218 protein-coding genes and 2 tRNA genes (2 of these 220 running past the window's edge) are annotated in these 222,383 nt (G+C 68.2%); 93 read left to right on the top strand and 127 right to left on the bottom strand.

Annotated elements, in window-relative coordinates:
* Positions 1-497 carry the final stretch of an NAD(P)/FAD-dependent oxidoreductase gene (locus J2Y49_RS02200; protein WP_310111721.1) on the top strand. The gene continues 1,672 nt to the left of window position 1, outside the view, so only the last 497 of its 2,169 coding nucleotides appear in the window; its start codon lies beyond the left edge, outside the window; it ends in the stop codon at positions 495-497.
* Positions 498-503: 6 nt separating this feature from the next.
* On the opposite strand, the gene gluQRS is transcribed toward J2Y49_RS02200, so the two are convergent.
* Both gluQRS and J2Y49_RS02190 read right to left on the bottom strand, forming a co-directional pair.
* Positions 504-1,364, bottom strand: coding sequence for a tRNA glutamyl-Q(34) synthetase GluQRS (gene gluQRS, locus J2Y49_RS02195; RefSeq protein WP_310111719.1), 861 nt, complete (start codon positions 1,362-1,364; stop codon positions 504-506).
* Between the two features lie 60 nt (positions 1,365-1,424).
* Positions 1,425-1,592, bottom strand: coding sequence for a hypothetical protein (locus J2Y49_RS02190; RefSeq protein ID WP_014248815.1), 168 nt, complete (start codon positions 1,590-1,592; stop codon positions 1,425-1,427).
* 426 nt (positions 1,593-2,018) lie between these two features.
* Between J2Y49_RS02190 and J2Y49_RS02185 the strand changes: the two genes are divergently transcribed.
* Positions 2,019-2,582, top strand: a complete 564-nt coding sequence (locus tag J2Y49_RS02185; RefSeq protein ID WP_044550074.1) for an HNH endonuclease — start codon at positions 2,019-2,021, stop codon at positions 2,580-2,582.
* Between the two features lie 44 nt (positions 2,583-2,626).
* Here the strand turns inward: J2Y49_RS02185 and J2Y49_RS02180 are convergent, their stop codons facing one another.
* The gene (locus tag J2Y49_RS02180) at positions 2,627-3,379 is read right to left on the bottom strand and encodes a class I SAM-dependent methyltransferase (protein ID WP_310111710.1); all 753 of its coding nucleotides are present in this window, start codon (positions 3,377-3,379) and stop codon (positions 2,627-2,629) included.
* 184 nt (positions 3,380-3,563) lie between these two features.
* Here J2Y49_RS02180 and J2Y49_RS02175 point away from each other — a divergent pair, with 184 nt between their 5' ends.
* Entirely contained in the window at positions 3,564-4,520 is a 957-nt protein-coding gene (locus J2Y49_RS02175; RefSeq protein WP_310111707.1) for an acetyl-CoA carboxylase carboxyltransferase subunit alpha, read from the top strand.
* 150 nt (positions 4,521-4,670) lie between these two features.
* Here the strand turns inward: J2Y49_RS02175 and J2Y49_RS02170 are convergent, their stop codons facing one another.
* Positions 4,671-6,209, bottom strand: a complete 1,539-nt coding sequence (locus J2Y49_RS02170; RefSeq protein WP_310111706.1) for a DNA polymerase Y family protein — start codon at positions 6,207-6,209, stop codon at positions 4,671-4,673.
* Positions 6,210-6,382: 173 nt separating this feature from the next.
* Between J2Y49_RS02170 and J2Y49_RS02165 the strand changes: the two genes are divergently transcribed.
* The 7 genes from J2Y49_RS02165 to htpG all read left to right on the top strand — a co-directional run bounded on the left by J2Y49_RS02165 (position 6,383) and on the right by htpG (position 14,233).
* Positions 6,383-6,946, top strand: a complete 564-nt coding sequence (locus J2Y49_RS02165) for a hypothetical protein (protein ID WP_310111704.1) — start codon at positions 6,383-6,385, stop codon at positions 6,944-6,946.
* 122 nt (positions 6,947-7,068) lie between these two features.
* The gene (locus tag J2Y49_RS02160) at positions 7,069-7,563 is read left to right on the top strand and encodes a HupE/UreJ family protein (RefSeq protein ID WP_310111702.1); all 495 of its coding nucleotides are present in this window, start codon (positions 7,069-7,071) and stop codon (positions 7,561-7,563) included.
* Positions 7,564-7,659: 96 nt separating this feature from the next.
* A complete protein-coding gene (locus J2Y49_RS02155; protein ID WP_310111701.1) occupies positions 7,660-8,904 on the top strand; it encodes a TAXI family TRAP transporter solute-binding subunit in 1,245 nt (414 codons plus the stop codon).
* Positions 8,905-9,021: 117 nt separating this feature from the next.
* On the top strand, positions 9,022-9,483 hold the full coding sequence (locus J2Y49_RS02150; protein WP_310111699.1) for a GNAT family N-acetyltransferase: 462 nt from the start codon (positions 9,022-9,024) through the stop codon (positions 9,481-9,483).
* Positions 9,484-9,617: 134 nt separating this feature from the next.
* On the top strand, positions 9,618-10,286 hold the full coding sequence (locus J2Y49_RS02145) for a glutathione S-transferase family protein (protein ID WP_310111695.1): 669 nt from the start codon (positions 9,618-9,620) through the stop codon (positions 10,284-10,286).
* 95 nt (positions 10,287-10,381) lie between these two features.
* Entirely contained in the window at positions 10,382-12,028 is a 1,647-nt protein-coding gene (locus J2Y49_RS02140; protein WP_310111692.1) for a hypothetical protein, read from the top strand.
* 324 nt (positions 12,029-12,352) lie between these two features.
* Entirely contained in the window at positions 12,353-14,233 is a 1,881-nt protein-coding gene (gene htpG, locus J2Y49_RS02135; RefSeq protein WP_310111690.1) for a molecular chaperone HtpG, read from the top strand.
* A 66-nt stretch (positions 14,234-14,299) separates the two neighbouring features.
* Here the strand turns inward: htpG and J2Y49_RS02130 are convergent, their stop codons facing one another.
* The gene (locus J2Y49_RS02130; protein WP_310111688.1) at positions 14,300-15,508 is read right to left on the bottom strand and encodes an ATP-binding protein; all 1,209 of its coding nucleotides are present in this window, start codon (positions 15,506-15,508) and stop codon (positions 14,300-14,302) included.
* A gap of 382 nt (positions 15,509-15,890) precedes the next feature.
* Here J2Y49_RS02130 and J2Y49_RS02125 point away from each other — a divergent pair, with 382 nt between their 5' ends.
* From J2Y49_RS02125 to J2Y49_RS02110, 4 genes are all read left to right on the top strand, one after another.
* Entirely contained in the window at positions 15,891-16,322 is a 432-nt protein-coding gene (locus J2Y49_RS02125; RefSeq protein WP_044550826.1) for a Fur family transcriptional regulator, read from the top strand.
* 196 nt (positions 16,323-16,518) lie between these two features.
* Positions 16,519-16,917 carry a hypothetical protein gene (locus J2Y49_RS02120; protein WP_310111686.1) on the top strand — a complete coding sequence of 133 codons (399 nt, stop codon included), beginning with the start codon at positions 16,519-16,521 and terminating at the stop codon, positions 16,915-16,917.
* Positions 16,918-17,009: 92 nt separating this feature from the next.
* Positions 17,010-17,756: an HAD family hydrolase gene (locus tag J2Y49_RS02115; protein ID WP_310111682.1), complete on the top strand. Its 747-nt coding sequence runs from the start codon at positions 17,010-17,012 to the stop codon at positions 17,754-17,756.
* 77 nt (positions 17,757-17,833) lie between these two features.
* Positions 17,834-18,208: a response regulator gene (locus J2Y49_RS02110; protein ID WP_310111679.1), complete on the top strand. Its 375-nt coding sequence runs from the start codon at positions 17,834-17,836 to the stop codon at positions 18,206-18,208.
* Positions 18,209-18,234: 26 nt separating this feature from the next.
* Here the strand turns inward: J2Y49_RS02110 and sigJ are convergent, their stop codons facing one another.
* From sigJ to J2Y49_RS02060, 10 genes are all read right to left on the bottom strand, one after another.
* Positions 18,235-19,149 carry an RNA polymerase sigma factor SigJ gene (gene sigJ / locus J2Y49_RS02105; RefSeq protein ID WP_310111678.1) on the bottom strand — a complete coding sequence of 305 codons (915 nt, stop codon included), beginning with the start codon at positions 19,147-19,149 and terminating at the stop codon, positions 18,235-18,237.
* Complete coding sequence (locus J2Y49_RS02100; protein ID WP_310111674.1) at positions 19,146-19,598, bottom strand: carboxymuconolactone decarboxylase family protein; 453 nt, start codon at positions 19,596-19,598, stop codon at positions 19,146-19,148. Before J2Y49_RS02100 ends, sigJ begins: the two co-directional genes overlap by 4 nt.
* 105 nt (positions 19,599-19,703) lie before the next feature.
* Positions 19,704-19,961, bottom strand: a complete 258-nt coding sequence (locus J2Y49_RS02095) for a hypothetical protein (RefSeq protein ID WP_310111671.1) — start codon at positions 19,959-19,961, stop codon at positions 19,704-19,706.
* Between the two features lie 28 nt (positions 19,962-19,989).
* On the bottom strand, positions 19,990-20,454 hold the full coding sequence (locus J2Y49_RS02090) for a DsrE family protein (protein WP_310111668.1): 465 nt from the start codon (positions 20,452-20,454) through the stop codon (positions 19,990-19,992).
* 34 nt (positions 20,455-20,488) lie between these two features.
* Positions 20,489-21,277, bottom strand: a complete 789-nt coding sequence (locus J2Y49_RS02085) for a molybdopterin-synthase adenylyltransferase MoeB (RefSeq protein WP_310113287.1) — start codon at positions 21,275-21,277, stop codon at positions 20,489-20,491.
* A 92-nt stretch (positions 21,278-21,369) separates the two neighbouring features.
* Positions 21,370-22,161, bottom strand: a complete 792-nt coding sequence (locus J2Y49_RS02080) for a hypothetical protein (RefSeq protein ID WP_310111665.1) — start codon at positions 22,159-22,161, stop codon at positions 21,370-21,372.
* 153 nt (positions 22,162-22,314) lie between these two features.
* Positions 22,315-23,274, bottom strand: coding sequence for a cysteine synthase A (gene cysK / locus J2Y49_RS02075; RefSeq protein WP_149224008.1), 960 nt, complete (start codon positions 23,272-23,274; stop codon positions 22,315-22,317).
* A 165-nt stretch (positions 23,275-23,439) separates the two neighbouring features.
* The gene (locus J2Y49_RS02070) at positions 23,440-23,895 is read right to left on the bottom strand and encodes an Rrf2 family transcriptional regulator (protein WP_111067213.1); all 456 of its coding nucleotides are present in this window, start codon (positions 23,893-23,895) and stop codon (positions 23,440-23,442) included.
* A 236-nt stretch (positions 23,896-24,131) separates the two neighbouring features.
* Positions 24,132-24,425 carry a DUF2218 domain-containing protein gene (locus J2Y49_RS02065; protein ID WP_310111658.1) on the bottom strand — a complete coding sequence of 98 codons (294 nt, stop codon included), beginning with the start codon at positions 24,423-24,425 and terminating at the stop codon, positions 24,132-24,134.
* 20 nt (positions 24,426-24,445) lie between these two features.
* A complete protein-coding gene (locus J2Y49_RS02060) occupies positions 24,446-25,057 on the bottom strand; it encodes a PadR family transcriptional regulator (protein WP_310111656.1) in 612 nt (203 codons plus the stop codon).
* Between the two features lie 194 nt (positions 25,058-25,251).
* Here J2Y49_RS02060 and J2Y49_RS02055 point away from each other — a divergent pair, with 194 nt between their 5' ends.
* From J2Y49_RS02055 to J2Y49_RS02030, 6 genes are all read left to right on the top strand, one after another.
* A complete protein-coding gene (locus J2Y49_RS02055) occupies positions 25,252-27,180 on the top strand; it encodes a hypothetical protein (RefSeq protein WP_310111654.1) in 1,929 nt (642 codons plus the stop codon).
* 51 nt (positions 27,181-27,231) lie between these two features.
* Positions 27,232-28,236: a thioredoxin-disulfide reductase gene (gene trxB / locus J2Y49_RS02050; protein ID WP_310111652.1), complete on the top strand. Its 1,005-nt coding sequence runs from the start codon at positions 27,232-27,234 to the stop codon at positions 28,234-28,236.
* Between the two features lie 241 nt (positions 28,237-28,477).
* Positions 28,478-29,488: an ABC transporter permease gene (locus tag J2Y49_RS02045; RefSeq protein WP_310111648.1), complete on the top strand. Its 1,011-nt coding sequence runs from the start codon at positions 28,478-28,480 to the stop codon at positions 29,486-29,488.
* The gene (gene nikC, locus J2Y49_RS02040) at positions 29,485-30,405 is read left to right on the top strand and encodes a nickel transporter permease (RefSeq protein ID WP_310111645.1); all 921 of its coding nucleotides are present in this window, start codon (positions 29,485-29,487) and stop codon (positions 30,403-30,405) included. The genes J2Y49_RS02045 and nikC overlap by 4 nt, the downstream gene beginning before the upstream one ends.
* Before the next feature lie 3 nt (positions 30,406-30,408).
* Positions 30,409-31,254 (top strand): ABC transporter ATP-binding protein, encoded by an 846-nt coding sequence (locus J2Y49_RS02035; protein ID WP_310111642.1) that lies wholly within the window; start codon positions 30,409-30,411, stop codon positions 31,252-31,254.
* A 1-nt stretch (position 31,255) separates the two neighbouring features.
* Complete coding sequence (locus J2Y49_RS02030; protein WP_310111639.1) at positions 31,256-32,035, top strand: ABC transporter ATP-binding protein; 780 nt, start codon at positions 31,256-31,258, stop codon at positions 32,033-32,035.
* Positions 32,036-32,064: 29 nt separating this feature from the next.
* Here the strand turns inward: J2Y49_RS02030 and J2Y49_RS02025 are convergent, their stop codons facing one another.
* The gene (locus J2Y49_RS02025) at positions 32,065-33,933 is read right to left on the bottom strand and encodes a GGDEF domain-containing protein (RefSeq protein ID WP_310111636.1); all 1,869 of its coding nucleotides are present in this window, start codon (positions 33,931-33,933) and stop codon (positions 32,065-32,067) included.
* 612 nt (positions 33,934-34,545) lie between these two features.
* Between J2Y49_RS02025 and J2Y49_RS02020 the strand changes: the two genes are divergently transcribed.
* Positions 34,546-36,099 (top strand): ATP-binding protein, encoded by a 1,554-nt coding sequence (locus tag J2Y49_RS02020; RefSeq protein ID WP_310111632.1) that lies wholly within the window; start codon positions 34,546-34,548, stop codon positions 36,097-36,099.
* A gap of 22 nt (positions 36,100-36,121) precedes the next feature.
* Here the strand turns inward: J2Y49_RS02020 and J2Y49_RS02015 are convergent, their stop codons facing one another.
* Complete coding sequence (locus J2Y49_RS02015) at positions 36,122-36,643, bottom strand: substrate-binding domain-containing protein (protein ID WP_310111629.1); 522 nt, start codon at positions 36,641-36,643, stop codon at positions 36,122-36,124.
* A 195-nt stretch (positions 36,644-36,838) separates the two neighbouring features.
* On the opposite strand from J2Y49_RS02015, the gene J2Y49_RS02010 reads away from it, so the two are divergent.
* Positions 36,839-37,732, top strand: a complete 894-nt coding sequence (locus J2Y49_RS02010; protein WP_310111626.1) for a LysR substrate-binding domain-containing protein — start codon at positions 36,839-36,841, stop codon at positions 37,730-37,732.
* A 20-nt stretch (positions 37,733-37,752) separates the two neighbouring features.
* Here J2Y49_RS02010 and J2Y49_RS02005 read toward each other — a convergent pair whose 3' ends face one another.
* Positions 37,753-38,763: a zinc-binding alcohol dehydrogenase family protein gene (locus J2Y49_RS02005; RefSeq protein ID WP_310113286.1), complete on the bottom strand. Its 1,011-nt coding sequence runs from the start codon at positions 38,761-38,763 to the stop codon at positions 37,753-37,755.
* A gap of 251 nt (positions 38,764-39,014) precedes the next feature.
* Between J2Y49_RS02005 and J2Y49_RS02000 the strand changes: the two genes are divergently transcribed.
* The gene (locus tag J2Y49_RS02000) at positions 39,015-39,374 is read left to right on the top strand and encodes a hypothetical protein (protein ID WP_310111623.1); all 360 of its coding nucleotides are present in this window, start codon (positions 39,015-39,017) and stop codon (positions 39,372-39,374) included.
* 7 nt (positions 39,375-39,381) lie between these two features.
* Here J2Y49_RS02000 and J2Y49_RS01995 read toward each other — a convergent pair whose 3' ends face one another.
* The 6 genes from J2Y49_RS01995 to groES form a co-directional block, all read right to left on the bottom strand.
* Entirely contained in the window at positions 39,382-40,533 is a 1,152-nt protein-coding gene (locus J2Y49_RS01995) for a hypothetical protein (RefSeq protein WP_310111619.1), read from the bottom strand.
* A gap of 155 nt (positions 40,534-40,688) precedes the next feature.
* Entirely contained in the window at positions 40,689-41,393 is a 705-nt protein-coding gene (locus tag J2Y49_RS01990) for a LuxR C-terminal-related transcriptional regulator (protein ID WP_310111616.1), read from the bottom strand.
* 395 nt (positions 41,394-41,788) lie between these two features.
* Positions 41,789-42,706 (bottom strand): DMT family transporter, encoded by a 918-nt coding sequence (locus tag J2Y49_RS01985; protein ID WP_310111613.1) that lies wholly within the window; start codon positions 42,704-42,706, stop codon positions 41,789-41,791.
* Positions 42,707-42,720: 14 nt separating this feature from the next.
* Positions 42,721-43,062 carry a hypothetical protein gene (locus tag J2Y49_RS01980; RefSeq protein ID WP_194909857.1) on the bottom strand — a complete coding sequence of 114 codons (342 nt, stop codon included), beginning with the start codon at positions 43,060-43,062 and terminating at the stop codon, positions 42,721-42,723.
* Between the two features lie 277 nt (positions 43,063-43,339).
* The gene (gene groL / locus J2Y49_RS01975; protein WP_310111611.1) at positions 43,340-44,983 is read right to left on the bottom strand and encodes a chaperonin GroEL; all 1,644 of its coding nucleotides are present in this window, start codon (positions 44,981-44,983) and stop codon (positions 43,340-43,342) included.
* A 48-nt stretch (positions 44,984-45,031) separates the two neighbouring features.
* A complete protein-coding gene (gene groES, locus J2Y49_RS01970; RefSeq protein WP_014248860.1) occupies positions 45,032-45,322 on the bottom strand; it encodes a co-chaperone GroES in 291 nt (96 codons plus the stop codon).
* A 358-nt stretch (positions 45,323-45,680) separates the two neighbouring features.
* Between groES and J2Y49_RS01965 the strand changes: the two genes are divergently transcribed.
* The 4 genes from J2Y49_RS01965 to J2Y49_RS01950 all read left to right on the top strand — a co-directional run bounded on the left by J2Y49_RS01965 (position 45,681) and on the right by J2Y49_RS01950 (position 48,170).
* Positions 45,681-45,944 (top strand): usg protein, encoded by a 264-nt coding sequence (locus tag J2Y49_RS01965; protein WP_310111606.1) that lies wholly within the window; start codon positions 45,681-45,683, stop codon positions 45,942-45,944.
* Positions 45,945-46,076: 132 nt separating this feature from the next.
* A complete protein-coding gene (locus tag J2Y49_RS01960; protein ID WP_310111603.1) occupies positions 46,077-46,364 on the top strand; it encodes a hypothetical protein in 288 nt (95 codons plus the stop codon).
* A 136-nt stretch (positions 46,365-46,500) separates the two neighbouring features.
* Positions 46,501-46,995: a lysozyme gene (locus J2Y49_RS01955; protein ID WP_310111600.1), complete on the top strand. Its 495-nt coding sequence runs from the start codon at positions 46,501-46,503 to the stop codon at positions 46,993-46,995.
* Positions 46,996-47,096: 101 nt separating this feature from the next.
* Positions 47,097-48,170 (top strand): COX15/CtaA family protein, encoded by a 1,074-nt coding sequence (locus J2Y49_RS01950; RefSeq protein ID WP_310111598.1) that lies wholly within the window; start codon positions 47,097-47,099, stop codon positions 48,168-48,170.
* A gap of 98 nt (positions 48,171-48,268) precedes the next feature.
* Here J2Y49_RS01950 and J2Y49_RS01945 read toward each other — a convergent pair whose 3' ends face one another.
* From J2Y49_RS01945 to ccoN, 8 genes are all read right to left on the bottom strand, one after another.
* The gene (locus J2Y49_RS01945; RefSeq protein WP_149223987.1) at positions 48,269-48,955 is read right to left on the bottom strand and encodes a Crp/Fnr family transcriptional regulator; all 687 of its coding nucleotides are present in this window, start codon (positions 48,953-48,955) and stop codon (positions 48,269-48,271) included.
* Between the two features lie 158 nt (positions 48,956-49,113).
* A complete protein-coding gene (ccoS, locus tag J2Y49_RS01940) occupies positions 49,114-49,314 on the bottom strand; it encodes a cbb3-type cytochrome oxidase assembly protein CcoS (RefSeq protein ID WP_310111591.1) in 201 nt (66 codons plus the stop codon).
* Positions 49,220-51,751 carry a heavy metal translocating P-type ATPase metal-binding domain-containing protein gene (locus J2Y49_RS01935; protein WP_310111589.1) on the bottom strand — a complete coding sequence of 844 codons (2,532 nt, stop codon included), beginning with the start codon at positions 51,749-51,751 and terminating at the stop codon, positions 49,220-49,222. The genes ccoS and J2Y49_RS01935 overlap by 95 nt, the downstream gene beginning before the upstream one ends.
* Before the next feature lie 58 nt (positions 51,752-51,809).
* Entirely contained in the window at positions 51,810-52,340 is a 531-nt protein-coding gene (locus J2Y49_RS01930) for a FixH family protein (protein WP_149223984.1), read from the bottom strand.
* A gap of 231 nt (positions 52,341-52,571) precedes the next feature.
* Positions 52,572-53,462, bottom strand: a complete 891-nt coding sequence (gene ccoP / locus J2Y49_RS01925) for a cytochrome-c oxidase, cbb3-type subunit III (protein WP_310111586.1) — start codon at positions 53,460-53,462, stop codon at positions 52,572-52,574.
* 3 nt (positions 53,463-53,465) lie between these two features.
* Positions 53,466-53,627, bottom strand: a complete 162-nt coding sequence (locus J2Y49_RS01920) for a cbb3-type cytochrome c oxidase subunit 3 (protein ID WP_012972963.1) — start codon at positions 53,625-53,627, stop codon at positions 53,466-53,468.
* A gap of 15 nt (positions 53,628-53,642) precedes the next feature.
* Entirely contained in the window at positions 53,643-54,383 is a 741-nt protein-coding gene (gene ccoO, locus J2Y49_RS01915) for a cytochrome-c oxidase, cbb3-type subunit II (protein WP_014248871.1), read from the bottom strand.
* 21 nt (positions 54,384-54,404) lie between these two features.
* Positions 54,405-55,901: a cytochrome-c oxidase, cbb3-type subunit I gene (gene ccoN / locus J2Y49_RS01910; protein ID WP_149223981.1), complete on the bottom strand. Its 1,497-nt coding sequence runs from the start codon at positions 55,899-55,901 to the stop codon at positions 54,405-54,407.
* Between the two features lie 246 nt (positions 55,902-56,147).
* Between ccoN and J2Y49_RS01905 the strand changes: the two genes are divergently transcribed.
* Both J2Y49_RS01905 and J2Y49_RS01900 read left to right on the top strand, forming a co-directional pair.
* Entirely contained in the window at positions 56,148-56,696 is a 549-nt protein-coding gene (locus tag J2Y49_RS01905; protein WP_310111566.1) for a hypothetical protein, read from the top strand.
* Positions 56,697-56,777: 81 nt separating this feature from the next.
* Positions 56,778-57,989 (top strand): class I SAM-dependent rRNA methyltransferase, encoded by a 1,212-nt coding sequence (locus J2Y49_RS01900; protein ID WP_310111562.1) that lies wholly within the window; start codon positions 56,778-56,780, stop codon positions 57,987-57,989.
* A 155-nt stretch (positions 57,990-58,144) separates the two neighbouring features.
* Here J2Y49_RS01900 and J2Y49_RS01895 read toward each other — a convergent pair whose 3' ends face one another.
* Positions 58,145-59,476, bottom strand: coding sequence for a class I SAM-dependent RNA methyltransferase (locus J2Y49_RS01895; RefSeq protein WP_310111560.1), 1,332 nt, complete (start codon positions 59,474-59,476; stop codon positions 58,145-58,147).
* A 38-nt stretch (positions 59,477-59,514) separates the two neighbouring features.
* The gene (locus tag J2Y49_RS01890) at positions 59,515-59,937 is read right to left on the bottom strand and encodes a thioesterase family protein (protein ID WP_310111557.1); all 423 of its coding nucleotides are present in this window, start codon (positions 59,935-59,937) and stop codon (positions 59,515-59,517) included.
* Positions 59,938-60,116: 179 nt separating this feature from the next.
* Between J2Y49_RS01890 and J2Y49_RS01885 the strand changes: the two genes are divergently transcribed.
* Positions 60,117-60,362, top strand: a complete 246-nt coding sequence (locus tag J2Y49_RS01885; protein ID WP_014248877.1) for a hypothetical protein — start codon at positions 60,117-60,119, stop codon at positions 60,360-60,362.
* A 3-nt stretch (positions 60,363-60,365) separates the two neighbouring features.
* Here J2Y49_RS01885 and J2Y49_RS01880 read toward each other — a convergent pair whose 3' ends face one another.
* From J2Y49_RS01880 to J2Y49_RS01830, 11 genes are all read right to left on the bottom strand, one after another.
* On the bottom strand, positions 60,366-61,193 hold the full coding sequence (locus tag J2Y49_RS01880; protein WP_310111539.1) for an ABC transporter permease: 828 nt from the start codon (positions 61,191-61,193) through the stop codon (positions 60,366-60,368).
* 25 nt (positions 61,194-61,218) lie between these two features.
* Positions 61,219-62,103 carry an ABC transporter permease gene (locus J2Y49_RS01875; protein WP_310111537.1) on the bottom strand — a complete coding sequence of 295 codons (885 nt, stop codon included), beginning with the start codon at positions 62,101-62,103 and terminating at the stop codon, positions 61,219-61,221.
* Positions 62,104-62,221: 118 nt separating this feature from the next.
* The gene (locus J2Y49_RS01870; RefSeq protein ID WP_310111536.1) at positions 62,222-62,998 is read right to left on the bottom strand and encodes an Hpt domain-containing protein; all 777 of its coding nucleotides are present in this window, start codon (positions 62,996-62,998) and stop codon (positions 62,222-62,224) included.
* Between the two features lie 130 nt (positions 62,999-63,128).
* Positions 63,129-63,686, bottom strand: a complete 558-nt coding sequence (locus J2Y49_RS01865; RefSeq protein WP_310111533.1) for a hypothetical protein — start codon at positions 63,684-63,686, stop codon at positions 63,129-63,131.
* A 180-nt stretch (positions 63,687-63,866) separates the two neighbouring features.
* The gene (gene hemA / locus J2Y49_RS01860) at positions 63,867-65,081 is read right to left on the bottom strand and encodes a 5-aminolevulinate synthase (RefSeq protein ID WP_310111531.1); all 1,215 of its coding nucleotides are present in this window, start codon (positions 65,079-65,081) and stop codon (positions 63,867-63,869) included.
* Positions 65,082-65,570: 489 nt separating this feature from the next.
* Positions 65,571-66,221 (bottom strand): uracil phosphoribosyltransferase, encoded by a 651-nt coding sequence (gene upp / locus J2Y49_RS01855; protein WP_310111528.1) that lies wholly within the window; start codon positions 66,219-66,221, stop codon positions 65,571-65,573.
* A 96-nt stretch (positions 66,222-66,317) separates the two neighbouring features.
* Positions 66,318-67,226, bottom strand: a complete 909-nt coding sequence (locus J2Y49_RS01850; protein ID WP_310111526.1) for a diguanylate cyclase — start codon at positions 67,224-67,226, stop codon at positions 66,318-66,320.
* 94 nt (positions 67,227-67,320) lie between these two features.
* Positions 67,321-67,965 carry a phosphoribosylanthranilate isomerase gene (locus J2Y49_RS01845; RefSeq protein WP_310111524.1) on the bottom strand — a complete coding sequence of 215 codons (645 nt, stop codon included), beginning with the start codon at positions 67,963-67,965 and terminating at the stop codon, positions 67,321-67,323.
* Positions 67,962-68,687 carry an orotidine-5'-phosphate decarboxylase gene (gene pyrF / locus J2Y49_RS01840; RefSeq protein WP_310111522.1) on the bottom strand — a complete coding sequence of 242 codons (726 nt, stop codon included), beginning with the start codon at positions 68,685-68,687 and terminating at the stop codon, positions 67,962-67,964. The genes J2Y49_RS01845 and pyrF overlap by 4 nt, the downstream gene beginning before the upstream one ends.
* A gap of 115 nt (positions 68,688-68,802) precedes the next feature.
* Positions 68,803-69,351 (bottom strand): biliverdin-producing heme oxygenase, encoded by a 549-nt coding sequence (locus tag J2Y49_RS01835; RefSeq protein WP_310111521.1) that lies wholly within the window; start codon positions 69,349-69,351, stop codon positions 68,803-68,805.
* Positions 69,352-69,374: 23 nt separating this feature from the next.
* The gene (locus tag J2Y49_RS01830; RefSeq protein ID WP_310111518.1) at positions 69,375-71,249 is read right to left on the bottom strand and encodes an ABC transporter ATP-binding protein/permease; all 1,875 of its coding nucleotides are present in this window, start codon (positions 71,247-71,249) and stop codon (positions 69,375-69,377) included.
* A gap of 275 nt (positions 71,250-71,524) precedes the next feature.
* Between J2Y49_RS01830 and J2Y49_RS01825 the strand changes: the two genes are divergently transcribed.
* Both J2Y49_RS01825 and J2Y49_RS01820 read left to right on the top strand, forming a co-directional pair.
* Entirely contained in the window at positions 71,525-74,047 is a 2,523-nt protein-coding gene (locus J2Y49_RS01825) for a methyl-accepting chemotaxis protein (protein ID WP_310111515.1), read from the top strand.
* A 114-nt stretch (positions 74,048-74,161) separates the two neighbouring features.
* On the top strand, positions 74,162-74,353 hold the full coding sequence (locus J2Y49_RS01820) for a hypothetical protein (protein ID WP_310111513.1): 192 nt from the start codon (positions 74,162-74,164) through the stop codon (positions 74,351-74,353).
* A 9-nt stretch (positions 74,354-74,362) separates the two neighbouring features.
* Here J2Y49_RS01820 and J2Y49_RS01815 read toward each other — a convergent pair whose 3' ends face one another.
* The 3 genes from J2Y49_RS01815 to J2Y49_RS01805 all read right to left on the bottom strand — a co-directional run bounded on the left by J2Y49_RS01815 (position 74,363) and on the right by J2Y49_RS01805 (position 79,408).
* Complete coding sequence (locus J2Y49_RS01815) at positions 74,363-77,680, bottom strand: leucine-rich repeat domain-containing protein (RefSeq protein WP_310111511.1); 3,318 nt, start codon at positions 77,678-77,680, stop codon at positions 74,363-74,365.
* A 159-nt stretch (positions 77,681-77,839) separates the two neighbouring features.
* The gene (locus J2Y49_RS01810; RefSeq protein WP_310111509.1) at positions 77,840-78,418 is read right to left on the bottom strand and encodes a protein-tyrosine-phosphatase; all 579 of its coding nucleotides are present in this window, start codon (positions 78,416-78,418) and stop codon (positions 77,840-77,842) included.
* A gap of 339 nt (positions 78,419-78,757) precedes the next feature.
* Positions 78,758-79,408 (bottom strand): tRNA-uridine aminocarboxypropyltransferase, encoded by a 651-nt coding sequence (locus J2Y49_RS01805; protein WP_310111507.1) that lies wholly within the window; start codon positions 79,406-79,408, stop codon positions 78,758-78,760.
* Between the two features lie 432 nt (positions 79,409-79,840).
* Here J2Y49_RS01805 and J2Y49_RS01800 point away from each other — a divergent pair, with 432 nt between their 5' ends.
* Positions 79,841-80,023 carry a hypothetical protein gene (locus J2Y49_RS01800; RefSeq protein WP_194909887.1) on the top strand — a complete coding sequence of 61 codons (183 nt, stop codon included), beginning with the start codon at positions 79,841-79,843 and terminating at the stop codon, positions 80,021-80,023.
* Between the two features lie 20 nt (positions 80,024-80,043).
* Here the strand turns inward: J2Y49_RS01800 and J2Y49_RS01795 are convergent, their stop codons facing one another.
* The 4 genes from J2Y49_RS01795 to J2Y49_RS01780 form a co-directional block, all read right to left on the bottom strand.
* Complete coding sequence (locus J2Y49_RS01795) at positions 80,044-80,922, bottom strand: hypothetical protein (RefSeq protein ID WP_310111502.1); 879 nt, start codon at positions 80,920-80,922, stop codon at positions 80,044-80,046.
* A 123-nt stretch (positions 80,923-81,045) separates the two neighbouring features.
* The gene (locus J2Y49_RS01790; protein ID WP_310111500.1) at positions 81,046-81,498 is read right to left on the bottom strand and encodes an SH3 domain-containing protein; all 453 of its coding nucleotides are present in this window, start codon (positions 81,496-81,498) and stop codon (positions 81,046-81,048) included.
* Positions 81,499-81,874: 376 nt separating this feature from the next.
* Positions 81,875-83,290, bottom strand: a complete 1,416-nt coding sequence (gene hemN / locus J2Y49_RS01785; RefSeq protein ID WP_310111497.1) for an oxygen-independent coproporphyrinogen III oxidase — start codon at positions 83,288-83,290, stop codon at positions 81,875-81,877.
* Between the two features lie 69 nt (positions 83,291-83,359).
* Positions 83,360-83,803, bottom strand: coding sequence for a DUF4112 domain-containing protein (locus tag J2Y49_RS01780; protein ID WP_310111495.1), 444 nt, complete (start codon positions 83,801-83,803; stop codon positions 83,360-83,362).
* Between the two features lie 451 nt (positions 83,804-84,254).
* Between J2Y49_RS01780 and J2Y49_RS01775 the strand changes: the two genes are divergently transcribed.
* A complete protein-coding gene (locus J2Y49_RS01775) occupies positions 84,255-84,473 on the top strand; it encodes a hypothetical protein (RefSeq protein ID WP_310111492.1) in 219 nt (72 codons plus the stop codon).
* A 210-nt stretch (positions 84,474-84,683) separates the two neighbouring features.
* On the top strand, positions 84,684-85,403 hold the full coding sequence (locus J2Y49_RS01770; protein WP_310111489.1) for a TerC family protein: 720 nt from the start codon (positions 84,684-84,686) through the stop codon (positions 85,401-85,403).
* Positions 85,404-85,456: 53 nt separating this feature from the next.
* Here J2Y49_RS01770 and J2Y49_RS01765 read toward each other — a convergent pair whose 3' ends face one another.
* Positions 85,457-85,867 carry a CBS domain-containing protein gene (locus tag J2Y49_RS01765; RefSeq protein ID WP_310111485.1) on the bottom strand — a complete coding sequence of 137 codons (411 nt, stop codon included), beginning with the start codon at positions 85,865-85,867 and terminating at the stop codon, positions 85,457-85,459.
* 118 nt (positions 85,868-85,985) lie between these two features.
* Positions 85,986-87,215, bottom strand: coding sequence for a YbfB/YjiJ family MFS transporter (locus J2Y49_RS01760; RefSeq protein WP_310111482.1), 1,230 nt, complete (start codon positions 87,213-87,215; stop codon positions 85,986-85,988).
* Positions 87,216-87,401: 186 nt separating this feature from the next.
* Between J2Y49_RS01760 and J2Y49_RS01755 the strand changes: the two genes are divergently transcribed.
* The 5 genes from J2Y49_RS01755 (at position 87,402) to J2Y49_RS01735 (ending at position 92,044) form a co-directional block, all read left to right on the top strand.
* Positions 87,402-88,334 (top strand): LysR substrate-binding domain-containing protein, encoded by a 933-nt coding sequence (locus J2Y49_RS01755; protein ID WP_310111479.1) that lies wholly within the window; start codon positions 87,402-87,404, stop codon positions 88,332-88,334.
* 135 nt (positions 88,335-88,469) lie between these two features.
* Entirely contained in the window at positions 88,470-88,802 is a 333-nt protein-coding gene (gene fdxA, locus J2Y49_RS01750) for a ferredoxin FdxA (RefSeq protein WP_042693590.1), read from the top strand.
* A 384-nt stretch (positions 88,803-89,186) separates the two neighbouring features.
* Positions 89,187-89,687, top strand: a complete 501-nt coding sequence (locus J2Y49_RS01745) for a CarD family transcriptional regulator (RefSeq protein ID WP_014248912.1) — start codon at positions 89,187-89,189, stop codon at positions 89,685-89,687.
* A gap of 212 nt (positions 89,688-89,899) precedes the next feature.
* Entirely contained in the window at positions 89,900-90,850 is a 951-nt protein-coding gene (locus J2Y49_RS01740; RefSeq protein ID WP_310111465.1) for a hypothetical protein, read from the top strand.
* A 297-nt stretch (positions 90,851-91,147) separates the two neighbouring features.
* Positions 91,148-92,044, top strand: a complete 897-nt coding sequence (locus J2Y49_RS01735) for an RNA polymerase factor sigma-32 (protein ID WP_310111461.1) — start codon at positions 91,148-91,150, stop codon at positions 92,042-92,044.
* A gap of 148 nt (positions 92,045-92,192) precedes the next feature.
* On the opposite strand, the gene purH is transcribed toward J2Y49_RS01735, so the two are convergent.
* The 4 genes from purH to J2Y49_RS01715 all read right to left on the bottom strand — a co-directional run bounded on the left by purH (position 92,193) and on the right by J2Y49_RS01715 (position 97,477).
* The gene (gene purH, locus J2Y49_RS01730) at positions 92,193-93,797 is read right to left on the bottom strand and encodes a bifunctional phosphoribosylaminoimidazolecarboxamide formyltransferase/IMP cyclohydrolase (RefSeq protein WP_310111457.1); all 1,605 of its coding nucleotides are present in this window, start codon (positions 93,795-93,797) and stop codon (positions 92,193-92,195) included.
* A gap of 272 nt (positions 93,798-94,069) precedes the next feature.
* Positions 94,070-95,737 carry a heparinase II/III family protein gene (locus J2Y49_RS01725; RefSeq protein ID WP_310111454.1) on the bottom strand — a complete coding sequence of 556 codons (1,668 nt, stop codon included), beginning with the start codon at positions 95,735-95,737 and terminating at the stop codon, positions 94,070-94,072.
* A 195-nt stretch (positions 95,738-95,932) separates the two neighbouring features.
* Complete coding sequence (locus tag J2Y49_RS01720; RefSeq protein ID WP_310111451.1) at positions 95,933-97,228, bottom strand: transcription antitermination factor NusB; 1,296 nt, start codon at positions 97,226-97,228, stop codon at positions 95,933-95,935.
* Between the two features lie 174 nt (positions 97,229-97,402).
* Positions 97,403-97,477: transfer RNA gene (locus J2Y49_RS01715), tRNA-Gly, on the bottom strand.
* 188 nt (positions 97,478-97,665) lie between these two features.
* Here J2Y49_RS01715 and J2Y49_RS01710 point away from each other — a divergent pair.
* The 3 genes from J2Y49_RS01710 to J2Y49_RS01700 all read left to right on the top strand — a co-directional run bounded on the left by J2Y49_RS01710 (position 97,666) and on the right by J2Y49_RS01700 (position 101,211).
* The gene (locus J2Y49_RS01710) at positions 97,666-98,457 is read left to right on the top strand and encodes an enoyl-CoA hydratase-related protein (protein WP_310111448.1); all 792 of its coding nucleotides are present in this window, start codon (positions 97,666-97,668) and stop codon (positions 98,455-98,457) included.
* A 123-nt stretch (positions 98,458-98,580) separates the two neighbouring features.
* Complete coding sequence (locus tag J2Y49_RS01705; protein WP_310111445.1) at positions 98,581-100,038, top strand: DHA2 family efflux MFS transporter permease subunit; 1,458 nt, start codon at positions 98,581-98,583, stop codon at positions 100,036-100,038.
* Between the two features lie 282 nt (positions 100,039-100,320).
* Complete coding sequence (locus J2Y49_RS01700) at positions 100,321-101,211, top strand: LysR family transcriptional regulator (protein WP_310111442.1); 891 nt, start codon at positions 100,321-100,323, stop codon at positions 101,209-101,211.
* 334 nt (positions 101,212-101,545) lie between these two features.
* Here the strand turns inward: J2Y49_RS01700 and J2Y49_RS01695 are convergent, their stop codons facing one another.
* Positions 101,546-101,734: a hypothetical protein gene (locus J2Y49_RS01695; protein WP_310111441.1), complete on the bottom strand. Its 189-nt coding sequence runs from the start codon at positions 101,732-101,734 to the stop codon at positions 101,546-101,548.
* 163 nt (positions 101,735-101,897) lie between these two features.
* Here J2Y49_RS01695 and J2Y49_RS01690 point away from each other — a divergent pair, with 163 nt between their 5' ends.
* From J2Y49_RS01690 to J2Y49_RS01675, 4 genes are all read left to right on the top strand, one after another.
* Positions 101,898-102,167 carry a ribbon-helix-helix domain-containing protein gene (locus J2Y49_RS01690; RefSeq protein ID WP_149223944.1) on the top strand — a complete coding sequence of 90 codons (270 nt, stop codon included), beginning with the start codon at positions 101,898-101,900 and terminating at the stop codon, positions 102,165-102,167.
* Positions 102,168-102,351: 184 nt separating this feature from the next.
* The gene (trhA, locus tag J2Y49_RS01685) at positions 102,352-102,999 is read left to right on the top strand and encodes a PAQR family membrane homeostasis protein TrhA (protein ID WP_310111438.1); all 648 of its coding nucleotides are present in this window, start codon (positions 102,352-102,354) and stop codon (positions 102,997-102,999) included.
* A 73-nt stretch (positions 103,000-103,072) separates the two neighbouring features.
* Positions 103,073-104,623, top strand: a complete 1,551-nt coding sequence (locus J2Y49_RS01680) for a lysozyme inhibitor LprI family protein (protein ID WP_310111435.1) — start codon at positions 103,073-103,075, stop codon at positions 104,621-104,623.
* Positions 104,624-104,749: 126 nt separating this feature from the next.
* Positions 104,750-105,193 carry a MarR family transcriptional regulator gene (locus tag J2Y49_RS01675; RefSeq protein ID WP_310111433.1) on the top strand — a complete coding sequence of 148 codons (444 nt, stop codon included), beginning with the start codon at positions 104,750-104,752 and terminating at the stop codon, positions 105,191-105,193.
* 121 nt (positions 105,194-105,314) lie between these two features.
* Here the strand turns inward: J2Y49_RS01675 and J2Y49_RS01670 are convergent, their stop codons facing one another.
* Positions 105,315-106,304, bottom strand: coding sequence for a D-glycerate dehydrogenase (locus J2Y49_RS01670; protein ID WP_310111430.1), 990 nt, complete (start codon positions 106,302-106,304; stop codon positions 105,315-105,317).
* 251 nt (positions 106,305-106,555) lie between these two features.
* On the opposite strand from J2Y49_RS01670, the gene J2Y49_RS01665 reads away from it, so the two are divergent.
* A complete protein-coding gene (locus J2Y49_RS01665) occupies positions 106,556-107,119 on the top strand; it encodes an SH3 domain-containing protein (protein WP_310111427.1) in 564 nt (187 codons plus the stop codon).
* Positions 107,120-107,228: 109 nt separating this feature from the next.
* On the top strand, positions 107,229-108,464 hold the full coding sequence (locus J2Y49_RS01660; protein ID WP_109075188.1) for an argininosuccinate synthase: 1,236 nt from the start codon (positions 107,229-107,231) through the stop codon (positions 108,462-108,464).
* Positions 108,465-108,533: 69 nt separating this feature from the next.
* Here J2Y49_RS01660 and J2Y49_RS01655 read toward each other — a convergent pair whose 3' ends face one another.
* The 4 genes from J2Y49_RS01655 to J2Y49_RS01640 form a co-directional block, all read right to left on the bottom strand.
* Positions 108,534-109,277, bottom strand: coding sequence for an RES family NAD+ phosphorylase (locus J2Y49_RS01655; RefSeq protein ID WP_310111414.1), 744 nt, complete (start codon positions 109,275-109,277; stop codon positions 108,534-108,536).
* Positions 109,237-109,617 carry an antitoxin Xre/MbcA/ParS toxin-binding domain-containing protein gene (locus J2Y49_RS01650; RefSeq protein WP_310111411.1) on the bottom strand — a complete coding sequence of 127 codons (381 nt, stop codon included), beginning with the start codon at positions 109,615-109,617 and terminating at the stop codon, positions 109,237-109,239. The genes J2Y49_RS01655 and J2Y49_RS01650 overlap by 41 nt, the downstream gene beginning before the upstream one ends.
* Positions 109,618-109,734: 117 nt before the next feature.
* Positions 109,735-110,289: an NAD(P)H-dependent oxidoreductase gene (locus J2Y49_RS01645; protein ID WP_310111407.1), complete on the bottom strand. Its 555-nt coding sequence runs from the start codon at positions 110,287-110,289 to the stop codon at positions 109,735-109,737.
* Positions 110,290-110,329: 40 nt separating this feature from the next.
* On the bottom strand, positions 110,330-111,487 hold the full coding sequence (locus tag J2Y49_RS01640) for an aldo/keto reductase (RefSeq protein ID WP_310111404.1): 1,158 nt from the start codon (positions 111,485-111,487) through the stop codon (positions 110,330-110,332).
* Positions 111,488-111,616: 129 nt separating this feature from the next.
* On the opposite strand from J2Y49_RS01640, the gene J2Y49_RS01635 reads away from it, so the two are divergent.
* Positions 111,617-111,814, top strand: coding sequence for a hypothetical protein (locus J2Y49_RS01635; protein ID WP_014248936.1), 198 nt, complete (start codon positions 111,617-111,619; stop codon positions 111,812-111,814).
* A 64-nt stretch (positions 111,815-111,878) separates the two neighbouring features.
* On the opposite strand, the gene J2Y49_RS01630 is transcribed toward J2Y49_RS01635, so the two are convergent.
* Positions 111,879-112,640, bottom strand: a complete 762-nt coding sequence (locus tag J2Y49_RS01630) for an SDR family NAD(P)-dependent oxidoreductase (protein ID WP_063635449.1) — start codon at positions 112,638-112,640, stop codon at positions 111,879-111,881.
* A gap of 221 nt (positions 112,641-112,861) precedes the next feature.
* Here J2Y49_RS01630 and J2Y49_RS01625 point away from each other — a divergent pair, with 221 nt between their 5' ends.
* On the top strand, positions 112,862-113,260 hold the full coding sequence (locus J2Y49_RS01625) for a YkvA family protein (RefSeq protein ID WP_310111392.1): 399 nt from the start codon (positions 112,862-112,864) through the stop codon (positions 113,258-113,260).
* Here J2Y49_RS01625 and J2Y49_RS01620 read toward each other — a convergent pair.
* The 7 genes from J2Y49_RS01620 to J2Y49_RS01590 all read right to left on the bottom strand — a co-directional run bounded on the left by J2Y49_RS01620 (position 113,257) and on the right by J2Y49_RS01590 (position 120,709).
* Positions 113,257-114,213: a DMT family transporter gene (locus J2Y49_RS01620; protein WP_310111389.1), complete on the bottom strand. Its 957-nt coding sequence runs from the start codon at positions 114,211-114,213 to the stop codon at positions 113,257-113,259. The two genes, J2Y49_RS01625 and J2Y49_RS01620, sit on opposite strands and share 4 nt — an antisense overlap.
* A gap of 240 nt (positions 114,214-114,453) precedes the next feature.
* Positions 114,454-116,256: a histidine kinase dimerization/phosphoacceptor domain -containing protein gene (locus J2Y49_RS01615; RefSeq protein WP_310111386.1), complete on the bottom strand. Its 1,803-nt coding sequence runs from the start codon at positions 116,254-116,256 to the stop codon at positions 114,454-114,456.
* A 153-nt stretch (positions 116,257-116,409) separates the two neighbouring features.
* Positions 116,410-117,369, bottom strand: a complete 960-nt coding sequence (locus tag J2Y49_RS01610) for an ornithine cyclodeaminase family protein (protein ID WP_310111383.1) — start codon at positions 117,367-117,369, stop codon at positions 116,410-116,412.
* Positions 117,370-117,455: 86 nt separating this feature from the next.
* Entirely contained in the window at positions 117,456-117,851 is a 396-nt protein-coding gene (locus J2Y49_RS01605) for a lipopolysaccharide assembly protein LapA domain-containing protein (protein WP_310111380.1), read from the bottom strand.
* 49 nt (positions 117,852-117,900) lie between these two features.
* Positions 117,901-118,182, bottom strand: a complete 282-nt coding sequence (gene ihfB, locus J2Y49_RS01600) for an integration host factor subunit beta (protein WP_012972825.1) — start codon at positions 118,180-118,182, stop codon at positions 117,901-117,903.
* A gap of 295 nt (positions 118,183-118,477) precedes the next feature.
* Positions 118,478-119,752 carry a pentapeptide repeat-containing protein gene (locus J2Y49_RS01595; protein ID WP_310111369.1) on the bottom strand — a complete coding sequence of 425 codons (1,275 nt, stop codon included), beginning with the start codon at positions 119,750-119,752 and terminating at the stop codon, positions 118,478-118,480.
* Between the two features lie 6 nt (positions 119,753-119,758).
* Entirely contained in the window at positions 119,759-120,709 is a 951-nt protein-coding gene (locus tag J2Y49_RS01590; protein ID WP_310113285.1) for a hypothetical protein, read from the bottom strand.
* Between the two features lie 258 nt (positions 120,710-120,967).
* Here J2Y49_RS01590 and J2Y49_RS01585 point away from each other — a divergent pair, with 258 nt between their 5' ends.
* Both J2Y49_RS01585 and J2Y49_RS01580 read left to right on the top strand, forming a co-directional pair.
* A complete protein-coding gene (locus J2Y49_RS01585) occupies positions 120,968-122,110 on the top strand; it encodes a Do family serine endopeptidase (protein ID WP_310111366.1) in 1,143 nt (380 codons plus the stop codon).
* A gap of 62 nt (positions 122,111-122,172) precedes the next feature.
* A complete protein-coding gene (locus tag J2Y49_RS01580) occupies positions 122,173-122,943 on the top strand; it encodes a hypothetical protein (RefSeq protein ID WP_149223927.1) in 771 nt (256 codons plus the stop codon).
* A gap of 87 nt (positions 122,944-123,030) precedes the next feature.
* Here the strand turns inward: J2Y49_RS01580 and J2Y49_RS01575 are convergent, their stop codons facing one another.
* Positions 123,031-123,309: a hypothetical protein gene (locus J2Y49_RS01575; RefSeq protein WP_310111363.1), complete on the bottom strand. Its 279-nt coding sequence runs from the start codon at positions 123,307-123,309 to the stop codon at positions 123,031-123,033.
* 439 nt (positions 123,310-123,748) lie between these two features.
* Between J2Y49_RS01575 and J2Y49_RS01570 the strand changes: the two genes are divergently transcribed.
* Positions 123,749-124,012 carry a hypothetical protein gene (locus J2Y49_RS01570; protein ID WP_310111360.1) on the top strand — a complete coding sequence of 88 codons (264 nt, stop codon included), beginning with the start codon at positions 123,749-123,751 and terminating at the stop codon, positions 124,010-124,012.
* A 138-nt stretch (positions 124,013-124,150) separates the two neighbouring features.
* Positions 124,151-124,354 carry a hypothetical protein gene (locus tag J2Y49_RS01565; protein ID WP_149223924.1) on the top strand — a complete coding sequence of 68 codons (204 nt, stop codon included), beginning with the start codon at positions 124,151-124,153 and terminating at the stop codon, positions 124,352-124,354.
* A 24-nt stretch (positions 124,355-124,378) separates the two neighbouring features.
* Here the strand turns inward: J2Y49_RS01565 and mtnA are convergent, their stop codons facing one another.
* On the bottom strand, positions 124,379-125,470 hold the full coding sequence (gene mtnA, locus J2Y49_RS01560) for an S-methyl-5-thioribose-1-phosphate isomerase (protein ID WP_310111356.1): 1,092 nt from the start codon (positions 125,468-125,470) through the stop codon (positions 124,379-124,381).
* A 172-nt stretch (positions 125,471-125,642) separates the two neighbouring features.
* On the opposite strand from mtnA, the gene J2Y49_RS01555 reads away from it, so the two are divergent.
* On the top strand, positions 125,643-127,289 hold the full coding sequence (locus tag J2Y49_RS01555; protein WP_310111353.1) for a sensor histidine kinase: 1,647 nt from the start codon (positions 125,643-125,645) through the stop codon (positions 127,287-127,289).
* A gap of 125 nt (positions 127,290-127,414) precedes the next feature.
* Here J2Y49_RS01555 and J2Y49_RS01550 read toward each other — a convergent pair whose 3' ends face one another.
* The 3 genes from J2Y49_RS01550 to J2Y49_RS01540 all read right to left on the bottom strand — a co-directional run bounded on the left by J2Y49_RS01550 (position 127,415) and on the right by J2Y49_RS01540 (position 130,340).
* A complete protein-coding gene (locus J2Y49_RS01550; protein ID WP_149223921.1) occupies positions 127,415-127,882 on the bottom strand; it encodes a Dps family protein in 468 nt (155 codons plus the stop codon).
* A 197-nt stretch (positions 127,883-128,079) separates the two neighbouring features.
* Positions 128,080-129,792, bottom strand: a complete 1,713-nt coding sequence (locus J2Y49_RS01545) for a HAMP domain-containing methyl-accepting chemotaxis protein (protein WP_310111350.1) — start codon at positions 129,790-129,792, stop codon at positions 128,080-128,082.
* A gap of 65 nt (positions 129,793-129,857) precedes the next feature.
* Positions 129,858-130,340: a cache domain-containing protein gene (locus J2Y49_RS01540; protein ID WP_310111345.1), complete on the bottom strand. Its 483-nt coding sequence runs from the start codon at positions 130,338-130,340 to the stop codon at positions 129,858-129,860.
* A 622-nt stretch (positions 130,341-130,962) separates the two neighbouring features.
* Between J2Y49_RS01540 and J2Y49_RS01535 the strand changes: the two genes are divergently transcribed.
* Positions 130,963-133,002, top strand: coding sequence for an elongation factor G (locus J2Y49_RS01535; protein ID WP_310111341.1), 2,040 nt, complete (start codon positions 130,963-130,965; stop codon positions 133,000-133,002).
* A 113-nt stretch (positions 133,003-133,115) separates the two neighbouring features.
* On the opposite strand, the gene J2Y49_RS01530 is transcribed toward J2Y49_RS01535, so the two are convergent.
* Complete coding sequence (locus J2Y49_RS01530; RefSeq protein WP_310111339.1) at positions 133,116-133,244, bottom strand: hypothetical protein; 129 nt, start codon at positions 133,242-133,244, stop codon at positions 133,116-133,118.
* A 324-nt stretch (positions 133,245-133,568) separates the two neighbouring features.
* On the bottom strand, positions 133,569-134,771 hold the full coding sequence (locus J2Y49_RS01525) for an aspartate transaminase (protein WP_310111336.1): 1,203 nt from the start codon (positions 134,769-134,771) through the stop codon (positions 133,569-133,571).
* 436 nt (positions 134,772-135,207) lie between these two features.
* Here J2Y49_RS01525 and J2Y49_RS01520 point away from each other — a divergent pair, with 436 nt between their 5' ends.
* The gene (locus J2Y49_RS01520; protein ID WP_310111334.1) at positions 135,208-135,636 is read left to right on the top strand and encodes a cytochrome c; all 429 of its coding nucleotides are present in this window, start codon (positions 135,208-135,210) and stop codon (positions 135,634-135,636) included.
* 94 nt (positions 135,637-135,730) lie between these two features.
* Here the strand turns inward: J2Y49_RS01520 and J2Y49_RS01515 are convergent, their stop codons facing one another.
* Entirely contained in the window at positions 135,731-136,834 is a 1,104-nt protein-coding gene (locus J2Y49_RS01515; protein ID WP_310111332.1) for a cytochrome-c peroxidase, read from the bottom strand.
* 245 nt (positions 136,835-137,079) lie between these two features.
* On the bottom strand, positions 137,080-137,778 hold the full coding sequence (locus tag J2Y49_RS01510) for a cytochrome b/b6 domain-containing protein (protein WP_310111328.1): 699 nt from the start codon (positions 137,776-137,778) through the stop codon (positions 137,080-137,082).
* A gap of 241 nt (positions 137,779-138,019) precedes the next feature.
* Between J2Y49_RS01510 and J2Y49_RS01505 the strand changes: the two genes are divergently transcribed.
* Positions 138,020-138,256 carry a DUF4170 domain-containing protein gene (locus tag J2Y49_RS01505; protein WP_085090438.1) on the top strand — a complete coding sequence of 79 codons (237 nt, stop codon included), beginning with the start codon at positions 138,020-138,022 and terminating at the stop codon, positions 138,254-138,256.
* 76 nt (positions 138,257-138,332) lie between these two features.
* A complete protein-coding gene (locus tag J2Y49_RS01500; protein WP_310111320.1) occupies positions 138,333-138,866 on the top strand; it encodes a metallophosphoesterase family protein in 534 nt (177 codons plus the stop codon).
* Here J2Y49_RS01500 and J2Y49_RS01495 read toward each other — a convergent pair whose 3' ends face one another.
* The 6 genes from J2Y49_RS01495 to J2Y49_RS01470 all read right to left on the bottom strand — a co-directional run bounded on the left by J2Y49_RS01495 (position 138,867) and on the right by J2Y49_RS01470 (position 145,013).
* A complete protein-coding gene (locus J2Y49_RS01495) occupies positions 138,867-141,248 on the bottom strand; it encodes an EAL domain-containing protein (protein ID WP_310111318.1) in 2,382 nt (793 codons plus the stop codon). It abuts the gene before it with no gap.
* Positions 141,249-141,550: 302 nt separating this feature from the next.
* A complete protein-coding gene (locus J2Y49_RS01490; protein ID WP_310111315.1) occupies positions 141,551-142,354 on the bottom strand; it encodes a capsid assembly protein in 804 nt (267 codons plus the stop codon).
* A gap of 47 nt (positions 142,355-142,401) precedes the next feature.
* Positions 142,402-142,686 carry a hypothetical protein gene (locus J2Y49_RS01485; RefSeq protein ID WP_310111312.1) on the bottom strand — a complete coding sequence of 95 codons (285 nt, stop codon included), beginning with the start codon at positions 142,684-142,686 and terminating at the stop codon, positions 142,402-142,404.
* Positions 142,679-144,235 carry a portal protein gene (locus J2Y49_RS01480; protein ID WP_310111309.1) on the bottom strand — a complete coding sequence of 519 codons (1,557 nt, stop codon included), beginning with the start codon at positions 144,233-144,235 and terminating at the stop codon, positions 142,679-142,681. Before J2Y49_RS01480 ends, J2Y49_RS01485 begins: the two co-directional genes overlap by 8 nt.
* The gene (locus J2Y49_RS01475) at positions 144,214-144,612 is read right to left on the bottom strand and encodes a hypothetical protein (protein ID WP_310111307.1); all 399 of its coding nucleotides are present in this window, start codon (positions 144,610-144,612) and stop codon (positions 144,214-144,216) included. The genes J2Y49_RS01480 and J2Y49_RS01475 overlap by 22 nt, the downstream gene beginning before the upstream one ends.
* On the bottom strand, positions 144,609-145,013 hold the full coding sequence (locus tag J2Y49_RS01470; RefSeq protein ID WP_310111305.1) for a hypothetical protein: 405 nt from the start codon (positions 145,011-145,013) through the stop codon (positions 144,609-144,611). The genes J2Y49_RS01475 and J2Y49_RS01470 overlap by 4 nt, the downstream gene beginning before the upstream one ends.
* 162 nt (positions 145,014-145,175) lie before the next feature.
* Here J2Y49_RS01470 and J2Y49_RS01465 point away from each other — a divergent pair, with 162 nt between their 5' ends.
* Together J2Y49_RS01465 and J2Y49_RS01460 are read left to right on the top strand one after the other, a co-directional pair.
* Positions 145,176-145,808: a helix-turn-helix transcriptional regulator gene (locus tag J2Y49_RS01465; RefSeq protein WP_310111303.1), complete on the top strand. Its 633-nt coding sequence runs from the start codon at positions 145,176-145,178 to the stop codon at positions 145,806-145,808.
* 166 nt (positions 145,809-145,974) lie between these two features.
* On the top strand, positions 145,975-146,280 hold the full coding sequence (locus tag J2Y49_RS01460; RefSeq protein WP_310111300.1) for a hypothetical protein: 306 nt from the start codon (positions 145,975-145,977) through the stop codon (positions 146,278-146,280).
* Here the strand turns inward: J2Y49_RS01460 and J2Y49_RS01455 are convergent.
* Entirely contained in the window at positions 146,256-147,104 is an 849-nt protein-coding gene (locus J2Y49_RS01455) for a branched-chain amino acid aminotransferase (RefSeq protein ID WP_310111296.1), read from the bottom strand. The genes J2Y49_RS01460 and J2Y49_RS01455 overlap by 25 nt on opposite strands.
* Before the next feature lie 229 nt (positions 147,105-147,333).
* On the opposite strand from J2Y49_RS01455, the gene J2Y49_RS01450 reads away from it, so the two are divergent.
* The gene (locus tag J2Y49_RS01450) at positions 147,334-147,543 is read left to right on the top strand and encodes a hypothetical protein (RefSeq protein WP_310111294.1); all 210 of its coding nucleotides are present in this window, start codon (positions 147,334-147,336) and stop codon (positions 147,541-147,543) included.
* Between the two features lie 66 nt (positions 147,544-147,609).
* Here J2Y49_RS01450 and J2Y49_RS01445 read toward each other — a convergent pair whose 3' ends face one another.
* The 7 genes from J2Y49_RS01445 to J2Y49_RS01415 form a co-directional block, all read right to left on the bottom strand.
* Positions 147,610-148,386 (bottom strand): succinate dehydrogenase iron-sulfur subunit, encoded by a 777-nt coding sequence (locus J2Y49_RS01445; protein ID WP_014248975.1) that lies wholly within the window; start codon positions 148,384-148,386, stop codon positions 147,610-147,612.
* A gap of 26 nt (positions 148,387-148,412) precedes the next feature.
* Positions 148,413-150,197, bottom strand: coding sequence for a succinate dehydrogenase flavoprotein subunit (sdhA, locus tag J2Y49_RS01440; protein ID WP_149223902.1), 1,785 nt, complete (start codon positions 150,195-150,197; stop codon positions 148,413-148,415).
* 5 nt (positions 150,198-150,202) lie between these two features.
* Positions 150,203-150,598, bottom strand: coding sequence for a succinate dehydrogenase, hydrophobic membrane anchor protein (sdhD, locus tag J2Y49_RS01435; protein WP_111067317.1), 396 nt, complete (start codon positions 150,596-150,598; stop codon positions 150,203-150,205).
* Between the two features lie 11 nt (positions 150,599-150,609).
* A complete protein-coding gene (gene sdhC, locus J2Y49_RS01430; RefSeq protein ID WP_310111286.1) occupies positions 150,610-150,999 on the bottom strand; it encodes a succinate dehydrogenase, cytochrome b556 subunit in 390 nt (129 codons plus the stop codon).
* Between the two features lie 275 nt (positions 151,000-151,274).
* Positions 151,275-151,538, bottom strand: coding sequence for a hypothetical protein (locus J2Y49_RS01425; protein ID WP_014248979.1), 264 nt, complete (start codon positions 151,536-151,538; stop codon positions 151,275-151,277).
* A 269-nt stretch (positions 151,539-151,807) separates the two neighbouring features.
* Positions 151,808-152,977 (bottom strand): 23S rRNA (adenine(2503)-C(2))-methyltransferase RlmN, encoded by a 1,170-nt coding sequence (rlmN, locus tag J2Y49_RS01420; protein WP_310111276.1) that lies wholly within the window; start codon positions 152,975-152,977, stop codon positions 151,808-151,810.
* A 77-nt stretch (positions 152,978-153,054) separates the two neighbouring features.
* The gene (locus tag J2Y49_RS01415; RefSeq protein ID WP_310111273.1) at positions 153,055-153,606 is read right to left on the bottom strand and encodes an invasion associated locus B family protein; all 552 of its coding nucleotides are present in this window, start codon (positions 153,604-153,606) and stop codon (positions 153,055-153,057) included.
* 232 nt (positions 153,607-153,838) lie between these two features.
* On the opposite strand from J2Y49_RS01415, the gene J2Y49_RS01410 reads away from it, so the two are divergent.
* The 6 genes from J2Y49_RS01410 (at position 153,839) to J2Y49_RS01385 (ending at position 158,872) form a co-directional block, all read left to right on the top strand.
* The gene (locus tag J2Y49_RS01410; protein ID WP_310111270.1) at positions 153,839-154,213 is read left to right on the top strand and encodes a response regulator; all 375 of its coding nucleotides are present in this window, start codon (positions 153,839-153,841) and stop codon (positions 154,211-154,213) included.
* A 171-nt stretch (positions 154,214-154,384) separates the two neighbouring features.
* A complete protein-coding gene (locus J2Y49_RS01405) occupies positions 154,385-156,025 on the top strand; it encodes an HD domain-containing phosphohydrolase (protein WP_310111267.1) in 1,641 nt (546 codons plus the stop codon).
* A gap of 122 nt (positions 156,026-156,147) precedes the next feature.
* Positions 156,148-156,396 carry a DUF1272 domain-containing protein gene (locus J2Y49_RS01400; RefSeq protein ID WP_149223895.1) on the top strand — a complete coding sequence of 83 codons (249 nt, stop codon included), beginning with the start codon at positions 156,148-156,150 and terminating at the stop codon, positions 156,394-156,396.
* Between the two features lie 108 nt (positions 156,397-156,504).
* Entirely contained in the window at positions 156,505-157,140 is a 636-nt protein-coding gene (locus tag J2Y49_RS01395; RefSeq protein ID WP_149223894.1) for a glutathione S-transferase family protein, read from the top strand.
* A gap of 75 nt (positions 157,141-157,215) precedes the next feature.
* Entirely contained in the window at positions 157,216-158,397 is a 1,182-nt protein-coding gene (locus J2Y49_RS01390) for a M20 aminoacylase family protein (RefSeq protein WP_310111262.1), read from the top strand.
* Between the two features lie 7 nt (positions 158,398-158,404).
* A complete protein-coding gene (locus J2Y49_RS01385; RefSeq protein ID WP_310111260.1) occupies positions 158,405-158,872 on the top strand; it encodes a protease complex subunit PrcB family protein in 468 nt (155 codons plus the stop codon).
* Positions 158,873-158,985: 113 nt separating this feature from the next.
* Here the strand turns inward: J2Y49_RS01385 and J2Y49_RS01380 are convergent, their stop codons facing one another.
* Positions 158,986-160,731, bottom strand: coding sequence for an EAL domain-containing protein (locus tag J2Y49_RS01380; RefSeq protein ID WP_310111257.1), 1,746 nt, complete (start codon positions 160,729-160,731; stop codon positions 158,986-158,988).
* Between the two features lie 535 nt (positions 160,732-161,266).
* Between J2Y49_RS01380 and J2Y49_RS01375 the strand changes: the two genes are divergently transcribed.
* The 3 genes from J2Y49_RS01375 to J2Y49_RS01365 all read left to right on the top strand — a co-directional run bounded on the left by J2Y49_RS01375 (position 161,267) and on the right by J2Y49_RS01365 (position 164,475).
* Positions 161,267-162,106 carry a universal stress protein gene (locus J2Y49_RS01375; protein ID WP_310111255.1) on the top strand — a complete coding sequence of 280 codons (840 nt, stop codon included), beginning with the start codon at positions 161,267-161,269 and terminating at the stop codon, positions 162,104-162,106.
* 327 nt (positions 162,107-162,433) lie between these two features.
* Entirely contained in the window at positions 162,434-163,354 is a 921-nt protein-coding gene (locus J2Y49_RS01370) for a replication protein RepA (RefSeq protein WP_063635493.1), read from the top strand.
* 350 nt (positions 163,355-163,704) lie between these two features.
* Positions 163,705-164,475, top strand: a complete 771-nt coding sequence (locus J2Y49_RS01365) for a sulfite exporter TauE/SafE family protein (RefSeq protein WP_310111246.1) — start codon at positions 163,705-163,707, stop codon at positions 164,473-164,475.
* A 28-nt stretch (positions 164,476-164,503) separates the two neighbouring features.
* On the opposite strand, the gene J2Y49_RS01360 is transcribed toward J2Y49_RS01365, so the two are convergent.
* On the bottom strand, positions 164,504-165,415 hold the full coding sequence (locus tag J2Y49_RS01360; RefSeq protein ID WP_310111244.1) for a methyltransferase domain-containing protein: 912 nt from the start codon (positions 165,413-165,415) through the stop codon (positions 164,504-164,506).
* Positions 165,416-165,540: 125 nt separating this feature from the next.
* On the opposite strand from J2Y49_RS01360, the gene J2Y49_RS01355 reads away from it, so the two are divergent.
* The 4 genes from J2Y49_RS01355 to J2Y49_RS01340 all read left to right on the top strand — a co-directional run bounded on the left by J2Y49_RS01355 (position 165,541) and on the right by J2Y49_RS01340 (position 167,820).
* Positions 165,541-165,807, top strand: a complete 267-nt coding sequence (locus tag J2Y49_RS01355; protein ID WP_310111241.1) for a flagellar biosynthetic protein FliQ — start codon at positions 165,541-165,543, stop codon at positions 165,805-165,807.
* A gap of 13 nt (positions 165,808-165,820) precedes the next feature.
* Complete coding sequence (locus J2Y49_RS01350) at positions 165,821-166,588, top strand: ComF family protein (protein WP_310111238.1); 768 nt, start codon at positions 165,821-165,823, stop codon at positions 166,586-166,588.
* Between the two features lie 117 nt (positions 166,589-166,705).
* On the top strand, positions 166,706-166,969 hold the full coding sequence (gene grxC, locus J2Y49_RS01345) for a glutaredoxin 3 (protein WP_014248998.1): 264 nt from the start codon (positions 166,706-166,708) through the stop codon (positions 166,967-166,969).
* Positions 166,966-167,820 (top strand): carbon-nitrogen hydrolase family protein, encoded by an 855-nt coding sequence (locus J2Y49_RS01340; protein WP_310111232.1) that lies wholly within the window; start codon positions 166,966-166,968, stop codon positions 167,818-167,820. Before grxC ends, J2Y49_RS01340 begins: the two co-directional genes overlap by 4 nt.
* 18 nt (positions 167,821-167,838) lie before the next feature.
* On the opposite strand, the gene J2Y49_RS01335 is transcribed toward J2Y49_RS01340, so the two are convergent.
* From J2Y49_RS01335 to J2Y49_RS01315, 5 genes are all read right to left on the bottom strand, one after another.
* On the bottom strand, positions 167,839-168,330 hold the full coding sequence (locus tag J2Y49_RS01335; RefSeq protein WP_310111229.1) for a DNA polymerase III: 492 nt from the start codon (positions 168,328-168,330) through the stop codon (positions 167,839-167,841).
* Positions 168,331-168,337: 7 nt separating this feature from the next.
* Positions 168,338-170,197, bottom strand: coding sequence for a DUF294 nucleotidyltransferase-like domain-containing protein (locus J2Y49_RS01330; RefSeq protein ID WP_310111228.1), 1,860 nt, complete (start codon positions 170,195-170,197; stop codon positions 168,338-168,340).
* Between the two features lie 243 nt (positions 170,198-170,440).
* Positions 170,441-172,114: a cation acetate symporter gene (locus tag J2Y49_RS01325; protein WP_310113283.1), complete on the bottom strand. Its 1,674-nt coding sequence runs from the start codon at positions 172,112-172,114 to the stop codon at positions 170,441-170,443.
* A gap of 50 nt (positions 172,115-172,164) precedes the next feature.
* Complete coding sequence (locus J2Y49_RS01320; RefSeq protein ID WP_014249004.1) at positions 172,165-172,467, bottom strand: DUF485 domain-containing protein; 303 nt, start codon at positions 172,465-172,467, stop codon at positions 172,165-172,167.
* A 342-nt stretch (positions 172,468-172,809) separates the two neighbouring features.
* Positions 172,810-173,409: a DUF1178 family protein gene (locus J2Y49_RS01315; RefSeq protein WP_310111224.1), complete on the bottom strand. Its 600-nt coding sequence runs from the start codon at positions 173,407-173,409 to the stop codon at positions 172,810-172,812.
* Between the two features lie 200 nt (positions 173,410-173,609).
* On the opposite strand from J2Y49_RS01315, the gene J2Y49_RS01310 reads away from it, so the two are divergent.
* On the top strand, positions 173,610-174,170 hold the full coding sequence (locus J2Y49_RS01310) for a methyltransferase domain-containing protein (protein ID WP_310111222.1): 561 nt from the start codon (positions 173,610-173,612) through the stop codon (positions 174,168-174,170).
* A 7-nt stretch (positions 174,171-174,177) separates the two neighbouring features.
* On the opposite strand, the gene J2Y49_RS01305 is transcribed toward J2Y49_RS01310, so the two are convergent.
* On the bottom strand, positions 174,178-174,762 hold the full coding sequence (locus J2Y49_RS01305) for an RNA methyltransferase (RefSeq protein WP_014249007.1): 585 nt from the start codon (positions 174,760-174,762) through the stop codon (positions 174,178-174,180).
* Between the two features lie 79 nt (positions 174,763-174,841).
* On the opposite strand from J2Y49_RS01305, the gene J2Y49_RS01300 reads away from it, so the two are divergent.
* Together J2Y49_RS01300 and J2Y49_RS01295 are read left to right on the top strand one after the other, a co-directional pair.
* Positions 174,842-175,978 (top strand): asparaginase, encoded by a 1,137-nt coding sequence (locus J2Y49_RS01300; RefSeq protein WP_310111218.1) that lies wholly within the window; start codon positions 174,842-174,844, stop codon positions 175,976-175,978.
* A gap of 81 nt (positions 175,979-176,059) precedes the next feature.
* Positions 176,060-177,286 (top strand): class I SAM-dependent methyltransferase, encoded by a 1,227-nt coding sequence (locus J2Y49_RS01295; RefSeq protein WP_310111214.1) that lies wholly within the window; start codon positions 176,060-176,062, stop codon positions 177,284-177,286.
* Between the two features lie 32 nt (positions 177,287-177,318).
* Here the strand turns inward: J2Y49_RS01295 and J2Y49_RS01290 are convergent, their stop codons facing one another.
* Complete coding sequence (locus J2Y49_RS01290) at positions 177,319-178,701, bottom strand: aspartate aminotransferase family protein (protein WP_310111211.1); 1,383 nt, start codon at positions 178,699-178,701, stop codon at positions 177,319-177,321.
* Positions 178,702-178,926: 225 nt separating this feature from the next.
* Between J2Y49_RS01290 and J2Y49_RS01285 the strand changes: the two genes are divergently transcribed.
* A complete protein-coding gene (locus J2Y49_RS01285; protein WP_310111209.1) occupies positions 178,927-179,577 on the top strand; it encodes a glutathione S-transferase N-terminal domain-containing protein in 651 nt (216 codons plus the stop codon).
* 160 nt (positions 179,578-179,737) lie between these two features.
* Here J2Y49_RS01285 and clpB read toward each other — a convergent pair whose 3' ends face one another.
* Positions 179,738-182,341, bottom strand: a complete 2,604-nt coding sequence (clpB, locus tag J2Y49_RS01280; protein WP_310111206.1) for an ATP-dependent chaperone ClpB — start codon at positions 182,339-182,341, stop codon at positions 179,738-179,740.
* 304 nt (positions 182,342-182,645) lie between these two features.
* Here clpB and J2Y49_RS01275 point away from each other — a divergent pair, with 304 nt between their 5' ends.
* Complete coding sequence (locus J2Y49_RS01275) at positions 182,646-183,221, top strand: NUDIX domain-containing protein (protein WP_310111203.1); 576 nt, start codon at positions 182,646-182,648, stop codon at positions 183,219-183,221.
* A gap of 130 nt (positions 183,222-183,351) precedes the next feature.
* The gene (locus J2Y49_RS01270) at positions 183,352-184,113 is read left to right on the top strand and encodes an MOSC domain-containing protein (RefSeq protein ID WP_310111200.1); all 762 of its coding nucleotides are present in this window, start codon (positions 183,352-183,354) and stop codon (positions 184,111-184,113) included.
* A gap of 48 nt (positions 184,114-184,161) precedes the next feature.
* On the opposite strand, the gene J2Y49_RS01265 is transcribed toward J2Y49_RS01270, so the two are convergent.
* Positions 184,162-184,602 carry a DUF4167 domain-containing protein gene (locus tag J2Y49_RS01265; RefSeq protein WP_149223871.1) on the bottom strand — a complete coding sequence of 147 codons (441 nt, stop codon included), beginning with the start codon at positions 184,600-184,602 and terminating at the stop codon, positions 184,162-184,164.
* 283 nt (positions 184,603-184,885) lie between these two features.
* Positions 184,886-185,734, bottom strand: coding sequence for a peptide chain release factor N(5)-glutamine methyltransferase (gene prmC / locus J2Y49_RS01260; RefSeq protein WP_310111196.1), 849 nt, complete (start codon positions 185,732-185,734; stop codon positions 184,886-184,888).
* A gap of 98 nt (positions 185,735-185,832) precedes the next feature.
* Here prmC and J2Y49_RS01255 point away from each other — a divergent pair, with 98 nt between their 5' ends.
* Positions 185,833-186,231: an endonuclease domain-containing protein gene (locus J2Y49_RS01255; RefSeq protein ID WP_310111194.1), complete on the top strand. Its 399-nt coding sequence runs from the start codon at positions 185,833-185,835 to the stop codon at positions 186,229-186,231.
* Between the two features lie 22 nt (positions 186,232-186,253).
* Here the strand turns inward: J2Y49_RS01255 and prfA are convergent, their stop codons facing one another.
* The 7 genes from prfA to J2Y49_RS01220 all read right to left on the bottom strand — a co-directional run bounded on the left by prfA (position 186,254) and on the right by J2Y49_RS01220 (position 196,140).
* Positions 186,254-187,327, bottom strand: coding sequence for a peptide chain release factor 1 (gene prfA / locus J2Y49_RS01250; RefSeq protein WP_310111192.1), 1,074 nt, complete (start codon positions 187,325-187,327; stop codon positions 186,254-186,256).
* A complete protein-coding gene (gene hemA / locus J2Y49_RS01245; RefSeq protein ID WP_310111190.1) occupies positions 187,302-188,648 on the bottom strand; it encodes a glutamyl-tRNA reductase in 1,347 nt (448 codons plus the stop codon). The genes prfA and hemA (J2Y49_RS01245) overlap by 26 nt, the downstream gene beginning before the upstream one ends.
* Positions 188,649-188,685: 37 nt before the next feature.
* Positions 188,686-189,843 (bottom strand): flavodoxin-dependent (E)-4-hydroxy-3-methylbut-2-enyl-diphosphate synthase, encoded by a 1,158-nt coding sequence (gene ispG / locus J2Y49_RS01240; RefSeq protein WP_310111188.1) that lies wholly within the window; start codon positions 189,841-189,843, stop codon positions 188,686-188,688.
* Between the two features lie 174 nt (positions 189,844-190,017).
* Entirely contained in the window at positions 190,018-191,256 is a 1,239-nt protein-coding gene (locus tag J2Y49_RS01235; RefSeq protein WP_310111184.1) for a RodZ domain-containing protein, read from the bottom strand.
* Positions 191,257-191,444: 188 nt separating this feature from the next.
* Complete coding sequence (gene ptsP, locus J2Y49_RS01230; RefSeq protein WP_409017767.1) at positions 191,445-193,763, bottom strand: phosphoenolpyruvate--protein phosphotransferase; 2,319 nt, start codon at positions 193,761-193,763, stop codon at positions 191,445-191,447.
* 2 nt (positions 193,764-193,765) lie between these two features.
* Positions 193,766-194,851 (bottom strand): nitronate monooxygenase, encoded by a 1,086-nt coding sequence (locus J2Y49_RS01225; protein WP_310111182.1) that lies wholly within the window; start codon positions 194,849-194,851, stop codon positions 193,766-193,768.
* A 53-nt stretch (positions 194,852-194,904) separates the two neighbouring features.
* Complete coding sequence (locus J2Y49_RS01220) at positions 194,905-196,140, bottom strand: aspartate kinase (RefSeq protein WP_310111178.1); 1,236 nt, start codon at positions 196,138-196,140, stop codon at positions 194,905-194,907.
* Between the two features lie 169 nt (positions 196,141-196,309).
* Here J2Y49_RS01220 and ubiG point away from each other — a divergent pair, with 169 nt between their 5' ends.
* Positions 196,310-197,104 carry a bifunctional 2-polyprenyl-6-hydroxyphenol methylase/3-demethylubiquinol 3-O-methyltransferase UbiG gene (gene ubiG / locus J2Y49_RS01215; protein ID WP_310111175.1) on the top strand — a complete coding sequence of 265 codons (795 nt, stop codon included), beginning with the start codon at positions 196,310-196,312 and terminating at the stop codon, positions 197,102-197,104.
* A gap of 447 nt (positions 197,105-197,551) precedes the next feature.
* Here the strand turns inward: ubiG and J2Y49_RS01210 are convergent, their stop codons facing one another.
* The 10 genes from J2Y49_RS01210 to J2Y49_RS01165 form a co-directional block, all read right to left on the bottom strand.
* Positions 197,552-198,097: a Uma2 family endonuclease gene (locus J2Y49_RS01210; RefSeq protein ID WP_310111172.1), complete on the bottom strand. Its 546-nt coding sequence runs from the start codon at positions 198,095-198,097 to the stop codon at positions 197,552-197,554.
* A gap of 152 nt (positions 198,098-198,249) precedes the next feature.
* Entirely contained in the window at positions 198,250-198,708 is a 459-nt protein-coding gene (gene ptsN / locus J2Y49_RS01205; protein WP_014249030.1) for a PTS IIA-like nitrogen regulatory protein PtsN, read from the bottom strand.
* A gap of 34 nt (positions 198,709-198,742) precedes the next feature.
* Positions 198,743-199,333, bottom strand: coding sequence for a ribosome hibernation-promoting factor, HPF/YfiA family (gene hpf / locus J2Y49_RS01200; RefSeq protein ID WP_014249031.1), 591 nt, complete (start codon positions 199,331-199,333; stop codon positions 198,743-198,745).
* A gap of 138 nt (positions 199,334-199,471) precedes the next feature.
* Entirely contained in the window at positions 199,472-201,088 is a 1,617-nt protein-coding gene (gene rpoN, locus J2Y49_RS01195) for an RNA polymerase factor sigma-54 (protein ID WP_310111166.1), read from the bottom strand.
* 33 nt (positions 201,089-201,121) lie between these two features.
* The gene (lptB, locus tag J2Y49_RS01190; RefSeq protein WP_409017796.1) at positions 201,122-201,904 is read right to left on the bottom strand and encodes an LPS export ABC transporter ATP-binding protein; all 783 of its coding nucleotides are present in this window, start codon (positions 201,902-201,904) and stop codon (positions 201,122-201,124) included.
* A 5-nt stretch (positions 201,905-201,909) separates the two neighbouring features.
* On the bottom strand, positions 201,910-202,779 hold the full coding sequence (locus tag J2Y49_RS01185; RefSeq protein WP_310111163.1) for an LptA/OstA family protein: 870 nt from the start codon (positions 202,777-202,779) through the stop codon (positions 201,910-201,912).
* Positions 202,776-203,522: an LPS export ABC transporter periplasmic protein LptC gene (lptC, locus tag J2Y49_RS01180; RefSeq protein ID WP_310111161.1), complete on the bottom strand. Its 747-nt coding sequence runs from the start codon at positions 203,520-203,522 to the stop codon at positions 202,776-202,778. The genes J2Y49_RS01185 and lptC overlap by 4 nt, the downstream gene beginning before the upstream one ends.
* 52 nt (positions 203,523-203,574) lie before the next feature.
* Positions 203,575-204,615, bottom strand: coding sequence for an SIS domain-containing protein (locus J2Y49_RS01175; protein WP_409017766.1), 1,041 nt, complete (start codon positions 204,613-204,615; stop codon positions 203,575-203,577).
* Between the two features lie 328 nt (positions 204,616-204,943).
* Entirely contained in the window at positions 204,944-205,570 is a 627-nt protein-coding gene (locus J2Y49_RS01170) for a ribonuclease D (protein ID WP_149223856.1), read from the bottom strand.
* A 120-nt stretch (positions 205,571-205,690) separates the two neighbouring features.
* Positions 205,691-205,777: transfer RNA gene (locus J2Y49_RS01165), tRNA-Leu, on the bottom strand.
* A gap of 291 nt (positions 205,778-206,068) precedes the next feature.
* On the opposite strand from J2Y49_RS01165, the gene J2Y49_RS01160 reads away from it, so the two are divergent.
* The 3 genes from J2Y49_RS01160 (at position 206,069) to J2Y49_RS01150 (ending at position 209,195) form a co-directional block, all read left to right on the top strand.
* Positions 206,069-207,040, top strand: coding sequence for a complex I NDUFA9 subunit family protein (locus J2Y49_RS01160; RefSeq protein WP_310111152.1), 972 nt, complete (start codon positions 206,069-206,071; stop codon positions 207,038-207,040).
* Positions 207,041-207,113: 73 nt separating this feature from the next.
* Positions 207,114-207,896 (top strand): sulfite exporter TauE/SafE family protein, encoded by a 783-nt coding sequence (locus tag J2Y49_RS01155; protein WP_310111150.1) that lies wholly within the window; start codon positions 207,114-207,116, stop codon positions 207,894-207,896.
* Positions 207,897-208,007: 111 nt separating this feature from the next.
* Positions 208,008-209,195 carry an MFS transporter gene (locus J2Y49_RS01150; RefSeq protein WP_310111149.1) on the top strand — a complete coding sequence of 396 codons (1,188 nt, stop codon included), beginning with the start codon at positions 208,008-208,010 and terminating at the stop codon, positions 209,193-209,195.
* A 3-nt stretch (positions 209,196-209,198) separates the two neighbouring features.
* Here the strand turns inward: J2Y49_RS01150 and J2Y49_RS01145 are convergent, their stop codons facing one another.
* Positions 209,199-209,999 (bottom strand): undecaprenyl-diphosphate phosphatase, encoded by an 801-nt coding sequence (locus J2Y49_RS01145; protein ID WP_310111147.1) that lies wholly within the window; start codon positions 209,997-209,999, stop codon positions 209,199-209,201.
* A gap of 387 nt (positions 210,000-210,386) precedes the next feature.
* Here J2Y49_RS01145 and J2Y49_RS01140 point away from each other — a divergent pair, with 387 nt between their 5' ends.
* The gene (locus J2Y49_RS01140; protein WP_310111146.1) at positions 210,387-211,835 is read left to right on the top strand and encodes an NAD(P)-dependent oxidoreductase; all 1,449 of its coding nucleotides are present in this window, start codon (positions 210,387-210,389) and stop codon (positions 211,833-211,835) included.
* A 270-nt stretch (positions 211,836-212,105) separates the two neighbouring features.
* Positions 212,106-216,653 carry a glutamate synthase large subunit gene (gene gltB, locus J2Y49_RS01135; protein WP_310111144.1) on the top strand — a complete coding sequence of 1,516 codons (4,548 nt, stop codon included), beginning with the start codon at positions 212,106-212,108 and terminating at the stop codon, positions 216,651-216,653.
* Between the two features lie 142 nt (positions 216,654-216,795).
* On the opposite strand, the gene J2Y49_RS01130 is transcribed toward gltB, so the two are convergent.
* Complete coding sequence (locus J2Y49_RS01130; RefSeq protein ID WP_310111141.1) at positions 216,796-217,326, bottom strand: GNAT family N-acetyltransferase; 531 nt, start codon at positions 217,324-217,326, stop codon at positions 216,796-216,798.
* Entirely contained in the window at positions 217,323-217,973 is a 651-nt protein-coding gene (locus J2Y49_RS01125; protein WP_310111139.1) for a glutathione S-transferase family protein, read from the bottom strand. Before J2Y49_RS01125 ends, J2Y49_RS01130 begins: the two co-directional genes overlap by 4 nt.
* A gap of 225 nt (positions 217,974-218,198) precedes the next feature.
* Between J2Y49_RS01125 and J2Y49_RS01120 the strand changes: the two genes are divergently transcribed.
* From J2Y49_RS01120 to J2Y49_RS01105, 4 genes are all read left to right on the top strand, one after another.
* Entirely contained in the window at positions 218,199-218,864 is a 666-nt protein-coding gene (locus tag J2Y49_RS01120) for an alanyl-tRNA editing protein (protein ID WP_310111137.1), read from the top strand.
* Between the two features lie 553 nt (positions 218,865-219,417).
* Positions 219,418-220,797: a leucyl aminopeptidase family protein gene (locus tag J2Y49_RS01115; protein WP_310111134.1), complete on the top strand. Its 1,380-nt coding sequence runs from the start codon at positions 219,418-219,420 to the stop codon at positions 220,795-220,797.
* Between the two features lie 191 nt (positions 220,798-220,988).
* Complete coding sequence (fliG, locus tag J2Y49_RS01110; protein WP_194910040.1) at positions 220,989-222,011, top strand: flagellar motor switch protein FliG; 1,023 nt, start codon at positions 220,989-220,991, stop codon at positions 222,009-222,011.
* A 28-nt stretch (positions 222,012-222,039) separates the two neighbouring features.
* A protein-coding gene (locus tag J2Y49_RS01105) for an AraC family transcriptional regulator (protein WP_310111130.1) crosses the window boundary here: on the top strand, positions 222,040-222,383 show its start. 508 nt of this gene lie beyond the right edge of the window; 344 of the gene's 852 nt are visible here — the first part of the coding sequence; it begins with the start codon at positions 222,040-222,042; its stop codon lies beyond the right edge, outside the window.

Genomic DNA, 222,383 nt, shown 5'->3' with positions numbered 1-222,383 from the left:
TGGCCATCGCCGTCCCGTCCACCCACGACCGCAGCCTCGCACCCGAAGGGCATGCCGCGGTGGCGCTGCTGCGGCTGGCCCCGGCCGATGCCGGCTGGAACCGCGCCGATCCGTCCTACAAGGCGCGCAAGCGGGCGGAGGGCGACGCGATGATCGCCGCCGCGTCCCGCCTGATCCCCGATCTGGAACGGCACATCACCACCCGGCAGGAGGCCAGCGCCGCCACCTTCGCCCGCTATGCCCATACCAGTGCCGGTAGCATCTACGGCATCGCTCCCGACCAGCAACGCCTGACCCGCCGCAGCCCGATCCCCGGCCTGTGCCTGACCGGCGCCGGCGTCTTCCCCGGTCCCGGCGTGGAGGCCTGCGTCATCTCCGGCCGGCTGGCCGCCGAAGCCCTGCTGGGCAAGGAGAGCCTGACGCCCGAGTCCCTGCGCAACGCCGCCGGGCGGAGCGCCGCCTGCGCGTCTACCCTGCCGGTGGCGCAGATGGGGTGAGCCCTACTATCCCGCAAACCCGGCCCCGGCAAACCCGGCCATCGCCCGGACCTCCGCCGGGCTGCGGCCTTCGTCGCGGAGCGAGCGCAGGGTCTGGGCACGGTCGCGCTTGGCCAGCCGCTCGCCCGCCGCGTTCCGCAGCAGGCCGTGATGGTGGTAGTCGGGCGGATCGTAGCCCAGCAAAGCCTGCAGCAGGCGGTGCAGGTGGGTGGCGAAGAACAGATCCTCGCCGCGGGTGACCAGCGTCACGCCCTGCAGATGGTCGTCGACGGTGACGCTGAGGTGATAGCTGGTCGGCGTGTCCTTGCGGGCCAGCACCACGTCGCCCAGCAGTTCCGGAGTCGCCTCCTGCCAGCCCTGCGCCCGGTCGTGCCAGCGCAGCGGTCCGGTCAGCCGGCAGGCGGCGGCCACATCGAGCCGCAGTGCCCAAGCATCGCCACGGGCGATCCGCTCCGCCCGCTCCTCGGGCGAGCGGTGGCGGCAGGTGCCGGGATAAAGGGGACCGTCGGGGCCGTGCGGCGCTGCACCGGCCCGCGCGATTTCCGCGGCGATGTCCTTGCGGGTGCAGAAGCAGGGGTAGAGCACGCCCAGCGACTCGAGCCGGGCGAGTGCCGCGCGGAAATCGTCGAAATGGTCGGACTGGCGCCGGACCGGACCGTCCCAGTCGAGGCCGAGCCAAGCCAGATCCTCGATCAGGTCGCGCTCGTAGTCTGGGCGGCAGCGGTTGGGATCGATGTCCTCGATCCGCAACAGGAAGCGGCCGGCGGCGCTGCGGGCGGTGGTCCAGCCGAACAGCGCGGAATGGGCATGCCCCAGATGCAGGTGCCCGGTCGGGCTGGGGGCGAAGCGGGTGACGAGATCGCTCATTCCCGCTTTATAGCGGATCGCGCGCCGGACGGGGCGCGGGATGTAACGATCTGGTTGGTCTCAGATGTAGGGATTGTCGCGGATCGGCTCGACCGGGATCTCTTCGCCTTCCAGATACAGCGCCAGACGGCGGCGCAGCTCGCGGTCGAAAGCGTCGATGCGGATCTGGCGTTCACGCTCCTCGCGTTCACGGCGCTTCTGGGCGAGGTCGATGATGACGGCGGTCATGGCGGACTTTCCTCGGGGTCGCTTCCGGCCGGCTCGGACCGGCGGGATCGTGTTCGATCTGATCGTCTTGGATCAACGAGACCCACCATGGCGCCGCTATGGTTAACGAGGAGTAACTGCACAAGGCAAGCGCGAGTCTTTTTTCCCGATGTCACAGCCGCCGCGGGTGGTGCCGAATGACCGGTTCCCGCGTCGGCCGGCGATGCCCACAGCGCGAAAAAGGTTACACAACGGTGAAGAAATTCGGCCTCACCGGGTCAAGATGTTGAGTCCGGGCCGCCGATCCACTATGTATTTCGTTGTCCCGGATCGGCGATCCAGCAGTTGGGCCGGCCGCCGGGGCGGAGTAGACACGCCCCCGCGCACAAAGCCGCCTCAGTGTCGCGTGCCGGGATCCAGACACGGTTTCAGACAAGGGAGTGGCCATTGGCTCCACCACCCGATCACTGTCCGGCTCTGGTGCTGAACGCGGATTTCCGCCCGCTCAGTTACTTCCCCTTGTCGCTATGGTCCTGGCAGGAAGCGGTCAAGGCGGTCTTTCTGGAACGGGTCAACATCGTATCGCACTATGACCGGGTCGTCAGATCCCCAAGTTTCGAAGTCCGGTTGCCCAGCGTCATCTCTCTGAAAGAGTTCATTCCGGCAACGCGCCGCCCGGCCTTCACCCGCTTCAACGTCTTCCTGCGCGACCGCTTCACCTGCCAGTATTGCGGCCGCCCCTTCCCCACCCACGATCTGACCTTCGACCATGTGATCCCGCGGTCCCGCGGCGGTCGGACGACGTGGGAAAACGTCATCACCTCCTGTTCCGCCTGCAACTTGGCGAAGGGCGACCGCCTTCCCCATGTCTGCGGCATGATCCCGCTCAGTCCGCCCTTCCAGCCCACCGCCTACGAGTTGCAAGAGAACGGACGCGCCTTCCCGCCAAACTTCCTTCACGAGAGTTGGCGGGATTTTCTTTATTGGGATTCGGAACTGGACCCGATGTAGGACCGCGATACGGACGGGGGTGGGGGCAGTGCAATGCCTCCACTCTACTCCACCCGCCCCAGCCTGACCGTCAGCGGCCAGCGGATCCGCCGCTCGCGTTCCGGCTCGCCCCACAGCGGTGCGATCTCCTCCGCGAACGCCTCCAGCGGGTTTCGGCCGAGCGCCCGGGTCGCCGCCTTCACACCCGACCAGGTGTTCATGTAGCCGAGCAGCCGGGGCAGCGACCAGACTGCCTCCATCGCCAGCGGCGGCACCGGCACTGTCGCAAACGGAAAATCCAGATCGCGGTAGCCGTTCACCACCTTCCAGCGGTCGGCCGGCCAGTAGGGTCCCAGCGTGCCGTTGTGGAAACGCTCCACCACCGGGTCGAGCACCGGATCGTCCAGTTGCTGCAACGCGTAGCAGACCAGCGCCACCGCCGCCCCCGGCTTCGCCACCCGCCGCACCTCGGCATAGAAGCGGTCGAGGGCGAACCAATGCGCCGCCTGCGCCGCGACGATCAGGTCGCAGCAGTTGTCGGGCAGGCCGCCGTCCTCCGCCGGGGCGACGGCGTAGCGGACACTGGGATGCGGTTCGGCTTGCGCGATCTGCTCCGCGCTGGCGTCGGTGGCGTGGACCGTCGTGAAGCGGGCGGCGAGCGCGACTGAGAACTGGCCGTTGCCGCACCCGACGTCCCAGGCCAGCCCGCGGGCCGGAGCCGCATCGGCCAGCGCCACCGCCAGCCCATCCGGGTATGTCGGCCGGAAAGCGCGATAATCGTCGGCATGGCCGGAGAAATGGTCCTTGAAGGAGGTCATCGGTCTGGAGTCGCCCCGGAATGATTAGGGTTGGAATTCCGCGGCGGATGAGGATAAACCCTGTGGGTTCGTCGCGGAACCCTTCCCAGGCCGTCCCGCATCTTTCCGCTGTGGCGCAGGCGCGCCGGGCGTGCTAACCAAGCGCGCGCTTTTTCGTGCGCCCCGCCAACCACCCGTGTCCGGCATGCAGACCTTCCTGGAATTCGAAAAGCCGATCGCCGAGCTTGAAGGCAAGATCGAGGAGTTGCGGCACCTGACCAACGCCGGCGACATCAACATCGCCGACGAGGTCGCAAAGCTGCAGGCCAAGGTCGACAAGCTCCTGCGGCAGACCTACGCCAAGCTCACGCCCGCGCAGAAGGTTCAGGTGGCCCGCCACCCCAATCGTCCGCATTGCCTGGACTATGTGCACGGCCTGATCGAGGACTTCACGCCGCTGGCCGGCGACCGTCATTTCGCCGAGGACCGCGCGGTCATCGGCGGGCTGGGTCGCTTCCGCGGCCGCTCGGTGGTGGTGATCGGCCAGGAAAAGGGCAACGACACCGAATCGCGCGTCCGCCACAATTTCGGCATGGCGAAGCCCGAAGGCTACCGCAAGGCCCAGCGCCTGATGGATCTGGCCGAGCGCTTCAAGCTGCCGGTCGTCTCGCTGGTCGACACCGCCGGCGCCTTCCCCGGCGTCCAGGCGGAGGAGCGCGGCCAGGCCGAGGCCATCGCCAAGAGCATCGAGCGCTGCCTGCGGCTGAACGTGCCGATGGTCGCCTCGGTCATCGGCGAAGGCGGCTCGGGCGGCGCCATCGCCATCGCCACCGCCGACCGCGTGCTGATGCTGGAACACGCCATCTATTCCGTGATCTCGCCGGAAGGCTGCGCGTCGATCCTGTGGCGCAGCTCCGACATGGCGGGCGAGGCGGCCATCGCGTTGCGCCTGATCAGCCAGGACCTGAAGGAGCTGGGCGTCATCGACCGTGTGGTGAGCGAGCCGATCGGCGGCGCCCACCGCGACCCGGCCGAGACCATCAAGAAGCTCGGCGACTGCATCGAGGAGTCGCTGGGCGAACTGGACGGGCTGGACGGCGTCACGCTGCGCGCCAAGCGCCGCGAGAAGTTCCTGGAGATGGGGCAGAAGGGGCTGGGGTGATTTACCCCCACCCTAACCCTCCCCCGCTGGGCGGGGGAGGGGACATCCGCTTGTTCGGAAACCTGTCGTTTTACAGAAAAGCGGCAGTCCCTCCCCCGCCCAGCGGGGGAGGTTAGGTGGGGGCCTAACGCCTTCATCCCAAAACCACCCTCACCCCAAAAACCCGTGCAGGAACCAGCGCGGCCATTCCCCCGGCCGGTACAGTCCGGCGCGGAACAGCCAGAAGCGGCGGCCGGCGCCATCCTCCACGCGATAATAGTCGCGCACGGCAAGCCCCAGCGATCCCTCCGGACGCCACCACTCGCATTCGATCCGTTCCGGCCCCTCGGCCCGGTTCACGCGGTGGCGCAGGCCGCGCCAGACGAATTGCAACGGCGGGTCGTCGGGAAGCGGGGCGGTGGCCTCGATCGGTTCGGGCGGGGTCAGCAGGCGCAGGGGCCGCGGCCGGCCGGCCGGCCAGGGCTTGGGCACCGGCAAGGTTTCCACCGGCGGCAGGGGCGCCACGCAGCGTTCCGGCAACCAGCTTTCCCGCGGCACCAGCCGCAGCACCGCCCGCTCCCCCAGCCGCAGAGCCAGCCGGTCGACCAGTTCGGCCAACCCGCCATCTGTTCCTTCGCCGTCGATGCCGGTCTGGATGGCGATGAGCGCCCCGGTCTCCGTCGCGGACAGCACCAGCGTCTCCAGCCCCGGACCGGGGTCGATCCGCTCCAGCAGCGGGGCTGCCAGCCGGACCAGTGCCGCCGGATCGCGGGTCGGGCGGCTGGTGCCGAGAGTCAGGCTCTGCGGTTCATCGTCCACCCGCTGGTCGGTGCGGTGGGCGTCCAGCCGCAGCCGGCGCACCCCCTGCCCCGCCGCCTCCAGCCCCTTGCACAGCCGGCCCAGCAGATGGCGGAGCGCCCCGGCGATCGACTCGGGCGTGGCGATCGGCTCGGCGAAGGTCAGGCGCTCGCGGTGCTCCGGCACCGGCCGGCGCGGGGAGATTGGTTCATCCAGCCGGCCGAAGGCCTGATCGTATCGTTGCAGCAACCTGCCCCCGAACCGCGCCGCAAGGCCGGCCCGCGGCATGGCATGCAGATCGCCGATCCGGCGCAATCCCAGCGCATGCAGCCCCTCCACCGTCTCGGCGGGCAGGCGCAGGGCGGCCAGAGGCAGACCGTCCAACCGCTCCTGCCGCCGGTCCTCCGGGCTGCCGAACCGGACCAGCCCCCAGGCGGCGGCAGGGGTGTCGGCGATGGCGGCGCGGGAACTGAAGCCGGCGGCGCGCAGCCGGCCGGTCAGGTCGGCGACCAGCGCCGCCTCGCCCTCGCATAGATGGTTGGCGAACAGGTGGGCACAGCCGGTGATGTCGATCACCACCCCGTCCGGTTCGTCCGCCGCGGTCCAGGGGCTGTAGCGCCGCGCCCAGTCGGCGATGCGGCCGAGCAGGGCCGAATCGGCCTCCGGCGTCGCCTCCGCCACCTCCAGCGCCGGTTCCAGCGCGCGGGCGTCACTGAGGGTATGACCGGGAGCGATGCCGGTCGATGCCGCCGCCCGGTTGACCGCAACCACCATCCGCCGCTGGCGTTCCGTCCGCAGCAAGGCGAAGGGGCGGGCCCGCAACTCGGACGGCATGGTCCGCTCGCGGGCGTCGGTCGGGAGGCGTGGCAGCCACAGGGCGAGGATGCGGCGCCTTCCTCCCCAACGACCCAATCCCCTCTCCCCCCGGGGAGAGGGGGGCAGGTCCGGGTGTGAGAAAGGGCGCGTCATGCGGGAACCAACAATCGGAACAAAGAAAGAACACTCTAGCGCCAGCTTGGCTGCGAGGGGAGTCCCTCCTTTAGGGTCACCTTGCCGAAACGTTCGGCAATGCCGACATTCCGTTCATGACCCCACATCTCCCGTCTCTCGTCGTCCGCCGTCTGGCACCGCTGGCTTTTCTGCTGGCAGCAGGCGCCTGTGCACCCTCGGAGTTGCGCGACGATACCCCCGGCCGCGCCCAGGCCTTCCCGCCGGTCTACAACCAGACATTCGGTCCGGGAGGCGGGGAACGGCGGACATGGAGCCAGATCCAGGCGGAGCAGTCGCGTGACGACGCAAGGCCCGGCACCACCGCCCGGCCACGGCAGACAGAGGAGCCGCAGCCCCGCGCCAACTCCAGAGACACCGACTCGAGAGACACCGACCGGCCGCCTCCCAAACGTCCCCGCGGCAGTTCGTCGCCCCCACCCGACCCGGCCGCCATGCCGCAGCCGCCGCGCCCGATCCCGGTACCGCCCCCGCCCTCGTCGCAGAGCGCCACCGACGCCTTCAAGCGCGACCTGATCCGGCCGGAGGTGGACCGTATGCGCACCGATGACGCCATGGGGCGGCTCGACCCGCTGGGCCAGCGCGATCTGATGAAGCGCGAGAACGACCTGCGCCAATGGGGCGACCCGCTGGCACGCTAGTCTCCTGGCAGCATCCCTTCGGCAGCATCCTCCCGGCAACCTCCGCCTTGGCGGCTTGACCCCGCACCCGCTCTGCCGCCATACCGGCCCCGTGATTCGGAACGGACGGAGGATGCGGGCGCATGACGACGGTGACGGGGGCCTTCGGCAACGGGCTGACCACGCCGGTGTGGGTGCTGCAGCATCTGCTGGGCATCCTCGGCATCGGCATGTGGGCGGGACAGGCCGGCGGCACCGCGGTCTGGCAAGTGCCGGCCGCCGCCGTGACCGCGGCGCTGGCGGCGGGCTTCGCCGCGCAGATGGGGCTGCGGCTGCCCTATGCCGGGCCGGGGCTGGCGGCTTCGCTGGTCGTGATCGGATCGCTGGTGGCGCTGGGGGTGCGGGCGCCGGCCGTTCTGGCGGTTCTGGTCGCCGCGGTCGCCGCGGTGTTCCACGGCCACGCCCACCAGGGGCCGCCGCTCTACTGGGCCGGCTTCGCCGCCGGGCTGATGCTGGTGGCCTGCGGCGGGCTCGGCCTGTCGATCGCGGTGACCCAGGCCGAGTCGGACCGGGCGGTGCGCGTGTGTGGCGGTGCGGTAGCAGTCGCGGGCATTCTCGACCTCGTCGGCGTGATTTGACCGGTTGCGCCTTGAAATGAGGGGGTTGCGCGGAAATCTTTGAAGGCACCCCTCTTCCCAGCCCGGATGACCGGGCCAGACGAACGGAACGCCCCGGTGCCCCGCGCAGCCGCCAAAGCCTGCCTTACCCCGCCGGGGCTCCCCTCTCCGGGGCTTCAGACGCATTCCGATGCGGCCCCCCCGATCAGCCAACTGACCCGCCGGCGACTGCTGGGCCGCCTGTTGGGCGGGTTGGCGCTGCCGCCGCTGCTGGCTTCCGCCGGCGGCTTGGCGTTGGGCGGAGGACGGCCGGCGGCGGCGCAGGACCTGCGCTATTTCCGCATCGGCACCGGCACCACCGCCGGCACCTATTTCCCGATCGGCGGGCTGATCGCCAACGCCATCTCCAACCCGCCGGGATCCCGGCCCTGCGACAAGGGCGGAAGCTGCGGCATCCCCGGCCTGATCGTGGTGGCGCAGGCCAGCAACGGCTCCGTCGACAACGTCGAGCTGCTGCGCGCCGGCACGGTGGAGGCCGGCTTCGCCCAGGCCGACGTTGCCTTCTGGGCCTACAGCGGCACCGGCAACTTCACCGGCAAGCGCCCCTTCGCGGAGCTGCGCTCGCTCGGCATGCTCTATGCGGAGGCGATCCAGATCGTCGTCCGGTCCGACGGCTTCATCGACCGCATGGCCGACCTGAAGGGCCGCAGCATCTCGCTGGGCGAGGAAGGGTCGGGCACGCTGGTGGAGGCGCGGCTGATCCTGGACGCCTACGGCCTGTCGGAAACGACGATCACGCCGCACTACCTGAAGCCCGGCATGGCGGCCGACCGTCTGGCGAAGGGCGAACTGGACGGCTTCTTCATGGTCGGCGGCTATCCGGTGTCGGCGGTCGCGGACGTGGCGGCGCGCGTGCCGATCCGGCTGGTGCCGCTGGATGGCGAGCCGGCCGCCCGGCTGCTGCGGACCCAGCGCTTCTATATCGAGGACGAGATCCCCGCCAACGCCTATCCCGGCAGCGCCGCCACCCCGACCCTGAGCCTGGGGGCGGAGCTGCTGACCCGCGCCGACCGCGACCCAAATCTGATCCATGGCATCGTCCGGGCGCTGTGGCACGAGAACACCCGCCGCATCCTGGCCGACGGGCATCCGCAGGGCCGCAATTTCGACCCCGCCCGCGCGGTCGCCAACGTCTCGGTTCCCCTGCATCCGGGGGCGGAGCGCTATTACCGGGAGGCCGGCCTGCTGGGCAACGCCGCCAACGAGGAGAACCGCACGCCCGCATCCACGCCGGAGAACGGCGCCGGCACCGGGGATAAAGCCGTCAGAGAAAAGCCGGCCGGGGAGAAGACGGCACGCTGAGGCTCCGTTCTCGGGACGAGACGAAAGGAGCGTTCCCCGCCGCCCCACCGAGGGAATATCCTGTTTCCCATCCGGTTGATCCAGGCGATCGACCGCAACGGGCAGAAGGGGGAAGGCATGCCGGCCGGCGAAGGGAGGGGCATCGCGATCCGTTCCGTCCGCAGCGCCGACGCGACGCGCTGCGCCGAGATCTTCCTGCATGGCCGCCGCCAAGCCTTTTCCTGGCAGCCCGCCGACCGCTTCAGACTGGACGATTATTACGACTGCGTGCGCGAGGATGCGGTGCTGGTCGCCGAGGCGGACGGGACGGTGGTCGGCTTCGTCTCCCTCGATCCGCAGGCCCGCATCATCCACAACCTGTTCATCGACCCCGGATGGCACAAGCGCGGCATCGGTTCCGCCCTGCTGCGCGAGGCTCTGGGCCTGCTGCGCGGCGGCCAGCGCCCGGCCGAACTTGCCTGCGCCGCCCGCAACGCCGCCGCCCGTGCCTTCTACGAACGCAACGGCTGGACGCCGGTGGCCGCGCCGTCCAACGAAGGGGATGCACTGGTGCTCTACCGCCTGTCGCGGGCGGGATGAGGCGCCCGCTCTTCCGCCAACTTTCCTTGCCCCCCCTGTTGCCGGAATCCCCGTCAACCCTCCCCCAACGAGACGCGCAAGCACCGATGCGCAGACTGTTTTCGCGTGCCGCGTTGCGGTAAAGTCCCGCCGCCATGCGAACCCTGTACCACCACCCGATCCACCCCCTGTCGCGCGTCGCGCGCGTCATGCTCGCCGAGAAGGGCCTTCCCTTCGAACCCGTGGTCGAAAAGCCATGGGAGAGGCGCAGCGATTTCCTGAAGATGAACCCCGCCGGCGAGGTGCCGGTGCTGGTGGAGGAGGATGGGACCGTCGTCGCCGGCGGCCTCGCCGTGATCGAATATCTGGAGGAGGCCTATCCCGACACCCCCCTGCTGCCGCGGGAGGTCGCGGCGCGGGCGGAGGTGCGACGGATCGCCGACTGGTTCCTGCACAAGTTCGAGCGCGAGGTGGGTGAGAATCTGGTGGGCGAGAAGCTGATCAAGCGGCTGTCCGGCCAGGGCCATCCCTTCGCGCCGGCGATTCGCGCCGGTCTGGCCAACATCACCTACCATCTCGACTACATCGCCTTCCTGTCGGAACGGCGGCCCTGGCTGGCGGGAACCGCCTTCACGCTGGCCGACATCGCCGCCGCGGCCCAGCTGTCCTGCCTGGACTATATCGACAACGTGCCGTGGGACCGCAGCCCGGAAGCCAAGGACTGGTACGCCCGGATCAAGTCGCGCCCCAGCTTCCGCGCCCTGCTGGCCGACAACATCACCGGTTGCCCGCCGCCCCGGCACTACGCCGATCTGGATTTTTAACGCCATCTTAGGAACTGACGCATCAGAGGCATGGACCGGCCTTGCGTATCAGGCTTAACGTGCTCCCAAAATCGTAAGTTGGGAGTTGTTCCTCGATGCGCCTGCGCCGTCTTTCGTCCGTCCCTGCCCTACCGGTCCGTTCCCTGCGGCCTGCCCTGATCGCCGGCGGCATGCTGGCGCTGGTGGCCGGCTGGCCACTCTCCCAGGCCGCCCACGCCGCCCCCGCGGTCGACGAGGCCGGCGCCAAGGCGCTCGCCGCGTCGCTGAAGAAGGATCTGCCCCGCTGGTTCCCGCCGCCCACCGAGGAAGGCGAGGGCATCGGTTTCGAATGGCAGGGCGACCCGACCGTCAAGCCGGCCGGCGACCATTACGACGTCGCCCTGCCGCGCCTGTCGGCTGAGGATGCCGAAGGCACCCTGTTCGACATCGGCACCGTCCTCTTGTCGGTGACGCCGAAGGACGACGGCCAGTATGGCGTCTCGATCACGCTGCCCAGCGCGATCAAGGTGCAGAACCTGGACGACAAAGACGAGTATGTCGACGCGGCCACCATCTCCATCGGCAAGCAGTCCTTCACCAGCACCTGGTCGGGCACGCTGGAGACCCTGCTGGCCGTGGATGGCGCCTTCAACGACATCGCCGTAAGCGCCGCCGACGGCAAGGGCAAGATCTCCATCGCCTCCATGACCATGGTTCAGGACCTGAAGCCGGAGGCCGGCGCCGGCGGCGCCACGCTGTGGAGCGGCCCGGCCGCCTTCGCCTTCGGCGGCCTGTCGGTGCTGGACGAGAAGAACAAGGAGCTGGTGAAGATCGGCGGCGTCACTGCCGAGGCCGCCTACAGCCGCGTCGACCTGACCAAGGTCAGCGCGCTGCAGAAGCTGTCGGAGCAGGCCGCCGCCCGCGGCGTGCCGCCGACGCCTTCGGAGCTGCTGCCGAAGATGCAGGGCATGTTCGGCGGCATCACCGGCGCGATGCGCCTGTCCAACCTGTCGGTCGTCAATCCCGAGGACGGCATGACGATCACGCTGGGCCAGCTCGCCTTCCGCAGCGGCCTGACCGATCTGGACCAGGCGCAGTCGACCGTCAGCATGGGCATCGAGGCCCGCGACTTCGTCATGACGCCGTCGCCGGCCCCCGCCGCCTTCACCCCCCGCGCCTTCGAGATGAAGCTGTCGGTCGCCAAGCTGCCGAACGGCGCCCTGTGGAAGGCCTTCACCGAGCTCGCCAAGACCGCCGAGGCGGAAGAGGCTCCGCCGCCGAAGAAGGGCGCCAAGCCGGCCAAGGCCCCGCCGCCGCCGCCGTCGTCGGACGTCATCATGCAGCAGGCGATGGCCGCGATGGGCGAGGCCGGGACCGAGCTGCGCATCGACGCGCTGAACCTGGACACCCCCGCCACCGCCGGCACCGCCACCGGGGCGGTCAAGGTCGCGACCCAGGCCGCCTTCGGCGTCACCGGCGGCGCCACCGTCCTGCTGCGCGGCATCGACGCCGCGGTGAAGGCGATGCAGCCGGCGCCGGGCACCAAGCCCGACCAGGAGACGCAGGATCTGCTGGCCGGTCTGGCGATGGTCCAGGCCCTGGGCCAAGCCGGCAAGGACGACAGCGGCGCCGAGATCCGCAGCTACAAGATCGACGTGACGGAGGCCGGCCAGCTCCTGCTGAACGGCGCCGACATGACCCCGCTGCTGGCCGGCGGCGCCGAACCGGCTCCGGCCCCGACGCCGGCTCCGAAGAAGAAGTAAGGGAAAGTTAGACCCCCACCTAACCTCCCCCGCTCTCAGCGGACCTTCGGTCCGCCTGTCGCGTCAGCACAAAGCATAGCTTTGTGCGAGAGCTGGGCGGGGGAGGGACTGCCGCCACTCTCCCGTATCAGCACTTGTCCCCTCCCCCGCCCAGCGGGGGAGGGTCAGGGTGGGGGGCATCGTCGCCCGACACCTCCCCCGCCGCGACACCTCACCGCACACCTCCCGCGGTTGCACGGCACAAGCCTCTTGAACGGCCGGGACGCTTTCACATATCTCCGCCGTCTTGACGCCCACCCGTGCAAAACCAACGAAGGTGCCCCCATGACCGAGGAACGGCTCAGTTTTCAAGCCGAGGTCAGCCGTCTGCTCGACATCGTCGCCCACTCGCTCTACAGCGAGAAGGAAGTGTTCCTGCGCGAACTGGTCTCCAACGCGTCGGACGCCTGCGACCGCCTGCGCTACGCGGCCCTGACCCAGCCGGAACTCTCGGCCGATGATCCGAATCTCAAGGTTCGCCTGCTGGTCGACAAGGACGCGCGGACCCTGACCGTCGCCGACAACGGCATCGGCATGAACCGCGAGGATCTGGTCGAGAATCTCGGCACCATCGCCCGCTCCGGCACCGCCGCCTTCATGAAGTCGCTGGAAGGTGCGGAGAAGGGTGACGGAAAGAAGGACGTCAACCTGATCGGCCAGTTCGGCGTCGGCTTCTATTCCGCCTTCATGGCCGCCGACAAGGTCACCGTGCTGACCCGCAAGGCCGGCGAGGCCACCGGCTGGCGCTGGGAATCCGACGGCAAGGGCGAGTTCACCATCGCCGAGGCCGACGGCCTGTCGCGCGGGACGATGATCGTCCTGCATCTGCGCGACGGCGACGACGAGTATCTCGACGAGGCCCGGCTGGGCGGCATCGTCCGCAAGTACTCCGACCACATCGCCATCCCGATCCTGTTCGGCGAGGGTGACGACGCCAAGGCGCTGAACAGCGCGTCGGCCCTGTGGACCCGGTCGAAGTCGGAGATCACCGCCGACCAGTACAAGGAATTCTACCACCATGTCGGCCACGCCTTCGACGATCCGTGGCTGACCCTGCACTGGCGGGCCGAAGGGGCGTTGGAATACACCAACCTGCTCTATGTGCCCTCGACCAAGCCCTTCGACCTGTTCGACCCCAAGCGCGCCCACCGGGTGAAGCTGTACGTCAAGCGCGTCTTCATCACCGACGCGGCGGAAGGGCTGATCCCGCCCTATCTGCGCTTCCTGCGCGGCGTGGTCGACAGCGAGGATCTGCCGCTGAACATCAGCCGCGAGATGCTGCAGCACAACCCGATGCTGGCCAAGATCAAGGCCGGCATCACCCGCCGCGTCCTGTCGGAGCTGTCGAAGAAGGCCAAGGACACCGAGAACGCGGCCGAATACGACAGCTTCTGGGAGAATTTCGGCGCGGTGCTGAAGGAAGGCCTCTATGAGGACTACGAGCACCGGGACGAACTGCTGAAGCTGCTGCGCTTCCGCACCACCGCCGGCGACGAACTGGTGTCGCTGGAGCAGTATGTCGCCCGCATGAAGGAAGGCCAGGACGCCATCTACACCATCAGCGGCGACGACATCGACACCCTGCTGCGCAGCCCGCAGCTGGAGGGCTTCAAGGCCAAGGGCGTCGAGGTCCTGCTGTTGACCGATCCGGTGGACGAGTTCTGGATGCCGTCGGTCGGCGTCTATGACGGCAAGCCGTTCAAGTCGGTGACCCGCGGCGGCGCCGATCTCGGCAAGATCAAGGGCGAGGAGACCGAGAAGCCGGAGGAGAAGGCGCCGGAAGGCGAGTTGACCGACCTGCTGGCCCTGCTGAAGCTGACCCTGTCCGACGCGGTGAAGGATGTGCGGAAGTCCGAACGCCTGACCGACAGCGCCGTCTGTCTGGTGGCCGACGACAACGACATGGACATGCACCTGGAACGCCTGCTGAAGCAGCACAAGCAGCTGAACGGCGAGGTCGGCAAGCGCATCCTGGAGATCAACCCGTCCCACGCCCTGATCAAGCGTCTGGCCGAACGGGCCAAGGGCAGCGGCGCCACCGACGCGCTGGAGGATGCGGCGTGGCTGCTGCTCGACCAGGCCCGCATCGTCGAGGGCGAACCCCTGCCCGACCCCGCCGCCTTCGCCCGCCGTCTGGCGAGCGCGATGGAGAAGGGGCTGGCGTAAGGAACTCCACCAGCAGGAAAGCCTGAAAAAGAAGCCCTCTCCTCCCCGGATGAGAGGGCTTTTCCTTTATCTCCGCCCCACCCGCTCCGGCGGGAAGACCAGCGACATGGTGGTGCCCTCGTCACGGCGGCTGACGACATCCAGGCGGCCGCCATGCAGTTCGATCAGGCGCTTGGTCAGCGGCAGGCCCAGCCCGGTGCCGACCTGGGTGCGGGCCAGCGCGCTGTCGATCTGGCCCCAGGGTTCCAGCGCCTTCGCCAACTCCTCCCCTGTCATGCCGATGCCGGTGTCGTGCACCGACAGCCACAGCATGCCGTCGGCCGCCACGCGGGCGCCCAGCGTCACCACCCCGTCGACCGGCGTGAACTTCACCGCGTTCGACAGCAGGTTCAGCAGCATCTGGCGCAGCTTGCGTTCATCCGCCCGCAAGGGCGGCAACTCCGTGGGCACGGCGGTGACGATGCGGACGCCATGGCGCGCCGCCCGTTCGGCCAGCAGCCGCCCCGTGCCGATCGCCACCCGCACCACGTCCACCGTCCCGTCCACCAGATCCAACCGGTCGGCATCGGCCTTGGACAGGTCGAGCAGGTCGTTGATCAGCTCCATCAGGTGGCGGCCGCTCTCGGCGATGTCGCGGGCATAGTCGCGATAGAGCGGGATGGCGTGCGGCCCCGCCACCTCCTGCTCCAGCAGCTCGGCGAATCCCATCATCGCGGTCAGCGGCGTGCGGATCTCGTGGCTCATGTTGGCGAGGAAGGCGGTCTTGGCCCGGATCGCCCGCTCGGCCTGCCGGCGTGCCTCCTCCAGCTGGCGGGCGCGCAGATCCGTCTGTTCGGCGGAGCGCGCCATCAGCCCGGTCACCGTGCCGACGCCCAGATAGTGGCCCTGGTCCACCACCAGGAAGCCGGTCACCAGGGCCGCAGGCTTCAGCCGGGCGAGCCGCCGCCCGATCTCCGCCAGCGGGGTCGTCCCCTCCACCAGCAGGGGATGCGGGTCCATGAGAGCGGACACCTCCACAGTCGAGGCATCCTTTCCCCCGTCCGGCGGAAGACGGCTGCGCTCCAGCAGGCCGACGACGCACCCCTCGCCATTGACCACCGGCAGGGCAGGCAAATCAGGCTGGCGGTTGAAGCGGGCAGCCGCTGCCGCACAATCCTGTCCGGGTGCCAGCGGCGGCACCGGAACCGCCAGCCCGGCGGCGGTGAAGGCGGGTTCGTCCATGTGCGCCTCCGGCGTGGCGGCCGCGGCGGGAAGCGGCGGATCGAATGGCGTCACGTCGTCTCACCCCCTCCCGTCTTCGGCGCGATCATGCCCGGTCGGCACCGGTCGCAGGATGCGCGGCGCTCCAGCGGCAAAACCTAGCAGCGGATTATGAGCAATTGGTTTCCGCTACGGCCATCCACCCCGCCACAGACCTATACAAAAGTCCTATAACCATGGAAGGAAAGGCTTTTGCACGTTCGGCCGTCCGGCTGTGACCTGGGCATTTGAGAATGGTTCCGAAACACAGTATGATGGTCGGGTATTCGGGGTGCCGCGTTCGGCCGACCGGGCTTGTCCGTCCGGCCGGCCTTCGCTGTCGGCATCCCGGGCATCAGGGAGACCCGGAGGGGCGATCCGCCGCCCGTCACACAGAACAGGATTACAGGGGATGTCCATGCCCTCGCGCCTCGAAGAATTGTGCGTGAAGAAGGGATTGAAGATGACCGACCAGCGCCGCGTGATCTCGCGCGTGCTGTCGGAAGCGACGGACCATCCCGACGTGGAGGAGGTGCATCGCCGCGCATCCGCCATCGACCCGCGCATTTCCATTGCCACCGTCTACCGGACGATGCGGCTGTTCGAGGAAGCGCATGTGATCGACCGCCTAGATTTCGGCGATGGACGCGCGCGCTATGAGGAAGCAAGAACCGATCACCACCATCATCTGATCGATGTCGATTCCGGTGAAGTCATAGAGTTCACCAATGATGAAATGGAGCGGCTGAAGGAAAGCATTGCCCGCGAATTGGGCTATGACCTGATTGGCCATCGGCTGGAACTATACGGCGTCCCGCGCAAGCGACGTGCCGATAAATCTGAGTCTTAACTATACACCGGGCTCTGCGGCGTTGCGCACAAGGGGTGGCGGCTGATTTCGCCCCCACCCGGAATCGCCACACGCGCAACGGGCGGGTCAGGCGGCCATCGCTTGCGGGGTGCATCGGGTGCCGGGCTGGACCTTGCGGGCCGACTGCCCAAGGTTAGGCGAGGAGCAAACCTCACTGACCGGAACCGGCCGCACCATGGATGACCGCCACGACGACCGCCCCGACACCCGGCCCGAAAGCCTGCCGATCCCGTCCGGGGCTGAACCGATCAACGCCCAAATCACCGCCGCGGCTCCTGTTGGCCCGACTCCTGTTGGCCCGGATCCCGTTCTCGAACGGCTGGACCGCCTGTCGGACCTGCTGCTGCGCCGCATCGACCGGCTGGAGGAGCGCGTCCGCAGCCTGGAGCAGGACAATGGCGAGATCATCAACCTGCTGATTGCCGTCAAGGCTGGTCTGGAGGAGGCCTCCGGCGACCTGATCGCACAGCTTGAGGACGCTGAGGATGCCGCAGAGGGCGATGAGGTGAACGAGGACGGGGCTGAGGACGGCCCGCTGTTCGAAACGCCCTGCGGCCCGACTATGCTGCATTGACGGCTCTGCGGTTCGCGGCAGACCGGGATCCGTCCCCAGGGTTGCCGTAAAAGACCTTGCCCGCCGAGCCACGGCGGCCGGATAAACGGCGCATGCAGACCACCCACCTTCCCGATCCCGCGCCCCGGACCAGCCTCACGCCGCCGGCGCTCCTGCCGGCGCAGCATCTCGAATTGCCGGCTTCCGATTTGCAGGCCTCCGATTCGCCGGTATGCGGTCCGTCCGGCGTCGCGTTCTTCGACTTCGACGGCACGCTGATCCATGGCGACAGCCTGCCGATGTTCGTCGGCGAGGTGATCGGCCGGCGGCGCGCCGCGCTGGCTCTGGCCGACGCCATCCGCTCCGCGATGCACCGCCATGTCCGCGGCCGCGGGCCGGGCTGCGATTTTCCCGGATCGGTGAAGGCCATCTATCTGAAGCGTACCCTGCGCGGCCTGCCGGTGGCCGACGCGCTGGCCGCGGCGGAACGGATGGTGCCCCGTGTCCGCTGGCACCAGCCCATGCTGGAGGTGCTGAAGGACCATCGCCGGCAGGGACGCCGGGTGGTGGTCGCGACGGGCGCGCTCGACCTCTACATGCCCGCGCTTCTGCGCGGGTTGGAGGTGGACGACCTGCTGGCCACGGGGATGGAGGTGGTCGACGGCAAGCTGACCGGCAGCCTCAGCACCGCCAACTGCGTGCGCCTGGACAAGGCGGAGCGGGTGACCGCCTGGATCGCCGGCAACGGCCCGGTCGCCGCCACCTGGGGCTACGGCAACCACCCCAGCGATCTGCCGATGTTGGCGCTGATGCACAAGGGCGAAGTGATCCGCATTCGACGAAGGTCGAACCGCAGGTAGCAGCCGTTTACAACCTGTCTGCAGCCCCGCATACTCCCACCCGTCCATAAAGAAAACATGATGGACGGAGGGGAAACGTGAGCTTCAGCATCGATGCCGACATCCGGATGCCCGGCTATGGCGGGCGCCGGGCCGTGGTGGCCGATGCCGACCGCATCCAGCGCGAGGCGCTGGCCGGCCATCTGTCCGGCCGCGGTTTCCAGGTTTCGCAGACCGACGATGCGCTGGAGGCGCTGACCATCATCGGTGCGGAGGCGCCGGTCGTCGCATTGCTTCCGCTGGAGCATGAAGGCGACGAGGGCGACCGTGCCGCGGCGCTGGCGGCGATGCTCTATCCGCAGACGCGCATCCTGATGACCGGCCAGCTTATGCAGAACGCTCCCTTCCCCATCCTGCCCCGCCCCGTCGACCTGACCGCACTCGACCGCTGGCTGGACGAGGCGACGGAATAGACCCGGCAGCACGCCATCCCGCCTTCTTATTGGACGCTGGTGCCCCCGAGGCCCGGCACATGCTCCAGCTTTTGCGGGTTGGCGATCTGATAGATTCGCCGGATGCGGCCGCCAGTGTCGCCAAATGGTGCGATATCGAAGGCCAGGACGCTGCGGAAGGAGCCGCCCAGTTCGGCCAGCAGCCCCGGTCCGCCATTCACCCGCACCGGCACGAAGCCGAATCCGACGCCCCGCTTGCGTTGGACGCCCATCAGGAAGCGGGCGATGCGGTCGGCACCGAAGAGCGGGTTGACCGCCGTCCTCACCATGCCGCCGCCGTCGCTCAGCCACTGGGCATCGTCCGACAGCAGGGCCACGATGGCCGCATAGTCGCGTCGAACGCTGGCATCGGCGAAGGCGTCGGCCAGACGGCGACCTGCATCCGGATCGCTGATCGTTGCAGCCGGTTCCGCCAGCCGGGCACGGGCGCGCCGCATGATCTGGCGGCAGGCTTCCACCGACTTGCCGAGCGTCGCCGCGATTTCCGCGTAATCCAGGTCCATCGCCTCGCGCAGGACGAAGACCGCGCGCTGGTCCGGCGCCAGCCGTTCCAGCAGCAGCAGCATCGCCAGCGGCACCGACTCGGGATCGGCCCCGTCCTGCGCGTCGCTCTCCCAACCGGAAACCTCCGGTTCGGGCAGCCAAAGCCCGTAATAGCGTTCCCGCGCCACCCGGGCGGAGCGCAGCCGGTCGAGCGCCAGCCGCGTCACCAGGGTGGTCAGAAAGGCAGGGGCCGACCCGACGCTGCCGGGCGCCACCGCGGACCAGCGCAGCCAGGCGTCCTGCAACGTATCCTCCGCCTCCGCCACCGACCCGAGCAGCCGGTAGGCCAGGGCGCGCAGCCGCGCCCGCTCGCCCGCGAAGGCGGCGAGCGCGGTGTGCGGGTCGGCCAGCGCCGTCACGCCGCCATACCCACGGCGGTGCCCTCGATGTGCTGGGCGATCCCGATGCGGTTCCAGGCGTTTATCTGCGCCGCCGTCACCGTCAGTTGGGCAATCTGCTCGGCGTTGAAATGGCGTTGCAGCGCCCGGTACGCTTCGTCGATGCGGTCATGCTGGGCGCGGGTCAGCACCTCGGCCCAGGCGAAGGCGGCGCGTTCGTCGGGCAGGAACAGATCCGACCGCTCCCACTCCGCCAGCGCGGCGATGCGCTGTTCCGACTGGCCGTCGTGGCGGGCTTCCTTGCTGTGCATGTCGATGCAATAGGCGCAACCGTTGATCTGCGACACGCGCAGGTCGATCAGGTGGATCAAGCCGGTCGGCAGGCCGCTGCCGCGGATGGTCTTGGCGGTGGCATAGAGCGTGGCGAACAGGGACGGCGCGTCGGTGGCGACGGTGAAACGGAAAGCCATGGTTCGCATCCTCGTATGGAGTGTCATCGCCCCCATGACGGGACGAGCCGCTCCGGCGTGACGCATAGCAGCCCCGCGCCCCGATCAAGGCTGCCATCGCGGTCCTCAGCTCTCCGTCAGCAATTCCACCGCTTCCTGCAGGATGACGATCTTGGCGGCGAAGCGGCCTTCGGGATCGCTTTCACCGATCAGCCGGATCATCACGCCCAGGGCATGGGCGACCTGCGGCGCCAGCCCGGCATGGCCCCGGACATGGCGGGCAAGACCGGCCAGCGCCGTCCGGTAAGGGCGCCCTTCGAACCCATCGGTGGCAATCGACTCGAAACGGTTGGCGAGGTCGAGGATCTCGCGGTTGTCGTTCATGCTCTTTCCGCCAGATCGGAGATTGGTGTCAGATGAACAGCATGGCGCCGCCCTTCGGCGCGTCGTTCAGGAAGGTGACGACGCCGCCGGTGGCGACCGGCACGTCGGCGCGCAGTTGAACGCCCGGCGGCAGGCCAAGGGCCCGCAGCCCCATCTCGCAGGCCATCACCGTCACGCCCATGGCGACGCAGGCCTCCAGCAGTTCCTCGAAGGTGGCGAGGCCGTGCGTGGCGAAATAGCGGTCGCGCGCCACCGGCGAGCTGCCGTCGTCGGCGGGGTCAAGATCGTGCCAGCCCAGCACCCCCGGCTCGCTCTCATGCACCAGGGCGCGCAGAGCGCGGCCGGTGAAGAACAGCGTGACCTTGCGGTTGGTGGCCGCCGCGGCGCTGGCCATCACCAGCGCGTAATGGACGCGGTCGAAGCCGCCGGCGAACAGGACGATCGACAGGGCCGAGGTGCTCTCGACCGAGGATTGCGACATGGTGGTGGACATGGTGGGCCGCCTCCCGTCTTTCCCGTGGCGCCCGTCAGTGGGCGGAAAGGTCGTGGATGGTCGGATGATCGCCACAAAGCGCGCAGTCGGGATCCCGCTTGATGGCGATGCGCTGATAGGACGCATAGAGCGTGTCCATCATCAGCAGGCTGCCCGACAGGCTTTCACCCAATCCCAGCAGTTCCTTCAGCACCTCCGTCGCCTGCAGCGAGCCGACGAAACCGGCCAGCGCCCCCAGCACCCCGCCTTCCGAACAGGACGGCACGGTGCCGCGCGGCGGCGGTTCCGGGAACAGGCAGCGATAGCAGGGGTGCGGCGCGCCCAGATGTGCCTTGTAGGTGCTCAGTTGGCCATCGAACCGCAGGATCGCCGCCGACACCAGCGTCTTCCCGGCCAGGAAGCAGGCGTCGTTCAGCAGGAATCGCGTGGCGAAATTGTCAGACCCGTCGGCGACCAGATCGTAGCGTCCGATCAGATCCATCGCATTGTCGCGGTTCAGCCGCATCCGGTGCGCTTCCACCCGGACATCGGGGTTCAGCGCGTGGATGCGGGCGGCGGCACTCTCCACCTTCGGGTGGCCGAGCGTCGATTCGTCATGAATCACCTGCCGCTGCAGGTTCGACAGGTCGACCGTGTCGTCATCGACGATGCCGATGGTGCCGACGCCGGCCGCCGCCAGATAGAGGAGAAGGGGTGCGCCAAGGCCGCCGGCGCCGACAACCAGCACCTTGGATCGCAGAAGCCGCTCCTGCCCGATGCCGCCGACTTCCGGCAGCACGATGTGGCGGGAATAGCGGTGAAGCTGGGTGTCCGTGAAGTCCATGGCGCGCAGCATAGCGCAAGGATGCGCGGTTGCGGCAACATTCGATGCGGCATTTTCCGAGCCGCGGACGCAGCCCGGCACCTCGAAGACGGTCAGGCTCTCGTCGAGGTGGGCTTCGCTTCCGACGCCCACTGGCGCAGCCGGGTCTGCCGTTCGCGCAGAGTCTTGGAAATGGCACTTTCCTGGTTCAGTCCCGTCTCGGACAACTCCGTATTGCGCGGCACGAGGCTCAGCATGAAATCGGACGGCGACTTCAAACTCGACGGAGGGACCACAACCATCGTGTATTGGCCGGGCTCCAGCTTGTAGGTCGGCTTCTGCAGGAAGGTCTGCTGGGAATCGGGCTTTCCCGAGTCGCTGGCGGCGACGACCTTGCCGTCCTTGTCCATCATCGCCCAACGGGTGTTGGGAAGCGAGATGTTGGCGGTGAAGGTGCCACCCTGCAGGACGTTGAAGGTGTGCTTCTGGATACCGGTATCGCCGTTGCCCGGCGGCTGGGCGGTGCCCTTCAGCGTCGCGCCGCCACCGGTCACCAGGATGTTCTGCCGTTCCGTGACGTCCAGCGAATAGTCGCGCACGCCCGCCGCCCGGTTGGCCTGCGAAATGGTCGCCGTGTAGGTGCCCGGCCCCAGCCGCGCGGTGGCGTCCGACGCCGACTCCTTCGACCGGATGGTCGTCACCACCTCGTTCCGGTCGTTGCGGATCTCGACGTTGGTGAAGGTGTCGTTGACCTTGAAATTGAACTCGCCGGCCTTGCTGACCGTGAAGGTCTGGGTGTCGGCGTTGGCACCGTCGGTCCCGATCTTGGTCGTCTGTCCCTTCAACTGCGAGAAGGAACTGCTGGACAGGTTCGGGACATAGGTGGCGGCGGTCACATCCGACATGGCGGTCACTCCCCGGCGGCGCGGACGGAAAAGGCTCTGCTGGTACCGGGAAGAGTAGCGCGAACCGCCAATTCCGTCAAATTTCGGGCCGGAATTTCGCGGATAGGATGCGAGGCGGGAGCAATAACCGCCCCCGCCCCGCGGCGTCGACGGTTACTCCAGCCCTTCGAACAGGGCGGTCGACAGGTAGCGCTCGGCGAAGGACGGCAGGATCACGACGATCTGCTTGCCCTCGTTCTCAGGACGGGCGCCGACCTCCAGCGCCGCGGCGAGTGCCGCACCCGACGAGATGCCGACCGGAACGCCTTCCAGGCGGGCGACCTTGCGGGCGGTTTCGAAGGCGCGCTGGTTGGAGATGCGCACCACCTCGTCGATCAGCTCCTTCTTCAGGATGTCGGGAACGAAGCCGGCGCCGATGCCCTGGATCTTGTGCGGGCCCGGCATGCCGCCGGACAGGACCGGGCTGTCCTCCGGCTCCACCGCCACGGCCTTGAAGGAGGGCTTGCGCGATTTGATGACCTCGGCGGTGCCGGTCAGGGTGCCGCCAGTGCCGACGCCCGAGATCAGGAAATCGACCTGACCGTCGGTGTCCTTCCAGATCTCCTCCGCGGTGGTGGCGCGGTGGACGGCCGGGTTGGCGGCATTCTTGAACTGCTGCAGCAGGTAGGCGTTCGGGTCGGCGGCCAGGATCTCCTCCGCCTTGCGGATGGCGCCCTTCATGCCTTCCGACGCAGGCGTCAGCACCAGCTCGGCACCCAGCAGCTTCAGCATCTTGCGCCGCTCGACCGACATGCTTTCCGGCATGGTCAGGATCAGCTTGTAGCCCTTGGCGGCGGCGACGAAGGCCAGCGCGATGCCGGTGTTGCCGGAGGTGGGCTCGACCAGCGTCGTGCGGCCGGGGGCGATGGTGCCGGCGGCCTCCGCGGCCTCGATCATGGCGCTGCCGATGCGGTCCTTGACGCTGGCCAGCGGGTTGAAGAACTCCAGCTTGCCGAGGATCTGGGCCTTGACCCCGGCATCCTCGGCGAGGCGGTTCAGCCGCACCAGCGGCGTGGCGCCGATCGTATCGAGGATGCTGTCATAGATCTTGCCACGGAATTCGGGTGCAGCCATGATTCCACCTCTGAGATTTGTGTTATAAGTGAGTTCAACACCCCAGGCCGAGCATTATCCAGCGCGGGTGGCCTGTCAAACGGGAAGTAGGTTTCAAACGGGAAGTGGGGTCGCCGGGCCGTTCATGCGACCCCGCTGATTTCCGTTGAAGCCCCGGCCGAAGCTTCAGATCGTGAAGTCGATCCGGTCCTCGGTTTCGCTTTCCACGCCGGCGCGTCGGGCGCGCATGCACAGATCCTCGACCGTGATGGTGTCGAGCTTCGCCATGCATTCCTCCTGCAGCTCGCCCCACAGCGGACGCACGACCTGATGGCCGAGGATGGAGCCCGCCGGCTCTTCGATCGGATCGGTGGCGGTTTCCATCGAACGGACGACCCGCACGATCTCGCCCAGCGTGATCCGCCGCCGCTCGCGCGCCAGCCGGTAACCGCCGCGCGGACCCCGCACCCCCGCCAGCACCCCTTCGCGCACCAGTTGCTGCAGCACCTGCTCCAGGTAACGCTTCGGGATGCCCTGGCGCCGGGTGATCTCCCCGGACTGCACCGGCTCGGTGCCCGCGTTGTAGGCGATGTCGAGGACCGCCTCGATGGCGAACATCAGCTTCTTGGAGATGCGGAGCATCACGAGCGACTCCCGGTATTCTGACTGTGCGTGCCGCGGCAGCAAGAGAACCGACGGATCCTGGCGGCACCGGCCTCGCACCGGTCCGCAGGTGGAAACGCCGTCATCTCCCCCATTCCCGCCTGTTGGTTAAAGGCGTTTTACACCTCCAGCACGGGAATTCACAACAGGATTTGTCGCAGACAGATTCGGGAAAAAGCCCTCCTGTACACACGGCACGTCCGGCATGGGCGTCGTCACGGTACGGCGGTCCAGGCCACCTCCCCCAGATCCTCGCGGAAGGCGAAGCGCTTCAGATGGTCGATGACCACCCCCTGCATGCGCTCCATGTGTTCGGCATCCTCCACCTCGATGGTCAGGGTCAGGCCTTCGGCATCCGCCGCCATCCGGCAGCGACGGTCGGGAGAGAAGGGCACGAGCCCCTGGTTCTCGTCATGGGCGACCTCGAACTTGTGCGCCCAGTGCTTGCACAGCTGGGTCATGTAGCGGCGGCCGTTGGAGGTCGCGATGCGGGTGGTCGATGCAGCCATGATCTTCCTCTCCTCCGTGGTCAGGTCCGTTCGACCGCGCGGGCGGCGGCGTCGATGGCATCGGCGATGGCCTGGGTCTGCTCCGCCGTCAGGTCGCCGCGCGACAGCCGCAGCCGCAGGGCCAGCTTGAAGTTCTCGACGGCGCGGACGATCTGCGGCGAGGATTCGCGTTGCTGGCGGGCCTTCGCGTGGGCGATCCTTTCACGCACCGCGGCCACGGCGGGCTCCGCCGCCTTCAGCGCCTCCGTCCCTTCGGGCGTGATCTCGTAGAGCTTCTTGTTGCCTTCGGTCGAACCGACGCGGATGTGGCCTTGCTCTTCCAACAGGGTCAGCGTCGGGTAGACGACGCCGGGGCTGGGGCTGTAGGCGCCGCCGACCATCTCCTCGATCGTCTTGATCAGGTCATAGCCGGAGCGCGGCTTTTCCGCGATCAGCCACGACAGGACAAGGCGCAGGTCGCCATGGTCGAAGACACGCCGCTCTCCCCGGCCGCCCCGGCCATGACCGCCCCAACCTTCCCAGCCGCCGCGATGACCATAACGCCCATGGCGCCCACGTCCGTCCTGCGCCTCGTCGTCGAAATCCGGACGCGAGAAGCGGCGCCCATGGCCGCAAAACAGATGCCGAAGCATGGAACCCTCTTTTGATGCAGTTTCGATATAACGAAAACTTAGATATATCGAAACACGCTCTTCGACAAGGGGTGCGCTCCGGGGAACGCACATGCGCTCCGACATAATCCGGTCGCCTGCAAATCACTGTCGCCCACCCGGCCGAAGGGGCTATAACCGACGCCCTGGCTTTGCTATCGCGCGTGTGTGCCCTGATGCCCCTTCGGATCGAGACCTTTTCCAACGTCACCGGCGGTTCCAGCTTCTTCAAGGCGGTGGGCCATCCGCTGGCGGCGCCCAAGGCTGCGATCCTGATCGCGCGACTGGCCTCATACGGCCCGGTGGCCGTCTATGACCCGATGGGCCTGCTGTCGGGGCTGGCGGAGTTCTATGACCTGTCGGCAGTGCCGGTTTGCGGCATCTATGTCCAGGACGTGGAGCAGGTGGGGAAAGAGGTGTTCGGCCACGCCGCCCGCCCGGTGACCGACCTGCCGGCCAGCGGCGCCCGCACCGTCTTCATCGTCGCCTTCGATTCGCAGCGCTTGGAAGGCCACATCGCCCACCTGATCCCGAAACAGGCGGGGGTCGTCTCGCTGGACGCCATGCGCGTGCCGGAAGACATGCTGAACGACCCCGGCCATTACCTGTCGAAGTTCAACTGGGCGACCAATTTCGCCTGGTTCCGCGACGGCGACGGCCACCACACCCGCGTGGTGTCTGCCAACTACTGGCCGCGCTACGGCGCCAAGGGCACCCGGCTGTGGGCCTGCCTGTTCGATGGCGAGGGCCGCCCGATCGCCGACTGGACGGAGCCGATGCCGCCGTCGGACGGAACCGTGGTGATCGACAGCCGACAGGTTCGCGAGCGCTTCAACCTGTCCCCCTTCTGCGGGTCGCTGTTCCTGCACATCATCGGCGCCGCCGGGCATGACGTGGTCAAATACGCCCTCGACACCTATGGCGACGACGACACGGTGCTGTCCTGCACCCACGACGCCAACGCCTGGCCGGCCGACCTCTACGCCGGCTTGCCCGCCCCGCGCGAGGGAGAGCGGGTGTCGTTGTGGATCCAGAACAGCCACCCCACCCCGATCCCGGCCGGTGCCGTCGGGCTGAACCTGATGGGGTCGCCGGAAATCCGCGTGCTCGACCGCGCCGTCCCGGCCTTCGCCACCATCGAACTGGACATCGCCAGCCTGTTCCCCGAAGCCCGCTGGCCCCAGCAGTTCGAGGTGCAGGCCGGCAAGCATTTCGTCCGCCCGCGCTACGAGATCGTCGCCGCAGACGGCCGCCGCCGCATGGCCCACGCCAATGTGGAGCGCACCGACCTGAAGCCCGACCCCAAGCTGCCGCTGCTGACCGGCGGCGCGGTGGACAAGGGCGTGGTCGGCAAGGGTCACATCCTGCCGGCGCCGCTGCTGCCGATGGGCCGTTGGCGCACCACCTTGCTGCCCACCCCGATGAGCACGGCGCAGACCGAGCTGCCGGTGAAGGCCGTGGTCTACGACCGCAACGGCGAGGCGGTGGCGGAACACCGCTTCGGCAACCTCAAGCGCTCCGACAGCCGGGCGCTGGACGTCACCGGGCTGGTCGCCGACCGGACGGTCGTCGATGCTTGGGGCCATGTCGAACTGGTCTATGATTTCGAAGCCGGAACGGTTGCCGACGGCTGGTTGCACGCGCTGGTCCGTTACGAGGACGTAAGGACCGGCCATGTGGCGGAGACCAGCTTCGGCAGCCACATGTTCAACATGGCGATGGTCTACCGCGACGAACCGCAGAGCTACCATGGCCGTGCGCCCGGCCTGTCGACCCGCCTGTTCCTGCGGCTGGGCACCGATCCGTGGGACACGCTCTGCCACCTCGTCTACCCTGCCTCGACGCCATGGCATGCCCTGTCGGACACCAAGCTGATCCTGCGGCGCCGCGACGGCGTGGAGGTGGCGCGGAAGCGGCTGGAAATCCCCTGTGGCGGCTCACGTTTCTGGCGCTATCACGAGATATTTTCGGAAGCGGAACGGATTGCGGCGGGCGATCACGCCTATGTGCTGATCCGCGACACCACCTGTCGCCTGTTCGGCTACCATGGCTGCCTTGCTGCCGGTGAAAGCGCCTTCAGCCTCGACCATATGTTCGGTTTCTAGAACCGTTCCAATCGCAAACTCCCTTCTGCCGATCACTGCGGGATCAGACCCATGGCCACCACGCACCACACCAAGGTCCTCATCATCGGCGCCGGCCCGGCCGGCTACACCGCCGCCATCTATGCCGCGCGCGCCAACCTGGAACCGCTGATGGTCCAGGGCATGCAGCCGGGCGGGCAGCTGATGATCACCACCGATGTGGAGAATTTCCCCGGCTTCGCCGATCCGATCCAGGGCCCCTGGCTGATGGAGCAGATGCAGAAGCAGGCGGAGCATGTCGGCACGAAGATGGTGTTCGACCTGATCACCGACGTCGACTTCACCCAGCGCCCCTTCGTCTGCAAGGGCGACAGCGGCGACACCTACACCGCCGACAGCGTCATCATCGCCACCGGTGCCCAGGCGCGCTGGCTCGGCATCTCGACGGAAGAGATCTACCGCGGCTTCGGCGTGTCGGCCTGCGCCACCTGCGACGGCTTCTTCTTCCGCGGCAAGGAGGTGGCGGTCATCGGCGGCGGCAACTCCGCTGTGGAGGAAGCGCTGTACCTGACCAACCACGCCACCAAGGTGACGGTCATCCACCGCCGCGACAGCTTCCGTGCCGAACGCATCATGCAGGACCGCCTGTTCCGCCACCCGAAGATCGAAGTGGTGTGGGACAGCACGGTCGAGGAGATCGTCGGCGAGGGCGACGGGACGATGGGCAACCCGCGCGCGGTCACCGGCGTGCGCGTGAAGAACGTCAAGTCGGGCGAGGAACGCGTCATTCCGGTGGCGGGCGTCTTCGTCGCCATCGGCCATGTGCCGGCGACCGGCATCTTCCAGGGCAAAGTGGAGATGGACGAATCGGGCTACATCGTCACGGTGCCCGATTCGACCGCCACCAACATCCCCGGCGTCTTCGCCGCCGGCGACGTGAAGGACAAGGTCTATCGTCAGGCGGTCACCGCCGCCGGCATGGGCTGCATGGCGGCGCTGGAGGCCGAACGCTGGCTCGCCCACCACGAGCCGGCTGCCGGCGCCCATGGCGATCCCAGCCCGGCGGGGACGTGGTGATCTGAGGGTTGAGTTCCAGCGGCGGGTGCCCCCTCCCTAACCCTCCCCCGCTTGAGCGGGAGAGGGAACTCCGCCGCTCTGCAACCGACTCCCTCTCCCGCTCAGCGGGGGAGGGTCGGGGAGGGGGCATGTACGACCACCTCCCACCCCCCCTATGCCCTTGACGGGCTTTGCACAAAGCCCCGACTGTGATTCCCTTGAGCGCGTTCGACTGGGCGCGTCCAACCGCGAGGGAGTCGTCTTGCCTACGCTGAAACGCGGCCTGACCCTGCTGGTCACGGTGGCCGCCACCCTGCTGGGCCTGCTGCTGGTCACATTCCTGATCGGGCGCGTGGTGCCGATCGATCCGGTGCTGTCCGCGCTCGGCGACCGGGCGAATGCCGAAAGCTATGCGCAGATGCGCACGCAGCTGGGCCTCGACCTGCCGCTGTGGCAGCAGTTCCTCCGCTATGTCGGCGACGTGGCTCAGGGTGACCTCGGCACCTCGGTGCTGACCTCGCGCCCGGTGCTGGAGGATGTGCTGCGCGTCTTCCCGGCGACGATGGAACTGGCGACCGTCGCGGTCGTCATCGGCGCGGTGCTGGGCGTGCCGGCGGGAGTGTTCGCCGCCGTCAATCGCGGGCGCTGGCCCGACCATGCCATCCGCCTGCTCGGCCTGATCGGTCATTCGCTGCCGATCTTCTGGCTGGGTCTGATGGCGCTGCTGCTGTTCTACGCCAAGCTGGACTGGGTGCCTGGACCGGGCCGGGTCGACGTCTTCTATGAGGGAATGGTCGATGCGGTGACCGGCATCGTCACCGTCGACGCCCTGCTGGCCGGCGAAACAGACATCTTCTGGAATGCCGTCCAGCATCTGGTTCTGCCGTCCGCCATCCTCGGCCTCTACAGCGTCGCCTACATCGCGCGGATGACGCGCGGCTTCATGCTGGACCAGCTGCGCCAGGAATACATCACCACCGCCCGGGTGAAGGGCATGTCGGAGACCCGTGTGGTCTGGCGCCATGCGCTGGGCAACATCGCGGTGCCGCTGATCACCGTCATCGCCCTGTCCTATGCCGGGCTGCTGGAGGGATCGGTGCTGACCGAGACGGTGTTCGCCTGGCCCGGCCTGGGGCTTTACATCACCAATTCGCTGCTCAGCGCCGACATGAACGCGGTGCTGGGCGGGACGCTGGTGGTCGGCGCGGTCTTCATCGCGCTGAACCTGCTGTCCGACCTGCTCTATCGCCTTCTGGATCCCCGAGCCCGATGACCGCGCGCACCGACACCCGATCCGCCGGCTGGCGCGACTGGCTGACCACCGACACGCCGCAGTCCCGCGGACAGGCCCGGCTGGGCCGCGCCTGGGCCGGCTGGACGTCCTTCCGCCGCAACCGGCTGGCCGTCGCCGGGCTGCTGATCGTGCTGGCCCTGGTCGTTGTCGCGGCGCTGGCCCCTGTGCTGGCGCCCTACCACCCCTATGCCCAGGATCTGAACAACCGGCTGCTGCCGCCGAGCGCCGCCCATTGGCTGGGCACCGACGCCTTCGGACGCGACATCCTCTCCCGCCTGATCCACGGCGCGCGGCTGACGCTGATGATCGTGGCGCTGGTGGCGGCGACGGCGCCGCTGGCCGGGCTGGTGATCGGCACGGTCGCCGGCTATTTCGGCGGCTGGGTCGATACCGTGCTGATGCGCATCACCGACATCGCGCTGGCCTTCCCCAAGCTGATCCTGGCGCTGGCCTTCGTCGCCGCACTCGGCCCCGGCATCGAGAATGCGGTAATCGCCATCGCCATCACCTCCTGGCCGCCCTATGCCCGCATCGCGCGGGCGGAGACGCTGACCGTCCGCCGCGCCGACTTCATCAGCGCCGCCCGGCTGCAGGGCGCGTCCAGCCTGCGCATCATCCTGGGCCACATCATGCCGCTGTGCGTCGCGTCGCTGATCGTGCGGACGACGCTGGACATGGCCGGGGTGATCCTGACCGCCGCCGGACTAGGCTTCCTCGGCCTCGGCGCCCAGCCGCCGCTGCCGGAATGGGGGGCGATGATCGCCAGCGGCCGGCAATATGTGCTGGAGCAATGGTGGGTCGCCGCCATGCCGGGATTCGCCATCTTCATCGTCAGCCTGGGTTTCAACCTGCTGGGCGACGGGCTGCGCGACGTGCTGGACCCGAAGGGGGATTGAGCGATGGCCGACGACACTCCCCTTCTGGAAGTCTCCAACCTCCGCGTCGCCTTCCCCACCCGCACGGGCATGGCCGAGGCGGTGCGCGGCGTCTCCTTCACGCTGGGCCGGGAGAAGCTGGGCATCGTCGGCGAGTCGGGCTCCGGCAAGTCGATGACCGGCCGCTCCATCCTGCGCCTCGTGCCGCCGCCGGGCCGAGTGACCGCCGACCGACTGGCCTTCAACGGCGAGGATCTGCTGGCGGCGTCACCCAAGCGCATGCGCGACATCCGCGGCCGGCGCATCGCCATGGTGATGCAGGATCCGAAATACTCGCTGAACCCGGTGATGACCGTCGGCCGCCAGATCGCCGAGGCCTACCGCGTCCACAGCAAGGCCGGCGCCGCCGAGGCGAAGCGCCGCGCGCTGGAGATGCTGGCCGCCGTGCGCATCCGCGATCCGGAGCGGGTCTATGACCGCTATCCGCACGAGGTGTCGGGCGGCATGGGCCAGCGCATCATGATCGCGATGATGCTGATCCCCGACCCCGACCTGCTGATCGCCGACGAGCCGACCTCGGCGCTGGACGTCACCGTGCAGATGCAGGTGCTGGCGATCCTGGACGACCTCTGTTCCCAGCGCGGCATGGGCATGATCTTCGTCAGCCACGATTTGAACCTCGTCGCCTCCTTCTGCGACCGCATCCTCATCATGTATGCCGGCCGGGTGGTGGAGAGCTGCCGCGCGTCGGAGCTGCACGCCGCCCAACACCCCTACACCCGCGGCCTGCTGGCCAGCCTGCCGAAGATCGACGAGCCGCCGGGCGACCTGCCGGTGCTGAGCCGCGACCCCGCCTGGTTGGAGGCGTAGGATGATGATCGATATCCAAGATTTGCGGGTCAGTTTCGGCGATGGCGCCGACGCCGTCACCGCGGTGGACGGCGTCACCCTGTCGGTGCGGGAGGGGGAAAGCTTCGGACTGGTCGGCGAGTCCGGCTCCGGCAAGTCCACCGTCCTGCGCGCGGTCAGCGGCCTGAACGACGATTGGACCGGCCGCATCGCCGTCGCCGGCACGGAGCAGGGACCGAAGCGGCATAAGGGCTTCTACAAGCTCTGCCAGATGGTGTTCCAGGACCCCTACGGCTCGCTGCACCCGCGCCACACCGTGGACCGCATCCTGGCCGAGCCGATCGCCATCCACGGGCTGGGCGATGCCGATGCCCGCATCGACCGGGTGCTGCGCGATGTCGGATTAGGCCCCTCTTTCCGCTTCCGCTACCCGCACCAGTTGTCGGGCGGCCAGCGCCAGCGCGTCGCCATCGCCCGCGCCTTGGTGCTGGAGCCTCGCGTCCTGCTGCTGGACGAGCCGACCTCGGCGCTCGACGTCTCGGTCCAGGCGGAGATCCTGAACCTGCTGCGCCGCCTGCGGGCCGAACATGGCCTGACCATGGTGCTGGTCACCCACAATCTCGCCGTCGTCGCCAATCTGTGCGACCGGCTGGCGGTGATGAACCGCGGGCGGCTGGTGGAGGAGATGACGGTGGAGGAACTGCGCCGCGGTGCGGCACGCGAGCCCTACACGTTGCAGCTCCTGCGTGCCAGCCTGGGCTACGACCGCGCGACGGCGGAGAGCTTCCGGGATTATGCGTGAGGGAGGGGGCAACCGCACCCTGACTCCCCTCACGCCAGCCGCACCACGCACAGCTTGTCCTCCGCCCCTTTGGCGGCGGCCTTGTGGTCGGCGATGGCGGCGTTGACGGCGTCCGGGGTCAGGCCGTGGCAGCCGGGCGGGATCACCACGGCGACGCCGCTGGCCGCCAGCAGCGGGAAACGGCGGAGCGCGCCGTAACGGTCCTTGGCCAGGAACCCACCGCTGACCCGCGTTTGGGCGTCGTACAGACTTTCGGCGTCGGAGCGGAACAAGGCCAGCAGTTCCGCCAGCCGGGCCAGCACCTCGCCCTCCTCCCCGCCGCTGACGCCCAGGAAGAAGTCGTCGCCGCCGATGTGGCCGGCGAAGGCGTCGGCGTCGATGGATGCCCCGGCGCTGCCGGCCCAGGCCTTCAGCCGCTCGCTGAACATCAGGATGGCGCGGTCGCCCTGGCGGAAGCCGAAATTGTCGTTGAAGGGCTTGAAGTTGTCGAAATCCAGATAGGCCAGCACATGGCCGCGCGCACCATCGGCCAGCGCCCCTTCGATGTGGCGCAGGATGGCGGCGTTGCCGGGCAGGCGCGTCAGCGGGTTCTGGTCCGTCGCCATCGCAAGGTTGCGCTCATGCACCAGCCGCAGCAGTGCGCCGCCCGACAACACGCCGGCATACGCGCCGCCCTCCACGATCACGATGCCGTCGGCGGCGGATTCGGTGGAGAAGGCTTCGATCACCCGGTCCAGCGGCATGGAGATGTCGCAGACCGGCGAGCGGATGACCAGATCGTCCAGCCGGTCGCCCAATCCACGGTTGCGCAGCAGCTCTCCGCCGAAGCGTGAATAGACGAAGCGCTTCAGGTCGCGTTCCCGGATCAGCCCCAGTGGCCGGTCTTGTTCGTCCACGATCGGGGCGATGGATGCGCTGCCGTCGCGGCGGAAATAGTCCAGCAGCTCGGTCTTGCGCGAATCGACCCGCAGCGGCGGCAGCCGCTCGATCACCTCCGACAGGCGGCGGTGCGATTCGCTGGGCTGGCGCCGGTCCTGGCGGTTGAGATCCTCGACGATCGCATAGCGGTTGGGCAGCCCGGTTAAATCCACCCGCGGCCGGGCGATCAGGAAGCCCTGGGCGAAGTCGCAGCCGAGATCCCGGCAGGTGTAGAACTCGGCGACGGTCTCCACCCCCTCCGCCACGATCTGGATGCCCAGCGCGTGGGCGTGGCCGGCCAACGCCGCCACCAGCGCCCGCTTGCGCGAATCCGCGTCGATGCCGGCGATGAAGAAGCGGTCGATCTTCACATAGTCGGGCCGCGCCTCGTACAGCGTCCGCAGACCGGAATGGCCGACGCCGAAATCGTCGATGGCGATGCCGGCCCCGCTCTGGCGGTAGCGGTCCACCGCCGCATCCACCGCAATGCCGCTGGGCACCGGCCGGCTTTCCGACAGTTCCAGCACGATGCCGCTGCTGCGCGCGGTGGCCGGATCGCGGGCGAGCCAGGGCGAGTCGGGCCGGCCGATCAGCCGGGCGTCCAGGTTCAGGAACAGCTTCGCCTCGCTCCAGCCCGCAAGCGCGCGGTAGGCGGCAACCGCCTTGGCGTGCAGCGCGGTCTCCACCGTCGCCAGCAAACCCGCGGCCTCGGCGGCGTCCAGCAATTCGCCCGCATTGGCGAAGCCGGTGCGCTCGAACCCGCGCAACAGCGCCTCATAGCCATGGCAGCGGCCGGACCGCAGTTGGACGATGGGTTGGAAGGCATAACGCAGGGCGCCGACGGCCGATGCCCAATCGAACGCCGCGACATCGCCATCGGCGGAGCGAACGGCGCTCCAGCTCGCGCCATGGGACTCGACGTGGTCGCTTTCCGTCAGTCCGGCTTTGGTCCCGGCTATGGTGGTGGTCAGCACAGTCATCGCTCGGTCCGCCAGCGCCGATCCCGCAGTAAATCGGCATCTGCTTGTAACAGAGCTTGTTTGCGTTTTCATGACCACAGCCCGGCGTTGTCGCACGACGCCGCCACCCGTCGGGAACGCGGAGGATTCGGTCGCGCCAAAACGCGGGTTGATCACAGATGGGGTCTGGACACGGTGCGGTAGAATACGCATTGCCCGCACCACTGCACATCGCTATGCATGCAATGGTGGGAACCGGGCGGCGGACAGGCCACCGCCCGCGTCCCACCTACCTGGGAGCACGGAGTGGAAAAAGCACTCGTCCTCCTGGTCCTGGTGCTTCAGCTGATCAAGGCGATCCTCGATCTGCTGAAGTAACCGGACCGGACGGGGGGTGCGGCTGGCACCGCACCCTCCTGTCAGCCACAATATGGTCAAACCGCCCTCCGCCGCAAGACCCGCCCCACCACCGGAACGCTCATCCGGGCCATCGCCGCTCAATCGGCCGGAGAGTGGTTCCCCCTCCGCCGCCCGCCCGTCCCGAATCGAATCCTCGTATCGCCGCGCCCGCCTGCGCTATAGGAAGGCCCCGCCAGCGTTGGAGGCGGTTCGGGCGAGTGGGAGGCGAGCGGGATGAAGGTCGGCATCGACATGGGGGCGACGAACGCGGGCAGCGCCGCGACGCTCGACCTGGAGGAGCTGCTGGCGACCCGTCTGCTGGTCCAGGGCAATTCCGGCTCCGGCAAGTCGCACCTGCTGCGCCGGCTGATCGAACAGAGCGCCCAATGGGTGCAGCAGGCGGTGATCGACCCGGAAGGCGACTTCGTCACCCTGGCCGAACGCTTCGGCCATGTGGTGGTGGAAGCCGACGAGCACAGCGAGGCCGCGCTGCAATCGGTCGCCGCCCGCGTGCGCCAGCACCGCGTCTCCGTCGTCCTGAACCTGGAGGGTCTGGACGCGGAAATGCAGATGCGCCATGCCGCCGCCTTCCTGGGCGGGCTGTTCGATGCCGACCGCGACTACTGGTATCCGATGCTGGTGGTGGTGGACGAGGCGCAGCTGTTCGCCCCCTCGGCCGCCGGCGAGGTGTCGGACGAGGCGCGCAAGGTCTCGCTCGGCGCCATGACCAACCTGATGTGCCGCGGGCGCAAGCGCGGGCTGGCCGGGGTGATCGCCACCCAGCGTCTGGCGAAGTTGGCGAAGAACGTCGCGGCCGAGGCGTCCAACTTCCTGATGGGCCGCACCTTCCTCGACATCGACATGGCCCGCGCCGCCGACCTGCTGGGTATGGAGCGCCGGCAGGCGGAGATGTTCCGCGACCTGGAGCGCGGCCACTTCATCGCGCTCGGCCCCGCACTCTCGCGCCGGCCGCTGCCGCTGCGCATCGGTGCGGTGGAGACCCAGGGCCGCACCGGCAGTCCGAAGCTGATGCCGCCGCCCACCACCCCGGTGGAGGACGCCCGCGACCTGATCTTCACCAGCACCGAGCCGGAACCGGCGCGCTACGTGCGCCGCCCCTCCACCTCGGCCAGCGCCGACCTGATGGCGCAGCTGGCGCGCGGCCGCCCCGCTTCCCCGCCGCCGTCACTCGGCGAAGTCGAGGCCGAACAGCCCGCCCTGCTGCCGCTGGAACCGGAAGAAACGCCCGAGCAGGCCGCCGAACGCGAAGCCCGCTATGACGAGGTGCTGGCCGAGGTGCTGGCCGACCCGGAGGCGCCCTACCGCTCGCTGGCCGTTCTGTACCAGGATTTCCTGGTGCGCTGCCGGGGCCGCGGGGTGGATGGCGACCGGCTGGCCCTGCCCGCCTTCCGCCGCCGTCTGGCGACCGCCCGCGCCGGGGCCGGCAGCGGCGACGATCCCGCCTGGCAGCGCGCGACGGAGGTTGCCGCCACCCTGGCGGAGGATATCCAGCCGGTCTTCCTGCTGCTGGCCCGCGCCGCGCTGGACCACGCCCCCTGCCCGTCCGACGCCGATGTGGCGCGCGCCTGCGGCAGCCGATCCAAGGGACGCGGCCGCCGCCTGCTGACCTACATGGAACAGCGCGGCTTCATCACCAGCCGCAGCGGCCTGGGCAACACCCGCGCCATCAGCCTGCCGGCGCTGGGATGGGAAACCGCGCTGGGCGACCCCAACGCCGACGACGCGGCCGACGCCCCCGACGAGGGCGGGCTGTTCGCGGCGGGATGATCCTCCCTCGGCGTCCCGCCCCTCAGCTCCCCGCGGTCGGCGCGCTCACCGGCTTGCCGCTCTGCCTCCAGCTGGTGACGAAGTCGTTGACGCCGGGCACCGCCATCATGTGGGAGTCCTTGACGTAGACGAAGCGCTTCGGCCCGAAAGCGTATTCGGTCAGCGTGATGCCGGCGGTGCGGCAGCGCTGGTATTCGGCCGCACTGATCGGACGGTCGGAGGCCACCATGTCGGGATGGTCCAACCCGACCCCGCCGCAGAAGGCGCGGAAGCCGGCGGCGGTGCCGCGGGCATCCAGGCGCGGCTTGGTGTCGGGACCCCCGTCATATTTGCCTGCCGCCTGATCGATGGCGCCGCGCAGAGCCGGGCTGCCGACGATCCAGATGCCGCGGGCCTCGGGCGGGGGCTTGGGCACTGCCGGCGGCGGAAGAGCGGCGGTCTGTTGCGGCGGCGGCATGAGGCCCGGCATCTGGCAACCGGCGAGCAGCACCGCAGCGGCAAATGCGAGGGCCAAACTGGGGGCCGGCGCGGAAAAACGGGTCATCGGACGTCTCTCTCTCCTCAGGATCGTCAGGCATCCGGGCGGCGAGGCCCGGAGGGCTGACAATGAGAATGCCCACGTCCCGCTTCAACGGCCCGGCCCCCATGTCCCGACGGCTCGTCCCAATGCGCCGCTCGCCATCCATGAGCATCCGAGATAGGATGATCGCCATCGATCATAAACCGGAATGAATTTCTCATGCCCCTGCCAGACCTGGAGATCGACGCGTTGCGCGCCTTCGTCACCGTGGCGGAGGCTGGTGGCTTCACCGCGGCGGCCGAACGGCTGGGCCGGACCCAGTCGGCGATCAGCGTCAAGATCAAGAAGCTGGAGGACACGCTCGGCCGCCGGGTGTTCGAGCGCACCAGCCGGTCGCTGGCGCTGACCCATGACGGCGAACTGCTGATGGGCTATGCCCGCCGCCTGCTGGACCTGAACGACGAGACGGTGCGTCGCTTCGCCGAACCGGCGGCGGAGGGCGAACTACGCCTGGGCGTGGCGGAGTATTTCCTGTCCGACCATCTGCCCCATGTCCTGCGCCGCTTCGCCAAGCTGCACCCGCGCCTGCACATCGACGTGCGGGTGGGCCTGTGCGGCGAACTGGTCTCGGCACTGGATGGGGGTGACCTCGACCTCGTCATCTCCCGCCGCGATGCGGGCGACAGCCGGGGACGCGGCATCTGGACCGAACCGATGCGCTGGGTCGCGGCCCCCGGGCTGGAGATCCCTGCCAACGGTCCCCTGCCCTTCTGCGCCCTGCCCGCTCCTTGCGTCTTCCGCAACCGTGGACTGGCGGCGCTGGGCGAGGCCGGACGCCCCTGGCGGGTGGTCTACACCAGCGGCAGCGTCATGGGGGTTCAGGCCGCCGTCCGCGCCGGGCTGGGCGTGGCGGTGTTGAGCGAATCCTCCATACCGGAGGGCGTGCGCCGGCTGGGCGTGGAGGACGGCCTGCCCGAACTCGGCAACGTCGAAATGGCGATCTTCGGCGAGACGGCGCGCAACCGCCGCCTCACCGAACCTCTGGTCGGCTTCATCGTTGAGAGCTTGGCGGCGATGCGCCCGACCCGCCCGCCGCTTGCCCTGGCGGGTTGAGCGGCGGGTCGAGCGGCGGGTCAGAAGCCTTCCAGCACCAGCTTGCCGCGGGCCTTGCCCGATTCGATCAGGGCATGGGCCTTGCGCAGGGTGGCGGCGTCGATGCGGCCCAGCGTTTCCGTCAGCGTGGTGCGCAAGGTGCCGGCATCGACCAGACGCGACACCTCGTTCAGCAGTTCATGCTGGGCGATCATGTCGTCGGTCTGGAACAGTGGGCGGGTGAACATCAGCTCCCAATGGAGCGAGACGCTCTTGCGCTTCAGCAGGCGGACGTCGATGGGCTCGGGATCGTCGATCAGGCCGATGCGGCCCTGCGGCGCCACCAGTTCGACCAGATCCTGGAAATGGCGGTCGGTCGCGGTGGTGGAGAAGATGTATTCGACGCCGGACAGCCCCAGCGCCTTCACCTGCTCCGCCATCGACCGGCTATGGTCGATCACGTCATGGGCGCCCAACTCGCGCACCCAGTCGGCGGTCTCCGGCCGCGAGGCGGTGGCCAGCACGCGAACCTTGGTTAGCCGGCGGGCCAGCTGGATGGCGATGGAGCCGACGCCGCCGGCCCCGCCGACGATCAGCAGCGACTTGCCTTCACCGCCATCGCGCTGCAACCCCAGCCGGTGGAACAGCATCTCCCAGGCGGTGATGGCGGTCAGCGGCAGGGCGGCGGCCTCGGCGACGCTCAGGCTGGCCGGACGGGCGCCGACGATGCGCTCGTCGACCAGATGGAATTCCGCATTGGTGCCGGGGCGGTCGATGGCGCCGGCATAGAACACGGCGTCACCCGGACGGAACAGGGTGACATCCGGCCCGACCGCCTCGACGACACCGGCGGCGTCGAAGCCCAGGATGCGCAGATCGCCATCGGCGGGAGCGGCGTTGCGGCGCAGCTTGGTGTCGACGGGATTGACGGAAACCGCCTCCACCCGGACCAGCAGGTCGCGGCCGGTGGCGGTCGGGCGGTCGATCTCGACGTCGATCAGCGCGTCGGCGTCGGTGACGGGCAGGCTCTTGCGGTAACCGATGGCTTTCATGATGGCCTCGCCTTCAAGGATGGAGAAGAAGTCGAAGCGCAGGATGGCGGCGTCCACAGGATATGTTAAATTCATAGTTCTTGTTTCATCCATCCATTTCCATGATCGGTCGCCCTATGCATCGCCCCATGAGTCGGTGGGCGAACGGATTGACGCCAAGGGGGTATGGAATAGCCGGGCAGGCCGAGGTGTTTGTACCGATGACCAGCCTCACCGCCGAGTCCGGTCCCTGCACTACGGAAAGCAAGGCCATGAGCATCCTCCGCCCCAAGATCCTGACCGCCCTGCTCCTGGCCGCGAGCGCCGCCGCACTGTCGGGCTGCGTCGCCACGGGTGGGTATGATCCCTATTATCCGGCCTATGGCGAGACCGTGGTGGTGCCGCCTCCGGTCGTCGTGCAGCCCGGCTACCGCTATCGCACATGGGATGACGACCGCGGCTGGCGCCGGCGGGGGTGGGACAATCGCAGGGATTGGGGAAACCGCGGGGATCGGGGCAATCGAGGAGATTGGGGCAACCGGGGGAACTGGGGCAACCGGGGCGGAGGCGACCATAACGGCGACCCGCATGCGTGGGAACGCCCCGGCGGCCCGCACGGCTGGGGCCGCTGACGGTCACTCAGCCGGCGGAAGCGGGAACGCGGTCGACGCGGTTTCGCAGGACCAGGATGGTGTGGTCGTCGTCGCGCACGACACCGTCGCGAAGCAGGACGAGTGCCGCCAGGGTGGGGTCGACCTTGTGCAGGTCGCGGTGGATGAACAGGGCCGGCAGCCGGGCGCATCCGCTGGTGTAGAGGACCACATGATCGCCCGGTCCCCACAGCAGATGAACCGACGCCGGAGCCAGCGGATTGAATCCCACCATTGCCCAGCGGGCACCAAGCGCCAGGATCTCCTGCGGTCGCACCACCGCGCCGGCCAGGGTTCCGAGCGCCGTGTAATCGACCGCCTTGCCGTCGAATCGCAGGATCGCCAGGGCGGACCGGCCGATCCGCTTCAGGACCGGATCGTGGGACAGCCCCAACTCGGGCCGAACCCTCAGGTCGCGCCGGATGGCGTTGACGACCACGGGGGCGGGCAGATCGGGCACCGTCGCGGCGACCACCGTCTCGACCTGCGCGATCACCTTCGGCGTCATCCTGGTGAACGGCCCGGACGGCGCCTTCTCACCGGCTCCGCCTGCCTCCTGATCGGCCGCCTGATCATCCGGCTCGGTCTCGCCGTCGATCATCAGCGCGATTCCACAGGGACCGTCCGGCCCGCGGGCGGGGGAGCAGCGGACGAACCAATGGTCGATGAAGGGCCCGCGCCGGACGGCTTCGCCACCCGGTCGCTCGACCATCACCGCTCCGGCCTCCGCCATGGCGTCGGCGGGCGGCGAATCGTCGGCACCGGGGCGCAGCACGCGCACCAGCAGCGCCGACCCGATGCCCGGCGTGGCATGGATGTGGAAACGGTCGGCCAGCCGCCGCGCCGCCTCCAGATCGGCGCCAAGCCCCTGGACCAGGTCCGGCGGCAGTTCGGCCGTTGCGGGATCGCGGTCGTACGCCAGGCACTCGACCCCGGCTCCGGACCGCATGCGGGCGATCAGCAGCGTCCCATCGGGACGGCTCAGCGCATGTCCGCACAGCGCCGCCACAAGGCGGTCCAAACGGGCGGCCTCTTCGGCAGCCAGCACGCCGTCGGCCCGCTCCGCCGCGATCCGCCGCGCCGTGGCGATATCGTCGGGCGACGCCACGGAAATGCGACGGTGACCATGGTCGGGGAACATCGGACCGCTCCTGTCGGCGTTCTGGTTGCTCTTCTCCAGAACTTTACAATCCTCTGGCCGCCGATCCCAACGAGAAGGACCGGACCGGCACCGATTTTCGAAGCTTCGGTCCCGGTAACGTCATTCCGCCTGGAAAGCCGCACCCGGATGGACTGTCAGGATGCGATCGCTTCCATCATCGCCGTCTGACGGATGGGCAGCGCACGCGGCAGGTCGCGACCGCGCAGCATCTCCGCCGCTTCCCACAGGCGGCCCAGCCCGACGATGGACCGGCTGCCGGTCTTCTCCATAATGCGGGCGCGGTGGACCTCCACCGTCTTGATGCTGATGCCCAGTTCCCAGGCGATGGTCTTGCTCTGCTTGCCGTCGACGATCAGCTCCAGCACCTCCGACTCGCGGCGGCTCAGCAGAGCGAGTCGGCGGACGGCGTCGCGGCCGCGGTCGCGCTGCTCGGCATGGGGGTTGCCAGACGCCAGACAGGCGCGCAGCCGGTCCAGGAAGGCGGGAACGGCGAAGGGATGGGCGATGCAATCGGACGCCCCGGCCTTCATCGCGGCCACGGCGGCGTCGACGTCGCCCTGTTCGGTAACCACCAGAACCGGCAGGTCATGGCCATGCAGCGAGGCTTCGGCCATGAATTCGATGGCGGTCATGTCCGGCAGGTCGTTGCGCACGACGATGCAGGAGGAGGCGGTGCCCAGCACGGTCAGCGCGTCGGCGCCGGTGCTGTGGACGCGGCAGGCGATGCCGACGGCACCCAATGCCCGCGAGAGCGTGCTGCGCGACAGCAGGTCGCCGTCGACGATGTGAACGAGGCAGGCGGTATTCACGGAAACCGGCACAGGCATTTGCAGGGGCATCTTGGGACCTCCACCACAGCGGACCGGCGGACAGCGCCGGCTCCTCATGGCGACGATCGGTGTGCGAACCGCCGCCATGACCTGCATTTTAGCGGTCATCCCTTATTGACCGCCGCTGGCGCGAAGGATAGCGGATGTGTCTAAAAGGATATCGGGGATAGTATACGCGCGAACATCCGCTGCATACGCCTTATCAGAGCGCTATCCCACCACATGTTGAAAACCCAGTTGGCGAGTTCCAAGAACAGATTCGCCAAAATCCAGATATCCTGAAGAACCGATCGAAGACTACGCCGCACCGATGCTGCCTTGCGAGCGAGAATATCCCTCAAACAACATCATTTCAGCACGTGATGAGGAAAATTACCCGCCACTGGAAATAATCTGGAAATCCGTCAGACGCGGCGGCGGGTCGCCAGGACGATGCCGGCGGCGATCAGGGCGATGCCGATCCCGTGGTAGAGATGCGGCTGCTCGCCCAGGAACAGAATGGCCAGCAGGCTGCCGAAGACGGGCACCAGATGGATGGCGAGGCCCGCCGTGTTGGGGCCGAGCAGTTCCACCGCCCGGTTGAAGCAGAGATAGGCGGCGATGGACGGGAACAGCACGGTATAGCCGACCGCCAGCAACGTGATGCCACTCGCCTGCACCGGATTTCCGCTCAGGCTTTCCCAGATGTAGAAGGGCAGCAGCTCCACGGCACCGATGGCGAAGGTGACGACGACGAAGCTCAGGCCATGGATCGCCGGCCGGCGGCGCAGCAGCGTGGTATAGGCGGCATAGATCACCACCGCCGCCAGCATCCAGACATCGCCTGCGTTCAGTTCCAGCCCCAGCAGCGTCGCCGGATCGCCATGGGAGATCAGCGTCATCGCACCGACCAGCGAGACGGCGATGCCCAGCCCCTGCATCGCCCCGATCCGGTCGCGGAACAGGACGAGGCTCATCAGGACGATCATCACGGGCATCGACGACTGCAGCATCACGCAGTTCAGCGCGGTCGTCGTGTTCAGCGCGATGTATTGGAAGGTGTTGTAGATGCCGATGCCCAGCGTGCCCAGCAGCAGCACGCTCTTCCAGCGCGCCAGGATCGGCGTGATGTCATGGCGCAGGTGCGGCCAGGCGAAGGGCAGCACGATCAGCACGCCCAGGCACCAGCGCCAGAAGGCCAGCCCGATGGGCGGCACGGCCCCGGCGACCGCACGCCCCAGGACCGCGTTGCCTGCCCAGAACAGGGGCGGCAGCATCATCAGCAGCCAGGCCTGATCGGCGAGACGGGATCCTTTGACGGGAGCGGTGCGATCGGCAGGCATGGCGCTGTCCGTCCTCAGCTGCGGCGGCGGGGTGAGGCGAAGACGCTGGATGCGGACACCGCGGCGCTGCGGTCGGCACTGTCTTCGGCACGGAAGACACTGGGACGCGATTCGCGGCGGGGGGGACGCGGCGCGTCCTCGCGGCCCTCGCGGCCCTCGCGGGGAGGCTTGGCAGGCTGGCGCAGTTCGGCGTCGAGTTCGGCGATGCGCTTGACCAGCGCTTCACGGATGGCGGGGGCCGCGTGGGCTTTCAGCGTCGCCAGCTGCTCCTTGAGCTGAACCAGCTGGCGCTGCTTCTGCTCGCGGGTGCGCTTGATGGCGACGTTGTCGGAATGCTGGCCCTCGAAGGAGCGCATGGAACAGGCCCTCGTTGAAAAATACGGAAGTCAGAGGCCGGCGCCCCGCATTGGGGCGCCCGGCGAGAGGGGCGGATTATTGGGAGGCGCCCGCGCCAAAGCAAGGCGGACTTCGCCTTGACTTTTCCGGATGGCGGAGGGTGGCTGCAACCTGCCAACGTATCTCCCGCGCATCCCCGGGGCATCCACGACCCCAAAAGAAAAAGGACGCCCCCTTGCGGAGGCGCCCCTTTCCCGAACCGTGGAACGGTCGGCAGATAGACGGACTGCGGGCTGATTAGAAGCCCATGTCGTCCATGCCGCCCATGCCGCCCGGCATGCCGCCCGGAGCAGCCTTCTTCTCCGGCTTCTCGGCGATCATCGCCTCGGTGGTGATCAGCAGGCCGGCGATCGAGGCCGCGTCCTGCAGGGCGGTGCGGACCACCTTCACCGGATCGATGATGCCGGCGGCGACCAGATCGGTGAACTCACCCTTCTGGGCGTCGTAGCCGAAGTTGGGGTCGTTCTGGTCCAGCAGCTTGCCGACCACGATCGAACCGTCGGTGCCCGCGTTGTAGGCGATCTGACGGACCGGGGCCTGCAGGGCGCGGCGGATGATGTCGATGCCGACGCGCTGCTCGTCGTTGACCGGGACCAGCTTGTCCAGCGCCTTGCCGGCGTACAGCAGGGCCGAACCGCCACCGGCGACCACGCCCTCTTCCACCGCGGCGCGGGTGGCGTGCATGGCGTCGTCAACGCGATCCTTGCGCTCCTTCACCTCGACCTCGGTCGCACCGCCGACGCGGATGACCGCGACGCCGCCGGCCAGCTTGGCCAGACGCTCCTGCAGCTTCTCGCGGTCGTAGTCCGAGGTGGTCTCCTCGGCCTGGGCGCGGATCTGGCCGCAACGGGCTTCGATGTCGGCCTTCTCGCCGGCGCCGTCGACGATCGTGGTGGTCTCCTTGGAGATCACGACCTTCTTGGCGGTGCCCAGCATGTCGAGGGTGACGTTCTCGAGCTTGATGCCGAGATCTTCGCTGATGACCTGGCCGCCGGTCAGGATGGCCATGTCCTCCAGCATCGCCTTGCGGCGATCACCGAAGCCCGGGGCCTTCACGGCGGCGATCTTCAGGCCGCCGCGCAGCTTGTTGACGACCAGGGTGGCCAGGGCCTCGCCCTCGATGTCCTCGGCGATGATCAGCAGCGGACGCGACGACTGGACGACGGCCTCGAGGACCGGCAGCAGGGGCTGGAGGCCCGACAGCTTCTTCTCGTGCAGCAGGATGAACGGGTTTTCGAGGTCCGCGATCATCTTGTCGGCGTTGGTGATGAAGTACGGCGACAGGTAGCCGCGGTCGAACTGCATGCCCTCGACGACGTCCAGCTCGGTGTCCAGGCTCTTGGCCTCTTCCACCGTGATGACGCCTTCGTTGCCGACGCGCTCCATCGCCTGGGCGATCATCTTGCCGATTTCGGCTTCGCCGTTGGCGGAGATGGTGCCGACCTGGGCGATCTCGTCGTTGGTCGTAACCTTCTTGGCGCGGGCCTGGATGTCGGCGACGACGGCGGCGACGGCGATGTCGATGCCGCGCTTCAGGTCCATCGGGTTCAGGCCGGCGGCGACCTTCGTCACGCCTTCGCGGACGATGGCCTGGGCCAGAACGGTGGCGGTGGTGGTGCCGTCACCGGCCAGATCGTTGGTCTTCGAGGCGACCTCGCGGACCATCTGGGCGCCCATGTTCTCGAACTTGTCCGACAGTTCGATTTCCTTGGCGACCGACACACCGTCCTTAGTGATGCGCGGAGCGCCGAAGGACTTCTCGATCACGACGTTGCGGCCCTTCGGGCCCAGCGTGACCTTCACGGCGTCGGCGAGGATGTCAACGCCACGCAGCAGCTTTTCGCGCGCGGTGGGGCCGAACTTGACGTCTTTGGCAGCCATGTCTCGATTCCTTTAACTTGTAAATTTCGAAGGATACGGGCGGAGGACTTAGGCCTCGATGACGCCCATGATGTCCGATTCCTTCATGATCAGGTAATCGACGCCTTCGATCTTCACTTCCGTGCCCGACCACTTGCCGAACAGGATACGGTCGCCGGCCTTGACGTCCAGCGCCACGACCTTGCCGGCCTCGTCACGAGCGCCGGGGCCGACGGCGATGATCTCGCCTTCCTGCGGCTTTTCCTTGGCCGTGTCGGGGATGATGATCCCACCCTTGGTCTTGGTGTCGGACTCCAGACGCTTGACGACGACGCGGTCGTGCAGCGGGCGGAACTTCATGGAATGCCTCCTTGGATCAAGGCTTGGTTCTGACTGACGTGAATTGGCGCGGGCGGCGGCTGTTAGCACTCCCACCCGGCGAGTGCCAGACAGCTAATCGAAGCAGTTTGGGGATTCAAGAGGCTCGTTGCGGAATTTGGCGCAAATGCCGGCAGCACTCCTCTTTCAATGCTGCTAACATATTGTCAAATAACGATTTTCTGTCTTGCGAGAGTGATCGCCGCCGGGCAAGATTTCTTCAAAGGGTCACATGGGGATCCGACCTTCCCGGTGTCGGCGCACCACCGCCGGGATCGCATGAGAGGAACCTGACACCGCACATCCCCGACCGATCAGCCAACCGCATGGGAGACCGCGCATGGCCAATCTCGTCCTCCAGCTCCGTGATTTCCGCCTGACCACGGCCGAGATCCTCTATCACATGCCGGATCATCCCGGCCTTCTGCAGTGCTATCTCTGGCAGGATCTGGATCAGGCGCCGGAGTATCCCGTCCTGCGGCGCTTCCTCGATTTCTGGCAGCGCAACCTCGACGGCAAGCTGCATTCGGTGCGGCTGGCGACCCAGACCCTGATCACCCCCGGCGCTCTGCGTCACGCCGCCGTGGATTTCCGTATTCATTGACGCCCTTCCGGGCTTTTGCAGCGGCCCCCGACGTCACGCCCTCCGCGCCCCTGTGACAGCCGTCACAGCGCCCGCCATCCCGGATCGTTAAAATTTTAGCGAATTCCGGCGGCGGAGTTTACGGAGGGCGCGATGATGGCGGAGCGCAGGACAAAGTCCTGGAACGAAGGCTGGAGCGATCGTGATGCAGCCGGCAGCCTGTCCGGCGAGGTGGCGGACAAGGCGGCAAACGGCACCGACGCCAGTCCGGCCATCGGGCAGCGGATTTGCAAGCCTCCGAGTTTTAGGCCTCCGACTTGGCAGGATCGCGAGGGCAGGCTGGTGGAGGCGCTGCTGGAATGCACGACCATCGCCGGATTGTTCGCGCTCCTGTTCGCCCTGTTCGTGCTGTTCGGGGCGGCCCACACCCTCACGCCCTGAGCCCCACGCCTCGCCCAGGTAACTGTTTACGACAATTTGAAATCTACACTTCCCGTTGCGCGGGTGTTGCGTCTAGGATTGCCTCCTTTGAGGGCGGATATCGCCCACCTAGTGCGCGAAGCGGGAGTTTCCAATCATGACCACCAAGCCGGTCTGCCAAGCCGCGGTCGACCTCGTGAAGCATTTCGAAGGTCTGTATCTCAAAGCCTACCTCTGCCCGGCGGGCGTCCCCACCATCGGCTACGGTCACACGGCGGGCGTGAAGATGGGCCAGACCATCACCGCCGATCAGGCCGACAGCTTCCTCGCCTCCGACCTGACGGATGCCGCCGGCCGCGTCGACGCGTTGGTGAAGGTGCCCCTCAACGACGACCAGCGCGGCGCTCTGTCCTCCTTCGTCTTCAATTTGGGGGCCGGCAGCCTGCAAAGCTCGACCCTGCTGAAGCTGCTGAACGCCGGCGACTATGCCGGGGCCGCAGGCCAGTTCGGCCGCTGGGTCTACGCGACGGTGAACGGCAAGCCGACCCAACTGCCGGGCCTCGTCGCCCGCCGTGCGGCCGAGGCGGCACTGTTCCAGAGCCAGACCGCGCAGGCCCAAGGCGGCATCGCCACGGCCGACGGAACCGCCTGAGCGGACACCGCCCGCCCCATACGGGACAAGAGGCGTTTGACGGAGCGGGATGTTCGCACCACATTGGCGAACATCCCACCGCCGTGCTCCGGATTACCGCCGTGACCGCCTTTGCCTCCGACAGCCTCGCCTCTTCCGCCCGCCCCAATCCGAATCGGCCGATCGCCGTCTGGCTTCTGGTCTGCGCCGCCATGGTGCTGGCCATGGCCGTGATCGGCGCCATCACCCGGCTGACCGAATCCGGCTTGTCGATGGTGGAATGGAAACCGTTGATCGGCATCCTGCCGCCCTTGTCGGAGGCGGAGTGGAACCGGGTCTTCGACCTCTACAAGCAGACGCCGGAGTTCCGCATCTACAACAGCCACATGGATCTGGCGGGGTTCCAGTCGATCTTCTGGTGGGAGTGGTTCCACCGGCTGTGGGGCCAGCTGATCGGCTTCGTCTTCCTCATCCCCTTCCTGCGCTTCTGGATGCAGGGCCGCATCTCGCCCGAACTGTGGCCGAAATTGATGGGCCTGTTCCTGCTGGGCGGGCTGCAGGGCGGCATCGGCTGGTTCATGGTGAAGAGCGGACTGGTCGATGCGCCGAATGTCAGCCATTACCGGCTGGCCCTGCATCTCGGCACCGCGATCCTGATCTATGCCTTGCTGCTGCGCACTGCGCTGGGGCTGCTCGACCCGCTGCCGCTGGCGGGGTGGCGTCCGGAGGCTGCCGGCTTGCGCCGCCTTACCGGCTGGGCGCTTGGGCTGGTCGCCGTCACCATCGTCTGGGGCGCCTTCGTCGCCGGGTCGGATGCCGGCCTCGCCTACAACACCTTCCCGCTAATGGCCGGCCATTGGATTCCGCCGGAGGTGAACACGCTGACTCCCTGGTGGCTCAATCCGTTCGAGAACACCGCGGCGATCCAGCTCATCCACCGCACACTGGCGATCCTGACCGGAGTCGTGGTCCTGGTGCTGTCCGCCCGCGTCCTGACCGCCCGCCTGCCCGGCCGCGCCGGCCGCGCGGCTTTGGCGTCGGCCGCCATGATCCTGCTGCAGATCGCGCTGGGCATCGTCACGCTGCTGACCGTGGTGTGGCTCCCCGTCGCCGCCGCCCATCAGGCCGGCGCCATCCTGGTGGTGTCGATGCTGGTGTGGCTGCAGTTCGAGCTGCGGCCGGTGCGGCGGGAGTAACGCGCGGGAGGCTTTCGGCAGCGCCCCCGCTGTGCCGGTTCCGTCCGTGATTCGCAAGGAAGCAGTAACGGTCCTGAGCTAAGGCGTGACAGCCCGCGTCACGCCCCTTCGGCCAAATCGTACATCGCGTCGATGTCCGCGATCAGGACCTTGTTGCCTTCCTGCAACGAGATCACGCCCGCGGTCTTCAGCTGGGTGAAGGTGCGGCTGACCGTCTCGGTGGTCAGGCCCAGATAGTCGGCGATGTCGGCGCGGCTCATCGGCACGAAGACCGGGTTTTCCTTGTGGCCGCGACGGGCGGCCCGCTGGGACAGCATCAGCAGGAAGGAGCAGATCTTCTCCTTCGCCGTCTTGCGGCCCAGCAGGAGCATCTGGTCCTGTGCGGCGGCCAGTTCGTTCGACGCCATGGAGAACAGGCGCCGCTGCATCTTGGGGAATTCCTCCAGCAGCGCGTCGATCTTCTTGCGCGGGAAGCGGCAGAGCGAGGCGCTGGTGACGGTCTCCGCGGTGTAGGCATAGCTGTCGTTGACGGCCAGCCCCAGGAAGTCGCCGGTCACCAGGAAGCCGGTGATCTGGCGGCGCCCGTCCGGCAGCAGCTTGTACAGCTTCACCGTACCGGAGGTGACGTTGTAGAGCGCGTCGGCCGCGTCGCCTTCGGCGAACAGGGTGTGGCCGGCATCGATGCGCACATTCTGCAGAATGTCGGCAAGACGGCGCAGCTCCTCCGGTTCCAGCGCGGCGCAAACCGTCAGGCTGCGCACGGGACATGCCCCGCAGGGATTCATTTCCGTCGCAGCGCTCTTTTCCCGAGCGCGAACCGTATCAAAAGGTGGCATGGACGAACCCAGCCTTTCATTCCGCATGGGCTCATATTGGTGGCAATCGCTGAGAATCGCAACCTCGCACGCATACAACCTTTTCTTTGCCCATACGGGCTTTGGCACTATTGCCTGCGGACAGCCTCCGGGGCGGCCGGCTCGGTCCCGGACCGGGGGGCCGCCGGCAGGTCGTCGTCGAACAGGACGCGGTGCGCCGCGCCGTCGAGATCGTCAAACTGGCCGGACTTCAGCGCCCACAGAAAGGCCGCCAGCCCCAGACCGCCCAGGCTGAGCGCGATCGCGATCAGATAGAGAAGCTCGTCCATCACCCGAATCCTTACCCGGCAGATCCCGCACAGCCATATCCTGGACGGGAACATCCTTGACGACGGCACCGCGGGCCAGCCGCAGCGCGTTGAGAATGACGATCAGCGACGACGACGACATGGCGAGCGCCGCCAGCAGCGGCGTCAGCATGCCGCCCATCGCGAGCGGCACGGCGCAGAGGTTATACACCAGCGCGATGCCGAAATTCTGCCGGACCAGACGGCCGGACCGGCGGGCGACCTCCACCGTCTCGACGATCGGGCGCAGCAGCCGGCCTTGGAACACCACGTCCGCCGCGGTCTGGCTGACGTCCACCGCGGTGGAGGGCGACATCGACACCGCCGCCGCGGCCAGCGCCGGGGCATCGTTCAGCCCATCGCCCACCATCAGAACCGTGCGTCCCTCGGCGGCCAGTTCGGCCAGCACGGCGGTCTTGTCGGCAGGGGTCTGCTCGGCGCGCCAGTCGGCGATGCCCAGCCGTTCCGCCACCGCCGCCACCGCCCCCTTGCGGTCGCCCGACAGCAGCCGCATCTCCAGCCCGCGGGCCTTCAGCGCCGCCACCACGGCGGCGGCATCCGGCCGCGGAGCGTCGAGGAACACGATCCGCCGCGGCTCCTCGCCCGGACGGGCGAGCCACAGCTCCGGACCGGCGGCGTCCTCCGCCTCCAGCGGCGCGCCGGTGAAACGGCGGCTGCCCAGCCGGACCTCCCCATCAGGGGTCTGCAGCAACAGGCCGGCACCGGCGATCTCGCGCACGCCTGCGGCCACCGGCACCTGCGGCGCGGCGGCTGCGAGCGCGCGGGCCAGCGGATGGCGGCTTGCCGCGGCGAGCGAGGCCGCCAGCGCCAGATCCTCCGCCGCCAGCCCGTCCAGCTGCGGCACCGGGCGCCCTTCGGTCAGGGTGCCGGTCTTGTCGAACACCACCGTGTCGATGGCGGCGAGTCGTTCCAGCGCGGTCGGGCTCTTCAACAGGGTGCCCTGGCGCATCAGCCGGCCGCTGGCGATCACCTGCACCACCGGCACCGCCAGCGCCAGCGCGCAGGGGCAGGTGATGATCAGCACGGCGATGGCGTTCATCAGCGCGTCCTGCCACATCGCCCCGCCCAGCAGCATCCAGGCGGCGAAGGTGCTCAAGGCGGCCAGATGCACCACCGGGGCATAGAGCCGCGACACCCGGTCGGCGATGGCGACATATTTGGCGCGGCCCTGTTCCGCCACCTCCATCAGCCGGACGATCTCGGCGAGCAGCGTGCCCTCCCCCACCGCGGTGACGGTCAGGCGCAGCGGCGCGGTCAGGTTCAGCGTTCCGGCGAAGACCTGGTCGCCCGGTCTTGCGGTGCCCGGCACCGTCTCGCCGGTGATCAGGCCGGTGTCGAGGTCGGAGATGCCGTCGGACACCCGCCCGTCCACCGGGATGCGTTCGCCCGCCGCGACCAGGATGGTGGTACCGCTGGTAACCTGTTCCGGCGGAACGACGGCGCTGGTGCCGTCCTCGCGCAGGATGGTGACGGCGTTGGCGCGCAGGCCCAGCAGCTGTTCCGCCGCCGAGCGTGCCCGGCCGCGCGCCCGCTGGTCGAGATAGCGGCCGATCAGCAGGAAGAACAGCAGCATCACCGCGCCGTCGAAATAGGCGTGCTCGCCGCTGTGGATCGTCTCGAACAGGCTCATGCCGGTGGCGAGCAGGACGCCGATCGTGATCGGCACGTCCATGTTGGTGCGGCCATGGCGCAGGGCCGACAGAGCCGAGCGCGCGAAGGGACGCAGCGCATAGGCGATGGCCGGCATGCAGATCAGCGCAGAAATCCAGTGCATCAGGTCGCGGGTGGCGCTGCCCATGCCCTGGCTGTGGCCGGCCCAGACCGACACCGACAGCAGCATGACGTTGCCCATGGCGAAGCCCGCAACCGCCATGGCGCGCAGAAGCTCCTTCTCGCTCCTCGCCTGGGCACCGCCCAGCCGGTCCGGATCGAAGGGCACGGCGCGATAGCCCAGCTGCGCGACGGTGCCGACCACCGTGTTGGCATCGGTGACCTTGGGGTCCCAGCGCACCGTCAGCCGGCGCGTGGTCATGTTCATGCGGGCGTGGCCGACGCCCGGCTGGCGGCTGAGCGCCGATTCGATCAGCCAGACGCAGGCGGCGCACTGCATGCCGTCGACCATCAGGTGCAGGCTGCGGCTGCCATCGGACTCCTCGCGCGCGTGCGGCTCGTAATCCACCGTCGGGGCGTCGTCCGGGCGCAGCGGGCGCGCGGTGGGATCGACGCTGCGGCGCTCGTAATAGCGCTCCAGCCCCAGGCCACGGACGAGATCGTAGGCGGCGGCGCAGCCGGTGCAGCAGAAGGGGCCGGCCCCGTCGGTGGCCGTCGTGGCGGAGTTGGAGTTTGAAGCAGCGGCTTGCTCGCCCAACTCTTGTCCGCAATGGAGGCAGACGCTCATCTCACATCACCCCGATGATCCCGGCCCGGCAGTCGCTGCCGATTGGCCCCTTCAAAGCTCACTGCACCCAGACGCGCTTCTGGTCCTGATAGTCACCGGTGGAGTGGGTGATGACGAAGCGCATGTCCCACTGGCCTTCCAGGTCCAGTTCCACCGGAGCGCCGTAACGGCCTTCGCCCAGATACGGCAGGGTCAGCGTCTTGTCGTGGCCGACGGTGGTCGGACGGATCATCGACACGGTGACGCCGGCATCCTTCAGGACGCGGCCTTCCTTGTCGCGGGCGGTGATGGCGACCAGGGCCTTGCGAGGCTCGGTGCTGGTGAATTCCGCCTGCACCTGCCAGCCGCGTTCGGCCTGGGCGCGGGCACCGGCGAGATCCTTGTTGTAGCTGATACCCTTGATGAAGTGGTTCTCGGTCTGCACCCCGGTCCAGCTCGACATGGCGAAATGGACCATGATCGCGTTCACCGTCAGGACGATCATGAAGAGGCCGACGAAGATCCAGGGGATGTACCATCCCTTCTGGCGCGGCGGCTTGACACGCTTCGGAGCGGTGGGGCGGTTTCCGGTGGTCGTGCTGATGGTCATGGTCGCTGGCTGCCCTTCGACTGGTCGGCGGCTTCTGGTCGGCAAATCCTGCTGGCCGGTCGGGGCACTATGGCGACCGATTGCCGCAGGTACATTGCGCTGGATCAAATGACAGGAAGTTCACGGAACCGCCAGCCGGCAGGCCGTTTTCCATAGGAAAAGGGCGCCGGGGAGCGAACTCCCCGACGCCCTCCCGGTCGGTTCCGAACTTGTCCCCGGATCGGGATCGCCTTACTTGCCGCCGCCCAGGTTGTGGACGTAGACCGCCAGCGACTTGATCGTCGCGTCGTCCAGACGCTTCGACCAGGCCGGCATCATGCCGGCACGGCCGTTGGTCACCGTGTCCATCAGCGTGGCCTTGTCGCTGCCATAGAGCCAGTTGGCCTGTTTCAGCGGAGGAGCGCCGATGCCGTCGAGACCGGCGGCGACCGAACCCTGACCCGCGTCGCCATGGCAGGCGGCGCAGTTCTCGTCATAGACGGTCTTGCCCTTGGCGACCTTGCCCGCGTCGGCGGTCTTGCCGTTCAGCGACAGCACATAGTCCGTGACCTGATCGATCTGGTCGCGGTTGAGGATGCCGTCCTTGCCGAAGGCGGTCATGCCGACGTTCGGCACGCCACGGGTGTCGCCGTCATCCGAACGGATGCCGTGCTGGATGGTCTTGTAGATGTCGGCCGAGGAACCACCCCACAGCCAAACGTCGTCGGCCAGCGTCGGGAAGCCCTTGGCACCCTGGCCGCCGGCGCCGTGGCAGGCGGCGCAGTTCTCGTTGAAGTAGGACCGGCCGCCGGCCATGGCGAAGCCCAGCAGGTCCTTGTCCTTCTGGATTTCGTCGACCGACTTGGCGGCGATGGCGGTCAGGAACTTGGCCTGGCCGGCCTTCGCCTCCGCCATCCTGGTGTCGAGTTCTTCACGCTGCGAATAGCCGAGGATGCCCTTCGTGTAGGTCTTGCCCAGCGGCCAGGCCGGGTAGAACACGTAGTACACCAGCGACCAGGCGATGCAGACGTAGAAGAGGTACAGCCACCACTTGGGCAGCGGGTTGTTCAGTTCGCGCAGTCCATCCCACTCGTGGCCGGTGGTCTCGACGCCGGACAGCTCGTCCTTGTAATTCTGTGCCATGGTCTAAAGCTCCTGACCATCATCCTTGAGCGGGATCTGGGCGGCGTCGTCGAAGGTGCGGCGGTTGCCGGGCCACATGGCGTAAACCAGGATGCCCGTCAGCAGCAGCATCAACCACACCGTCCAGAAGGACCGAAGCATCACCGTGATCGAATCCAAGTCCATGGATTCCTCCCCCGATTACTGCTGCAGCTGCTTTGGCGACTGGTACTTGGTGAAGTCCACCATGGTGCCCAGCACCTGCAGGTAGGCGACGAGAGCGTCCATTTCGGTGACGGTCTTGTTGCCGGTGAAGTTCGCGACCACGGCCTTCGGATAGCGCTTGGCCAGGCCGGCGGTGTCGCCGTCCGGGTTCTTCTGCGCTTCCAGGTCGGCCTTGGCGTTGGCGATCTGCTCGTCGGTGTAGGGAACGCCGACGATCTTCAGCGCCTTCAGGTGGTCGGCGATGTCGCCGTAGCTCAGCGGACGGTCCTTCATCCAGGCATAGCCCGGCATGATGGACTCCGGCACGACCGCGCGCGGGTCCACCAGATGGGCGACCTGCCAGTCGTTGGAGTACTTGCCGCCGACGCGGGCCAGGTCCGGACCCGTGCGCTTGGAGCCCCACTGGAACGGATGGTCGTACATCGACTCCGCAGCCAGCGAGTAGTGGCCGTAACGCTCTACCTCGTCACGGAACGGACGGATCTGCTGGCTGTGGCAGTTGTAGCAGCCTTCACGGTAGTAGATGTTCTGCCCGGCCAGTTCGAGCGGGGAGTAGGGACGGACCCCCTCCACCTTCTCGATGGTCGATTCGATGGTGAAGAGCGGAACGATCTGGACCAGACCGCCGATCGACACGGTGATCAGCACGAGCACGATCAGAAGAAGCGTGTTCCGCTCGATCAGATCGTGGCTGAATCCCTTTTTTTCCTGAGCCATTTCTCGCATCCTTCCCTAGCGTCAGGCCGCGCCGACCGCCGCCTTGTGCGGGGTGGTGACATAGGGCTTCTCGATGCGGACATCGCCCTTCGCCGTGCGCCACAGGTTGTAGACCATGATGAGAGCGCCGATGACGAACAGGACGCCGCCCATCGCGCGGATCACGTAGAACGGGTGCATCGCCGCGACGGTCTCCACGAAGGAGTACTGCAGGAAGCCCAGGTTGTCGTAGGCGCGCCACATCAGGCCCTGCATGATGCCCGACACCCACATGGCGGTGATGTAGAGCACGATGCCGATGGTGGCGGTCCAGAAGTGGTAGCTGACCAGACGCATGCTGTAGAGCTGCGAGCGCTTCCACAGCACCGGCACGAGATAGTAGATCGCGCCGAAGGAGACGAAGGCGACCCAGCCGAGAGCGCCGGAGTGCACGTGGCCGACGGTCCAGTCGGTGTAGTGCGACAGGGCGTTGACCGGCTTCACCGACATCAGCGGGCCTTCGAAGGTCGACATGCCGTAGAAGGCGACCGAGGTGACCAGGAAACGCAGGACCGGGTCGGTGCGCAGCTTATCCCAGGCGCCCGACAGGGTCATGATGCCGTTGATCATGCCGCCCCAGGACGGCATCCACAGCATGACCGAGAAGGTCATGCCCAGCGTCTGCGCCCAGTCCGGCAGGGAGGTGTAGTGCAGGTGGTGCGGGCCGGCCCAGATGTAGAGGAAGATCAGGGTCCAGAAGTGAACGATCGACAGGCGGTAGGAATAGACCGGCCGCTCGGCGCGCTTGGGCACGAAGTAGTACATGATGCCCAGGAAGCCGGCGGTCAGGAAGAAGCCGACCGCGTTGTGGCCGTACCACCACTGCACCATCGCGCTCTGCACGCCCGACACGAAGCTGTAGGACTTCATGCCGAACAGCGACACCGGGATGTTGACGTTGTTGCCGATGTGCAGGATGGCGACGGTCAGGATGAACGCCATGAAGAACCAGTTCGCCACATAGATGTGCGACTCGCGCCGCGTCATCACGGTGCCGATGAACTGGACCGCATAGAGCACCCAGACGACCGTCAGGTACAGGTCGAGGATCCACTCGGGCTCGGCGTATTCCTTGCCCTGGGTGTAGCCCAGGACGTAGCTCAGCGCCGCGAGCACGATGAAGACGTTGTAGTTCCAGAAAACGAACTTCGCCAGCCCTTCGCCCCCGAAGAGATGCTGACGGCAAGTCCGTTGAACCGAATAGAGCGAGGTGGCGAACAGCACATTGCCGCCGAACGCGAAAATCACGGCCGAGGTGTGGACGGGGCGCAGGCGCCCGAAACTCGTCCACTCCAGCCCGAGATTCAGCGCCGGGAAGGCCAGCTGCAGAGCGATGAAGGTGCCGGCCAGGAAACCGACCACGCCCCAGAACACTGCAGCGATCACGAAGAGTCGGATGGCGTCCTCATGGTAACGCACGTCTTCCGACACCCGCTGGCTGCCCAGGGTGGCCCCTGAAGTCAGAGTCGCTGATGTCATACAATCTCTCCCGTTTGCCCCGGGCGGCCGTGAGGCCGCACCGTCTGGGTTGCACCACCACTGGGTACGTACTGTTAAGGAGCGGGACAGGTTGCACTCGGGAATGCCAAGAGGGACGCCGGGCGCGCCTGTCTCCAATGGGCCCCACTATGTGTAGGGGGGGCTTGTACAACATTGATCTACGTCAACGACCCTGGCGGGCCCGCCCTGCCATCGTTCAGTGTCCTTGCAATCGGCCGGACTGAAATGGACGACAGTTTCATCGCGAAACCCCTTGGTCGACGCCAGATCGACCAGGCCTACCCGCTGGTCTGCGCAATCTCGCCGGGACTGGGGGTCGACCAATGGCGCGCATTTGCCGCAGCGGTGTTGGGTACCGCATCCAAGGGTAGTGGCGCCGGACGCTCCGGCCTGCCCGCCGATGCCGGCATCATCACCGTGCAGAACGCCCAGGGCTATATGCACGGCCTGTTTTCCTACGCGGTGGAGCCGCACCTGCGCCACGGCCGGGTGCTGAGCGTCGACAACTTCGTGGTGCTGGACCTGTTCGACGTGGCCGGCATCGCCGAGACCCTGCTGCGGGCGATGGAGGCGCTGGCCCGACGGCTCGGCTGCGCCGCCATCCACACCACCCTGCCGGAACGCACCATCCCGCTGGATGCCCGGCGCAGCCCGATCCCCGATTGTTTCCGCACCGAAGGGCACCGGCAGGAGACGATCCGCTTCTGCAAGGATCTGGCCGTGGTCAACGACAATGCCCCTGCCGTCGCGGATGGCCTGCGCGGGGTGGAGTAGCCGCCCGGTCTCCAACACTTTCAGGGATCCGTTGCCAGGGATCCGTTGCGCGGCGGCGATTTGCCGTTAGGATGCGGCCCCATGAGCGACACCGGCACCAAACCCGTCAAGAAGTACCCGCCGATCCACCTGCAGGCCGGCCGCCAGCGGCGCGTCATGCAGGGGCATCCCTGGGTCTATTCCAACGAAGTCCAGATGGACACCATCGCCAAGGCGGTCCCGCCCGGCAGTCCGGTGCGGCTTCTGGACCCCGGCGGGACGCCGTTGGGCATCTACACCTTCAATCCGCACACGCTGATCGCCGCGCGGTTGCTGTCGAGCGATCCGGCGACCGTGGTGGATCACGTCTTCATCACAGACCGGATGCGCCGCGCGGTCGCGTTGCGCGAGCGGCTGTTCTCCCGTCCCTTCTACCGCGTGGTCCATGCCGAGGCCGATGGGCTGCCCGGACTGATCGTCGACCGTTTCGACGACGTGGTGACGGTGCAGGCCAACTCGGTCTTCATGGACAACCGGATCGACGACATCCTGGCCGCCATCGACGAGGTGATGGCGCCGCGCGCGGTCATCCTGCGCAACGACGGCAGCCAGCGCGCGCTGGAGGGCCTGACGGAAGAGACCCGGCTGGCGAAGGGCGAACTCGACGGCCCGATCCGTCTGGAAGAGAACGGCGTGACCTTCTTCGCCAACCCGCTGGATGGCCAGAAGACCGGCTGGTTCTATGACCAGCGCGACAACCGCGCCTTCATCGCCTCGCTCGCCAAGGGCGGGCGGGCCATCGACTTCTACAGCTACAATGGCGGCTTCGGCATCCAGTGCGCGGTGGCCGGCGCCACCCATGTGGTTGCGGTCGACCGCTCCGCCCTGGCGCTGGAGAACGCAACCCGCGCCGCCGAGGCCAACGGCGTCGCCGACCGCTTCGAGGCGCGCAAGGCCGACGCCTTCCAGGAGATGGAGCGGCTGGGCGCCGCCGGCGAGACCTTCCAGGTGGTGGTGGCCGACCCGCCGGCCTTCGTGAAATCGAAGAAGGATCTGGGAGCCGGTTGCCGCGCCTATCGCAAGATGGCGCGTCTGGCCGCGAAGATCACGGCGCCCGGTGGCTTTCTGCTCTGCGGGTCGTGCAGCCACAATGTCGATCCGCCGACTTTTGCCGAACAGGTCGCCCGCGGCCTGCACGATGCGGGCCGCACCGGCCGCATCCTGCGTAGCGCCGGCGCCGGCGCCGACCACCCGGTCCACCCGCATCTCCCGGAGTCGGCCTATCTCAAGGCGATCGTGCTGCAGTTGGATTGAAGGCGTTCAGGCTTCGGATTGCCCCCACCCTGACCCTCCCCCGCTCTCGGCCGGCCGAAGGCCGGTCCGATCGCGGGAGAGGGAGTTAAGTGCGAATACGGCGGAGTTCCCTCTCCCTCGAAGAGGGGGAGGGTTAGGGAGGGGGCATCAGGCGCTCACCTCTCGAACAGGCCAACCACCTCGACATGGGCCGACCACAGGAACTGGTCGACCGGCCAGACCTTCACCAGACGATAGCCGCCATCCACCAGCACCCGCGCGTCCCGGGCGAAGCTGGCGGGATTGCAGGAAACCCCCACCACCCGCGGCACCTTGCTGCCGGCGAGCGCCGCCGCCTGGGCTGCCGCGCCGGCACGCGGCGGATCGAACACCACGGCATCGTAACGATTGAGGTCCTTGGCGCTCAGCGGATTCTCGAACAGGTCGCGACGCTCCACCGTCAGCCGCAGCCCCTGCACCGCGCGGCCGAGCGCCGTCACCGCCGCCTCGTCGCCCTCCACCGCATGAACCGAGGCTTGCTGCGCAAGCGGAATGGAAAAGGTGCCGATGCCCGCGAACAGGTCGGCGATGCGGGCCGCCGGCCCCACCCCCTCACGCACCGCGGCGACCAGGGCAGCCTCGCCCTCGGCACTGGCCTGGAGGAAGGCGCCGGGTGGCGGCTGGATCGGAACGCCTGCGAAACGGATGAAGGCCGGGCGGCGGTTCGCCACCGGCTCCGCTGCCGCGCGGTCGGTGGGTTGCCACGCGATGCGGGCAATGCGCTCCGGCTCGAAAGCGACCAGCGCCTCACGCGCGGCACGGTCGAGGCTGCGCGGCCCGACCAGCAGCAGGTCAGCACCACCCTCCAGGTCGGTCAGCACCACGTCGGCGTCGCCGCCGTCCGGCAGGATCTCCGCCAGTACACCGCGCAAGGGCTCCACCAAGGCGAACAGGCGGGGCGCCAGGACCGGGCACTCCTCCAGGTCGACCAGCCGGTGGCTCTGCCGCTCATTGAAGCCGAACCAGACCCGCTTGCCGCGCTTCAGCGCCGCGAAGCGGGCGCGGCGGCGGGCACCGGCGGGCGTACGCGCCAGCGATTCCAGCGCGACATCGCCCAGCCCGACCCGTTCCAGAGCCCCGCGCACCATCCCGCTGTTCCAGGCGGCGTAGGCGGCATCGTCCATCTGCTGAAGCGTACAGCCGCCGCAACGGCCGAAATGGCGGCAGGGCGGCGTTTGGCGATCGGGGCCGGATTCAAGAACCTCAAGCAGGTCCGCCCGTACGCCCTCCCCTTTGCCGTCGCCATCGGCCGCACGTACACGCACGCGGTCGCCGGTCACCGTGTAGGGAACGAACAGACGCAAGCCTTCGGCAAAAGCAATCCCGTCACCGCGCGCACCGACATCGGTGATGGTCACCTCAAGTTCCCGCGTTTCGGCGGGAGCATGGGCGGGCTTGCGGGCGGGCGGGCGTCCCTTGGTGAAGGGGCGCTTTGCGGGGCGCGTCATGTCGAAGGTCCGTTGGATGCGGGTCTACAGCGCCCCCTTTACGCCTCCAGCAGCTTGGCGCGCAACGGTTCCGGGATCGGGGTCGGGCGATGGGCCGCCTTGTCGACGATCACCGCCACCGCCTCCTGGGTGGCGATGCAGCGGTCGCCCAGGAAGATGGCACAGCCCAGCGTGATGGAGCTGGTTCCCAGCCGCAGGGTCCGCGCGCCGATCCGCACCGTGTTGGGGTAGAGCAGCTCCGCCTTGTATTCGATCAGGCTGCGGGCCAGCACGACGGTCCAGGGGTCGTCCTCGCGGAATCCGCCGGCCCCGTGCAGCAGGGCGATGCGCGCCTGTTCAAAATAGACGCCGATGGCGTTGTTGTTGACGTGCCCCACCGCGTCGAGGTCGTTGAAGCGCACGCGCTCCTCCCACCAGAAGCGATAGAGGTCGGGGCTGGTCAGGTCGGGCGTGCCGGTCATGCTGTTCCCTTGCCGTATAGGTCAATCCGCTTCCGGACTGTGGCGTATGGTCGGGGGGTGGCGCAAGCCCGGCCTCCCGTTTACGGTCGCTATTTGCGGCGGCCCCCGCGAATTCCCGCGCCAATCGCCGATTGGGCGTGTTATTGGAGTCGAACCAACCCTCCGCAACGGACCGGACGATGAGCAAGGACACCACCAACCAGACGGCCGAGGCGCTGTTCGAAAAGGCGCTGTCGATCGCCGAAAAGCATCTGGATGAGGCGATCAAGGAAGGTGGCCCGCTCGGCCCCTACATCGCCGTCGCCATGATCGAGGCCGCGGTTAACGCCGCCGTGGACGAGACCAGCCACGAAGACGTGATCGACATGCTGCGCGACCTTGCCGCCCAGATCGAGGCGGACGCCGACGAGGCGGAAGAGGACTGAGCCTCAGGCCGACTCCAAGGCTGCTGCGGACCCTGCCTGCCGGCGCGCCTCGCGCCGGCGCAGGATCTCGTAGGCGACGGCCCCCAGGATGGTCAGCGCGATCAGCACCAGCGACAGCGCGTTGACCGCCGGGGTCAGGCCGGTGCGCACCTTGGTCGCGATGTAGACGGTCAGGGTGGTGTCCAGCCCGCGCACGAACAGCGTGGTGTTGTAGTTCTCGAAGCTCTGCAGGAAGGCCAGCAGGGACGCCGACAGGATCGCCGGCATCAGGTACGGCAGCGTGATGCGCCGGAACACCTGCCCATGCGTGGCGCCGAGGTCGAGCGCAGCCTCCTCCAGCACCGGGTCGAACCGCTCCAGCCTTGCCGAGAACAGCAGCATGGCATAGGCGGCAATAAAGCTCGATTGCGCGACCACGGTCAGGAACAGGCCGCCGCTGACCCCGAACCATTCCCGCCAGAACACCAGGGTGGAGATGCCGACGATCACCCCCGGCGTCAGCAGCGGCGAAACCATCAGCGCATAGAGGAAGGTCTTGGCCCGGCTGTGCAGCCGGTCGAGCAGCAGCGCCGCCGCCAGTCCCAGCGGCACGGCCAGCGCGATCACCCCCGCCCCCACCATCAGGCTGGTGCCCAGCGCCGCCCACATGCGCTGGTCGTCCCACAGCGCCTGGAACCAGTTCAGCGTGAAGCCCATCCACGGCGTCACGGTGGGAAAGCGGCTGCTGTTGAAGGTCGCCGCCGCCATGATGCCGAGCGGCAGGAACAGATAGCCGAAGAACAGCACCAGATAGGCGCCGGTCAGCAGGCGGCGGAGGCGGGCGGCGGTCATGGTTGCGGACTCATGTCGCGACGGCTCATTTCGCAATATCGGCCAGCCCGACGCGGAACAGCCGCATCGCGCCCAGGATGAAGCCGATGCACAGCACCAGCAGGATGAAGGCGTAGGCCGCCCCCTGGTTCCAGTTCCCGCCCTCGAAGAACCAGTTGTAGATGATCTCGGTGAACCAGCGGCTGTTCGGCCCGCCCAGCAGGGCTGGCACGGCATAGCTGCCGGCCGCCAGCATGAAGGTCATGATGCAGCCGACGGCGATGCCCGGCTTGGCATGCGGCAGCACGATGCGGCGGTGGATGCGCAGCCAGCCGGCGCCCAGGTCCCGCGCCGCCTCGATCTGATTGCGGTCCAGCGATTCGATAGCGTTGTAGAGCGGGAAGACCATGAACAGGATGTAGACATACACCATGCCGACGATCACCCCGCCGTCGCCGCCCAGGAAGCGCTGCGGCTCGTCGATGATGCCGAGCCCCAGCAGGATCGCGTTCAGCGGCCCGTTGAAAGCCAGGATGATGTACCAGGAGAAGGTGCGCAGCAGCTCGTTGATCCAGAAGGGCACCACCAGCATCAGGATCAGCAGCGGCAGTCGCCGCTTCGGCGCCACCTGCGCCAGATAGAAGGCGACCGGATAGCAGACGGCCAGAGTGGTGGCGGTGACCAGGGCGCTGGCCCAGATCGTCTTCAGGAAGATCGCCAGATGGATCTGGTTGGTCCACAGGGTCAGGTAATTCTTGACCGTGAACACGTCCTCCGGCCCGCCGAGCTTGGACGGCGGCAGCGACGGCCGGAAGGAGAAGCCGATCATCATCAGCTGCGGCAGCACCACCAGCAGCGCCAGCCACAGCGCCACCGCCAGCAGGATCACCCCGGTCAGGACCGGGCCATACCGGCGAAGAACCTCCGTCATTCGGGCGCTGCTCCAGCCTGTTGGACCGGTCCGACGCCTATCATGAGGATTCCCGCCGGCGCAAGCGCGGCTATATGACGATGACGTTCAGATGAGGGGCGACCGAATGGCCGCCCGATCAGCCGAGATTGTGCTTGGCCACCACTGCGGCGAAATCGTCGCCGAAATGCTCGCCGACGCGGATGACGGAGACGCCGTGCGGGATCTCCTTCAGCGAGGGGTGGTCGAGGTTCAGCGAGGTCAGCAGCGCCATCGGCACATGGTGGGTCACGCTCATGGCGCGCAGGCCGCGGATCAGGTCGAGACCGGACAGGCCGTCCATCACCATCGACGCGATGACCATGTCCGGGGGAACGCGGACGGCGAGGCTGATCGACTCGATCGGGTCGGTCACCGTCATGGTGCGGAAGCCGCAGGCCGCCAGTTCCGTCCCCAGCTTCTTGGCGACGACCTTGGACGGGGTGACCAGCATGATCTCGACGTTGCGGACCTCGACGTCGGTGACCTGGAACTCGTAGCGCACCGGCAGCGCGCGGATGATCCGGTTGGTCTCGGCCAGCAGCGGCTGTTCGGCGCGGTCGACCAGTTCGGAGATGCGGTCGATGAAGATCTGGGCGTCGATCAGCTGCTTCTCGTCCAGCCGCTTCAGGCCGCTGAGGTAATCCTCCAGACGGTGGGCGACGAGGCTGACGGTGGGATAGCCGAAGCTGGTGCCCATGCCCTTGAAGTTGTGGGCCTCCAGCCGCAGGACGCCGATGGTTTCGGCGTCGCTGCGCTGGCCCTTCACGCGGTCCGCCAGCGTCGCGTTCATCAGCTCCAGCCGATCGCGCGCGTCGTCCACGAACTCCATGCGCAAGCGGTCTTCGAGGTCGTCGGTCGACAGGTACGAGGCCATGGAGCGGATTCCGGCGCGGGGAAAGAGGTACTCCGAACGTACACCAAAACCGTGCGCCAAAACAGACGCGGCGCGCCCCTATGTGCAAGGGCGCGCCGCGCGTAATGAAATTACCGGGTGGTGTAAGATGTCAAAGCCGCGCCAGCAGCCCCTGGAACCAGGTCAGACGGTCTTGGGCCTGGGCGATGTCCAGATCGAGCCAGGAGGCGAAGTGGGTGTCGCGGCCGATGTCGCTGCCGACATCCGCCCGCTTCAGGTCGCCCAGCCGGGCCAGTTCGGTCTCGCAGAGCGCCACGAGATTGTCAATCTGGTCGCGCTGCGACTCGACGTCCAGCAGGTGCAGGAAGCGCAGCTTCAGCGCGATGACCAGCTTGTTCAGCCCATCGGCCGACGGCGCGCGGACATTGGCGCGCATCAGCGTCTCGAACTCCGCCCGGCCGGTCTCGGTCGGCCCCAGCAGGGCGTTGTCTTCCATGCCGCTGCCATCCAGCGCCTCGATCAGCCCCTCGTAGCGCAGCATCTCCAGCGAGGTGCCCATCAGATCCAGCGACGGACCCATGATGCGGTCGAGGAAATGACGCACGGAGCCGGCCAGATCGGCGTAGCGCAGCGGCCCGCCCTGGATCAGGGTGCCCAGGACGACGAGGCGCACTGCCTCCTTCGGCATCAGCGAGTTGTCACGGTACATGGCGAACCCCCTGGGCGATGCCCCGGAAAGACAAAAGGACGGCACGGTCACGGCCGACCCGCAGCGAAGAAACTGCGAACCGGTCGCAACACTATCCCTAAGTTAGGGATGGCCGATCCATATGTCCAGAGGGCAAAATGTCCCTGCCGCCAAAGGGGCCTTTGAGGAGGAGCTTTCGCCTCAGGCCGCGAGCCGCAGATCCAGCCGGCTCCACACGTCCAGCAGCGCGTCCACCAGCATGCCCATCTGCGCATCGGTGTGCAGCGGGGTCGGGGTGAAGCGCAGCCGCTCCGTCCCGCGCGGGACGGTGGGGTAGTTGATCGGCTGGACATAGATGCCGTGCCGCTCCAGCAGCTCGTCCGACGCGCGCTTGCAGCGGTGTGCATCGCCGACCATCAGCGGAACGATGTGGCTGACCGACGGCATCACCGGCAGGCCGGCGTCGGCGAACATCCGCTTCAGGGTGGCCGCACGCTCCTGATGCTTCGTCCGCTCGGTGTCGCTGCTCTTCAGGTGACGGATGGAGGCCAGCGCGCCCGCCGCCAGCACCGGCGACAGCGAGGTGGAGAAGATGAAGCCGGCGGCGAAGCTGCGGACACAGTCGATCAGCGCGGTGGAGCCGGTGATGTAGCCGCCCTGCACGCCGAACGCCTTGCCCAGCGTGCCTTCGACGATGGTCAGCCGGTCCATGGCCCCGTCGCGCTCGGCCACGCCGGCGCCGCGGGCGCCGTACATGCCGACCGCGTGCACCTCGTCCAGATAGGTCATGGCACCGTGCTTGTCGGCGACGTCGCACAGGTCGTGGATGGGGGCGATGTCGCCGTCCATCGAATAGACGCTTTCGAACGCCACCACCTTGGGCCGGCCGGGAGCGATGCCGGACAGCAGTTCGTCCAGGTGCTTGGGGTCGTTGTGGCGGAAGATGTGCTTCTCGGCACCCGAGTTGCGGATGCCGGTGATCATCGAGTTGTGGTTCAGCGCGTCCGACAGGATCACGCAATTGGGCAGGATCTTGCCCAGCGTGGTCAGCGTCGCGTCGTTCGACACATAGCCCGAGGTGAAGAGCAGCGCCGCTTCCTTGTGGTGCAGGTCGGCCAGTTCGCGTTCCAGCAGCACATGGTAGATGTTGGTGCCGGAGATGTTGCGCGTGCCACCGGCACCGGCGCCGACCTGGTCCAGCGCGTCATGCATCGCCTTCAGCACGCTCGGGTGCTGGCCCATACCGAGATAGTCGTTGGAGCACCAGACCGTGACCGGACGCTCGCGCCCGTTGGAATCGCGGAAGGTCGCCGTCGGGAAGTTGCCCGCATGGCGTTCCAGGTTGGCGAACACCCGATAGCGGCCGTCCTGCTTCAGGGTCGCAATCTGGTTGCGGAAGAAAGTTTCATAATCCATCGCGCGTTTCCGTTCGCGTTCGTCCACACGGTCGGCTGCACCGCTCAAGGCATATGGGCTAGGCCATTCGTCCGGCGCATCGAGAGAATGGCATGATCCTTTCCGATACGCCACCTGGCATTGATCGAAATCAAGCCGCCGTCGCATGGAACCTTCGCACAAGTGGGATGGTCCCATGCCCTGTGGATGGCGCATGGCCGCTTCCCGCCGTCAGGCCGGCAAGCCGCCATGACTTGAGGCCGACAGCGCAAATAAAGGCTGTACTTTCACAATGACCATGGACGCAGTCCGGGAATACGTGCGCGGGCCTGCCTTGGCCTACCGGTCACTGGAAAGGGTTGCAGGATGGTCCATGCCGGCTGGAAGCCATGGTTCCTGCCGCAACAGGGCGCCGGACGCGAGAAGCCTGCGCGAAATGCTCCCATCGCGCGCAACCGCCGGTCCTGCCACCCTGGGTGGCAAGCCCGGCGGATGCGGACGGGGTTATCCTTACTTGGTGCCGAACATGCGGTCGCCGGCATCGCCAAGACCGGGGACGATGTAGGCGTTCTCGTCCAGATGGCTGTCGAGAGCGGCGGTGAAGACCTTCACGTCCGGGTGCGACTCGTGGAAGCGGCGCACGCCTTCGGGTGCCGCGACCAGCGCCATGAAGCGGATGTTGTGGTCGTCCACGCCATGGCGGTTCAGCACGTCGCAGGCGTGGGCGGCGGAGTTGCCGGTCGCCAGCATCGGATCGACGACGATGAACAGCCGCCCTTCGGCCGGGGGCAGCTTCACCAGATATTCGTGCGGCTGCTTGGTCTCATGGTCGCGGTAGAGGCCGATATGTCCCTCGCGCGCCGACGGCACCAACTCCAGCAGACCGGCCGACATGCCGAGCCCGGCGCGCAGCACCGGCACGACGGCCAGCTTCTTGCCCAGGATCACCGGCGCGTCCATCGGCTGCAGCGGCGTCTCGATCCGCTCGGTGGTCAGCGGGATGTCGCGCGTCAGTTCATAGCCCATCAGCAGCGAGATCTCGCGCAGCAGGGTGCGGAACCCGCCGGTCGACCGTTCCTTGTTCCGCATATGGGTCAGCTTGTGCTGGATCAGCGGATGGTCGAGGATGAACAGGTTGGGGAATTCGGGCTGAGTGCGCATGGAATCCGGATCGAGGCTGACGGTTGGGTTGGGCCGATCCTAGCGCGCCAGGGGTGTCGGGGCCAAGGGCGCTGACCGGACAGGTTCTGCTTGCCCCTACCCCCGCCCCGCCTTCACCGGAACGGGCTTCGGTTCCGGCCGGTCGATGCCGTAGCGGATCACGCGGTTGCGGCCGGAATTCTTGGCCTGATAGAGCGCACGGTCGGCGCAGACCACCAGATCGTCCACGGTCAGGTCGGCCACCGCCTCCACCAGCCCGAAGGATGCGGTGACGGGGATCACCCGGCCGTCGGGCAGCATCACCGGCGAGCGCATCAAATCGACGCGCAGCCGCTCGATCACCGCATAGCCCTCGTCCAGCCCGGTTTCCTTCAAACAGACCAGGAACTCCTCGCCGCCCATGCGGAAGGCCTCGTCGAAGCTGCGGACGCCGCGGCTGATGACGGCGGCGGTTGCGGCCAGCACCCGGTCGCCGATGTCGTGGCCGTAGCTGTCGTTGATGCCCTTGAACTTGTCGATGTCGCACAGCGCGACGCAGAAGGGCTGGCCGGTGCGGCGGTAGCGGTTGTGCTCGCGCTCCAGCGCCTCGCCCATGCCGCGCCGCGTGCGCAGGCCGGTCAGCGGGTCCAGGCCGGAGGCGGCGGCGGCGAAGGCGCGCTCCATCCGGCGCAGATGCAGCATGAACTCCTCGAAGCGGCCGATCACCCCCTCGAACTCGGCCTCGGTCGGCAACTCGCCGCCGGACACCTTCAGCAGGATCAGTTTGGCCTGCCGGTGCATCTGCTCGTGCAGGGTCGCCAGCTTCTGCACCGCCGGCTGCTGCAGCAGGTCGTCGCGGCTGGCGGCCTGACACCAGGCCTGGAAGGAGGCCGGGGCCGACGACCGTTCCCCGCCGCGGCCCTCACGGTAGAAAACGGCGCGCTGCCACTGGCCGATCCAGCGCAGATGCTCGTCGAGCACGGCGCCGAGCGCCTCGGTTGTGGACGGAGTGGTCGAATCGCTCATGGGCGCATCCTACCCGACGGCGCAAGGTCCCGCCATGCGATCAAGATAAGCCGAAGCATTCGTCTAAAACAGATCGCTTTCGGGCAAAACGTCCCTAAAGCCCGGCGACCGTCGACAGGAAGGCGCGGACCAGCGCCGGATCCTTGTGGCCGGGGCGGTCCTCGACGCCCGACGACACGTCGACCTCGGTGGCGCCGGTGACGCGCACCGCCTCCGCCACATTGTCGGCCGTCAGGCCGCCCGACAGCATCCAGGGGCGCGGCCAGCTGCGGCCGGCCAGGATCGTCCAGTCGAAGGCGATGCCGTTGCCGCCGGGCAGCGCAGACACCTTGGCCGGCGGCTTGGCGTCGAACAGCAGCCGGTCGGCCACCTCCGCCGCCTCCAGCGCCGCGGTCAGGTCTTCCGGCCCGCCGACCCGGATCGCCTTCATCACCGGCAGGGCATAGCGGGCCTTGATCTCGGCGATGCGGCGCGGCGTCTCGGCGCCATGCAGCTGGATCAGGTCGAGCGGGACCTGCCCGGTGACATGCTCCAGGAACTCGTCGTCGGGATCGACGAACAGCCCGACGGAGCGCACGCCGGTCGGCAGCAGCCGCGCCAGTTCCGCCGCCATCGGTGGGGCGATGGCGCGCGGGCTGCGCGGATAGAAGACGAAGCCGACATAGCGCGCCCCGCCGGCCACGGCGGCGCGCAGGCTCTCGGGCTCGGTCAGGCCACAAATCTTGGCGGCGACGGTCATGCGGCCCCCCCAAAACTGTCATGGATTTCGGCGACGATGCGGCGGGCGGCGGCGGCCGGGTCGGGATCGGCGGTGATCGGCCGGCCGATGACCAGATGGTCGGCACCGGCGGCCAGCGCCTCCGCCGGGGTCATGATGCGCTTCTGGTCGTTGGTGGCGGCCCAGGCCGGGCGGATGCCGGGCACCATCAGGATGAAATCGGGACCGCAGGCCGCGCGCACCAGAGCCACCTCGGCCGGGGAGCAGACGACGCCGTCGACCCCGGACGCCTTGGCGAGCTTCGCCAGACGCACCACCTGGTCCGCCACCGGCACCGACTGCCCGACGGCGCCGAGGTCGCCCTCGTCCAGGCTGGTCAGCACGGTGACGGCCAGGATCTTGGGACGATCCGCACCGGCAGTCGCCGCCGTCTCCGCCGCCGCGCGCATCATCGCCGGCCCGCCGGCACTGTGGATGGTCATGAAGGCGGGCTTCAGCGGCAGCGCCGCGCGCACGCCGCCGGCCACCGTGTTGGGGATGTCGTGCAGCTTCAAGTCGAGGAACAGCGGCGGCCCGTCCTCCCCCACCACGGCGCGGACGCCGGCCGGCCCCTGGGCGATGAAGAACTCCAGCCCCAGCTTGATGCCGCCGACGGCCCCGGCCACCTGCCCGGCGATGCGGCGGGCGGCGTCGATCTCGGTGGTGTCGACGGAGCAATAGATGCGCGAGGCTGGCGCGGTCATGGGCAGGCGGTCTCCAGAAACCCGAATGCGGATGGTCCGGCACCCTAGCAAGGGATGGGGCCATGCGCTAGAGCGGGGGATGGCATCTGTCCCCGGCTCCCCGCCTGGACCCTGCTCAGGCGTGTTCCGCCGTCCACCGCTCCAGTGCCGCGAACAGCCCAGCGGCGGTGGCGCAGGCGACGGCCAGCGCCGGGGGATCGGCGAGATCCTCCTCCAGGCGGACCATCAGCGCCTTCCAGGCGCCGACCATGTCGAGCCCGTCGGACGCCAGGAAGCGCGCGCCGCGACGGGCGTCGAACCCCAGCGCCCGGGTGATCCCCGGCAGCATCGCCCGCCCGCCATGGGCGGAGCCGTCCAGGACGTAGCGCGCCGCCAGCCGGGCGGGTGGACTGTCGAGCGGCGGCAGGCCGGCCATCTCCGGCAGGGCGTCCGGTTCGGTGCCGAGAACCCGCAGATCCTCGCGCAGCAGCGCCATCCGCGCCGAACCAGCCTCCCCCAGCGCCCGTTCGACCGGCGCGTTGAAGCCGTAGAGCACGGCCAGCGCGCGGGCATATCGGTCGGCCGTGATGTCCGGCCGGACCAGCGGCTGCAGCACTGCCGCCTTATCCAGCCGGTCGTGGCTTTCCCGCGTCGCGGCGCGCAGCGCCTGCCTTGCCGGTCCCATGTTTCCTCGTTTCCCAGTTCCGGTCAGGTCGGTGCCAGCACGCCGGGCAGCGGCGTCGGACCCTGGCTGGATTCCTGCTGCCGCGCCCACAGGGCGGCATAGGCGCCGCGGGCGGCCAGCAGGTCGGCGTGGCGGCCACGCTCGATCACCCGGCCGGCCTCCAGCACCAGGATCTCGTCGGCGTCGATCACGGTGGACAGCCGGTGGGCGATCACCAGCGTGGTGCGGCCGCGGCTGACCTCGCGCAGGTTGGCCTGGATTTCCCGCTCGGTGTGGGTATCCAGCGCGCTCGTCGCCTCGTCGAACAGCAGGATCGCCGGATCCTTCAGGATGGTGCGGGCGATGGCGACTCGCTGCTTCTCGCCGCCGGACAGCTTCAGCCCGCGTTCGCCCACCGTGGTCTGGTAGCCGTCGGGCAGCGCCATGATGAAGTCGTGGATGTGGGCCAGCCTCGCCGCCCGCTCCACCTCCGCCGGGCTGGCGCCGGGGCGGCCGTAGGCGATGTTGTAGAAGACGGTGTCGTTGAACAGCACGGTGTCCTGCGGGACGATGCCGATGGACGCCCGCAGCGAGGCCTGGGTGACGTCGCGGATATCCTGCCCGTCGATCATCACCCGGCCGCCGTTGACGTCGTAGAAGCGGAACAGCAGCCGGCTGATGGTGGACTTGCCCGCCCCGGACGGGCCGACGATGGCGACCGTCTTGCCGGCCGGCACGGTGAAGCTGACATCCTTCAGGATCGCCCGGCGCGGATCGTAGCCGAACTCCACAGCCTCGAAGCGCAGTTCCGCCCCGTCGACCTCCAGCGGCTTGGCATGGGGTGCATCGGCCACCTCGCGGTCGACCGCCAGCAGGGTCACCATCGATTCGATGTCGATCAGCGACTGCTTGATCTCGCGATAGACGACGCCGAAGAAGTTCAGGGGCTGGTAGAGCTGCAGCAGATAGGTGTTCACCAGAACGAAGTCGCCCAGCGACATGCTGCCGTCGACGATGCCCTTGGCGGCCATGCCCATCACCACCGCCAGCCCCAGCGAGATGATCGCCGACTGGCCGACATTCAGCAGCGACAGGCTCTGCTGGCTGCGCACCGCCGCCGCCTCATAGCTCTGCAGGGCGCCGTCATAGCGGCGGGCCTCATGTTCCTCGTTGCCGAAATACTTGACCGTCTCGTAGTTCAGCAGGCTATCGATCGCCTTGGTGTTGGCCTTGTTGTCGGTGTCGTTCATCATGCGGCGGAACTTGATCCGCCATTCCGACACGAAGAACGTGTAGAGGATGTAGCCCATCACCGTGACGAAGGTGGCCAGCGCGAACCAGATGCTGAACAGCTTCCACAGGATGGCGCAGACCAGGGCGATCTCCACCAGCGTCGGCACGATGGAGAACAGGGTGTAGCGCAGCAGCGATTCGATCGCCCGCGTTCCGCGCTCCAGCGAGCGGGTCAGGCCGCCGGTCTGGCGTTCCAGGTGGAAGCGCAGCGACAGCGCGTGCAGGTGCCGGAACACCGACAGCGCCACATTGCGGATGGTGCGCTGCGCCACCGTGGCGAAGACGGCGTCGCGCAGCTCGGCGAAGACCAGCGAGGTCACGCGGGCAAGGCCGTATGCGACGATCAGTCCCAGGGGGATGGCGACGGCCGCCCCCGCCCCCGCCCCGCCGGCCGGCGTCAGGGCGTCCACCGCATGCTTGTAGAAGATCGGCACATAGACGTTGGCGACCTTCGCCCCCACCAGCAGGAGCATCGCCAGCACCACCCGCACCCGCGTTTCCAAGGAATCCTGCGGCCAGATGTAGGGGGCCAGCGAGCGGATCGCCGCGCGCAGATCGCCGGAAGGACGGGAGAAGGCGCTGGAATCGGAGCTGGCCGGGGGGCTTGGCGGAAGACTGCGGCGCATCGGTCTGTTCAGGTCTCGGGGACTGTTCGGGACATCGTGGCGGGGATGGCGCCGTTCCGAAGAGCCGTCGCAAAGGATTGGGGTCAGGCGACCTAACCTAGGGATCCGTGCAGCGTCGTCAAAGGGGCATGTCACCTCTTTGGCACGTTTTTGGCGCGGCCCTGGGCAGCCTGCGGTGCATTTCCTGTCGCCATGGCAACGGACTGGAAACCATCTTCCTCTACCCTGCCGGGCGTATCGCGTTCGATCCGCACCGCAGACCAAGGCATTTGACCATGCAGAACGCCAGTTTCGCCGGCCGATTCAAGGTGGGCACCCGCATCCAGGTGGGTTTCCTTCTGATCCTCGCCCTTCTCACCCTGGTGGCCGCACTGGGCGTCCGGTCGCTGTGGACGGTGGAGGAAGGCTTCACCCGTTATGCGTCGATCTCCGACAACTCGATCAAAATCTCGGACATCGACAGCCTTGTCGCGAACATGCGGCGCAACGTGGTCAACTACTCCTTCTCCGGGAACAACGCCCTGGTCGCGCCGATCCAGGCGCAGCAAAGGACCTTGTCCGAAATGCTGCGGACCTCGCGGGACGCCACGCTGGATGAAGGGCGCCGCGCCCTCATCGCCCGCATGTCGCAGAAGGTCGACAGCTACAGCGCCAACTTCGCCCAGCTGGTGAAGCTGCGCGAGCAGCGTGACCGGCTGGTGTCGGACGAGCTGGTGCCGCTGGGCGTCAAGGCGCGCGAGGGCCTGAGCCAAGTGATGGCCGGCGGGATCGCCGCCGGCGACTTCGAATCCTCCGCCTATGCCGGCCAGGCGCAGGAATCGCTGATCCTCGCCCGCCTCAGCGCCCAGCGCTTCCTGACCGACCCGACGGCAAAGGCCGAGGAGGAGGTGCGCACCCGCGTAGAGGCGTTCATCAAGACCGCGACCGCACTGACCGTCCGTCTGACCGACCCGGCGCAGAAGCGCGCCGCCGAGGATGCGGTGCAGACCGCAAGCCGTTACCTGGACAGCTTCAAGCGCGTCGTCACCGCCGTCGGCGATGCCCAGACGCTGGCCTTCGTCACCATGGTGAAGGAGGCGGAGGAGTTCGGCGAACTGGTGGAGAAGACCGTCGCCTCCCAGACCGACGCGCGCAAGGCGGTGCTGACCGGCGCGCAGACCGACATGGAGCGCACCACCACCCTGCTGATCGGCATGGCGGTCGGCGCCTTCGCCATCGGCATCCTGATCGCCCTGGTCACCGCACGTTCCATCGTCCGTCCGGTTGTCCAGATGACCGGCACGATGACGGAGTTGGCCGCCGGCAACCTCGCCGTCGACGTTCCCGCCCTGGAGAACCGCGATGAGATCGGCCGTATGGCCAAGGCGGTCCTGGTGTTCAAGGAGAACGCCGTCGAGAAGAAGCGGATGGACGAGGCCGAGCGCGAACGGCTGGAGGCCGAACGCCGCGCCGCCGAGGCCCAGCGCGCCCGCGAGCAGGCCATCGGCGAGGAGATCGCCACCCTGATCGACGCCGTGTCGAAGGGCGACCTGGAACGCCGCATCGATCTGGCCGGCAAGGACGGCTTCTACAAGACCATGTCGGAGGGCATCAACCGCCTGACCGACACGGTGGAGGCGGTCATCGCCGACCTGGGCGAGGTGCTGAGCGCGCTGGCCCAGGGCGACCTGAACCGCCGCGTTACCCGCGACTACCAGGGCGCCTTCGAGCGGGTGAAGACCGACGTCAACGCCACCTCCACTCGGCTGGCCGAGATCGTCGGCCAGATCACCCAGGCGGCCGAGACCATCGCCGCCGCCGCCGCCGAGGTGTCCCTCGGCTCCTCCGACCTCGCCGACCGGACCGAGCAGCAGGCCTCCTCGCTGGAAGAGACCGCGGCCAGCATGGAAGAGCTGGGGGCGACCGTGCGCTCCAACGCCGACAATGCACAGCGCGCCAACGTGATGGCGACCCAGGCCCGCGGCTCCGCCGAGTCGGGCGGCGGCGTCGCCGGTTCCGCCATCGAGGCGATGCGCCGGATCGAGGAATCCAGCCGCAAGATCACCGACATCATCGGGGTGATCGACGAGATCGCCTTCCAGACCAACCTGCTGGCGCTGAACGCGGCGGTCGAGGCTGCGCGGGCCGGCGATGCCGGACGCGGCTTCGCCGTGGTGGCGCAGGAGGTGCGGCAGCTCGCCCAGCGCTCCGCCCAGGCGTCGAAGGAGATCAAGGGGCTGATCCTGGACAGCGACGCGCAGGTCAAGGACGGTGTCGATCTGGTCAGCAAGGCCGGCGACGCGCTCCAGGGCATCGTGTCGGGCGTGCAGCAGGTGGCGACCCTGATCGCCGAGATGGCCTCGGCCTCGGCCGAGCAGGCGACGGCGCTGGACGAGATCAACTCGACCGTCGCCAACATGGACGAGATGACGCAGAAGAACGCCGCCCTGGTGGAGGAGACCACCGCCGCCGCCCAGGCGATGAGCGGTCAGGCCGGCGACCTGAAGGCGCTGGTCGGCTTCTTCAAGTTCGATCAGGCCGTCGGTTCCGGCTATGCCGCGGCACCCCATGCCATGACCGGCGCCTACTCCGCCCCGACCACCCGCCGCCCCCCGGCCCAGACCTCCACCCAGGCCGCGGCCCGCGCTACGGCCGCCAAGCCGGCGGCGAAGCCTGCCGCCCGCGGCGCCGGCACCGCCCACGGCCATGTCGCGGCCAAGCCTGCGGCCCGCACCGACGCCCCGGCGCGCGGCACGGCGACGGCGGTCCCGGTGCTGAAGCACAGCGTCAGCGACGACGACGACTGGAAGGAGTTCTGAGCGGCGGGGACAAAGCGGCCTTTGCGCTAAAAGCCTGAATTAACGAATCGGTGGGGATTGCGTGCTGCAATTCCCACCGATTTCGTTTTTGCGCTCTCGTCCCTGGAGGACAGCATGTCCCGCCGCCCCATCAGGCACCGCCTTCTCCCCCTCGCCGCCCTGCTGCTGCTCGGCGGTCCGCTGGTCGGCTGCGGCGCCGTCACCGGCGTGGCCAGCGGCGCTGCCAGCCTCGCCGGCACCGCCGTGGACATCGCCGGCACGGTGGCCGAAACCTCGGTCGACGTGGTGACCTACCCGCTGCGGTGAGGCGGAGCGTCAGGCCGGCGGATCGTCGAAGCCGTAGGCCAGCAGCTCCTCAAGATTGCCCGGCCGCAGGATGCTGTTCATCGTCGCCAGGATATCGGCGACATTGAGGTAGTAGGTCTGCATCCGGCGCAGTTCGGCGTTGCCGTCCTCGCCCAATGCGGTCGGTCCATGGGCTTGGGCAATGTCGTTCAGTTCGTCATATTCTTTTTTCCAATGGATCGCCCACTTGGCCCGGTCTTTCGCTGCTCGTAGCGATACGTCGGGCGTAACATAGACCCGAACACGGTCGAGGAAGGCCGCGCCCTCGAATCGGCTGGTCCGCCATATCTCGCTCAATTCGAACATGCAGTTGGGCGAGCGCAGGTAACGGTCACTGAGAATCACGAAGATGCGGTCGCCCCCACCGATCCGGCGCATGAAGGCGGTAAGGCTATCGCCGACCCTCAATTCTTCCTTGTCGCGCCGGATGATGCGCCCACGCTCTTTGGCCTTCGCGCACAGATCATCGATGAATGTCGTGTGCTCCCTGCCTTCCGGACTGTCGTCACCCCAGGCATAGGAAACATACCAGTTGGGGCCGGCAGGCGCGGTTTCCTGCTGCGGCGGCTTGTCGAAAACCAAGGGTGTTTCCTCCCGTTCGGGTTTGCTGGGCTTGGGATGGTCCACATCCCCGGCCCGCAGGCCGATGCGGCTTTGCGCCCGCTCGACGACCTCGATCAGGCGGTCGAGCAGCAGGGCGGCCTGACCCTTCTGGGTCCGCACCCGGATTTCGCCCTGCCAGGACTCGGGACCGGTCGGCACCTGTTCGATGCGCAGGCGGCTGCCGCAGGTCTTCTCATAGCCGCAGAGCCCGCCCTTCCAGTAGAGCGCGCGGTCGCCGGCCTTTTCGCCGATCTCCGCCATGATGGTGCGGATCAGGCCGTCATGCAGCAGGGGATAGCGGAAAACCGCCTGCTCCGTCGGCAGGTCCTCATCCCACAGCCCGCCCAGGTCGTCGCGGACGCTGTCCTCCGCCGGCAGCAGGTCGGGGGCAATGTATTCCACGACCCGCTCCCGTCCGTCCGGGATCTCGCGGTGTTTGAAACAGATGCCGCAGGACAGCATCATGCTGATGAACAGTTCCCGGTCGGCCGGCAGATGGTCCGCCCACACCAGCCGGTCGAGCAGGTCGCGGGTGAAGCGGCCGTTGTTGTTGCGGATCTGCTGCAAGGCACCGCGGTCGCGGTCGAAGACGGCATAGATCGCCTCCAGCGCCCAATTCTGGTCCAGCACGACATGGTTGTGGAACAGGCCGGGCCGATGGAACACGGTGCCCTCGGCGTCCAGCCACACCAGCAGAGCCTCCGGCGAGGACACGTCGTCCTTCTCGGCACAGATGGCCGTGAACGCCTCCATGGTCAGCAGGCGGTGGCGCCGTTCGGCGGGCGGGCGGGCTTCGTCCTCGTCCCGCATCTGCTCCAGCCGGCGCTGGACCCGCAAACGACCGGCACCGACCTTCGCCACCCCTAGCCGTTCTGGATCGCGCATCCAGTCGACGGCATCGCGCAGACACTCCTTGAGGGCATCGAAACGCCGTCCGGTCTGGGCGCTGACCTTCAGGATGTCGCAGTAGCGGTCCGGGGCATTGAGCAACGCGTCCGGGGCGGGGGGACGGGCCTCCTCCTGCTCCTTACGCTCGCACCGGGTCTGGATCACCAGTCGCGGGCTGTAGCGGTGCCCATGGTGATGCGCCACCGCCAACCAATAAGGCAGCGGTTGGTTGCGGAACTCGAGCCCGCCATACTCATGGGTCGGCTCGTCTTCGACCTCGCGCGCCCACACCACGGCCAGCAAGGCCGGGCTGCTCAGGAACAGCGCATGCGCGCCGTGATAGATGTCCTGGCCGCCGAAATCCCAGACATGCAGACGGATCTGCGACCCCCCGTCCAGATCAATCCGCCCGATCCGGATGCCGTGGGTCGAGACCGAATCGGACTCGAACGGCAAGCCGGCCAGTTTCCGGGCGATCTGCGTCTTGCCGACCCGGCCATTGCCGAGCAGCAGCAGCTTCACCGTTGGGACGGCCTCCTCACCGGCCGCTAGGTCCGCCCAATGGGCACGCAGCCGATCCAGGCAGTTGTTAAAACGGCTCTGAGACAAGACCCCAGCCGTGGGAATGCCGGGAATTTCTACATTCCAAAGATACAATCGCTTCAGGCTGCTCAGACCGCTGAGCGGGGACAAGTCGCTCACAGACGTGTTGGAACAGTTCAACTGCTGCAAACTGCTCAGACCGCCGAGTGGCGACAGGTCGTTCACAGACGTGCCGGTACAGTCCAACTGCTGCAAGCCATTCAGACCCCTGAGCGGGGACAGGTCGCTCACAGACGTGTGGGAACAGTTCAACTGCTGCAAGCCATTCAGCCCGCCGAGTGGCGACAGGTCGTTCACAGACGTGTCGGAACAGTCCAACTCCTGCAAGCCATTCAGACCCCTGAGCGGGGACAGGTCGCTCACAGACGTGCCGATACAGACCAACTGCTGCAAGCCATTCAGACCCCTGAGCGGGGACAGGTCGCTCACAGACGTGCCGATACAGACCAACTGCTGTAAGCCATTCAGACCCCTGAGCGGGGACAGGTCGCTCACAGACGTGTGGGAACAGTTCAACTGCTGCAAGCCATTCAGCCCGCTGAGTGGCGACAGGTCGTTCATAGACGTGACGGAACAGTCCAACTCCTGCAAGCTGCTCAGACCGCCGAGTGGCGACAGGTCGCTCACAGACGTGTGGGAACAGTCCAACTCCTGCAAGCCATTCAGCCCGCTGAGTGGCGACAGGTCGTTCACAGACGTGACGGAACAGTCCAACTCCTGCAAGCTGGTCAGACCGCCGAGTGGGGACAGGTCGCTCACAGACGTGTGGGAACAGTCCAACTGCTGCAAGCCGCTCAGACCGCTGAGCGGGGATAGGTCACTCACAGACGTGTCGGAACAGTCCAACTGCTGCAAGCCGCTCTGACCTCTGAGCGGGGATAGGTCACTCACAGACGTTCTGGAACAATCCAACTGCTGCAAACCAGTCAGACCATCGAACAGAACCAAATCAGCGATGTCCGACGCATTAATTATTAAAGTCCTGAGAAATCCGAAAGATGAAAACCTATGTTGCTGGGCACAAATCTTGTTACCAACATAATCGTTCCACCAATCCGCCCCCAAATCCAATTCTTGGAGATGTGTCAGGGCGAACAGCTCCTCCGGCAGCCATTCCAGCTCCAGGTTCCGCAGGCTCAGCCGACCGGTCCGCTGCTCCGCTTCCTCGGCGATGCGCTCCAACGCGATCGCCATGCCGTCCTGCTTCGGAGTCTTCTCAGTTACCATAAGTTCCACTGCCCGGACCTTCGACACCGCCGCCGTTCCATCCGGTCAGTTTAACACAATCCCCGCATACCCCACATGGGCGGATCATCGTCTTGCGGTGATCCGCCCCTGCGGTGGGTACAGCCCTCAGTCGATCAAATCCTCAACCTCGCGGACGCGGCCGTTGTCGATCATGAACTGGACCAGTTCGGGGCGCTGCTTGCCCAATGTGAAGTGCCGCTGGCGCACGGCGGCGACCAGTTCGCCCCGGCGGCCGAGGATGTCGTCGGCGAATTCGGTCATGCGCAGGTTGGGCCAGGTCTGGGCGCGGATGGCGACCACGGCGGCGACCGCGTCGGCGGCCGGGCGGTCGGGCTGGGCCTGGGCCAGGATCATGGTCAGGGCGGCGGTGGAGCGCGACACGCCGGCATGGCAGTGGACCAGCAGATGGCGGCAGTCCACCGGTTCGGCCAGAAGGTCGCGGCCGAAGGCCAGGATGCGCTCCACGTCCGAACGTTCGGGCGCGATCTGGCCGCGGGTCGGCTCGATGATGTCGTGGAAGCGCAGTTCCAGCCGCTCATGCTCGCCGTAATCGCCGAAGTCGCTCGGCTCGGTCATCTCGGGATCGAGGATGGACAGCACATGGCTGACCTTGCCGCCGCCGAAATTGCAAAGCTCGCTGAGACCGCAGACGGTCAGGCCGAAGGGAACGAAATCGCTGGCCATCATTCTCTCGTTCGATTGCGGATAAGGGGAAGGCGCGGGGCTGGGGGCCGCATTTGGCACCCCGCGCCGCGCCCCCGTCAACCCGGCAACCGTTCGTATACGGGCCACTTCGCCCGGATAAGCCCGATCAGAACACGTTGAACAGGTACAGCAGGATGATGATTGGGATCGGAATGCCGACCAGCCACAGCAGGATGCCTTTCATGGCGCGTCTCCTTCCTTCGCTCTGATGGATGTCGCGGCCGGTCCGGTACCGGCCCTCTCATCCATCATCAACGGCCGAGCCGCCGGTTCGTTGCAGCGGCGCGACCGACTGATAAAGAGATGCGCCGAAGGAGATCAGTCCTCCCCGCCTCCATCAGCGCCATCCGCATCACCGCCATCCGCACTGCCACCCGCGTCGTCGCGCGGGGGCTGCGCAGGGCGCGGACGGGGCTGGCGCAGCTTCTTCAGCAGCAGGGAGAAGGGCTTCAGCGCAGTGTCGAGGATCGCCTGATCGCCCTCCAGCCGCGACAGCAGGAAGGCGCCGGCCTCCAGGGTGGAGACGCTGTCGCGCCGCGGCTCCTTGCGCGCCTGCCCGTAGAGCGAGCGGAACTGCGGGTTCAGCACGATGCGGCGGCACTTCAGCAGCCAGGCATTGCGCCACCACAGGGTCTTGGCCTGGCTCCAGGTGCCGTCCAGGACGATGACGCCCTCCAGATCGTCCAGGATCTCGGCGCTGTCGCGGAGCGGCTGGCCGTTCTTGTCGACCACCGCCACCTCGGCCCGCGGGGCGCCGCCCTCCTTCACCGGGCCGAGATACAGCACGCCCCAGCGCTTGGGATCGACCTCGCGCCCCAGGATGCGCTTCAGCCCCGGCCAGCTCAGCCCGACCTTCACCATCGAATTGGCGAACTGCAGATGGGCGATCTGGGCGGTGCCGAGATTCTCCCGCTTCTCCTGCGGGTGCTGCAGGATCAGCAGGAACACGCCGTTGTCGATCGGCTGCACTGCCTCGCAAATGCACAGGTGATTAGGTTTTAGGCAGTTGGGGCAAGATTCGGGGGCGGGGGCGCTGTGCATGGGAGGTACGCATTCCTTGAAGAGGATTGGCCGCGAATATGGGTTGGAATGGCGCGGAAGGAAACACATCTCACTCGCAGAGCGACGGCTGCCAACCGAACGGTGACCGCCGCCACGGCATGTACGACAGATCCCCCCAACCACACCCCGTGTCATACCGGTTCATCTGGGTTCAAAGTGGCTTCGTATAAACCGTTTGTAGAGACTTATTCGTGTGTCATGGACCTCGTGTGACGCGCTTAACAGCTGGCCTGGAACTTGCGTAGTTAATATCCAGGCAAACAGGACGACGGGTGGGCCAGGACCGGCCTTTGTCAGGCTGATCCGCGGTGCCATCCGGCGCTCAGAAGGAGACCTGCCATGCTGCCCGCCCACCTTGCCGACCGCCTGCTGAAGCAGCGCCGCGATGCCGACACGGCGGAATTCGCCCGCCAGCTGCCGCTCTACGCGCCGCTGGACGCTGACGACCCGCGCTGGATGACCGAGCCCGACGACTCGGAACAGGCCGCCCGCCGCGAGCCCGATTGGGCGACCGACTACTGAGCGGCACCTCCTGACGGCACTCACCGGCCGGCGGCAGCCGGGCGGTGACCCGACAGGCCGCTTTCCCGGCTTGACTGTCGGGTGTCGGACATCTGCCACCGGTTTCCGGCCCTGGGCTCTCCGGTGTCGGGATCTCCGGTGTCGCGCCAGCCCTCCTCCTCGCGGATGAGGGTCCAGCGGCCCGGACGGCCGCCACGGCAGCGTTCCAGCGCGACGGACCAGCGCGGCGCTCCCAATCCCGGCAGGCCTCCGGCCGGGCGCGGGGCCCTATCCTCCTCCTCATCCTGGCTGGGTGCAGCATCCAGCCGCCAGCGGGTCACCGCGGCGCTGAGCCCCTCCGGCCTTCCGCTCCTGCGGCTCGACATACCTGCGCCGAGATCCAGAAGGAAACCGGTCACCCCCGACGACTCGGCGGCCAACTGCAGCCGCCGGCTGGCGGTGAGGTCCAGCCCCTCCAACTCGCCCAGCACCGCCGACAGGGCGGAACAGCGCAGCGCCTCCTCCATCGCCCACAGCGCATCGACCGCCCGTACCGCCCGCACCGCCACCAGCCGGTCCGGTGTCAGCCCATAGGCCGCCAGACCCGGCGCATAGAGGTCGCGTCCCCGCAGGATCCACAATGCCGGAGCCTTCGGCGTCGCCAGCCGGCCCAGCAGAGTGGCGGCGAAGCCGGTGCCCGCCCCCGGATCCTCCGCCGTCACCGCATGCAGGCAGCCCAGCGGCAAGCCGCCGTCGGGCAGATGCGCGTCGATGGCCTCCACCCCGAACGGCAGCGTCCACCCGCCCTCACCGCCCGCTCCCTCGATCCGCCGGATGCGCGCGCGCAGGTCGGCCAGCACGCCGGCACGGTCGCGCGGCACAGAGTCCGCAGGCACGGAAGGGGACGGCAGGGTGGACATGACTCGGCTCCGCTCGGCAGGCATATGTTCCTGATATGTTCTATCATGGAGCCTTGTCGAGGGGGAGTCTGCGACTCCTGTCTCGTTCTGGGACCGGATGTGCCGGGACTCAGATCGCTCGGGTCAGTTGGCGATGGGGGTGGCGCCGATCTTGCCGCGCGGTGCCGCCTTGATGGTCGGACCGGCATTGTCGACGGGCTTTTCCAGGGTGGTGGAGGTGCCGCGGCTGCCGCGCGGCGTGTTGCCCTTCAGGCTGAGCAGGTGCAGCCGGACATAGGCGGTGGAGCCGCCGGCCTTCACCGCCACCCAATCGCTGTTGCGCACCCGGCCCAGCGTGCTGACCGCCTGCCCGGCGCCCAGCGTGGCGACGACGCCCGACCCGGCGGCGGGCTTTGCATAGACCGGGGTCGACCTGTCCACCTGCCATTCCCCATACATCGGCTCCAGCCCGGCCCCGCTGTCGGGCGCGGTGCGCACGGTCGGGGGGTTGGGAACGCGCTGGTACGGCATGCAGCCGGGAACCGTCAGCGTGACCAGAGCCACCATCAGCGGAAGGGTACGCAAACGCCGGATCATCGCTCACCTTGGAGGGGGCAGGGTGAAGGCAGGAAAAGGCCGCCGGGGCCTTCGGCGCGACCATACAGGAGGCGGGCTCCTTTTCGCCACCGCAGCGCAACCAGGATCGCTATGCGCTTTTTGGGGCGGCCGACCCCGGAGCCGGTGCGCAGGAGTTCACCCCCGGCCTGCGTATCTCGACAATCGGGACATCTCCGACACCGGCCGGGCGGCCATGTCGCAGAGCGGACTTCGATACAGGGCATCGACGAGGTTGCCGCGTAGACGTGTGGGTTCGGATGCGCGGCACGGGAGAAGGCGGTCGGCGGGTGGCGCCGGCCGCCTTTTCTTTTGAAGAGCGCCCGTCAGAGCGCCCGGCCCTCAAACTGTCCGGCCCTTAAACTGCCCGGCTGTGCCGGCCGGCGCCCTTGGACAGGTGGGTGTCGAAGCGGGCGGCGACGATGCGCATCAGGGGGCGGGCGCTCTCCGGCACATGGACGCGCCGGCCCTCCACCACCGCGACGCCGTCGGCGACCAGATCGGCCATGCCCTCCAGCTCGGCGTCGAAGGCGGACTCGGCCAACCCGTGGGCACGGGCGATGGCGGCGGTGTCGACCGACAGGTCGCACATCAGCCGCATGATCAGGTCGCGCCGCACCTTGTCGTCCGTGGTCAGCGCGATGCCCTTGCCGGTGGGCAGGCGGCCTTCCTCGACGGCGGCGGCATAGTGGTCGAAGGGCACGGCGTTCTGCACATAGCCCTGCGGCAGCGCGCCGATGGAGGAGGAGCCGAAGCCCAGCAGGACCTCGGCATCGTCGGTGGTGTAGCCCTGGAAGTTGCGGCCCAGCCGCCCTTCCTCCTGCTGCACCGCCAGTTCGTCGCCGGGACGGGCGAAATGGTCGAGACCGATGGCGCTGTAGCCGGCGGCGGCCAGCGTTTCGCCGATGGCGGCGAACTGCTCCCAGCGGCCGAGCGAGCCGGCCAGCACGGATTCGTCGATCTTCTTCTGATGGGTCTTCATCCACGGCACATGGGCGTAGCCGAAGACCGACAGCCGGTCGGGCACCATCTCCAGCGCGATCTCGGCGGAGCGGGCGACGCTCTCCACCGACTGGTGCGGCAGGCCGTACATCAGGTCGAGGTTGACGCTGGTGATGCCGGCCTCCTTCAGCCAAGCCAGCGCCTGTTCGGTCACGGCGCGCGGCTGGACGCGGTTGATCGCCTGCTGCACCGTCTCGTCGAAATCCTGCACGCCCAGCGAGGCGCGGTTGACCCCGGCGCGGCCCAGTGCCGCCGCCATCTCCGCCGTCAGGGTGCGGGGGTCGATCTCCACAGCCAGCTCCGCATCGGCGGCGACATCGAAGCGGGTGCGCAGCAGCGCGATCATCGCCTCGAAATCGCCGGGCGCCATCATGGTCGGGGTGCCGCCGCCGAAATGGATGTGGCGCACTGCCAGCCGGCCGGGAATTCGGTCGGCCACCATGGCGATCTCGCGCCGCATATGGCCGAGATACTCGGCGATCGGCTCATAGCGCGCGACGATCTTGGTGTGGCAGCCGCAGTACCAGCACATCTTCTGGCAGAAGGGCACATGCAGGTAGAGCGACCCGGAGCGCGCGGGATCGATCGCCTCCAGCCAGCCGCCATAGACGTCGCCGTTCACCTCGGGCGTGAAGTGCGGCGCAGTCGGGTAGCTGGTGTAGCGCGGCACCCGCAGCCCGTCATACTTGGCGAGCAGCGCGGCATCGACACCATGGGAATGGGACGGATTGGCGGGGGCCGGCTGTACGGCCAGGGCGGTGATGGCGTTCATGAGCGACAGAGTGCCGCAGCCACCCCACCCCCGCCTTGATCCACGTCAAGACCGCAGGGGCCGGTGCTTTCAGCGCTTCGCCCCGGCTGCGGCTGCGGCCAGACGCTGCTCCAGATGCTCGTGCAGAAGGTTCAGGTTGGCCCGGTTGGCCTTGAAGGCGATGTCGAACACGGTCCCCACCACCGGGATCGACCCGGCCGCCCAGTCCAGCGCGACGTTGAAGGCCATGCGGGCCAGCAGCGCCTTGGGCAGGTCGAAGCGGGCCGCTTCCATGATGATGTAGGCGGAGACCACGGCGGTCGCGGTATCCCCCGCCACCGGCACGATGCTGGCGATGCCGTCCAGCCCGATGGGGATGCGGGTGAAGGGAATGCGCCAGCGGCTGTCCATCAGCCGGGACAGGCGGCGAAGCCGTTCCAGCCGCTGGAAATCGATGGGGACGCTGCTGCCGGAACCGCCCGGCGGGAGGTCCTCGGCAAGGTCGCGTCGGCGTGTGCGGATGGCGTCGATCATCGCAAGTCCCCCGATCAGTCGGTCCCGCGCCTGACGCGCGAATCCCCGCAAGGGAAGAACCCGTCACCGCCCCCGCGGGTTCCGCACGCGACGCGCAAAGTTCGCGCCCCAAACAAATACCATGGCCAGATATCCTTGCCGACAATCTTCAACCGATGCGGCCTTCAACCGCTGCGGCTTCAGATGTCGGTGACCGCCGGGACGGCCATGCCGCCCCCCGACAGACACGACGCGGCGAATTGACGCGCAATATCATCTAAGCCGCTGCCTCTGCTCGGATTTTCCGAATCGAATACTTTCCTCTCCCGCGGCTTATGCCCTTTGAACGCTGGCAGCGCCCGCACCCCCTGGACACAATACAGCCAACGCATCAGCAAGGCTGCGGGGACGTTCAATCCCGCGGCGCGGGGGCAAGGCCGGCAAACGGCCGCCCGTTTCGGAGGAAACGACCATGACCACTCTCTATTGCGCCTGCTGCGGCAGGCCGTTCGTCCGCGCGTCCGCCCGTGGCCCGGCGCCGCGCTACTGTTCTCAGGATTGCCGCCTGCAGATGGCGGTGCGTCGCCGCGCCTGGACACCCCGGATGGAGGCCGGCAGGACCGACAACGGACGGAGGGAGACCAACCGGACGGAGGCTGCGGCCTGGGGGCACCGGGCCTTCGGATCCTGAACGGCCCCCGCATCAGCCCACTTGCGTCGGCCCCCCGGCCTCCCATCTCTGCCGGAGCGGCTATAACCGAATTCCTGCGGCGAAATTGCTCCCGCCCCTCTTGCAGCGGGCGGGAAGCGACCTCATCTGCGCGCGGTCACGCTGGCGCCTTGCGGTGCCGGCGCACATTCCCCTGACAGCGCCCACCGACCGCCGGAGCCCCGCTTCTTCATGCTCGACCTGCTCGCAGACCCGAATGTCTGGGCCAGCCTTCTGACGTTGACCGCGTTGGAGATCGTGCTGGGCATCGACAACATCATCTTCATCTCGATCATGGCGTCGAAGCTGCCGCCCGAACAGCAGCAACGCGCCCGCCAAGTCGGTCTGGCGCTGGCGCTGCTGACGCGCCTGGCCCTGCTCGCCTCCATCGCCTGGGTGGCGCAGCTGACCCAGCCGCTGTTCACCGTCGCCGGATGGGATGTGTCGGGCCGCGACCTGATCCTGGTCCTGGGCGGCCTGTTCCTGCTGGCCAAGGGCACGCTGGAGATCCACCACACGGTCGAAGGCCATGAGGAGGGAGGCACGGCGCCGAAGCACGCCACCTTCACCTCGGTGGTCATCCAGATCATGTTCCTGGACATCGTCTTCTCGCTCGACAGCGTCATCACCGCCGTCGGCATGTCCGACCATCTGCCGGTGATGGTCGCGGCCGTGGTCATCGCCATGGCGGTGATGCTGTTCGCCTCCGGCCCGGTCGGCGACTTCGTCAACCGTCACGTCACGGTGAAGATGCTGGCCCTGTCCTTCCTGCTGCTGGTCGGCGTGGCGCTGGTGGCGGACGGCCTGGGCTTCCACATCCCCAAGGGCTACCTGTACTTCGCCATCGCCTTCTCCACCCTGGTGGAGGCGCTGAACCTGCTGGCGCGGCGCAAGGCGAACGCCGGGAATTGAGGACGCATTGAGGTCAAGGGCGCACGCGCTTGGCGCGGCGCCCCCTTCCTCCATCACGCCTCGGCGCGTTCGGCCATCATGTGCTCGTAGGCGACCTTGAACAGGTCGCGGATCGACACGATGCCGACCGCGCGCTTGCCCTGGGTGATGGGCAGGTGGCGGTAATGCTTGTCGTGCATCAGCTTCAGCGCATCGACCGCGTCGGCGTCGGGCGGCAGGCTGTCCGGGTTGCGGGTCATCACCGTCCCCACCTCCACCGCCGACGGGTCGAGATCCTTCGACAGGACCTTGTTGTTCAGGTCGCGCTCGGTGACGATGCCGATCAGCGCGCCATGGTTCACCACCAGCACCGCGCCGATGTTCTTGTCGGCCATCATCTTCGACACGGTGGCGACGGAGGTATCCTCCGGCACCAGGATCAGTTCCTGCGCCTTCACGACGTCCGGAACCAGCTTGCGTTTCATGGAATCCCCCGGGGTCTGGTTGTTGTGGGCCAGACTGTAGCCAAAGCGGACGATCCGGGAGAACAGCGGCATTGCTGCGGGCGCGGCGCCGATTGTCGCAGGCAAACCTTACGAATACTTACGAAGCATTGGGCGAAGCATTGGAGGCCGCCAGCGTCGGCCCTGCCGACGACCGCCGCCCGGCGATCACCATGCCGGCCGCTAGCAGCAGCGCGCCGAGCAGCACGGCGGCGGCGGCCCCCAACAGCGCTGCGTTGAAGCTGCCGGTGTGCGTCACCACCAGCCCGGCGGGCAGCGGCCCGATGATCTGGCCAAGCCCATAGGCGGCGGTCAGCGCTCCCACCACCTTTGCCGAGGCGCCGGCCGACAGCTGCCGCCCCAATGCGAAGGCTTGCGACACGATGCCGACGAAGGTGCCGCCGAACAGCAGGGCGGAGATGACGGCGACCGTCGGCGAACCGGTCATCGGCAGCAGGATGGTGACGGCCTGCGTCAGGTGCGCCAGGATCAGCGCCCACCAGCTGCCGGTCCGCCGGGCGACCGCGGCCCAGAACACCCCGGCGCCGATCGCCCCCAGCCCGGCCACCATCCAGGCCGCCTCGCCCACCGCGGCGGTGCCGGGATCGGTCTTCAGGATCGACACCAGGAAGGTGGCTGACACGATGTAGCCGCCGCCCTCCAGGAAATAGGCCAGAGTCAGCAGCAGAAGCGGGGCCGACAGCCCGCCCACCCGCGCCGCGGCGGCGTTCCCCGCCGTCCCGGCCGCGGCGGCCTGCGTCTGCGGCGCCGGATCGCGCACCCAGAGGCCGGGCAGCAGCCCCAGCACCGCGCAGATCGCCCCCAGCGCCAGCCAGTCGCCGGCCCAGCCCAGCCGCCCGCCGAACAGCGCCACGAACAGCCCCGACGAAGCGATGCCGAGCCCCACCCCGGTGTAGAGCCAGCCGGCGAAGCGTTCCCCACCCTGGCGTGCCAGCGTGTCCAGCACCATGGCGATGCCCAGGATGAAGATGCCCGCGCTCGACACCCCCGACAGGAAGCGCAGGACCAGCCAGACCGGCATCGCCTGTCCGGCATCGCCCAGGTCGAGCCCCATCGCCGCGGTGATGGCGACGCTGAGCAGCAGCGACAGCCGGAACACGGCGGTGCGCGCGGCGCCATGCGGCACGAGACCCATCCCCAGCGCGCCGACGAAATATCCCAGATAGTTCAGCGAGGCGAGCAGCCCGGCGCCGTCGGCCTCCAACCCGGTGGCCGCCTGCATCGCCGGCAGGATCGGGGTGAAGGCGAAGCGCGCAACCCCCATCGCGATGGCAAGCCCGATCACGCCGCCGACCAGCACCCGAACCATGATCCACGCCCTCTCGGTTTTCGGCCGGCTCATTTGGAAGAAAAGGTTCGGCTGGCCGATTGATTTGATCGCCCATCATGGCTGCGGCCCCACCCTCATTTCCAATGAATTGTTCTGATGATAAGCTCCACTTCCAGTGATGGGTGCCATGCGCTGGCATGGGAGCAGCGGGCAGGAGGCGTCGCGATGGATCTCGCCGGTTTGCGGGTGGTGAAGGCGGTGGCCGATACCGGCAGCGTCAGCCGGGCGGCCGAGGCGCTGAACTGCGTGCAGTCCAACGTCACCGCGCGGGTCAAGCGGCTGGAGGAGGATTTGGGCGTCGACCTGTTCCTGCGTCTCAGCCGCGGGATGGAGCCGACGCCGGCCGGGCGCGTGCTGGCCGGCTATGCCGACCGGGTGCTGCGGCTGGTCGCCCAGGCCCGCGACGCGGTGGCGGAGGCCGCCGGGCGCGGCGGGCGGCTGGCGGTGGGCAGCATGGAATCGACCGCCGCGGTGCGGTTGCCGCCGATCCTGGCCCGCTTCCACCGCGACCATCCCGACGTGGAGCTGACCATCGCCCCCGGCCCGACCGAGACCCTGCTGGCCGAGGTGCTGGCCGGGCGGCTGGACGGCGCCTTCGTCGGCGGCGCGGTGGAGCATCCCGACCTGATAGCCCGACGCATCTTCGACGAGGAGTTGGTGCTGGCCGAACCCGCCGCCGGCCTGACCACCGACAGCGCGCGGCGCACCCTGATCGTCTTCGGCCGCGCCTGCGCCTATCGCGGCCGGGCCGAGATGGCGATGCGCGAGGCCGGACGCGTGCCCTTCCGCGTCATGGAGTTCGGTGCGCTCGACGCCATCCTGGGCTGCGTCGGCGCCGGCATGGGGGTGACGGTGATGCCGCGGTCGGTGGTGGAGCGCGATCCCTGGCGCGAGTTGCTGGCGGCCCGGCCGCTGCCCGACGCGCTGGCGCGCATGCCCACCCAATTCGTCCGCCGCGCCGATTCCATCGAGACGGGCAGCCTGCGCGCCTTCCTGGCGGCGGTGTCGGACGGCGCCCCCGTAAATGACGCCATTGGTGGTGCGACAGGGTCGCCCACATCACGCGCAGGGTTGAACGGCTTGTCGGCGGCGTGCTAGGCAGGCGCGGGTTGGCCATCCGGCCCGGTGCCACGCGCGTGACCTTTTGGAAACGGCTTCGATCCGCCCTTTCGGGCGATACCGGAACAGCGACGCGCGGCCGACACCGCAGGCCGGAACAGCGGAGAAGAGATCATGCCCTACGTCGTCACCGACGGCTGCATCAAGTGCAAGTACACCGACTGCGTCGAAGTCTGCCCCGTGGATTGCTTCTACGAGGGTGAGAACATGCTGGTCATCCACCCCGACGAGTGCATCGACTGCGGCGTGTGCGAGCCGGAATGCCCGGCCGAGGCGATCGTCCCCGACACCGACGACCGCGCGACCAAGTGGCTGGAGCTGAACCGCGACTATTCGGGCCAGTGGCCGAACATCACCCGCAAGAAGGACGCGCCGGCGGACGCCGACGAGTTCAAGGGCGTGGACGGCAAGTTCGAGAAGTTCTTCTCGCCCAAGGCGGGCGGCTGAGACCAGACCAGCGGATGCGGCCCGGCTCGCCGGGCTTCCCCCAGGGGAAACCCGCGACTCTTCCGAGTCGGGCCGCATCAACCGATTGCACCCGCCGATGTTGCCATGCAAAATCGACGGGTCGGCCATGGCCGGGCGATGGACGATTTCCGCCCGGGTGCTTGCGCGTTCCCTTTGTAACTCGGCCGTAACATCGCTATAATGCGCGCCCGAAGCCGGCCTCCGCGCCATTGCCGGTTTTCCCTTCGCTCAAGGACTCGTGGCTTTTGTGATCGTCGTGGATGGGCCCCATCCCCACGGCGCCATAACTGTCCGGGGTCCTTTTTCGTCCCTTCCACCGGGACGGCAAAATGGCGTGATCGCGAGAAGTGAGAGCCAATCCAAATGTCGAACAAGCTTGACTTCGAAGCCGGTGACTTCGTCGTTTATCCGGCTCATGGCGTCGGTCGGGTCGAAGGGATCGAGACCCACAGCATCGCCGGACTCGAGGTTCAACTCTACGCGATCACGTTCGAGAAAGAGCGGATGACGCTCAAGGTTCCCGTCACCAAGGCCCGCAACGCCGGCCTGCGCCGCCTGTCCTCCAAGGACCGCATCAAGGTCGCGCTGGAGACCCTGCAGGGCCGTTCGCGCGTCCGCCGCACCATGTGGAGCCGCCGCGCCCAGGAGTATGAGGCCAAGATCAACTCCGGCGACCCGGTGTCCATCGCCGAGGTGGTGCGCGACCTGTACCGCGGCGCCGACCAGTCCGACCAGTCCTACAGCGAGCGCCAGATCTATCAGGCCGCCCTGGAGCGTCTGGCCCGCGAACTGGCTGCCGTCGAGAAGATCGACGAGACCAAGGCGACGGAGCGTCTGGAGTCGGTGCTGTCCAAGGCGGCCTGACGCCGGACCGGGATACGTCCCGAAAATCCGTCCGTGACACGAACGGGCGCGCGGCTGCTACGTCAAGCCGCGCGCCCGTCTCGTTTTTTCACCTTTGTTTCGGCGGCATGACACGCCTAAACTCCCCGCCGCCTTCCGGCCCCGGCACTTGCCGGCACCACCGGACGGGCCGCTGACACCGGCTTCGCGAACGACGTCGAAGGGGATCGAGTTTGGGTCTGCCGCCGCGCCTTGGTCATCCCGCCCGCCATGCCGGGACCATCGTCGCCGCCGTCGAGGACGACAGCCGCTTCGCATCGCTCGGCCGTCCGCGCCGCGTCTGGGCCATCGGCGCGATCCATGCCCAGCCCGACCGGCTGGACGTGATCCACCATGCCATCGCCCAGCGCTTCCGCCCCGGCGACCGGCTGGTCTATCTCGGCAACATGATCGGCTTCGGCGACGAGGTGGTGGAGACCATCGACCGGCTTCTGGCCTTCCGCATCGCGCTGCTGGCGATGCCGGGCATGATCGCGTCGGACATCGTCTACCTCCGCGGCCAGCAGGAGGAGATGTGGCAGAAGTTGCAGCAACTCCACTTCGCTCCCGATCCCCGCACCGTCCTGGACTGGATGCTGCGCCAGGGCGTGGCGCCGACGCTGGCGGCCTATGGCGGCAACCTGGAGGCGGGCATGGCGGCGGCGCGCGGCGGCGCGGTGATGCTCGGCCGCTGGACGCGCGAACTGCGCCAGTCGATGGCCGCCCATCCCGGGCACGAGGCGCTGTTCAACGCCCTGCGCCGTGCCGCCTACACCGGCGGCCCGGTCGGAAGCCCGATTGGAACCCCGGGCGGCGACGGGACGGATGACGCAACTCCCGGCGCCAGCAGCCGGGGCGGCGGCAGCCTGCTTCTGGTCAGCGCCGGCATCGACCCGCGGCGTCCGCTGACGGGTCAGGGCGATGCCTTCTGGTGGGGCGGCGCCGCCTTCGCCCGGCTGGAGCAGCCCTATGGCAATTTCCGCCGCCTCGTGCGCGGCTACAACCCTCTCTGGTCGCCCGAAGACCCCAGCGTGAATGTCGGCCCGGTGACGGTGACGCTGGACGGCGGCTGCGGCCGCGGTGGGCACCTCGTTTGCGCCTGCTTCGATTCTTTCGGCGAAATGCTGGACCTTTTCCAGGTGTGACCCACCCTTAGGTCCAGCCCAGACCTTCCGCCCGTCCACTTTCCGCCCGTCCATCCTGTCCCCGCATACCGCTCCCGCCACCCTCCGGAATGCCATGGAATAGGCCTCCGGCAAAAATCATCCATCCCTTGTGATCCGTTGTTCCTACACCTGCGTATGATTCCGCAACAGGGCGCGCTCATGCTTGTTGTTTAACCCGACGGCATCGACCGGGGGCAGGCGGCAAAGCGGCGAAGACCCATAGTACGGGGATATGCAAAGGAACACGATGCCGCCCAGACGGGAAGGAAGGGACGGATGGCTTACATCGACGATCCGGAGACTCAGCGTGCAAATCTGAGCTTCATCAAGGCATCCATGCGCGAACCGTTGCTGTCGCGCGACCATGAATTCGAACTCGCCCGAAAATGGCGCGAGGGCAACGACGAACGCGCCCTGCATCAGCTGGTTCGGGCCTATACCCGTCTGGTGGTGGCCACCGCGTCGCGTTTCCGCAACTACGGTCTGCCGATGGGCGATCTCGTCCAGGAGGGCAATGTCGGCCTGATGCAGGCGGCCAGCCGCTTCGAGCCCGACCGCGAGGTGCGTTTCTCCACCTACGCCGCCTGGTGGATCCGCTCGGCCATGCAGGACTACATCCTGCGCAACTGGTCGATCGTGCGGACCGGCACCACCGCCGCGCAGAAATCGCTGTTCTTCAACCTGCGCCGCCTGCGCGCCAAGATCGACAGCGCCACCCGGAACGGCAGCGGTGCGCCGCTGACCAGGGAAGGCCGCGAGTGGATCGCGGGCGAACTGAATGTCGATGTGGCCGAGGTCGAGGCGATGGAGATGCGGCTGTCCGGCTCCGACCAGTCGCTGAACACGCCGGTGGCCGATGGCTCCGACGATGACTGGCAGGATTTCCTGGCCGACCAGCGCCCCTCGCCGGAGGATGTGGTGATCGGCATGCGCGACTCCAACACCCGCTCGCAATGGCTGGCGGAGGCGTTGAGCGAACTGAGCCCGCGCGAACGCACCATCATCCGCGAACGCCGGCTGCGCGAGGAAGGCGCCACGCTGGAGGAGTTGGGCCGCGAACTGGGCGTCAGCAAGGAACGCGTGCGCCAGTTGGAGCATCGGGCGCTGCTGAAACTGCGCCAGTCGATGCTGAAGCGGGTCGAGGATTCCGACGACCTGCTGGCGGAGGCGTGAAGTCCCAGCGTCGGTTGCCCCCACCCCGACCCTCCCCCGCTTCGCAGGGGAGGGAGCTAGGACTTTTGCGAATGGGCGGCGGAGTTCCCTCCCCCACCCAGTGGGGGAGGGTTAGGGTGGGGGTCTAACCTCCCACCCCCCTATCACCTCAATGCCGGAAGTGCCGCATTCCGGTCAGCACCATCGCCAGACCCTTCTCGTCCGCGGCGGCGATCACGTCGTTGTCGCGGATCGAGCCGCCCGGCTGGATCACCGCCGTCACGCCCGCCTCGGCAGCGGCCAGCAGGCCGTCCGCAAACGGGAAGAAGGCGTCCGACGCAACGACCGAGCCCTTGGTCAGCGGCTCCGACAGGCCGGCGGCCTTGGCGGCTTCGGCCGACTTGATAGCGGCGATGCGGGCGCTGTCGACGCGGCTCATCTGGCCGGCGCCGACGCCCACCGTGGCGCCGTTCTTGGCATAGACGATGGCGTTCGACTTGACGTGCTTGGCGACGCGGAAGGCGAACAGCAGGTCGGCCAGTTCCTGTTCGGTCGGGGCGCGCTTGGTGACGACCTTCAGCTCGGCCGGGTTGACGCGGCCGCTGTCGCGGTTCTGCAGCAGGAAGCCGCCGGACAGCTGCTTGATCATCATGCCGGGCTCGGCCGGGTTCGGCACGTCCTTGGTCAGCAGCACGCGCAGGTTCTTCTTGGTCGCCAGCAGCGCGCGGGCGGCCTCATCGGCGTCGGGCGCAATCACCACCTCGGCGAACAGCTTGGAGATCTCCTCGGCCGTCTCGGCATCCAGGCTGCGGTTGACGGCGATGATGCCGCCGAAGGCGCTGACCGGATCGCACAGCAGGGCCGAGCGATAGGCCTCCAGCAGGTTGGATCCTTGCGCCACGCCGCAGGGGTTGGCGTGCTTGATGATCGCGACGGCCGGCTGCTCGAACTCCGCCACCAGTTCGAAGGCGGCGTCGGTGTCGTTCAGGTTGTTGTAGGACAGCTCCTTGCCCTGCAGCTGCACGGCGGTGGCGACGCCCGGACGCTTCTCGCCGGTGACGTAGAAGGCCGCCTGCTGGTGCGGGTTCTCGCCATAGCGCAGGGTCTGGGCCAGCGCGCCCGACAGGGTGGTGCGCGGCGGGAAGGTCTCGCCCAGCTGGCCGGCCAGCCAGGTGGAGATGGCGGCGTCGTAGGCGGCGGTGCGGGCATAGGCGCGCTGGGCCAGCCGGCGGCGCAGGGCCAGCGTGACGCAGCCGTCATGGGTCGCCAGCTCGTCCATCACCGCCTCGTAGTCGGACGGCTCGGTGACGATGGCGACGAAATCGTGGTTCTTGGCGGCGGCGCGGATCATAGCCGGCCCGCCGATGTCGATGTTCTCGACGCAGTCGTCATAGGCCGCGCCCTTGGCGACCGTCGCCTCGAACGGGTAGAGGTTGACCACCACCAGATCGATGCCGGGGATGTCGTGCTGGGCCATCGCGTCGGCATGGATGTCGCGGCGGGCCAGGATGCCGCCATGGACGCGCGGGTGCAGCGTCTTGACGCGGCCGTCCATGATCTCCGGGAAACCGGTGTGGTCGGAGACCTCCTTGACCGGCACGCCGGCCTCGGCCAGACGCTGGGCCGAACCGCCGGTCGACAGGATCTCGACGCCGCGGGCGGCGAGCGCCTTGCCCAGTTCCACCAGACCGGCCTTGTCGGACACGGAGATCAGGGCGCGGGCGATGCGGACCTTGTCGGGGGCGGGGGCGTGGTTGGCTTTGGGCGGGCTCATGGCGTCATCCTGATCGCTGCGGGTGTTGCGCAAGGCCGCAGGCAACCGGGGAGACCCGGACAAGCACGGAAGAAGAAAAGCACGGACGCCCACGGAAATGCCGCTCAGCTGTGCTTATCCCTGCCCGCCCCCGACGATGCCGGTCCGGACGGACATGGATAAGCACGGCGTGAAGAGTCCCGTGGTCGTCCGTGCTCCAAATCCCGTGTTCATCCGTGTTTCCACGCCCTCTCCCGAAGGGTATAGGCCCGGCCACCGCGGATGCGCGCGATTTACGCCGCCTTGCGCTCGCGGCGCAAGGCCCATTTCACCGTCAGCCCTTCGGGGCCGCATTGTCCCTGCATCATGATCTGCCGGGTGCGGCGCGGTTCCTCCCCGCTGCCGAGATAGACGCTCTCCGCCACCTCCAGCACGGCGCCGGTCACCCGCATGCGCCAGGCATTGCCGCTGGGCAGGCGCAGAAGCACCTGATCATTGCGCCCGTCGCCCTGTCCTTGGACCGGCACGACCTCGACATTCGGATGCAGGTGGAAGCGGATGGCATAGGGCTGCGGCTGCGGCGTGGCGCCGATCACCGGTTCCAGCGTGTCCTCGCCGCGCAGATCCTCGCCGTTGTCGGCCAGATAGACGCGGCGGCGGTGCAGCAGGCCGAAGCCCTTGCTGTAGCCGTTGTGGCTGGCGACCACCAGCATGGCGCCGTCCGATTCCTGCCGTTCGCAATTGACATTCGTCGGCCGGCGGCCAAGTCCGCCCTTCTCCAGCACTTCCGAGGAGTTGGTGTCGGCAACCACCATGGTCGAATGGGCGGAGGTGCCGGCCAGCGCCGCGCGCCAGGCGCCGCGCTGGGACGGATGGCTGCCGCAATTGACGATCAGCCGCTCCTTGTTGACGGAGACCTCCATCGACAGGGTGCCGGCATGGGCGCTGCGGTCCAGCCCTACCGGCGGCGGCGCGCCGGTGTCGAGCAGCACCAGGGTGCGCCCGGCCAGCAGCCGCTCGAACCCGGTGTGCGGCGCGCTCTTCAGCGGACGGCCGCGGGCGTCGGCCTGGGCCAACACCGTGTCGATCAGCGCCGGATCCTCCTCCCGCCCCCCGTTGAACAGGGCGAGCCCGCCATCGACGTGGCGGAAGAAGCGGAGCGCCGGCGTCATGCGGTCGATGGCATGCTGGAGGCTTTCCGGCACCTCCTCCTTCGCGACGCGCAGGACGGCGCGCATGTCGATCAGGTCGCGCAGAACCCGCATCTGGATCGACGGGTTGCGCTCCACATGGCCGCCGTCGGGCAGGATCTGGCGCGGCAGTTCCTTGTCGAGCAGGCGCAGGGCCTCCCGCGCCGCCTTGTCCTGGTCGGGCAGGCAATAGCCGCCATAGAGCAGCCCCTTGATCGCGCCGATCAGCCGCTCGCCGTCCAGCTTGGCCGGCGCCACCCGCAGCAGATGGCGAAGCTGGCGCGCCATGCTCTCGAACACGCGGGCGCGGAACTCGTCGTCGGCGGACGCGCAGTAGAAGTCATGCAGACCGATCCAGCTGGCCAGCCGCGCGCCCAGCACGTCAGGCGCCCAGCTCTGCGCATGCCAGCCGCCATTCTGGTCCAGCCACGACCACACCAGCACCCGCGCCCGGCGCCGCGCCGTGTCGCCGCCGACCGCGCGCAGGTCGCGCAGCCATTCGAAGCCGTGGGCGGTGCGCAGCCAGCCCGGGCTGACGCCCTGGGGCCGCCAGTTGGGTGCGCCGTTGGGATCGACCATGACCGCCTGCCCGGCGAAGCCCATCCGGCCGGCCAGCATGGCGTTGCCGTTGCCGGTGTCGCCCGGCCAGGGATCGGGCGGGACCACTGCCAGGGCCCCCGGCGCCTTGCCGCCCAGCATCAGGGCGTAGAGGGGATTCCCATAGGCAAGGCGCGCCATGCCGCTGCGAAACCGTCCGTTCCCGTCGCCCATCAGCGCCGACTCCTTCAGGACCGCGAGCGGCGTCGGCAGCCGGCGGAGGGTGATGATGCGGTGCGGGAGAACACGGACGAAAGCATAGGTCGTGTCGTATCAATTCGCCGCCCGCACCGCAAGACGGGCCTGGGATTTATCCCTCGCTGCGGAACGGATACGGCCTTGGTCCGGGCGCAGTTAGTCCGGGCGCCATCAGTCCGGGCGACGGCGCAGCCGTGCGACGAAGAAGCCGTCGATCCCGCCGAGATCGGCCAGCATACCCGGAAGGCTGCGGACCTCGCCGGCCTCGTTGATCGGCTCCGACAGGCCGCCGAGTTCCTCGGCGGTGACCGGCCAGCGCTCCACCCGCTTGTCCCGCTCCAGCAGGCGGGCGATCTGCGCCTCCCCCTCCTCCGGCTGGATGGAGCAGGTGCAGTAGACCAGAGTGCCGCCGGGCTTGACCAGCTCGACCGAGCGGGCAAGCAGCCGCGCCTGGGCACGCGCCAGCTTGGCGATGTCGTCGGGCGACTTGACGCGCAGGATATCGGGATGGCGCCGGATCGCCCCGGTCGCCGAACAGGGCGCGTCGAGCAGCACAGCGTCGGCCGGCTCCTCCGGCTCCCAGGTGGCGGCATCGGCGGCCAGCACCTCGGCCTGCAGCTTGAGGCGCTTCAGGTTCTCCGCCACCCGTTCCAGCCTGCGGGCCGAGCGGTCGATGGCGGTGACCTGCGCACCCTGGACCACCAGCTGCGCCGTCTTGCCGCCGGGGGCGGCGCACAGGTCGAACACCCGCTTGGCCCGAAGATCGCCGAACAGCTTGGCCGGCAGCGAGGCGGCGAGGTCCTGGATCCACCATTCGCCGTCCTCGAAGCCCGGCAGCTCGATCACCGACCCGCCGGGCGGGCGGCGCAGCGATCCGGTCGGCAGCAGGGTGGCGCCCAGCCGCTCCGCCCAGCCCTCAGGGTCGGACTTCACCGTGATGTCCAGCGGCGCCTCGTGCAGGTGCGCCTCGACGATGCCGCGGGTGCGGGCGGTGCCGTAGGCGGAGCGCCAGGACAGCCACAGCCAGTCCGGCGTGTTCAGCCGCCCGGCATCCTGCCGCGCCGCCATCTCCGCCCCCTCACGCCCGATTCGGCGCAGCACGGCGTTGATCAGCCCCTTGTAGGGAGCGGCATTGCGCGCCGCCGCCAGTTCAACCGCGGTGTCGACCGCGGCATGGGCGGGGGTGTTCAGGAACACCAGCTGCGCCGTTCCCAGCCGCAGCATGTCGTGGATGGCGGCCTTGGGCAGGCCCGGCTTGGCGAGGCTCGACTGGATCAGTTCGTCGATCTGGCCCAGGCGGCGCAGGACGGTGGCGACCAGCAGGCGGACGAAGCCGCGGTCGCGCGGCTGCAGCGCCGCCAGTTCGGGATGCGCGTCGAACGCGTCGTCGAAGGGAACGGACTTGCGCAGCACGTCGCGCAGCAAGTCGAGCGCAACGCCGCGGGCGGCGAGGGAAGTGTCGGTCATGGATAAGGATCTAGCGCGCCGGACGGCCACTGTCGATACGGGATGCCCGGTGTTTCCAAACAGTGTTTCCAAACAGCGCGTTTCCGGGCTGCGGAAAGGAAAAGACCGGATCGGAAAAAGCGAAGGGCCGGTGCGTTGCCGCCCGGCCCTTTGGTCTTCGCTTTACCGGAGAACTGGAGCGGGCGAAGGGATTCGAACCCTCGACCCCAACCTTGGCAAGGTTGTGCTCTACCCCTGAGCTACGCCCGCGCTCCCGTCGTCCGGGAGCCGCTTTCTACGGAAACACGGCCGCGGCCGCAAGAGGAAAATTCACGGCTCCGTCACTTTTTTCGCCGACGCCTCGGCCCGCTTTGCCGCGCTGCGGCACCGGGCGTCTTGCGTCCCTTCGGCGGGGCGTTATGGTGTGCGGCCATACGGCAACGGATGGAGAGTGCGGCATGGCCGGCACCATCACCCTCGGCCGCGATGGAGCCGTCGCGACCCTGACCCTGTCCAACCCGGACAAGCTGAACGCCTTCGACAAGCCGATGTGGCACGCCCTGATCGGCCATCTGAGGGATCTGGAGGCCGACGAGGAAACCCGCGTCGTGGTGATGCGCGGCGGCCCCGGTTCCACCGGCGCCCGCACCTTCTCCCCCGGCGCCGACATCTCGGAGTTCGAGAGCGAGCGCAACAGCCCCGAACAGGGCGCCGACTATGGCGACCTGATGGACGAGGGGCTGGACGGCCTGCGACGTTTGCGCCACCCGGTGCTGGCCGCCATCGACGGCCCCTGTTGCGGCATCGGGTTGGCAGTGGCGCTGGCCTGCGACCTCAGGGTCTGTTCGGAGAGCAGCCGCTTCGGCGTGCCGGTCAGCCGGCTCGGCATTTCCATGGGACCGACGGAGCTGAAGCTGGTCGCCGACGTGGCAGGCGGCCCGGCGGCTTTGGAGATCCTGCTGGAAGGCCGCGTCTTCGGTGCGGCGGAGGCCAAGGACAAGAACCTCGTCCACCGAGTCGTTCCCGACGAGGGATTCGAAGCGGAGATCGCCGCGACCGTCCAGCGCATCGCCGCCGGCGCACCGCTGGCCGCCACCCTGCACAAGCGCTATGTCCGCCGCCTGTCCGACCCGGCCCCGCTGACCGAGGCGGAGATCGCCGAATGCTACCGCTGCTTCGGCACCGAGGATTTCCGCGAGGGCTACCGCGCCTTCCTGGAGAAGCGGAAGCCGGTGTTCACGGGGCGCTGAGTCCGGCCGCCGATCCGACGGTAGGTTCCGGCTTACGCATGGCAGGGCTTTCGCACGGGCGATGGTCAAAGTGGCGGAGCGACTCACATTCGTAGGGCTCCGCTCCCTGCCTGACGGTCCGTCATGTCGCGCGTCACCCCGCTGATCATCGCCTGCGCCCTGTTCATGGAGAATCTCGACGCGACGGTGATCGCCACCGCGCTGCCGGCGATCGCACGGTCGATGGGCGAGGATCCCCTGCGGCTCAGTCTGGCGATGACCTCCTACATGCTGGCGTTGGCGGTGTTCCTGCCGGTCAGCGGCTGGGCGGCGGACCGTTACGGCGCGCGCACCGTCTTCGCCAGTGCCATCGGCGTCTTCACGCTGGGCTCCATCGCATGCGGCCTGTCGAACGGGTTGGCGGAGCTTGTCGCCGCCCGCATCGTCCAGGGCATCGGCGGGGCGATGATGGTGCCGGTCGGCCGGCTGATCCTGCTGCGCACGGTGCCCAAGGACCAACTGGTAACGGCCATGGCGCGGATGACCCTGCCGGCGCTGATCGGCCCGGCGCTGGGTCCTCTGGTGGGCGGCGCCATCACCACCTACGCCTCCTGGCGCTGGATCTTCTTCATCAACGTGCCGATCGGGCTGATCGGCATCGCGCTCGTTCTGGCGCTGATCCCCAACCTGAAGGAGGAACAGCGCGACCCCTTCGACGCCCGCGGCTTCCTGTGGAGTTCCATCGCACTGGCCGCCTTCATGTTCGGTTTCGAGAATGTCGGGCGCGACCTGCTGCCGGCCTATGCCGTGGCGGGGCTGCTGGGGGCGGCCCTGCTGGCGACTTTGGCCTATCTGCGCCATGCCCGCCGGGTGGTGCGGCCGGTGCTGGATCCGTCGCTGTTCCGGCTGCCGACCTACCGCGCCTCGGTTCTGGGCGGCACGCTGTTCCGCATCGGCATCGGGGCCGTGCCGTTCCTGATGCCGGTGATGCTGCAGATCGGCTTCGGCCTGACCGCCTTCGAGTCGGGCGCCCTCACCTTCGCCGGGGCCGCCGGAGCGCTGACGATGAAGGCGCTGGCCGGCCCGATCCTGCGCCGTTTCGGCTTTCGTCTGGTGCTGGGGCTGAACGCACTGGTCAGCGGCGTCATCCTGGCCGGCTACGGCGCCTTCCGGCCCGACACGCCGCATCTGGTGATCCTGGGCGCGCTGCTGCTGGGCGGCTTCTTTCGCTCTCTGCAATTCACCGGCATGAACACGCTGAGCTACGCCGAGGTGCCGCAGGCGATGACCAGCCGGGCCAATACGCTGGCCAGCGTGATGCAGCAGTTGTCGCTGAGCCTCGGTGTCGCCGTCGGCGCCACGGCGCTGCACCTGACCGTTCAGTGGAGCGGCGGCGTCCTGACCCCGGCCTCCTTCGTTCCGGCCTTCCTGACGGTGGGGCTGATGGCCTGCGCATCCAGCCTGCCCTTCTGGCGCCTGCCCGCCGATGCCGGCGACGAGATCAGCGGGCATATCGGCGGCGGCGGCAAGTCGGCCGTGGCCGAAGGGGATTCCCGCGGTGCGACGGTCAAGGCAGCCGCGCTGACCGATGCGGCGGATTAGCGCCGCCCTGACTGGCGCCGCGGATTAGCAAAACTGGGTCGAACCGCCGGCCGGCCATTTCCGAGCATCGGCAACAGCCCTATCCATTCTGCGGATATAGCCGGATCGCTGAGACTTCGGATGAGAATAATTCCGGCGATCATGATTAATTTTCGTGCGAGTCAGGGTTGGTAGCGCGTGCGTTCCGGGCGCGTTCCCGCTATAAACATGCATGGCGGCCATGCGCCGTCCTCAAGATAATGGGAGGCTCCGGGCGGCTGCGCACCGGGGCGGGACAGCATGATGGATTGGGACAAGCTGCGGGTTTTCCACGCGGTGGCCGAAGCCGGCAGCTTCACGCATGCCGGCGAGACGTTGAACCTCAGCCAATCGGCGGTCAGCCGCCAGATCAGCGCGCTTGAGGAAAGCCTGGGCGTTCCGCTGTTTCACCGCCACGCCCGCGGGCTGATCCTGACCGAACAGGGCGAGTTGCTTCACCGCACCGCCCGCGACGTCTTCGCCAAGCTGTCGATGACCGAGGCGATGCTGACCGAAAGCCGGGAGCATCCCAAGGGGCCGCTGCGGGTGACGACGACCGTCGCCTTCGGATCGACCTGGCTGACGCCGCGCATCAACGAGTTCATGTCGATCTACCCCGACATCCAGCTGACTCTGTTGATCGACGACGACGAGCTGGACCTGGCGATGCGGGAGGCGGACATCGCCATCCGCATGAACACGCCGCGCCAGCCGGACCTGATCCAGCGGCACCTGATGTCGATCCGCTTCCATCTCTATGCCAGCCAGAGCTACCTGAAGAAGAAGGGTACGCCCAAGACGGCGGCGGAACTGGACAGCCACGACCTGATCACCTATCCGCCGGACGTGCGGGCGCCGATCCCCAACGTCAACTGGATCATGGAGATGGGCGATCCCTCGCCCAACCGGAAGCCGATCCTGCAGGTCAACAGCGTCTACGCCATCTACCGCGCGGTGGAGAGCGGGCTGGGCATCGGCGCGCTGCCCGACTTCCTGGTCGACAGCTTCTCCAAGGACGTGACCCGCGTCCTGCCCGATGTCGACGGTCCGAAGGTCGACGCCTACTTCGTTTATGCCGAAGAATTGCGCCATTCCAAGCGCATCGCCGTCTTCCGCGACTTCCTGGTTAAAAAAGTGGCAGAAACGCCGTTCTGATCCGGGACACTTTCCGACAGTTTGCAAGAGAATTGCCGAAATCGACCGCGCCGCACCATCTTTCAGGGGCAGCCCGGCCGATTTCGGCATTTTTATTAGCCTTCTAAGCGTTCTTTCAAGCCATGCGTGGCTTGCATGGTAGATTTATTCATTTGTGCCTGGAAAGTTGGCAGCGGAATGGTCAAATTTTGACCGTTGGATGCTGCGACGCAGCACCCGATGTTTCGTCCCGGAGGTCTCCCCTCCGGGGTTGGGTCCTCGGACCCAGCGTCTCCCAGACGTGAAGCCTCCCTGTTCAACTCGCCGCTAATCCATCGGGTTAGCGGCGGTTTTTTTATGGGCGGGGCGTTCGGCGGACACTCTGGGCGGGCTGCGGCATTTCGTCCTCCTCGCCCTCCTCCAATGCCGCCCGCGCGATGGACAGGATGTTGTCCAGGCGGATGACCAGTTCGTTCTCGCACAGGGCCGAACGCGCTGCGGCGGCTTCTTCCATGATGGAACGCAGGGCATTACGTCGGGTCATCGCAACCTCCGATCCAATGGAGCGGGCCGGCATCCGTCCGGCTGTCCGCTGCTCCTCTAACGTGTCCAGCCCCACCGTCGTTCTCTCGCCTGTGAAAAACTTCACAGCAAGGTCGCAGCGGTTTCGCATACCTGTTTATGCACCAGCAACGGAGGGCTCCCACATGCAGATGCGCAACATCAGGGTGAACGGCAAGCGGACCAGCATGAAGCTGATGCCGGTGGAGTGGGAGTCGCTGGAGGAAATCTGCACCCGCGAGCACATGACGATGAGCGAGCTGGTGTCGAAGATCGATGCCGAACGCCAGGACTGCGACAATCTCACCGGCTGCGTCCGGGTCTACGCGCTCTGCTACTTCCGCAAGGCCGCCGGTTTGTCGGAGCCGATGCCGCGTCATCGCGCGCCGGAAACCATCGCCTACGCCGCCGAATAACGACACTGAATAACGACGCCGGGAAGCCAGCCGCATCTTCCCGCATAAGCGGTTGGCCGAACCACACCACGCCCGCATCCCACCATCGGACGGTGGCGCAGGTGCGGCAGGCACACCATTTTCGACGCAGGGCCCCTTTCCGGCGGCCGCCTTCCCTCCACGCGTCGATCGAGGTGATGTGCCGATGCCGGATGCCCACCAGTTTCCCATATACAGCGTCGGCGAGCGGCGGGCGGATGCGGCCGTTCATGCCGTCGGCGTCACGGCGGGGATCGCCGGATTCGTCTGGCTGCTGAATACCGCGGTCCTCTCCGGCACATTGCCCACCCGAACGGCCCTTGCCCTGGCGATCTATGGGCTGGGGCTGGTCGGTATGCTCACCGCGTCGGCCGCCTACAACCTAGCCCCGCCCGGCTTCGGCAAGGCCCTGCTGCGGCGGGTCGACCATGCCATGATCTTCGTGATGATCGCCGGCACCTACACCCCATTCACGCTGGGGCTGGGCCAGGGCGTCGTGCTGGGCGGCGCGGTATGGGGCGGGGCCGCCTTCGGGGCGGCGCTGAAGCTGCGCTTTCCCGGACGATTCCACCGGCTGGGGCTGGCGCTGTATCTCGGGCTGGGCTGGGCGATCGTCACCGCGCTGGAACCGCTGGGGTCGGTGCTGTCGGCGCCCGCGCTGTGGCTGCTGGTTGCCGGCGGTCTGATCTACACCGTCGGCGTCGTCTTCCACCTGATGGAGCGGATGCCCTACAACAACGCGGTCTGGCACCTGCTGGTGCTGGCCGCCGCCAGCTGCCATTTCGCCGCCGTCGCGGTCGCCTTCCTGCCCTGAGATCTTCCTGCCCTGGGACGGGACAAATGGCGGGGGATTCCGTATCTTCCCCGGGCCACAATCCCAGGGAGACATGATGGGCCAGCTGGACCTTACGGGACCGTCGATCCGTTTGACGCTGCCGCCGCATGGACGGATGGCGCTCGCCGGCGCGGCACTGGCCCTTTCGGTCATGGTCGCAGGCGGTACGGCCCGGGCACAGCCGTCCTTCGACTGCAAGGCGGCCTCCACGCCGGTGGAAAAGGCGATCTGCGCCGATCCCAAGCTGGCCGATGCCGACACCGGGATCGCCGACGCCTACAAGACGCTGCAGGCCCTGTCCGGCACCGCCGACCGCGAACGGCTGCGGGCGGAGCAGAAGGCATGGCTGGCCCAGCGCAACCAGTGCGCCGCGGCGGGATCCGGCCTCGCCACCTGCCTCGCTCCGGTCCTCGACGCCCGCCGCACCGCGCTGGCCGAGTCGGTGCCCAAGGCGGTCGCCGCGGTGTCGTCCATCGTCGACGGCATCGCCGCCGATCCGGCCGCCGCCGGGAAGCGGCTGGCCGAGCTTCGCGGCGGGCTGGGCAAGGGGTGGGCCGCCTATGCACTGCGCTTCGGCCCCTCCCCCGACCGCGCCAAGGCCGACGCCCTGCTGCGCGAAGCCGTCGAGGGCATCGAGGATCCCTATTCGCGCGAAACCGCGTCGGGTGTCGATCTGACGACCGACGAAGGCTTTCTCACCGCCTTGCGGGTGGTCAGCGACGATGTCGAGATGGCGTGGCCCTGCTCGGTGATGGAGCGGCGCGGCGCGGCGGCCTGGAAGGCGATGGAGCCGCTCTACGGCAGCAGCCGCGACAATTTCGGCGCCCATCCCGCCTGTCCGGACGACAACGCCCTGCTCGCCTCCCCCGCCTGGAAGGCGGTGGACGACCTGCTCGCCCCGATGCTGGAGGCCGCGTCCAACCGCACCGGCACCATCCGCTTCGCCACCTACCGCCAGATGGGCATCGACCGCATGAAGTCGGCGGTCGACCCGCGCCTGTTCCTCGCCGACGCGCCAGAACTGGCCGCGCTGGTCAAGGATACCGCCGGCTGGACCAACCCGCGCTGGATCGCGCCGGGCTGGGGCGAGCGTCTCCGCGCCGCGGTGGACGGGGCGGTGACGGCCTGGACGCCGCAGATCGCCGGCCGCTATTCCATCGGCACCGCCGAGGCCCGCCGCATCGCGGAAGCGGTGGCGGCCCAGGGCTTGGGCGGCAGCATCGGGCTGATCGCCGACAATCTGGAACTCCAGAAGGACACCCGCCTTCCCGATTGGCTGCGCGGCAGCTGGAGTTGGACCGGCGGTGCGGAGGACACGCCCTTCGGCGGCCCTGCCGGCAAGGCCCGCATCGATGCCACCGGCATCTGCGTCGGCAGCGAGTGCGGCGGCTATGACGTCGCCGGCCTGGGCGAGGACGCCCCCTTCGACCCGAAGGAGGTCAAGGCGGCCGGTGTCGCCGCCGCCCCCAACGCGGCGAAGCAGGCGGTCAGCCTCGCGCCCGTTTCGGCCGGCTTCAGCCTGACCATGGTCCCGCTGGCTGGAGGCAATGTGCTGGTCACGGGCACGGCCAAGCCGCTGCTGTTGAAGCGCGAGGGGAAGTAGCGCGGCTGGCCACGCGGCTTCTCCTGCCCGGTGAACGCGAATCTCTTGCCTGCATCGTTCGGGTAGGCGACACTTCGCGGCGCGTGCTCCGGTTGCGGAGCCGGGCGCGGCTTTCCGGGGGGAGGCATGGCACGGAACCTGAAGGCGCTTGGGTTGTGGCGCACGGCGCTGGTCGCCAGCGTCCGCCAGGACGGGCCCGACCTGTCGGCGCGACAGTTGGCGATCCTGCTCCAGGTCTATCTGACCGATCCGCCGCACACCGTGCGCGGCCTCGCATCCCTGCTGAACATCTCCAAGCCCGCCGTGACCCGCGCGCTCGACCGGCTTTCGGTGCTGGGCTTCGTCAAGCGCAAGCGCGATGCTGAGGACAAGCGCAACGTGCTGGTCCAGCGCACCGTGAAGGGCAGCGTTTATCTGTCTGACTTCGCCGAACTGGTGATCGCCGCCGGTGCGGTGACGCCGGAGGACATGAGCCGCATCCAGGCCGACGAGGAACTCGCCGCCGCCGCCAAGGCCAGGCTGGAGGCGGAGTTGCAGGACATGCCGGCGCTGGAAACCTCCGCGTCCTGACGAATGCCTTGGCCGCTCGACGGCAGCAGGCACATCTTCACTTGGACATCATTCCTGCAAAAGCAAATACATGCCTTCGCGGGAATGACGGCCGATGATGCGCCGCTTGCCCGTTCCCCTCTTACAGAAGCGCTTCCAGCACGCGGTCGGGCGGGGTGTGGCCGTCGATGAAGGTCTTGATGTTGATCACCACCTTCTCGCCCATGTCGATGCGGCCCTCGATGGTGGCGGAACCCATGTGCGGCAGCAGCACGACGTTGTCCAGCCGCAGAAGCTTCGGGTTGACGGCCGGTTCATGTTCGAACACGTCCAGGCCGGCGCCGGCGATCTCGCCCTTCGACAGCATGCGGGTCAGCGCCACCTCGTCGATCACCTCGCCGCGCGAGGTGTTGACGATGTAGCAGTGCGGCCGCAGCAGCTTCAGCCGGCGTTCCGACAGCAGATGGTAGGTGGCCGGCGTGTGCGGGCAGTTGATCGACACGATGTCCATCCGCGCCAGCATCTGGTCCAGGCTGGACCAGTAGGTCGCCTCCAGCTCCTGCTCCAGCTCGGGATGGACGCGGCGGCGGTTGTGGTAGTGGATCGACATGCCGAAGGCGCGCGCCCGGCGCGCCAGGGCCGAGCCGATGCGGCCCATGCCCAGGATGCCCAGCCGCTTGCCGCTGATACGGTGGCCCAGCATGGTGGTCGGGCCCCAGCCGGTCCACTGGCCGGAGCGGACCAGCCGCTCGCCTTCCGCCACGCGCCGCGCGGTGGCCAGCAGCAGCGCCATGGTCATGTCGGCCGTGTCCTCGGTCAGGACGCCGGGGGTGTTGGTGACGATGATGCCGCGCTCGCGCGCCGCCTTCAGGTCGATGTGGTCGACGCCGGTGCCGAAGGAGGCGATCAGCCGCAGCTGCGGGCCGGCGGACTCGATCAGGGCGCGGTCGATGCGGTCGGTGACGGTGGGCACCAGCACCTCGGCGACGGCCATCGCCTCCTGCATCTGGGCGGGGGTCAGCGGAATGTCGTCCGGATTGAGCCGGGTGTCGAACAGCTCCATCATCCGCGTCTCGATGACGTCCGGCAGCTTGCGGGTGACGACAACGAGCGGCTTCTTCTTGTCGGTCATCGGTGCTGGTCCTCCCTTGCCCCGGCCCGCCCGCATCCCAGGTTCTGCGCGGCTGCTCCGGTCCATGGTTGCCATACCAAGCGGTCGTTGGACTGTCCAGAAGTCCGTCACGAAAGCCCGTCCCGCGACAGGACGTGCGAAGGTCGGACCGCATCCTCCGATTGGGGGTGGCGGCGCTTGCCCTATCGAACGGGTGGTCTCTATAGTGCGGCCCGATTTCGCCGCTCCCTTCCGTCAACACCGGTGCCGTCATGCTCGTCCGCCGCTCCGTCCTCGCCATGCTGGCCCTGATGATGGGGCTGGGCGCGGCCTGCGGCAGCGCGGCCTATGGCGGCACGGCCTGGGCCGCGGAGAAAAGCACGGAGAACCGCACCGAAAATCGCAAGGACCCCACCCACGCGTCGGGCCTGCCGATCCCCCGCTTCGTCACCGTGCGCGTCGGCGAGGTGAACCTGCGCTCCGGTCCCAACGGCAGCTACCCCATCGAATGGGTCTTCCGGCGCAAGGACATGCCGGTGGAGATCATCCAGGAATTCGATACCTGGCGCCGCATCCGCGACTGGGAGGGGGCGGAAGGCTGGGTGCACCAGAGCGCCCTGTCCGGCCGCCGCGGCGTCCTGATCATCGGCCAGACCCGCAGCGTGCACGAGGCGCCGCGCAGCGACAGCGCGGTGGTGGCGCGGGCCGAGCCGGGCGTCATCGGATCGCTGAAGAAATGCCGCGACGACTGGTGCGAGGTGGAGTTGAAAGGCTATCGCGGCTGGATGAAGCGCGCCGATTTCTGGGGCACCTACGCCGGCGAGAAGATCGAGTAGGCGCTCCCCATAGCCGTTCGGCACCCGACCGGCGCCCGCGGGGCTTGAAGGCGGGCGGGAAAGGCCGTACGGTCGCGGCCTTATCTTTCTCTACTGCAAGAGCAGTCCCATGAGCGGCGCGTCCGGCAAACAGATCAAGAAAGTGGTGCTCGCCTATTCGGGCGGCCTCGACACCTCGGTCATCCTGAAGTGGCTGCAGGAGACCTATTCCTGCGAGGTGGTGACCTTCACCGCCGACCTCGGCCAGGGCGAGGAACTGGAGCCCGCCCGCAAGAAGGCCGAGCTTCTGGGCATCAAGCCGGAAAACATCTTCATCGACGACCTGCGCGAGGAATTCGTGCGGGATTTCGTCTTCCCGATGTTCCGCGCCAACACGCTCTATGAGGGCACCTACCTGCTCGGCACCTCGATCGCCCGGCCGCTGATCGCCAAGCGCCAGATCGAGATCGCCAACATGGTCGGCGCCGATGCCGTCGCCCATGGCGCCACCGGCAAGGGCAACGACCAGGTCCGCTTCGAGCTGGGCTACTACGCCCTGCGCCCGGACATCACGGTCATCGCGCCGTGGCGCGAGTGGACCCTGAACAGCCGCACCACGCTGCTGGACTACGCCGAGAAGAACCAGATTCCGATCGCGAAGGACAAGCGCGGCGAGGCGCCCTACTCCACCGACGCCAACCTCCTGCACATCTCGTACGAGGGCAAGGCGCTGGAGGACCCGTGGGTCGAGCCGGACGAGGACATGTACACCCGCTCCGTCGCCCCGGAAAAGGCGCCGGACACCCCGACCTACATCGAGGTCGAGTTCAAGAACGGTGACGCGGTCGCCATCGACGGCAAGGCGCTGTCCCCGGCGGCCCTGCTGACCGAGCTGAACCGCCTGGGCGGCGAGAACGGCATCGGCCGCCTCGACTTGGTCGAGAACCGCTATGTCGGCATGAAGTCGCGCGGCGTCTACGAGACCCCGGGCGGCAGCATCCTGCTGGTGGCGCACCGCGCGATGGAGAGCATCACCCTCGACCGTGGCGCCGGCCACCTGAAGGACGAGCTGATGCCGCGCTACGCCGAGCTGATCTATTGCGGCTATTGGTGGAGCCCGGAGCGTCTGGCCATCCAGGCGCTGATCGACCAGACCCAGTCGCTGGTCAACGGCACGGTCCGTCTGAAGCTGTTCAAGGGCAACGTCACGGTCGTCGGCCGCAAGTCGCCCAACTCGCTGTACCGCATGGACTATGTGACCTTCGAGCAGGACAGCGTCTACAACCAGAAGGACGCGGAAGGCTTCATCAAGCTGAACGCGCTCCGTCTGCGCCTGGGCGCGATGGCCAAGCAGAAGATCGGGTAAGTCAAGAGAGTTGCGGGAGGGCCAGTGGCTCTCCCGCGCCCGTTTTCCTTATGCAGGGCGGCCCCGACTTTACAGGCGCGGGTCGTTGAAGCCGGATTTTTCGAAATGCAGGGTCTGGTGCGGGAATTCGCACAAAGCCTGCACGCTGTCGTGGCGAAGGAAAAGCCGCCAGCTCTGCCAAGCCGTCGGCTCCGGCTTGCGGAACACCGCACAGTCCAGCAGCGCCAGATTGGCGCCTCCCCGAGGATCACGGATCGACGCATAACGGATGGCTTGGACGCCCGCCGCCCGCGCCGTGTCGGCCAGATCCTGGCACGCCGCGTAATCGGTGGGATGGGTCCAGCGGGCACCGTCCTCGTTCAGCGGCTCCGCCGTCAGGTCCAGCCCGCCATCGGTTCCATACAGGACGCAGAAGGCCGTGTATTCGCCCGGATTGGCCGGCAGCGGCGTACCGGGGGAATCCGCGAAGAACAGCAGCCGATAGAAGGCCAGTTCGGCTACGGCGCTCGCCACAGCCTCCGCGGCATAGAAGACGCCGGGCGTCCGCCCTGCCCTGCGGAAACGCGATCCGACCGGATACTCCGCATCGTAGCGGAAGGGCGACGACAGAAGGAAATGCAGCCCCCGGCAAGCGGCCGGCACCGGTGGCTTGGTCTGCTCCAGCAGCTCTTCCAGAAGCCCCTGCTCCTCCCAGTCGTCGACCAGCTTGAGGGTGGAGACCTTGTGCTGTGCCTCGACCAGCCGCCATGCCTCGCCCGCCAGCGGGCGCCGCTCAGACGACAGCGCGTCGGCTGTCCAGATACGCGATGACATTCATCAGTCCGGGGATGGTCTGGATCTGCTCCAGCGGTTTGCCGCCCAGCGCCCGGTTGTCGTTCCGCAGCCACGCCGCGGCGACCTCCGCCTCGCCGCCGACGATGCTGTCGAGCGAGCGGTAGAGCCGGATGAACAAAAGCGCCAGTTCGAATTCCTTGCTGCGCTCGGACAAGGGCAGGTCTCTGGTCCGCATGCGCGACAGCGTCGGTTCGGACACGCCGATGACCTTGGCAAGCACGCTGTTTGAAACGCGCAACTGCTCCGCCGCCCGTAGCGCCGCCTTGGTGACGACGGAAGCCGCCGCGGGAGCCCTGGTCGCCTGCACCTGAGAGGTCATGGCACGCCTCCTTCTCTTGAAAGAAATACTTGCATTTCTTTCAAGAGAAGGCAACGGCCCATCATTGATGAGGTTCCGGGCACCATGACGGTGAAGACACCCGGCACCCCTGTTCGGTCACTTCCCCGCAGCCGCAACCACCTTGTCGATGGCGCCAAGCGCGAACTTCAGCACCGCCTCGTCGGCCAGCTTGCCGTCCTTGATCTTCTCGCCGACGGTGCCGATGACCACCTGGGCGCCGCCGACCAGCTTGGCCGGAATCGCCAGCAGCGTGTCGTTCACCTGCTGATGCGCGCGCACGCCGCCGGTGAAGGCGGGGGAGTTGGAGATGACCAGCACCGGCTTGCCGTTCAGCGCCGACTTGCCGTAGGGACGCGATGCCCAGTCGAGCGCGTTCTTCAGCACGCCCGGCATGCCGTAATTATACTCCGGCGTGACGATGACCACGCCGTCGGCCTCGGCGATGGCCTGACGGAAGGCCTGGACCTCCGCCGGGGCGTCGGGGGTGTCGATGTCCTGGTCGTAGAGCGGCAGGCGCAGGTCGCGGATGTCCATGCTGAGGCCCGCCGGCAGGGCGTCCTGCAGCCCGCGCAGGACGGCCAGCGAGTTGGAGTTGCTGCGCAGGCTGCCGGGCAGGCCCAGCAGTTTGGCACGCACCGTTGCATCGGTCATGAAGCGGTTGCCTTTCCTCTTATGGTCGAACCCGTCGATATCAGGCGCGGTTGGGGTGCGACGGGCCGCTGCCCGCCCCGGTCCGGGCGATGGAGTCGGCGATCTCGTCGAGATCCTCCGGCGTCAGGGTCAGGGTGGCGGCGTCCAGCCAGCCATCAACCTGGGCCGGCGTGCGGGCGCCGACAATGGCCCCGGTGATCGCCGGCCAGGACAGCACCCAGGCCACCGCAACGGCCGCGATGGTGGTGTCGTGCCGCTCGGCGATCGGGCCGAAGGACTGGGCCAGCGCCAGATTACGTTCCAGCGCCTCTCCGGTGAAGTTGGCGTTGCTGGACCGCCAGTCGTCGGCCGGCAGGGCCTTCGCCCGCTCCACCGTGAAGCGCCCGGTCAGCAGGCCGGCCTGCATCGGGCTGTAGACGATGACGCCGGTCCGGTGCGACAGGCACCAGGGCAACTCGGATCCGGCGACGTCGCGGCGGATTGCCGAGAAGGGCGGCTGCAGCGTGTCGACATGGCCCAGCCGCTCCGCCGTCTCCAACTGGGCGGCAGTGTGGTTGGACAGGCCGACGGCGCGGACCTTGCCTTCCGTCTTCAGGTCCAGCAGGGTCTGCCAATACTCCTCGACCGCCTCATGTTCGGCCGGCCAGTGCATCTGGTAGAGGTCGATACGCTCGACGCCCAGCCGCTTCAGCGACGCTTCCAGTTCGCGGCGGATGCTGTCGGGCTTGCCGATCCGGCGGGGCATCGCCTTGCGGTCGGACTCGTCCCACACCAGACCGCATTTGGTGAAGACATAGGGGCGCTCGGCCTCGGGGATTTCGGCCAGGGCGCGGCGCACGATCTCTTCGGAATGGCCAAGGCCGTAGACGGCGGCCGTGTCGATCCAGTTGATGCCGCGCTCCACCGCATGGCGGATGGCGGTGACCGACTGGCTGTCGTCCTGCGCGCCCCAGCCGGCGGCCCAATCCGGCCCGCCGATCGCCCAGGCGCCGAAGCCGACGCGGGTGATCGCCATGTCGGTGGTGCCGAAACGGCGGGTCGGCAATCCCGTCCTGCTGACGCCGTTGCTTGTGGTGCTCATGGTTGCCTCCTCGATGATGGCGCTGACATGGGCTTGGCGGTCCCGGCTTTCCAACAGTTCATAGGCGGATTGCACGCCGGAGGCCTGCGCGGACGATGCCGGACCGGCTGTGACCATCTTGGGCTCCGACTGTTGATCGAGGCGACGGCTACCTAATTTGAGATTACACGAAGGGTGCCCCGCCGACGCCGGCGGGCACCGAATGGATCGACGGCAGGTTCGACCGGAGCGGAGACGGGAGGCGACATGGCGACGCGGCGACTGGATCGGGAAGACCACGTCCGGAAACATCTGGCGCTGATGCTGCAGGATTGGCAGGAGCAGACCGGCCGCGACATGGCGACCGCGACCGCCGACCAGCGGCTCCAGCACTGCACCACCCTGCTGATCGACCTGCTGGGCGAGGCGGAGCGGGCGGACGAAGCCGCCATGGCCGAAAGCTGAGCTTTCAAAATTGCGAAGGAGCGGCCCCGGCACGGGACCGCCCCTTGAACTGCGGCCCCGATCCTTACTGCGGCGCCATGCGGATGGCACCGTCCAGGCGGATGACGTCGCCGTTCAGCATCTCGTTCTCCAGGATGTGCTGGACGAGACGGGCATACTCCTCCGGCTTGCCGAAGCGCTTGGGGAAGGGGACGGTGGCGGCGAGGCTGTCCTGAACCTCCTGCGGCATGTTCAGCAGCATCGGCGTGCCGATCAGGCCGGGGGCCACCGTCATCACGCGGATGCCGTTGCGGGCGAGGTCGCGCGCCGCGCAGATGGTCAGGGCGACGATGCCGCCCTTCGACGCGGCGTAGGCCGCCTGCCCGATCTGCCCCTCATAGGCGGCGACGGAGGCGGTGTTGACGATCACGCCGCGCTCGCCGCTGTCCAGCGGGTCCAGCTTCGCCATGTCGGCCGCCGCCAACCGCAGGATGTTGAAGCTGCCGATCAGGTTCACCTCGATCACCGAGCGGAAATTCTCCAGCGGCATCGGCCCGTCGCGGCCGACGATGCGCTGGGCCGGCGCGATGCCGGCGCAATTCACCGCGATGCGGGCCGGCCCATGGGCGGAGCGCGCCTGATCGAACGCCCGCTCGGCGGAAGCGCCGTCGGTGACGTCGCAGACCAGGCCCAGCCCGCCGATCTCGTGCGCGGTCTTCAGCACCGCGTCCTCGTTGACGTCCAGCACGGTCACCTTGGCGCCGAGCCCGGCCAGATGACGCGCCGTCGCCGCCCCCATGCCCGAGGCGCCGCCGGTGACGATGGCGGACAGACCTTGGATGTTCATGGCATCTCCTCCTTAATTGCGGCCGGTCCGTATGGGGCGCCGGCCTTGTGTCCAACAGGCTGTGATCGCACTTGTTGTTTGCCGGATGGCTTTGTTTACCAGATGGCCGCCCAACCATACCACACCGTATGGTGGGGACGCATCAGGGTGGCGATCCGCGCCGGCTTTGACGCCGGCGGTTTTCTCAAGAAGGGACCAGATCCCGGAGGGTTTCAGCGTCCATGACAGCATCCATTCCCACCGGCACCGAGTTGACGATCCCCGATCCCGAGCGGGTCGAGCGGGACGAGCGGCTGGTCCGCGGCCGCTTCTGGCCGAAGCTGCGCGCCAACCTGCACCGCATTCCCTTCCTGGAAGAGCTGCTGGCCGCCTATTTCTGCGCGACCGATCCGGCGACGCCCTACCGGGCGAAGGGGATCCTGCTGGCCGCCCTGGCCTATTTCGTGCTGCCGGTGGATGTCGTGCCCGACTGGCTGCTGATCGCCGGCTTCACCGACGATGCCGCGGTGCTGGCCGCCGCCATCCAGACGGTACGTGCCAACCTGACCCCGGCGCACTGGACCCGCGCGAAGGAGACGCTGCGCGCCGAGGCGGTCGGTAATTCGGAAAGGACCGGCTAACCGGCCGCCGCCCCTGTGGATTTGCGCGCCGCCTTGCGCCCGTCCGCCGCGTCGCGGTGCATGGTGTAGAGCGCAGAACCGGCGATCACCAGCGCACCCACCCACCCCCACGGATCCATGGTCTGGCCGAAGGCGAGCCATGCCACGAGCGCGGTGAAGGGCAGCCGGGCGTAATCGTAGGGCATCATCGCCGAGGATTCGGCCAACGACAGCGCTTTCGTCATCGCCAGTTGGCCCGCGGTCAGCAGCCCGCCCAGAAGCGCCAGCGCACCCAGCACGCTCCAGCTTGGCCAAGTCCAGACGAACAGCGCCGGCACCAGCGCCATCGGGGTGACCAGCAGGCCGAGAAAGGTGACGATGACCGGCGCGCTGTCCCTGCGGCTGAGCATCCGCATCTGCAGCACGGTGGCGGCGGCGGCGAGGCAGTGCGCGAACAGCGCCAGTAAGGCCAGATCGACCGGCGTGGCACCCGGCCGCAGCACAATCACCACCCCGGCGAAGCCGGCACACACCGCCGCCCAGCGCCGCAGCCGCACCCGCTCGCCCAGGAGCAGCGCCGCCCCCGCCGTTACGAACAGCGGAATGGCGAAACTGACCGATGTCGCGGTCGGCAAAGGGATATGGGCGATGGCATAGAACCAGCCGGCCATCGCGCACAGGCTGGTCACCGCCCGCGTCACATAGGGCCGCAGCCGCCGCTCCGCCAGCACCGACCGGCAGGCCGGCGCCCCCGCCGTCAGCGCCCAGGGCAGCATCCACAGCAGGCTGAACAGGTTTCGGAAGAACACGACCTCCAGCGGGTCCATGACGGTGGAGGCCCAGCGCACGGCCGAATTGCCGATCCCGAACAGCAGCGCCGACAGCAGCATGAAGCCGGCGCCCAGCAGCAGCCGGTTCGCCGGCGCCCGCAGACCGGGCCCCGCATTCATGGGCGGAGAGGCTGAGACGGTCACGGTCAGTCGTCCCTGGAGAGCCGTTTTGGTGGAAGGCGTTCGGTGGAAGCTGTTTGGGGCCAGTTGCGGCAGCAGGGTCCGGGCCGGTCCGCCGTCTGGCGCGTTAGCGCAAACACGAACCGCGCAGAACAACCCCCGCCTCCGGTGCCGAGGCGATGATCCTCCGACGATAACCGGGGTGACGCAAGCGAAATGCAACCGACCCCTACGGCTAAACTCCCGTATGACGTGTGGCTGTCTTCACAATATGGAGCCTGACTGGACCGGCCGGTGCGGCAGGCAGATGGTGAACCGAACGCCGGGGCTGGTGTTCTCCACCGTCAGGATGGCACCCAGCTGCTTGGACAGGGTGTGGATCAGGCGCATGCCCAGGCTGCGGCTGCGGCGCCAGTCGAAGTCGGGCGGCAGCCCGACGCCGCGGTCGCCGACGATCAGGCACAACGCGTCGCCATCCGACCGCAGGCTCACGGAAATGACGTTGGCGGCGTCGCGGCCGGTCCCATCCGGCAGGCCGTCACCGTTGCCGCCACCTGCTGCGCCGGCTGCGGCAGAGACCGGGACGGCGAGCGGCCGATAGGCATGCTTGATGGCGTTCATCACCAGCTCGTTGGCGAGCAGGCCCAGCGGCACGGCATGATCGGTCGGCACCTCCATCGGCTCCACCGCCAGTTCCAGCCGCCAGTCGCCGCCTTCGGAGCGGGCGGAACGCTCCAGCTCCCGGCACAGCTCGGTCAGATAGTCGTGGAAGGGGATGAAATGGATGTCGTCGACGCGGTAGAGCAGCCGGTGGATATCGGCGATGGCCTGTACGCGCCGCCCCGCCTCCAGCAGATGGTCGCTCAGCCGCGGATCGCCCACCGCCTGCCCCTGCAAGCCCAGCAGGCTGGACACCACCTGCAGGCTGTTCTTGATGCGGTGGTTGACCTCGCGCATCAGCAGGTCCTTCTGCGCCAAGGCCACGTCGCGCTCGCCGATGGTGCGCTGGAGCGACGCGGTCCGCTCGACCACCCGGCGCTCCAGTTCGCGCTGCACCTGCCGGGCGGCGCCGGCCTGCCGGAAGCCGAAGACCGACAGCGCCGCCAGCGCCAGCGCCGCCGCCGCACCCAGCCCGGCATAGGGTGCGATCAGCCGGTGCCACGCCGCCAGCACCGGAGCCGTATCCAGCCGGACGACCACATGCACGGGCCAGCTGTCGACCCGGCGATGGGCGACGATGACCGTGTCGTCGCGCGCCGCCCCGCCCTCCGGCTGCGCCTGGATCGCACGGCGGGCCAATTCCGACAGCGGCACCGGATCGGCGGCATTGTCGGGCTCGCGCACCAGAATGTCGAGATCGCCGGACCGCACCAGGATGGTCACCGGCCGATGGGGGACGTCCAGTTCCTTGTAAAATCCCGACAGATAGGACGGATCGATGGTGACAGAGGCCATGCCGCGGAAACGGCCGTCCGGTTCCGAAAGCCGGCGGCTGAGCAGGAAGGTTGCCTTGTTGGTCACCCGCCCGATGATGCGCGGGCCGATATGGGGCTGGTCCACCGCATTGCCCACCCCGCTCGCCCGGCTGTGGAACAGGAAGACATCGCGGTCGGACGCATCGGAAAACGGCGCCGGAAAGGCCAGCGTCGTCAGCCGCAGCAACCCCGCCCCATCGTTCAGCCAGATCGCATCCAGGAAGGGCAGGCGGGCGCGCTGGCCGTTCAGCTTGTCCCACAGGGCACGCGACCCGGCGATCTCGTCCCACGGGCGCCCTGCGGTTTCCTGGGCGGCATATTCCACCAGAAGGTCGGCGGCGTCGAACAGGCGGGCCGCATGTTCCGCCAGCACCCGGACGGCGGACTCGGCACGCTCCTGAGCCCCGTTCAGCGCCCGCTCGCGCGATTGCACCCCGACCACCGCAGTCACCGCCGCGAGGAACAGGAAGCCGCAGGCCGCCAGCCAGCCGATGGCCGCCTCCAGCCGCGGCTTGCGGTAGGGATGGACAATGTCCGCAGCCGGAGTCGGGCTCCCGGCGGGCTCGTCAGATGACTGGGCAGGCGGAACCATGAAAGCGGCTGTTCCTTTTCCGCAGCTGCGGATCGCCGCGCCGGACGGCGGACAAGCGGCAAGAATCGCGGAATAGTAGCGCAGGACGGACCGCCGGTAACCCTGTCTTTCGGAGACGGAGGTCCCGATGCCGGGCAGTCCTGTCCTGCCCGCTCAGCGGATCGAATCGTTGTGCAGCACCATCTCCACAGCCATCTGTGCGGCGCAGAGGTCGGCCAGCGCCGTGCCCACCGACTTGAACAGGGTGATCTGATCGTAGAAGCGCCGTCCCGCCCGCTCGCCGCGGCCGAGGTCGAACAGGTCGCCGGCGATGTCATCCACGGTCAGCAGACCGGATGCCAGCGGTTGGGCGATGTCTCCGGCCTCCACCGGTGTGCGGTCGCGGCAATCGACGAAGACGCGGGAGCGGCGGATGCAGCCGTCGTCGGCCTCGCGCATTTCCGGTGTCACCCCGCCCAACAGCTCCAGATGCTGGCCCGGCCGCAGCCAGTCGCCGCGGATCAGCGGCTCGCGCGCCGTGGTGGCGCAGGCGACGATATCGGCGCCGCGCACCGCGCCCTCAAGGTCGCCGGTCGCCTCGATCCGGAACTTCGGCCGGTGGAACCGGGCGGCGAGGCGCTTGGCCTTCTGCAGGTCGCGGCCCCAGACCAGCACATGGCGGATTGTCCGCACGGCGGTGTGGGCCTCCACCAGTTCCAGGGCGAGGGGGCCGGTGCCCACCACCAGCAGGCGCTCCGCATCCGGCCGCGCCAGATAGGAGGCGGCGAGCGCCGAGGACGCGGCACCGCTGCGCCGGGCGAGCGCCGCGGAGGAGTCCAGCAGCGCCTGCGGCACCCCGGTCTTGCCGTCGGCCAGCAGATAGACGCCCTGGGTCTGCGGCAGGTCGCCGCCGGCATTGTCGGGAAAGACCGTGTCGATCCGCAAGCCGATCGACTGGTTCACCTGCCAGGCCGGCGCCAGCAGCAGGGTGGCATCGTTGGACCCGTAGGTCTCCACCCGGTGGCGATGGGGCGGCGGAGCTTCCACGCCGGCGCGGAAACTCTGCCGCAGCCGTTCGATCAGCATGCGGTGGTGCAGGACGGAACGAAGCTCGGCGGCGCTGACCGTGCGCATGGGACCTCCTCCCGCCGATCGACACCGCCCCCCTCGCATCAAGACGGGCTGGGAGAGGGGAAAAACGACGTCCGGTTACGCCGGCCTCAATGCACCGTCGGCGCGCTGTTCTCGGCGGCCGGGACCGGCAACCCGCCGCTGGAGCCCGGCAGCGGGCCCGAAACCGGACGGGTGCTCTCGGCCAGCCGCTTCTCGGCGGCGGCGGCGCGGGCCTGCGCCTCCTTCAGTTCGCGCTCCAGATACAGCACGCGGTTGCTCTCGCGCCGGGCACGGCGGCGGTGGCGGCGCTGGCTGTTCCAGACGATGAAGCCGCCGGCCAGAAAGCCCAGCAGCAGCGCCACCAGCGCGGCCAGATAGACCGGGGTGTCGAGCGTGAAGGGCAGCGGCCACAGCGACAGGGTCACGATGCCGCGGTTGGAGATCGCGAACAGGATCGCGACGAGGGCCACCGGCAGGGTGACGATCCAGGAAATATGGCGCAAAGCGAAGGTTCCTCAAAAATGCGGCGGGGAGAGACGGCCGGCCCGGAGCTCAGTCCGTGTTCAGACGTTCCCGGAGTTGCTTGCCGGTCTTGAAGAAAGGAATGCATTTCTCGCCGACGTCAACCGATTCTCCGGTCCGGGGGTTGCGACCCGTGCGCGCGTCCCGCTTCTTGATGGAGAAGGCGCCGAAGCCGCGCAACTCCACCCGGTCGCCGCGCGCCAGCGCTTCCGTGATCTCATCGAAGATGGTGCCGACGATCTTCTCGATGTCGCGCTGGTAGAGATGCGGATTGCGTTCCGCCAGCCGCTGGATCAGTTCCGACTTGGTCATGACCGTTGACGTTCCCCCATTCGGTGCGGGCGCTTATGATCGCGGTGCGCCGCGCTTGAGCATCAGCGTGCCACCGGCCTGCCAAGGCGTCAAGCCCCACCCGTGGCGCTAAACCGTTACAGCACAACCCTTTTTCAGTCCGCCGCCTGCCCGGTCAGGGAAGAAGCAGCCTCTTGCGGACAGTGCCGTCCGCGGCAGCGGCGGCAATCTCCGGTACGGATCGTGACGGAAATTTGAAAGCGATCAACGGCTTCGCGAAAGAAATCCCGCCGGTCGGAACGCTCCGCCGAAGGGATCAGGCCCCGCCCAGCCGCGTCCCCTCCAGGATGGCGCCCTCCAGCACCGCCGACGAGCGGTCGCAGCCGCTAAGGTCGGCCAGCGTCAGGTCGCTGCCCTTCAGGTTGGTCTCGGCCAGCGAGGCGCCGGCCAGCCGCGCCCGCACCAGCGAGGCCCGCATCACCTTGGCCCCGGCGCTGACCAGCAGCATGCCCAGGTTGGCGCCGTCCAGCCGGCTGTCGATCAGGATGGCGCGGTCCAGCTTCACCCCGCGCAGGTCGGCGGACCGCAGGTCGGCGGAGCGCAGATCGGCGCCGTCGAACTGGGCCGCCTGCAACTGGGCGCCGTTCAGCCGGGCATGGCGCAGCCGGGCGCCGGTGCCCTTGGCCAGGGTCAGGATCTTGCCCGTCAGGTCGGCCCCCTCCAGGTTCAACCCGGTCAGGTCGAGCTGGCATCCCTGCTTGCCGCTGGTGCCCAGCCAGATCATGTGCTGGCGCAGCATGCCGTCCAGCTGTTCGGCCGGCAAGGCCGGAAGTTCGGCGGCGGCAGACTCTTCCGGTTCCGGTTCGGCCGCCGCTGCCTGCGGCTGCGCCTGCCGGGCGGCATGGGCCTGCTCGTCGGTGCGGATCGCCTGCTCCAGCCCGCCGTCGTCCAGGCTGGCCCCGTCCAGGATGGCGCCGCGCAGGTCGGAGCCGTTGAGGTCCGCCCCGCGCAGGTCGGCGCCGGAGAAATTGGCGTCGCGCAGGTCGGTGCGGTCCAGCCGGGCGCCGGCCAGCCGGGTGTTGGTGAAGTCGGCGGCCCGCGCGAAGCTGCCCGACAGCTTGGCCCGCGCCATGTCGGCGTTGGTCAGCCGGGCGGACGCCATGTCGGCCGGGCCGGGGTCGAACCCCACCACCTTCAACTCGCCGGCGCTGTTGCGGTTGACCATGCTGCCGTCGCGCAGGTCGACCTCCACCATGGTGGCGCCGTCCAGCTTGGCACCGCGCACGTTGGCGCCGCGCATGTCGGTGCGGAACAGCCGCGCTTCCGACAAATCGGCCCCGCGCAGGTCGGCGCCATAGAGATCGGCATGGTCCAGCACCGTCCCGCGCAGGTCGGCGTCGCGCAGGATGGCGCCGGCAAGATGCGCGCCGGTCAGGTTGCGGCCGGCCAGCGACAGGCCGGACAGGTCGAAGAAGGGAAGGTTGGCGCGGGCGCCGTTCGGGCGCCCTTCGGCGAATCGGACATGGCGCTCGCACACGCGGTCGAGCTGGTCCTGGGTCAGGCGGATGCGGGATTTGCCGTCTTGCGCCATGGCCGGTCACGCGAACAGGGCGTCGATGTCGGCCTGGGAGATCGCACCGCCGCCATCGCCGCCGCCGGGATCGGCGGGAGGCGGGGGCGGGGGCGGGGCCGGCTTCGCGACAGGGGATGGCGGGGGAGGCGGAGGCGGCGGAGAGGGCGCCACGTCGGCCGGCAGCGGTTCCGCCCGTTCCGCCACCTCGGGCACGCTGGCGAACAGCGCGTCGATGGCATCCTGGCTGACCTCCGGTCCGCCCAGCTGCGGCCCGTTCAGCAGATGGGCGTCGGGGCGGGTGTCGCCCATCTTGCGGTGCGAGGCGACCTCGCCATGGTGCTGCTCCGGGGCGACGGCCAGCCGCTCGACGCCCCAGATCTCGATCATCGTGTTCACGCGCTCTTCGATGTAGCGCAGCGTGTTGACGACCTTGGTGGTGCGCTGGCCGGTGATGTCCTGGAAGGAACAGGCGGTCATGATCTCGATGCACCACGCCTCGATCGCGTCGATCCGCTCGGCCAGATCGTCGTCGTCGCGCGGCATCGACATGGTGATTTCCTGGATCTTCTCCGTCGCGTTCAGGATGTCGGTGGTGGCGCGTTCGGTGGCGGCGACGATCTCGTCCAACTCGCCGGTCGCCGCCTCGATCCGATTGGATCCGGTGTCGGTGGCCTTCAGCGCCGCGATGTCGCTGCGCGCCTCGCGCACCACCTGGGTGATGGCGGTCAGTTCCTGCTGGATGCGCGGATCCTCGCCCGGCGCAAAGGCGGTGAAGGCGCTGGGAGAGGCGCCGCTCAGCCGGTCGACCTGGGTTTCCAGCTTGCCGACCAGCCGGTGGAAATCGTCGGAGGCGACGACGCGGCTACGCCGGTCGCGCATGCGCAGGAAGGCGCGGCCCCGCGCCGTCTGCGACAGGGCCTCCTCCATCTGCAGATACTCTTGCTCGGTCAGTTCGAGCAGTGACCCGCCGCTCATCGCGCTCAACCCGTTTTCCAGCAGCCACGCCTCCCCGCCATGCCGGGGGCTGCGCCAGCCCTGTCCTATACCACCCAATTTCTTTACCGGGAGTTTCCGCCGCCGCCACGCTATCATTCTTCCGAACGGATCGGAGTGCTGGCGGGCGTCGGCGGCGCCATGGGACGGACAGGCTTGAACCCCCTTCCCTTTTGTCCCAAATCAGCCCGGTCGATGACGGTCTTTGACAAAAATTCCCCTCCAAGAAAGGAAGAAGCCATGAAAGCGGTGGTGCGTCCGGTGGTGTTTGCGGCTGCGGTCGGGATGGCTGCGCTGGCCGGCGGCGCGCTGGTCGCACCGGCCGATTCGGCGCTGGGCCGGGCCGGGTCCGCGGTCGGGCTGGGCGCTTCGCCCGCCGCGGCGGCGCTGCCGCTGGGTGCGGTCGGCGGCGGCACCATCGCCCCGATGCTGGAGCAGGTGACCCCGGCGGTGGTGAACATCTCGGTGCTGAGCCAGGCGCCCCAGGCGGAAAACCCGCTGCTGCGCGACCCCTTCTTCCGCCGCTTCTTCAACCTGCCGGACCAAATGCCGCAGGGCCGCCCGCAGGTCAGCGCCGGGTCCGGTGTGATCGTCGACGCCGCCAACGGCTATGTCGTCACCAACAGCCATGTGGTGGAGAACGCGCAGGAGATCGCCGTCACGCTGAAGGACCGCCGCCGCCTGCGCGCCAAGCTGATCGGCCGCGACGCCGCCACCGACATCGCGCTGCTGCAGATCAAGGCGGAGAGCCTGACCGCCCTGCCGCTCGGCGACTCGGACCGCGCCAAGGTCGGCGATTTCGTCGTCGCCATCGGCAACCCGTTCGGGCTGGGCCAGACCGTGACCTCCGGCATCGTCTCGGCGCTCGGCCGCAGCGGGCTGAAGATCGAGGGGTACGAGGATTTCATCCAGACCGACGCCTCGATCAACCCCGGCAACTCCGGCGGCGCGCTGGTCAATTTCCAGGGCGAGCTGATCGGCATCAACACCGCCATCATCGGTCCGGCCGGCGGATCGGTCGGCATCGGCTTCGCCGTTCCGGTCACCATCGTCCGTTCGGTGATGGAGCAGCTGCGCGAATATGGCGAGGTGCGGCGCGGCCGGCTGGGCGTCGCCATCCAGGACCTGACGCCCGATCTGGCGGAAAGCCTGAACCTGAAGGGCGATGAGGGCGCGCTGATCGCCAAGATCGAACGCGGATCGCCCGCCGACAGCGGCGGCCTGCGCAGCGGCGACGTGGTGGTGGCGGTCGACGGCCGCGCCATCCGCAGCGCCACCGATTTCCGCAATCGCATCGGTCTTCTGCGCGTCGGCACGCCGGTGCAGTTGACGGTGGTGCGCAACGGCGGGCAAAAGTCGGTGACCGTCCGCACCCAGCGCTAGGGCCTGACCGGCAGAGGCCCGGTGCAGGGTCGCGGACAGCAGAGGAGCCACCCCGTACCGGCATGATGCGTTCCAACCCACCCCGCCGTCCGGCCGCCCCGCCGGCACCCACGCCCGGCCGCAGCGCCGCCCAGCGCCAGCGCGAAATCGCGACGCTGCTGATGCGGCTCGACGCCATGCTGAAGCAGTCGGCGGAGCTGGCCCAGACGGCGCGCGAGCGGGTGTCGGTCGGCGGGCTGGCCCGTTACCGCCGCTTCAGCCGGCGGGTGCGCGACTTCTTCGCGCTGGCGGCGCTGACACAGGAACGGCTGGACGCCGCGCCGGAGGAGATGGAGGATCTGATCGATCCCATGACCACCGCGCTGGAACGTCTGCACGCCCGCATGGTGGTCCAGTTCGTGGAGGGCAGCGCCGGCTTCTTCTCCAGCTTCGCCCGGGTGAAGGCCCTGCCCATCGGCACTCACGAGATGTGCGGGGTGGAACTGCGCGGCGTCCTGGAAATCCGCAAGTTCCTCGACGATCCGCTCTATGAGGGGGAGCGCGGGCAGGCCCTGCGTGCCGAGACCGACCGCATCGCCGCCCTGATCCGCCGCGTGATGGACCGTATCCCGCCGCTGCCCGACTTCGGCGACGAGCCCAGCATCGGCCCGCGCGGCACGCTGAACAGCCCGCTGAAGGGCCCCAACGCCCATATGCCCGCCGGCCGCAGCGTCGCCCGGCCGGCCGCGCCACGGCCGGCCGGCATGCCGCCCGCCGCCCCGCCTGCTCCCAACCCCAGCACCGAGGTCCGGTCGCTGAGCCTCGACCAGTTCGAGGACGACGAGGACGAGTGAGCGGCCAACCGGGTGGCCAAGGGGGCGGCCCAAAGGGCGCTCAAGGGGGCGGCAGTGCCGCGCCCTCGGCCGCTCGCCGCCGATGCCTCAGCGGCGATGCTTTTTCCCGTCCTCCGCGGTCAGGGCGCCGACAGCAGCGCCGGCGGCACCGCCCAGCAGTCCGCCATAGACCGCGCTGCCGCCGGTGACCGCACCGATGGCGGCACCACCGGCGGCACCGATCGCTCCGCCCGTCAGGGCACGGTTCTCGCGGTGGTTCAGGTTCGAACAGCCGCCGAGCAGAGTCGCACCGATCAGCAGCGCCATCGCCCCGGTGGCGGCCCTGGTAGTGGCCCTGGTGGTGAATGTCCGCATGGTCGTCTTCATCGCTCTATTCCTTCAAACACAGGCGTGGCCGTCGGGTGCCCTTCCCAGGCCCCTCTGCGGCCATGCTTATGTTTGGTGAGCGGCGCCGGGCGGTGCTGTGACCATTTCGAGGTAACGAAGCCACCCGTTCGATAAAACCTACTTCGTTCGCGTAAGAATGATCTGCGAAGACGACGGGGAATGGACGGCAAGACTTCCCGGAGCCAAAACGATCTTTTTCCCTGTTTTCAATATGGTTACCAAAGAATGTGGTAAGACCATTTGAATTGTTTCCGTTCGACAACAAATAATTACAACTTTCCGAATGAAATTTCGGCGCGACTTGGTTAGGACATTGCTTTCCCTTTGAAGCATCGTGCTCATGGGGAGACAGAGATCGGCTCCTTGCGCGGGCATGTCGAAGCCACGCAAAGAAAGGCCGGCACAGGGAAGAGCAGAGATGACGTTCAACGACAGACACCACGACAACGGCCGCCCACCCGACCGGAACCAATCCTCCGCCCACTCCAGTCCAATGGGCCGGATCATCGAGATGGCGTTCAGCGGCCTGTGGGTGATCAAGCGGCAGGGTGTGCTGACGGAGGTCGGCGGCCGCCTCTATTGGCCCGACCGCCAGTCTCTGGAGCGGGCGGCGGTCCAGGCCGGCATTCCGCTGTCGGACGTCGTGGTCCATACCGGACGCCTCGACGCCGACTCCCGATAGAGGGACGGGCTCCACCCCTTCCGGGGGATGGAACCGCGACGAAGGGACAGTTGCACGGGCAGGGGGCTTCTTCCAATATCCGGAGTGCGGACAAACATCTGGTGTGGACTGTCCACAATCTCCGTTTCATTGAGGCCCATGGAAGACATCGACCGCCAAAGAACGCTGGATTATTTCGAACGGCTGGGGAAAAAGCGCGTGCGCCTTTATACCGCCATCGACTGCGAGCGTTTCCTCGGCGACTGGCAGGTCCGCGAGTTGGCGGACCAGTGGCTCGATGCCAAGAATGCGGAAGACACGCCGCAGCCGCTGTGGCGGCGGCTGCTCTCCGACCGCCGCTGACGCTTCGCCCTCCCCCTGTCCGGCCTACGCCCGCTCCGGAAACAGCCCGAGCAGCCCGTCGCGCGACGGGGCGCAGACGCCGCGTTCGGTGATCAGGCCGGTCACCAGCCGGGCCGGCGTCACGTCGAAGGCGTAATTGGCGACCGGACTGCCGTCGGGGGTGACGCGCACCGTCTCGATCCGGCCGTCGGCGGTGCGGCCGGTCAGTTCGCTGACCTCGCGGCCGTCGCGCTCCTCGATGGGAATCTCCCGCACGCCGTCGGCGATGGTCCAGTCGATGGTCGGTGACGGCAGTCCGACATAGAAGGGCACGCCGTTGTCGTGGGCCGCCAGCGCCTTCAGATAGGTGCCGATCTTGTTGCAGACGTCGCCGGTCGCCGTAGTGCGGTCGGTGCCGACGATGCACAGGTCGACCTTGCCGTGCTGCATCAGATGGCCGCCGACATTGTCGGCGATGACGGTGTGGGAAACGCCGTGATGCTTCAACTCCCAGGCGGTCAGGCTGGCGCCCTGGTTGCGCGGGCGCGTCTCGTCCACCCAGACATGCAGCGGGATGCCCTGCTCGAAGGCGGCATAGACCGGGGCCAGCGCCGTGCCCCAATCGACCGTGGCGAGCCAGCCGGCATTGCAGTGGGTCAGCACGTTGACCGGCTCTCCCGGTGTTTTGCGCTCCGCCTTGGCCCGGATCAATGCTGCGCCATGCAGGCCGATGGCGCGGTTGATCTCGACATCCTCGTCGGCGATGGCCGCCGCTTCCGCCTCGGCCGCATCGACGCGCTGCGACTCGGGGAGAGGCTCCAGCAGGCCGCGCATGCGCTCCAGCGCCCAGCGCAGGTTGACGGCGGTCGGCCGGGTCGCCAGCAAGATCGCGCAGGCGCGCTCCAGCCCCCGGTCGCTCGCATCCGCGCGCAGGGCCAGCGCCACGCCATAGGCCGCGGCGGCGCCGATCAGCGGGGCGCCGCGCACCAGCATGGCGCGGATGGCGTGGGCGGCCTCCTCCAGGCTGGTCAGGCGGACGACGGCGAAGTCATGCGGCAACCGGGTCTGGTCGATGATGGCGACGGTTCCCCCGCCTTCCGGCCAGATGGTGCGATAGGCCGTCCCGTCGATTCGCATAACACCATCCTCCAGCTACCCGCCATTACACCTGACAAAGCAGGATGACTTTGTCGGCACCTCACAATAGGTGGTGGCCGCTGCCGCTTCAACACGGGTAGCGTTCGGCGGAACAGTCACCCGCCGGGCGGTGTTACCGTTTCCGGCCAAGCATGAATGGCCGCACCCCCACATGGTTTCCGATACGATGCCGTTGCGCGCGCTGCGTTCCCAATCCTCCCCGCTCTACCGGCTGCCCGGTTCGGCGCTGGTCCTGATCGCCTGCACGGCGGCCGTTCTGCTGACCGTCGGGCTGTCGGCCGTCTTCGCCTGGCGCGACCGCAACGAGGCGGTGCAGCAGGCGACCGGGGTCGCCGGCAACATCGGGCTTCTGGCGGCGGAACATGCCGCCCGGCTGATCGAGTCGGGCGACCTGCTGCTGACCCAGACGGCGACCCTGGCCGGCGCGGCCGGTACACCGCTGCCCGACGATCAGGCGACCCGCGACCGCATGGCCCTGCTGGCGGCCAGCGCCCCCCACATGGTGGGGCTGGAGATCCGCGACGCGTCCGGCGCCCTGCGCCTGTCCAGCCTGCCGGATGCGCCGCCCACCGCCGCACCGGCGTTGAGGCCCGATGGCCGGGCCATCGGCGACGGCCGGATGGGCGGCCGGGCAGTGGTCACGCTGGCGCAGCCGCTTCCTGGCAACACGCCGCGCGGCTGGGCGGTCGCCGGTCTGGATGCCCGGGCCTTCCGCGACGTCTACCGCGCGCTCGACGTCGGCTATGGCCACAGCATCTCCATCCTTAAGCGGGACGGCACGCCGCTGCTGCGCGAGCCGGAGGGCGGCGGCACCATGGGCGGGCGCAAAGGCGACGACGATACGGCAAGCCACGCCGATGACATCACCGTGACGCGCCCGATCGGCGACACCGGCCTGTCGGCGGTGGTGACCATCGCCACCGGCAGTGTTCTGCAACGCTGGACGGAGCGGCTTTGGATCTACGCCGCCTTCGCCGCGGCGGCCTGCGCCACCGTGGCGGTGATCGGCGCGCTCGCCATCCAGCGGGCCCGGCGCGAACGCGAGGCGGAGGACGCCCTTCAGCACGCCTACGACACGCTGGAGGAGCATGTCCACCAGCGCACCGCCCAGCTGGAGCGCGCCAATGCCCAGCTGGAAGCCGCGGTGACCGACAAGGAGGTGCTGCTGAAGGAGGTCCAGCACCGGGTGAAGAACAACCTTCAGGTCATCTGCAGCCTGCTGCGCCTGCAGGCGGCCCGCATCGACGAGCAGGCCCGCCGCGGCTTCGACGAGAGCCTGCGCCGCATCCAGACCATGAGCCTGCTGCACGAGCTGCTCCACCGGTCCGACGAGCCGGCCCACATCAACTTCGCCGAAGCGCTGCGCCAGATGTGCGACGGGCTGGTGCGTTCCGACAATCCGACCGCCGCCCGGCTGGAACTGGAGACGGAGGATTGGATCGTCGATGCCGACCGCGCCACGCCGCTGGCCATCGCCACCAGCGAACTGGTGTCGAACGCGCTGCTGCACGCCTTCCCGCACGGCCATCCCGGCACCGTGCGCGTGATGCTGGAGCGCGAGGAGAACGGAATGCGGCTGATCGTGCGCGACAACGGCGTCGGCCTGCCCGCCGGCATGCCGAGCCAGCACAAGCGGCCGAGCCGCGGCGGAGCCGGCAGCGGGCTGGGCCTGAACCTGGTGCAGGCCCTGTCGCATCAGGCCGGCGCCACGCTGAAGATCGAGCGCGACGGCGGCACCATCTTCACCCTGACCATCCCCAACCTGCCGGTCCGCCAGCAGGCCAGGAACGCGGCGTAAGGCGGGAAGCGGCCGGAGCCCGAACGGAAAGGGCCTCCCCATCCATCCGACGGGGAGGCCCTTTATGACTCATGCAGTCAAAGCCCCTCTCCCCTTGCGGGAGAGGGGCATTCGAAATGGAGCGGCTACTCCAGCATGCTGCGCAGCATCCAGGCGGTCTTGTCGTGGATCTGCAGGCGCTGGGTCAGCAGGTCGGCGGTCGGCTCGTCGCTGCCCTGCTCGGCCGCCGGGAAGACGCTGCGAATGGTGCGGGCGGCGGCCTCGTGGCCTTCGACCAGCTGTCGGATCATGTCGTTCGCCTTCGGAACGCCCACTTCCTCCTTGATCGAGGCCAGTTCCGCGAACTGCGAGAAGCTGCCCGGCGCCGGATAGCCCAGCGCGCGGATGCGCTCCGCGATCTCGTCCAGCGCGGTCCACAGCTCCGTGTACTGCGTCATGAACATGGTGTGGAGCGTGTTGAACATCGGCCCGGTGACGTTCCAGTGGAACGAATGGGTCTTGATGTAGAGCGCGAAGGTGTCGGCCAGAACCTTGTTCAGCCCTTCGGCGATGGATTTGCGGTCTGCGTCCGAGATCCCGATGTCGATCTTCATCTTTCGATCCTTCTTGTTGGGTCCTGCATCATACCCCGGCGTTGGCACGGCCGTCACCGGCCCCCAACCCGCCGTCCGGGACATCAGCTTGGGCGCGGGCGAATGGTTTCAAGGCTGATGCGACCAAACTTCGCGGGCAACCCTCGCGGAAGACAAGGCAGACCAACGAAAGGAGAGTGGCAGGACCGGCGCCCTCCTCACCCTGCCCGCAGCCGCCCGATGAAGTGCTTCACTTCGCGGCTCAGCGTCACCGCCTGCCCGTCGAGCAGCTCCGCCGCGCGCAGGACCTCGCCGGCGGCGCTGCCGGTCTCGCCGGCGCTGGCGGAGACGGTGGCGATGGTGCGGGACACCTCGGAGGTGCCGGCGGCCGCCTCCTGCACGTTGCGGGTGATTTCCCCGGTGGCGGCGGCCTGCTGTTCCATGGCGCCGGCGATGGAACCGACGATCTCGTCGATGCCGACCACCGTCTCGCCCACCCCCCGGATGGCGGCGACGGCGGCGCCGGTCACCTGCTGCATGGCGGCGATCTGGGTGCCGATGTCCTCGGTGGCCTTCGCCGTCTGGTTGGCGAGGTTCTTCACCTCGCTCGCCACCACTGCGAATCCCTTGCCGGCCTCCCCCGCCCGCGCCGCCTCGATGGTCGCGTTCAGCGCCAGCAGGTTCGTCTGCGCCGCGATGGAGTTGATCAGGCCGACGATCTCGCCGATACGGTGGGCGGCGTCGGACAGGCCGACGACATGGCCGTTGGTCTCCTCGACCGCCCGCACGGCGCCGCGCACCATGTCGAAGGAGCGGCGGACCTGTGCGCCGATCTCGGCGATGGAGGCCGACATCTCCTCCGTCGCGGCGGCGGCGGTCTGGACGCTGGAGCCTGCCTGGGCGCTGGCGGCGGCGACGGTGGCGGCCTGCCGGTTGGCGCTGTCGGCGCGCTCCAGCATGCCGGCGGCATTGCTGCGCACCTGATGGGCGCCGGCCCCCACCTGCTGGACCACCTCGGACACGCGGGCCTCGAACAGGTCGGCCAGTTCCCGGATGGCGCGATGCTTCTCCGCCTCGGCCTCCGCCTTCTGGCGCTGCTGGTCGGCGGTCAACCGCTCCACCTCGCGGGCGTTGGTCTGGAATACCTCCAGCGCGCGGGCCATGGCGCCGATCTCGTTGCGCATCCAGCCGCCCTCGACCTCGCCGTCCAGCTTGCCGGCGGCGAGATCCGTGGTGGTGCGCGACAGTTGCTGCAACGGCCTTGTGATGGAGCGGGCGAGCAGCAGCCCCGCTGCCATCATCGCCAGCAGCAGCCCGCCCATCACCAGCGCGAAGTCGCGCCGCGCCGCGGCGGTGGCGTCGCGGGTGGCCTGGGTGGCGGCGGCGGTGGACCGGCCGATGGCGGCCTGAGTCTCCATCACCTTTGCGGTCAGGGCCGCGAACTGGGTGTCGGTGTGGGCCATCATCGGGATGCCGATCAGGCGGTCGATGGCCGCCATCTGGTTCATCTCGTCCACCGCCTTGGCATAGGCGCCGAGCCGGACCGACACCTCGTCCAGCATCGCGCGCTCCGCCTCGGTCAGCGGCAGGGCGCGCAGTTCCGCGATCGCGGTGCGCGCCTTGCCCAGGTTGGCGGCGATGGCATCGCGCATGGCCTGGAGCTTCGCCTCCTCGATGCCCGACCCGGACAGGGCCAGATGCCGCGACACGTCGCTGTGGATGACATGGGCGATGGCGACCAGCCGGTCGATACGGCCCAGCCGCTCCGCCGCCACGCTGTGGATGCCGTCCACGGCGGTCAGCGCCTGTTCCGACTCGCGGTCGGCCAGGACCAGAGCCGCCACCGTCAGGACGATCCCCATCAGGGGCGCAGCGAACACCCGGCCCGCCACCGACAGGCCCGACAGACGCGCAAAGACACCGCCGCTCATCCTCATTCCCCCATCAGCGTCGCCGGACGGTCACCGCGTCACGCGGCGGCCGTCATTTGCCGTCGTCACTTGTAGATGCCGACATAGGCGACCAGTTCCTGGCCGGGCACGCGCTTCACGTAGGTGATCTTCGGCTCGATCTTGTTGCTGGCGGGATTCAGCCAGCGGTACTCGACCCAGCCCTCGCCCTTGTCCTTGGCGACGGCCAGCACGTCCTGGACGATGTAGCGGCCATCCGGGTCCTTGACGTTGATGACGCTCTGCCCGACGCCGGCCGGACGCGGCGGATAGACCTTCCACACCCCGGCGAAGTCGATGACGTTGACGTAGATCTCGCCGTACTTGAACGGACCGTCGGCGTTGAAGGCCTTGGTGGCCTCGTCCAGTCCCTGGGCGGCGATCAGGTCTGCCGCCTTCAGGGTGATGGACTTCGCATCCTCCTGCGTCGGCTTGGCCGCCTGTGCCGCGGCGGGGGTGGACAGCGGGGCGGAAACGGCAGTACCGGCGGCGATCAGGCCGGCAACCAGCAAACGAAACCACAGGCGCATATGCATGTTCCCCAAGGACTGGAGGCCTGCCGGCGGACGCCGGGCGGCCCGTCGATTGTTGTCCGGCCGTCGTCGCTTTTGCGCGCAGCCATTTTCGGATCAAGCTACTAGCAGAAGGTTTCATGCATTTGTCCGCCCCATTTCGTCGCGGTCATATCGCATTGCACCATAGCAATATTGCGGCGAACTCTCCGCCGCACACATCTTTGAGACGTATTCTATTTAATTTGAACGCCTTAGCCGCGCAGGCCGCCGATCGGCACCGGAGTTGGCATGGCTGCCGCACACCGATGCGGCCTATCGACGCATTGAACGCACCCTCCCCTGCCATGCCTGCGCTGTCGAATCCCCGGTGCAGACAGCGGCTGCGTGACGGTTTGCCGCCCCTTTTTTCCATCGACAGCCGCGCCGTTCCGGTGGAGCATCGAAAGTCCGATGCGGGCGTTCCGCCGGCCCCGGACCTGATGCGCCATCGCCGCACCCGTCCGCCGCCGCCCGTCGCCCCACCCGGATGTGCCTGTCTAGAGCCACACGCGAACGGGCCGCCACGGCGGCCGGCACCAGCGCCCCATCCCCGGCGCGGCCCGGCCAGGACGGCCCGAAGCTTCCACGGGAGGTGTGAATGCCGCATACGCAAATCCGGACGGCGCGCTGCGCGGCGCTGGTCGGCCCCTATCTCGCCGGCAAGACGACGCTGCTCGAAAGCCTCCTGTTCGCGGCGGGGGCCGTCACCCGCAAGGGCAGCGTGCGGGACGGCAACGCCGTGGGCGACACGTCGCCGGAGGCGAAGGCACGGTCGATGAGCACCGAGCTGAACGTCGCCTCCTTCGATTACCTGGGGGAACGCTGGTCGATCCTGGACTGCCCCGGCTCGGTGGAACTGGCGGGCGAGGCGCAGGCGGCGCTGATGGCCGCCGACATCGCCATCGTGGTGGCGGAGGCGGCGCCGGAAAAGGCGGTCCTGCTGGCCCCGCTGTTCAAGGTGCTGGACGACCACCGCATCCCGCATCTGCTGTTCATCAACAAGATCGACACGCTGGGCGACCTGCGGGTGCGCGACGTCGTCGCCGCCTATCAGGAGGTCTCGACCCGCAAGCTGGTCCTGCGCGAGGTGCCGTTGCGCGAGAACGGCCAGATCACCGGGCTGGTCGATCTGGTCAGCGAACGCGCCTGGCGCTTCAACCCGCACAAGCCGTCCGATCTGGTGGCCCTGCCCGACAGCGTCCGCGACTGGGAAGCCGAGGCGCGGCAGGCGATGCTGGAATCGGCCGCCGACTTCGACGACGCCCTGCTGGAAAAACTGCTGGAGGACATGGCCCCCGACAGCGCGGAGCTGTACCAGACGCTGGCGCATGAGTTGGCCGACGACCTAATCGTCCCGGTCTTCTTCGGGTCGGCGGAGAACGACAACGGTATCCGCCGCTTGCTGAAGGCCCTGCGCCACGACGGGCCGGAGGTCGGCGTCACCGCCGCCCGCCTCGATGTCCCGTCGGATACGACGGCGACAGCCCAGGTGGTCAAGACGATGATGGGCTCCCATGCCGGAAAGCTCAGCCTCGCCCGCATCTGGCGCGGCACCGTCACCGACGGCATGACGTTGGGCGGGGAACGGGTGTCCGGCATCTTCCAGCTGTTCGGCCGCGACCAGACCAAGGTGCCGCAGGCGGCGGCGGGCGATCTCGTGGCGCTCGGCCGGCTGGAGAAGGCGGCGACCGGCGACCGCCTGACCGAGAAGGCCAATCTCGGCCCGCCCGCCGACTGGCCGGCCGCCGTCCCGCCGGTGCATGGGCTGGCGTTGCGCGCCGAGAACCGCAATGACGAGGTGAAGCTGTCCGCCGCCCTGCAGAAGCTCCGGGAGGAGGACCCGTCCCTGACGCTCGACCAGTCGCCTGAAACCGGGGAGCTGGTGCTGTGGGGCCAGGGCGACGTGCATCTGAAGCTGGCGATGGACCGGCTGCGCAGCCGCTTCAACGTCGCGGTGAAGGGCCAGCCGCCGCAGGTTCCCTACAAGGAGACGATCCGCAAGAGCACCGGCCACCACGCCCGCTTCAAGCGCCAGACCGGCGGCCACGGCCAGTTCGCCGACATCCATGTGGAAATCAGGCCGCTGCCGCGCGGATCGGGCATCCAGTTCGAGGATGCGGTGGTCGGCGGCGCCGTGCCGCGCCAGTACATCCCGGCGGTGGAGGCCGGCGTGCGCGAGGCGGCGGTCCGCGGCCCCCTGGGCTTCCCGGTGGTCGACTTCGCCGTGCGGCTGACCGGCGGCCAGTTCCACGCCGTCGACAGTTCCGACATGGCCTTCAAGACGGTGGCGCGGCAGGCGATGGCCGAAGCCCTGCCGGCCTGCGAGCCGGTGCTGCTGGAGCCGATCCTGACCGTCACCATCGCGGTGCCCAGCGCCTTCACGCCCAAGGTGCAGCGTCTGGTCAGCGGCCGGCGCGGCCAGCTGCTGGGCTTCGACACACGGCCGGGCTGGCCCGGCTGGGACGAGGTGAAGGCGTGCATGCCGCAGGCCGACATGCAGGATTTGATCGTGGAACTGCGGTCGCTGACCTTCGGCGTCGGCAGCTACAGCGCAGAGTTCGAACGCCTGCAGGAGGTGGTCGGCAAGGCCGCCGACCGCGCGGTGGAAATCCGCAAGGACATGCTGGCGGTGCAGTGAAAGCCTGTCCCCTTCACCGCTCCGGCATCGGGCGGTGAAGGGGACTGAACCGTCGATCGGAACGCGAGAACCCTGCCAGATATCGGAAGGCCAAGTCTCAGCCTCTCGAAGTCTCAGCCCTTCAAAATCAAGGCGATCATGATGCCGGCAAAGCTGAGGATGGAGACCGAACCGACGATGATGCTGGCGAGCATCTGCGCCGAGATGTAGGAGCCGGCGACCGTACCGGCGATCCGTGCCACTCCGTCACGCCCACCCCCAGGTGCATTTGCACCGGGGTGCCCGCAGGATGGGCAAGTCGGCGCTTCAGCGGAAATCTTGTGCCCGCACGCAGCGCAGGGGACCAGAGCCATTCCGTTCCTTCCCATTCTTCGACGCACCAGGATTGCTCTTTCCCACATAGAGCGAAGAACGGAGCATTGCAGCTTCTCTTTAGGCTAAGGACGCCGTGACCGCACCCGGCGGCATGACGGTAAGGGTGGCCCTCGCTTCCGCCCACCAAAACGAAAAGGGCCGGCGCCTCACGGCGCCGGCCCTTTCCTTACTCACTCACCGCGGCGGTGCGGTCAGCGCAGGTTGCCGCAGGCGCGCTGGATGCGCTTGCACGCCTCTTCCAGCGCTTCCGTCGAGGTCGCGTAGGAGATGCGGAAGTGCGGGGCGAGGCCGAAGGCCGACCCCTGGACGACGGCGACGCCTTCCGACTCCAGCAGATAGGTTACGAAATCCTCGTCGGTCTCGATCACCTTGCCGTCCGGGGTCGTCTTGCCGATAGTGCCGGCGCAGGACGGATAGACGTAGAAGGCGCCTTCCGGCTTCGGGCAGCTGATGCCGGTGGCCTGGTTCAGCATCGACACCACCAGATCGCGGCGCTGGCGGAAGGCCTCGCCACGCTCCTTGATGAAGTCCTGCGGACCGTTCAGCGCCTCGACGGCGGCGGCCTGGGCGATGGAGGTCGGGTTGGAGGTCGACTGGCTCTGGATGACGCCGATGGCCTTGATGAGATCCTTCGGGCCGCCGGCATAGCCGATGCGCCAGCCGGTCATCGCGTAGGACTTCGACACGCCGTTGACGGTCAGGGTGCGGTCGTACAGCGACGGCTCGACCTGGGCCGGGGTGACGAACTCCAGGCCGTCATACAGCAGGTGTTCGTACATGTCGTCGGTCATGACCCAGACATGCGGGTGCTTGACCAGCACGTCGGTCAGCGCCTTCATCTCGGCGCGGGTGTAGGCGGCGCCCGAGGGGTTCGACGGCGAGTTCAGGATCAGCCACTTGGTCTTCGGCGTGATCGCCTTCTCCAGGTCGGCGGGCTGCAGCTTGAAGCCCTGCTCGGCCGGGCAGGAGACGAAGACCGGCGTGCCTTCCGCCAGCTCCACCATGTCGGGATAGCTGACCCAGTAGGGGGCCGGGATGATGACCTCGTCGCCCTGGTTCAGCGTCGCCATCAGGGCGTTGTACAGAACCTGCTTGCCGCCGACGCCGACGGTGATCTGCTCCGGCGTGTATTTCAGGCCGTTCTCGCGCTCGAACTTGGCGCAGATCGCCTTCTTCAGGGCCGGCGTGCCGTCCACCGCGGTGTATTTGGTGTCACCGGCCTCGATCGCCTTGATGGCGGCGGCCTTGATGTTGTCGGGGGTGTCGAAGTCCGGCTCGCCGGCGCCCAGGCCGATCACGTCGCGACCGGCCGCTTTAAGTTCGCGGGCTTTGTTGGTCACGGCGATGGTCGGCGACGGCTTGATGCGCGAGAGACGGGACGCGATAATCGACATGGCGGCGGGCCCCCTCAGGGCTATGGTGACGGTGTGGCGGAGACGTCGTGCGACGCCTGCCCCTCCGGGTGGAAGGCGCGAGGCGGGACCTTACTTCCGCTCCACCCCGGTTGCAAGGCCGGTCGGCCGGTGAAAACCGCCCGGTTCCGCGGATTTTCCACCCTGTGGCCGCTCCGTACCGGCGCATTGACCAAGCCGTATCGGGTCATCGTCGGCGCGCAGCCTTGCGCGGCTCCACCGGTATTCCCGACATCCTTCGGATGGAGCCTGCGAAATTACCAAATACCACCCTCACCATGCGCAGCATAATTTCTTACGATACAAATGAATACCATGATGGTCCAAAACATTTCATTCCTACTTCACTTGACATTTTCGGCCTAACCGTGTGTAAAGTCTGGCGTGGGGAACTGAATTCAAAGAAGGGATAAGAACCGTGTTTTCCCGTATAGTGCTTGCGGCCTCGGCCGCGCTGATGCTGACCGGCGGCGTCGCTTTCGCTCAGGACGTCATCCAGACCCGCAAGGCCGGGTTCGAGGACTACAAGAAGGCGATGGGCGAGATCAAGGACGCGGTGGGCAAGGGCGATCTGGCCGCCATCGGTCCGGTGGCCGACCGCATCGACGCCTTCGCCGCCAAGATCCCCGGCCTGTTCCCGCCCGGCTCCGACAAGGGCAAGACGGCGGCCAAGGAAGTGATCTGGGCGAACTTCCCGGACTTCACCGCCAAGGCGCAGGACACGCAGACCGCCGCCAAGGCGCTGAAGGTCGCCGCCGCCTCGGGTGACAAGGCCGCGACGGGCACTGCGTTCGGCGCCATGGCCGACACCTGCAAGGCCTGCCACCAGCGCTACCGCTCCGAATAAGCGGCAGCTCCGAAGGACGCCGGCCAGACGGAAAAAGCCCTTCCCCACCGACCTGGGGAAGGGCTTTTCCATTACCGGAACCCTGCCCGAGCCTTTACTTGAACACGGGCTGCGGCGTGGCCGGCGTGCTGGCCGGCAGCAACGGATACTCGACGCGCGGCTGCTGGCCGGTCAGCGTCGTCAGGAAGGCGGTGATCTTGTCGATCTCCTGGTCGGACAGGGTGGCGCCGAGCTGGCTCGACCCCATCACCGCCACCGCCTGGCGCAGATCCCACACCTTGCCGGAATGGAAATAGGGGGCGGTCAGCGTGACGTTGCGCAGGGTGGGCGCGCGGAAGACATATTCGTCGTCGGCGGTCTTGGTGACGGCGAAGCGGCCCTTGTCGCCCGGCGGCAGGATCTCCGCCCCCGGACGGGTCACGACGCCGAAGGGGAAGTAATCGTGGCCGCCGACATTGACGCCGTTGTGGCAGCCGGCGCAGCCCTTGTCGATGAACAGCTCCAGCCCGGCCTTCTGCGTGCCGGTCAGCGCGTCCGCCTTGCCCTCCAGATACTGGTCGAAGGGAGAGGCGGGGGTGGTCAGCGTCGCTTCGAACGCCTCGATCGCCATGGCGACATTGTCGAAGGTCACCGGATCCTTCTCGTTCGGGAAGGCGTCGGCGAATTTGGCCTTGTAGGCGGGGATGCTGTTCAGCACGGCCATGACGCGGTCAGGCGTGCTGTTCATCTCCACGCCGGCCTGGATCGGCCCCTTGGCCTGGGCCTTCAGGTCTTCCGCACGGCCGTCCCAGAACTGGGCGACGTTCAGCACGGCGTTCAGCACGGTCGGCGCGTTGCGCGGACCCTTCTGCCAGCCATGGCCGACCGAGGTCTCCAGCCCGTCGACGCCGCCGAGGCCGAGATTGTGGCAGCTGTTGCACGAGAAGATGCCGCTGGCCGACAGGCGCGGATCGAAGAACAGCATCTTGCCGAGTTCGATCTTCTCGCGCGTGACCGCATTGTTGCGAATCGCCGGCAGGGTGGCGGGCAGCGGCTTGAACATTTCGCGCGCACGGCCCATCAGGGCGTCGCCAGCCGCGGGCGGATCGGCGGCCGGTGCGGCACCGGCGGTCGCGGCAAGGATGCCCAGGGCTGTGGCGGTCCCGATCAGCAGGCCTTTCAGCGCTGCGGTCGGGCGATGTCCGGATTGTGCGTGCATGGCTGGCTGTCCCCCGGCACGGCCGACATCCTCCACAACCTTCGGCTTCAATCAGGCAAAGGTCGATCGATCCCGGAAGTCGGGCCGGCGTCATTGGTTCGTTGAGGTTTGGCTCGGATCAATCTGGAGTCATTCTAGACAAGCAGGCGTCCGGCCATAGACGACGAGTTGTCGCACACAACCAATGGCATATGGCTGCCCCATGGGAAAAACGCCCGGGGAAAACGCCCGGCGAAGACGCGGGATCAGCCGGCGGCGCGCAGCACCAGAAAGACCAATCCAGCCGACGCGACCAGGATCGCCAGCGCCAGCGCCGCCGGGGCACGCCGCGGTTCCGACGTCGCGACACGGCCGGGCAGACTCTTGCGGCCGGTCACCATCGGCCGGATCAAATTGTCCCTCTTGATCAGCAGGTAGAAGAACACGGCCACCACATGCAGACCGATCAGCACGAAGATGCCGTTGGCCAGCAGGCGGTGGACCGAACTCAGCGCCGCCACCGTGGCGCCGGAGGCCATCGGCACCAGCGGACCGTCGACCAGGATGTCGTCGCTGGTGAACAGGCCGCTCGTCGCCTGGACCAGCAGGATCAGCAGCAGCGCCACCACCATCAGTGCGCCCAGCGGGTTGTGGCCCAGGGTGAAGGCGGCTTCCCCACCTGCCCGCGATCGCTTCAGATAGTCCAGGATGGCGCCCGGCCCCTTTACGAAATCGGCAAATCGCGCGGTCTGGCTGCCCACCACGCCCCAGCCCAGCCGGAACAGCACCAGTATCAGAACTGTTTCCCCCGCCAACATATGAATGGAAAGCATACCAAGCTCGGCTGACAGAATCGCGACAGCCACCGCGGCGACCAGCCCCCAATGAAACAGCCGGGTCGGCAGGTCCCAGACCCGAACCTCACGCCCATGTTTCTCCCGAGTCGCGGTATGACCACTTGCCATCGCTCGATCCTCGCAGTGTTCAGCCGTATTTTCGGCGCTTGTCATCTGCGGCAAAGGGACGGATTCTTTGTCCTGATCCTGGAAATGCCGCAGTCCCGTGGTGGCATCGGTCGAATGGCCTGTCAACAGGCTTGAAGCACCGCCCGGCCGGCGGATATGAGAATGCGACGCATCAGCCGGCCTGCCGGCGCAAAGACAGCCGTAATTCCCCTTCACCCCCGGTTACAAGGACTCAAAGGCCATGCCCGACAAACAGCTCCTCCACCTCGTGTTCGGCGGCGAACTCGTGCGTCCGGACACGGACCAGTTCGTCGATCCGTCGAAGCTGCACATCGTCGGCATCTTCCCGAGCTACGAGGACGCCTACAAGGCATGGCGCGGTGCCACCGGCCAGACCATCGACGACGCCCACACCCGCTACTACATCGTCCACCTGCACCGCTTCCTCGATCCGGCGGCGGACGATCACAAGCACTAAAGCCTTCGAACCGGCGCGCGGCGGGTGAGACCCTGGTGCGGGGAACCGCCCGCCGCGCAGCGGCGTTGACCGGTCGATGACCGTCTATTTCACCTCCGACACCCATTTCGGCCATGGCGGCGCCCGCGGGCGTTTCCGCCGCCCCTTCGACTCCATGGCCGAGATGGACGCGGCGATGGAGGCCAACTGGAACGCCATCGTCGGCCCCGAAGACGAGGTCTGGCACCTCGGCGACTTCGCCCTGCACATGCGGCCGGACGCCATGGCGGATCTGCTCGGCCGGCTGAACGGCGCCAAGCACCTGGTCGCCGGCAACAATGACGGCACGGCCACGCTTGCGCTGCCGGGCTGGGCCAGCGTGCAGCATTACGCCGAACTGACGCTGGACGGCGTCGATCTGGTGATGTGCCATTACGCCTTCCGCACCTGGAACGGCATGCACCGCAAGGCGCTGAACCTGCACGGCCACAGCCACGGCCAGTTGAAGCCGCAGCCGCGGCAGATCGACGTCGGCGTCGATGTCTGGAATTTCCGTCCCGTCACCCTGGCCGAACTGACGGTCCCGCGTCCGCGGCGCAAGAAGGCGCCTGAGGACCAAGCTCCCTCCTGACTACGCGGTCTGGCGCAGCCGCTCCGTCAGCAGGCCGCAGGCGGCGTCCGCCGGCACCGGGCGGCCGGTCAGCCAGCCCTGCACTTGGGTGCAGTTGTGGTGGCGCAGGAAATTGGCCTGCTCGGTCTTCTCCACCCCTTCGGCGACCACATGCAGGCCCAGCATGTCGGCCATGGCGATGATGGTGGACACGATGCCGGCGTCCTCGCGCTCGTTCGGCACGCCGTTGATGAAGGAACGGTCGATCTTCAGCGTGGTGATCGGCAGCCGCTTCAGATAGCTCAAGCTGGAATGGCCGGTGCCGAAATCGTCCACCGCCACCCGGATGCCCATCGCCTTCAGCGCCGCCAGCACGCCCAGCGCATGGTCGAGGTCCTGCATCACGGCCCCCTCGGTGATCTCCAGCTCGATCAGGCCGGGAGGCAGGCCATGACGGTCGATGATGCGCTGGAAATCATCGGCGCTGCGGTTGCGCAGATGCTTGGGCGAGATGTTGACGGCGACCGGGACCGGCTCCATGCCCGCATCCAGCCACTCGCGCATCTGCCGGCAGGCCTCGTCCAGCACCCAATCGCCGAGCGGGACGATGAAGCCGGTCTCCTCCGCCACGGGAATGAACTCGCCGGGCGGGATCATCACTCCCCGCTCTTGCCCCTCCCCCGGCTTTTCCCAGCGCAGCAGCGCCTCGAAACCCTCCAGCGAGAAGTCGATCAGCGACACCTTGGGCTGGTAGTGCAGGCGGAACTGCTTCAGCGCCAGCGCCGCGCGCAGGTCGCCGTCCAGCGCCAGCTGACGCCGCGCCTGTTCGGCCAGTTCGGGGCGGAAGAAGGCATAGCGGCGCCCGCCCATCCGCTTGGCGGCATAGAGCGCCGTTTCGGCGGCGCGCAGCAACGCCTGCGGGTCCATGATGTCGCCCGTCGCGTCCCAGCCCGCCGCACCCGCCAGATTGTCGGGGTAGACGGCGATGCCCACCGCCGGGCGGACATAATGTTCGCAGCCCGGCAGGGTGACCGGAGCGTCGAAGGAATCGAGGATGCGTTCGGCGATGGCCGCAGCCTCCTGGGCGCCGCCGATCTCCTCGATGATCACGGCGAAATCGTCGGTACCGATGCGGCCGACCGGATCGTCCGGGCGGACGGCGGCGGCGACCCGCCGGGCCACCTCCTGCAGCAGCGCATCACCCGCCTGATGACCCAGCGTATCGGTGATCAGCTTGAAGCGCGACAGGTCCAGGCACAGCACGGCGAAGGGGCGGCGGTTGCGATGGCTGCGCTCCACCGCCGTCTCCAGCAGCGATTCGATCATCGCCCGGTTGGGCAGTCCGGTCAGCCGGTCGCGGGTGGCCAGCCGCATCAGCTCGCGCTCATGCCGCAGCCGGTCGGTCACGTCGGCCAGCGCGCAGACGAAGCCGCGGCGCCCCCGCACCACCAGCGGCGAGACGCTGAGCGAGGCGTCGATGCGGTCGCCGCCTCCGGGACGTTCGATCCCCAGCGCATGCTCCCGCACCGGCGCAGCAGTCGCGGCGTCACCGATAAGGTCGACGGCCAAATCGGCCAGCAGCGAATCGATCCGGGCGCGGTCGGGGGCAGCGAACAGGCTCGACAGCGGACGCCCGCGCAGGTCTTCGGCTGGAACGCCGAGCAGGGCGACGGCGGCGGGATTGTGCTCCTCGATCCGGCCGCGGGAATCGACCAGCAGGATCGCCTCGCTGACATTGTTCATGATGCCGGCCAGCCGCTCGTCCCGCTCGATCAGGGCGATGGCGGCGCGGCGGAAGAACTCCATGGCGCGGGCCATCGCGCCGAACTCGTCGCGACGCTCGCAGCCGGGGATGTCGATGTCGGTCCGCCCCTCCGTCAGCAGGCGCATGCGGTCCGACAGCATTTCCAGCGGGCCGACGACATGCTGCGACAGGAACAGCGATCCGGGCCAGCTCAGCACCAGCAACACCGCCAGGAACAGCAGGAATCCCGACGCCTCCACCAGGAAGGCCCGGTCGAGATCGCCGACGTCGCCGGCGGCGGCGATGGCCCAGCCCCAGGGCTCGAACCGGCCTTCGGCGGTCACGGAGCGATCCATCGGCGGCCAGCCGGGCGGGACGATGCCGTCGGTGAAGATCGTGACATGGAAAGGCTTGGCCGCCAGCGCCCGCAGCGCCGTCCGCGCCCGGTCGCGCGCCTCCTCGGCCGACATGGCGCCCGACGCTGCCGACCGGTCCAGATCGCGCAGAAGCCCGCCCGCCGAATCCACCAGCGCGGCCGCGACCTGTCCACGTTCGGCGATCATGCCCTGGCGCAGCAGGTAAAGCGCCGGGATCGCCGCCATCAGGCAGCCGATCAGGCCGATCCAGGTCAGCCAGCGAATTTTGCGGCGCAGCGTCATCGTGCCTGGCGTCGCTCTCTTGTCCGTTAGGTTAACGGACGGTTAGTCATTTGTGGAAAGTGGCGACTTCATTTCAATCGCGCAATGCAATTTTTTCTTCGCATGCGCAACAGACAGCTGTCCAACCGATACGAAGGTTGCAGGCTGCGACGCTTTGCCCCACAGGCAGCATTATTACCGATCGTGGGAAGAGATGTTTCAAGCGGACTTGCCCGGCCATCTCCTTCCACAAAAGCGGAAAGACGGCCGGGCAAAAGGCGATCGGCGTTGACGGTCAGAGCCTTACCGGTCCGGTCCTCGGCTCATCCCTGGCTGGGATAGAGCCGCTGGAAGCCTTCGGTGACACGGGCGATCAGTGCCGGGTCGCGGTCGCGCCAATAGCGGGGATCACGCATCAGGGTGCGCAGTTCCGCCTCGCCATCCCCGCCGCCGGGGCGGGTTCCCGCCATCGACAGGGCGGACGGCTCGCTGCCGGTCATCATCGAATAGAGCGCCATGACACCTTCGTAGGAGGTTGCCAGCCCTTCGACCGCGGCCGGCGGCAAGGTCTTGCCGGCCCAGCCCAGCAGCTGCCGCGACACCTCGCGCCAGCGCTCCTCGCCGCCGAAACGGGCGACCAGCCGTTCGACCTCCCGTTCCGCCTGGAACTCGGCGGCGACGGTCTGGATCAGCGGGACCATCCGCTCGGCGGCAAGGTCGTACAGAAGCTGGGCCTGCGCCGGGGTATAGCCGGCCTCGAACAGGCGACCGTTGATCTCCGGGTCCGGCTGGAACAGCCCATGGTCGCAGGCAATGCAATAGCCTTCCGCCGACTCCGGCGCACCCATCAGACGGCGAAGCTGCGCCGGATCGATGTTGGACAAATCGATGCTGGCCGGATCGAAGGACACGGGGTCGGGAGGCACCACGGCCGACTCGGCCGGCTGCTGTTGGGATTGGGAAAGCCGGCGCTCCAGCTCCAGATAGGATTTCAGCAGCGCCTCGACGCGCAGCGCGCCGGTCTTGGGATCGCGGAACTTCTCGGGAATCGGCAGCGGCGGGACCGCGGCGGCAGGCGGGGCGGCGGGTGCGGCGGCGGGTGCCTCGGTCAGCAAAGTGTCGGCCATCATCAACTCCTGCAGGATGGGGAAAAGGGAAAGGACATGCCGCCGGTTCAGCCCGCCCGCCCGCGCGCGACCAGCGCGAGGATGGTGGCGACCAGTTGGCGCTGTCCTTCGAGGTGGCGCAGAGCCGCCTCCGGCGCGTCGGCTCCCAGCGCGCGGTCGAGCGTCATCGCTCGCAGCACCGCCAGCACCCGCGCGCCGTCGCCCCCGGCGAAACAGCGGGCGAAGCTGGGCGCCGGATCGGATTCGGACGCCGCGGCGGGGATCGGACCGGTCAGGGGCGGCGCCTCCAGCCAATCCCAGCCGGCCCGTTCGACCATCGGCGGTTCAGCCATTGGACAACTCGGCATCGGGTGCCGCACCATTCGAAACCGCGGCATCGGGTGCCGCCGCGGGTTCCGCCCGCATCAGCTTGGCCGGCACACCGAAGGCCTCGCCCAGCCAGCGGGCGGACGCCGCCGCGTCTACCGCGGTCTCCGCCTCCGGCCCCAGCGCCTTGACGCTGTCCAGCCAGCGCAGGGTCGCCTGGACGTCGCGCTGCGCCTGCGCCTGGGCCAGCGGGGAGCGGTGCTGCAACTCCACCAGACGGCCATCCACGGTGATGTCGGGGATCTCGCCGCGCCGTCGCAGGATCGCCACCGCCCGCAGCAGGAGCGGCGTCATCAGCTCCGCCTGCAGCCGGCCATAGGTGGCGCCGAGCAGCCGGGCCATCTCCACCGAACGCTCCAGCACCTCGGTCGCGGTCATGCGCGCCGATTCCACCGGCCCCAGCCGGTCGACCAGCAGCGCGTGACGGATGCGCCCGCGCAGGTCGTCCAGCACCAGCTGAGACACGTCGAAGCGGCCGGGGTTGGCCAACGGCGTCAGCCCGGCCGACCCCATCGCCTTCGGGATGATGGTGCCGGGCACCAGCCGGACGGTGGCGGGATTCAGCACCCCGTCATCCTCCGCCTGCCAGATGCCGGTGACGGCGATGGAGGCGTTCTTCAGCACCAGCTCCACCACCTTGTTGGCGGTCTTGATGTCGGGCAGTGCCTTCATCACCGGCGAACGGCCATAGGTTTCCCCCGGCGCCTTCAGCCAACGGAAATTGACGAAGGGCGACTGGGCGAAGCGTCCCTGCGCCAGCCAGGACGGCTCGGCCAGCCCGCTGTCCAGCACCACCCCCCAGCGATAGGCCGTGCCGTCGGGCAGCACCGCCTCGACCAGGGGGAAGCGGCTGTCGGGTTCGTCGGCCGCCTGTTTGCGCAGTTCGTCGGGCAGATCCGCACCGGGGAAGCGCCGGAGGATCTGGGCCAGCGTCGCCTCGCTGCGCCGGAAGGTGGCGTCCAGCCGGCCGTCCGGCCCCTCTTCCAGCACCGCTTCGGCCAGCGGCACGGCGGTGAAGCGCAGGCTGGACGGGGCGCCGGGTGCGGCCTCCTCCATCAAGAGGCTGGCGGTGCCGACGGTGACGAGATCGAGGAAGGCCTGATGGACCTCCACCGCGAAGTTGGAGCGGTCGAAATGGGCCTGGACGATCCCGGCGGCTCGGTCGAGCAGCGGAGCGATGCGGTCGCGCTCCGCCCCCACCAGTGCCGGACCGGGTTGGAAACCGAACCAGCGCGACCAGGGCGGCGTCAGTTCCGACAGCAGGCTGGCGGCCAGCTGTTCCACCGCATCGGGGGCGGTGCCGTCGAACAGCCGGTCGACGCGCCGCTCGCCCGGCGTTCCGCCGCCGCGGAAGGGCCGGCCGTTGGGCAGCGCATGGTCATAGCAGTCCTGCCAGTGGCTCTCCCAGACGGCCCGGCTTTCGCGGGCGCCGCGGTAGCGCTCCAGCAGGGCTTCCGGCTCGGACAGGTCCTTGCTCTGGCGGGCGGCGGGCTTCACGGCTGCGGATGCGGGCATTCGCGGGTTCCTCCGGTCAGGTGGCGGTGCAGTTGCCAGGGGGTCAGCACCCAGCGGGCGCGCAGGCCGATCAGGCGCTTGACCGCCTCGACGCAGGTGAAGGGTCCCCAGGGGGCGGGGCCGTCGGGGCGGCGCAGCGGGGCGGGATCCACCGTCATCCCCCGGGCGCGGTACCAGCCCGGCAGATCGAAGTCGGCCGGCAGGTCCAGCACCGCCACGTCGGTGAAGCCCGCCAGCGGATCGACCGCCACCCAGCGCCGCCCGTCGTTCAGCAGGGCCAGGCAATGGCGGAAACCCGGCTTCAGCAGCCGCAGCCACCACAGCGGCGCCTCCCCGCGATAGACCACCCAGGCCGCCGTCCAGGTGGTGGCGGTCAACGCGCGATCCCTTTCTCGCGCAGGGCCGGGGCGATCACCTCGAAGGCCTCCTGCCACAGGGAATGGGCGCGCTGTTCGCGGAAGCGGTCGGGCTCCGGCGCGCTCTGGCGGCGGCCGTAATGGACCAGCACATGCAGGTGGTCGCGCAGCAGCTTGCGCGTCCGGTACAGCCGGTCGACCACGCGCAGCACGTCCTGCGGTTCGCAGGGCCGCTCGACCAGCCCGCGCCCGGCGACGATCCGCGCGCCGGCCGCCTTGGCATCCTGCGCCTGCACCGCCCAGAACCACGCCTCCTCCGCCCCGGCGAAGGGCTCGCCATCGGCGCGGTAAGGCTCGGCCTGCAGCCGAACGACGTGGGACAGGCGGGTGGCGGGCAAAGCGGGGGCGGCCGGACTCAGCATGCTGGTCTCCTTGCGGCTTTGGATTCTTGAAAGAGAGCGGCGCCGGGCCAGGATTGCGGCCGCGCCATCTGTTTGCGTTATGTTCCGGCCGATGAGCGCGGTCAATAGATTTATGAAAAAGTTCCTAGGGACGCTGTCGCCACTTTATGAGATTATCGTCCCATGCTGAAACATACGGACATCTGGCGGGCCATCGACCGCCTCGCGGCACAGCACGGGCTCTCCGCCTCCGGGCTGGCACGGCGCGCCGGACTGGACCCGACGACCTTCAACAAGAGCAAGCGCACGACCAGCGACGGCAAGCTGCGCTGGCCATCGACGGAAAGCATCTCCAAGGTGCTGGACGCCACCGGCGCGTCCCTGTCGGAATTCGTGTCGCTGGTCGGCGACGGCGCGGGCACCACCCCGCTGCAGCGGGTTCCGGTGATCGGCTATGCCCAGGCGGGTTCCGCCGGCTATTTCGACGACGCCGGCTTCCCCGCCGGCAGCGGCTGGGACGAGCTGCTGTTCCCCAGTCTGGGCGACCCGCATGCCTATGCGCTGGAGATTTCCGGCGACAGCATGGAACCGGTCTATCGCGACGGCGACACCATCATCGTCTCCCCCGCGGCACAAATCCGCCGCAACGACCGCGTCGTCGTCCGCACCAAGGGCGGCGAGGTGATGGCCAAGCAACTGATCCGCGAAACCGCGACCAAGATCGAGCTTCTGTCGATCAACCGCGCCCACTCCGACCGCATCATCCCGATGGCGGATGTCGCCTGGATGGCGCGGATCATCTGGGCGAGCCAGTGAGGGTGCGGGGATAGACCTCGCTTTTGTCGACGTTAGACCCCCACCCTAACCCTCCCCCGCCCAGCGGGGGAGGGTTAGGGTGGGGGAAAATCCTTCTCCGCACGCCAACCCTTCCTAGGAAATTTTCCCTTTACCGCCCACCCCGGCAGGCGCTACCGTCTATTCCATGGATCGCGCCGCAAGCCTGGACAGCCTTCACCGCACCCATGACGCCCGACCGCCGACGCCCGAGCTGCGCACTGCCCTGCTCGGCGGCGCCGCCCGTGCCAACGCCGTCAAACGCGCCGCAACGCTCCGCCTGCACAGCACGCTCGCGGCCGAAGCACGCCTCGCCACCGCCCGGCGCCGCGGCGCATTGACCGCCGCGACATGCCGGACCGATGCGTGGCTGGCCCGTCTGGCCGCCACGCTGGCCCACCACCGCCGGGCAGCGGTTGCTCTGCTCGATCAGCGGAACGCGTATTCCCAGTAAAGCGCCCGCGCCCGCTGGAAGATCGGACCGGCCGCGAAACTGCGGTCCTCCACCTTGGTCACCGGCACGCATTTGGCGTGGTTGCCGGTGGAGAAGACCTCGTCGGCCTCCAGCAGATCCTTGGGCGTCAGGGTGCATTCCTCCACCGTCACGCCGTCGCCCCGCAGCAGGGCGATGACGCGCTGGCGGGTGATGCCGTTCAGGAAGCAGCCGTTCGGCACCGGGGTGCGCACCACGCCGTCCTTGGCGATGAAGATGTTGGACGTCGCGAACTCCGCCACATTGCCGATGGCGTCCAGCATGATGGCGTTCTGAAAGCCGCGCTTGCGCGCCTCGGTCAGCGCCAGCCCGGCGTTGGGATACAGGCACGCCGCCTTGGCCTCGGTCGGGGCCATGGTCGGGATCGGGCGGCGGCGGGTGGAAATGCAGGCGGCGAAGCCGGTCGGCTGCGGCAACGGGTCCTCGTAGATCGACAGGACGAAGCGCGTGCTCTCCGGCGCCGGGGCGACGAAGCCGTCATCGGCGTAGAACATCGGGCGGATGTACAGCTCCGCGTCCTTGGGGAAGCGGCGGATGCCGTCCCAGCACAGCTCCTCGATCTCGCCGGCGGTGACCATCGGCTCCAGGCCCAGCACCTGGGCCGAACGGATGGCGCGGGCGCAGTGCAGATCCAGGTCGGGGGCCACGCCCTGGAAGGCGCGCGCGCCGTCGAAGACCGTCGAAGAGAGCCACAGCGTGTGGGACAGAGGTCCGACGATCGGCGGATTGCCCTCCACCCACTCGCCCTGGATCCAGCTCCACGCCTGGCCTGCCATGCCGCCCATGATTGGTCCTTCCCTAGGATAGAAATGTGTTCGCCCGCTGGGCGACGCCGGTTCGCGCCGCCCATTGGTGGTTCGTCGTCGTTGGTGATCTCCGAAGAGCATACCCCCTCGCCGCCGCCGGTCAACCGGTCCGCACGCAATTGTCCCGTGCGAGGGAGCGGATTGCGGATTCGCCCGTTGATAGGGAAGAGCAAGCGACCGCCAACGACCAGCAGAGGGGAAGCATCCCATGCCGATCACCGCCCCCGGCCTCAGCGCCGCCCCGTCCATCCTGTCCGGCGGTCCATTCCCCGGCCCGCACGAGGATACCCCCGTCGTCGACGTTCCGGTAACCGACGCTCCCGACCTGCCCGACCCCGGCGGCCCCGGCACCACCGACAGTCCGGCCCCCGGCAACGATCTGCCGCCGTCGCGCCCGACCGACCCGGACTTCGTCTGAGGCCGCAAAACGAAAAAGGCGCCCCCGGAGGGACGCCTTTTTCCTTGTCGCAGACGCTGCCCGCGATCAGCGGCGCACGACCATCAGCTTCTTGATCTCGGCGATGGCCTTGGCGGGGTTCAGACCCTTCGGGCACGCCTTGGTGCAGTTCATGATGGTGTGGCAGCGATAGAGACGGAACGGGTCCTCGAGGTTGTCGAGGCGCTCGCCCGTCATCTCGTCGCGGCTGTCGACGATCCAGCGATAGGCCTGGAGCAGGATCGACGGGCCGAGGTAACGGTCGCCGTTCCACCAGTAGCTGGGGCAGGAGGTCGAGCAGCAGAAGCACAGGATGCACTCGTAGAGGCCGTCCAGCTTGGCGCGGTCCTCCGGCGACTGCAGCCGCTCGCGGCTCGGGGCCGGCGACTGCGACTGCAGCCACGGCTTGATCGAGGCGAGCTGGGCGTAGATGTGCTTCAGGTCGGGGACCAGATCCTTCACCACCGGCATGTGCGGCAGCGGGTAGATCTTGACGTCGCCCGGAACCTCGTCGATCGCCTTCAGGCAGGCCAGCGTGTTCGTGCCGTCGATGTTCATCGCGCACGACCCGCAGATGCCCTCGCGGCAGGACCGGCGGAAGGTCAGGGTGCTGTCGACCTGGTTCTTGATGTAGATGATCGCGTCGAGGATCATCGGCCCGAACTTGTCGAGGTCGACCACATAGGTGTCGACGCGCGGGTTCTGGCCGTCGTCCGGGTTCCAGCGGTAGATCTTGAAGCTCTTGGCCCGCTTGGCGCCGTTCGCGACGTTGACGGTCTTGCCGACGCCGACCTTGGAGTTGGCTGGCAGGTTGAATTCAACCATGGCTGATTTCCTTTATCCGGCGGGCCTTAGTACACGCGGGCCTTGGGCGGGAAGACCTCGACCTCGTCGGTCAGGGTGTACATGTGGACCGGGCGGTAATCGATCTTCGTCTCGCCGTTGTCCGCGACCCAGATGACGGTGTGCTTCATCCAGCCTTCGTCGTCGCGGTTCGGATAGTCTTCACGCGCATGCGCGCCGCGGCTTTCCGGACGGTTCTGGGCGGAATGCAGGGTGGCGACCGCCTGACCCAGCAGGTTGTCCAGTTCCAGCGCCTCGACCAGATCGGAGTTCCAGACCAGCGAACGGTCGGAGATGGCGATCTCGCCCTTCTTGGCATAGACCGCGTCGATCTTCTTCACGCCCTCGTCCAGGACCTCGCCGGTGCGGAAGACGGCGCAGTTGTTCTGCATCGTCCGCTGCATGTCCAGCCGCAGGTCGGCCGACTTGATCGAGCCCTTGGCGTTGCGGATGCGGTCGAACCGCTCCAGCGCCTTGTCGCAAGCATCCGGCTTGACCGACGGGGCCTTGCCCGGCTGGACGATCTCGGCGGCGCGGATGGCGGCCGCACGGCCGAACACCACCAGATCGAGCAGCGAGTTGGAGCCCAGGCGGTTGGCGCCGTGCACCGACACGCAGGCCGCCTCGCCGATCGCCATCAGGCCCGGCACCACCTGGTCCGGGTTTTCGGCGGTCGGAGACAGCACCTCGCAGTGAACGTTGGTCGGGATGCCGCCCATGTTGTAGTGGACGGTCGGCAGAACCGGGATCGGCTCTTTGGTCACGTCCACGCCGGCGAAGATCTTGGCCGTCTCGGCGATGCCGGGCAGGCGCTGGTGGATGATCTCCGGCGGGAGATGCTCCAGGTGCAGGTGGATGTGGTCCTTGTGCTCACCCACGCCGCGGCCTTCGCGGATCTCGATGGTCATCGAGCGGGACACGACGTCGCGCGACGCCAGATCCTTGGCCGACGGGGCATAGCGCTCCATGAAGCGCTCGCCGTTGGAGTTGGTCAGGTAGCCGCCCTCGCCGCGCACGCCCTCGGTGATGAGGCAGCCGGAGCCGTAGATGCCGGTCGGGTGGAACTGCACGAACTCCATGTCCTGCAGCGGCAGGCCGGCGCGCAGGATCATGCCGCCGCCGTCGCCGGTGCAGGTGTGGGCCGAGGTCGCCGAGAAATAGGCGCGGCCATAGCCGCCGGTCGCCAGCACCACCAGCTGGCCGCGGAAGCGGTGCAGCGTGCCGTCGTCCAGGTTCCAGGCCAGCACGCCCTTGCAGACGCCGTCCTCCATGATGAGGTCGAGCGCGAAGTATTCGACGAAGAACTCCGCCTCATGCTTCAGCGACTGCTGGTAGAGGGTGTGCAGGATGGCGTGGCCGGTGCGGTCGGCGGCGGCGCAGGTCCGGTAGGCCTGGGTCTTGCCGTACTGCGCGGTCATGCCGCCGAAGGCGCGCTGGTAGATCTTGCCTTCGGGCGTGCGCGAGAAGGGCACGCCGTAGTGCTCCAGCTCGATGATCGCCGGAATGGCCTCGCGGCACATGTACTCGATGGCGTCCTGGTCGCCCAGCCAGTCCGACCCCTTCACGGTGTCGTACATGTGGTAGCGCCAGTCGTCCTCGCCCATGTTGCCGAGCGCGGCGGAGATGCCGCCCTGCGCCGCCACGGTGTGGCTGCGGGTCGGGAACACCTTGGTGATGCAGGCGGTCTTCAGGCCCTTTTCGGCCATGCCGAAGGTGGCGCGCAGACCGGCGCCGCCGGCGCCGACGACGACGACGTCATAGGTGTGGTCGATGATGTTGTAGGCGGTCGCCATGGTCGTCAGGCTCCGATGAAGATCTTCACGACGGCCAGCACGCAGGCGGCCGCCAGGGCGAAGGACAGGAACTTGACGCCGATGATCAGCGCCATCTTCTGCCATTCGACATGCACGTAGTCCTCGATGACCACCTGCAGCCCGGACTGGGCGTGGTGGAAGGTGACCACGGCGGTGAGGACCATCATGACGGCCGAGAAGGGCGACTTCATCCAGGCGACGAAGGCGGCGTGGTCGGCACCCAGATGGCCGATGACCCCGAAGACGAACCAGACGGTCAGCGGGACCAGGGCGATCGCGGTCAGGCGCTGTGACCACCAATGTTCGGTGCCGTGCTTGGCGGAACCCAGACCGCGCGCGACCTGCAGCGGCGAACGGAGGGTCTTGCTATTGGACGCCATGTCTTATCTCCTCACCACGCGGCCAGGCCGACGATCCAGGTCAGCACGGTCAGCACCGCCGTCGCGCCGAGGACGACCTTGTTGTTGCGGTCGGCGTCGGTCAGTTCGAACGACTTGCCGGCGTCCCAGACCAGATGGCGGATGCCGTTGCACAGGTGGTAGTACAGCGCCGCCGTCCAGCCGAACATCAGGAGCAGGCCGAAGAAGGAGCCGATGAACCCCTGCGCGCGTGCGAACGCCTGCGGACCGGCGGCGGCGGCGACCAGCCACCAGACCAGCAGAAGCGTGCCCACAGCCAGCCCGACGCCCGTGATGCGGTGCGTGATGGACATGACTGCGGTCAACGGGAGTTTATAGACTTGAAGGTGCGGGGAGAGCGGCCGACCGCTGCCGTTTGCCATTGCGTCGTCCTCTGTTCGCGGCCGGGCGCGGCGCAACATGACGATTGCCGCGGCGGCTGGGTGGTGCGTGCCCTTTTGGGACGGCTGTCCGTCCTATTGGTTGGCGCAATGAATTACGCTCCCGCAGCAGCCGAGTCAACGGCGGGGGGTGGCCGAAAGTGCTGGTGTGACGATTTTGGCGCAGCGCGGGAAGTGGCTGAAAAGAAACGGCCTTCCAGTCCTGTGGTAATACCAGCGAATGGGGCCAGTCGGAGGCTGTCCAGCTTGAGCCGCCGCTACTTGTCGAAGCGGCGCACGTTCTCGACCATCATCGAGTACATCTGCGTAATCAGTTCCGCCGGACGAAGACGGCCGAACGGAATGTTGTCCTTGGCCCATTCGACCAAGCCCGGCGGCGGCTTCACCGGCGCCACCTCGTACCCCGCCTTCTTCAGCGCGGCGGTCACCGCCTTCGCCTGCTTGGCATAATCCTCGTTGAAGAAGGACTTGTCGGCGTCCTTGATCGCCTTGGCGATGATGTCCTCGATGGGGGCGGGCATGCCGATGCTGGGGCCAGGGCTGTTGGCGGAAGTGCCGACACCCTGTCACAGCACGGCGCGGTCCGCAATTGCCCCGCGCAGCGGCGGGCTGCTTCTTGGAAAGCCTTGATATGAAGAAGAGATGGACGGCGATTGCCCGGATTTCAACGCCTGCCACATGGATGTCAGCCATTCCCCAAGTCATGGAGATTGACGATCCGAAAGCAAGAACAAGACCTTGAAATCCGGGTCAATCCTGCCCGGCGACGCCGGTGCCTAACAATTCGCCTTCACGACGCCAGCGCCGCGTCCTTCTCCGCGATGACGGCTGCGATGGCGGCGCGTTCGGCGGCGGTCATGCGCAGGCTGGCGCTCTTCAGCTGGCCGCAGGCGGCCATAATGTCCTCGCCGCGCGGGGTGCGGACGGGGCTGGCGTAGCCGGCATTGTTGACGATGTCGCCGAAGACCTGGATCGCCCGCGCGGTCGACCGCTCGTAGGGAGCGCCCGGCCATTCGTTGAAGGGGATCAGGTTGATCTTGGCCGGGATGCCTTCGAGCAGCTTCACCAGCGCCCGCGCATCGGCCGGCGTGTCGTTCACACCCTTCAGCATCACATATTCGAAGGTGATGCGCCGGGCGTTGGACAGGCCGGGATAGTTCCGGCAGGCCTCCATCAGGTCGCGCAGCGGGTATTTGCGGTTGATGGGCATGATGAGGTTGCGCAGCTCGTCGGTCACCGCGTGCAGACTGACCGCGAGGTTGACGTTCAGCTCCTCGCCGCAGCGCTCCATCATCGGCACGACACCGGAGGTCGACAGCGTGATGCGCCGCTTGGAAATCGAGATGCCGTCGCCGTCCATCACGATCTTCAGCGCCTTGGCGACGTTGTCGTAATTGAACAGCGGTTCGCCCATGCCCATCATGACGATGTTGGACAGCATGCGCCCGTCGGGCGGCGCCGGCCATTCGTTCAGCATGTCGCGCGCAAGCATCACCTGCGCCACGATCTCCGCCGAATCCAGATTGCGCACCAGACGCTGCGTGCCCGTGTGGCAGAAGCGGCAGGTCAGCGTGCAGCCGACCTGGGAAGAGACGCAGAGCGTGCCGCGATCCTCCTCGGGAATATGGACGCTCTCCACCTCCTGCCCGTCGGGCATGCGCAGCAGCCACTTGCGGGTGCCGTCCGCCGATTTCAGGTCCTTCACCACCGTGGGCCGCGCCACGATGTAGGCGTCGGCCAGCTTTTCCCGCACCGGCTTGGCCAGCGTGGTCATCTCGGCGAAATCGGTGGAGCCGCGGTGATAGATCCAGTGCCAGAGCTGGCGTGCCCGGAACTTCTCCAGGCCGACGGCCAGCATCTCGGCTTCCAGCTCTTCGCGGGACAGGCCGACAAGGTTCTTGCGTCCGTCGGCGTCGGTCGCCGGCAGAACGAAGGCGGAAGCATGATTTGAGGCGCTCATGGCCCCATTACATAGGGCCATGAGCGTGCGGAGTCAAAAGACTCGAGGGGAAAAACCCGAGTAAACCGCTGCGGCGATCAGCGCTTCACGCCGCAGGCCTCGTTGATCGCATCATAGGCCTGCCCGACGCCGGCCAGGCTGTAGGTGTCGGTGGTCTTCGTGCCGCGGCCGGACACGCCCTTCACCACCATCTGCCTGCCGTCGCGAAGCGCCGCCGTCACCGCGCGGTCGCTCTCGGCATCGCGGGCCCAGGCGGTCTCGCCATCGGTGAACAGCTTGAACTCCTTGCCATCGACCGAGACCTCGGCTTCGCTGCCCTTCTTGAACGGATAGCCGACGATGATGCTGACGACGTCCAGGGTCTTTTCCGACGGGCGGTGGGTGACCAGCGCATAGATGTCGCCGCGCTTGGCCTTCGGCTCCGTCTTCTTGGGCTGGCTGGAGATGTAGCAGACCTTCTGCCCCTTCTCCTCGAACGCGAAGGCGTTCCAATCCTTGAAGGTGCCGAGATGGCGCGGGTCGGCGGCGGCGGCCGGCGCGGCAGTCAGGCCGGCGGCAAGAAGCGCGGAGAGGACAGAACCGGCAAAGGCGGCCCCGGCAAATCGGCGGACGGCGTTGGGAAGCAACATCGGTCTTGCGTCTGCTCGTTGTTGGTCCGTGGGGTGCGGGCGGACACTACCCCAAACGGACAGACCATTCCAAGACCGGCAGGCCTGAACCGGCCCGTTTCTCACAGCCGGCAGTGCACGCCACGTGACATTTCGACACGCTTGAGGACAATGAGCGGTCACAAACTTGCCGCTGGCGTAACCTGAGGTTCACGCTATACCTGCGCCCGGCATGAACGCGACGGGGACTGGCATGGCCAAGCTAATGGTGGTGGATGACGATCCGGTCACGCGCAACCTGATCCGCACGATCCTGACCCGCGATGGTCATGAACTGACCCTGTGCGCCAGCGCCCCGGAAGCCATCGGCATCCTCTATGTGGAGAAGTTCGACCTCGTCCTGACCGACATCATCATGCCGGACCATGACGGGTTCGAGGTGATACAGGCCGCGCGCACCCTGCGTCCGGAGATGCCGGTCGTCATCCTGTCGGCCATCGAGGACAAGGTTCCGTCCGAGTTGGCCGCCGCCGCCTTCGCCAAGCTGGGCGTGACGCGCGTCATCTCCAAGCCGGTCAACCCGACCCTTCTCGCGTCGGAGGTGGTGGCCGCCCTCGTCGCAGGGTGAGGGCGCGGGCTGACATTTCCGGTCGGGCGGTACGGCACGGCGCCGCGGGCGTGGTTACATCGTCGCAGGCATGGATATCGCCGGCCGACCTTTCGTCATCGGTTGAATGAATGTCCGTATGGGATTACTTTGGCGGACGCGCAGCACGCACGCGCAACCGCTGAGAATGCCATGCTCCACGACGATGCACGGCCGGAGATGGCCGGTCCGGTCGCCAAGCCGCCCTTCAAGGTCCTGGTCGTCGATCCCGACCCGTCGCTGCTGGCGACATCCCGGTCGGCGCTGGACGGGCTGTCCATCGAAGGCGCCGGCATCGCGCTGCTGGGCGCCGCCTCCGCCGCCGAGGCGCGCAACGCGCTGCAGCAGCATCCCGACACCGCCCTGATCCTGCTGGAGATTGCGCTGGAAAGCGAACGGGCCGGGCTGGATCTGGTGACCCACCTGCGCCGCGAGCTCGGCAACCAGCGCACCCGCATCCTGGTCTGTGCCGGCAATCCCGGGATGACGGCGGAGGATGAGGCGATCGCCGCCAACGACGTCGGCGACTGGCGCGTGAAGGCGGAGCTGACGCCGCGAGCGCTCCGTGCCGCCGTGGCCGGACAGCTGCGCACCTTCGCCAGCCTCCAGGCACTGGCCGCCGGGCGCAAGGGGCTGGCCCGCATGCTGGTCGCCACCACCGGCCTCCTGGAGATGCGCACGCCCGACGTGCTGTTCCCCAACATCCTGCCGCGCGTGGTCGGGCTGCTCGGCATCGGCCACCATGCGCTCCTGTGCATCCAGGGCGACACGCTGCCGCGCGACCGCAAGATCCGCGTGCGGGCCTCCACCGGCCGCTTCGCCAAATGGAAGGACGTGGAGGTTTCGGCGCTCGGCGAACCGCGGGTGGAGGCGGCGCTGGAACGGCTGTCGCCCAGCAGCGAAACCATCATCGAGCCGGATTTCTGCGCACTGCGCCTGCGCGCCAACGGCGGCATCACCGGCATGATCTATGTCGAGGGCCGCAACGACGGCACCGCCCGCGAATGGCAGCTGCTGGAGTTGTTCCGCAACAAATGCTCAATCGCCTTCGAGAACGCCCTGCTGATCGAGGAGCTGAACACCTCGCAGAAGGCCACCGTTCTGGCGATGGGGGCGCTCGCCGAATACAAGGACAACGCCGCCAGCGGCCATTTGCAGCGCATCGAGAGGCTGGTGGGGTCCATCGCCCGCGAGCTGCACCAGCGCGGCAAGTTCGGTGACGAGCTGGACGCCGATTTCGTCGAGAAGGTCGGGCTGGCCGCCCTGCTGCACGATGTCGGCATGCTGAGCGTATCGGACGAGACGCTGGGCATGCCGGGCGAGCTGACCGGCATCGATATGCAGATGATCCAGCGCCACACCGAGATCGGCCACCGCATCCTAGCCGAGGCGGCAGTGCCCCTGCGCGGGCGGTCGCTGCTGTCGATCGCGGCGGAGATCGCCCGCTACCACCATGAACGCTATGACGGGTCGGGCTATCTGGAAGGGCTGAAGGGCAACGCCATCCCGATCGGCGCCCGCATCATGGCGGTGGCCGACGTGTTCGATGCGCTGATCACCAGCCGCCAATACCGCGGCGCATGGCCGGTGGAGGACGCGATCTCCTGGATCGTCGAGCGGGCCGGGCGCGACTTCGACCCCGACGTGGTCGACGCCTTCGTCCATGTCATCCGCCGCTTCCAGACCGACGATCCCGGCTGGTTCCCCAAGGCCGGCAGCGGTCACGGCATGCTGGGCGGCGCCATCGGCCGCAAGCTCCGCGCGCTCTTCGGCCGCCGGGCGGAGGCGATGTAAGCACGTCCGGAGAAGGCCCATCGCTTTTGGCAGGATCTTCACGCCCAAGGGCATCCGCGCCACTCCCCGCCCGCCGCATCCCCGGCTATCCTCATGGCGCATCCCAAACCGGAGACCGCGCCATGCTGGACCTGCGCCCCAACTGCGAATGCTGCGACCGCGACCTGCCGCCCGCGGCGGAAAACGCCTATATCTGCTCCTTCGAATGCACCTTCTGCGCGGATTGCCGCGCCCGTCTGCCGGGGCAGCGCTGCCCGAACTGCGGGGGCGAGCTGGTGCGGCGGCCGATCCGTCCGGCATCGAAGCTGGCAGCCAACCCGCCCTCGGCCACCCGCATCGTGAAGCCGGACGGCTGCGCACCTCTGTTCTGAGTCCCCCGAATTGCCAGCGCTGTCGCTGGCGTTCGCCGCGCAAATCGGCCAGACTGTGCCATCGCTCGCGGGGAATCGCCCCGTGCAGAGCGCAGGGACCGTCACCGCATGCTTACGCTCTACAGCTTTCCCACGCCCAACGGACGCAAGGCCTCCATCCTGCTGGAAGAGTTGGGGCTGACCTACGCCGTCCATCGCGTCGATCTGGCCGCCGGCGAGAACAAGCGGCCGGATTTCCTGGCGATCAGCCCGATCACCAAGATCCCCGCCCTGGTGGAGGAGTTGCCGGGCGGCCGGGTGCGTCGCCTGTTCGGCTCCGGCGCCATCCTGCTGCATTTCGCCGAGCGCACCGGCCGCCTGCTGCCCGAGGACGAGGACGAGCGGGCGGAGGCGATGAGCTGGTTCATGCTGGGCGTCAGCGACCTCGGCCCCACCGCCATCGACATGCAGCGCTTCGCCGCCCGCGCGCCCGACCGCATCCCCCACGCCATCGACCTGTACAAGGGCGAGTTGATGCGCTGCTATTCGGCGCTGGAGGACAGGCTGGGCGTCGCGGAGCATCTGGGCGGCACCACCTACTCCATCGCCGACATCGCCTGCTTCCCCTTCATCGCCGCCGCGGCGGTGGCCGGCGGCGGGCTGCTCGACCGCTTCCCCCACCTGAAGCGCTGGCACGACGCCATGGCCGGCCGGCCGGCGGTGCGGCGCGGCATGGCGGTTCCCGAGATGGCCGTTCCCGGTTAGCCATTCCTTTCCCGTAACGACAATTGCACCACCTTCCCAGAACGGCATCCGGCCGTTCCAACCAGCGTTAGAGACATGCCGATCAACAACCGCATCGCCGCTTTCCAGGACGACATGACCGCGTGGCGGCGCGACATCCACGCCCACCCGGAACTTGGGTTCGAGGAGGAGCGCACCTCCGACATCGTCGCCGCGAAGCTGGCGGAATTCGGCATCACGGTGCATCGCGGCCTGGGTGGAACCGGCGTGGTCGGCACGCTGAAGGGGCTGGGCACCGGCAGCGGCCGGGCCATCGGCCTGCGCGCCGACATGGACGCGCTGCCGATGCCGGAAGCCAACGACTTCGACCATGCTTCGCGCCATGCCGGCAAGATGCACGCCTGCGGCCATGACGGCCACACCGCCATGCTGCTGGGCGCCGCCCGCTATCTGGCGGAGACGCGCAACTTCGACGGCACCGTCCACTTCATCTTCCAGCCGGCCGAGGAAGGGCTCGGCGGAGCGAAGCGGATGATCGACGACGGCCTGTTCCGTCAGTTCGACTGCGAGCAGGTCTATGGCCTGCACAACTGGCCGGAGCTGCCGGCCGGCCAGATCGCCGTCCATCCCGGCCCGGTGATGGCCGCGGCCAACCAGTTCGAGATCCATGTGACCGGCCACGGCGCCCACGCCGCCATGCCCCACCGCGGCATCGACCCGGTGCTGGTGTCGGCCCACATCATCACCGCGGCGCAGAGCCTGGTCAGCCGCGGCACCAACCCGGCCGACAGCGCGGTGGTGTCGATCACGGTGGTGGAGGCCGGCACCGCGGCCAATGTCATTCCCGACGGCGCGCGGATGCTCGGCACCATGCGCACCTTCACGGAAGAAAACCACCGCCGCATCCAGGAGCAGTTCGCCCGCCTCGTCTCCAGCATCGCCGAAGGGCTGGGCGCCAAGGCCGAGTTGCGCTTCCGCCCCGGCTACCCAGCCACCGTCAACAGCGAGCCGGAGGCGCGCGTCGCGGCGGCGGCGGCGGCCAGGGTGGTGGGCGATGAGAATGTGGTCTGGGCGCCCGCCCCGACCATGGCGGCGGAAGACTTCGGCTATATGCTGAAGGAACGGCCGGGCGCCTACATCTGGCTCGGCCATGGCGGCCACCGCGGTCCCTCCTGCCGCCTGCACAACCCGCATTACGATTTCAACGACGCGATCCTGACCACCGGCGCCAGCTATTGGGCCTCGCTGGTCGAGACGATCCTGCCGCGGAGCGCCTGACCGTCCCATGAAGCTGCCGTCCCGTCTCCGCCTGATCCCGCTGGTTCTCGTTCCCACCCTGCTGCTGGCCGGCTGCCAGACCGGCACCGACCGCGCAGAGGGCAACCTGCTGCCGGTCCAGGCGGAGGCCGGCACCGTCTGGCAGGGCAACCACAGCGGCGCCGCCGAGCGCGCCTATGTGGTCGCCCGCGACGGCACCGAATGGACGGCGCTGTGGGCGCGGGTCGGCGAACCGGCCCCGACCTCCCTGCCCGGCGGCCGGATGGCGGTTGCGGTGTTCCTCGGCCCCCGCGACACGGCGGGCTACGGCGTCACCATCGACAGCGTGCAGCAGAAGGGCGCCGATCTGGTCGTCGGCTACCGCGAGACGGTTCCCGGCCCGGCCCAGGCGGTGGCGCAGAGCCGCACCAGCCCCTACGCCATCCGCCTGCTGCCCAGCGCGGCGGGAACGCCGAAGTTCGTCCGGGGGAAGTGAGGGGCGGGAGAAGTGAGTTCGGGGATGGTAACGTTAGAACCCCCACCTTAATCCTCCCCCGCTGGGCGGGGGAGGATAGGTGGGGGCCTAACTCCGGCGCCCTAAACCACCCCTCACCGCGGCATCTGCCACGGCAACTCCCCGCCCACCAGCTTGCCCGCCTCGTCCGGCGGCAGCGGGCGGGCGAAGTGGTAGCCCTGGCCGTAGTCGCAAGCCAGCGCCCGCAGCAGATTGGCGTCGGCGCTGGTCTCGATGCCTTCGGCGATGACGTCGAAGCCGAGCAGGCGCGCCAGGTCCATGATGATGCGGACGATGGCGCGGTTTTCCTCCGACTGGTGCATGGCCGAGACGAAGGAACGGTCGACCTTCAGGCTGTCGATGGGCAGCTTGTGCAGGTAGGACAGCGACGAATAGCCGGTGCCGAAATCGTCGATCGACAGCTTGATGCCCAGCGCCCGCAGGTCGCGCAACAGGCGGATCGACTGCTCCGCCTTGTCCATGACGGCGCTTTCCGTCAGCTCCAGCTTGATCCAGGACGGCTCCACTCCGGTCTCGCGCAGGACATCGCGCACGACCTGGACGAAGTTGGGGTCGGACAGCTGGTGGGTGGACAGGTTGACGCTCATGAACAGCGGGGCGGAGCCGGGTTCGCGCCGGTCCTGCCACGCCGCGATCTGCAGGCAGGCCTGCCGCAGCACCCAGGTGCCGAGCGACACGACGAGGCCGGTGCTCTCGGCGATGGGGATGAAGATGCCGGGCGGGATGTTGCCGCGTTCCGGGTGGTTCCAGCGCATCAGCGCCTCGAACCCGGCAAGCCCGCCGGTCACCATCTCCACGATCGGCTGATAGGCCACCCACAGGTCGCTGCCGCTGGCCAGCGCGCCGCGCAGGTCATGCTCCAGCCGCACCTGTTCGACCACATGGGAATGCATCGCCGGATCGAACCAGGCCTGCCGGCCGCCGCCCTGTTCGCGGGCGCGGGCGGTGGCGATCTCGGCGTCGCGCAGCACGTCCTCCGGCCGCTCGTGGCCGGGCTGGGCCTCCACCACGCCGATGCTGGCCGACAGGAACACCGTACCGCCGGAACTGGAGCGGGCGGAGCGCACCACCGCCGCCAGCTCGTCGATGGCGGCCTCCAGCGCCGGCCGGTCGCAGGTGCCGCCGGCCAGCAAGGCGAAGGCATGGTCGCTGACCCGCGCGATCAGATCGAAGGCGGCGGCCTGCGCGCCCATCCGCTGCGCCAGATCGTCCAGCAGCTCGTTGGCGAAGCCCTGGCCCATGCTGCTGCGGATTTCGGCGAATCGGTCGATGTCCAGGATGACCAGCGTGAACGGCTCGCCCATGTTGCGGTAGTCCGCCATGTGCTTCAGCAGCATCAGGCGGTTGGCCAGCCCGGTCACGGGATCGTAGTAGGCGAGGCGGAACAGGTCGTCCTGCACCTGCCGGCGTTCGGTCATGTCCTGCAGGATGACGAAATAGCCGGAGATGGCGCCGCCGTCCGACCGGTGCGGGGCGTGCAGCCGCGTCACATAGCGCTGCTGCCCGTCGGCCTGGGTGATCCACCCCTCCGTCTGCACCGTCTCGCCCGACAGCGCCCGTTCGGCCAGCGCCTTGGTGCTGCGCTGCAGTTCCGGTCCCAGATGCTGACCGATGGTGGTGCCGACCGCCTTTTCCAGGCTGGTCCCCATCATCTCCAGATAGGCACGGTTGGCGTAGATGTGCCGCCGCTGCGGATCCATCAACGCCACCCTCACGGTCATGGCGTCGAGAATCTGACGCAGGGCGTCAAGCCCCGGTGCACCGGAGGCGGCACCCGACAGAGCGTCGGCCAGCGCGGAGATTCGGGGATCTGGACTCATGGCGAGGTTAGAGCGGGGTACTCATCAGGAAATCGATCCCCAACACTTACGCGAAGTGTCACCCGCACGTCAAAACCAAAGGCGCCCGGCGGCAGCAGAGCTTGGAGGTTTCTACAGCCGGTGCGACGAAGACACAGCCGCATATTATAGTATTCACTCAAGTCCGGGTTGCAGGTTGAATCGAACCTCAATCCCGGCTTTTTGTATCGTCCGGCACATTCGTTCGGGGAAGATCGATATGTCGGCAGCGCTCCTTGCCACACTCCTTGCGGCCTGGGATTGTATCCTTGCACAGCCATCCGCTCCGGAGTCGTTTGTGTGCGGTGCAGGAACGCGAAGAGGGCATGGCTGTGCCCTGTAAAGGAAAGACATCGGCGACCGTCGACGGCCTTATACTGCCAAGGCAAGTGGGGCCAACGCGTGCGGGCCACCGCAAGTGAGGTTATCCCGCCCGGCACCGCCCCGCCCGTGCATCGCCCCCGGCTTCGATTGGCGATGGCGGCAACGATCACAATCAATGGGCAGGAATTACGCCATGGCTCTCAAGGACATTCTGGTGGTCGTCGACGATACGCCCGCGTCCGCAGCGCGTCTCGACCTCGCGGCCCAGCTCGCGGCCCGGTGCGATGCGCATCTGACCGCGCTCTACGCCTTCACCGACGTCGTGTTCCCCGGCTATATCGAATCCCAGTTTCCGCAGGAACTGCGTGAGAGCCGCCGTCAGTCGCGCAACGACCAGACGGCCCAAATGGCTGCGGCCTTCAACGACGCCATGCGCCACAATGGCCTGACCGATCGTTCGGAATGGCTGGTTCAGGAAGGCGACCCGACCATCGCCGCCGCGGTGCGCGGCCGTTACGCCGATCTGGTGGTGGTCGGCCAGCCGGATCCGGACCGCGACCGCGACCAGCCCGTCGCGCAGCCGGCCGATCTGCTGTTCGAATGCGGGCGGCCGCTTCTGGTCGTGCCCTATGCCGGACGCTTCTCCTCCATCGGCGAACGGGTTCTGGTCGGCTGGAACGGCAGCCGCGAGGCCGCGCGCGCCGTCGGCGACGCCATGCCGCTGCTGAGCGCCGCAAAGCGCGTCGTGGTTATGGCCGCCAATCCGAAGCGTGGTCCCAACGGTCTCGGCGACGAGCCCTGCGCCGACATCGCCCGCCATCTGTCCCGCCACGGCTGCCGCGTGGAGGCCACCCACGTCGCCACCGACGTGGTGGAGCCCGGCGACACCGTGCTGAACATGACCGCCGACGAAAGCTGCGACCTGCTGGTGATGGGCGCCTATGGCCGCTCCCGCTTCCGCGAACTGGTGCTGGGCGGCATGACCCGCTTCATGCTGCAGCACATGACGGTTCCGGTGCTGATGAGCCATTGAGGGTGAATGGGGCGTCGCCTGCCGACGCCCCTGCCCGTGGGGTTAAGCGACCACCCGCCTCCCGAGTCCCTCCGCAACCGCCGCGAGTCGCCCCTCGGCACCCGTGGGGAAAAGCGACCGCCCCCATTTGTCCACGCCGTGCCCCGTGGGGCAAAGCGGCGGATTCGTGGGGAAAAGCGGCGCGACTCGGGCTTTCCCCATGGGGTTAAGCGGCGACTCAACTAATAAGTCTAACAACTAACCGTCGATTAGCCCGGTCGCCTAACCCCACATTGACTCCACCGCCCGCCGCTCACCAGGATGCCACAACATCCGGGCGGGGCGGCGATGGGCGACATACACAGGCTGGTGATCGAACATGGACGGGACAAGGCGCGCGCCCTGGTCCGTCCCGAGGATCGGACGCTGGTGGACATCGCCGCCGACATCCTGGCCGACGAAAACCAGCATCTCGGCATCACCTACAGCGGCTTCTGCCTGACCAGCCTGCCGCACAAGAAGCTGGCCGATGACGCCCCCTGGGAAAAGCGCGGCCATCAGGTGACGCTGCTGGTCGAACCGGGCCGGCTGAAGGTGAACGGCAAGGTGAAGCTGTTCGGCGTGCCCTATGGCGCGCGGGCGCGGATGATCCTGATCTATCTGCAGACCCAGGCGGTGCGCACCGGCCGGCGCGAGGTGGAGCTTGGCCGCTCGATGCGCGACTGGCTGACCCGCATGGGCATCAGCGTCGGCGGCGAGACCTTCCGCGGTTTCCGCGAGCAGTCGCTGCGCATCTCCGCCTGCACCCTGAAATTCTTCTGGGACGGCGAGAATGCCGACGTGTTCGAGAAGGGCGGCATCGTCAAGCGCGGCCTGATCTTCCACGACGACCTCGGCGACGACCGCCAGGGCACGCTGTGGAACGACGTGGTACAATTGGACGAGACCTTCTTCCAGGCCCTGCGCGACCACCCGGTCCCGCTGCTGGAGGAAGCGGTGCGGCAGTTGAAGGACCGCTCCCTCAGCCTCGACCTCTATGTCTGGCTGGCCTACCGGCTGCATTCGCTGAGCCGGCCGCAGCCGATCTCCTGGCCGTCGCTCTATGCCCAGTTCGGCGCCGGCTACGACCAGATGAAGCATTTCAAGCCGCGCTTCGTGCAGGCCCTGCAATATGCCCTGGCCGCCTACCCGGACGCCAAGGTCGAACCGGCCGACGACGGCGTCGTCCTCCACCCCAGCCGCCCGCCCATCGCCCGCCTGCTGGCGTGAAGGCATGATGGCGTGGGGTTAAGCGACCGCGTGTTGGCTGTCGAATGCCCCCACCTAACCTCCCCCGCTGGGCGGGGGAGGGACTGCCGCGGCTCTCCCGAACGAGCGCCAATTCCCTCCCCCGCCTAGCTCTCGCACAAAGCTTCGCTTTGTGCTGACGCGGCAGGCGGACCGTAGGTCCGCTGAGAGCGGGAGAGGGTTAGGGTGGGGGTTCTAACGTCGCAAAGCACCCGGCACCGGTCGCTTCCCCCCACACCCCAAAGCGCACCAAATCCATTGACCCACGTCATTGGGCCACCCTCCCCTCCCCCCTAAGATCGCCACAAGTTCCCGAATCGAAGAGGTCCGCCTTGGACGCCCTGTCGCTGCTGGATGCCGGACTGAACCAGTGCGCCGTGGTCATCGACCGTGACGGCGGACTGCTGCTGGCCCTGCTGACCGCCGGGCTGGTCGGCGGCACCACCCATTGCACCGGCATGTGCGGCCCCTTCGTGCTGGCGCAGGTCTCGGCGCGGCTGGAGCGGGTGCCGCTGTCGGCAATGTCGGAATTGCGGCGCCTGACCGGGGCGGCGGTGCTGCCCTATCATGCCGGCCGGGCAACGACCTATGCGCTGATCGGCGCGCTGTCGGCCTCGGTCGCCGGCCATATCGGGGCACTGCCCGGCCTGCGCTGGCTGTCGGTGGCGCTGCTGGCGTTGGCGGCGCTGTTCTTCCTCGGCTATGCCGCGCGCAGCGTGCTGTCCTGGCTGCCGAAAGCACCGTCGCTGGGAAGCGGCGGCGTTCAGCGCTGGTGGGGGGAGCGGGTGTCCGGCCTCGCCCGGCCGCTGTTCGGCAACCCGACCGGCTGGCGCGGCTATGGGCTGGGGGTGGCGCTGGGCTTCATCCCCTGCGGGATGCTCTATGGCGCCATCGCGGTGGCGGCGGCGAGCGGCAGCGCGCTGACCGGTGCGCTCGGGATGACCGCCTTCGCGCTCGGCACGGTGCCGAGCCTGCTGGCGGTGGGGCTGGCCGGCCATGTCGCCGGCCGCACCTGGCGGACCGCCGTCGCCCGCGTCGCCCCGGCGATCATGCTGGTGAACGCCGGGGTGCTGGGCTGGATGGCGTGGAAGCTGGTTGCGTAAACCAGCCCCTCACCCCCCTCGGCGTGCTTCAGTGAATACCGCCGCCCTTCAGCGCGTCGCCGAGCGGAATCTGCCCGCTGCCGGGCTTCAGCGGCTGCTGCTGGCTTTCATGCGGCGACCAGCCGGCGAGATAGAGCACCTCGAAGGTCACCGGGATCCGCCCATCCGGCTCGGCATAGAGCTGGGCGTACCGTTGGGCCGCATCGAACAGCATGGCGCGCGTGGCGGGAACCTTGCGCCGCGCCAGCACCGCGTTGGTCTCGCCCATGCCGCGCAGTTCGCGCATCAGGGCGAAGGCGTCGGAATAGGTGACGGTGATGACGTCGCTGTCGACCACCGGCAGGGCGAAGCCGGCACGTTGCAGCAACCCGCCGGCATCCTTGATTTCGGCGAAGGGCGACACGCGGGGGGAGACGCCGCCGGCCACCTCCATCTCCGCCTCGTACAGGCAGCGGCGCAGTTCGGCCAGCGTCTGGCCACCCAGCATGGAGGCGCAGAAGAAGCCGTCGGGCTTCAACGCCTGCCTGATCTGCACCAGGGCGCCCGGCAGGTCGTTGACCCAGTGCAGGCTGAGATTGCTGACAACAAGGTCGAAACTGCCGGGGGCGAAGGGCAGGAACTCCTCGTCGGCGGCGATTGCGGCGGTGACGACGGAGTTGCCCGGACCGCCGGCGGCACGGGCGAAGTCCGGCGACAGGTCGCAGGCGACCAGCCGCTCGATCCCCTTGCGGCCTTTCAGGATGCGGCCCATCGCCCCGTCGTGGCAACCGACGTCCAGCGCCAGCGGAAAGGGACGGATCACGTCCTCCAGCCGGTCGGCCAGCCGGTCGGCGATCTCCTCGAACAGGAAGGAGTGGTCGGAGAATTCGGCGACGGCGCGGTCGCGGCGGCGGCGGACCAGCGCACGGTCGAAGACGGTCATGCTGTCGGGGCTTGTCATGGCCGCACTATACCCCAGCCCGGCGGCACCACAACCGTGCTACACTCGCCGCCCAGCCACATTGTCAGCACCACCACCTCCGATCGGCCGAGCCCGACCGGACTTCCAACCGGACAGGCATCAGCATGGGCATCGATGAGGCCATCGCCGTCAGCCACGAAGCGCTGATGGTCATCCTGAAGATCTCGCTGCCGCCGCTGGGCATCACCGCCCTCCTGTCGGCGGTGATCATGCTGTTCCAGAGCGCCACCCACATCAACGAGCCCTCGCTGCAGCAGGATTCGAAGTTCTTCGCCACGCTGCTGATCCTGTTCGTCACCGGGCCGGCGATCTATCTGGCGCTGCGCGACTACACCGGCGTGATCTTCGAACGCATCGCCATGCTGCAGTGACGGGACCGGCCGGATGCAGACACCCGCCCCCTTGGCTGGCCCCCTTGCCGGATTGGGCCGCGCCGCCGCAGGTGCGGCCGCCAGACTGCTGGACGCGCTTCTGCCGCCGCGCTGCCTCAGCTGCGGCGAGGCGGTGGACCGGCAGGGGGGACTGTGCGCGCGCTGCTGGACCGGCCTGAGCTTCATCGCCCCGCCGCTGTGCGCCTGCTGCGGCGTGCCCTTCGAGTATGAGGCCCAGGAGGGCGCCCTGTGCGGTGCCTGTATGGCCGCCCGTCCGCCCTTCGCCCGCGCCCGCGCCGTGCTGGTCTATGACGACGGCAGCCGGCCGCTGGTGCTGGGCTTCAAGCATGGCGACCGCATCCATGCCGCCAAGGCCTACGGCGTCTGGCTGGCCCGCGCCGGGCGGGAATTGCTGGAGGACGCCGACTGGCTGGTGCCGGTGCCGCTGCACCGCGGCCGGCTGTTCCACCGCCGCTACAACCAGGCCGCCCTGCTGGCGCAGGCGCTGTCGCGGCATAGCGGCGTGCCGGCCATCCCCGACTTGCTGCAGCGGCGGCGCGCCACCCCGACCCAAGGCGGGCTGGACCGCCAGGGACGCCACCGCAACGTCAAGGGCGCCTTCCGCCTGCGGCCGGGCCACTCGGTCGCGGGCAAGCGGCTGGTTCTGGTCGACGACGTGCTGACCACCGGGGCGACGCTGGCCGAATGCACGCGCGTCCTGCTGCGTGCCGGGGCGGCCAGGGTGGACGTGCTGACGCTGGCCCGGGTGGTGCTCCGCTGACGCTTGAAAAGGGCCGGATCCGGCGATGCTGACCGGCGTTGCGCGCGGGTTGCAACGTCTGGCGCCTCTCGCAGGTTGACCCTATAGTTTCTCCACGTCCAAAAGGAGCCCAGTGGCATGGCCGACGTCGTCATCTACACCACGCCCTTCTGCCCCTACTGCATGCGGGCCAAGAGCCTGCTCGACGGCAAGGGCGTGACATACGAGGAAATCGACCTCTACGCCCAGCCGGGCCGCCGCAGCGAGATGATCGAGCGGTCGGAAGGCCGGACCACCGTCCCGCAGATCTTCATCGACGGGAAGCCCTATGGCGGCAGCGACGACATCCACGCGCTGGACCGCGCCGGCAAGCTCGATCCGCTGCTCGGCATCGCCGCATGAGCGATGGCATCGTCGGCAGCGGCATGCTGAAGGCCGCCTGCGTCCAGGTGAATGCGGGCACGGAGCTTGAGCCGAACCTGCGGGCGGCGGGCGACCTCGTCCGCCGCGCCCGCGATGCCGGGGCGGACTTCATCGCGCTGCCGGAGAATGTCGGCTGGATCGTCCAGGGCCGCGACAAGACCATGCAGCGCGTCCGGACCGAGGCGGAGCATCCCGGCATCCCCTTCTTCGCCGATCTGGCGCGGGAGACCGGGGCCTGGATCCTGGGCGGCACCCTGCATGTCCTGCTCGACGACGGGCGCGCCGCCAACCGCAGCTATCTGTTCGACGCCGGCGGGCGGATCGTCGCCTCCTACGACAAGATCCACATGTTCGACGTCACGCTGAAGAACGGCGAATCCTATCGCGAATCGGCCAGCTTCCGGCCGGGCGAGCGGGCGGTGGTGGCCTCCAGCCCCTGGGGCGGCATCGGCATGACCGTCTGCTACGACGTGCGCTTCGCCTATCTGTACCGTGCACTGGCCAAGGCGGGGGCGTCGATCCTGACCGTGCCGGCCGCCTTCACCGTCCCGACCGGCCGCGCCCACTGGCACACGCTTCTGCGTGCCCGCGCCATCGAGACCGGCTGTTTCGTCATCGCCCCGGCCCAGACCGGCAGCCACGACCAGGGCCGCCAGACCTACGGCCATTCCCTGCTGATCGCCCCCTGGGGCGAGGTGCTGGCCGATGCCGGAACCGACGTCGGCTTCATCACCGCCGACCTCGACCTCGACCGCGTGGCGGAAGCCCGCGGCATGGTCCCGTCGCTGACCCACGACCGCGCCTTCGAAGTGGAGCGGGTGGGGTTCTGAGGCGTCGGTTCCGATCCCTCAGCGCCCCTCCTGAGTCAGCCGCAGCCACGCCATGGCCACCGCCAGCGCGGTGCCGAGAGCGCCCTCGGCGCGGACCGGCAGGTCGAGGTCGCGGATCATGCTGTCCAGCCGCAGGTCGACCGCATGCTTCACCGCGTTGCGGATCTTGCGGTCGTAATAGAGGCCCGACACCTCCACCCGCTCCTGCATCAGCGGACGGCCGGTCAGCCGTTCCGCCATGGCGACGGAGAAGTCCAGGTAATAGCCGACCAGCGGCCGGTCGCCGATGAAGGCATGCAGCCGGTCGCCGGCCTCCCCCAGCCCGCTGTCGCTGCCGGGATGGAGCAGCAGGGCGCTGCCGGTCAGGATGCGCGGGCCCCGGATGCGGATGGCGGCGAAGGCCAGCGGCCTTGCAGTCTCCAGGTCGAAGCTGGTCGCCTCGCAATGGATCGCCACGCGTTCGCGCCTATCGCTGTGGCGGTCGATGTCGGTATGTGCGGAGTGGGCCATCGCCGCCTCAGTGGTTCAGGCGGAAATGATGGGCGATCAGCTCCTTGAAGCTTTTCACCAGCGCCAGACAGTCCTTGAACTGGTCATGGTCGAGCTTGCCCAGCCGGTCGGGGTAAACGAGGTTGTCGATCGCCAGCTCCGCCCCCTCCTCCGATCCGGGCTCGGGAAGATCGACGCGCGCCTTCAGCCGGATGGTCGACAGGATGGTGAAGGCCTCCACCAGATCCCCGGCCATCTTGCGGTCCAGCGCGCCCAGTTCGGCCAGCACCTGGATGCGCTCCACCGTGTTGGTCTCCGCCCGGTGCTTCTCCAGGGCCAGCGCCCGCACGCCATGGACGATTGGGAAGATTCCGGCCTTCTTGATGTCCACCGGCTCCCCCCGCCGCCGGTCGAACAGGGCGGCGAACAGGCCGCTCGGCGTGTCGAAGGACAGGGTCGGACGGGCGAACTGGGTGAAGAACATCTGGTTGTCCTGCAGCCGGCCCAGCAGATAGTCCTTCGCATCCTGCAGCAGCGTGGCGTCGCCGGCCACCGGGGCGGCGTCGTAGAAGATGGCGAGGTTCATCTGCGCCGCCTCGTCCGGGCGGTGGATCCAGCTGAAGATCGCATCCTTGTAGCCGGCGAGCGGCCGCGTCCACTCCGGGTTGGACAGCATGATGTTGCCCGGACAGGGCGGATAGCCGAACTCCACCAGATGGCGGGTGAACTCGGCGGCGATGCGCGGCAGATCGGGACAGTCGAAGCCGTCGCGCAGGATCAGGCCGTTGTCCTGGTCGGTCTTCAGCAGCTGCTCGCCGCGCCCCTCGCTGCCCATCACGATCAGGCAGCTGTTCGCCAGCAGCTCCGGCGGGGCCAGCAGTTCGAACAGCTTGCGGAAGATGCGGCGGTTCAGCTCCGTCACCAGATCGGCGATGAAGGACACCTTGACCCCGGTGGCGTGCAGGGTGCGGATCAGCTCGACGATGGAGCGGCTGGCCCGGCGCAGGTCGTCGGGCCCGGTCGCATGCTCCACCTGCACGCCGATGACCTGGGAATGGTTGGACAGCACCGCCAGCAGGTCGCTTTGCCCCAACAGCCCGACGACGGCCCCGTTCTCAGTCACCACGACGCGGCGCACCGCATGCTTGGTCATCAGAACCAGCGCGTTGAACAGCAGGTCGTCACGGTCCAGCGTCAGCAGACCATAGCGGGCGAGCGGCCCGACCGGGTCGGTCACCGGCCGGCCATCCAGCACCACCAGATCGCGCAGGTCGGTGCCGGTCAGGATGCCGGTCTGCCCGTCCGCCCCGCGCACCAGGACGCTGCTGGCACGGTTCTGCCTCATCGCCTCGGCCGCCTCGCGCAGGCTGGCGGCGGCCTCCACGAACAGCGGCGGGTGCAGGTAGGCTTGGCGGATGCGGGCCATGGTCAGCGCCGCCATCTCGCGGTTGGACCGCTCGGCCGCCAGATCGCGCATGCGCTGGGCGAAGTCGCCGAGGATGGCGGTGCCGAAGGCGGGATTCTCGGCGGCCAGCGCCTCCAGCGCCGCGCGCGGGATCAGGTGGCAGACGCACTCCTCGACCGCGACGAAGCGGCGGGCGCCGGCGCCGTCCCCTCCCGCCGAGCCATACAGTGCCTGCAGGCCGAAGCGGTCGCCCGGCCCATGGAGCGCCGCCACATCGCCGCCGCGGCGTTCCTGCACGGTCCCGCGCAGGACGACGAACAGCGAGTCGGTCGGCTCTTCCCGGCAGAGGATCACGGCCTCGCGCGGATAGAGCGCGATGTCCAGCGCGCCGGCCAGCGCCGCGCGCTGATCCGCCGTCAGCAGATCGAAGGGGTGCCGGCCGAAATCGAAGTCGGGGGAGGCGGTCGGCGTCGCGTGCTGCACGGGCGGGCTCCGTCACAGGAGGGCGGGGCATAAAAAAGCGCCCCCGGATCGGATCCGGAGGCGCTTTTCAGGATACACCCGCCGGGCGTGATGCCGGAAGCGGGTGCGACATTTGGCGGCGTGGTTCGCTCACCGCACGGGCTGGAGCTTTTCCCCCAAGGGGGAAGGGATGCGGTGCGAGACGCGATCCCTTCCGTTCTTCTTCTTGCCGCTGTACCCGTTTTCTTCTTTCGGCAGGTGGCTTTAGTGGGCGGAGGCACCTTCGGCACCCAGGCCGGTCTGCGACCGGATGTACTGGGCTTCGAAGTCCTTGCGCTCCTTCTGGGCCTGCGCGCTGTTGTCGGTGATCGAGAAGAACCAGATGCCGACGAAGGCGATGACGATCGAGAACAGGCCGGGGTTGTCGTAGGGGAAGAGCGCGGCCGGGTTGCCCAGAACCGCCTTCCACACCGTCGGACCCAGGACCAGCATCGTGACCGCCGAAACCAGACCCAGGGTGCCGCCGATGACGGCGCCGCGGGTGGTCATCTTGTTCCAGAACATCGACATCAGCAGGATCGGGAAGTTGGCCGAAGCGGCGATGACGAAGGCCAGGCCGACCATGAAGGCGACGTTCTGGTTCTCGAAGGCGATGCCCAGGACGATCGACAGGATGCCGATGACGACCGTGGTGATCTTCGAGACGCGGATTTCGTCGGCCTCGTTCACACGGCCCTTGGCGATGACCGAGGCGTACAGGTCATGGGAGACCGCAGAGGCGCCGGCCAGCGTCAGACCCGCGACCACCGCCAGGATGGTGGCGAAGGCGACCGCCGAGATGAAGCCGTAGAACAGGTCGCCGCCGACCGCATGGGCGGTGTGGATGGCCGCCATGTTGGTGCCGCCGATGACGTTGGCGATCACCGCCTTGGCGCCGGCCAGCGGGGCCGCCGTCAGGAAGGGATAGGCGCCGTTGGCGTCGGGGGCCAGGATCATCAGGATGGCGCCGAAGCCGATGATGAAGGTCAGGATGTAGAAGTAGCCGATGAAGCCGGTGGCGTAGAAGACCGACTTGCGGGCTTCCTTGGCGTCGGCGACGGTGAAGAAGCGCATCAGGATGTGCGGCAGGCCGGCGGTGCCGAACATCAGCGCCATGCCCAGCGAGATCGCGGAGACGGGGTCGCTGATCAGCGCGCCCGGCGACATGATCGCCAGACCCTTCGGGTGGATGTCGACGGCGGCCTTGAACATCGCCTCGGGGCTGAAGCTGAACTTCGCCAGGATCATGAAGGCCATGAAGGAGGCGCCGGACAGCAGCATCACCGCCTTGATGATCTGCACCCAGGTGGTCGCCAGCATGCCGCCGAAGGTTACGTAACCGATCATCAGCACGCCGACGATGATCACGGCGACCAGATAGTCGAGGCCGAACAGCAGCTGGATCAGCTTGCCGGCACCCACCATCTGGGCGATCAGGTAGAAGGTGACCGTCGCCAGCGAGCCGCAGGCGGACAGGGTGCGGATCGGCGTCTGCTGGAAGCGGTAGGAGGCGACGTCGGCGAAGGTGTACTTGCCGAGGTTGCGCAGCCGTTCCGCGATCAGGAACAGGATGATCGGCCAGCCGACCAGCCAGCCCACCGAGAAGATCAGGCCGTCGAAGCCGTTGGCGTACACCAGGCCGGCGATGCCCAGGAAGGACGCGGCCGACATGTAGTCGCCGGCGATGGCCAGACCGTTCTGGAAGCCGGTGATGCCGCCGCCGGCGGCGTAGAAGTCCTTGGCCGACTTCGTCCGGCGGGCCGCCCAGAAGGTGATGCCCAGCGTCAGGAGGACGAAGATCAGGAACATGATGATGGCGGACCAGTTCGTCGCCTGCTTGGTCACCGCGCCTTCGACGGCGGCGGCGTAAGCGGAGGCGGGAACCAGCGCGCCCGCCATGGCGGCCAGGGCGGCGGCCGGGGCGGCGATGCGGGTGGTGGCGGCGCGGATCACTTCGATTCCTCCAGGATCTGGCGGTTCAGCTCGTCGAATTCGCCGTTCGCCCGGTAGACATAGATGCCGGTCAGGATGAAGGCGGACACGATGGTGAAGACGCCGACCGGAATGCCCCAGGTCGTGACGCCGGAGCCGATCGGCGTGCCCAGGAACGATTTCCCGAACGCCACCAGAAGAATGAAACCGAAATAGATGACCAGCATGGCAATCGACAAAGTCCAGGCGAAGGCGGACCGTTTGGCCACCAGTTCCTGGAACTTTGGATTGTTCAGGATCCGTGTTGCATTTGGAGTCATGTGCGTCCCCTCATCGAGTGCCGGCGATTGTTCGACGGTCTTTAAGACACTCGGGCATTTTCCGTCCGGGCGATCGCGTCCGGGCTTGTCCCCGTAATTCGTACGCCCTTGACCTGCCCAATTGTTTGATACAGATCATTGTTGGGCGCACCCCCTACCTTGGTCGATGGGATGACGCGCCGGCCGGGGACGATCCCCCGGAAACCCGGGCCTGGGCAGGGCTGCAGCGGCATATGAGAAAGGCGCGCCGGTTTCCGGGCGCGCCTTACAAACAGTCAGCTTTTCAAATGGTTTCGTTGGGAATCAGTGGTACTGCCGCATCCGGCGCGGCGGTCGCATCCCTCAGGAGTCGCTCCGTGGGATCCACGGAATGCGGTGAAATGTCACACCTTCCTCGTGCAGTTCGGCGACCTCGTCGTCCGACGCCTCGCCATAGATGCCGCGGGGGTCGGTCTCGCCGTAATGGATGCGCCGCGCCTCTTCGGCGAAGCGGTCGCCGACATAATCGCAGTTCTTCTCCACGCTGCGCCGCACCTCGGTCAGTTGCCGCATCACCTCGGCCACCGCCTCGCGCTGGGCGTCGTTCAGGCTGGGCGGCAGGGCGGCGACCATGTCGGCGGCGCTGGGCAGCGGAACCGGGGCGGGAATCGGCGCCGGCATGGTGGCGGGCGCAAGGGAAGGGGCATGGCCGGGAATGGCGGCGGGCACGGACGCCGGCGGGGCGTTCGCCGCGACGGCTTCGGCCTGTTCGCGCGCACGGTCGGCGGCCTTGGCGACGCCCTTGGCGATGCGCGGGGCCATCGGCGCCTTGCCGACGACGGTGTCACCGCAGATCGGGCAGGCGATCTGGTGCGCCGCCGCCTGTTCGTCATAGGCGGCACCGTTGCGGAACCACGCCTCGAACCGATGGTCGGCCGAGCATCTCAACGCGAAGAGGATCATATCCCCACAAGCCCCAAACTAACCCGCAGCAGGAAGGTCCGCCCCGGTGCGCCGGTCCGGGTTGCGGCGCGACTCGGGATTTGTCCTAATTCAGCACGGCCGGGCCGCGCCGTCAAACGCCGCCCGGTCCTGTCGTCCATACCACCTGTGATATCGTTCCCGCGACCGCCAAAGGAAAGTCCGCGAAGGGAAATCCGACCATGCCCACGCCCCACCCGCTTTCACCGCCCTCCCCCTGGGTGGAGCGCTTCGCCCCGCTGGTGCGGGCGGGCGGCCCGGTGCTCGACCTCGCCTGCGGCGGCGGGCGTCATCTGCGGCTGTTCCACCGGCGCGGCCATCCGGTGGTCGGGCTGGACCGCGATCTCGGCGGCGTCGCCGACCTGGAAGGCGGCGCGAACATCACCCTGATCCAGGCCGATCTGGAGAACGGCGCCTCGGGCAGCCACACCCCCTCCCTGCCAACCGCCGGCCGCTTCGCCGGGATCGTCGTCACCAACTACCTGCACCGCCCGCTCTTCCCCGCCATCCTGGCGGCGCTGGAACCGGGCGGCGTGCTGATCTACGAGACCTTCGCCGACGGCAACGCCCGCTTCGGCCGCCCGTCCTCCCCCGACTTCCTGCTGCGCCGCGGCGAGTTGCTGGAGGCGGTGCGCGGCACGCTTCAGGTGGTCGCCTTCGAACAGGGAGAGATATCGCTGCCCAAGCCCGCGGTGGTGCAGCGGATCTGCGCCGTCGCCGGGGACGATCCGCTGCCGCTCTGAGGCATCCTTACTCGTCGCTGTCGTCGGGAACCGGCTTCTGCTCCCCGCGGATGCGGCGGCGGCGGTCCTCCTTGCGCATGATCTGCTTGCCATGCTTGTGCTGCGCCGGCCCCTCCAACGGGCCGCCGGGACGGACCGGCCGTTCGGCAAAGCGGCCGAGCGAGATCATCCGGTCATACATCACCAGCGCCCCGGCGACGCCGACATTGATGCAGAAGGACATCGGGATCTTGACCACATGGTCGCAGCGCGCCAGCAGGGCGGGCGACAGGCTGTCCCGCTCCGGCCCCAGCACATAGGCGGCGCGGGAGGGGTGGCGGAAGCTGGGCAGTTCCACCGCGTCGTCGGTCAGCTCCACCCCGACCAGCATGCAGTCCCTGGGTAGGGTGAAGTCGGCGACCCGCTCGTGGATGTAGAGCGGCAGGTGCAGCGTGGCGCCCGAGGTGTCGACCAGCTTCGTCTCCCGCAGATCCGGCTCCGGATCGATGGCGAAGAAGAAGGAGGCGCCGAAGGCATGGGCGGTGCGCATCAGGTTGCCGACATTGCCCGGCTTGCTGATCCGCTCCACCCCGATTCCGAAATAACCACGCATGAAGAACCCGCTGATCTAGGTAAGGACATGACCGGGCGGGAGCTTGCCGCCGCCGCCCGCCCGAGGCAAGCTTGCCGGCATGAGCCAAGACCATACGCAAGATCACGCCTGCTGCGGTGGGGATCACCACCACGGCCATTCCCACCATCATGGCCACTCCCACCATCATGGTGAAAGCGCCGAAGGCCGAGCCGACCTGTCCGGCCCGGCGGAAAGCCCGATCATCGTCGAGGTGACACGCGGCAGCCTGGTTGAGTCAGTCCACCGCGCCCGCGCCTGCATCGTCGATGCCGGCGGCCATGTGCTGGCGCGCTGGGGCGACATCGACGCCCCCGTCTACCCGCGCTCCGCCATCAAGTCGCTGCAGGCGATCCCGCTGGTGGAAAGCGGCGCGCTCGACGCCTTCGGGCTGGGGGACGAGGAACTGGCGCTCGCCTGCTCCTCCCACAATGGCGAGGCGCGCCACACCGAACTGGTGCGGTCCTGGGCGGAGCGGGTCGGGCTGCGGATCGACGATTACGAATGTGGCGCGCAGATCCCCTATGATCCCGCCACCGCCGAGGATCTGGTCCGCCGCGGCGAGGCGCCGACCGCCTTCCACAACAACTGCTCCGGCAAGCACAGCGGTTTCCTGACCACGGCGAAGCACAAGGGCGAGCGGCTGAAGGGTTATGTTCGCTACGAACACCCGGTGCAGCAGCGCATCCTGGGCGTGATGGAGCAGATGACCGGCCAGGACCTGTTCGGCGCGCCTTGGGGCGTCGACGGTTGTTCCATCCCCACAATCGGCATTCCTCTGGGCGCCATCGCCTATGCCATGGCCCGCATCGCCGACCCGGTCGACCTGCCCGACGCGCGCGCCGCGGCCGTCACCCGCATCGCCGCCGCCTGGGGCAAGCACCCCTTCCTGATCGGCGGCACCGGCACCTTCGACACCGCGCTGATGGAAGCGGCCGGAGGCGCCGTCCTGGTCAAGGGCGGGGCCGAGGGTGTCGGCTGCGCCGTGATCCCGGAACAGGGCATTGGCATCGCGCTGAAGATCGAGGATGGCGCCGCCCGCGCCCGCGAGGTCGCGCTCGCCGCCCTGATCCGTTCGACCAAGGTGCTGACCGACGCCCAATGGGCGCGCGTGCCTCACCTGCTGACCACGCCGCTGCTGAACCGTGCCGGCACGCGGGTGGGCGAGGTGCGGCCGGCGGCGGCGTGGCCCGGCTGAGACGGGCCGTCATCAGGCGGATGCGGCGGGTGCGGCTGCGGTGCTATGGTCGCCGCGCCCGTTTCTTATGAGCAGTCCCCCATGAGCATCGACGACCTGCGCGCCCAGTACGAGGCCTACCCCTACCCGGCGCGCAACCCGGCCGACGAGTCCAAGCGCCTGATCACCGGTTCGCCCAGCCACCTGGACGAGCTGGTTCAGCATGTCTTCGGCGGCCGGATCGACCATTCCAAACCGCTGCGCGTGCTGGTGGCCGGCGGCGGCACGGGGGACGGCACCATCATGCTGGCGCAGCAGATGGCCGATGCCGGCAATCCCGGCCGCATCGCCTACATCGACCTGTCCGACGCCAGCCGCGCCGTCGCCGAGGCGCGGGCCAAGGCGCGCGGCCTGACCAACATCGACTTCCGCCGTGGATCACTGCTGGAACTCGATGGAATGGGGCCGTTCGACTACATCGACTGCTGCGGCGTGCTGCACCATCTGGACGATCCGGCGGCAGGCCTGCGCTCTCTGGCCGGCGCACTGGCGCCCGGCGGCGGCATCGGCATCATGGTCTACGCCCCCTATGGCCGCACCGGCGTCTACCCGATGCAGGAGGCGCTGCGCGGCATGACCGAAGGCTTGCCGCCGGCCGAGAAGGTGGCGCTGGCGCGCCGGCTGATCCAGGCGCTGCCGCCGACCAACTGGCTGCTGAACAACCCGCACATCAGCGACCACCGGCTGGCCGACGCCAACCTCTACGACCTGCTGCTGCACAGCTGCGACCGTCCCTACAGCGTGCCGCAACTGGCGGAACTGGCGGACAGCGCCGGCCTTGCCATCGCGACGCTGATCGACCCGCTGCGCTACGAACCGTCGCTGTGGGTCAAGGACGCCCGCGTGCTGAAGCGGCTGGAGGGGATGGGCATGCTGGAACGCGCCGCCTGGACCGAACGCATCACCGGCGCCTTCACCAAGCACATCGCCTATCTGCTGTGTCCGGCCGATCTGGACGCCGCGCGCATCGCGCCGGACGGGCCGGATGTGGTCCCGGTCCTACGCGACATCGACGGCCCGACGGTGGCGAAGAACGTGCCGCCCGGCGGCAGCCTGGAATTCGATCTGATGGGCAGCGTGGTGGCCCTGCCCCTGCCCCGGCTGGCCGGCCCGATCCTGTCGCGGATCGACGGCAGGACCAGCCTCGGCGCCCTGCACGCCGCCATCGAGCCGACGACGAAGGTGACCTGGGAGCAATTCCTCACCCAGTTCCGCCAGTTGTTCGACGCGCTGGGCGGCCTGGGCAAGATGCATCTGCGGAGGGGATAGGGCGCGAAGCGCCCCACCCCCTCCGTCTATCCTTACCCCCGCAGAACCGGAACCGCGGCGTCGAGCGCCTTGGTCAGCCGGTCGAAGGTCTCGTGGATCTCCGCTTCGGAAATCACCAGCGGCGGGCAGAGCGCGATGGAATCGCCCATGGCGCGGACGATCAGCCCGTTGTCCTGGCTCAGGCCGTTGACCACCGCACCGGCGCGGCCGACCGGGTCGAACGGGGTTTTGGTCGCCTTGTCGGCCACCAGTTCCAGCGCGCCGATCAGGCCGATGCCGCGGGCCTCGCCGACCAGAGGATGCTCCGCCAGCGCCTTCAGCCGCGACTGGAAGGCCGGGGCGACCGAACGGACATGGCCGACGATGTCGCGTTCCTCGTAGATCTTCAGCGTTTCCAGCGCCACCGCCGCCGCCACCGGATGGGCGGAGTAGGTGTAGCCATGGCCGAAGGTGCCGATCTTCCGGCTCTCGTCGACGCAGGCGCGATAGATGGCGTCGGTCACCATGACGGCGGAGATCGGCAGATAGCCCGACGACAGCTGCTTGGCGCAGGTCAGGATGTCCGGCTGCATGCCCATGGTCTGGCTGCCCCAGAAATTGCCGGTGCGGCCGAAGCCGCAGATCACCTCGTCGGCGACCAGCAGGATGTCGTATTTCTTCAACACCGGCTGGATCTTGGCGAAGTAGGTCGCGGGCGGCACCACGACGCCGCCGGCGCCCATGATCGGCTCGGCGAACATGGCGGCGATGGTGTCCGGCCCTTCGGCCAGGATCAGCGCCTCCAGCTGTTCGGCGAGGCGGGTGGCGAAGGCCTCCTCGCTCTCGCCCTCAAGCCCGTTGCGGTAATGGTGCGGGCAGTCGCCGTGGATGATGCGGGCGATCGGCAGGTCAAAATCACGGTGATTGTTGGGCAGCCCGGTCAGGCTGGCGGTCGCCACCGTCACGCCGTGATAGGCACGCTGGCGCGAGAGGATCTTCTTCTTCTCCGGCCGGCCAAGCGCGTTGTTGTAGTACCAGATCAGCTTGATCGCGGTGTCGTTGGCTTCCGAACCCGAATTGGCGAAGAAGACCTTCGACATCGGCACCGGCGCCAGCCCGATCAGCTTTTCCGCCAGATCGATTCCCGGCTCGTGCGACTTGTGGCCGAAGATGTGATAGCTGGACAGCTGCCGCATCTGCTTGGCCGCCGCCTGGACCAGCCGCTCCTCACCCCAGCCGAGCGAGACGCACCACAGGCTGGCCATGCCCTCGATGTAATCCTTGCCGCCGTCATCGAAGACGCGGATGCCCTCGCCGCGATCGATGATCATCGGCCCCTGCGTCTCGTGGACGTCCAGGTTGGTGTAGGGATGGAGGATGAAGGCCTTGTCGCGGCTGGCGGCGGAGTTGCCGACGGTGCTGCCCGGAGCGGTCATGGAAAGAGTCTTCCTGTTCGGTCTTGTCGGGTTCGTTCCCCCCGCCGCACGGTCGAGGTCCGCCGGGGGGTGTTCGATTTGTTAAACAGTACCGCCGATCATACGCACAGTTCGGCCACTCCACAAACCTGCTTCCTGGTCATCCGTGCCATGCGTGCAAGACGCTGGCGGGAGGTTCGACCCGATGGGACAGCTTGACCCGAACGACCGGAGGGAGAGACCGCCTTGCCCACGCTTTATGGCCCCACGCTCTATGGCATGCCCAGCACCGCCGCGATGGCCCCGCACATCCTGCTGCGCGAGATCGGTCGGCCCTTCGACCTCGTGCTGCTCGACCGCGAGAAGGGGGAGCACAAGAGCGCCGCCTATCTGGCGCTGAACCCGCACGGCCGGGTGCCGACGCTGGTGGACGGCGATCTGGTGCTGTACGAGGCCGCCGCCATCTGCCTGCATCTGGCCGACACGCACCCGGAGGTGAAGCTCGCCCCGGCGGTCGGCACGGCCGAGCGGGCGGAGTTCTACAAGTGGCTGGTCTACCTGACCAACAGCGTCCAGGCCGAGATGCTGCTGTACTTCTACCCCGAGCGTTACGTTGAGGGCGCCGGGGCGCAGGCAGCCTTCAAGACGGCGACCGAGGCCCGGCTGAACGGCCATTTCGATGGCCTGGACCGCGGGCTTGCTGGGCGTACGTGGCTTCTGGGCGACACGTACAGCGCGGTCGACCCGTACCTGTTCATGCTGTGCCGCTGGACCCGCTTCATGGGCCGCCCGGCACGTACGCTGGGCAATCTCGGGCCTTATCTCGCCCGTGTCCTGGAACGTCCGGCGGTGAAGGCAACGTTCGAAGCGGAAGGGCTGGGCGCGCCGTATTATTGAGCAGCCCTCTCCCGCCCCGGGAGAGGGAGGGACCCGCCGAAGGCGGGAGGGTGAGGGGTGATCCGAACATGGATTTCTGATCCTTGGATCACCCCTCACCCTTCCCAAGCTTCGCTTGGGCCCCTTCCCTCTCCCGGGACGGGAGAGGGTATCGACCCGTTCACCCCCGCCGAACCAACCCGCTGACAGGCTGGCCGTCGATGGTCAGCGAACCGCCCTCCGCGCCGACCGCCACCGTCTGGCCGTCCTTGATGCGGCCTTCGAGGATCAGGGTCGCCATCGGGTTCTGCAGCTCGCGCTGGATCACCCGCTTCAGCGGACGCGCGCCGTACACCGGGTCGTAGCCGGCTTCGGCCAGCCATTCGGTCGCGGCTTCGTCCACCGTCAGCGTGATCTCGCGGTCGGCGAGCATCTTGGTCAGGCGGCCGAGCTGGATCTTGACGATGCCGCCCATGTGCCGGCGGTCGAGCCGGTGGAACAGCAGGATCTCGTCCAGGCGGTTCAGGAACTCCGGCCGGAAATGGGCACGGACGGCCTCCATCACCTCTTCGCGCACGGCGCCGCTGTCCTCGCCCTCCGGCTGCTCGGCCAGCGCCTGCGAGCCGAGGTTGGAGGTCATGATGATGACGACGTTGCGGAAATCGACGGTGCGGCCCTGCCCGTCGGTCAGGCGGCCGTCGTCCAGCACCTGCAGCAGCACGTTGAAAACGTCGGGATGGGCCTTCTCCACCTCGTCGAACAGCACGACCTGATAGGGCCGGCGGCGCACCGCCTCGGTCAGCGCCCCGCCCTCCTCATAGCCGACATAGCCCGGAGGCGCGCCGATCATGCGGGCGACGGAGTGCTTTTCCATGTATTCCGACATGTCGAGCCGGACCATCGCCGTCTCGTCGTCGAACAGGAACTCGGCCAGCGCCTTGGTCAGCTCGGTCTTGCCGACGCCGGTCGGACCCAGGAACAGGAAGGAACCGATGGGACGGTTCGGATCCTGCAGGCCCGCCCGCGCCCGGCGAACGGCGTTGGACACGGCGACGATCGCCTCGTCCTGGCCGATGACCCGGCCGCGCAGCTTGTCCTCCATCGCCAGCAGCTTCTCGCGCTCGCCGGCCAGCATCTTGTCGACCGGCACGCCGGTCCAGCGGCTGACCACCGCGGCGATGTCGCCGTCGCGCACCTCCTCGTTCAGCATCCGGCTGCTGGCATGCTCCTCGGCATCCTTCAAGGCCTTCTCCAGGCCCGGAATGACACCGTAGGCAAGTTCGCCCGCGCGGCCCCAGTTGCCGTCGCGCTGCGACGTCTCCAGTTCGGTGCGGGCCTTCTCCAGATCCTCCTTGATCTTCTGCGCGCCCTGCAGCTGGTCCTTCTCGGCCTGCCACTTGGCGGTCAGCTCGGCCGAGTCCTGCTCCAGATCGGCCAGTTCGGCTTCCAGGTTGGTCAGCCGGTCGCGCGACGCGGCATCCTGCTCGCGCTTCAGCGCCTCGCGCTCGATCTTCAGCTGGATGATGCGGCGGTCCAGCTCGTCGATGGCCTCCGGCTTGCTGTCCACCGCCATGCGCAGGCGGCTCGCCGCCTCGTCGATCAGGTCGATGGCCTTGTCGGGCAGGAAGCGGTCGGTGATGTAGCGGTTGGACAGGGTCGCCGCCGACACGATGGCGCTGTCGGTGATGCGCACGCCATGGTGCACCTCATAGCGCTCCTTCAGGCCGCGCAGGATGGAGATGGTGTCCTCCACCGTCGGCTCCGACACGAAGACCGGCTGGAAGCGCCGGGCCAGCGCCGCGTCCTTCTCGATGTATTTGCGGAACTCGTCCAGCGTGGTGGCGCCGACGCAGTGCAGTTCACCGCGCGCCAGCGCGGGCTTCAGCATGTTGGAGGCGTCCATCGCGCCGTCCGACTTACCGGCACCGACCAGCGTGTGCAGCTCGTCGATGAAGACGACGATCTCGCCGGCCGCCGCCTGGATTTCCGACAGCACGGCCTTCAGCCGCTCCTCGAACTCGCCGCGATACTTGGCGCCGGCCACCAGCGCGCCGAGGTCGAGCGACAGCAGCTGCTTGTTCTTCAAGCCTTCCGGCACGTCGCCCTTGACGATGCGCTGGGCCAGACCTTCGACGATGGCGGTCTTGCCGACGCCGGGCTCGCCGATCAGCACGGGGTTGTTCTTGGTGCGCCGCGCCAGAACCTGGATGGTGCGGCGGATTTCCTCGTCGCGGCCGATGACGGGATCGAGCTTGCCGTCGCGCGCCGCGGCGGTCAGGTCGCGCGCGTATTTCTTCAGCGCGTCATAGCCCTGCTCGGCGCTGGCGCTGTCGGCGGTGCGGCCCTTGCGGATGTCGTTGATGGCGGTGTTCAGCGCCTGCGGCGTCACGCCGGCGGACTTCAGCGCCTTGCCCGACGGGGTGCCGTCGGCCATGGCCAGCGCCAGCAGGATGCGTTCGGCGGTGACGAAGCTGTCGCCGGCCTTTTCGGCCACCTTCTCCGCCTGTTCGAAGACGCGGGAAAGCTCGGGCGTCAGGTAGAGTTGACCGGCGCCGCTGCCTTCCACCTTCGGCAGCTTGTCCAGTTCGGCATCGACCGCCGACAGGGCCGCCTTCGGGTCGCCGCCCGCCGCACGGATCAGGTTGGCGGCAAGGCCTTCCTTGTCGTCCAGCAGAGTCTTCAGCAGGTGTTCCGGGGTCAGGCGCTGATGCCCGCGGCGCACGGCCAGGGTCTGCGCGGCCTGGATGAACCCGCGGCTACGCTCGGTGTATTTTTCGAAATCCATGATGCTCCCCTCATCTCCCGTCGACCGTCCGCGAGGCAGCCCGGCCAACTCGATCCACATGACAGTGCGATCCGCAAGGATGCTGCGGGAGATGTAGGCAAGCCGGGAAGTCATGCAAGACCATCGGCGTAGAAAGGTTATCGGGAGAGAAACGCCGCCACACCCCCGTCGTCCCGACCGCGTAGGACCGTAAGAAAGGGGTAGCACGCCACCCGCCGATTGCCCCCCTACACGGCGCCCGCCCGCCCCGGCTAGACTGCCGCCTGCCCGCCTTCCGCCGGTCTCCCCGCCCCGGATTCCCATCATGACCGATCTGGCCAGTTCCACCACACCTCCCGCCACGCGCAGCGCCCCTGATGTGAAGCCCGCAGCAACCCCTGCTGGCCAAGCCATGCCGCGGACCATGACGGCGCGGCTGCTGCGCCTCGCCTGGAGCCTGCGCGGTGCCTGGCACCGGATCGCGCGCCCGCTGACCATGGGGGTACGGGCGATCATCCTCGACGAGTCGGACCCGGCCACCCCGCGTGTGCTGCTGATCCGCCACAGCTATGTCGGCGGCTGGCACTTTCCCGGCGGCGGCGTCGGGCGGGGGGAGACGCTGTCCGACGCCATGCGGCGCGAGGTGCGGGAGGAGGTCGGGCTGATCGCCGACCGTCCCGCTCAGCCTTTCGGCATCTATGCCCGCTTCCGCAACGGGGCGAGCGACCATGTGGCGGTCTTCGTCGTGCGCGGCTGGAGCGGCACGCCGAAGGCCGATGGGGTGGAGATCGTCGAGGCCCGCTTCTTCCCGATCGACCGGCTTCCGGCGGACCTGTCGCCGGCCACCGGGCGGCGGCTGGAGGAATTTCTAGGGCACCGCCCCGTCGCCGAACGCTGGTAGCGGCACCAGATCATGCGGGTGGAGCGGGCGGTCCGGATGACTGCCAACCGCTTTTCCCCCAACCGCAAGGTGAGAAACAGGCACCGCATCGGTTGACAGGGACGCTCCGGCCCTTTCATTGTGCAGTGCAATGAACGCCACACTGACCGCCATCCGCCGCTATCCCGTCAAGGGCATGAGCGGCCAGGACCTGACCGCCACCGACCTGACCGCCGGACAGGCGATCCCGCTCGACCGCCGTTACGGGCTGCTGCACGGCCCGGCCGCGCTGGACACCGAGACGGAAGGCTGGCGCCTGCCGTCCGACTTCTTCACGCTGGACCGCACGGAAAAGCTGGCGGCGCTGCAGACGGAGTTCGATGAGGAGACGCGCGCGCTGATCATCCGCCGCGGCGGCCGGCAGGTGTCGCGCGGCCGGCTGGACCAGCCGATGGGCCGCACGTTGCTGGAACAGTTCTTCGCCGCCTATCTGGCCGGGATCGTCCCCGGCATGCCCCGCCTGATCGAGGCGCAGCACGGCGCCTTCGGCGACAGCGAGGAACCGTCGGTCACCCTGCTGAACCTCGCCAGCCTGCGCGATGTGGAGGAGCGGATCGCCAAGCAGCCGGTCGATCCCCGCCGCCTGCGCGCCAACCTGCTGCTGGACGGCATCGATCCGTGGGCGGAACGCGGCTGGATCGGCCGGACCCTGACCATCGGCGGCGCAACGCTGGAGGTGGTGGAGGCGCTGGACTGCACGCCCGGCAACGATGTGAACCCGGACAGCGGCGTCGCCGACCTCAGCTTGCCGACCATCATGGAGCGGGGGTACGGCCACAGCCAGATCCTGCTGCGCGCCCGGGTGACCGGCGGCGGCCGGATCGCGGTGGGCGACCCGGTCACGCCGGCCTGAACTTCAGGTATCCAGGCTTCAGGTATCCAGGCTCAAAAACGCGAGGCGTCAGGCGTTGACGGCCGCACGCTCCTCGCCGTCCGTCTCGTCCTCGCCCTGCTGGTCGTCATCGTCGCCGACCTGCGAGGAGCCCTGCGACTGGTGGCCGTGCCCGATGCTGGGCTGGCCGCCGCGCTGGCGGTTTTCCGATTCCTGGATCTGGTTGATGATGCGCAGGTAATGCTCGGCATGCTGCAGGTAGTTTTCCGCCTGCACGCGGTCGCCGGACGACATCGCGTCGCGGGCCAGCGCCTGGTACTTTTCCTGCACCTGCCACGCATTGCCGCGAATGCGGACATCCGGGCCGTTGCTGTCGAAGGTCTGGTGACGCAGCGGAACGTTCTGGCGCCGGCCGGCACCACCGCCGCCCCCGCCACCACCACCGCCGCTGCCCCCGCCGCCGCTGTTGCCACGACCACGCGAACGCCTGGAGTTCGGTCCCTGTCTCATTCGGCTCTTAAGGCCCCATGCAAGAGAAGTGCAGTCCCCGGAACGCTCCGGCGGCCATCCGGCCTTCCGGCCCGGCCGCCCGGTCTGCCATGGACGATTTCCATGGGTCGCTCACGGGGTTCAAACGACGCGTCCGCATCGCGTGCGGCGGGCCATGGCGGTCAGCGCTCGGCAGAAAACCATCCGAGAATCGTGCTCCGCAGGCCGTAGGTTCGCGGTCGTGTACCGCACACTACCCGGCAAAGCCCGGCGATCCAACCGTTTTTTTGGATAAGCGGCCGGCTCACAGCGCCTTTCGCGCCCTGACGCAGCGCTTTACCCCACCCAGGTCACACAGGATCGCGGTCTCCCCCAATCCTTGCGCCTCGACCAGCGCCGCCACACCCTCCGCCTGACCCTGCCCGACCTCGAAGGCGGCCACCCCGCCGGGAACCAGCAGGCGTGGCAGCTCGGCGGCGAGGATACGGTAGGGCTCCAGCCCGTCCGGCCCGCCGTCCAGCGCGCGGAGCGGGTCGTGCTCCCGCACCTCCGGCTCCAGCGTGGCGATGTCGGCGCTGGGGATGTAGGGCGGGTTGGACACCACGATGTCGAAATGATCCTCGATCCCCTTGGCCCAATCGCCGGTCTGGAAGCGGGCGCGGTCCGCCAGCCCGTTGCGCTCGGCATTGCCGGCCGCCCCCTCCACCGCCAGCGGGCTGAGATCGACGCCGACGCCGGTGGCGTTCGGCAGCTCCGACAGCAGCGCCAGCAGGATGCAGCCCGTTCCGGTTCCGAAATCGATCAGGCGCAGCGGGGCCTTCCGGTCGGGGATGGTGGCCAGCACCGCCTCCACCACCGTCTCGGTGTCGGGCCGCGGCTCCAGCGTGTCGGGGTTGAGGGCGAGGTCGATGGTCCAGAACTCCCGGTGTCCCAGGATGCGCCCCACCGGTTCCCGCGCGGCACGACGCTCGACCAGAGCCAGGGCACGGGCGGCATCGGCGTCGGGGATAGGTTGTTCCGTCTTCGTAACGAAATCGGTCCGGGTAAGGGTCAGCGCATGTTCGAGCAGGTAGCGGGCGTCGAGTTCCGGCGTATCGACGCCAACCTCGCGCAGCCGCGCCTCGGCCTGGGCGCGCAGGGTGCGGAGGTTCATGATTGTACTCCTCTCCCCCGCGACAACTCATCCCCTCCCCCGCCCAGCGGGGGAGGGTTAGGGTGGGGGCAAGCCTCCCACACATCCGCACTCATCCCATGCGCGACCCCGTCCTCAAGCACCGCGCCCGCGGCATGCGCACGCTGCCGACTGACGCCGAGCGGCGCCTGTGGCGATATCTGCGCAACGGCCAGCTTGGCGGCTGGCGGTTCCGGCGTCAGCATCCGATCCCTCCCTATATCCTTGATTTCGCCTGCCTGGAGGTCTGCATCGCGGTAGAGGTCGATGGCGGGCAGCATGCGGACTCCGGCTATGACGAGGCGCGCACGAAGTTTCTGAAAGAGCGCGGCTGGCGGGTACTCAGGTTCTGGAACAACGACGTGCTGCGCAATCCGGAGGGGGTGGCGACGAGCGTGCTGCAAGCTCTGGGAGGGGTTCGACGTGCGGACACTTGCCCCCACCCTGACCCTCCCCCGCTGGGCGGGGGAGGGAACTAAGGCGCACGCCCCCTGAAGCCCCTCACCCCAGCTCCGCCAGCCGGGCGGCCTGGTCCTCGGACACCAGCGCGTCGATCAGTTCGTCCAGCGCCTCGCCGGCCATCACCTTGTCGATCTTGTAGAGCGTCATATTGATGCGGTGGTCGGTCACGCGCCCTTGTGGGAAGTTGTAGGTGCGGATGCGTTCCGAGCGGTCGCCGCTGCCGACCTGATTCTTGCGGTCGGCGGCACGGGCGGCGTCCTTCTCCGCGCGTTCGCGGTCGTACAGCCGGGCGCGCAGCACCTTCAGCGCCTTGGCCTTGTTCTTGTGCTGCGACTTCTCGTCCTGCTGGCTCACCACCAGCCCGGTCGGCAGGTGGGTGATGCGCACCGCGCTGTCGGTGGTGTTGACCGACTGGCCGCCGGGACCGGAGGAGCGGAAGACGTCGATCCGCAGATCCTTCTCGTCGATGTGGATGTCCACCTCCTCCGCCTCGGGCAGCACGGCGACGGTGGCGGCGGAGGTGTGGATGCGGCCCTGCGCCTCGGTCGCCGGCACGCGCTGGACGCGGTGGACGCCGGACTCGAACTTCAGCCGGGCGAACACGCCGCGGCCGGTGATGTTGGCGGTCGCCTCCTTGTAGCCGCCGATGCCGGTCTCGCTGACGTCCATCGCCTCGAACCGCCAGCCATGCAGGCCGGCGTAGCGGCGGTACATCTCGAACAGCTCGGCGGCGAACAGGGCGGCCTCGTCGCCGCCGGTGCCGGCGCGCACCTCCAGGATGGCGTTCTTCTCGTCCGCCTCGTCCTTCGGCAGCAGCGAGATCTGCACCTTGCGCTCCAGATCCGGGATGCGTTTGGTCAGGACGTGGAATTCCTCCTCCGCCATCGCCTTCATCTCGGGATCGGCGTCGGGAGCGGCGATCATCTCCGCCAGATCGGCGGCCTCGGCGCGGCCCCTCTTCAGCTCCGCGATGGCCTCGGCAATCGGGGTGAGGTCGGCATATTCCTTGGACAGCCGGGCGAAGTCGCCGGACTCGGCAAGGCCGGCCGCAAGCGTGTCGCGCAGCTCGTCGTACCGGGCCATCACCTTATCGAACTTCTCGTCCAGGCTCACGTCGCTCGTCCTTATCCCGTTCAGTCTCTTCGGCCCCATCACAGGCCATACCGTCCCGCCCGAACCTGTCCAGCCCGAACAGCCGGAACATCAGCCGTTCGGCCGCGGCCCGTTCGGCCAGCCCCTCGCCGCTGCCGTCGGCGGCCAGCGCGCGCAGCGCTTCCGACGGGGCGTGCAGCAGCCGGTTGACCAGCAGCCGCGTCGCTGACGCCGCGTCCAGATCGCCGTGCCCGGCCAGCAGGCGCCGCCGTTCCGCCTCGAAATGGCTGCGAAGCGCCGCCACGGCGGGCACCGCGGCGCGTTCCGCCCGGTCGCGGGCGAAGGCGGCCACCGCCTCGTCCACGATCATCCAGGCGGCCTGGGTCGCCGCCTCGCGCCCGACGCGGCCCTGCAGCGCCACCCGCTCCAGATCGGCCAGATCATAGACGAAGGCGCCGTCCATGCCCGCCACCGCGGGATCGACGTCCGCCGGAATGGCGGCATCGACCACGAAGACCGGACGGCGGCGGCGGCGCTTCAGCACCGCCTCCATCATCGGAGCGGTCAGGATATAGCGCCCGAGGCCGGCCGCGGCCACCAGGATATCGGCGCCGGTCATCGCCGTCTCCAGATCGGCCCAGGGGGCGAAATGCCCGTCCAGCCGCCGTGCCGCCGCTTCCGCCCGCCGGTCCACCGGCGCCGCGACCGTCAGCCGCGGCAGCCCGGCATCGCGCAGCCCCTCCAGCACCAGGGCGCCCATGTCGCCCAGCCCCAGCAGCAGGGCGCCGCAGCGCCGGATGTCGCCGTGCAGGTCGCGCGCCACCTGGATGGCGGCGGCGGCCAGCGAGGTGGCGCCCTCCGCGATCGGCGTCTCGCTGCGCACCCGTTTGGCGGCGGCATAGGCGGCCTGCAGCACCGCCTCCAGCTCCGGCCCGGTCATCCCGGCGCCGGCGGCGCTGCGATGGGCGGCCTTCAACTGGCCCAGGATATGCGGTTCGCCAACGATCTGGCTGTCGAGCGAGCAGGCCACCGCGAACAGGTGGCGCACGGCGTCGATGCCGGTCCGGGTGTAGAGCTGCGGCGCCAGATCGGCGGTGGGCAGGCCGACGCGGTCGGCCATCGCCTCGGCGATCGCCAGCGCCGCCTCGTTCGGGCGCTCGTGGACCGCCTGCACCTCCACCCGGTCGCAGGTGCTGAGCCACAGCGCCTGCCCCACGCCTGCGGCGCGCAGCCGCTCCAGCATGCCCGCCACTTCCGCCTCGTCGGTGGACAGGCGGTCGCGGACCGCGCCGGAACAGGTCCGGTGGCTGGCGCCGATGACGAGGTAGGAGGTGGTGGTCACGCCGCGGATCACTGTCCCTGCTTAAAACGGGGGCAGCTTACTCCGCGGCGGGGGCCACGTCTCGGGTGGTTTCGGCTTCGGCAGCTTCCGATGCGGCCTTCGCCGCTTCGATCTCGGCGGCCTTCTTCTCGACCAGACCGACCAGATGCTGGACGATGTCCTGGTCCTTCAGCCGGTGGTCGGTGACGCCGGACAGATAGACCTGATGGGTGTTGTTGCCGCCGCCGGTCAGGCCGATGTCGGTTTCCCGCGCCTCGCCGGGCCCGTTCACGACGCAGCCGATGACCGACAGGGTCAGCGGCGTGGTGATGTGGGCCAGCTTCTGCTCCAGCAGTTCCACCGTCTTGATGACGTTGAAGTTCTGCCGCGCGCAGCTGGGGCAGGAGATGACGGTGACGCCGCGGCGGCGCAGGCCCAGCGACTTCAGGATGTCGTAGCCGACCAGGACCTCTTCCGCCGGATCGGCCGACAGCGAGACGCGCAACGTGTCGCCGATGCCCGACCACAGCAGCATGCCGAGCCCGATCGACGACTTCACCGTCCCGGCGCGCAGGCCGCCCGCTTCGGTGATGCCGATGTGCAGCGGGTAGTCGCAGGCCTCGGCCAGCCCCTGATAGGCGGCGACGGCCAGGAAGGCATCCGACGCCTTCACCGAGATCTTGAATTCTCGGAAGTCGTTGTCTTCCAGGATCCTGGCGTGGTTCAGCGCGCTTTCGACCATCGCCTCCGGGCAGGGCTCGCCGTATTTCTCCAGCAGATCCTGCTCCAGCGAGCCGGCATTGACGCCGATGCGCATCGAACAGCCATGATCCTTGGCCGCCTTCACCACCTCGCGCACCCGCTCGGCCGAGCCGATGTTGCCGGGGTTGATGCGCAGGCAGGCCGCACCGCTCTCCGCCGCCTCGATGGCGCGCTTGTAGTGGAAATGGATGTCGGCGACGATCGGCACCTTCACCTGTCGCACGATGTCCTTCAGCGCCAGCGCCGACTCGCGGTCGGGGCAGGACACGCGCACGATGTCCGCCCCCACCCGCTCGGCCGCCTGGATCTGCTCCACCGTCGCCTTCACGTCGGTGGTCGGCGTGTTGGTCATGGTCTGGACCGAGATCGGCGCGTCGCCGCCGACCAACACGTTGCCGACGCGAATCTGGCGCGATTTGCGGCGAAGGATCTGGCGGTAGGCGCGCACGGTCATCTCAGGTCAGCCTCTGGACAGCGAAACAATCCCGGGAATGGGGGCCGGAAGCCGCATCCTAGCGCAGCCGGCGTCAGGCCAGAAGTGCGGTCCGGCGCCCCGGATTCAAGATCGGGTATTCAAGCCATGCATTTAAGTGGGCCATCCAGGATGGCAGGGCGCTCACGCAACGTCTCAGCGCCGCACCACCCCATGGCTGTCGATGGCGACATCGCGCAGAACCTGCCCGACGGAGCCCAGCGGCGGGCTTTCGCCGCCATCCGCCATCACCACCAGACCGCCGGCATTGCCGGTGCGGATCTTCACGTTGGGCTTGTCGGGAACGCGGAAGGTGTCGCCCGGCTTCAGCACGCGGGTAAACACGATGTCGCCGCCGTCGCGCACCTGCAGCCAGCTTTCCTGGGTGGCCTTCAGGACCAGCTTCGCATTGGTGTTCAGCGTGCCATAGACCTTGCCGTTGGCTGGCACCGTCGCCGTCGGGGCGGCCGGTGCGGCGGGCGGATTGGCCGCGGCGTTCAGCGGGGTCGGGTCCTGGGGCGACGCCTCCTCGTCATCCTCAGGCGGCGGGGCCGGAACGTTGACGACAGACTGTGCGGGGACCTGCCCGGCAGTCTGATTGGTGGACGGCGCGTTGGCGGACGGCAGCGGCGACTGGGCCGGCGGCAGAACCGCGGGCGGAACGGCCGCGACGGCCGGCGGCTTGCCGGCAACCGTCGAAGCGGCCGGCGCCGGAGCGGTCCCTTGCTGCGGCTTCGCCGCTGTACCCGGAGCAGGAGCTCCGGCGACGGGGGCGGGACCAGCGGGAGTCGGGGCCGCGGCGGGCGGCGGTGCGGTCGGCGCGGCGGCGATCACCGGCGCCGGAACCGACGGCTCCGCCCCCGGCTGCGCCGCGGTGCCGGCCTGCTCGGGCGCCGGGGCGGCGGGCTTGGACGGCACGCCGTCCAGCAGCGAGACCAGCCGGTCCGGCAGGGTCGGCACCAGATCGGTCACCGTGCGGTCGGTCGCCGACAGATAATACCAGCCGCCATAGACGATGCCGGCCAGAACCAGCGTGCCCAGCAGCAGCGTCCCGCCCGAGGCGCGCCCCCCTTCGGCCGCCGGGGTCGGCAGGTACAGTTCCTGCCGGCGGACGGTGCCCGCCGCCTCGTCCTTGTAGCGGGTGACGACGGTGTCGGGGTCCAGCCCCAGGCACTCGGCGTAGGACCGCAGGAAACCGATGGCGTAGGTGCTGCCCGGCAGTTCCTCGAACCGCCCTTCCTCAATGGCCAGCAGGTACGGATAACGGATGCGCAGCATCGTCGCGACGTCGCGCAGGTCATAGCCGTGCGCCATGCGCGTGGAGCGCAGGGTCTCGGATACGGAGGGGCCGGCCGAAGCCGGGTCAAAATCGTCGAAAACCTTGCGCTTGGCCATGGGTTCGCCATCTGCTCGCAACTAGCGCGCACGCCGAAAGTCATGCGCAACCGGGGCATCCGTGCGGATGCAACAAGCGGAATGGGTACGACATGCCGCCCCCGCGGCGCAACCGCAATGACCGCGGGTCGGGGGCTGCGGGTCGTGACAAGTGGCCTGGGGAGTGGCCTGGGGGCGAAGTTGCCCCCTCAGATCAGAACCCCGTGATCCTTGGCGAAGGTCTTCAGCTTGTCGCGCAGGCTGTGGTCGGCCCCGGTGTAGAGCCCGCTCATGTACTGCCGCAGCGCCCCGACGTCCATCGAGCGCAGCATGGTCTTCACCGGACCGACCGACGGCGGCGACATCGACAGGGTGCGGAAGCCGACGCCGATCAGCGCCATGGCGTCCAGCGGCCGGCCGGCCATCTCGCCGCAGATGCTCAGCGACACCTTGTGCTTGGCGCATTCGTCCACCAGCCGCCGCAGCACGCACAGCATCGATGGCGACAGCGGGTCGTAGCGGGTGGAGGTGCGCGGGTTGCCACGGTCGGCGGCGAACAGATACTGGGTGAGGTCGTTGGAGCCGACCGACAGGAAATCCAGCCGCGGCAACAGCGCCGGAAGTTGCCACAACAGCGACGGCACCTCGATCATCGTGCCGACACGCAGGCTGCCGGGCGGGTCGATGCCCTGGGCGGCCAGCCGCTTCAACTCCAGGTCCAGCAGGCGGCGGACGCCGTCGAACTCCGCCACCTCGGCGATCATCGGGAACATCACCGACAGCGGCCGGCCGGCGGCGGCCAGCAGCAGCGCGCGCAGTTGCTGGCGCAGCAGCGACGGGTGGTCCAGTCCGATTCGCACCGCGCGCCAGCCCAGCGCCGGGTTCTCCTCCTCGCCGCCGGTCATGTAGGGCAGCATCTTGTCGCCGCCGACATCCAGCGTGCGGAAGACGATCGGCCTGTCGCCGACCTCGTCCAGGATGCGGGAATAGAGGTCGGTCTGCGCCTTCACGTCGGGATATGACGCACGGACCATGAAGGGGATTTCGGTGCGGTAGAGCCCGACCCCCTCGGCGCCGCTGGCGGTCAAATGCGGCAGGTCGATCAGAAGGCCGCAGTTCAGCTGAATGGAGATCGGCACCCCGTCGCGCGTCACCGAGGGCAGGTTGCGGATCTCCGCATACATCTGCTCCTTGCGGTGCTGCAACGCGACCGCCTCGGCGAAGGCCATCTGGATGTCTTCGGCCGGGCGGATGAAGACCTGCCCATGGTCACCGTCGACGATCAGCTGGTCCAGCGGCTCGATCCGGTTCAGCGCGTCGGCCGCCTGCACCACCGGGATGTTCAGCGCGCGGGCGACGATGCAGACATGGCTGGCCGGGGATCCTTCCTCCAGCAGCAGACCGCGCAGCCGGGTGCGGTCGTAATCCAGCAGTTCCGCCGGCCCCATGGAGCGGGCGACCAGGATCATGTCGTCGGGCAGGGTGGCCCCGTCGGTGCCGCTGGTCTTGCCGGCCAGATGTTGCAGCAACCTGTTGGTCAGGTCCTCGAAATCCATCAACCGTTCCCGGATGTAGGGATCGGTCAGGTGGCTCATGCGGGCGCGGGTGTCGTTCTGCACCTGCTGCACCGCGGCCTCGGCGGTCAGGCCGACGCGGATGGCCTCGCGGATGCGCGACAGCCAGCCGCGGTCCTCGGCGAACATCCGGTAGGTCTCCAGGATGTCGCGCGGTTCGCTGAGACCCGCCAGCGACGCCGCTTCCAGCAGGTCGTCGATGGCGCTGTGCATGGTCTGCAGCGCGGTGTTGAAGCGCTCCAGCTCGGCGTCGGCGTCCTCCGCCACCATCTGGCGGACGGTCAGCTGCGGCCGGTGGATGACGGCCAGCCCCATGGCCAGCCCGGCGCTCATCGCCGTGCCGGACAGGCGGGCGGGCAGCAGAACGGGATCGCCGGTGGTGGTGACCTCCACCGGGTTGACCAGTTCGCTCTGGGCCACCAGCTCGGCGACGACCATGGCGATGGTCTGGAGGGTTTCCACCTCCTCCTCGACATAGCGGCGGCGGTCCTTGTGCTGGATCACCAGCACGCCGCGCACCTTGCTGCCGCGCAGGATCGGCACGCCGGCCAGCGACTGGAACGGGTCCTCCCCCGTTTCCGGGCGATAGGCGAAGCTGGGATGGGAGGGGGCGTTGTCCAGCGCCACCGGGCGGGCATGGCCGGCGATGTAGCCGACGATGCCCTCGCCCACCCGCAGGCGGGTGTTGTGGACGGCGGTCTTGTTCAGGCCTTCGGTGGAGAACAGCTCCAGCACCTCGCCGGCCCGCATGATGTAGCAGGAGCAGACGTCGGCCTTCATCTCCGCCGCGATCAGCGTGACGATCTTGTCCAGCCGGTCCTGCCCCGACCCCGACCCGGCCATGATGTCGCGCAGCCGGGCGAGCAGCCGGCGCGACGAGGTGCCGTCGAAGCGGGGATGCATTCCCCCGCCCATACCGCCGTCACCGGCTGCCGTGTCGAGGGTGTCGGTCATCGCTACAGCGCTCCCACCGTCGGCTCCGCCATCAGGTCTAACGATGCCGCATCCATCGCCCGCCGTGCCAGCGCCGATTCGGCCTGGGCGATCAATTCGGCGAGGATGTCGGCCACCGGTTGTTCGCGGGTGACAAGCCCGACGCTCTGCCCGGCCATGAGGGAGCCGTTCTCCACGTCGCCCTCGATGACCGCGCGGCGCAGCGCGCCGGCCCAGAAATGCTCGATCTCCAGCATGCCTTCGTCGCGGCTCATGATGCCGGAATCGACCTTGACGATGATGTCGCGCTGGAATTCCATGAAGCGCTTCGACGCCTCGTTCGCCAGCGCCCGCACCGGGATGACAGGGAAGCGCGGGTCGATCTGCACCGACGGCTGGGCGTCGCGGGCGGATGCGCGGATGAAGGCCTGCTTGAAATTGGGATGGGCCACGCATTCGGTGGCGCAGACGAAGCGGGTGCCGACCTGCACGCCTGCCGCCCCCAGTTCCAGATAGGAGAGGATCGTCTCGCCCCGGCCGATGCCGCCGGCGACGAACACCGGCACCTCGCGCAGGTCGGGCAGGATTTCCTGGGCCAGCACGGTGGTGGAGACCGGGCCGATATGGCCGCCGGCCTCGGTTCCCTCGATCACCAGCGCGTCGGCGCCCTGCTTCACCAGCCGGCGGCCGGCCCCCAGCGTGGGGGCGAAGGCCATCGCCCTGGCCCCGCCGTCCTTGATGCGGCGCAGGGTGGCGCCGGTCGGCAGGCCGCCGGCGACGACCACATGGCCGACGCCCTGCTCGCGGCAGACGTCGATCAGCTGGTCCAGCGCCGGGTGCATGTTGATGACGTTGACGCCGAACGGCTTGTCGGTCAGCGCACGGGTGCCGGCGATCTCCACCGCCAGCTGGTCCGGGGCCATCGAGCCGCAGGCCAGCACGCCGAAACCGCCAGCATTGGAAATGGCGGAGACCAAGTGCCGTTCCGACACCCAGCTCATGGCTCCGCCCATCACGGCGGTGCGGGTGCCGAGGAAGTCCCGGCCCCGCTGCCAGAGCCGATCGAGCCGGGCCGATGCTGCCGCCGCGTATGATGTGGCGTCGGTCATGGCCGGCCCTTTCCTGCTGTTGCGGTCCCCGGCACCCGGGTCCCCACCTGCACTCAGGCGGCGTCCAGGCCGTAGGCGGTGTGCAGGGCGCGCAACGCCAGCTCCGCATACTCCTCGGCGATCAGGACCGAAATCTTGATCTCCGAAGTCGAGATGACCTGGATGTTGATGCCCTTGTCGGCCAGCGCCTTGAACATGCGCTGGGCGACGCCGGCGTGGCTGCGCATGCCGACACCGATGACCGACACCTTGACCACGTTGGCATCGGAAACGATGCGCTTGTAGTTCAGGGTGGACTGCGCGTCCTCCAGCACCTTCACGCCGCGGGCCAGATCGGCCTTGCCGACGGTGAAGGTCATGTCGGTGGACTTGCCGTCTTCCGACACGTTCTGGACGATCATGTCGACGTTGACGGCGTTGTCGGTCAGCGGACCGAAGATGGCGGCGGCGACGCCCGGCTGGTCGGCGACGCCCACCAGGGTGATCTTCGCCTCGTCGCGGCTGTAGGCGATGCCGCTAACAACTTCCTTTTCCACGATCTCGTCCTCGTCAACAACCAGGGTTCCGGGAAGCGAGCTGCCCGCCGCCGCTTCGAAGCTGGACAGCACCTGCACGCGCACGCGATGGTTCATCGCCATCTCGACAGAGCGGGTCTGAAGCACCTTGGCCCCCTGCGAGGCCATCTCCAGCATTTCCTCGTAGGTGATCTTGTCGAGCTTGCGCGCCTTGGCGACGATGCGCGGGTCGGTGGTGTAGACACCGTCCACGTCGGTGTAGATGTCGCAACGGTCGGCCTTCACCGCCGCCGCCAGCGCCACCGCCGAGGTGTCGGAACCGCCGCGGCCCAGCGTGGTGATGCGCCCCTCGTTCGACACGCCCTGGAAGCCCGCGACCACGGCGACTTCGCCGGTCTGCAGGGACTTTTCCATCTCGCTGGTGTCGATGGAGACGATGCGCGCCTTGCCGTGCGTGTCGTCGGTGCGGATCGGAATCTGCCAGCCCGCCCAGGAGCGGGCGGGAATGCCGAGCGACTGCAGGGCGACGGCCAGGAGACCGGAGGTCACCTGCTCGCCGCTGGCGACGACGGCGTCGTATTCGCGCGCGTCATGCAGCTTGTCGATGTCGTTGCAATATTTGACGAGCTGGTTGGTCACGCCGGACATCGCCGACACGACGACGGCGACCTGATGCCCCGCCTTCACCTCTTGCTCGACCTTCCGGGCCACGTTCTTGATGCGGTCGATGTCGCCGACCGACGTGCCTCCGAACTTCAGGACGATCCGCGCCATACCTCACACCATGTCTGGCCGCCCGGTCATGACATCTGGATCATGCGGGTCGGCGGAGCGCACCCCCGCTCCACCGTTGCCGGCGCGGGGCGGCGTATCCATACTCCGTCAGTGGAAGCGAGGCAAGTTGCCCGCACCCGTCCCGCCACCCTGTTTACGGATTTTCACCATGACCGCCTCATCCTCCGCCTTCCCGCATGCGTCCGCAACCGCTCCGGCGGGTGGAGTTGGGGGTGGAACCGTGGACCCGGAGGATGTCGCCCGCTTCTCCGCCATCGCCGCCGAGTGGTGGGACCCGACTGGCAAGTTCAAGCCGCTGCACCGTCTGAACCCGCTGCGCCTGACCTACATCCGCGACAGCGTCTGCAAGCGGCTGGGCCGCGACCCGCTGGTGCCCAATCCGCTGGCGGGCCTGCGCGTGGTCGACATCGGCTGCGGCGGCGGCCTGCTGGCCGAACCGATCGCGCGGATGGGCGCCAGCGTGGTCGGCGTCGATGCGTCGGAGAAGAACATCAAGACCGCCGCCACCCATGCCGCCGAGACCGGCACGACCGTCGACTACCGCGCCACCACCGCCGAGGCTCTCGCCGCCAGCGGCGAAAAGTTCGACGTGGTGCTGGCGATGGAGGTGATCGAGCATGTCGCCAACGTGAACCTGTTCGTGAAGTCGCTGGCCGACCTGCTGGCCCCCGGTGGCGTCCTGTTCCTGGCGACGCTGAACCGCACGCCGAAATCCTTCGCGCTGGCCATCGTCGGGGCGGAGTACATCCTGCGCTGGCTGCCGCGCGGCACCCACAACTGGCGCCAGTTCCTGCGCCCGTCCGAACTGAACGCCGCCGTACGCACGTACGGGCTGAGCGTACGAGACCTGACCGGCATCACGTACAACCCGCTGAGCGACGAGTTCCGCCTGAACGCGCGCGACCTGGACGTGAACTACATGGGCTGGGCGGAGCGGGGTTGAGGGAGAAATGCGGCCGGAGCTGCGGCCGGAACCTCACCGCCTCGGCCGTCATTCCCGCGAAGGTGGGAATCCAGCCGTCTCAGCCGCTTGATTGCGGAGCCTGCTGGATCCCCGCCTTCGCGCTATGGAATGCACACATCTCGCATCTGCGAAAGAACAGCAGCCTCCGGTAGCGATTAGCACTTCTCCCCGCAAGGGGCGGGATCGGCCAAACGCCAACGGCGTTTTGCCGACCCGCGGGTTGGGATGAGGGGTGCGACCGGCTGGAAGCCGGTGGAAATTAGATACACGACCCCTCACCCCAACCCCTCTCCCGCAAGGGGCGAGGGGCTTTCCTCGACGCCAAGCTGCATGCTTTTCCGCAAGCGCGAGATCTGTGCATCCCGTAGCGCCTTCGCGGGGATGACGGCCGAAGAGAGTGCGGCTTTACAAAGCACGGCCTCGCTTTCAGTCCTCGTACACCGCCTCCAGAGGAATGGTCAGGTCCAACGCGGCCAGCATGACCGGACCCTCGCGCACCATATCGACCGTCCAGCCGGCTCCGTCACGGCGATACACCTCGACCTGACGTTCGGTCTGCGAGACCAGGACGATTTCGCGCAAAGACGGGATTTTCTGGTAGTTGGTCCGCTTCTCCCGCCGGTCGATGGCCTCGGTGCTGTCGGACAGCACCTCCACCACCAGGACCGGATCCTTGACGACATAGGGATCGTCGCCGCCGCCGGCACAGGTCGCCACGAGGTCGGGATAGTAGAAGGCGTTCGCCGCCTCGACCCGGACCTTCACGTCATTGGCGCAAGCCTGGCAACCGCGGGCGCGGGCGGCCTGCCGCAGGGCGACGAACAGGTTGCCGACGATGGTCGCATGCCGGCGGCTCGCCCCGACCATGGCGAAGATCTCGCCGTCGACATACTCATGGCGCACTTCGGCCGTCCGCTCGGCGGCGAGATAGTCCTGCGGCGTAATCCACGGCTTGCGCGATATGCCCGCCATGGCCTTGGCCCCCGTCGGTCGTGTCGGCTTGCCGGCATTGTACCAGCCCACCCGGCCCCACACCACTTGGTGCATCCGGCCCGAAAGAAAAAGGGCCGCGCACAGCCCGTGCAACGGCCCTTTCAGCATCCTGTTCCCGCACTGGCGGTCCGTCAGTTGGACGGGCTCGGCTCGTGCTGGGTGAGGAGCGCGTACATCGCGTCGCCGGATTGGGCGCCGCGCAGCTTTTCGCACATGGACTGGTCCCGCAGAAGGCGCGAGACGCGGGCCAGAGCCTTCAGATGGTCGGCTCCCGCCTGTTCCGGGGCGAGGAGGAGGAAGATCAGATCGACCGGCTGCTCATCGATCGCGTCGAAATCGATGGGCCGCTCCAAGCGGGCGAAGACGCCATGGACGCGGTCCAGGCTGGATAGCTTGCCGTGCGGGATGGCAATGCCATGGCCCACGCCGGTCGTGCCCAGCCTTTCGCGCTCCAGAAGCACGTCGAAGATCGCCCGCTCGTGCTGACCGGTCAGCTCGGACGCTTTGCGCGCCATCTCCTGCAGGGCCTGCTTCTTGTTGCTGGCCTTCAGGTTCGGGAGGATGGCGTGCGGAGAGATGAGGTCGAGCATGACGCTTCTTGACCAGGGGGACGGGTCGGCGCCGTCAGGCGCCGGCCTTCTCCGCCGGATCGACCCAGCCAATGTTACCGTCGGCGCGGCGATAGACCATGTTCAGGCGGCCATGCGCACCGTTGTGGAACATCAGGGCCGGGGCCTGCGCCAGTTCCAGGCGCATCACCGCCTCGCTGACCGACAGGGTGGCGATGCTCGTCTCCATCTCCGCCACGACCATCGGCTGGTGGGCGCCGTCGGCAACCGTCTCGACCTCGTCATGCTGCTCGTCGGCATCGGCCTCCAGCACGCGGTAGTTCGCGGGCATGGCGGCGCCGTTCTCGGCCGCGTGGTGGTCGCGCAGGCGGCGCTTGTAACGGCGCAGGCGCTTGGCCAGCTTTTCGCAGGCGATGTCGAAGGCCGGATACGGCTCGGTGGCGTCACCGGCGCTCTGCAGCATGATGCCGCGGCCCACATGGGCCTGGATGTCGGCCTTGTAGAGGTGCGCGTCCTTGGTCAGGATCACGGTCGCTTCGATCGGCTTGTCGAAGTACTTGCCGACGACGGCGCTCAGGCTATCGGCCACATGGGTGCGCAGAGCGTCGCCCACGTCGAGCTGCTTGCCTTTGACGGTGAGTTGCATGGTGGAACGTTTCCAAAAAATTGGTCCGCTGGGGACGGTGTAGAGACGACGTGTGGAGATGCGGTCCACCGCGTGCGGGCCGGGACGATAGGCAAGGGCTATCGGACTGTCAATCGAGCCCTCCCCCGCCCGACCTGCCTACATGCGTGACATCTTGGCACGGCGTCGCTGCACCGATGACGGTATTTTCATCGCTTCACGATACTTCGCGACAGTCCTTCGTGCAATGTCGATCCCTTCGGCACGGAGAATCTCCACCAGTTTGTCGTCCGACAGCACGTCGTCCGGCTTCTCGGCGTCGATCATCGTCTTGATGCGGTGCCGAACCGCTTCCGCGGAATGGGCAGCCTGGCCGTCCGCACCCTGGATGGCGGAGGTGAAGAAGTATTTCAGCTCGAAGACGCCGCGCGGAGTCGCCATGAACTTGTTGGTGGTGACGCGGCTGACGGTACTCTCATGCATGCCGATGGCCTCGGCGATGTCGCGCAGGATCAGCGGCCGCAGGTGCGAGACGCCATGGATGAAGAAGGCGTCCTGCTGGCGGATGATCTCGCTCGCCACCTTCAGGATGGTGGTGGCGCGCTGGTGCAGCGACTTGACCAGCCAGTTCGCCGACTGGAACCGCTCGGAGAGATATTCCTTGTCGGCCTTGGATTTGGCGCTGTCGGAGATGCGGGCGAAATAGCGGTGGTTGACCAGCACCCGCGGCAGCGTGTCCGGGTTCAGGTCGATCAGCCAGCCGCCGCCGGGGTTGGCGCGCATCAGGATATCGGGGGTGACCAGCTGGGCCGGGGTGTGGTCGAAGGCCAGCGCCGGCTTCGGGTTCAGCTTGCGGATGTCGACGACCATGTCGGCGACATCCTCGGCATCGACGCCGCAGACCTTCATGATGGCCGGCAGGTTGCGTGCGGCCAGAAGCTCCAGATTGTCGAGCAGCGCCGCCATCGCCGGGTCCAGCCGGTTCTTCTCGCGCAGCTGGATGGCGAGGCATTCCTTCAGCGACCGGGCGAAGATGCCGGGCGGGTCGAAGCGCTGGCAGGCGGCCAGAACCCGCTCCACCCGGTCCACCCCGCAGCCCAGCTGCTCGGCCAGTGCCTGGGCGTCGAAGCCGACCAGCCAGCCGGCCTCGTCCAGCATGTCGATCAGGGCCAGCCCGATCAGCTGGTCGCCGAGATCGGGCAGGTCGATCTTCAGCTGTTCGGTCAGATGGTCGCGCAGATTCTTTTCGCTGGTCAGCGTCGCTTCGAGGTTGCTGTCGTCGTCGTCGAAGCCGCTGCGGCCGCCGCGCTCGCCGTAGGAGCCGTAGACCTCGCTGCCGCCGTCCGAGCCGTCGGAAAAGCGGTCGTCGCCGTAGACATTCTCGAAATCAGTGTCGAGCGGCGCCTCGGACGAAGAGGCCAACGTGTCGGAGGACGTCATCTCCACCGTGTCGCGGGTGCGCCCGTCGCTTGGGGCCAGTCCGGGACCGTCGTCGCGGCCGTTCAGCCCGTCGATGCTGAGGCCGTTCGCCTCCATGCCGCCGGGACCGTCCAGCCCGCCGGGCGCCTCGCCGCCGGCCCCATCGCCCACAGGGTCGCTGCCGCCGTCGCTGGGGCCGCTGTCGCGCTCCAGCAGAGGGTTCTGCTCGATCTCGCGGTCGACGAAGTCCGACAGTTCGATGTTCGACAGCTGCAGCAGCTTGATCGCCTGCTGCAGCTGCGGCGTCATCACCAGTGTCTGGGCTTGTCGAAGGTCGAGACGTTGAGCAAGCGCCATGGCTGTGGAACCGGGACCAGTGGAAACGGAGGGCTACAGACTGAACCGGTCGCCGAGATAGACCCGGCGCACGCCCTCGTGCGCCACGATCTCGTCCGGTTGTCCCTCCATTAGTACCACACCATCGTGCAAAATATATGCCCGATCGACGAGGTCGAGCGTTTCACGCACGTTGTGGTCGGTGATCAGCACGCCGATGCCGCGGTCGCGCAGATGCCCGACCAGTTCGCGGATGTCGTTCACCGCGATGGGGTCGATGCCGGCCAGCGGCTCGTCCAGCAGGATGAAGTGCGGCTGTCCGGCCAGGGCGCGGGCGATCTCAACACGCCGCCGCTCGCCGCCCGACAGCGCCAGCGCAGGCGAGCGGCGCAGATGGGTGACCGAGAATTCGGCCAGCAGTTCGTCCAGCATCGCCTCGCGCGCGTCGCGGTCGCTCTCCACCACCTCCAGCACGGAGCGGATGTTGTTCTCCACCGTCATGCCGCGGAAGATCGAGGCTTCCTGCGGCAGATAGCCGATGCCGAGCCGGGCGCGCCGGTACATCGGCAGCGCGGTGATGTCCTGGCCGTCCAGCGTGATCGTGCCGGAATCGGCGGCGATCAGGCCGGTGATCATGTAGAAGCAGGTGGTCTTGCCGGCGCCGTTGGGGCCGAGCAGCCCCACCGCCTCGCCGCGCTGGACGCTGATCGAGACGTCGCGCACCACCGGCCGCTTCTTGAACGACTTGCCGAGATGCTGCGCCACCAGCCCCTCGGTCGGGGCGGCGGCTGCGGAAATGCTGCCGGCGGGAGCGGCGCCGGGTCCGTTGGCGGTCAGCACGGTCACGGCTTCTTGCCTGCCGCGCCGGGCTGGTCGCCGGCCTTCTCGGCGGGAATCAGCAGACCGCTGACCCGGCCGCCGGCATCGCGGCCGGCAATGACGCGGTTGATCTTGGTGTTCATGTTCATCTCGGCGGCTTCGCCGTTCAGCTGGTTGTCGCCGCGGGTGATCCGGACATTGCCGATCAGCACCGCGACATTGTCGGCCACCGAATAGACCAGCTTGTCGGACAGCGCCACATCGCTGGGCGTGGTGACGATGACGCTGCCGGAGCCGTCGATCCGCTCCATCTGGGTGGTGCCGTCCGGCAGCTTCTTCAGCCGGCCGATCAGCACGTCGGCACGCAGCCGGTCGGTGCCGCGCACCGCCACTGCGTCGCCGCGCGCCACCGTCAGCTCGCGCGCCTCGTAATATTCCAGGCTGTCGCGGGCGGTGATCACGTCCTTGGTGGTGACCAGCCTCAGATCCTTGCCGGTGACGACGGCGACCTGCTTGTCGACGTCATAGACGCCATGGTCGCCGAACACCTGCTGGGTCGGGCTGACGATGCGGACATTGCCGTCGGCCACCAGCTGGAACACCTCGTTCCCCTTGCCGGGCACCTCGCGGTAATAGGCGGTCAGCACGTCGGCGAAGACGGTCGAGTCGTTGCGCTTGGCCGAGGCGTTGCCGCGCGCCACATAGGCGCGCACGTCCTGGTGCCATTCGATCGCCTGGTCGGCGTTGATCTCGACCGGCTGCTTGCCGCCCATGCCGGGCAGGCCCTGGGCCATGGCGGGAGCGGCGAGCAGCAGCCCCGCGGCCAGCGCCGCGGCGGCCGGAATCGCCGAGAGGGAGAAGACGGTTCTGGACGGCGACCGTTTGGACGTCACGGCTTCTTGCTCCCGGGGCGTTCGGCGGCCTGGACCTCGGCCTTCGACTGGTTGAGGAAGACGACATTCTTGCCGCGGTCCGTCATGCGGAAGCCCTTGGCGTTGATCTCGCCCTGCGGGCCCTGGCCGGCCACCGCCTGGTCGCCCCAGGCGTTGCCCTTGCGGATGTCGGCCTCGGCCTCGCTGGTGGTGAACTCGTTGCCGTCGTCGCGCAGGACATGGACGTTGCCCCGCATCAGCAGGATGCCGGTGACCTGGTTGTACCAGCCCTTGTCGGACCGCATGGTCACCCAGGTGCCGGTGCTCTCGGTCATCTCAGCCTGCGGGTCGTCCAGCAGGACGATGTCGGGCTGGTCGGTCGATTTGTCGGCCTTGGCCGCCACCAGCGAGAAGGGCTGGTTGTGTTCGTCCAGGCTGAAGTAGCGCGGCTTCAGCATCTCGCTCTGCCCGGCATCGGCGGAGATGCGCGGGGTCGGCGGACTGTTCAGCGACGGCCAGGCGGCCAGCAGCGCCATCATCGCCAGCGCAGCCGCCGGAAGCGCGAATTTCAGGGCCGAGACGAAACGGCTGTGGAACCGGCTGACCGGACGGGTGTCGCGCCGCCGGTGCGCGCGCAGCACGGCCGGCGGCTCCGCCGGGCCATGGGCAGGAGCGGACGCGCGGCGGTCCTGCCCGGCTGCAGACGGTGCTGCAGGCGGGGCGGTTCCGGTGCGGTCGGGGCTGCGCAGGTCGTCCAGGCTCAACTCTCTGTCCCTCCGGCTCGGCGCTTGGCTTCCATAATGGACAAGAACGCGGTCAGGCGGCACCTGCGCGCAGGCAATCGTGGATGTGCACGATGCCCAGCGGCCGGTCGTCCTCGATCACGAACAGGGTGGTGATCTTCTTCTCGTTCATCTCCCGCAGCGCCTCGACGATCAACGCCTTCGGGCGGATGGTCTTTGGCCGCGGCGACATGATGCTGTCGGCGCGCTCTGCCAGAAGCTCCGGCGTCAGATGACGGCGCACGTCGCCGTCGGTGATGATTCCGACCAGCGCACCAGCCTCGTCGGTCACCCCGACGCAGCCGAGCCGCTTGGCCGTCATCTCGAAGATGACGTCGGACAGCGGCGAGTCAAGGCGGCACAGGGGCAAATCATCCCCCCTGTGCATGATGTCCGTCACCTTCAGCAGGGCGCGGCCCAGCTGTCCGCCGGGGTGGAACTCGCGGAAATCGGCGGCGGAGAAGCCGCGCCGCTCCAGCAGCGCCACCGCGATCGCGTCGCCCAGCGCCAGCATCATGGTGGTGGAGGTGGTGGGCGCCAGACCCAGCGGGCAGGCCTCCGGCACCGGCGGCAGGATCAGCGCCACGTCCGACTGCTCGGCCAGCGAGGAGGCGGCCCGGCGCGTCATGCCGATCAGCGGGATGCCGAAACGGCGGGTGAAGGCGATGATGTCCGCCAGCTCGTGCGTCTCGCCCGAATTGGACAGCGCCACCACGGCGTCGTTCTTCGCGATCATGCCGAGGTCGCCGTGGCTCGCCTCGCCCGGATGGACGAAGAAGGCCGGCGTGCCGGTGGAAGCCATGGTCGCGGCGATCTTGCGGGCGACATGGCCCGACTTGCCCATGCCGGTGACGACCACGCGGCCTTCGATGCCGTGCAGCAGGTCGAGCGCCCGCAGGAAGGCGCCGTCGAGGCTGTCCGCCAGCGCCACCAGCGCATCGGCCTCCGTCCGCAGGACGCGGGTGGCGCAGGCGAGGTCGCGGTTCTCCACGGCGCTCGACTCCGTCGAGGCGGCGGAGCCGCCGGACAGGTTGGCGGTCAGGCTGGACGTGATAACGCTGGTCAAGGCTGTCATGCCTTCCATTCAAAAGGCCCGATAGGCAGGCCGTTCACAAACACGCGCCCGCCCGGAGGGCTCCCGGCAGGCGCGTCAAGCAGTATGCCCACCCCCGGACGCCGGGTCAAATCCACGGCCGGTCAGGGGAGGCGAGCAGCCCGAGCTTTCCTGCTTGGAAAGCCCCTCTCCCCTTGCGGGAGAGGGGTTGGGGTGAGGGGTGCTGTCCGGCCTGCAAGGGCGGAAGCAGACTTCTGGCCGGCTTTTGCCGGCGCCACCCTCACCCCAACCCCTCTCCCATCGAGGGAGAGGGGCTTCACCCCCCTTCAAGCTCCGACAAAGTCTGCGATCAGTGCGCCAGAATGTCCGGGGTTTCCCAGCCGCCGAGGTCCAGTTCGCCGCGGGCCGGCAGGAAGTCGAAGCAGGCCTGGGCCAGATGGGTGCGCCCCTCGCGCGCCAGCATGACGTCCAGCTTCGCCTTCAGGTCATGGAGGTGCAGCACGTCCGATGCCGCATACTTCATCTGGTCGGTGGTCAGCTCGGGCGCGCCCCAGTCGGAGGACTGCTGCTGCTTGGAGATTTCCACCCCCAGCAGGTCCTTGCACAGATCCTTCAGGCCATGGCGGTCGGTGAAGGTGCGGACCAGCTTGGAGGCCACCTTGGTGCAATAGACCGGCCGGCAGTCGACGCCCAGATAGGCCTTCATCACCGCCACGTCGAAGCGGGCGAAGTGGAACAGCTTGGTCACGCCGGGATCGGTCAGCAGGCGCTTCAGGTTCGGCGCCTCGTACTGGCCCGGACGGAACTGCACCAGATGGACGGCACCGTCGCCGGCCGACAGCTGCACGAGGCAGAGGCGGTCGCGGTGGGGGTTCAGCCCCATGGTCTCGGTGTCGATGGCAACGCAGTTGTCGCGGGCGCCGGCGGCGAGGTCGAGGCCGTCGGGGAGGTCGCCGTCATGAAGGTCGATGGGCATGGTCGCTTCCCGGGTGGTCAGGCCCCCGGCCACGGACCCTAGAAACGACGAACGCCGCTCTGCACTGCCTCCCTCTCGATCGAAGGAGCTGTGCATGCGGCGCAGCCGGGTAGAAAGAAATGGTGCCCAGGAGAAGACTCGAACTTCCACGACATTTCTGCCACAGGTACCTGAAACCTGCGCGTCTACCAATTCCGCCACCTGGGCTCGGTGCTCGGTGTGTGGGCGGTTGTTTAATGATCCGGCCGAGGGGCGTCAACAGCTTTTTTCCGACCCCTTCATTTTTTTGTCGCATCGCGGGTTTTCGTCGCGCGGCCGGTCGCCGCGGCAATGCAGTCCCTAGATTGGCGGCGGCCCATTCGCTATAAGCATGCCCGCAGTTCCAGCAGTCCTCATGGCGACACACAGTCGGACGACGCGCGGGGGCGCGCGGCAACGGCGGGAGAACCGCCGCGTGAAAGCCCCGGTTACGGCGCGCAACGACACGGGAGACGGTCGATGTCCTATCGCACTCAGGTTATCACGGTGTTCGGCGGTTCGGGCTTCATCGGCCGCCACCTGATCCGGCGCCTCGCCAAGTCCGGCGCCCTCATCCGCATCGCCACCCGCAATCCGGGCAAGGCCACGTTCCTGAAGACGGCCGGCGCCGTCGGCCAGATCGTCCCCTTCGCCACCGACTGCACCAAGGACGAGTCGGTCGCCCGCGCCGTGCAGGGCGCGGACGTCGTCATCAACCTGCTGGGCGTGCTGTACGAGCGCGGGAGCCAGAGCTTCCAGGGCGTGCATGTCGATGCCGCGGCCCGCATCGCCCGTCTGGCCGCCGCCAGCGGCGTCAACCGGCTGATCCAGATTTCGGCCATCGGCGCCGACGCCAATTCCCCCTCCTCCTACGCCCGGTCCAAGGCGGCCGGCGAACAGGCGGTGCTGTCCGCCTTCCCGGCGGCGACGATCCTGCGCCCCAGCATCGTCTTCGGCCCGGAGGACAACTTCTTCAACAAGTTCGCCGCGATGGCGCAGAAGGCCCCTGCCCTGCCGCTGATCGGCGGCGGCAAGACCCGCTTCCAGCCGGTCTATGTCGGCAATCTGGCCGACGCCGTCGTCGCCGCGCTGGCGAACGACGGCAGCCGCGGCAAGACCTATGAGCTGGGCGGTCCGCGCGTCTACAGCTTCCGCGAATTGCTGGAGCTGACGCAGAAGGACATCCTGCGCCACCGCCCGCTGGTGACGGTCCCCTGGAACATCGCCGAATCGCTGGCCGGCCTCCTGGAGAAGATCCCGGTGCTGGCCCCGGCGCTGACCCGCGATCAGGTTGCCTTGCTGAGGCGCGACAACGTCGTCTCTCCGGACGCGCTCGGCTTCAAGGATCTGGGCATCACCGAGCTCGCCACCTGCGAGGTGATCCTGCCGACCTACCTGTCGCGCTTCATCGTCGGCGGCAAGTACAACAGCCTGACCGGCAACGCGCACTAAGCGGCGGGACCGGTTCCGTGACTGCCGAAAGCCCCGGCCCCCGCGCCGGGGCTTTCGCATTGGAGCTTTCGTGGTGACGAGGCTGCGTGCGCTTGCCTCCTTCGCCGGCGGCGCCGTCATCGGCACGCTGGGCGGCCTGATCGGGCTGGGCGGGGCCGAGTTCCGGCTTCCCCTGCTGGTCGGCGCCTTCCGCTTCGCCGTGCTCGACGCCGTCATCCTGAACAAGGCGATGAGCCTCGTCGTCGTCGCCGCCGCCCTTCCCTTCCGGGCCGGAGCGGTCCCCCTCGGCCTCGTCGCCGCCAACGGGACGGTGATCCTCAACCTGCTGGCCGGCAGCCTGCTGGGCGCCTGGATCGGGGCGGGCTGGGCGATGCGGATGGACGCTGCCCGGCTGCACCGGGTGATCGCCCTGCTTCTCATACTGATCGCCGGCACCCTGCTGTTCGGCCACGGTGCCGCAGGCGGCGGACCGCCGTTGGACGGGCTGGCGCTGGTCGCCGCCGGGACCGCCGCCGGTTTCGCCATCGGCGTGGTCGCCTCCATCCTGGGCGTGGCCGGCGGCGAGTTGCTGATCCCGACGCTGGTCCTGCTATTCGGCGTCGACGTCAAGCTGGCGGGCAGCCTGTCCCTGGCGATCAGCCTGCCGACCATGATCGCCGGCTTCTCCCGCTACGCCCGCGACCGCAGCCTGTCGGTGCTGGCCCGCAACCGCGGGTTCGTGCTGCTGATGGCGGCGGGATCGGCGGCCGGCGCCTTCATCGGCGGCCGGCTGCTGGGCGTCGTGCCGGAGTCGGTCCTGCTGCCGGTCCTGTCGGCGATCCTGCTGCTGTCCGCCGCCAAGATGTGGCGGCACTGAGAGCTTCCGCAGGGTTCCGCCCGGTTGCGGCATGGCACGCCTGCCCCTTCCCTGCTTGATTTCCCCGCTGGCCGCCGTCATGTCGGCAGTTCAACAGAGACGGGACGGGTGATGACAGGGGCAGAGGATATCCGCGGCGGCGCGGGCCGGGTGGTGGAGCAGGCCGCCGCCGCGCGCTGGGCGACCGTCACCGCCTTTTTCCTGAACGGCACCGTCTTCGGCGTCTGGGCGACCCAGATCCCGTTGCTGAAGAACCGGCTCGACCTCAGCCCCGCCGTGCTGGGGGTGGCGCTGCTCTGCCTTGCCGTCGGCGCACTGACCGCGATGATCGCCAGCGGTCCGCTGTTGGGACGGCTGGGCAGCGCCCCCGTGACGCGGGTGACCGCCCTGCTGTTCGCCGCGTTCCTGCCCCTGCCGGCACTTGTGCCCGACGTGGTGACGCTGTGCATCGTGCTGGCGCTGTTCGGCGCATCCGGCGGCACCATGGACGTCGCCATGAACGCGCAGGGCGCGCTGGTGGAGCGGCGGCTCGGCCGGCCGATCATGTCCTCGCTGCACGGGATGTGGAGTCTCGGCGGGCTGGCGGGCGCCGGCTTGGGCGGGCTGCTGCTGCCGCTGATGGCGCCGGCGGCGCAGGCCGCGCTGGTGTCGGTCGGGCTGGTCGCGCTGTTCCTCGCGCTGCAGGGCCGTTTCCTGCCCGACCGCAACGCCTCGACCGGCGGGCTGGTCCTGCCCGACCGCAAGACGCTGCTGCTCGGCCTGCTCGCCGCCCTGTCCTTCATGAGCGAGGGCGCCATCCTGGATTGGAGCGCCATCCATCTGCGCGACGATCTCGGCGCCCCGGCCTCGCTCGCCGGCATGGGGTTCGGCGTGTTCTGCGCCGCCATGGCGGCGGGACGCTTCAGCGGCGACCGGCTGCGCCACCGCTTCGGCGGGGCGACGCTGATGAGCGGCGGCGGGCTGCTGGCCGCGGCCGGACTGGGGCTCGTCCTGGCGGCCGGTGTGGTGGCGGATGGATCGCCGCTGCTGGCGATGGCCGGGTTCGGGCTGACCGGGATCGGGCTGTCGAACATCGTCCCGGTGCTGTTCAGCACGGCGGGCGCGGTGGACAGCGGCCACGCCGACCATGCCGTCGCCGCGGTGTCGACCATGGGCTACACCGGCGTGCTTGCCGGTCCGCCGCTGGTCGGCTTCATCGCCCAGGCGACCAGCCTCGCCACCGCCTTCGCGCTGATCGCCGTGCTCGCCCTGTTCGTGGCCATCGCCGCGGCGCGGGCGGTGCCGCGGCAGCCGGTATGACGCTTAGAGATACAGGAAGGCCAGCATGCCGGTGCCGATGGCGATGCGGTACCAGCCGAAGGGGGTGAAGCCGTAGCGGCCGACGAAGTCGACCAGCGTCTTCACCACCAAGGCGGCGGCGATGAAGGCGGTGACGAAGCCGACCAGGATCAGCAGGCCGCTGTCCAGGTTCATCACCGACCAGTTCTTGTAGAGGTCGTAGGCGGTGGCGCCGGCCATCGTCGGCACCGCGAGGAAGAAGGAGAACTCGGCCGCCGCCTTGCGGTCGACGCCCATCAGCAGGGCGCCCAGGATGCTGGCCCCCGACCGCGACACGCCCGGCACCAGCGCCAGGCACTGGCAGAAGCCGATCTTCAGCGCCAGCGGGGCGGAGAAATTCTCGATCTTGTGATAGCGGGCGACCGGGATCAGCCGCTCCACCAGCAGGATGGCGACACCGCCCAGGATCAGGGCGATGCTGACCACCGTCGGGTTGAACAGCAGCGTCTTGATGACGCCGTGCAGGGCGGCGCCCAGCACCATCGCCGGCAGGAAGCCGATCAGCACCGCCATCACGAAGCGCCGCGCGCCGGGATCGTCCTTCAGCCCTGTGGCGACATGCCACAGCCGCTGGAAATAGACCACGCAGATCGCGAGAATGGCGCCGAGCTGGATCACCACCTCGAACACCTTGCCGGGCGGACCCTGGAAGCCCAGCAGTTCGTCCAGCATGATGAGGTGACCGGTCGAGGAGACGGGCAGGAACTCGGTCAGCCCCTCCACCAGCCCCATCAGGGTGGCGTCCAGATATTGATCGATCATCATCGTGGCACGGAGCCTTCGGCACGGTTGGATGTTGCGGTGCTTATAGCAGGCGGTGCCGGTGCTTGGCGACGGCGAGGGGTCGGTACCCCTATTTGCGAGATAGTCTCATTTATGGACTAATTTTCTGTCTCGTTTTTGTGACGCTATGCCGCACCGCTCACGCATTCCAGCCTTGCGGGGGAAAAGGTCAACAAAACGGACCTATCGGTTCTTTTGTGCTTCCGCCGCTCCCGCGCATGCGTTATATGACGAGCGTCCGCCACTTTGCGGACGTTCGATTTCAACCCAGCCGGTCGGTGTAGGCCAACGCCGCAGCCCCCGGTCAGGCCCAGCAAGGCGATGCCTCCGCAGCAGACGACGGGGCCGCGAAGCGAAGGAGCAGACGTCATGGCGAACCAGAAAATGTTGGGCTTCGTGCACACCGCGCAGAAGATGCCCGACAAGCGGTCTGCCGCCGACCGTCGCCAGGACTTCGCCGAGATCTACGCCCGCTTCAGCGACGAGCGCGCCGGCGAGCAGGCCAACCGCTGCTCGCAGTGCGGCGTTCCCTTCTGCCAGGTGCATTGCCCGGTCTCCAACAACATCCCCGACTGGCTGAAGCTGACCGCCGAGGGTCGCCTTGAGGAGGCCTACGAGGTCTCCCAGGCCACCAACAACTTCCCCGAAATCTGCGGCCGCATCTGCCCGCAGGACCGCCTGTGCGAGGGCAACTGCGTCATCGAGCAGTCGACCCACGGCGCCGTCACCATCGGCTCGGTCGAGAAGTACATCAACGACACCGCCTGGGAGAACGGCTGGGTCAAGCCGCGCAAGCCGGCCCGCGAGCTGGGCCTGTCGGTCGGCGTGATCGGCGCCGGCCCGGCCGGCCTCGCCGCCGCCGAGGAGCTGCGCGCCAAGGGCTACGAGGTCCATGTCTACGACCGCTACGACCGCATGGGCGGCCTGCTGGTCTACGGCATCCCCGGCTTCAAGCTGGAGAAGGACGTCGTCGCCCGCCGCGTCCAGCGTCTGGCCGATGCCGGCGTCATCTTCCATTCCAACTTCGAGGTCGGCCGCGACGCCTCGCTGGCCGAGCTGCGTGAGCGTCATGTGACGATCCTGGTCGCCACCGGCGTCTACAAGGCCCGCGACATCGAGGCCCCCGGCGCCGGCCTGAAGAACATCGTTCCGGCGCTGGAATACCTCACCACCTCCAACCGCGTCGGCCTGGGCGACTCCGTCGAGGCTTATGAGAACGGTTCGCTGAACGCCGCCGGCAAGAAGGTGGTGGTGCTCGGCGGCGGCGACACCGCGATGGACTGTGTGCGCACGGCGATCCGCCAGGGCGCGACCTCCGTCAAGTGCCTGTACCGCCGCGACCGCAAGAACATGCCGGGCTCGCAGCGCGAAGTGGCACATGCCGAGGAAGAGGGCGTCGAGTTCGTCTGGCAGGCCGCTCCCGAGGCCTTCACCGGCAACGATGTCGTCACCGGCGTCCGCGCCGTCCGCATCCATCTGGGCGTCGCCGACGCCACCGGCCGCCAGACCCCGCAGGTGATCGAGGGCTCCGAGTTCACCGAGCCGGCCGACCTCGTCATCAAGGCTCTGGGCTTCGAGCCGGAGGATCTGCCGGGCATGTTCGGTTCGCCGGACCTGACCGTCACCCGCTGGGGCACGCTGCTGGTCGACCACCGCACCAAGATGACCAGCCTGGATGGCGTCTTCGCCGCCGGCGACATCGTCCGCGGCGCCTCGCTGGTGGTGTGGGCCATCCGCGACGGCCGCGACGCCGCCGAGGCGATGCACGCCTACGCCCAGACCGTCGGCGCGCCCAAGCTGGCCGTGGCCGCCGAGTAAAGCTTCCTTTCCACCGCTTCACCCGTGCCCCCACCCCTACCCTCCCCCGCTCTCGGCGGACCTAGGGTCCGCCTGCCGCGTCAGCACAAAGCAAGGCTTTGTGCGAGAGCTGGGCGGGGGAGGGAGTTTGGGGCGGAGCAGCGGCAGTCCCCTCCCCCGCCCAGCGGGGGAGGGTTAGGGTGGGGGCACCGCCTCCAAGACCTTGTCTACCCCAGGGGGCCATCCCTTCTGCCCCCCAGGTCAACGTCCAGACTGTGAAAGGGTCGTTCCATGACCACCGAGTTGAACCAGGGTGAGCAGTTCGTCGCCGATTTCCGCGCCAACGCCGCGGCGCTGACCACTGCGCACGCCTACAATCCGGCCGACGAGCACGACGCCTGCGGCGTCGGCTTCATCGCCGCGATCGACGGCAAGCCCCGCCGTTCGGTGGTCGAGAAAGGCATCGAGGCCCTGAAGGCGGTCTGGCACCGCGGCGCGGTGGACGCCGACGGCAAGACCGGCGACGGCGCCGGCATCCATGTCCAGGTGCCGCAGAAGTTCTTCAAGGACCACGTCAAGATCATCGGCCACATCCCGCCGGAGAACAATCTGGCGGTCGGTCAGGTCTTCCTGCCGCGCATCAGCCTGGACGCCCAGGAAGCCTGCCGCTGCATCGTCGAGACCGAGATCCTGGCCTTCGGCTACTACATCTACGGCTGGCGTCAGGTGCCGATCAACGTCGACATCATCGGCGAGAAGGCCAACGCGACCCGGCCCGAGATCGAGCAGATCATCATCGGCAACAGCAAGGGCGTGTCGGACGAGCAGTTCGAACTCGACCTCTACATAATCCGCCGCCGGATCGAGAAGGCGGTGCATGGCGAGCAGATCAACGACTTCTACATCTGCTCGCTGTCGGCGCGCTCGATCATCTACAAGGGCATGTTCCTGGCCGAACAGCTGTCCACCTTCTACCCGGACCTGACCGACGACCGTTTCGAGTCGTCCTTCGCCATCTACCACCAGCGCTATTCGACCAACACCTTCCCGACCTGGCCGCTGGCCCAGCCCTTCCGCATGCTCGCCCACAACGGCGAGATCAACACGCTGAAGGGCAACGTCAACTGGATGAAGGCGCACGAGACCCGGATGGAGCATCCGGTGTTCGGCACCCACATGGCGGACCTGAAGCCGGTGATCGGCGTCGGCCTGTCGGATTCGGGCGCGCTCGACACCGTGTTCGAGGTGATGGTCCGCGCCGGCCGCAGCGCGCCGATGGTCAAGATGATGCTGGTGCCGCAGGCGCTGACCAGCTCGCAGACCACGCCGGACAACCACAAGGCCCTGATCGCCTACTGCAATTCGGTGATGGAGCCGTGGGACGGCCCGGCCGCGCTTGCCATGACCGACGGCCGCTGGGTGGTCGGCGGCATGGACCGCAACGGCCTGCGCCCGATGCGCTACACCATCACCACCGACGGCCTGATCATCGGCGGGTCCGAGACCGGCATGGTCAAGATCGAAGAGAACCAGGTGGTCGAGAAGGGCCGCCTCGGCCCGGGCGAGATGATCGCCGTCGACCTCCAGGCCGGCAAGCTGTTCAACGACCGTGAGCTGAAGGACCATCTGGCCACCCAGAAGCCCTGGGGCCAGTGGGTCAAGAACACCACGCATCTGGACGAGCTGGTCAAGTCCGCCGCGCTGAAGGGCGAGGCGTCGGAGATGGAGAAGGAGGAGCTGCGCCGTCGCCAGATGGCCTTCGGCCTCGCCATGGAAGACATGGAGCTGATCCTCCACCCGATGGCGGAGGACGGCAAGGAAGCCGTCGGCTCGATGGGCGACGACAGCCCCATCGCCGTGCTGTCCGACAAGTACCGCGGCCTGCACCACTTCTTCCGCCAAAACTTCTCCCAGGTCACCAATCCGCCCATCGACTCGCTTCGCGAGCGCCGGGTGATGAGCCTGAAGACGCGGCTGGGCAACCTCGGCAACATCCTGGACGAGGATGAGAGCCAGACCCGGTTGCTGCAACTCGACAGCCCGGTGCTGACCACCGCCGAATTCCGCGCCATGCGCGCCTATATGGGCGAGACGGCGGCGGAGATCGACGCGACCTTCCCGGTGAATGCCGGTCCGGACGCGCTGCGCGATGCGCTCCGCCGCATCCGCCAGGAGGCGGAGGACGCCGTGCGCGGCGGTGCCAACCACGTCATCCTGACCGACGAGGCGATGGGCCCGGCCCGTGCCGCCATCCCGGCGATCCTGGCGACCGGTGCGGTGCACACCCACCTGATCCGCTCCAACCTGCGCACCTTCACCTCGCTGAACCTGCGCACGGCGGAATGCCTGGACACCCATTACTTCGCGGTGCTGATCGGCGTCGGCGCCACCACCGTCAATGCCTATCTGGCGCAGGAAGCGGTGGCCGAGCGCCAGCGCCGCGGCCTGCTCGGCTCGCTGTCGCTGGAAAAGGCGATGACGAACTACAAGAAGGCCATCGACGACGGCCTGCTGAAGATCATGTCCAAGATGGGCATCTCGGTCATCAGCAGCTACCGCGGCGGCGGCAACTTCGAGGCCATCGGCCTCAGCCGCGCCCTGGTCGCCGAGCATTTCCCGGCGATGGTCAGCCGCATCTCCGGCATCGGCCTGAACGGCATCCAGAAGAAGGTTCTGGAGCAGCACGCGCTGGCCTATGCCGGCGAAGCGCTGCCGCTGCCGGTCGGCGGCTTCTACCGCTTCCGCAAGTCGGGCGACCGCCATGGCTGGGAGGGTGGGATCATCCACACCCTGCAGCAGGCCGTCACCAACGACAGCTACACCACCTTCAAGAAGTATTCGGAGCAGGTGAACAAGCGGCCGCCGATGCAGCTGCGCGACCTGCTGGAGTTCCGCACCACCAAGGCCGCCGTTCCGGTGGACGAGGTGGAAAGCATCACCTCCATCCGCAAGCGCTTCATCACGCCGGGCATGTCGATGGGCGCCCTGTCGCCCGAGGCGCACGGCACGCTGAACGTCGCCATGAACCGCATCGGCGCCAAGTCCGACTCGGGCGAGGGCGGCGAGGATCCGGCGCGCTTCCGTCCCGACAAGAACGGCGACAACTGGAACTCCGCCATCAAGCAGGTGGCGTCGGGCCGCTTCGGCGTCACCGCCGAGTACCTGAACCAGTGCCGCGAGCTGGAGATCAAGGTCGCCCAGGGCGCCAAGCCCGGCGAGGGCGGCCAGCTGCCCGGCTTCAAGGTGACGGAGATGATCGCACGGCTGCGTCACTCGACGCCGGGCGTCATGCTGATCAGCCCGCCGCCGCACCACGACATCTACTCGATCGAGGATCTGGCCCAGCTCATCTATGACCTGAAGCAGATCAACCCGGACGCCAAGGTCACGGTGAAGCTGGTCAGCCGGTCGGGCATCGGCACCATCGCCGCCGGCGTGGCGAAGGCCAACGCCGACATCATCCTGATCTCCGGCAACTCCGGCGGCACCGGCGCCAGCCCGCAGACCTCGATCAAGTTCGCCGGCCTGCCCTGGGAGATGGGCCTGTCGGAGGTGCATCAGGTCCTGACGCTGAACAAGCTGCGCCACCGCGTGCGGCTGCGCACCGACGGCGGCCTGAAGACCGGCCGCGACATCGTCATCGCCGCCATGCTGGGCGCGGAAGAGTTCGGCATCGGCACCGCCAGCCTGATCGCCATGGGCTGCATCATGGTCCGGCAGTGCCATTCCAACACCTGCCCGGTCGGCGTCTGCGTCCAGGACGAGAAGCTGCGCGAGAAGTTCGTCGGCACGCCGGAGAAGGTCGTCAACCTCTTCACCTTCCTGGCCGAAGAGGTCCGCGAGATCCTCGCCAAGCTGGGCTTCCGCTCGCTGACCGAGGTGATCGGCCGCACCGACCTGCTGCACCAGGTCAGCCGCGGCGGCGCCCATCTCGACGACCTCGACCTCAACCCGCTGCTGGCTCAGGTCGATCCGGGCGAAAACGCGCGCTACTGCACGCTGCAGGGCCGCAACGAGGTGCCGGACACGCTGGACGCCCGCATCGTCGCCGATGCCCGCCCGCTGTTCGAGGAAGGCGAGAAGATGCAGCTCGCCTACAACGCCCGCAACACGCAGCGCGCCATCGGCACGCGGCTGTCCTCGATGGTGACGCGGAAGTTCGGGATGTTCGGGCTGCAGCCCGGCCACATCACCGTCCGCCTGCGCGGCACCGCCGGCCAGTCGCTGGGCGCCTTCGCGGTCCAGGGCATCAAGCTGGAGGTGATGGGCGACGCCAACGACTATGTCGGCAAGGGCCTGTCGGGCGGCACCATCGTCGTCCGTCCGGCGACCAGCAGCCCGCTGGAGTCGAACAAGAACACCATCATCGGCAACACGGTGCTGTACGGCGCCACCGCCGGCAAGCTGTTCGCCGCCGGTCAGGCGGGCGAGCGGTTCGCGGTGCGCAACTCCGGCGCCACCGTGGTGGTGGAGGGCTGCGGCTCCAACGGCTGCGAGTACATGACGGGCGGCACGGCGGTCATCCTGGGCAAGGTCGGCGACAACTTCGCCGCCGGCATGACCGGGGGCATGGCCTACCTGTACGACCCGGAGGACTCGCTGCCGCTGCACATCAACGAGGAAAGCGTCATCTTCCAGCGGATCGAGGTGCCCCATTACGAGGCCCAGCTCCGCGCCCTGATCGAGGAGCATGTCGCCGAGACGCAGAGCCGTTTCGCCGCCGAGATCCTCAACGACTGGCAGCGCGAGCTCGGCCACTTCTGGCAGGTGGTCCCGAAGGAGATGCTGCACCGTCTGGCCGTGCCGGTGACCCTGCCGCGCGCCATCCCGGCGGAGTAAAGCTGCCCTCTCTTCACCCTCTCCCACAAGGAGCGGAGCATCCCCTCTCCCCCCCCCCCGGGAGAGGGGGTAATCGAGGGACGGACATGAAAACGGCGCGCCATCCGGCAGGACGGCGCGCCGTTTCTCATTCGGGGTTGCGTCAACCTTCGGCCGAGGACAGTTCCAGCGTCATGACGATGCTGTCGAACTGGACGCCCGGCGCCAGGATCACCGACCGCTTTCCAACCGGATGGAAGCCGGCCGAGGCGTAGAACCGCTCGGCGACGAGGCTCGACAGGCATGCCAGCCGGCGGACACCGACAACCCTGGCCTCCGCGATGCAGCGGCCGAGAAGGGCGCTGCCGACACCCCGGCGCAACCAACCGGGATGGGTGGCGAAATGCCGGATATGTCCGACCGTCGGGTCGACCGGCTGGCAGGGCGGCCCCGGCGGCTCGCGGGTCCAGCCGCCGCAACCGATGACGGCGCCGTCCTCCGCCACCGCCAGATGATAGGTGCCCGACCGCAGCAGCAGCGGGTTGGCCTTCATCATCGCCGGCAGGGCGCGCTCCAGCACGTCCGCCGGATAGCCCGCGGCCATCAGCGGCGGGTATGAGGCCCGGAGCAGCGCGCCGACCGCCTCGGCATCCTCCGGCCCCGCCGGCCGGATGGTGAAGCCGGCAGCGCTCAAGGCTCGAACTCCCACGGCTCTTCCTTGGCCGCCGCCATCCACTCCCGCATCGCCGGCAGCGCCAGCACCGCGTCCATATAGGCGCGCGACTCCGGCGACACCGCGACGCCATAGGTCTCCAGCCGCGTCACCACCGGGGCGAACATCGCGTCGGCGATGGTGAAGGCGCCGAACAGGAACGGCCCGCCCGCCGGGGTGCCGAAGCGGCTGCGGACATCGGCCCACAGTGCCTCGATGCGGGCGATGTCGGCGGCGGTCGCGTCCGTCATGCCCTGCCCTTTGCGGTCGCTCTTCAGGTTCATCGGCATGCTGGTGCGCAGCGGGACGAAACCGGAATGCATCTCCGCCGACACCGCTCGCGCGACCGCCCGCGCCGCCCGGTCCGCCGGCCACAGCCCTGCCTCGGGCGCCAGTTCCGCCACATACTCGCAAATCGCCAGCGAATCCCACACGGTCAGCCCGGCATGGATCAGGGACGGCACGCGGCCCGACGGCGAATGCTCGGCGATCCGGGCGGCGGTGTCCGGCTGGCGCAGGGGAATGACGGTCTCGGCAAAGGCAAGACCCGCCTGCTTCATCGCCAGCCAGGGGCGAAGCGACCAGGATGAATAAGCCTTGTTTCCCATCACCAGAGTCAGGTCGGACATCGGGCTGCACCTTTCAGGACACGCAATCTGCGGGGGCGTGAGCATGACCTGCCACCCTGGACCATAGCAAGCCATCCGGTTGTGCCGGGGCAAGCATTTGCCGCGCCCGCGCGACAGTGCTTTTCCGGATATCTCATCGGATCGGATATAGTGTACGGCCGGATCGGCGGGGTGAACCGTCCATCCGCGACACAAATCGTTCTCTTACGGTACGCGAGGTCCGCCATGACCCGGAAGATGTTCTGGGACGATCCCTACCGCACCCGCCTGGATAGCCGCATAGCCGCGGTCGACGGCGACGAGGTTATGCTGGAGGCCACCATCCTCTATGCGCTCTCCGGCGGGCAGGAGAGCGATGCCGGCACGATCGGCGGCTTCGAGGTGCTGGAGGCCCGCAAGGACGGTCGCGAGATCCGCTACAGGCTTGCGCCCGGCCACGGCCTCGCCCCCGGCGATGCCGTCGCGCTGAAGATCGACTGGGAGCGCCGCTATCGGCTGATGCGCCTGCACTTCGCAGCCGAGATCGTGCTTGAGCTGGTGATGGGCCGCCTGCCCGGCATCCACAAGGTCGGCGCCCATATCGCCGCCGACAAGGCGCGCATCGACTTCGCCTGGAACGAGCCGCTGACCCCGCTGCTGCCCGAATTCGCCGCGGAGGCGGCGCGCATCGTCGCCGCCGACACCCCCATCCTGAGCGGCTTCAGCGACGAGGCTGCCGAGCGTCGCTTCTGGGAGATCCCCGGCTTCGCCAGGGTGCCCTGCGGCGGCACGCACCTGCGCCGGACCGGCGAGATCGGCGCGCTGACCCTCAAGCGTCGCAACACCGGCAAGGGCAAGGAGCGGATCGAGATCGCGCTGGTCGACGCTCATCCTTCGCCTTCGCGGGAATGACGGCCGAATGGATGCCATGATTCCAGTGGCTTAATATCGCTCTGAGTTGCGTGCATCCCGTGGTGGTCGGCAAGGGACGCTCGCAGTGTGCCCGGACTCGGCGCGCCCGCCCTCCTGCGCCGTCATGGTTCATTCAACCGCTGGCAGCTTTCACTCCCTATGGTAGGATAATCTACCTACAGGGCTGGGGAGGCGGTGGCATGTCTTCGATGGGTCGCTCCATTGGAGCCGTTCGTTCGCTCCGCCTTTCCGGCAGCATCGCCCGACCGGCGCAGGGGAGCTTGGAACATCGGCGGAAAGCCGTTCCACTCTGTTCCATTTGTTCCATCCCGCGTCGAAAACGGCGCTACGGTCGGAGTATGGCGGCCGGATGGAACAGCGGAACATGGCTGGAAAACCGTTCCACTCTGTTCCATCCGCCGACTTTCACAGCCCGCCCATGCCTGCCCGGCGCATGCCGCCCCTTTCCAGCCGCCGCCCGGCGCGCCATCCTTGAGGGATGGGCATCCGTGTCGGATGCGTGACGTGATCTCGTGAGAAGGATTCCCCAGTCTTGCTCGCCACCCTGCTTGCCGTTGACGGTCCGGACACCGTCGCCCTCACCCCCGTGACCAAGGCCGGACTGCCCGACTGGCTGGCCGCTCAGTCGCCGGCCACAGCATCCTGGGTCAAGGCGGTGGGCTTTACCGGCGAGGCCGGATCGACCGTCTTCCTGCCGGGACCGGACGGGGGCGTCGCCCATGTGCTGGCCGGCGTGTCGGCCATCGACGATCTGTGGGCCTTCGCCGGGCTGCCCGCCTCGCTTCCGGCCGGCTCCTACAGGATCGACGCGACACTGGATGCGCGGACGGCGACGCGGGCGGCGCTGGGCTGGGCGCTCGGCAGCTATCGCTTCAGCCGCTACAGGAAGCCGCCGGAGAAGGGCTTCGCCAATCTGGTCTGGCCGGCGGAGGCCGACCGCGGCGAGGTGGAGCGGGCGGCGACCGCCACCTGGCTGGTGCGCGATCTGGTCAACACCCCGGCCTGCGACATGGGTCCGGCCGAGCTGGCCCAGGCGGCGCAAGACTTGGCCGCCGAGTTCGATGCGGCGGTCGAGGTGATCGTCGGGCAGGACCTGCTCGACCGCGACTATCCCGCCATCCATGCCGTCGGCCGCGCCAGCCCGCGCGAACCGCGGCTGATCGACCTGCGCTGGGGCAACCCGCAGCACCCGAAGGTCACCATCGTCGGCAAGGGCGTCTGCTTCGACACCGGCGGGCTGGACCTGAAGCCGTCCTCGGCCATGCTGATCATGAAGAAGGACATGGGCGGGGCGGCGCATGCCCTGGCGCTCGGCCGGATGATCATGATGGCCGGGCTGCCGGTGCGGCTGCGCGTGCTGGTGCCGGCGGTGGAGAATGTCGTGTCCGGCGACAGCTTCAAGCCGCAGGACGTGCTGAAGACCCGCAAGGGCCTGACGGTGGAGGTCGGCAACACCGACGCCGAAGGCCGCCTGATCCTGTGCGACGCGCTGGCCGAGGCGGATGCGGAGAAGCCGGATCTGCTGATCGACTTCGCCACCCTGACCGGTGCGGCCCGCGTGGCGCTCGGCCCCGACCTGCCGGCGCTGATGTGCAACGACGACGCGCTGGCCAACGACCTGACGGAGGCCGGGAGCGCGGTCGACGACCCGATGTGGCGGCTGCCGCTGTGGGCGCCCTACCGCAAGGGGCTGGACAGCAAGGTGGCGGACATCAACAACGTCACCAGCAACGGCTTCGCCGGCGCCATCACCGCTGGGCTGTTCCTACAGGAATTCGTGTCGAAGGGCACGCCTTGGGCGCATCTGGACACCTATGCCTGGAACGGTTCCGCCCGTCCCGGCCGGCCGGAGGGCGGCGAGGCGCTGGGCCTGCGCGCCGCCTATGCCGTGATCGCCAAGCGGTTCGGCTGAGGTTACAGCCGGCGGAGGCAAGGGGCGGCAGGAAGGGTGGGGAGTTGGCTGAATTTGTCCCCACCCCTCTCCCCCTGAAGGGATGGAATGCCCAAGCGGATCGTATTAAAACGGAAGAATAGGAAACCTGACGTGTAAGAATGAACCGCCCGCCCCAGGCGCGAGGTGGGCGGATTGGTGGAGGCGGACAGATGGCGTTGAAGGTTCGCGAGGATTACCGGACCCTCACCGGCCCGGAAAAGGCCGCCATCATGATGCTGGCTCTGGGCGAAGAGCATGCCACCAGGCTGTTCTCGCTGATGGATGACGAGGAGATCAAGGAACTGTCCCAGGTGATGGCCAACCTGGGCACCGTCTCGGCCAACCTGATCGAGCGCCTGTTCGTCGAGTTCGCCGAGCAGATGTCGGCCACCGGTTCGCTCGTAGGCTCCTTCGATTCGACCGAGCGCCTCCTGATGAAGACCCTGCCGAAGGACAAGGTCGACCAGATCATGGAGGAAATCCGCGGTCCGGCCGGCCGTACGATGTGGGACAAGCTGGCGAACGTCAACGAGTCGGTGCTGTCCAACTACCTGAAGAACGAGTACCCGCAGACCGTCGCCGTCGTCCTGTCCAAGATCCGTCCCGAACATGCCGGCCGGGTGCTGACCCAACTGCCGGAAAGCTTCGCCATGGAAGTCGTCATGCGCATGCTGCGCATGGAGGCGGTGCAGAAGGAGGTTCTGGACGACGTGGAGCGCACGCTGCGCACCGAGTTCATGACCAACCTCGCCCGCACCAGCCGCCGCGACAGCCACGAGATGCTGGCGGAGATCTTCAACGGGCTGGACCGCACCACCGAGCACCGCTTCATGGCCGCCCTGGAGGAGCGTAACCGCGACAGCGCCGAACGCATCAAGTCGCTGATGTTCACCTTCGAGGATTTGTCGAAGCTCGACCCCGGCGGCGTCCAGACGATGCTGCGCACGGTGGACAAGCAGAAGCTGGGCACCGCGCTGAAGGGCGCGTCGGAAACGCTGAAGGACCTGTTCTTCTCCAACATGTCCGAGCGCGCCGCCAAGATCCTGCGCGAGGACATGGCCGCCATGGGACCGGTCCGCGTCCGCGACGTGGACGAGGCGCAGATGTACATGGTCCAGTTGGCCAAGGATCTCGCCGCCCGCGGCGAGCTGGTCATCTCCGAAGGCGGCGGCGAGAACGAGCTGATCTACTGACCGGCGATCCGGCTATGGGAGGTGCCGCATGGCGGAAAGGGCGGGCGGCGAGAAGGATTGGGTGGCGGTCCGCCGCGATGCGGAGACCGGCATCGAGACCATCCGCGCCCATTTCCGCGGCCATGCCTATGACCTGCACGATCATGACGAGTTGCTGGTCGGCGTCACCGAGCAGGGGGTGCAGGCCTTCCGCTGCCGGCGGCGGCTGCACACCAGCACCCCCGGCCGCGTCATCCTGATCGAACCCGGCGAGGCCCATGACGGCCACAGCCCGGAAGAGGACGGCTTCACCTACGCCATGCTCTACCTGCCGGTGCCGCTGCTGACCGCGCGCACCGACACCTTGAACGGCTTGCTGCCGCGCGCCGCAGG

This window comes from Azospirillum sp. BE72 (assembly GCF_031455875.1).
Classification (GTDB): Bacteria; Pseudomonadota; Alphaproteobacteria; order Azospirillales; family Azospirillaceae; genus Azospirillum.
This window is presented reverse-complemented; position numbering and strand designations above follow the sequence as displayed.

Excerpts from the sequence above, each read along its gene's own strand:
- gluQRS (WP_310111719.1), bottom strand. The coding sequence starts at position 1,364 with ATGAGCGATCTCGTCACCCGCTTCGCCCCCAGCCCGACCGGGCACCTG.
- J2Y49_RS02190 (WP_014248815.1), bottom strand. The coding sequence starts at position 1,592 with ATGACCGCCGTCATCATCGACCTCGCCCAGAAGCGCCGTGAACGCGAG.
- J2Y49_RS02180 (WP_310111710.1), bottom strand. The coding sequence starts at position 3,379 with ATGACCTCCTTCAAGGACCATTTCTCCGGCCATGCCGACGATTATCGC.
- J2Y49_RS02175 (WP_310111707.1), top strand. The coding sequence starts at position 3,564 with ATGCAGACCTTCCTGGAATTCGAAAAGCCGATCGCCGAGCTTGAAGGC.
- J2Y49_RS02165 (WP_310111704.1), top strand. The coding sequence starts at position 6,383 with ATGACCCCACATCTCCCGTCTCTCGTCGTCCGCCGTCTGGCACCGCTG.
- J2Y49_RS02160 (WP_310111702.1), top strand. The coding sequence starts at position 7,069 with ATGACGACGGTGACGGGGGCCTTCGGCAACGGGCTGACCACGCCGGTG.
- J2Y49_RS02150 (WP_310111699.1), top strand. The coding sequence starts at position 9,022 with ATGCCGGCCGGCGAAGGGAGGGGCATCGCGATCCGTTCCGTCCGCAGC.
- J2Y49_RS02145 (WP_310111695.1), top strand. The coding sequence starts at position 9,618 with ATGCGAACCCTGTACCACCACCCGATCCACCCCCTGTCGCGCGTCGCG.
- J2Y49_RS02140 (WP_310111692.1), top strand. The coding sequence starts at position 10,382 with ATGCGCCTGCGCCGTCTTTCGTCCGTCCCTGCCCTACCGGTCCGTTCC.
- htpG (WP_310111690.1), top strand. The coding sequence starts at position 12,353 with ATGACCGAGGAACGGCTCAGTTTTCAAGCCGAGGTCAGCCGTCTGCTC.
- J2Y49_RS02125 (WP_044550826.1), top strand. The coding sequence starts at position 15,891 with ATGCCCTCGCGCCTCGAAGAATTGTGCGTGAAGAAGGGATTGAAGATG.
- J2Y49_RS02120 (WP_310111686.1), top strand. The coding sequence starts at position 16,519 with ATGGATGACCGCCACGACGACCGCCCCGACACCCGGCCCGAAAGCCTG.
- J2Y49_RS02115 (WP_310111682.1), top strand. The coding sequence starts at position 17,010 with ATGCAGACCACCCACCTTCCCGATCCCGCGCCCCGGACCAGCCTCACG.
- J2Y49_RS02100 (WP_310111674.1), bottom strand. The coding sequence starts at position 19,598 with ATGGCTTTCCGTTTCACCGTCGCCACCGACGCGCCGTCCCTGTTCGCC.
- J2Y49_RS02095 (WP_310111671.1), bottom strand. The coding sequence starts at position 19,961 with ATGAACGACAACCGCGAGATCCTCGACCTCGCCAACCGTTTCGAGTCG.
- J2Y49_RS02090 (WP_310111668.1), bottom strand. The coding sequence starts at position 20,454 with ATGTCCACCACCATGTCGCAATCCTCGGTCGAGAGCACCTCGGCCCTG.
- J2Y49_RS02085 (WP_310113287.1), bottom strand. The coding sequence starts at position 21,277 with ATGGACTTCACGGACACCCAGCTTCACCGCTATTCCCGCCACATCGTG.
- J2Y49_RS02080 (WP_310111665.1), bottom strand. The coding sequence starts at position 22,161 with ATGTCGGATGTGACCGCCGCCACCTATGTCCCGAACCTGTCCAGCAGT.
- cysK (WP_149224008.1), bottom strand. The coding sequence starts at position 23,274 with ATGGCTGCACCCGAATTCCGTGGCAAGATCTATGACAGCATCCTCGAT.
- J2Y49_RS02070 (WP_111067213.1), bottom strand. The coding sequence starts at position 23,895 with ATGCTCCGCATCTCCAAGAAGCTGATGTTCGCCATCGAGGCGGTCCTC.
- J2Y49_RS02065 (WP_310111658.1), bottom strand. The coding sequence starts at position 24,425 with ATGGCTGCATCGACCACCCGCATCGCGACCTCCAACGGCCGCCGCTAC.
- J2Y49_RS02060 (WP_310111656.1), bottom strand. The coding sequence starts at position 25,057 with ATGCTTCGGCATCTGTTTTGCGGCCATGGGCGCCGCTTCTCGCGTCCG.
- J2Y49_RS02055 (WP_310111654.1), top strand. The coding sequence starts at position 25,252 with ATGCCCCTTCGGATCGAGACCTTTTCCAACGTCACCGGCGGTTCCAGC.
- trxB (WP_310111652.1), top strand. The coding sequence starts at position 27,232 with ATGGCCACCACGCACCACACCAAGGTCCTCATCATCGGCGCCGGCCCG.
- nikC (WP_310111645.1), top strand. The coding sequence starts at position 29,485 with ATGACCGCGCGCACCGACACCCGATCCGCCGGCTGGCGCGACTGGCTG.
- J2Y49_RS02035 (WP_310111642.1), top strand. The coding sequence starts at position 30,409 with ATGGCCGACGACACTCCCCTTCTGGAAGTCTCCAACCTCCGCGTCGCC.
- J2Y49_RS02030 (WP_310111639.1), top strand. The coding sequence starts at position 31,256 with ATGATGATCGATATCCAAGATTTGCGGGTCAGTTTCGGCGATGGCGCC.
- J2Y49_RS02025 (WP_310111636.1), bottom strand. The coding sequence starts at position 33,933 with ATGACTGTGCTGACCACCACCATAGCCGGGACCAAAGCCGGACTGACG.
- J2Y49_RS02020 (WP_310111632.1), top strand. The coding sequence starts at position 34,546 with ATGAAGGTCGGCATCGACATGGGGGCGACGAACGCGGGCAGCGCCGCG.
- J2Y49_RS02015 (WP_310111629.1), bottom strand. The coding sequence starts at position 36,643 with ATGACCCGTTTTTCCGCGCCGGCCCCCAGTTTGGCCCTCGCATTTGCC.
- J2Y49_RS02010 (WP_310111626.1), top strand. The coding sequence starts at position 36,839 with ATGCCCCTGCCAGACCTGGAGATCGACGCGTTGCGCGCCTTCGTCACC.
- J2Y49_RS02005 (WP_310113286.1), bottom strand. The coding sequence starts at position 38,763 with ATGAAAGCCATCGGTTACCGCAAGAGCCTGCCCGTCACCGACGCCGAC.
- J2Y49_RS02000 (WP_310111623.1), top strand. The coding sequence starts at position 39,015 with ATGAGCATCCTCCGCCCCAAGATCCTGACCGCCCTGCTCCTGGCCGCG.
- J2Y49_RS01995 (WP_310111619.1), bottom strand. The coding sequence starts at position 40,533 with ATGTTCCCCGACCATGGTCACCGTCGCATTTCCGTGGCGTCGCCCGAC.
- J2Y49_RS01990 (WP_310111616.1), bottom strand. The coding sequence starts at position 41,393 with ATGCCCCTGCAAATGCCTGTGCCGGTTTCCGTGAATACCGCCTGCCTC.
- J2Y49_RS01985 (WP_310111613.1), bottom strand. The coding sequence starts at position 42,706 with ATGCCTGCCGATCGCACCGCTCCCGTCAAAGGATCCCGTCTCGCCGAT.
- J2Y49_RS01980 (WP_194909857.1), bottom strand. The coding sequence starts at position 43,062 with ATGCGCTCCTTCGAGGGCCAGCATTCCGACAACGTCGCCATCAAGCGC.
- groL (WP_310111611.1), bottom strand. The coding sequence starts at position 44,983 with ATGGCTGCCAAAGACGTCAAGTTCGGCCCCACCGCGCGCGAAAAGCTG.
- groES (WP_014248860.1), bottom strand. The coding sequence starts at position 45,322 with ATGAAGTTCCGCCCGCTGCACGACCGCGTCGTCGTCAAGCGTCTGGAG.
- J2Y49_RS01965 (WP_310111606.1), top strand. The coding sequence starts at position 45,681 with ATGGCCAATCTCGTCCTCCAGCTCCGTGATTTCCGCCTGACCACGGCC.
- J2Y49_RS01960 (WP_310111603.1), top strand. The coding sequence starts at position 46,077 with ATGATGGCGGAGCGCAGGACAAAGTCCTGGAACGAAGGCTGGAGCGAT.
- J2Y49_RS01955 (WP_310111600.1), top strand. The coding sequence starts at position 46,501 with ATGACCACCAAGCCGGTCTGCCAAGCCGCGGTCGACCTCGTGAAGCAT.
- J2Y49_RS01945 (WP_149223987.1), bottom strand. The coding sequence starts at position 48,955 with ATGAATCCCTGCGGGGCATGTCCCGTGCGCAGCCTGACGGTTTGCGCC.
- ccoS (WP_310111591.1), bottom strand. The coding sequence starts at position 49,314 with ATGGACGAGCTTCTCTATCTGATCGCGATCGCGCTCAGCCTGGGCGGT.
- J2Y49_RS01935 (WP_310111589.1), bottom strand. The coding sequence starts at position 51,751 with ATGAGCGTCTGCCTCCATTGCGGACAAGAGTTGGGCGAGCAAGCCGCT.
- J2Y49_RS01930 (WP_149223984.1), bottom strand. The coding sequence starts at position 52,340 with ATGACCATCAGCACGACCACCGGAAACCGCCCCACCGCTCCGAAGCGT.
- ccoP (WP_310111586.1), bottom strand. The coding sequence starts at position 53,462 with ATGGCACAGAATTACAAGGACGAGCTGTCCGGCGTCGAGACCACCGGC.
- J2Y49_RS01920 (WP_012972963.1), bottom strand. The coding sequence starts at position 53,627 with ATGGACTTGGATTCGATCACGGTGATGCTTCGGTCCTTCTGGACGGTG.
- ccoO (WP_014248871.1), bottom strand. The coding sequence starts at position 54,383 with ATGGCTCAGGAAAAAAAGGGATTCAGCCACGATCTGATCGAGCGGAAC.
- ccoN (WP_149223981.1), bottom strand. The coding sequence starts at position 55,901 with ATGACATCAGCGACTCTGACTTCAGGGGCCACCCTGGGCAGCCAGCGG.
- J2Y49_RS01905 (WP_310111566.1), top strand. The coding sequence starts at position 56,148 with ATGGACGACAGTTTCATCGCGAAACCCCTTGGTCGACGCCAGATCGAC.
- J2Y49_RS01900 (WP_310111562.1), top strand. The coding sequence starts at position 56,778 with ATGAGCGACACCGGCACCAAACCCGTCAAGAAGTACCCGCCGATCCAC.
- J2Y49_RS01895 (WP_310111560.1), bottom strand. The coding sequence starts at position 59,476 with ATGACGCGCCCCGCAAAGCGCCCCTTCACCAAGGGACGCCCGCCCGCC.
- J2Y49_RS01890 (WP_310111557.1), bottom strand. The coding sequence starts at position 59,937 with ATGACCGGCACGCCCGACCTGACCAGCCCCGACCTCTATCGCTTCTGG.
- J2Y49_RS01885 (WP_014248877.1), top strand. The coding sequence starts at position 60,117 with ATGAGCAAGGACACCACCAACCAGACGGCCGAGGCGCTGTTCGAAAAG.
- J2Y49_RS01880 (WP_310111539.1), bottom strand. The coding sequence starts at position 61,193 with ATGACCGCCGCCCGCCTCCGCCGCCTGCTGACCGGCGCCTATCTGGTG.
- J2Y49_RS01875 (WP_310111537.1), bottom strand. The coding sequence starts at position 62,103 with ATGACGGAGGTTCTTCGCCGGTATGGCCCGGTCCTGACCGGGGTGATC.
- J2Y49_RS01870 (WP_310111536.1), bottom strand. The coding sequence starts at position 62,998 with ATGGCCTCGTACCTGTCGACCGACGACCTCGAAGACCGCTTGCGCATG.
- J2Y49_RS01865 (WP_310111533.1), bottom strand. The coding sequence starts at position 63,686 with ATGTACCGTGACAACTCGCTGATGCCGAAGGAGGCAGTGCGCCTCGTC.
- hemA (WP_310111531.1), bottom strand. The coding sequence starts at position 65,081 with ATGGATTATGAAACTTTCTTCCGCAACCAGATTGCGACCCTGAAGCAG.
- upp (WP_310111528.1), bottom strand. The coding sequence starts at position 66,221 with ATGCGCACTCAGCCCGAATTCCCCAACCTGTTCATCCTCGACCATCCG.
- J2Y49_RS01850 (WP_310111526.1), bottom strand. The coding sequence starts at position 67,226 with ATGAGCGATTCGACCACTCCGTCCACAACCGAGGCGCTCGGCGCCGTG.
- J2Y49_RS01845 (WP_310111524.1), bottom strand. The coding sequence starts at position 67,965 with ATGACCGTCGCCGCCAAGATTTGTGGCCTGACCGAGCCCGAGAGCCTG.
- pyrF (WP_310111522.1), bottom strand. The coding sequence starts at position 68,687 with ATGACCGCGCCAGCCTCGCGCATCTATTGCTCCGTCGACACCACCGAG.
- J2Y49_RS01835 (WP_310111521.1), bottom strand. The coding sequence starts at position 69,351 with ATGGGACCGGCAAGGCAGGCGCTGCGCGCCGCGACGCGGGAAAGCCAC.
- J2Y49_RS01830 (WP_310111518.1), bottom strand. The coding sequence starts at position 71,249 with ATGCGCCGCAGTCTTCCGCCAAGCCCCCCGGCCAGCTCCGATTCCAGC.
- J2Y49_RS01825 (WP_310111515.1), top strand. The coding sequence starts at position 71,525 with ATGCAGAACGCCAGTTTCGCCGGCCGATTCAAGGTGGGCACCCGCATC.
- J2Y49_RS01820 (WP_310111513.1), top strand. The coding sequence starts at position 74,162 with ATGTCCCGCCGCCCCATCAGGCACCGCCTTCTCCCCCTCGCCGCCCTG.
- J2Y49_RS01815 (WP_310111511.1), bottom strand. The coding sequence starts at position 77,680 with ATGGCGATCGCGTTGGAGCGCATCGCCGAGGAAGCGGAGCAGCGGACC.
- J2Y49_RS01810 (WP_310111509.1), bottom strand. The coding sequence starts at position 78,418 with ATGGCCAGCGATTTCGTTCCCTTCGGCCTGACCGTCTGCGGTCTCAGC.
- J2Y49_RS01800 (WP_194909887.1), top strand. The coding sequence starts at position 79,841 with ATGCTGCCCGCCCACCTTGCCGACCGCCTGCTGAAGCAGCGCCGCGAT.
- J2Y49_RS01795 (WP_310111502.1), bottom strand. The coding sequence starts at position 80,922 with ATGTCCACCCTGCCGTCCCCTTCCGTGCCTGCGGACTCTGTGCCGCGC.
- J2Y49_RS01790 (WP_310111500.1), bottom strand. The coding sequence starts at position 81,498 with ATGATCCGGCGTTTGCGTACCCTTCCGCTGATGGTGGCTCTGGTCACG.
- hemN (WP_310111497.1), bottom strand. The coding sequence starts at position 83,290 with ATGAACGCCATCACCGCCCTGGCCGTACAGCCGGCCCCCGCCAATCCG.
- J2Y49_RS01780 (WP_310111495.1), bottom strand. The coding sequence starts at position 83,803 with ATGATCGACGCCATCCGCACACGCCGACGCGACCTTGCCGAGGACCTC.
- J2Y49_RS01775 (WP_310111492.1), top strand. The coding sequence starts at position 84,255 with ATGACCACTCTCTATTGCGCCTGCTGCGGCAGGCCGTTCGTCCGCGCG.
- J2Y49_RS01770 (WP_310111489.1), top strand. The coding sequence starts at position 84,684 with ATGCTCGACCTGCTCGCAGACCCGAATGTCTGGGCCAGCCTTCTGACG.
- J2Y49_RS01765 (WP_310111485.1), bottom strand. The coding sequence starts at position 85,867 with ATGAAACGCAAGCTGGTTCCGGACGTCGTGAAGGCGCAGGAACTGATC.
- J2Y49_RS01760 (WP_310111482.1), bottom strand. The coding sequence starts at position 87,215 with ATGGTTCGGGTGCTGGTCGGCGGCGTGATCGGGCTTGCCATCGCGATG.
- J2Y49_RS01755 (WP_310111479.1), top strand. The coding sequence starts at position 87,402 with ATGGATCTCGCCGGTTTGCGGGTGGTGAAGGCGGTGGCCGATACCGGC.
- fdxA (WP_042693590.1), top strand. The coding sequence starts at position 88,470 with ATGCCCTACGTCGTCACCGACGGCTGCATCAAGTGCAAGTACACCGAC.
- J2Y49_RS01745 (WP_014248912.1), top strand. The coding sequence starts at position 89,187 with ATGTCGAACAAGCTTGACTTCGAAGCCGGTGACTTCGTCGTTTATCCG.
- J2Y49_RS01735 (WP_310111461.1), top strand. The coding sequence starts at position 91,148 with ATGGCTTACATCGACGATCCGGAGACTCAGCGTGCAAATCTGAGCTTC.
- purH (WP_310111457.1), bottom strand. The coding sequence starts at position 93,797 with ATGAGCCCGCCCAAAGCCAACCACGCCCCCGCCCCCGACAAGGTCCGC.
- J2Y49_RS01725 (WP_310111454.1), bottom strand. The coding sequence starts at position 95,737 with ATGGGCGACGGGAACGGACGGTTTCGCAGCGGCATGGCGCGCCTTGCC.
- J2Y49_RS01720 (WP_310111451.1), bottom strand. The coding sequence starts at position 97,228 with ATGACCGACACTTCCCTCGCCGCCCGCGGCGTTGCGCTCGACTTGCTG.
- J2Y49_RS01710 (WP_310111448.1), top strand. The coding sequence starts at position 97,666 with ATGGCCGGCACCATCACCCTCGGCCGCGATGGAGCCGTCGCGACCCTG.
- J2Y49_RS01705 (WP_310111445.1), top strand. The coding sequence starts at position 98,581 with ATGTCGCGCGTCACCCCGCTGATCATCGCCTGCGCCCTGTTCATGGAG.
- J2Y49_RS01700 (WP_310111442.1), top strand. The coding sequence starts at position 100,321 with ATGGATTGGGACAAGCTGCGGGTTTTCCACGCGGTGGCCGAAGCCGGC.
- J2Y49_RS01695 (WP_310111441.1), bottom strand. The coding sequence starts at position 101,734 with ATGACCCGACGTAATGCCCTGCGTTCCATCATGGAAGAAGCCGCCGCA.
- J2Y49_RS01690 (WP_149223944.1), top strand. The coding sequence starts at position 101,898 with ATGCAGATGCGCAACATCAGGGTGAACGGCAAGCGGACCAGCATGAAG.
- trhA (WP_310111438.1), top strand. The coding sequence starts at position 102,352 with ATGCCGGATGCCCACCAGTTTCCCATATACAGCGTCGGCGAGCGGCGG.
- J2Y49_RS01680 (WP_310111435.1), top strand. The coding sequence starts at position 103,073 with ATGATGGGCCAGCTGGACCTTACGGGACCGTCGATCCGTTTGACGCTG.
- J2Y49_RS01675 (WP_310111433.1), top strand. The coding sequence starts at position 104,750 with ATGGCACGGAACCTGAAGGCGCTTGGGTTGTGGCGCACGGCGCTGGTC.
- J2Y49_RS01670 (WP_310111430.1), bottom strand. The coding sequence starts at position 106,304 with ATGACCGACAAGAAGAAGCCGCTCGTTGTCGTCACCCGCAAGCTGCCG.
- J2Y49_RS01665 (WP_310111427.1), top strand. The coding sequence starts at position 106,556 with ATGCTCGTCCGCCGCTCCGTCCTCGCCATGCTGGCCCTGATGATGGGG.
- J2Y49_RS01660 (WP_109075188.1), top strand. The coding sequence starts at position 107,229 with ATGAGCGGCGCGTCCGGCAAACAGATCAAGAAAGTGGTGCTCGCCTAT.
- J2Y49_RS01655 (WP_310111414.1), bottom strand. The coding sequence starts at position 109,277 with ATGTCATCGCGTATCTGGACAGCCGACGCGCTGTCGTCTGAGCGGCGC.
- J2Y49_RS01650 (WP_310111411.1), bottom strand. The coding sequence starts at position 109,617 with ATGACCTCTCAGGTGCAGGCGACCAGGGCTCCCGCGGCGGCTTCCGTC.
- J2Y49_RS01645 (WP_310111407.1), bottom strand. The coding sequence starts at position 110,289 with ATGACCGATGCAACGGTGCGTGCCAAACTGCTGGGCCTGCCCGGCAGC.
- J2Y49_RS01640 (WP_310111404.1), bottom strand. The coding sequence starts at position 111,487 with ATGGTCACAGCCGGTCCGGCATCGTCCGCGCAGGCCTCCGGCGTGCAA.
- J2Y49_RS01635 (WP_014248936.1), top strand. The coding sequence starts at position 111,617 with ATGGCGACGCGGCGACTGGATCGGGAAGACCACGTCCGGAAACATCTG.
- J2Y49_RS01630 (WP_063635449.1), bottom strand. The coding sequence starts at position 112,640 with ATGAACATCCAAGGTCTGTCCGCCATCGTCACCGGCGGCGCCTCGGGC.
- J2Y49_RS01625 (WP_310111392.1), top strand. The coding sequence starts at position 112,862 with ATGACAGCATCCATTCCCACCGGCACCGAGTTGACGATCCCCGATCCC.
- J2Y49_RS01615 (WP_310111386.1), bottom strand. The coding sequence starts at position 116,256 with ATGGTTCCGCCTGCCCAGTCATCTGACGAGCCCGCCGGGAGCCCGACT.
- J2Y49_RS01610 (WP_310111383.1), bottom strand. The coding sequence starts at position 117,369 with ATGCGCACGGTCAGCGCCGCCGAGCTTCGTTCCGTCCTGCACCACCGC.
- ihfB (WP_012972825.1), bottom strand. The coding sequence starts at position 118,182 with ATGACCAAGTCGGAACTGATCCAGCGGCTGGCGGAACGCAATCCGCAT.
- J2Y49_RS01595 (WP_310111369.1), bottom strand. The coding sequence starts at position 119,752 with ATGGCGCAAGACGGCAAATCCCGCATCCGCCTGACCCAGGACCAGCTC.
- J2Y49_RS01590 (WP_310113285.1), bottom strand. The coding sequence starts at position 120,709 with ATGAGCGGCGGGTCACTGCTCGAACTGACCGAGCAAGAGTATCTGCAG.
- J2Y49_RS01585 (WP_310111366.1), top strand. The coding sequence starts at position 120,968 with ATGAAAGCGGTGGTGCGTCCGGTGGTGTTTGCGGCTGCGGTCGGGATG.
- J2Y49_RS01580 (WP_149223927.1), top strand. The coding sequence starts at position 122,173 with ATGATGCGTTCCAACCCACCCCGCCGTCCGGCCGCCCCGCCGGCACCC.
- J2Y49_RS01575 (WP_310111363.1), bottom strand. The coding sequence starts at position 123,309 with ATGAAGACGACCATGCGGACATTCACCACCAGGGCCACTACCAGGGCC.
- J2Y49_RS01570 (WP_310111360.1), top strand. The coding sequence starts at position 123,749 with ATGACGTTCAACGACAGACACCACGACAACGGCCGCCCACCCGACCGG.
- J2Y49_RS01565 (WP_149223924.1), top strand. The coding sequence starts at position 124,151 with ATGGAAGACATCGACCGCCAAAGAACGCTGGATTATTTCGAACGGCTG.
- mtnA (WP_310111356.1), bottom strand. The coding sequence starts at position 125,470 with ATGCGAATCGACGGGACGGCCTATCGCACCATCTGGCCGGAAGGCGGG.
- J2Y49_RS01555 (WP_310111353.1), top strand. The coding sequence starts at position 125,643 with ATGGTTTCCGATACGATGCCGTTGCGCGCGCTGCGTTCCCAATCCTCC.
- J2Y49_RS01550 (WP_149223921.1), bottom strand. The coding sequence starts at position 127,882 with ATGAAGATCGACATCGGGATCTCGGACGCAGACCGCAAATCCATCGCC.
- J2Y49_RS01545 (WP_310111350.1), bottom strand. The coding sequence starts at position 129,792 with ATGAGCGGCGGTGTCTTTGCGCGTCTGTCGGGCCTGTCGGTGGCGGGC.
- J2Y49_RS01540 (WP_310111345.1), bottom strand. The coding sequence starts at position 130,340 with ATGCGCCTGTGGTTTCGTTTGCTGGTTGCCGGCCTGATCGCCGCCGGT.
- J2Y49_RS01535 (WP_310111341.1), top strand. The coding sequence starts at position 130,963 with ATGCCGCATACGCAAATCCGGACGGCGCGCTGCGCGGCGCTGGTCGGC.
- J2Y49_RS01525 (WP_310111336.1), bottom strand. The coding sequence starts at position 134,771 with ATGTCGATTATCGCGTCCCGTCTCTCGCGCATCAAGCCGTCGCCGACC.
- J2Y49_RS01515 (WP_310111332.1), bottom strand. The coding sequence starts at position 136,834 with ATGCACGCACAATCCGGACATCGCCCGACCGCAGCGCTGAAAGGCCTG.
- J2Y49_RS01510 (WP_310111328.1), bottom strand. The coding sequence starts at position 137,778 with ATGGCAAGTGGTCATACCGCGACTCGGGAGAAACATGGGCGTGAGGTT.
- J2Y49_RS01505 (WP_085090438.1), top strand. The coding sequence starts at position 138,020 with ATGCCCGACAAACAGCTCCTCCACCTCGTGTTCGGCGGCGAACTCGTG.
- J2Y49_RS01500 (WP_310111320.1), top strand. The coding sequence starts at position 138,333 with ATGACCGTCTATTTCACCTCCGACACCCATTTCGGCCATGGCGGCGCC.
- J2Y49_RS01495 (WP_310111318.1), bottom strand. The coding sequence starts at position 141,248 with ATGACGCTGCGCCGCAAAATTCGCTGGCTGACCTGGATCGGCCTGATC.
- J2Y49_RS01490 (WP_310111315.1), bottom strand. The coding sequence starts at position 142,354 with ATGGCCGACACTTTGCTGACCGAGGCACCCGCCGCCGCACCCGCCGCC.
- J2Y49_RS01485 (WP_310111312.1), bottom strand. The coding sequence starts at position 142,686 with ATGGCTGAACCGCCGATGGTCGAACGGGCCGGCTGGGATTGGCTGGAG.
- J2Y49_RS01480 (WP_310111309.1), bottom strand. The coding sequence starts at position 144,235 with ATGCCCGCATCCGCAGCCGTGAAGCCCGCCGCCCGCCAGAGCAAGGAC.
- J2Y49_RS01470 (WP_310111305.1), bottom strand. The coding sequence starts at position 145,013 with ATGCTGAGTCCGGCCGCCCCCGCTTTGCCCGCCACCCGCCTGTCCCAC.
- J2Y49_RS01465 (WP_310111303.1), top strand. The coding sequence starts at position 145,176 with ATGCTGAAACATACGGACATCTGGCGGGCCATCGACCGCCTCGCGGCA.
- J2Y49_RS01460 (WP_310111300.1), top strand. The coding sequence starts at position 145,975 with ATGGATCGCGCCGCAAGCCTGGACAGCCTTCACCGCACCCATGACGCC.
- J2Y49_RS01455 (WP_310111296.1), bottom strand. The coding sequence starts at position 147,104 with ATGGGCGGCATGGCAGGCCAGGCGTGGAGCTGGATCCAGGGCGAGTGG.
- J2Y49_RS01450 (WP_310111294.1), top strand. The coding sequence starts at position 147,334 with ATGCCGATCACCGCCCCCGGCCTCAGCGCCGCCCCGTCCATCCTGTCC.
- J2Y49_RS01445 (WP_014248975.1), bottom strand. The coding sequence starts at position 148,386 with ATGGTTGAATTCAACCTGCCAGCCAACTCCAAGGTCGGCGTCGGCAAG.
- sdhA (WP_149223902.1), bottom strand. The coding sequence starts at position 150,197 with ATGGCGACCGCCTACAACATCATCGACCACACCTATGACGTCGTCGTC.
- sdhD (WP_111067317.1), bottom strand. The coding sequence starts at position 150,598 with ATGGCGTCCAATAGCAAGACCCTCCGTTCGCCGCTGCAGGTCGCGCGC.
- sdhC (WP_310111286.1), bottom strand. The coding sequence starts at position 150,999 with ATGGCAAACGGCAGCGGTCGGCCGCTCTCCCCGCACCTTCAAGTCTAT.
- J2Y49_RS01425 (WP_014248979.1), bottom strand. The coding sequence starts at position 151,538 with ATGCCCGCCCCCATCGAGGACATCATCGCCAAGGCGATCAAGGACGCC.
- rlmN (WP_310111276.1), bottom strand. The coding sequence starts at position 152,977 with ATGAGCGCCTCAAATCATGCTTCCGCCTTCGTTCTGCCGGCGACCGAC.
- J2Y49_RS01415 (WP_310111273.1), bottom strand. The coding sequence starts at position 153,606 with ATGTTGCTTCCCAACGCCGTCCGCCGATTTGCCGGGGCCGCCTTTGCC.
- J2Y49_RS01410 (WP_310111270.1), top strand. The coding sequence starts at position 153,839 with ATGGCCAAGCTAATGGTGGTGGATGACGATCCGGTCACGCGCAACCTG.
- J2Y49_RS01405 (WP_310111267.1), top strand. The coding sequence starts at position 154,385 with ATGCTCCACGACGATGCACGGCCGGAGATGGCCGGTCCGGTCGCCAAG.
- J2Y49_RS01400 (WP_149223895.1), top strand. The coding sequence starts at position 156,148 with ATGCTGGACCTGCGCCCCAACTGCGAATGCTGCGACCGCGACCTGCCG.
- J2Y49_RS01395 (WP_149223894.1), top strand. The coding sequence starts at position 156,505 with ATGCTTACGCTCTACAGCTTTCCCACGCCCAACGGACGCAAGGCCTCC.
- J2Y49_RS01390 (WP_310111262.1), top strand. The coding sequence starts at position 157,216 with ATGCCGATCAACAACCGCATCGCCGCTTTCCAGGACGACATGACCGCG.
- J2Y49_RS01385 (WP_310111260.1), top strand. The coding sequence starts at position 158,405 with ATGAAGCTGCCGTCCCGTCTCCGCCTGATCCCGCTGGTTCTCGTTCCC.
- J2Y49_RS01380 (WP_310111257.1), bottom strand. The coding sequence starts at position 160,731 with ATGAGTCCAGATCCCCGAATCTCCGCGCTGGCCGACGCTCTGTCGGGT.
- J2Y49_RS01375 (WP_310111255.1), top strand. The coding sequence starts at position 161,267 with ATGGCTCTCAAGGACATTCTGGTGGTCGTCGACGATACGCCCGCGTCC.
- J2Y49_RS01370 (WP_063635493.1), top strand. The coding sequence starts at position 162,434 with ATGGGCGACATACACAGGCTGGTGATCGAACATGGACGGGACAAGGCG.
- J2Y49_RS01360 (WP_310111244.1), bottom strand. The coding sequence starts at position 165,415 with ATGACAAGCCCCGACAGCATGACCGTCTTCGACCGTGCGCTGGTCCGC.
- J2Y49_RS01355 (WP_310111241.1), top strand. The coding sequence starts at position 165,541 with ATGGGCATCGATGAGGCCATCGCCGTCAGCCACGAAGCGCTGATGGTC.
- J2Y49_RS01350 (WP_310111238.1), top strand. The coding sequence starts at position 165,821 with ATGCAGACACCCGCCCCCTTGGCTGGCCCCCTTGCCGGATTGGGCCGC.
- grxC (WP_014248998.1), top strand. The coding sequence starts at position 166,706 with ATGGCCGACGTCGTCATCTACACCACGCCCTTCTGCCCCTACTGCATG.
- J2Y49_RS01340 (WP_310111232.1), top strand. The coding sequence starts at position 166,966 with ATGAGCGATGGCATCGTCGGCAGCGGCATGCTGAAGGCCGCCTGCGTC.
- J2Y49_RS01335 (WP_310111229.1), bottom strand. The coding sequence starts at position 168,330 with ATGGCCCACTCCGCACATACCGACATCGACCGCCACAGCGATAGGCGC.
- J2Y49_RS01325 (WP_310113283.1), bottom strand. The coding sequence starts at position 172,114 with ATGGCGGGCGCGCTGGTTCCCGCCTCCGCTTACGCCGCCGCCGTCGAA.
- J2Y49_RS01320 (WP_014249004.1), bottom strand. The coding sequence starts at position 172,467 with ATGACTCCAAATGCAACACGGATCCTGAACAATCCAAAGTTCCAGGAA.
- J2Y49_RS01315 (WP_310111224.1), bottom strand. The coding sequence starts at position 173,409 with ATGATCCTCTTCGCGTTGAGATGCTCGGCCGACCATCGGTTCGAGGCG.
- J2Y49_RS01310 (WP_310111222.1), top strand. The coding sequence starts at position 173,610 with ATGCCCACGCCCCACCCGCTTTCACCGCCCTCCCCCTGGGTGGAGCGC.
- J2Y49_RS01305 (WP_014249007.1), bottom strand. The coding sequence starts at position 174,762 with ATGCGTGGTTATTTCGGAATCGGGGTGGAGCGGATCAGCAAGCCGGGC.
- J2Y49_RS01300 (WP_310111218.1), top strand. The coding sequence starts at position 174,842 with ATGAGCCAAGACCATACGCAAGATCACGCCTGCTGCGGTGGGGATCAC.
- J2Y49_RS01295 (WP_310111214.1), top strand. The coding sequence starts at position 176,060 with ATGAGCATCGACGACCTGCGCGCCCAGTACGAGGCCTACCCCTACCCG.
- J2Y49_RS01290 (WP_310111211.1), bottom strand. The coding sequence starts at position 178,701 with ATGACCGCTCCGGGCAGCACCGTCGGCAACTCCGCCGCCAGCCGCGAC.
- clpB (WP_310111206.1), bottom strand. The coding sequence starts at position 182,341 with ATGGATTTCGAAAAATACACCGAGCGTAGCCGCGGGTTCATCCAGGCC.
- J2Y49_RS01275 (WP_310111203.1), top strand. The coding sequence starts at position 182,646 with ATGACCGATCTGGCCAGTTCCACCACACCTCCCGCCACGCGCAGCGCC.
- J2Y49_RS01270 (WP_310111200.1), top strand. The coding sequence starts at position 183,352 with ATGAACGCCACACTGACCGCCATCCGCCGCTATCCCGTCAAGGGCATG.
- J2Y49_RS01265 (WP_149223871.1), bottom strand. The coding sequence starts at position 184,602 with ATGAGACAGGGACCGAACTCCAGGCGTTCGCGTGGTCGTGGCAACAGC.
- prmC (WP_310111196.1), bottom strand. The coding sequence starts at position 185,734 with ATGAACCTCCGCACCCTGCGCGCCCAGGCCGAGGCGCGGCTGCGCGAG.
- J2Y49_RS01255 (WP_310111194.1), top strand. The coding sequence starts at position 185,833 with ATGCGCGACCCCGTCCTCAAGCACCGCGCCCGCGGCATGCGCACGCTG.
- ispG (WP_310111188.1), bottom strand. The coding sequence starts at position 189,843 with ATGACCGTGCGCGCCTACCGCCAGATCCTTCGCCGCAAATCGCGCCAG.
- J2Y49_RS01235 (WP_310111184.1), bottom strand. The coding sequence starts at position 191,256 with ATGGCCAAGCGCAAGGTTTTCGACGATTTTGACCCGGCTTCGGCCGGC.
- ptsP (WP_409017767.1), bottom strand. The coding sequence starts at position 193,763 with ATGACCGACACCCTCGACACGGCAGCCGGTGACGGCGGTATGGGCGGG.
- J2Y49_RS01225 (WP_310111182.1), bottom strand. The coding sequence starts at position 194,851 with ATGACCGACGCCACATCATACGCGGCGGCAGCATCGGCCCGGCTCGAT.
- J2Y49_RS01220 (WP_310111178.1), bottom strand. The coding sequence starts at position 196,140 with ATGGCGCGGATCGTCCTGAAGTTCGGAGGCACGTCGGTCGGCGACATC.
- ubiG (WP_310111175.1), top strand. The coding sequence starts at position 196,310 with ATGACCGCCTCATCCTCCGCCTTCCCGCATGCGTCCGCAACCGCTCCG.
- J2Y49_RS01210 (WP_310111172.1), bottom strand. The coding sequence starts at position 198,097 with ATGGCGGGCATATCGCGCAAGCCGTGGATTACGCCGCAGGACTATCTC.
- ptsN (WP_014249030.1), bottom strand. The coding sequence starts at position 198,708 with ATGCTCGACCTCATCTCTCCGCACGCCATCCTCCCGAACCTGAAGGCC.
- hpf (WP_014249031.1), bottom strand. The coding sequence starts at position 199,333 with ATGCAACTCACCGTCAAAGGCAAGCAGCTCGACGTGGGCGACGCTCTG.
- rpoN (WP_310111166.1), bottom strand. The coding sequence starts at position 201,088 with ATGGCGCTTGCTCAACGTCTCGACCTTCGACAAGCCCAGACACTGGTG.
- J2Y49_RS01175 (WP_409017766.1), bottom strand. The coding sequence starts at position 204,615 with ATGACAGCCTTGACCAGCGTTATCACGTCCAGCCTGACCGCCAACCTG.
- J2Y49_RS01170 (WP_149223856.1), bottom strand. The coding sequence starts at position 205,570 with ATGCCCATCGACCTTCATGACGGCGACCTCCCCGACGGCCTCGACCTC.
- J2Y49_RS01160 (WP_310111152.1), top strand. The coding sequence starts at position 206,069 with ATGTCCTATCGCACTCAGGTTATCACGGTGTTCGGCGGTTCGGGCTTC.
- J2Y49_RS01150 (WP_310111149.1), top strand. The coding sequence starts at position 208,008 with ATGACAGGGGCAGAGGATATCCGCGGCGGCGCGGGCCGGGTGGTGGAG.
- J2Y49_RS01145 (WP_310111147.1), bottom strand. The coding sequence starts at position 209,999 with ATGATGATCGATCAATATCTGGACGCCACCCTGATGGGGCTGGTGGAG.
- J2Y49_RS01140 (WP_310111146.1), top strand. The coding sequence starts at position 210,387 with ATGGCGAACCAGAAAATGTTGGGCTTCGTGCACACCGCGCAGAAGATG.
- gltB (WP_310111144.1), top strand. The coding sequence starts at position 212,106 with ATGACCACCGAGTTGAACCAGGGTGAGCAGTTCGTCGCCGATTTCCGC.
- J2Y49_RS01125 (WP_310111139.1), bottom strand. The coding sequence starts at position 217,973 with ATGTCCGACCTGACTCTGGTGATGGGAAACAAGGCTTATTCATCCTGG.
- J2Y49_RS01120 (WP_310111137.1), top strand. The coding sequence starts at position 218,199 with ATGACCCGGAAGATGTTCTGGGACGATCCCTACCGCACCCGCCTGGAT.
- fliG (WP_194910040.1), top strand. The coding sequence starts at position 220,989 with ATGGCGTTGAAGGTTCGCGAGGATTACCGGACCCTCACCGGCCCGGAA.